Origin of the sequence: Streptococcus henryi DSM 19005 (assembly GCF_000376985.1) — a bacterium.
In the GTDB taxonomy this organism is placed as follows: Bacteria; Bacillota; Bacilli; order Lactobacillales; family Streptococcaceae; genus Streptococcus; species Streptococcus henryi.
In genome coordinates this window covers 1-230,686 of record NZ_AQYA01000037.1, presented here as the reverse complement: position 1 = coordinate 230,686, position 230,686 = coordinate 1, and the positions used below count along the sequence as shown (strand labels likewise).

Annotated in this window: 246 protein-coding genes, 1 tRNA gene, 5 pseudogenes and 1 riboswitch; of the genes and pseudogenes, 34 read left to right on the top strand and 218 right to left on the bottom strand. The window is 38.7% G+C overall.

Annotated elements, in window-relative coordinates:
• Positions 1-247 precede the first annotated feature (247 nt).
• The 16 genes and pseudogenes from F601_RS0111155 to F601_RS13180 all read right to left on the bottom strand — a co-directional run bounded on the left by F601_RS0111155 (position 248) and on the right by F601_RS13180 (position 18,076).
• Positions 248-1,357, bottom strand: a complete 1,110-nt coding sequence (locus F601_RS0111155; RefSeq protein ID WP_018165763.1) for a serine hydrolase domain-containing protein — start codon at positions 1,355-1,357, stop codon at positions 248-250.
• Between the two features lie 261 nt (positions 1,358-1,618).
• A pseudogene (locus tag F601_RS12585) lies at positions 1,619-1,948 on the bottom strand (NUDIX domain-containing protein); the annotation flags it as partial.
• A 102-nt stretch (positions 1,949-2,050) separates the two neighbouring features.
• Positions 2,051-3,490: a recombinase family protein gene (locus F601_RS0111145; protein ID WP_018165761.1), complete on the bottom strand. Its 1,440-nt coding sequence runs from the start codon at positions 3,488-3,490 to the stop codon at positions 2,051-2,053.
• Positions 3,483-5,099 (bottom strand): recombinase family protein, encoded by a 1,617-nt coding sequence (locus tag F601_RS0111140; protein WP_018165760.1) that lies wholly within the window; start codon positions 5,097-5,099, stop codon positions 3,483-3,485. Before F601_RS0111140 ends, F601_RS0111145 begins: the two co-directional genes overlap by 8 nt.
• A complete protein-coding gene (locus tag F601_RS0111135) occupies positions 5,099-6,670 on the bottom strand; it encodes a recombinase family protein (RefSeq protein WP_018165759.1) in 1,572 nt (523 codons plus the stop codon). The genes F601_RS0111140 and F601_RS0111135 overlap by 1 nt, the downstream gene beginning before the upstream one ends.
• A gap of 98 nt (positions 6,671-6,768) precedes the next feature.
• Positions 6,769-6,909 (bottom strand): hypothetical protein, encoded by a 141-nt coding sequence (locus tag F601_RS13340; protein WP_012775552.1) that lies wholly within the window; start codon positions 6,907-6,909, stop codon positions 6,769-6,771.
• A 13-nt stretch (positions 6,910-6,922) separates the two neighbouring features.
• Positions 6,923-7,045 (bottom strand): hypothetical protein, encoded by a 123-nt coding sequence (locus F601_RS13640; RefSeq protein ID WP_269473543.1) that lies wholly within the window; start codon positions 7,043-7,045, stop codon positions 6,923-6,925.
• 179 nt (positions 7,046-7,224) lie between these two features.
• Positions 7,225-7,629, bottom strand: a complete 405-nt coding sequence (locus F601_RS0111125) for a sigma-70 RNA polymerase sigma factor region 4 domain-containing protein (RefSeq protein WP_018165758.1) — start codon at positions 7,627-7,629, stop codon at positions 7,225-7,227.
• A 219-nt stretch (positions 7,630-7,848) separates the two neighbouring features.
• Positions 7,849-8,577 (bottom strand): membrane protein, encoded by a 729-nt coding sequence (locus F601_RS0111120; RefSeq protein WP_018165757.1) that lies wholly within the window; start codon positions 8,575-8,577, stop codon positions 7,849-7,851.
• 16 nt (positions 8,578-8,593) lie between these two features.
• Positions 8,594-9,439 (bottom strand): ABC transporter ATP-binding protein, encoded by an 846-nt coding sequence (locus F601_RS0111115; protein ID WP_018165756.1) that lies wholly within the window; start codon positions 9,437-9,439, stop codon positions 8,594-8,596.
• A complete protein-coding gene (gene lanM / locus F601_RS0111110) occupies positions 9,436-12,204 on the bottom strand; it encodes a type 2 lanthipeptide synthetase LanM (RefSeq protein ID WP_018165755.1) in 2,769 nt (922 codons plus the stop codon). Before lanM (F601_RS0111110) ends, F601_RS0111115 begins: the two co-directional genes overlap by 4 nt.
• A 135-nt stretch (positions 12,205-12,339) precedes the next feature.
• A complete protein-coding gene (locus F601_RS0111105; protein WP_018165754.1) occupies positions 12,340-14,484 on the bottom strand; it encodes a peptidase domain-containing ABC transporter in 2,145 nt (714 codons plus the stop codon).
• A 5-nt stretch (positions 14,485-14,489) separates the two neighbouring features.
• Entirely contained in the window at positions 14,490-17,390 is a 2,901-nt protein-coding gene (lanM, locus tag F601_RS0111100; RefSeq protein WP_018165753.1) for a type 2 lanthipeptide synthetase LanM, read from the bottom strand.
• Positions 17,391-17,416: 26 nt separating this feature from the next.
• Positions 17,417-17,551 carry a class II lanthipeptide, LchA2/BrtA2 family gene (locus tag F601_RS13720; protein ID WP_428835783.1) on the bottom strand — a complete coding sequence of 45 codons (135 nt, stop codon included), beginning with the start codon at positions 17,549-17,551 and terminating at the stop codon, positions 17,417-17,419.
• Positions 17,552-17,613: 62 nt separating this feature from the next.
• Positions 17,614-17,793 (bottom strand): plantaricin C family lantibiotic, encoded by a 180-nt coding sequence (locus F601_RS0111095; RefSeq protein WP_018165752.1) that lies wholly within the window; start codon positions 17,791-17,793, stop codon positions 17,614-17,616.
• 109 nt (positions 17,794-17,902) lie between these two features.
• Positions 17,903-18,076, bottom strand: coding sequence for a PhrA family quorum-sensing system peptide (locus tag F601_RS13180; RefSeq protein ID WP_018165751.1), 174 nt, complete (start codon positions 18,074-18,076; stop codon positions 17,903-17,905).
• Positions 18,077-18,266: 190 nt separating this feature from the next.
• On the opposite strand from F601_RS13180, the gene F601_RS0111085 reads away from it, so the two are divergent.
• Positions 18,267-19,136: a helix-turn-helix domain-containing protein gene (locus F601_RS0111085; protein ID WP_018165750.1), complete on the top strand. Its 870-nt coding sequence runs from the start codon at positions 18,267-18,269 to the stop codon at positions 19,134-19,136.
• Between the two features lie 19 nt (positions 19,137-19,155).
• Here F601_RS0111085 and F601_RS0111080 read toward each other — a convergent pair whose 3' ends face one another.
• From F601_RS0111080 to F601_RS0111065, 4 genes are all read right to left on the bottom strand, one after another.
• Positions 19,156-21,021, bottom strand: coding sequence for an SAG1250 family conjugative relaxase (locus F601_RS0111080; RefSeq protein ID WP_018165749.1), 1,866 nt, complete (start codon positions 21,019-21,021; stop codon positions 19,156-19,158).
• Positions 21,008-21,373, bottom strand: coding sequence for a plasmid mobilization relaxosome protein MobC (mobC, locus tag F601_RS0111075; RefSeq protein WP_018165748.1), 366 nt, complete (start codon positions 21,371-21,373; stop codon positions 21,008-21,010). The genes F601_RS0111080 and mobC overlap by 14 nt, the downstream gene beginning before the upstream one ends.
• Before the next feature lie 9 nt (positions 21,374-21,382).
• Complete coding sequence (locus tag F601_RS0111070) at positions 21,383-21,742, bottom strand: SAG1252 family conjugative relaxosome accessory protein (RefSeq protein WP_000529539.1); 360 nt, start codon at positions 21,740-21,742, stop codon at positions 21,383-21,385.
• Between the two features lie 335 nt (positions 21,743-22,077).
• The gene (locus tag F601_RS0111065; RefSeq protein ID WP_026183203.1) at positions 22,078-24,594 is read right to left on the bottom strand and encodes a Spaf_1101 family AAA-like ATPase; all 2,517 of its coding nucleotides are present in this window, start codon (positions 24,592-24,594) and stop codon (positions 22,078-22,080) included.
• 226 nt (positions 24,595-24,820) lie between these two features.
• Here F601_RS0111065 and F601_RS0111060 point away from each other — a divergent pair, with 226 nt between their 5' ends.
• The 5 genes from F601_RS0111060 to F601_RS0111040 are packed head-to-tail and all read left to right on the top strand — an operon-like array spanning position 24,821 to position 27,709.
• Positions 24,821-25,513, top strand: coding sequence for a helix-turn-helix domain-containing protein (locus tag F601_RS0111060; protein ID WP_018165746.1), 693 nt, complete (start codon positions 24,821-24,823; stop codon positions 25,511-25,513).
• Between the two features lie 2 nt (positions 25,514-25,515).
• The gene (locus tag F601_RS13635) at positions 25,516-25,650 is read left to right on the top strand and encodes a hypothetical protein (RefSeq protein ID WP_018165745.1); all 135 of its coding nucleotides are present in this window, start codon (positions 25,516-25,518) and stop codon (positions 25,648-25,650) included.
• Positions 25,651-25,654: 4 nt separating this feature from the next.
• Entirely contained in the window at positions 25,655-27,070 is a 1,416-nt protein-coding gene (locus tag F601_RS0111050; protein WP_018165744.1) for a Y-family DNA polymerase, read from the top strand.
• Positions 27,067-27,435 (top strand): hypothetical protein, encoded by a 369-nt coding sequence (locus F601_RS0111045; protein ID WP_018165743.1) that lies wholly within the window; start codon positions 27,067-27,069, stop codon positions 27,433-27,435. Before F601_RS0111050 ends, F601_RS0111045 begins: the two co-directional genes overlap by 4 nt.
• Entirely contained in the window at positions 27,422-27,709 is a 288-nt protein-coding gene (locus F601_RS0111040) for a DUF5960 family protein (protein WP_014294860.1), read from the top strand. The genes F601_RS0111045 and F601_RS0111040 overlap by 14 nt, the downstream gene beginning before the upstream one ends.
• 55 nt (positions 27,710-27,764) lie before the next feature.
• Here the strand turns inward: F601_RS0111040 and F601_RS0111035 are convergent, their stop codons facing one another.
• The 53 genes and pseudogenes from F601_RS0111035 to F601_RS0110770 form a co-directional block, all read right to left on the bottom strand.
• Complete coding sequence (locus F601_RS0111035) at positions 27,765-28,115, bottom strand: recombinase family protein (RefSeq protein ID WP_018165742.1); 351 nt, start codon at positions 28,113-28,115, stop codon at positions 27,765-27,767.
• Between the two features lie 93 nt (positions 28,116-28,208).
• Positions 28,209-28,490, bottom strand: a complete 282-nt coding sequence (locus F601_RS0111030) for a hypothetical protein (protein WP_010730309.1) — start codon at positions 28,488-28,490, stop codon at positions 28,209-28,211.
• 44 nt (positions 28,491-28,534) lie between these two features.
• Positions 28,535-28,930: a DUF5945 family protein gene (locus F601_RS0111025; RefSeq protein WP_018165741.1), complete on the bottom strand. Its 396-nt coding sequence runs from the start codon at positions 28,928-28,930 to the stop codon at positions 28,535-28,537.
• A 3-nt stretch (positions 28,931-28,933) separates the two neighbouring features.
• Positions 28,934-29,161, bottom strand: a complete 228-nt coding sequence (locus tag F601_RS0111020; RefSeq protein WP_000110926.1) for a DUF5965 family protein — start codon at positions 29,159-29,161, stop codon at positions 28,934-28,936.
• Positions 29,162-29,214: 53 nt separating this feature from the next.
• On the bottom strand, positions 29,215-30,303 hold the full coding sequence (locus F601_RS0111015; protein ID WP_018165740.1) for a toprim domain-containing protein: 1,089 nt from the start codon (positions 30,301-30,303) through the stop codon (positions 29,215-29,217).
• Between the two features lie 39 nt (positions 30,304-30,342).
• Positions 30,343-30,981 carry a hypothetical protein gene (locus F601_RS0111010; protein WP_018165739.1) on the bottom strand — a complete coding sequence of 213 codons (639 nt, stop codon included), beginning with the start codon at positions 30,979-30,981 and terminating at the stop codon, positions 30,343-30,345.
• A gap of 110 nt (positions 30,982-31,091) precedes the next feature.
• Complete coding sequence (locus tag F601_RS0111005; protein WP_018165738.1) at positions 31,092-31,382, bottom strand: DUF5966 family protein; 291 nt, start codon at positions 31,380-31,382, stop codon at positions 31,092-31,094.
• 14 nt (positions 31,383-31,396) lie between these two features.
• The gene (locus F601_RS0111000; protein WP_018165737.1) at positions 31,397-31,696 is read right to left on the bottom strand and encodes a DUF5962 family protein; all 300 of its coding nucleotides are present in this window, start codon (positions 31,694-31,696) and stop codon (positions 31,397-31,399) included.
• Between the two features lie 69 nt (positions 31,697-31,765).
• Positions 31,766-38,587, bottom strand: coding sequence for a DEAD/DEAH box helicase family protein (locus F601_RS0110995; protein WP_018165736.1), 6,822 nt, complete (start codon positions 38,585-38,587; stop codon positions 31,766-31,768).
• A gap of 51 nt (positions 38,588-38,638) precedes the next feature.
• Positions 38,639-39,190: a hypothetical protein gene (locus tag F601_RS0110990; RefSeq protein ID WP_018165735.1), complete on the bottom strand. Its 552-nt coding sequence runs from the start codon at positions 39,188-39,190 to the stop codon at positions 38,639-38,641.
• A complete protein-coding gene (locus F601_RS0110985) occupies positions 39,174-39,365 on the bottom strand; it encodes a thrombospondin type 3 repeat-containing protein (RefSeq protein WP_018165734.1) in 192 nt (63 codons plus the stop codon). Before F601_RS0110985 ends, F601_RS0110990 begins: the two co-directional genes overlap by 17 nt.
• Positions 39,366-44,270, bottom strand: a complete 4,905-nt coding sequence (locus F601_RS0110980; protein ID WP_026183202.1) for an SspB-related isopeptide-forming adhesin — start codon at positions 44,268-44,270, stop codon at positions 39,366-39,368.
• Between the two features lie 192 nt (positions 44,271-44,462).
• Positions 44,463-45,854: pseudogene (locus F601_RS12580) on the bottom strand (hypothetical protein).
• A complete protein-coding gene (locus F601_RS0110970) occupies positions 45,848-46,702 on the bottom strand; it encodes a nucleotidyl transferase AbiEii/AbiGii toxin family protein (protein WP_018165731.1) in 855 nt (284 codons plus the stop codon). Before F601_RS0110970 ends, F601_RS12580 begins: the two are co-directional and overlap by 7 nt.
• Complete coding sequence (locus tag F601_RS0110965) at positions 46,699-47,292, bottom strand: type IV toxin-antitoxin system AbiEi family antitoxin domain-containing protein (protein ID WP_010730322.1); 594 nt, start codon at positions 47,290-47,292, stop codon at positions 46,699-46,701. The genes F601_RS0110970 and F601_RS0110965 overlap by 4 nt, the downstream gene beginning before the upstream one ends.
• Positions 47,293-47,413: 121 nt before the next feature.
• A complete protein-coding gene (locus F601_RS0110960; RefSeq protein WP_018165730.1) occupies positions 47,414-50,218 on the bottom strand; it encodes a phage tail tip lysozyme in 2,805 nt (934 codons plus the stop codon).
• On the bottom strand, positions 50,215-52,566 hold the full coding sequence (locus tag F601_RS0110955; protein ID WP_018165729.1) for a VirB4-like conjugal transfer ATPase, CD1110 family: 2,352 nt from the start codon (positions 52,564-52,566) through the stop codon (positions 50,215-50,217). Before F601_RS0110955 ends, F601_RS0110960 begins: the two co-directional genes overlap by 4 nt.
• Positions 52,523-52,876: a PrgI family protein gene (locus F601_RS0110950; protein ID WP_001097594.1), complete on the bottom strand. Its 354-nt coding sequence runs from the start codon at positions 52,874-52,876 to the stop codon at positions 52,523-52,525. The genes F601_RS0110955 and F601_RS0110950 overlap by 44 nt, the downstream gene beginning before the upstream one ends.
• 61 nt (positions 52,877-52,937) lie before the next feature.
• Complete coding sequence (locus F601_RS0110945; protein WP_018165728.1) at positions 52,938-53,792, bottom strand: VirB6/TrbL-like conjugal transfer protein, CD1112 family; 855 nt, start codon at positions 53,790-53,792, stop codon at positions 52,938-52,940.
• A gap of 16 nt (positions 53,793-53,808) precedes the next feature.
• Positions 53,809-54,051, bottom strand: coding sequence for a hypothetical protein (locus tag F601_RS0110940; protein ID WP_001072180.1), 243 nt, complete (start codon positions 54,049-54,051; stop codon positions 53,809-53,811).
• A gap of 17 nt (positions 54,052-54,068) precedes the next feature.
• Positions 54,069-55,889, bottom strand: coding sequence for a VirD4-like conjugal transfer protein, CD1115 family (locus tag F601_RS0110935; protein ID WP_018165727.1), 1,821 nt, complete (start codon positions 55,887-55,889; stop codon positions 54,069-54,071).
• The gene (locus F601_RS0110930; RefSeq protein ID WP_018165726.1) at positions 55,889-56,377 is read right to left on the bottom strand and encodes a hypothetical protein; all 489 of its coding nucleotides are present in this window, start codon (positions 56,375-56,377) and stop codon (positions 55,889-55,891) included. The genes F601_RS0110935 and F601_RS0110930 overlap by 1 nt, the downstream gene beginning before the upstream one ends.
• 76 nt (positions 56,378-56,453) lie before the next feature.
• Positions 56,454-57,035 (bottom strand): CPBP family intramembrane glutamic endopeptidase, encoded by a 582-nt coding sequence (locus F601_RS0110925; protein WP_018165725.1) that lies wholly within the window; start codon positions 57,033-57,035, stop codon positions 56,454-56,456.
• A gap of 2 nt (positions 57,036-57,037) precedes the next feature.
• Positions 57,038-57,271 carry a hypothetical protein gene (locus tag F601_RS0110920; RefSeq protein WP_000999831.1) on the bottom strand — a complete coding sequence of 78 codons (234 nt, stop codon included), beginning with the start codon at positions 57,269-57,271 and terminating at the stop codon, positions 57,038-57,040.
• Positions 57,272-57,280: 9 nt separating this feature from the next.
• Positions 57,281-57,664 (bottom strand): thioredoxin domain-containing protein, encoded by a 384-nt coding sequence (locus F601_RS0110915; RefSeq protein WP_018165724.1) that lies wholly within the window; start codon positions 57,662-57,664, stop codon positions 57,281-57,283.
• A gap of 9 nt (positions 57,665-57,673) precedes the next feature.
• Positions 57,674-58,102 (bottom strand): hypothetical protein, encoded by a 429-nt coding sequence (locus F601_RS0110910; RefSeq protein WP_010730330.1) that lies wholly within the window; start codon positions 58,100-58,102, stop codon positions 57,674-57,676.
• Positions 58,086-59,441 (bottom strand): DNA (cytosine-5-)-methyltransferase, encoded by a 1,356-nt coding sequence (gene dcm, locus F601_RS0110905; RefSeq protein ID WP_018165723.1) that lies wholly within the window; start codon positions 59,439-59,441, stop codon positions 58,086-58,088. Before dcm ends, F601_RS0110910 begins: the two co-directional genes overlap by 17 nt.
• A 157-nt stretch (positions 59,442-59,598) precedes the next feature.
• Positions 59,599-60,423, bottom strand: a complete 825-nt coding sequence (locus F601_RS0110895) for a replication initiator protein A (protein WP_018165722.1) — start codon at positions 60,421-60,423, stop codon at positions 59,599-59,601.
• Positions 60,420-60,593: a hypothetical protein gene (locus F601_RS13335; protein ID WP_018165721.1), complete on the bottom strand. Its 174-nt coding sequence runs from the start codon at positions 60,591-60,593 to the stop codon at positions 60,420-60,422. The genes F601_RS0110895 and F601_RS13335 overlap by 4 nt, the downstream gene beginning before the upstream one ends.
• A gap of 166 nt (positions 60,594-60,759) precedes the next feature.
• Positions 60,760-60,909 (bottom strand): annotated as a pseudogene (locus tag F601_RS0110885) (DNA mismatch repair protein MutT); the annotation flags it as partial.
• Between the two features lie 35 nt (positions 60,910-60,944).
• Positions 60,945-61,418 carry an 8-oxo-dGTP diphosphatase gene (locus tag F601_RS0110880; protein WP_018165719.1) on the bottom strand — a complete coding sequence of 158 codons (474 nt, stop codon included), beginning with the start codon at positions 61,416-61,418 and terminating at the stop codon, positions 60,945-60,947.
• A gap of 160 nt (positions 61,419-61,578) precedes the next feature.
• Positions 61,579-62,478, bottom strand: coding sequence for a GTPase Era (gene era / locus F601_RS0110875; protein ID WP_018165718.1), 900 nt, complete (start codon positions 62,476-62,478; stop codon positions 61,579-61,581).
• 56 nt (positions 62,479-62,534) lie between these two features.
• The gene (locus F601_RS0110870) at positions 62,535-62,942 is read right to left on the bottom strand and encodes a diacylglycerol kinase family protein (RefSeq protein ID WP_018165717.1); all 408 of its coding nucleotides are present in this window, start codon (positions 62,940-62,942) and stop codon (positions 62,535-62,537) included.
• Complete coding sequence (gene ybeY / locus F601_RS0110865) at positions 62,923-63,420, bottom strand: rRNA maturation RNase YbeY (RefSeq protein WP_018165716.1); 498 nt, start codon at positions 63,418-63,420, stop codon at positions 62,923-62,925. Before ybeY ends, F601_RS0110870 begins: the two co-directional genes overlap by 20 nt.
• A gap of 252 nt (positions 63,421-63,672) precedes the next feature.
• A complete protein-coding gene (gene rfbD, locus F601_RS0110860) occupies positions 63,673-64,524 on the bottom strand; it encodes a dTDP-4-dehydrorhamnose reductase (RefSeq protein ID WP_018165715.1) in 852 nt (283 codons plus the stop codon).
• Between the two features lie 156 nt (positions 64,525-64,680).
• Entirely contained in the window at positions 64,681-65,403 is a 723-nt protein-coding gene (locus tag F601_RS13570) for a hypothetical protein (protein ID WP_018165714.1), read from the bottom strand.
• A 375-nt stretch (positions 65,404-65,778) separates the two neighbouring features.
• Positions 65,779-66,114: a metal-sulfur cluster assembly factor gene (locus tag F601_RS0110850; RefSeq protein WP_018165713.1), complete on the bottom strand. Its 336-nt coding sequence runs from the start codon at positions 66,112-66,114 to the stop codon at positions 65,779-65,781.
• Between the two features lie 14 nt (positions 66,115-66,128).
• On the bottom strand, positions 66,129-67,238 hold the full coding sequence (rpoD, locus tag F601_RS0110845; protein WP_018165712.1) for an RNA polymerase sigma factor RpoD: 1,110 nt from the start codon (positions 67,236-67,238) through the stop codon (positions 66,129-66,131).
• Between the two features lie 8 nt (positions 67,239-67,246).
• On the bottom strand, positions 67,247-69,034 hold the full coding sequence (gene dnaG / locus F601_RS0110840) for a DNA primase (RefSeq protein WP_018165711.1): 1,788 nt from the start codon (positions 69,032-69,034) through the stop codon (positions 67,247-67,249).
• Positions 69,035-69,198: 164 nt separating this feature from the next.
• A complete protein-coding gene (locus F601_RS0110835) occupies positions 69,199-69,630 on the bottom strand; it encodes a GNAT family N-acetyltransferase (RefSeq protein ID WP_018165710.1) in 432 nt (143 codons plus the stop codon).
• A gap of 29 nt (positions 69,631-69,659) precedes the next feature.
• The gene (hisE, locus tag F601_RS0110830; protein WP_018165709.1) at positions 69,660-69,974 is read right to left on the bottom strand and encodes a phosphoribosyl-ATP diphosphatase; all 315 of its coding nucleotides are present in this window, start codon (positions 69,972-69,974) and stop codon (positions 69,660-69,662) included.
• Between the two features lie 152 nt (positions 69,975-70,126).
• Positions 70,127-70,450, bottom strand: coding sequence for a phosphoribosyl-AMP cyclohydrolase (gene hisI, locus F601_RS0110825; RefSeq protein ID WP_018165708.1), 324 nt, complete (start codon positions 70,448-70,450; stop codon positions 70,127-70,129).
• The gene (hisF, locus tag F601_RS0110820; RefSeq protein WP_018165707.1) at positions 70,447-71,205 is read right to left on the bottom strand and encodes an imidazole glycerol phosphate synthase subunit HisF; all 759 of its coding nucleotides are present in this window, start codon (positions 71,203-71,205) and stop codon (positions 70,447-70,449) included. Before hisF ends, hisI begins: the two co-directional genes overlap by 4 nt.
• A 1-nt stretch (position 71,206) precedes the next feature.
• Entirely contained in the window at positions 71,207-71,926 is a 720-nt protein-coding gene (gene hisA / locus F601_RS0110815; protein WP_018165706.1) for a 1-(5-phosphoribosyl)-5-[(5-phosphoribosylamino)methylideneamino]imidazole-4-carboxamide isomerase, read from the bottom strand.
• Between the two features lie 190 nt (positions 71,927-72,116).
• The gene (gene hisH / locus F601_RS0110810; protein ID WP_018165705.1) at positions 72,117-72,722 is read right to left on the bottom strand and encodes an imidazole glycerol phosphate synthase subunit HisH; all 606 of its coding nucleotides are present in this window, start codon (positions 72,720-72,722) and stop codon (positions 72,117-72,119) included.
• A 1-nt stretch (position 72,723) separates the two neighbouring features.
• Positions 72,724-73,308 (bottom strand): imidazoleglycerol-phosphate dehydratase HisB, encoded by a 585-nt coding sequence (gene hisB / locus F601_RS0110805; protein WP_018165704.1) that lies wholly within the window; start codon positions 73,306-73,308, stop codon positions 72,724-72,726.
• 191 nt (positions 73,309-73,499) lie between these two features.
• Entirely contained in the window at positions 73,500-74,135 is a 636-nt protein-coding gene (locus F601_RS0110800) for a GyrI-like domain-containing protein (protein WP_026183201.1), read from the bottom strand.
• A gap of 31 nt (positions 74,136-74,166) precedes the next feature.
• On the bottom strand, positions 74,167-74,814 hold the full coding sequence (serB, locus tag F601_RS0110795; RefSeq protein WP_018165702.1) for a phosphoserine phosphatase SerB: 648 nt from the start codon (positions 74,812-74,814) through the stop codon (positions 74,167-74,169).
• Positions 74,801-76,084 carry a histidinol dehydrogenase gene (gene hisD / locus F601_RS0110790; RefSeq protein ID WP_018165701.1) on the bottom strand — a complete coding sequence of 428 codons (1,284 nt, stop codon included), beginning with the start codon at positions 76,082-76,084 and terminating at the stop codon, positions 74,801-74,803. Before hisD ends, serB begins: the two co-directional genes overlap by 14 nt.
• The gene (hisG, locus tag F601_RS0110785; RefSeq protein WP_018165700.1) at positions 76,081-76,728 is read right to left on the bottom strand and encodes an ATP phosphoribosyltransferase; all 648 of its coding nucleotides are present in this window, start codon (positions 76,726-76,728) and stop codon (positions 76,081-76,083) included. The genes hisD and hisG overlap by 4 nt, the downstream gene beginning before the upstream one ends.
• Positions 76,728-77,702, bottom strand: a complete 975-nt coding sequence (locus tag F601_RS0110780; RefSeq protein ID WP_018165699.1) for an ATP phosphoribosyltransferase regulatory subunit — start codon at positions 77,700-77,702, stop codon at positions 76,728-76,730. Before F601_RS0110780 ends, hisG begins: the two co-directional genes overlap by 1 nt.
• A gap of 26 nt (positions 77,703-77,728) precedes the next feature.
• Positions 77,729-78,781, bottom strand: a complete 1,053-nt coding sequence (gene hisC, locus F601_RS0110775; protein WP_018165698.1) for a histidinol-phosphate transaminase — start codon at positions 78,779-78,781, stop codon at positions 77,729-77,731.
• Between the two features lie 359 nt (positions 78,782-79,140).
• Positions 79,141-79,686: a tRNA (cytidine(34)-2'-O)-methyltransferase gene (locus F601_RS0110770; protein ID WP_018165697.1), complete on the bottom strand. Its 546-nt coding sequence runs from the start codon at positions 79,684-79,686 to the stop codon at positions 79,141-79,143.
• Positions 79,687-80,222: 536 nt separating this feature from the next.
• On the opposite strand from F601_RS0110770, the gene trkA reads away from it, so the two are divergent.
• Both trkA and F601_RS0110760 read left to right on the top strand, forming a co-directional pair.
• On the top strand, positions 80,223-81,572 hold the full coding sequence (gene trkA / locus F601_RS0110765) for a Trk system potassium transporter TrkA (RefSeq protein WP_018165696.1): 1,350 nt from the start codon (positions 80,223-80,225) through the stop codon (positions 81,570-81,572).
• Positions 81,573-81,575: 3 nt separating this feature from the next.
• Entirely contained in the window at positions 81,576-83,015 is a 1,440-nt protein-coding gene (locus F601_RS0110760) for a TrkH family potassium uptake protein (protein ID WP_018165695.1), read from the top strand.
• Between the two features lie 65 nt (positions 83,016-83,080).
• Here the strand turns inward: F601_RS0110760 and yidD are convergent, their stop codons facing one another.
• The 14 genes from yidD to F601_RS0110690 all read right to left on the bottom strand — a co-directional run bounded on the left by yidD (position 83,081) and on the right by F601_RS0110690 (position 93,365).
• Complete coding sequence (yidD, locus tag F601_RS0110755; protein WP_018165694.1) at positions 83,081-83,323, bottom strand: membrane protein insertion efficiency factor YidD; 243 nt, start codon at positions 83,321-83,323, stop codon at positions 83,081-83,083.
• Positions 83,320-84,045, bottom strand: a complete 726-nt coding sequence (locus tag F601_RS0110750) for a pseudouridine synthase (RefSeq protein ID WP_018165693.1) — start codon at positions 84,043-84,045, stop codon at positions 83,320-83,322. Before F601_RS0110750 ends, yidD begins: the two co-directional genes overlap by 4 nt.
• A 96-nt stretch (positions 84,046-84,141) precedes the next feature.
• Entirely contained in the window at positions 84,142-84,714 is a 573-nt protein-coding gene (gene scpB / locus F601_RS0110745; RefSeq protein ID WP_018165692.1) for an SMC-Scp complex subunit ScpB, read from the bottom strand.
• Between the two features lie 457 nt (positions 84,715-85,171).
• On the bottom strand, positions 85,172-85,879 hold the full coding sequence (locus F601_RS0110740) for a segregation/condensation protein A (RefSeq protein ID WP_018165691.1): 708 nt from the start codon (positions 85,877-85,879) through the stop codon (positions 85,172-85,174).
• Positions 85,869-86,618 carry a site-specific tyrosine recombinase XerD gene (xerD, locus tag F601_RS0110735; RefSeq protein ID WP_018165690.1) on the bottom strand — a complete coding sequence of 250 codons (750 nt, stop codon included), beginning with the start codon at positions 86,616-86,618 and terminating at the stop codon, positions 85,869-85,871. Before xerD ends, F601_RS0110740 begins: the two co-directional genes overlap by 11 nt.
• Positions 86,611-87,078: a cyclic-di-AMP-binding protein CbpB gene (gene cbpB, locus F601_RS0110730; protein WP_018165689.1), complete on the bottom strand. Its 468-nt coding sequence runs from the start codon at positions 87,076-87,078 to the stop codon at positions 86,611-86,613. Before cbpB ends, xerD begins: the two co-directional genes overlap by 8 nt.
• Complete coding sequence (locus F601_RS0110725; protein WP_040833577.1) at positions 87,075-87,596, bottom strand: metallophosphoesterase; 522 nt, start codon at positions 87,594-87,596, stop codon at positions 87,075-87,077. Before F601_RS0110725 ends, cbpB begins: the two co-directional genes overlap by 4 nt.
• Positions 87,572-88,549 (bottom strand): nucleoside-triphosphate diphosphatase, encoded by a 978-nt coding sequence (locus F601_RS0110720; RefSeq protein ID WP_026183200.1) that lies wholly within the window; start codon positions 88,547-88,549, stop codon positions 87,572-87,574. Before F601_RS0110720 ends, F601_RS0110725 begins: the two co-directional genes overlap by 25 nt.
• Before the next feature lie 7 nt (positions 88,550-88,556).
• Positions 88,557-89,381, bottom strand: coding sequence for a glutamate racemase (gene racE, locus F601_RS0110715; RefSeq protein WP_018165686.1), 825 nt, complete (start codon positions 89,379-89,381; stop codon positions 88,557-88,559).
• Positions 89,382-89,532: 151 nt separating this feature from the next.
• Positions 89,533-89,775 carry a YneF family protein gene (locus F601_RS0110710; RefSeq protein ID WP_018165685.1) on the bottom strand — a complete coding sequence of 81 codons (243 nt, stop codon included), beginning with the start codon at positions 89,773-89,775 and terminating at the stop codon, positions 89,533-89,535.
• 171 nt (positions 89,776-89,946) lie between these two features.
• Positions 89,947-91,191 (bottom strand): diaminopimelate decarboxylase, encoded by a 1,245-nt coding sequence (locus F601_RS0110705; protein ID WP_018165684.1) that lies wholly within the window; start codon positions 91,189-91,191, stop codon positions 89,947-89,949.
• 107 nt (positions 91,192-91,298) lie between these two features.
• Positions 91,299-91,988 (bottom strand): Bax inhibitor-1/YccA family protein, encoded by a 690-nt coding sequence (locus F601_RS0110700; protein WP_018165683.1) that lies wholly within the window; start codon positions 91,986-91,988, stop codon positions 91,299-91,301.
• An 85-nt stretch (positions 91,989-92,073) separates the two neighbouring features.
• The gene (locus tag F601_RS0110695) at positions 92,074-92,586 is read right to left on the bottom strand and encodes an HD domain-containing protein (RefSeq protein ID WP_018165682.1); all 513 of its coding nucleotides are present in this window, start codon (positions 92,584-92,586) and stop codon (positions 92,074-92,076) included.
• Positions 92,587-92,624: 38 nt separating this feature from the next.
• Positions 92,625-93,365, bottom strand: coding sequence for a TrmH family RNA methyltransferase (locus F601_RS0110690; protein ID WP_018165681.1), 741 nt, complete (start codon positions 93,363-93,365; stop codon positions 92,625-92,627).
• 31 nt (positions 93,366-93,396) lie between these two features.
• Between F601_RS0110690 and F601_RS0110685 the strand changes: the two genes are divergently transcribed.
• Positions 93,397-93,675 carry an acylphosphatase gene (locus tag F601_RS0110685; RefSeq protein ID WP_018165680.1) on the top strand — a complete coding sequence of 93 codons (279 nt, stop codon included), beginning with the start codon at positions 93,397-93,399 and terminating at the stop codon, positions 93,673-93,675.
• An 83-nt stretch (positions 93,676-93,758) separates the two neighbouring features.
• The gene (gene yidC / locus F601_RS0110680) at positions 93,759-94,700 is read left to right on the top strand and encodes a membrane protein insertase YidC (RefSeq protein WP_018165679.1); all 942 of its coding nucleotides are present in this window, start codon (positions 93,759-93,761) and stop codon (positions 94,698-94,700) included.
• A 477-nt stretch (positions 94,701-95,177) separates the two neighbouring features.
• Here yidC and greA read toward each other — a convergent pair whose 3' ends face one another.
• The 10 genes from greA to F601_RS0110630 form a co-directional block, all read right to left on the bottom strand.
• On the bottom strand, positions 95,178-95,660 hold the full coding sequence (gene greA / locus F601_RS0110675) for a transcription elongation factor GreA (RefSeq protein WP_018165678.1): 483 nt from the start codon (positions 95,658-95,660) through the stop codon (positions 95,178-95,180).
• A 95-nt stretch (positions 95,661-95,755) separates the two neighbouring features.
• Positions 95,756-97,492, bottom strand: coding sequence for an endolytic transglycosylase MltG (gene mltG / locus F601_RS0110670; protein WP_018165677.1), 1,737 nt, complete (start codon positions 97,490-97,492; stop codon positions 95,756-95,758).
• Positions 97,493-97,597: 105 nt separating this feature from the next.
• The gene (locus tag F601_RS0110665) at positions 97,598-98,095 is read right to left on the bottom strand and encodes a GNAT family N-acetyltransferase (protein WP_018165676.1); all 498 of its coding nucleotides are present in this window, start codon (positions 98,093-98,095) and stop codon (positions 97,598-97,600) included.
• Between the two features lie 49 nt (positions 98,096-98,144).
• Positions 98,145-99,476: a UDP-N-acetylmuramate--L-alanine ligase gene (gene murC / locus F601_RS0110660; RefSeq protein WP_018165675.1), complete on the bottom strand. Its 1,332-nt coding sequence runs from the start codon at positions 99,474-99,476 to the stop codon at positions 98,145-98,147.
• Between the two features lie 50 nt (positions 99,477-99,526).
• Positions 99,527-100,120 (bottom strand): divisome accessory protein ZapJ, encoded by a 594-nt coding sequence (gene zapJ / locus F601_RS0110655; RefSeq protein WP_018165674.1) that lies wholly within the window; start codon positions 100,118-100,120, stop codon positions 99,527-99,529.
• A gap of 186 nt (positions 100,121-100,306) precedes the next feature.
• Entirely contained in the window at positions 100,307-100,855 is a 549-nt protein-coding gene (locus F601_RS0110650) for a hypothetical protein (protein WP_018165673.1), read from the bottom strand.
• Positions 100,856-100,942: 87 nt separating this feature from the next.
• The gene (locus F601_RS0110645) at positions 100,943-101,464 is read right to left on the bottom strand and encodes a transcription repressor NadR (protein WP_018165672.1); all 522 of its coding nucleotides are present in this window, start codon (positions 101,462-101,464) and stop codon (positions 100,943-100,945) included.
• 183 nt (positions 101,465-101,647) lie between these two features.
• Complete coding sequence (locus F601_RS0110640) at positions 101,648-102,343, bottom strand: phosphoglycerate mutase (RefSeq protein WP_018165671.1); 696 nt, start codon at positions 102,341-102,343, stop codon at positions 101,648-101,650.
• Positions 102,344-102,479: 136 nt separating this feature from the next.
• Positions 102,480-104,360: a heavy metal translocating P-type ATPase gene (locus F601_RS0110635; RefSeq protein ID WP_018165670.1), complete on the bottom strand. Its 1,881-nt coding sequence runs from the start codon at positions 104,358-104,360 to the stop codon at positions 102,480-102,482.
• Positions 104,361-104,362: 2 nt separating this feature from the next.
• The gene (locus F601_RS0110630; RefSeq protein WP_018165669.1) at positions 104,363-104,680 is read right to left on the bottom strand and encodes an ArsR/SmtB family transcription factor; all 318 of its coding nucleotides are present in this window, start codon (positions 104,678-104,680) and stop codon (positions 104,363-104,365) included.
• 196 nt (positions 104,681-104,876) lie between these two features.
• On the opposite strand from F601_RS0110630, the gene F601_RS0110625 reads away from it, so the two are divergent.
• Positions 104,877-105,812 (top strand): dihydroorotate oxidase, encoded by a 936-nt coding sequence (locus F601_RS0110625; RefSeq protein WP_018165668.1) that lies wholly within the window; start codon positions 104,877-104,879, stop codon positions 105,810-105,812.
• 983 nt (positions 105,813-106,795) lie between these two features.
• Here the strand turns inward: F601_RS0110625 and F601_RS13565 are convergent.
• The 52 genes and pseudogenes from F601_RS13565 to F601_RS0110350 all read right to left on the bottom strand — a co-directional run bounded on the left by F601_RS13565 (position 106,796) and on the right by F601_RS0110350 (position 141,407).
• Positions 106,796-107,695: a lytic exoenzyme target recognition domain-containing protein gene (locus F601_RS13565; protein ID WP_018165665.1), complete on the bottom strand. Its 900-nt coding sequence runs from the start codon at positions 107,693-107,695 to the stop codon at positions 106,796-106,798.
• A gap of 1 nt (position 107,696) precedes the next feature.
• Positions 107,697-107,879 carry a holin gene (locus tag F601_RS0110600; RefSeq protein ID WP_018165664.1) on the bottom strand — a complete coding sequence of 61 codons (183 nt, stop codon included), beginning with the start codon at positions 107,877-107,879 and terminating at the stop codon, positions 107,697-107,699.
• Positions 107,880-107,891: 12 nt separating this feature from the next.
• Positions 107,892-108,227, bottom strand: a complete 336-nt coding sequence (locus F601_RS0110595) for a hypothetical protein (protein WP_018165663.1) — start codon at positions 108,225-108,227, stop codon at positions 107,892-107,894.
• Positions 108,228-108,241: 14 nt separating this feature from the next.
• Positions 108,242-108,496, bottom strand: coding sequence for a hypothetical protein (locus F601_RS0110590; protein WP_018165662.1), 255 nt, complete (start codon positions 108,494-108,496; stop codon positions 108,242-108,244).
• A 2-nt stretch (positions 108,497-108,498) separates the two neighbouring features.
• Positions 108,499-108,927, bottom strand: coding sequence for a DUF1617 family protein (locus F601_RS0110585; protein WP_018165661.1), 429 nt, complete (start codon positions 108,925-108,927; stop codon positions 108,499-108,501).
• A 13-nt stretch (positions 108,928-108,940) separates the two neighbouring features.
• Entirely contained in the window at positions 108,941-113,332 is a 4,392-nt protein-coding gene (locus F601_RS13390; RefSeq protein ID WP_018165660.1) for a cell envelope integrity TolA family protein, read from the bottom strand.
• 6 nt (positions 113,333-113,338) lie between these two features.
• Positions 113,339-113,689, bottom strand: coding sequence for a DUF6711 family protein (locus tag F601_RS0110575; RefSeq protein WP_018165659.1), 351 nt, complete (start codon positions 113,687-113,689; stop codon positions 113,339-113,341).
• 14 nt (positions 113,690-113,703) lie between these two features.
• Positions 113,704-116,955, bottom strand: coding sequence for a hypothetical protein (locus F601_RS0110570; protein ID WP_018165658.1), 3,252 nt, complete (start codon positions 116,953-116,955; stop codon positions 113,704-113,706).
• 42 nt (positions 116,956-116,997) lie between these two features.
• The gene (locus tag F601_RS0110565) at positions 116,998-117,369 is read right to left on the bottom strand and encodes a hypothetical protein (RefSeq protein WP_018165657.1); all 372 of its coding nucleotides are present in this window, start codon (positions 117,367-117,369) and stop codon (positions 116,998-117,000) included.
• Between the two features lie 20 nt (positions 117,370-117,389).
• On the bottom strand, positions 117,390-117,770 hold the full coding sequence (locus tag F601_RS0110560) for a DUF6096 family protein (protein ID WP_018165656.1): 381 nt from the start codon (positions 117,768-117,770) through the stop codon (positions 117,390-117,392).
• Between the two features lie 21 nt (positions 117,771-117,791).
• Positions 117,792-118,205, bottom strand: coding sequence for a phage tail tube protein (locus tag F601_RS0110555; protein WP_018165655.1), 414 nt, complete (start codon positions 118,203-118,205; stop codon positions 117,792-117,794).
• A 7-nt stretch (positions 118,206-118,212) separates the two neighbouring features.
• Positions 118,213-118,578, bottom strand: coding sequence for a hypothetical protein (locus F601_RS0110550; protein WP_018165654.1), 366 nt, complete (start codon positions 118,576-118,578; stop codon positions 118,213-118,215).
• On the bottom strand, positions 118,575-119,087 hold the full coding sequence (locus F601_RS0110545) for an HK97-gp10 family putative phage morphogenesis protein (RefSeq protein WP_018165653.1): 513 nt from the start codon (positions 119,085-119,087) through the stop codon (positions 118,575-118,577). Before F601_RS0110545 ends, F601_RS0110550 begins: the two co-directional genes overlap by 4 nt.
• A complete protein-coding gene (locus tag F601_RS0110540) occupies positions 119,075-119,347 on the bottom strand; it encodes a hypothetical protein (protein WP_018165652.1) in 273 nt (90 codons plus the stop codon). The genes F601_RS0110545 and F601_RS0110540 overlap by 13 nt, the downstream gene beginning before the upstream one ends.
• Positions 119,348-119,354: 7 nt before the next feature.
• Positions 119,355-119,693: a phage head-tail connector protein gene (locus F601_RS0110535; RefSeq protein WP_018165651.1), complete on the bottom strand. Its 339-nt coding sequence runs from the start codon at positions 119,691-119,693 to the stop codon at positions 119,355-119,357.
• Between the two features lie 9 nt (positions 119,694-119,702).
• The gene (locus F601_RS0110530) at positions 119,703-119,903 is read right to left on the bottom strand and encodes a hypothetical protein (protein WP_018165650.1); all 201 of its coding nucleotides are present in this window, start codon (positions 119,901-119,903) and stop codon (positions 119,703-119,705) included.
• A gap of 3 nt (positions 119,904-119,906) precedes the next feature.
• Positions 119,907-120,923: a sugar-binding protein gene (locus F601_RS0110525; RefSeq protein ID WP_018165649.1), complete on the bottom strand. Its 1,017-nt coding sequence runs from the start codon at positions 120,921-120,923 to the stop codon at positions 119,907-119,909.
• A gap of 15 nt (positions 120,924-120,938) precedes the next feature.
• The gene (locus F601_RS0110520; RefSeq protein WP_018165648.1) at positions 120,939-121,484 is read right to left on the bottom strand and encodes a DUF4355 domain-containing protein; all 546 of its coding nucleotides are present in this window, start codon (positions 121,482-121,484) and stop codon (positions 120,939-120,941) included.
• A 110-nt stretch (positions 121,485-121,594) separates the two neighbouring features.
• Positions 121,595-121,807: a crAss001_48 related protein gene (locus F601_RS0110515; protein ID WP_018165647.1), complete on the bottom strand. Its 213-nt coding sequence runs from the start codon at positions 121,805-121,807 to the stop codon at positions 121,595-121,597.
• A 107-nt stretch (positions 121,808-121,914) separates the two neighbouring features.
• The gene (locus F601_RS0110510) at positions 121,915-122,199 is read right to left on the bottom strand and encodes a hypothetical protein (protein WP_018165646.1); all 285 of its coding nucleotides are present in this window, start codon (positions 122,197-122,199) and stop codon (positions 121,915-121,917) included.
• A 10-nt stretch (positions 122,200-122,209) separates the two neighbouring features.
• Complete coding sequence (locus tag F601_RS12725; RefSeq protein WP_018165645.1) at positions 122,210-122,455, bottom strand: hypothetical protein; 246 nt, start codon at positions 122,453-122,455, stop codon at positions 122,210-122,212.
• Entirely contained in the window at positions 122,452-122,589 is a 138-nt protein-coding gene (locus tag F601_RS13170; protein ID WP_018165644.1) for a hypothetical protein, read from the bottom strand. The genes F601_RS12725 and F601_RS13170 overlap by 4 nt, the downstream gene beginning before the upstream one ends.
• A 52-nt stretch (positions 122,590-122,641) precedes the next feature.
• On the bottom strand, positions 122,642-122,980 hold the full coding sequence (locus tag F601_RS0110495; RefSeq protein ID WP_018165643.1) for a YjcQ family protein: 339 nt from the start codon (positions 122,978-122,980) through the stop codon (positions 122,642-122,644).
• Entirely contained in the window at positions 122,980-123,168 is a 189-nt protein-coding gene (locus tag F601_RS0110490; protein WP_018165642.1) for a hypothetical protein, read from the bottom strand. Before F601_RS0110490 ends, F601_RS0110495 begins: the two co-directional genes overlap by 1 nt.
• Before the next feature lie 2 nt (positions 123,169-123,170).
• Positions 123,171-124,691: a minor capsid protein gene (locus F601_RS12565; protein WP_018165641.1), complete on the bottom strand. Its 1,521-nt coding sequence runs from the start codon at positions 124,689-124,691 to the stop codon at positions 123,171-123,173.
• Entirely contained in the window at positions 124,660-126,045 is a 1,386-nt protein-coding gene (locus F601_RS0110480) for a phage portal protein (protein ID WP_018165640.1), read from the bottom strand. Before F601_RS0110480 ends, F601_RS12565 begins: the two co-directional genes overlap by 32 nt.
• 11 nt (positions 126,046-126,056) lie before the next feature.
• On the bottom strand, positions 126,057-127,280 hold the full coding sequence (locus F601_RS0110475; protein WP_018165639.1) for a PBSX family phage terminase large subunit: 1,224 nt from the start codon (positions 127,278-127,280) through the stop codon (positions 126,057-126,059).
• Positions 127,267-127,827, bottom strand: a complete 561-nt coding sequence (locus F601_RS0110470) for a terminase small subunit (protein WP_040833589.1) — start codon at positions 127,825-127,827, stop codon at positions 127,267-127,269. The genes F601_RS0110475 and F601_RS0110470 overlap by 14 nt, the downstream gene beginning before the upstream one ends.
• A gap of 93 nt (positions 127,828-127,920) precedes the next feature.
• Positions 127,921-128,006 (bottom strand) — tRNA-OTHER (locus tag F601_RS13165).
• Positions 128,007-128,008: 2 nt separating this feature from the next.
• Positions 128,009-128,088 (bottom strand): annotated as a pseudogene (locus F601_RS13160).
• A 66-nt stretch (positions 128,089-128,154) separates the two neighbouring features.
• Positions 128,155-128,490, bottom strand: a complete 336-nt coding sequence (locus tag F601_RS0110465; protein ID WP_162138191.1) for a DUF1492 domain-containing protein — start codon at positions 128,488-128,490, stop codon at positions 128,155-128,157.
• A 312-nt stretch (positions 128,491-128,802) separates the two neighbouring features.
• Entirely contained in the window at positions 128,803-128,973 is a 171-nt protein-coding gene (locus tag F601_RS13155) for a hypothetical protein (protein ID WP_018165635.1), read from the bottom strand.
• The gene (locus F601_RS0110450; protein WP_018165634.1) at positions 128,966-129,403 is read right to left on the bottom strand and encodes a hypothetical protein; all 438 of its coding nucleotides are present in this window, start codon (positions 129,401-129,403) and stop codon (positions 128,966-128,968) included. Before F601_RS0110450 ends, F601_RS13155 begins: the two co-directional genes overlap by 8 nt.
• Positions 129,400-129,966, bottom strand: a complete 567-nt coding sequence (locus tag F601_RS0110445; protein WP_018165633.1) for a DUF1642 domain-containing protein — start codon at positions 129,964-129,966, stop codon at positions 129,400-129,402. Before F601_RS0110445 ends, F601_RS0110450 begins: the two co-directional genes overlap by 4 nt.
• The gene (locus tag F601_RS0110440; protein ID WP_018165632.1) at positions 129,959-130,162 is read right to left on the bottom strand and encodes a hypothetical protein; all 204 of its coding nucleotides are present in this window, start codon (positions 130,160-130,162) and stop codon (positions 129,959-129,961) included. Before F601_RS0110440 ends, F601_RS0110445 begins: the two co-directional genes overlap by 8 nt.
• 10 nt (positions 130,163-130,172) lie before the next feature.
• Positions 130,173-130,811, bottom strand: a complete 639-nt coding sequence (locus tag F601_RS0110435) for a DNA methyltransferase (protein ID WP_051070632.1) — start codon at positions 130,809-130,811, stop codon at positions 130,173-130,175.
• Positions 130,812-130,856: 45 nt separating this feature from the next.
• Positions 130,857-131,027 carry a hypothetical protein gene (locus F601_RS0110430; RefSeq protein ID WP_162138190.1) on the bottom strand — a complete coding sequence of 57 codons (171 nt, stop codon included), beginning with the start codon at positions 131,025-131,027 and terminating at the stop codon, positions 130,857-130,859.
• Positions 131,028-131,076: 49 nt separating this feature from the next.
• On the bottom strand, positions 131,077-131,259 hold the full coding sequence (locus F601_RS0110425) for a hypothetical protein (protein WP_018165629.1): 183 nt from the start codon (positions 131,257-131,259) through the stop codon (positions 131,077-131,079).
• Positions 131,256-131,417, bottom strand: a complete 162-nt coding sequence (locus tag F601_RS13330; protein ID WP_018165628.1) for a DUF7204 family protein — start codon at positions 131,415-131,417, stop codon at positions 131,256-131,258. Before F601_RS13330 ends, F601_RS0110425 begins: the two co-directional genes overlap by 4 nt.
• Position 131,418: 1 nt before the next feature.
• A complete protein-coding gene (locus F601_RS0110415; RefSeq protein ID WP_018165627.1) occupies positions 131,419-131,640 on the bottom strand; it encodes a hypothetical protein in 222 nt (73 codons plus the stop codon).
• A gap of 235 nt (positions 131,641-131,875) precedes the next feature.
• On the bottom strand, positions 131,876-132,271 hold the full coding sequence (locus F601_RS0110405) for a RusA family crossover junction endodeoxyribonuclease (RefSeq protein ID WP_018165625.1): 396 nt from the start codon (positions 132,269-132,271) through the stop codon (positions 131,876-131,878).
• Complete coding sequence (locus tag F601_RS0110400; protein WP_018165624.1) at positions 132,264-132,815, bottom strand: hypothetical protein; 552 nt, start codon at positions 132,813-132,815, stop codon at positions 132,264-132,266. The genes F601_RS0110405 and F601_RS0110400 overlap by 8 nt, the downstream gene beginning before the upstream one ends.
• Positions 132,816-133,087: 272 nt before the next feature.
• Positions 133,088-135,367, bottom strand: coding sequence for an AAA family ATPase (locus F601_RS0110395; RefSeq protein ID WP_018165623.1), 2,280 nt, complete (start codon positions 135,365-135,367; stop codon positions 133,088-133,090).
• A gap of 12 nt (positions 135,368-135,379) precedes the next feature.
• Positions 135,380-136,963, bottom strand: a complete 1,584-nt coding sequence (locus tag F601_RS0110390; protein WP_018165622.1) for a DEAD/DEAH box helicase — start codon at positions 136,961-136,963, stop codon at positions 135,380-135,382.
• Positions 136,964-136,974: 11 nt separating this feature from the next.
• Positions 136,975-137,610, bottom strand: coding sequence for a hypothetical protein (locus F601_RS0110385; protein ID WP_018165621.1), 636 nt, complete (start codon positions 137,608-137,610; stop codon positions 136,975-136,977).
• A gap of 87 nt (positions 137,611-137,697) precedes the next feature.
• The gene (locus F601_RS0110380; RefSeq protein WP_018165620.1) at positions 137,698-138,807 is read right to left on the bottom strand and encodes an ATP-binding protein; all 1,110 of its coding nucleotides are present in this window, start codon (positions 138,805-138,807) and stop codon (positions 137,698-137,700) included.
• 12 nt (positions 138,808-138,819) lie between these two features.
• Positions 138,820-140,109 (bottom strand): AAA family ATPase, encoded by a 1,290-nt coding sequence (locus F601_RS0110375; RefSeq protein ID WP_018165619.1) that lies wholly within the window; start codon positions 140,107-140,109, stop codon positions 138,820-138,822.
• The gene (locus F601_RS13325; RefSeq protein ID WP_018165618.1) at positions 140,096-140,269 is read right to left on the bottom strand and encodes a hypothetical protein; all 174 of its coding nucleotides are present in this window, start codon (positions 140,267-140,269) and stop codon (positions 140,096-140,098) included. Before F601_RS13325 ends, F601_RS0110375 begins: the two co-directional genes overlap by 14 nt.
• Complete coding sequence (locus F601_RS13150; protein ID WP_018165617.1) at positions 140,266-140,406, bottom strand: hypothetical protein; 141 nt, start codon at positions 140,404-140,406, stop codon at positions 140,266-140,268. Before F601_RS13150 ends, F601_RS13325 begins: the two co-directional genes overlap by 4 nt.
• Positions 140,406-140,546: a hypothetical protein gene (locus F601_RS13320; RefSeq protein ID WP_018165616.1), complete on the bottom strand. Its 141-nt coding sequence runs from the start codon at positions 140,544-140,546 to the stop codon at positions 140,406-140,408. Before F601_RS13320 ends, F601_RS13150 begins: the two co-directional genes overlap by 1 nt.
• Before the next feature lie 2 nt (positions 140,547-140,548).
• Positions 140,549-140,881 carry an excisionase gene (locus tag F601_RS13715; protein WP_428835784.1) on the bottom strand — a complete coding sequence of 111 codons (333 nt, stop codon included), beginning with the start codon at positions 140,879-140,881 and terminating at the stop codon, positions 140,549-140,551.
• A 331-nt stretch (positions 140,882-141,212) separates the two neighbouring features.
• Entirely contained in the window at positions 141,213-141,407 is a 195-nt protein-coding gene (locus tag F601_RS0110350) for a helix-turn-helix domain-containing protein (RefSeq protein WP_018165614.1), read from the bottom strand.
• A 221-nt stretch (positions 141,408-141,628) separates the two neighbouring features.
• On the opposite strand from F601_RS0110350, the gene F601_RS0110345 reads away from it, so the two are divergent.
• The 3 genes from F601_RS0110345 (at position 141,629) to F601_RS0110335 (ending at position 143,177) form a co-directional block, all read left to right on the top strand.
• A complete protein-coding gene (locus tag F601_RS0110345) occupies positions 141,629-141,811 on the top strand; it encodes a YegP family protein (protein ID WP_018165613.1) in 183 nt (60 codons plus the stop codon).
• A 157-nt stretch (positions 141,812-141,968) separates the two neighbouring features.
• Positions 141,969-142,658 (top strand): DUF4145 domain-containing protein, encoded by a 690-nt coding sequence (locus tag F601_RS0110340; protein ID WP_018165612.1) that lies wholly within the window; start codon positions 141,969-141,971, stop codon positions 142,656-142,658.
• Between the two features lie 138 nt (positions 142,659-142,796).
• On the top strand, positions 142,797-143,177 hold the full coding sequence (locus F601_RS0110335) for a hypothetical protein (protein ID WP_018165611.1): 381 nt from the start codon (positions 142,797-142,799) through the stop codon (positions 143,175-143,177).
• Between the two features lies 1 nt (position 143,178).
• Here F601_RS0110335 and F601_RS13255 read toward each other — a convergent pair whose 3' ends face one another.
• Genes F601_RS13255 through F601_RS0110320 form a run of 3 tightly spaced genes read right to left on the bottom strand, consistent with a single transcriptional unit; the run spans position 143,179 to position 143,775 of the window.
• Entirely contained in the window at positions 143,179-143,337 is a 159-nt protein-coding gene (locus F601_RS13255; protein ID WP_018165610.1) for a hypothetical protein, read from the bottom strand.
• Between the two features lie 26 nt (positions 143,338-143,363).
• Positions 143,364-143,612, bottom strand: a complete 249-nt coding sequence (locus F601_RS0110325) for a helix-turn-helix domain-containing protein (RefSeq protein WP_018165609.1) — start codon at positions 143,610-143,612, stop codon at positions 143,364-143,366.
• Positions 143,599-143,775, bottom strand: coding sequence for a helix-turn-helix domain-containing protein (locus tag F601_RS0110320; RefSeq protein WP_026183191.1), 177 nt, complete (start codon positions 143,773-143,775; stop codon positions 143,599-143,601). The genes F601_RS0110325 and F601_RS0110320 overlap by 14 nt, the downstream gene beginning before the upstream one ends.
• Positions 143,776-143,942: 167 nt before the next feature.
• Here F601_RS0110320 and F601_RS0110315 point away from each other — a divergent pair, with 167 nt between their 5' ends.
• On the top strand, positions 143,943-144,155 hold the full coding sequence (locus F601_RS0110315) for a hypothetical protein (protein WP_018165607.1): 213 nt from the start codon (positions 143,943-143,945) through the stop codon (positions 144,153-144,155).
• Here the strand turns inward: F601_RS0110315 and F601_RS0110310 are convergent.
• Positions 144,148-144,348, bottom strand: a complete 201-nt coding sequence (locus F601_RS0110310; protein ID WP_018165606.1) for a hypothetical protein — start codon at positions 144,346-144,348, stop codon at positions 144,148-144,150. The two genes, F601_RS0110315 and F601_RS0110310, sit on opposite strands and share 8 nt — an antisense overlap.
• A gap of 161 nt (positions 144,349-144,509) precedes the next feature.
• Complete coding sequence (locus F601_RS13140; RefSeq protein ID WP_018165605.1) at positions 144,510-144,656, bottom strand: hypothetical protein; 147 nt, start codon at positions 144,654-144,656, stop codon at positions 144,510-144,512.
• A 153-nt stretch (positions 144,657-144,809) separates the two neighbouring features.
• Between F601_RS13140 and F601_RS0110300 the strand changes: the two genes are divergently transcribed.
• From F601_RS0110300 to F601_RS0110290, 3 genes are all read left to right on the top strand, one after another.
• Positions 144,810-145,574, top strand: coding sequence for an XRE family transcriptional regulator (locus F601_RS0110300; protein ID WP_018165604.1), 765 nt, complete (start codon positions 144,810-144,812; stop codon positions 145,572-145,574).
• A 48-nt stretch (positions 145,575-145,622) separates the two neighbouring features.
• Positions 145,623-146,222 (top strand): CD20-like domain-containing protein, encoded by a 600-nt coding sequence (locus F601_RS0110295; RefSeq protein WP_018165603.1) that lies wholly within the window; start codon positions 145,623-145,625, stop codon positions 146,220-146,222.
• A 126-nt stretch (positions 146,223-146,348) separates the two neighbouring features.
• The gene (locus F601_RS0110290) at positions 146,349-147,491 is read left to right on the top strand and encodes a tyrosine-type recombinase/integrase (protein WP_018165602.1); all 1,143 of its coding nucleotides are present in this window, start codon (positions 146,349-146,351) and stop codon (positions 147,489-147,491) included.
• Positions 147,492-147,579: 88 nt separating this feature from the next.
• On the opposite strand, the gene F601_RS0110285 is transcribed toward F601_RS0110290, so the two are convergent.
• The 17 genes from F601_RS0110285 to F601_RS0110205 all read right to left on the bottom strand — a co-directional run bounded on the left by F601_RS0110285 (position 147,580) and on the right by F601_RS0110205 (position 165,640).
• On the bottom strand, positions 147,580-147,855 hold the full coding sequence (locus tag F601_RS0110285) for an HU family DNA-binding protein (protein WP_018165601.1): 276 nt from the start codon (positions 147,853-147,855) through the stop codon (positions 147,580-147,582).
• An 89-nt stretch (positions 147,856-147,944) separates the two neighbouring features.
• Complete coding sequence (locus F601_RS0110280; protein WP_018165600.1) at positions 147,945-148,550, bottom strand: YpmS family protein; 606 nt, start codon at positions 148,548-148,550, stop codon at positions 147,945-147,947.
• Positions 148,519-149,364, bottom strand: coding sequence for an SGNH/GDSL hydrolase family protein (locus F601_RS0110275; RefSeq protein ID WP_018165599.1), 846 nt, complete (start codon positions 149,362-149,364; stop codon positions 148,519-148,521). The genes F601_RS0110280 and F601_RS0110275 overlap by 32 nt, the downstream gene beginning before the upstream one ends.
• Entirely contained in the window at positions 149,357-150,193 is an 837-nt protein-coding gene (locus F601_RS0110270) for a DegV family protein (RefSeq protein ID WP_018165598.1), read from the bottom strand. The genes F601_RS0110275 and F601_RS0110270 overlap by 8 nt, the downstream gene beginning before the upstream one ends.
• A gap of 479 nt (positions 150,194-150,672) precedes the next feature.
• Positions 150,673-152,016, bottom strand: a complete 1,344-nt coding sequence (gene glnA / locus F601_RS0110265) for a type I glutamate--ammonia ligase (RefSeq protein ID WP_018165597.1) — start codon at positions 152,014-152,016, stop codon at positions 150,673-150,675.
• An 86-nt stretch (positions 152,017-152,102) separates the two neighbouring features.
• Entirely contained in the window at positions 152,103-152,471 is a 369-nt protein-coding gene (locus F601_RS0110260) for a MerR family transcriptional regulator (protein ID WP_018165596.1), read from the bottom strand.
• 89 nt (positions 152,472-152,560) lie between these two features.
• The gene (locus tag F601_RS0110255) at positions 152,561-153,106 is read right to left on the bottom strand and encodes an FUSC family protein (protein WP_155979167.1); all 546 of its coding nucleotides are present in this window, start codon (positions 153,104-153,106) and stop codon (positions 152,561-152,563) included.
• A 331-nt stretch (positions 153,107-153,437) separates the two neighbouring features.
• Positions 153,438-155,108, bottom strand: coding sequence for a DNA repair protein RecN (gene recN / locus F601_RS0110250; protein WP_018165594.1), 1,671 nt, complete (start codon positions 155,106-155,108; stop codon positions 153,438-153,440).
• 12 nt (positions 155,109-155,120) lie between these two features.
• On the bottom strand, positions 155,121-155,588 hold the full coding sequence (locus F601_RS0110245; protein ID WP_018165593.1) for an arginine repressor: 468 nt from the start codon (positions 155,586-155,588) through the stop codon (positions 155,121-155,123).
• Entirely contained in the window at positions 155,575-156,402 is an 828-nt protein-coding gene (locus tag F601_RS0110240; protein WP_018165592.1) for a TlyA family RNA methyltransferase, read from the bottom strand. The genes F601_RS0110245 and F601_RS0110240 overlap by 14 nt, the downstream gene beginning before the upstream one ends.
• Complete coding sequence (locus tag F601_RS0110235; RefSeq protein WP_018165591.1) at positions 156,395-157,261, bottom strand: polyprenyl synthetase family protein; 867 nt, start codon at positions 157,259-157,261, stop codon at positions 156,395-156,397. Before F601_RS0110235 ends, F601_RS0110240 begins: the two co-directional genes overlap by 8 nt.
• The gene (locus F601_RS0110230; protein ID WP_018165590.1) at positions 157,261-157,476 is read right to left on the bottom strand and encodes an exodeoxyribonuclease VII small subunit; all 216 of its coding nucleotides are present in this window, start codon (positions 157,474-157,476) and stop codon (positions 157,261-157,263) included. Before F601_RS0110230 ends, F601_RS0110235 begins: the two co-directional genes overlap by 1 nt.
• Positions 157,454-158,794: an exodeoxyribonuclease VII large subunit gene (xseA, locus tag F601_RS0110225; RefSeq protein WP_018165589.1), complete on the bottom strand. Its 1,341-nt coding sequence runs from the start codon at positions 158,792-158,794 to the stop codon at positions 157,454-157,456. Before xseA ends, F601_RS0110230 begins: the two co-directional genes overlap by 23 nt.
• A 194-nt stretch (positions 158,795-158,988) precedes the next feature.
• A complete protein-coding gene (locus tag F601_RS0110220) occupies positions 158,989-160,296 on the bottom strand; it encodes a hypothetical protein (protein WP_018165588.1) in 1,308 nt (435 codons plus the stop codon).
• Between the two features lie 14 nt (positions 160,297-160,310).
• Complete coding sequence (locus F601_RS0110215) at positions 160,311-161,144, bottom strand: GIY-YIG nuclease family protein (RefSeq protein WP_018165587.1); 834 nt, start codon at positions 161,142-161,144, stop codon at positions 160,311-160,313.
• Positions 161,145-161,443: 299 nt separating this feature from the next.
• Positions 161,444-164,929 carry an FtsX-like permease family protein gene (locus tag F601_RS0110210; RefSeq protein WP_018165586.1) on the bottom strand — a complete coding sequence of 1,162 codons (3,486 nt, stop codon included), beginning with the start codon at positions 164,927-164,929 and terminating at the stop codon, positions 161,444-161,446.
• Between the two features lie 9 nt (positions 164,930-164,938).
• Positions 164,939-165,640 carry an ABC transporter ATP-binding protein gene (locus F601_RS0110205; protein WP_018165585.1) on the bottom strand — a complete coding sequence of 234 codons (702 nt, stop codon included), beginning with the start codon at positions 165,638-165,640 and terminating at the stop codon, positions 164,939-164,941.
• A 200-nt stretch (positions 165,641-165,840) separates the two neighbouring features.
• Between F601_RS0110205 and F601_RS0110200 the strand changes: the two genes are divergently transcribed.
• Together F601_RS0110200 and F601_RS0110195 are read left to right on the top strand one after the other, a co-directional pair.
• Positions 165,841-166,407: a TetR/AcrR family transcriptional regulator gene (locus F601_RS0110200; protein ID WP_018165584.1), complete on the top strand. Its 567-nt coding sequence runs from the start codon at positions 165,841-165,843 to the stop codon at positions 166,405-166,407.
• Positions 166,408-166,640: 233 nt separating this feature from the next.
• A complete protein-coding gene (locus tag F601_RS0110195) occupies positions 166,641-167,201 on the top strand; it encodes a TetR/AcrR family transcriptional regulator (protein WP_018165583.1) in 561 nt (186 codons plus the stop codon).
• 179 nt (positions 167,202-167,380) lie between these two features.
• Here the strand turns inward: F601_RS0110195 and F601_RS0110190 are convergent, their stop codons facing one another.
• The 5 genes from F601_RS0110190 to F601_RS0110170 form a co-directional block, all read right to left on the bottom strand.
• A complete protein-coding gene (locus tag F601_RS0110190) occupies positions 167,381-168,232 on the bottom strand; it encodes an NAD(P)H-hydrate dehydratase (protein WP_018165582.1) in 852 nt (283 codons plus the stop codon).
• On the bottom strand, positions 168,229-169,083 hold the full coding sequence (locus F601_RS0110185) for a bifunctional methylenetetrahydrofolate dehydrogenase/methenyltetrahydrofolate cyclohydrolase (RefSeq protein ID WP_018165581.1): 855 nt from the start codon (positions 169,081-169,083) through the stop codon (positions 168,229-168,231). Before F601_RS0110185 ends, F601_RS0110190 begins: the two co-directional genes overlap by 4 nt.
• Positions 169,084-169,171: 88 nt before the next feature.
• The gene (locus F601_RS0110180; RefSeq protein WP_018165580.1) at positions 169,172-169,909 is read right to left on the bottom strand and encodes an ABC transporter permease; all 738 of its coding nucleotides are present in this window, start codon (positions 169,907-169,909) and stop codon (positions 169,172-169,174) included.
• A gap of 1 nt (position 169,910) precedes the next feature.
• Positions 169,911-170,663, bottom strand: a complete 753-nt coding sequence (locus F601_RS0110175; RefSeq protein WP_018165579.1) for an ABC transporter permease — start codon at positions 170,661-170,663, stop codon at positions 169,911-169,913.
• Between the two features lie 9 nt (positions 170,664-170,672).
• Complete coding sequence (locus tag F601_RS0110170) at positions 170,673-171,584, bottom strand: ABC transporter ATP-binding protein (protein ID WP_018165578.1); 912 nt, start codon at positions 171,582-171,584, stop codon at positions 170,673-170,675.
• Positions 171,585-171,727: 143 nt separating this feature from the next.
• Here F601_RS0110170 and F601_RS0110165 point away from each other — a divergent pair, with 143 nt between their 5' ends.
• Both F601_RS0110165 and F601_RS0110160 read left to right on the top strand, forming a co-directional pair.
• The gene (locus F601_RS0110165; protein WP_018165577.1) at positions 171,728-172,417 is read left to right on the top strand and encodes a response regulator transcription factor; all 690 of its coding nucleotides are present in this window, start codon (positions 171,728-171,730) and stop codon (positions 172,415-172,417) included.
• Positions 172,418-173,719, top strand: a complete 1,302-nt coding sequence (locus tag F601_RS0110160) for a sensor histidine kinase (protein ID WP_018165576.1) — start codon at positions 172,418-172,420, stop codon at positions 173,717-173,719. It begins immediately after the preceding gene.
• A gap of 59 nt (positions 173,720-173,778) precedes the next feature.
• On the opposite strand, the gene F601_RS12950 is transcribed toward F601_RS0110160, so the two are convergent.
• From F601_RS12950 to argF, 7 genes are all read right to left on the bottom strand, one after another.
• Complete coding sequence (locus tag F601_RS12950) at positions 173,779-173,925, bottom strand: FeoB-associated Cys-rich membrane protein (RefSeq protein WP_018165575.1); 147 nt, start codon at positions 173,923-173,925, stop codon at positions 173,779-173,781.
• A gap of 9 nt (positions 173,926-173,934) precedes the next feature.
• Positions 173,935-176,070: a ferrous iron transport protein B gene (gene feoB, locus F601_RS0110150; protein WP_018165574.1), complete on the bottom strand. Its 2,136-nt coding sequence runs from the start codon at positions 176,068-176,070 to the stop codon at positions 173,935-173,937.
• Entirely contained in the window at positions 176,063-176,536 is a 474-nt protein-coding gene (locus F601_RS0110145) for a ferrous iron transport protein A (RefSeq protein WP_018165573.1), read from the bottom strand. Before F601_RS0110145 ends, feoB begins: the two co-directional genes overlap by 8 nt.
• A 232-nt stretch (positions 176,537-176,768) precedes the next feature.
• Positions 176,769-177,503 (bottom strand): amino acid ABC transporter ATP-binding protein, encoded by a 735-nt coding sequence (locus F601_RS0110140; protein ID WP_018165572.1) that lies wholly within the window; start codon positions 177,501-177,503, stop codon positions 176,769-176,771.
• Positions 177,503-178,189: an amino acid ABC transporter permease gene (locus tag F601_RS0110135; RefSeq protein WP_018165571.1), complete on the bottom strand. Its 687-nt coding sequence runs from the start codon at positions 178,187-178,189 to the stop codon at positions 177,503-177,505. The genes F601_RS0110140 and F601_RS0110135 overlap by 1 nt, the downstream gene beginning before the upstream one ends.
• A 99-nt stretch (positions 178,190-178,288) precedes the next feature.
• Positions 178,289-178,519 (bottom strand): DUF1797 family protein, encoded by a 231-nt coding sequence (locus F601_RS0110130; RefSeq protein ID WP_004230761.1) that lies wholly within the window; start codon positions 178,517-178,519, stop codon positions 178,289-178,291.
• A gap of 64 nt (positions 178,520-178,583) precedes the next feature.
• The gene (gene argF / locus F601_RS0110125) at positions 178,584-179,564 is read right to left on the bottom strand and encodes an ornithine carbamoyltransferase (protein WP_018165570.1); all 981 of its coding nucleotides are present in this window, start codon (positions 179,562-179,564) and stop codon (positions 178,584-178,586) included.
• Between the two features lie 333 nt (positions 179,565-179,897).
• Between argF and F601_RS0110120 the strand changes: the two genes are divergently transcribed.
• The 3 genes from F601_RS0110120 (at position 179,898) to F601_RS0110110 (ending at position 183,153) form a co-directional block, all read left to right on the top strand.
• Positions 179,898-182,189: an ATP-dependent Clp protease ATP-binding subunit gene (locus tag F601_RS0110120; protein ID WP_018165569.1), complete on the top strand. Its 2,292-nt coding sequence runs from the start codon at positions 179,898-179,900 to the stop codon at positions 182,187-182,189.
• Between the two features lie 155 nt (positions 182,190-182,344).
• Complete coding sequence (locus tag F601_RS0110115; RefSeq protein ID WP_018165568.1) at positions 182,345-182,794, top strand: NUDIX hydrolase; 450 nt, start codon at positions 182,345-182,347, stop codon at positions 182,792-182,794.
• A 56-nt stretch (positions 182,795-182,850) separates the two neighbouring features.
• A complete protein-coding gene (locus tag F601_RS0110110; RefSeq protein ID WP_018165567.1) occupies positions 182,851-183,153 on the top strand; it encodes a DUF1827 family protein in 303 nt (100 codons plus the stop codon).
• A gap of 361 nt (positions 183,154-183,514) precedes the next feature.
• Here the strand turns inward: F601_RS0110110 and ileS are convergent, their stop codons facing one another.
• The 20 genes from ileS to F601_RS0110005 all read right to left on the bottom strand — a co-directional run bounded on the left by ileS (position 183,515) and on the right by F601_RS0110005 (position 205,866).
• Positions 183,515-186,307 (bottom strand): isoleucine--tRNA ligase, encoded by a 2,793-nt coding sequence (gene ileS, locus F601_RS0110105; protein ID WP_018165566.1) that lies wholly within the window; start codon positions 186,305-186,307, stop codon positions 183,515-183,517.
• 295 nt (positions 186,308-186,602) lie between these two features.
• Positions 186,603-187,361, bottom strand: coding sequence for a DivIVA domain-containing protein (locus F601_RS0110095; protein WP_018165564.1), 759 nt, complete (start codon positions 187,359-187,361; stop codon positions 186,603-186,605).
• Between the two features lie 11 nt (positions 187,362-187,372).
• Positions 187,373-188,164: a YlmH family RNA-binding protein gene (locus F601_RS0110090; RefSeq protein WP_026183188.1), complete on the bottom strand. Its 792-nt coding sequence runs from the start codon at positions 188,162-188,164 to the stop codon at positions 187,373-187,375.
• Positions 188,164-188,421: a YggT family protein gene (locus tag F601_RS0110085; RefSeq protein WP_018165562.1), complete on the bottom strand. Its 258-nt coding sequence runs from the start codon at positions 188,419-188,421 to the stop codon at positions 188,164-188,166. The genes F601_RS0110090 and F601_RS0110085 overlap by 1 nt, the downstream gene beginning before the upstream one ends.
• A 3-nt stretch (positions 188,422-188,424) precedes the next feature.
• Positions 188,425-189,027 (bottom strand): cell division protein SepF, encoded by a 603-nt coding sequence (locus F601_RS0110080; protein WP_018165561.1) that lies wholly within the window; start codon positions 189,025-189,027, stop codon positions 188,425-188,427.
• Between the two features lie 9 nt (positions 189,028-189,036).
• Positions 189,037-189,711 (bottom strand): YggS family pyridoxal phosphate-dependent enzyme, encoded by a 675-nt coding sequence (locus F601_RS0110075; RefSeq protein ID WP_018165560.1) that lies wholly within the window; start codon positions 189,709-189,711, stop codon positions 189,037-189,039.
• Positions 189,712-189,719: 8 nt separating this feature from the next.
• Positions 189,720-191,033 carry a cell division protein FtsZ gene (ftsZ, locus tag F601_RS0110070; RefSeq protein WP_018165559.1) on the bottom strand — a complete coding sequence of 438 codons (1,314 nt, stop codon included), beginning with the start codon at positions 191,031-191,033 and terminating at the stop codon, positions 189,720-189,722.
• Positions 191,034-191,052: 19 nt separating this feature from the next.
• Positions 191,053-192,420 (bottom strand): cell division protein FtsA, encoded by a 1,368-nt coding sequence (gene ftsA / locus F601_RS0110065; RefSeq protein ID WP_018165558.1) that lies wholly within the window; start codon positions 192,418-192,420, stop codon positions 191,053-191,055.
• Between the two features lie 171 nt (positions 192,421-192,591).
• Positions 192,592-193,803 (bottom strand): cell division protein FtsQ/DivIB, encoded by a 1,212-nt coding sequence (locus tag F601_RS0110060; protein WP_018165557.1) that lies wholly within the window; start codon positions 193,801-193,803, stop codon positions 192,592-192,594.
• On the bottom strand, positions 193,804-194,889 hold the full coding sequence (locus F601_RS0110055; RefSeq protein WP_018165556.1) for a UDP-N-acetylglucosamine--N-acetylmuramyl-(pentapeptide) pyrophosphoryl-undecaprenol N-acetylglucosamine transferase: 1,086 nt from the start codon (positions 194,887-194,889) through the stop codon (positions 193,804-193,806). It lies immediately after the preceding gene.
• Positions 194,890-194,891: 2 nt separating this feature from the next.
• Positions 194,892-196,244 (bottom strand): UDP-N-acetylmuramoyl-L-alanine--D-glutamate ligase, encoded by a 1,353-nt coding sequence (murD, locus tag F601_RS0110050; protein ID WP_018165555.1) that lies wholly within the window; start codon positions 196,242-196,244, stop codon positions 194,892-194,894.
• 289 nt (positions 196,245-196,533) lie between these two features.
• Complete coding sequence (locus F601_RS0110045) at positions 196,534-196,785, bottom strand: DUF3165 family protein (protein WP_018165554.1); 252 nt, start codon at positions 196,783-196,785, stop codon at positions 196,534-196,536.
• Between the two features lie 72 nt (positions 196,786-196,857).
• On the bottom strand, positions 196,858-198,702 hold the full coding sequence (gene typA / locus F601_RS0110040) for a translational GTPase TypA (protein ID WP_018165553.1): 1,845 nt from the start codon (positions 198,700-198,702) through the stop codon (positions 196,858-196,860).
• Positions 198,703-199,054: 352 nt separating this feature from the next.
• Positions 199,055-199,561: a QueT transporter family protein gene (locus F601_RS0110035; RefSeq protein WP_018165552.1), complete on the bottom strand. Its 507-nt coding sequence runs from the start codon at positions 199,559-199,561 to the stop codon at positions 199,055-199,057.
• Positions 199,559-199,695: riboswitch (PreQ1 riboswitch) on the bottom strand. Its footprint overlaps the gene before it by 3 nt.
• A 154-nt stretch (positions 199,696-199,849) precedes the next feature.
• Complete coding sequence (locus F601_RS0110030; protein WP_018165551.1) at positions 199,850-200,794, bottom strand: YihY/virulence factor BrkB family protein; 945 nt, start codon at positions 200,792-200,794, stop codon at positions 199,850-199,852.
• 1 nt (position 200,795) lies between these two features.
• Entirely contained in the window at positions 200,796-201,656 is an 861-nt protein-coding gene (locus F601_RS0110025) for a methionyl aminopeptidase (RefSeq protein ID WP_018165550.1), read from the bottom strand.
• A gap of 35 nt (positions 201,657-201,691) precedes the next feature.
• Positions 201,692-202,975 (bottom strand): CBS-HotDog domain-containing transcription factor SpxR, encoded by a 1,284-nt coding sequence (gene spxR, locus F601_RS0110020; protein ID WP_018165549.1) that lies wholly within the window; start codon positions 202,973-202,975, stop codon positions 201,692-201,694.
• Positions 202,968-203,522 carry a GNAT family N-acetyltransferase gene (locus tag F601_RS0110015; RefSeq protein ID WP_018165548.1) on the bottom strand — a complete coding sequence of 185 codons (555 nt, stop codon included), beginning with the start codon at positions 203,520-203,522 and terminating at the stop codon, positions 202,968-202,970. The genes spxR and F601_RS0110015 overlap by 8 nt, the downstream gene beginning before the upstream one ends.
• Positions 203,523-203,684: 162 nt before the next feature.
• Positions 203,685-204,437 (bottom strand): esterase family protein, encoded by a 753-nt coding sequence (locus tag F601_RS0110010; RefSeq protein ID WP_018165547.1) that lies wholly within the window; start codon positions 204,435-204,437, stop codon positions 203,685-203,687.
• A gap of 250 nt (positions 204,438-204,687) precedes the next feature.
• Positions 204,688-205,866 (bottom strand): ATP-grasp domain-containing protein, encoded by a 1,179-nt coding sequence (locus tag F601_RS0110005; protein ID WP_018165546.1) that lies wholly within the window; start codon positions 205,864-205,866, stop codon positions 204,688-204,690.
• Between the two features lie 181 nt (positions 205,867-206,047).
• Here F601_RS0110005 and F601_RS0110000 point away from each other — a divergent pair, with 181 nt between their 5' ends.
• Complete coding sequence (locus tag F601_RS0110000) at positions 206,048-206,683, top strand: MBL fold metallo-hydrolase (RefSeq protein ID WP_026183187.1); 636 nt, start codon at positions 206,048-206,050, stop codon at positions 206,681-206,683.
• A gap of 1 nt (position 206,684) precedes the next feature.
• On the top strand, positions 206,685-207,407 hold the full coding sequence (locus tag F601_RS0109995) for an alpha/beta hydrolase (RefSeq protein ID WP_018165544.1): 723 nt from the start codon (positions 206,685-206,687) through the stop codon (positions 207,405-207,407).
• 119 nt (positions 207,408-207,526) lie between these two features.
• On the opposite strand, the gene ftsX is transcribed toward F601_RS0109995, so the two are convergent.
• From ftsX to F601_RS0109970, 5 genes are all read right to left on the bottom strand, one after another.
• Positions 207,527-208,456: a permease-like cell division protein FtsX gene (gene ftsX, locus F601_RS0109990; RefSeq protein WP_018165543.1), complete on the bottom strand. Its 930-nt coding sequence runs from the start codon at positions 208,454-208,456 to the stop codon at positions 207,527-207,529.
• Positions 208,449-209,141 carry a cell division ATP-binding protein FtsE gene (ftsE, locus tag F601_RS0109985; protein WP_026183186.1) on the bottom strand — a complete coding sequence of 231 codons (693 nt, stop codon included), beginning with the start codon at positions 209,139-209,141 and terminating at the stop codon, positions 208,449-208,451. Before ftsE ends, ftsX begins: the two co-directional genes overlap by 8 nt.
• 318 nt (positions 209,142-209,459) lie before the next feature.
• Positions 209,460-210,555 (bottom strand): peptide chain release factor 2 gene (prfB, locus tag F601_RS0109980; RefSeq protein WP_141768111.1). Its coding sequence is split into 2 segments (ribosomal slippage): positions 209,460-210,482 and positions 210,484-210,555, totalling 1,095 coding nucleotides; the frame shifts between segments, so codons are not numbered across the junction.
• Between the two features lie 52 nt (positions 210,556-210,607).
• Positions 210,608-211,726, bottom strand: a complete 1,119-nt coding sequence (queG, locus tag F601_RS0109975; RefSeq protein ID WP_018165540.1) for a tRNA epoxyqueuosine(34) reductase QueG — start codon at positions 211,724-211,726, stop codon at positions 210,608-210,610.
• Positions 211,727-211,840: 114 nt separating this feature from the next.
• Positions 211,841-212,482 carry an HAD family hydrolase gene (locus F601_RS0109970; RefSeq protein ID WP_018165539.1) on the bottom strand — a complete coding sequence of 214 codons (642 nt, stop codon included), beginning with the start codon at positions 212,480-212,482 and terminating at the stop codon, positions 211,841-211,843.
• Between the two features lie 150 nt (positions 212,483-212,632).
• On the opposite strand from F601_RS0109970, the gene F601_RS0109965 reads away from it, so the two are divergent.
• Both F601_RS0109965 and F601_RS0109960 read left to right on the top strand, forming a co-directional pair.
• Complete coding sequence (locus F601_RS0109965) at positions 212,633-213,490, top strand: metallophosphoesterase (protein ID WP_018165538.1); 858 nt, start codon at positions 212,633-212,635, stop codon at positions 213,488-213,490.
• A gap of 82 nt (positions 213,491-213,572) precedes the next feature.
• Entirely contained in the window at positions 213,573-213,965 is a 393-nt protein-coding gene (locus F601_RS0109960; protein ID WP_018165537.1) for a hypothetical protein, read from the top strand.
• A gap of 81 nt (positions 213,966-214,046) precedes the next feature.
• Here F601_RS0109960 and F601_RS12550 read toward each other — a convergent pair.
• The 4 genes and pseudogenes from F601_RS12550 to F601_RS0109940 all read right to left on the bottom strand — a co-directional run bounded on the left by F601_RS12550 (position 214,047) and on the right by F601_RS0109940 (position 219,052).
• Positions 214,047-214,711, bottom strand: a pseudogene (locus F601_RS12550) (MIP/aquaporin family protein).
• Positions 214,712-214,839: 128 nt separating this feature from the next.
• Positions 214,840-217,524, bottom strand: a complete 2,685-nt coding sequence (locus F601_RS0109950; protein ID WP_018165536.1) for a calcium-translocating P-type ATPase, PMCA-type — start codon at positions 217,522-217,524, stop codon at positions 214,840-214,842.
• Positions 217,525-217,759: 235 nt separating this feature from the next.
• Positions 217,760-218,143, bottom strand: a complete 384-nt coding sequence (locus F601_RS0109945; RefSeq protein WP_018165535.1) for a YwiB family protein — start codon at positions 218,141-218,143, stop codon at positions 217,760-217,762.
• A 30-nt stretch (positions 218,144-218,173) separates the two neighbouring features.
• The gene (locus tag F601_RS0109940; protein ID WP_018165534.1) at positions 218,174-219,052 is read right to left on the bottom strand and encodes a sulfite exporter TauE/SafE family protein; all 879 of its coding nucleotides are present in this window, start codon (positions 219,050-219,052) and stop codon (positions 218,174-218,176) included.
• Positions 219,053-219,150: 98 nt separating this feature from the next.
• Between F601_RS0109940 and F601_RS0109935 the strand changes: the two genes are divergently transcribed.
• Positions 219,151-220,446, top strand: coding sequence for an HD domain-containing protein (locus F601_RS0109935; protein ID WP_018165533.1), 1,296 nt, complete (start codon positions 219,151-219,153; stop codon positions 220,444-220,446).
• 111 nt (positions 220,447-220,557) lie between these two features.
• Here the strand turns inward: F601_RS0109935 and F601_RS0109930 are convergent, their stop codons facing one another.
• Positions 220,558-221,109: a GNAT family N-acetyltransferase gene (locus tag F601_RS0109930; RefSeq protein ID WP_018165532.1), complete on the bottom strand. Its 552-nt coding sequence runs from the start codon at positions 221,107-221,109 to the stop codon at positions 220,558-220,560.
• A gap of 139 nt (positions 221,110-221,248) precedes the next feature.
• On the opposite strand from F601_RS0109930, the gene yidA reads away from it, so the two are divergent.
• The 3 genes from yidA to F601_RS0109915 are packed head-to-tail and all read left to right on the top strand — an operon-like array spanning position 221,249 to position 224,519.
• A complete protein-coding gene (yidA, locus tag F601_RS0109925; RefSeq protein WP_018165531.1) occupies positions 221,249-222,058 on the top strand; it encodes a sugar-phosphatase in 810 nt (269 codons plus the stop codon).
• Positions 222,058-223,284, top strand: coding sequence for an aminoacyltransferase (locus F601_RS0109920; protein WP_018165530.1), 1,227 nt, complete (start codon positions 222,058-222,060; stop codon positions 223,282-223,284). The genes yidA and F601_RS0109920 overlap by 1 nt, the downstream gene beginning before the upstream one ends.
• Complete coding sequence (locus tag F601_RS0109915) at positions 223,284-224,519, top strand: aminoacyltransferase (protein ID WP_018165529.1); 1,236 nt, start codon at positions 223,284-223,286, stop codon at positions 224,517-224,519. The genes F601_RS0109920 and F601_RS0109915 overlap by 1 nt, the downstream gene beginning before the upstream one ends.
• A gap of 208 nt (positions 224,520-224,727) precedes the next feature.
• On the opposite strand, the gene tpiA is transcribed toward F601_RS0109915, so the two are convergent.
• From tpiA to ftsW, 5 genes are all read right to left on the bottom strand, one after another.
• A complete protein-coding gene (gene tpiA / locus F601_RS0109910) occupies positions 224,728-225,486 on the bottom strand; it encodes a triose-phosphate isomerase (protein ID WP_018165528.1) in 759 nt (252 codons plus the stop codon).
• A 533-nt stretch (positions 225,487-226,019) separates the two neighbouring features.
• A complete protein-coding gene (gene tuf, locus F601_RS0109900; RefSeq protein WP_018165526.1) occupies positions 226,020-227,216 on the bottom strand; it encodes an elongation factor Tu in 1,197 nt (398 codons plus the stop codon).
• Between the two features lie 127 nt (positions 227,217-227,343).
• Positions 227,344-228,447, bottom strand: coding sequence for an anti sigma factor C-terminal domain-containing protein (locus tag F601_RS0109895; protein WP_018165525.1), 1,104 nt, complete (start codon positions 228,445-228,447; stop codon positions 227,344-227,346).
• Positions 228,431-228,937: an RNA polymerase sigma factor gene (locus F601_RS0109890; protein ID WP_018165524.1), complete on the bottom strand. Its 507-nt coding sequence runs from the start codon at positions 228,935-228,937 to the stop codon at positions 228,431-228,433. Before F601_RS0109890 ends, F601_RS0109895 begins: the two co-directional genes overlap by 17 nt.
• An 89-nt stretch (positions 228,938-229,026) precedes the next feature.
• The gene (gene ftsW / locus F601_RS0109885; RefSeq protein WP_026183185.1) at positions 229,027-230,301 is read right to left on the bottom strand and encodes a cell division peptidoglycan polymerase FtsW; all 1,275 of its coding nucleotides are present in this window, start codon (positions 230,299-230,301) and stop codon (positions 229,027-229,029) included.
• 176 nt (positions 230,302-230,477) lie between these two features.
• Here ftsW and F601_RS0109880 point away from each other — a divergent pair.
• On the top strand, positions 230,478-230,686 hold a 209-nt coding region (locus tag F601_RS0109880), incomplete at its 3' end, for a helix-turn-helix domain-containing protein (protein WP_018163694.1).

The window sequence follows — 230,686 nt, the reverse complement described above, 5'->3', positions numbered from 1 at the left end:
CTTTATTAATTTCTTTTTTAGCAGGCCGCCTTATTTGGTAGATACGCAAGCAACCTCTTTCGGAGTTTCATTGTTAAGCTGAAAACCTAGAGTTTTTTCTCTTACCATAGCAGTGACTGTTGATGTCGTCCGCTTCGCTCACGAATCTTCTATTCTCATTATACAAAAAAAGCTGAACCAAGCCCAGCTTTAAAATCACATTGTTAATAAATAGCATCACCTGACTAAGAGACAGCCATAACGATAATCACTCATTGAGTTCATTCATTTTTTTAATGCCCAATATAGTTGCCGATATGCGACTTTCAGGTGCAAGGTTTGATAAAACGACTACAGCTGTTTTAGTCTCTGGATTAAAACCCAGGTAAGCATTATAATTCCCTGTTCCACCATTATGCCAGATGGTATTCTTTTCCTTATCAATGGCCCAAGCCATACCGATTTCATCTAACCGAATGCCCATTTTTTGATACTGCTCAGAAGTTGCATTGTTTTCTTTTAGACTTTGATGACTGTCCGAAATATAGCCTTGCTCATCCAGCTGCATTTGAGCATAAGTTAGCATATCTACAATATCAGAGGTAATTGCACCTGCTGATAAATAGGCATCCTGAGCTTTCCAGTCCCAATAGTTACCTAAATCACCATCTTGCTTGGAAATCTTGGTGTGAGACAAACCCAAATCATTTTGAATAAAGTCATTGAGCAGACTTTGATAGTCCTGACCATATACTTCTTCTAAAACCAGACCCAAGACAGCAAAGCCAAAGTTAGAATAAGAAAAGTTATAATCATTAGATTTCAATGATATGCGAGCAACTTTCTTTTGTAGCATCTCATCGCTAATGCCATAAAAAGGATTACGACCCGTCAGTGTATTGACTACCATTGGACTTTCAATATAGTGTGACTTATAGCCTGATGTATGGGTTAATAGCTCTTCTATGCTAGGATAGGTCTTACCTTCTGGTAAGTCGAGGTAGTCAGCAATACTAGCATGGAGTTCAATTTTATGCTCCCTGATGGCCTTAGCTATCAGAATGGCTGTAAATGTCTTAGTAATCGAACCAATCTCATAGATATGAGCCTCTTTAGGCAATACTTTTCCATCTTTGCCATAGACAGTGTAATCTAGCTTACCATCTTCAATAATCCCCACAGTAATGACCGCTTCCTCATTGCCCTTGGTTGTATAATCAAGAGCCTCCTCAAAAGACATGGCAGGTACTTTAGAAAGTTGATAATTACCGTAAAGCCTGAATCCAAGCATAGCAAGTAAAGATACATGAAGTCCGATAAGAAATACTTTTAGTATTCTTTTTTTATTAAGTTTTGACTTTTTAAACCCTTTGTTCATCCTTTACCTCCTACAACAAAACTGAGATACTGCACAGTCTTCTGAACAGATAACCTTCTAAGCTGATGTTACTTTAGGAAATCTTGTTTTTTGAATAATCTTTTCGTCAGGTAATGGTATAATCACTAAATCCAAGGAAACTATTATGTCCCCAGTTAATAACTTAATCAGAAAATTTTATCAATGTGAACAATAACATATCGTTTTATTTTTAATGTGGCATAAGATAGATGCGGAAACATTATTCCACAAAAAATCCTATCAATGTCCCATGGCAAAGCTGTTATTAAAATACTCAGCTAACATCAGGCGATGTTTGTCACTGACTGAATCCAGCTCTGCTATTTCCTCCTTAGAAAAGAAAGCAACTTTCAGAGTCTCTTCATTGTGGAAATTGCTGATGTCGAAGTCCTCTACAGCTCTGAATTCATATATCATAACAATGGTTTGGACTTTGTCTCCATTGGGATAGACTTCTTCGAAATTACTATAGACGTTTAGGAAGCGATTTACCTCTACTTTGATGCCAGTTTCTTCGAAAAATTCACGCTTGGCTGCATCGAGAGTCGATTCGCCTAATTCTACTGCACCCTCTTATGTCAAGAAAATGACGCACTTTTCTTTCATTTATTAGCCAGATTATATCATATTTCTTAACCACAAGAAAGAGACTTGTCAGACAAGCCTCCTCTTTCACGATTTATAGATTACCTTAAAGAAACCTAGACAATCTATCACTATCTTTTCAACGTGAGCTTCCACAATCTCTTTCGTCAATCCCTTAGTCGATAATTGAGGTTTCTGCTCTACTAATAGTTCTTTCTCTAAGCTTTTGACCTGCTCATCTATAGCTACTTTTTTATCGAGATAAACGTCTCTGCTTATCTGACAATCCTTATACTCTTGAAACAGTTCTAATTTTTGAGCTTTTAACCGCTCTATTTCACGTGGAATCTCAGTAATTGCTTTCAATTGAGCAGAAGATTCCAAATAACCTGACAAAGCTTCCAAAATAGATGCTTCAATTTTATCCGCACGACAAGAACTTATAGAATGTCCTTGCCCCTTGCAGTAGCCACAATAAAAATATCCAATTTGTCCTTTTTTACGTCGTAAAGACAGTCGATGTCCACAGTGTTCACAAAAAACGAAACTGGTAAAAATAGACTCTTCTGTCTTTTGTGACAAACTGCTAGACTGACTTCCCTGTCGAACTTTTCTTGCTTGTTGCGCTTGCTCAAAGACTTCTGCACTTACGATAGCTTCATGATTATTCTCAAGTCTCTCCCACTCCGATTCAGGTCGTCTGACGTGCTTTCCCCTAATATAGGTTCTGATATTAAAGAGATAAGTTCCCTTATAGGCTTCGTTTTTAAGAATCTGTCGAACGCTTCCCTTAGTCCAGACATTTCTGGTTTGTTCATCTGTCAGAATCATTGTCTTTCGATACCTAGCCTGACTGACCTGCATCTTGCGTTCAGCTGGAGTTATGGTCTGTTCTTGATTCAGAATCTGTGCGATTTTTTGATCTCCCATCCCCTCAATACTGAGACGAAATATCCGTCGTACAATTGGTGCAACCTCTTCATCAATGATAATCTTAAAGCGGTCTTCTGGATTTTTGAGATAACCAAAAGGTGGTAACCAACTCATATTTTTGCCTGAACGTTTCATAGTGTTCATAGCACTTTTGACCTTTTCTGAAACATCCTTAGCATAAAAATCATTCAATAAATTCCTAAAAGGAACATCTATCTCTAAACCATTCATTTCAGATGTCTTGCTATCATATTGATCATTTAAAGCAATAAAGCGTACTCCCAGAAAAGGAAAGATGTTCTCTAGGTAGTTGCCCAATTCCAGATAGTCTCGCATAAAGCGTGATAAATCTTTAACAATAATATGGCGAATAGTTCCTGACTTAACATCAGCCATCAACCGTTGGAAGGCAGGCCGATTAGTACTGGTCCCTGAAAAGCCATCATCCACAAATTCCTCCCGTTGAAAAGTTTGGAACTCTGGACTCTGATCCAGATAACGACTTAACAAGAGACGTTGATTGATAATGGAATTACTTTCGTCAGTATTTGCTTCGTCCACAGACAAACGGAGGTACAAAGCAATTTTAGGCATCCCAATCACCTCCCATCTGACAGGTAAAGGTTACCGTGACTTCTTTATCTCCACTGACTTCAATGCGTTCAATCACCGCTCTTAATAAGTCGGCCGTGATAACATCTACCTGTTGACAACTCACTAATGCTTTTAACCAAACAACCTGATGGTGATAGTCTTCCTCAACGTTACCAATAGCGTGTTCACAGTTAATCACTTCCAGAGAGAGCGTTTCAATCTTGGCTTGCTTATCTAATTTTTGAGCTAGATACCTTTCTTTGTCCAGTCCTGATAAGCGGTAAGAATCATACAAATCACTCAGGTCACTCTGTAACGAAGAAATGGCTTGACGATGTTGTTTGATTCGCCGTTGATAATCATTCTGTCGCTCCTCTTTGGTCGCTTGTAACCTCGGTAAAAGCTCTTCTAGCGTCCCCAAGCGTGTCATCTCAGCTTGAAGTAGCTTAGCAATAATCTTATCCAAAGCCACCTCACTGATGTAAACTGTTTGTTTTTCGGACTTATGACCGTCATTGACAGTATCCATAAAGTAATAATAATCGTAATCAGATTTCTGATTTGAAAAATGACGGCAATAGCGATACATCTGTTTGGAGTTACCTGTAGCGTAAATCAGTCCTTTGTAGCGATTCGATGTTTTTAGCTCTGTCCTCTTTTTTACACTATGTCTACTCTGAAGTGCTGAGAGGATTTTCTTAAATTCTGTCTGACTAATATAGGCTTCATGTGCCTGTTCTACTCGAATAAAATCAGCCTCTGTTAAGTGCTTATTCGTCCGACGTTGCATAAGACGACCTTGATAAACAGGATTTTTAATCAGTCGTAAAAGCGTTGAAGCTCTCCACTGTGGCGCATCAGTATCACTTTGATAGACCTGACCTGTGTAACGATAGGTCGTTGGGATGGAGACCTTCGATTGATTGAGGTAGCTCGTAACTTGTGCTACCGACTTACCTTCTAACAATTGATCAAAGACAGAATGAAGAATGGGGTTAACTACAGGATCTATGATGAGTTTTTTACCACCTTCTTGCTTCTCTAATTGGTAACCATAAGGCGCAAATCTTCCGATGAAATACCCTTGACTAGCTTGATGAATCACGTAGGAAGTGACCTTCTTTGAGATGTCCTTAGAGTATAAGTCGTTGACCAGATTTTTGATTTCAACTTCAAAAGATTTCTTCTCTTCCAAACCATGCAAGGTGTCTAGGTGGTCATTGATAGAGATGAAGCGAACACCTAAAAAGGGAAGGACCTTATCAATCAATCGTCCCATCTCGATGTAATCTCGTCCTAATCGTGATAAATCACGAATCAAGATACAATTGATGGTCCCTTTTTTAATATCCTCCATCATCTCTTGAAAAGCTGGGCGGTCAAACTGAGTCCCTGAATACTCATAGTCGATATAGGTTTTCACAACGGATAAACCATTTTCTTTGGCAAATGTCTTGGCTAATCTTTCTTGTGTACCAATGGATTGCGACTTGTTTCGCCAGCTTTCTGTTCGTTCCTTCGAGAGACGGACATAGATACCTGTTTGATAAGTTGATGATGTCCTTTTTTCGTCTGCTTCTAAACGATAGCGTTTTTTAGTACGAGCCATTAGAACACCTCCGTTTCAATGGTTGAAAACTGCTGGAGGATATTCATTTCTTCTAAATCATAAAAGACTGTGGTTAACTCTTGTCCCTCACCAATTTCAATACGATCCAATAGAGTGACTAAGGTCATTCGATTGAAAAATCCTTCTTTGGAGTCACTCAACTGCTTTAACCAGACATCACGTTTTTGTAATTTAAGATACAATTCCTGAGCCACCTGTTTTTTGTGATGAATCGTTTCTTCAACCTGTTTCAATTGTTGACGGTAATGGCTCTGAAACTCCTGATACTCTGACTCATTGATCAAACCATCATCCAGGTCTATAAAGAGAGTCTGAAGGAGATGTTCGTACTGCTTACGCTTAGCCACTAGTGAAGTAATGTCAATCTCCAAAAAGTGTTCTTTTTCAAATAATTTTGGAAGCTGTTCTATCAAAGCTGATTTCTTCACAAGATGTTGGTTAATCAGTTTTGATACCACCTGGTACAAGGTGTCTTGCTTGATGGTGTGCCGACTACAACCTTGTCCTTTATTATAAGTCCCACAAATATAACTAAAGCTGTCTTTATTTTGATAACGAACTTTTCGTTGAACCATCTGTGACTGACAATCTTGACAAAAGAGCAAGCCTGCAAATAAAGAGGGCTCCTTCTTGCCATGCTTCACATCACGCAGCAACAAGTTATTGGCAATGGTAAAGGTACTCTCTGAGATGATGCCCTCATGCGTGTTATCAACCCTAATCCAATCCTCTGGACAAACTTTGAGAGAGCGTTGCGATTTATAATTCAACTTGGTTTGTTTGCCTTGTTCCAAGGTTCCTGTATAAACTCTATTAGTAATAATACGATTGATCAGTTTAGCTTGCCATTGGTTACTTCCCCCAGAAAATCCTCGCAATTTTTCATGACAAGTTTTCTTATGTTGAAGAGGGGTCTCAATACCAACTTGATTGAGGTATCCCGCAATACGATTGGACGAGTAGCCCTCTAACTTGAGTGCAAAAATTTTCTCAATAGCCGGTCGGACGGCCTCATCAACCACTAAGTGATTGCGCTGGTGCTCATCTTTACGATAACCATAGGGCGCAAAAGCACCAATAAATTCTCCCTTTTGTCGTTTCGCCTTTTGCGTACTTCTAACTTTCGTGGAAATATCTCTACAATAGCTATCATTGATAAGACTCTTAATGGGCATTACTAAATGGGTTTCATTAGCATCTGCAGTCAAACTATCATAGTGATCATTGACAGAGATAAACCGGACACCCATAGCTGGAAATATCCTTTGGATATATTTTCCCGTTTCAATATAGTCTCTTCCAAATCGAGATAAGTCTTTAACAATGATGGTATCAATCGTTTTATTATTAATATTCTCCATCATACGATTGAAATCAGGGCGATTAAAGGTTAAGCCACTGATACCATCGTCCACAAATTCTTCTAAAATAGTAATGTCATGATTTCTAGCATAGTCACGTAACAGAGAGCGCTGATTGATAATTGAGTTACTTTCAACATTATCCCCATCATCACGTGATAACCGTAAATAAATACATGCATGTGCCATAATCTTCTCCTTAATCAGTTTTTAGGTGCTTACCGATTAAGGATTGAGGTTCTACACTTTTATTTTACATAATTTATGTGAACTTGTCCGCTAAAATCTTAAATTTTTTCTAGTTGTCGTCCCAATAAATCATCTAGTATATCTGTAAGACTTAATGGTTTATCTGTAACCTTCACAATAACTTTATAACCTTCAATCATAATCTGTGGTGACTCAGCACCTGTACTTGTTTTTTCCATATTTTAATTCCTTTTATTTCAAAATTGTACTTCGGTGGGTATGATTGGTTAAATCATTCATGGGCATTTCACCCGCTGTCCTTTTACGATGGCAGCCTGAACGTTCAGAAGTATCATTGTCCTTATTTGTGGTCATGGCAGATAGAGAACCACTCTATTTTATAGCTAATAATTTTCGCTCCTATCACGGCGTATCTCACTAAATTGCTCGACAAATAAGAAAGTCCCACCTCGGTTTATTCAGTTGTCAAAGAGCAAAAAGAGACTAAAATTATCTCTCACTTCTAAGAGTGAAAATTTCAGTCTCCTGTTCCGCTAATTTTCGAAAAATTTCCGTAATTTATTCAAGATAGTATTTCTTATTCGAAAGAGGCTAGTCGCAGACATACCTTGTTCAATCGCAACTTCCCTAATTGTTTTGTCTCTAAAATATAGAGCATTGATTATCTCAAATTCCTTGTCAGATAAACTTAATAGAGCATCGTTTAATTGTTCAATAAGGATGTTGGCTTCTATTAAACGTTCAATATCAATAGAAGTATCTATTAGGATATTATCTAAAGGTAATCCATCTACTTCAAAAGAAGAGAATGGTAACAAACCAAATTTTCTATCCTTTCTACTCAGATATTTTTCGTGATTGACCAATTGCCAATAGCTTTTATAAACTATTTCAGTTACAGGGATTTTTTCACCTCTAACATGAATATAATATTTCATTTAATCCTCCTTTTATGAATTCTATTAATCATGAAAGGAGGACTCCTTATCTCAACCATTAATACTTCTCTCTTTTTCAGATCGAGGAGTTCTCGTCACTATAAGAGTGAAAATATGGTGCTCTTGTTCCAAAAAAAATAGTTGTAACAAAAAAAACAGCAAGCTCTTAAAAAAACTTGCTGCTATAAATTTTTAATGAATACCGCATCACTAGACCAACTAGAATGAATACCCCATACTTTTTTTTAGAGTCAATCCATACAGTAAAGTGGTTGTTATTATTACCACAACGTACTGGCTTACAGACATTGTATTTGACGCTACAAAAACTGGCAACGAATAAAAAGGTAAAATTTCTATGATTTTAATAAGAAAATCATAGCTTGTATTGTTCAGAATTGTATTCAAAATATTCGGCACAAAGAGCAATAAACCTGCTAAAATCCCAAAAACGAATCCACTTCTGAATTTATACAAATAGAAAATATTAGATAAGAGAAAATAAAACAGAACCAATAAAACCGTGTTGCCTATAAATGCTGCCAAAAAATGAATTTCTAGTTCACCTGGAACCCCTAGCTTACTTACTATAAGCAGCAACAGGAGACCATTAAATGCATAAATTAAAGCAACTGCAATAGCATATAGAACATTTGAAGCCACATAATTAATGCGATTTTGTTGTCGGTTAAAAAACAGACTAATTGTATTATGAGAAAAATCCCTGTTAATAATTCGATTGGCATGGATGACTGCCATTAGCATCCCCATCATAGCATAAAAATTTGATACATGCTTTATACTAAAAGAGGTTCCTGGGTTATTTAGAATAAATAGGGTGACCAGTATTGGTGGTAGAAATGAGATTAATTCTCCAAGATATATTGATCCTGATGAATATAATTCTCTTATACTTTCTTTTAGAAAGTTTAATTTATTTAATGTCATAACATTCAACCTTTCTTTATTTTGAGCGCTTCAAATAGATATCTTTAAGTGTTTCTTTTTTTGTTTCAAAGTCTACTACTTTAATAGAATGCTCATTGAAAAATTGGAATAATTCACTGCTTTGAATCACTCCTGATAAGGTAATTTTTAAACCATCTTGTTGGACGATTTCTCCAAGTGCTTGCATAGTAGTAAAAATTTCTAAATCAATATTTGACTGAAAAACGATATCAATCAATGAAGTATGACTATTTTTTCCAAGTATTTGCGATGTTAATAAGCTATTTTCCAAAAAAAGAACTCTATTACAAATTTCTCCAATGTCTTCTAACTGATGACTTGATATTAAAATTCCTACATTTTCGCATGATGCTAAATGCTGTAATAATTCAAAAACCTTCTGAGAAGTTTCAACATCCAATCCATTTGTCGGTTCATCTAAAATTAAAAAATCGGGTTCTGTAACAAGTGTTAAAAGTAGAGCTAACTTTTGTTTAGTACCTAATGAATATGTTTTTACCTTCTTATTAATTGATTGCGTTAAATCTAAGATTTGGATAAAGTGTCCAAATTTTTCTTGGTTAAAATCTATTCCGTATAATGTTGACAGATACTTTAAATTTTCTAAACCAGTTTTAGATAAAAACAATTTCGGTTCTTCAATCAAATACCCAACATTGTCAGTTCTCGTTACTTCTCCCAAATCAGGTCTATTATTTTGTACAAGAATTTTCATCAAGGTACTTTTACCGACACCATTTCTACCTACTAAACCAACAATTTCACCTTTCTTAAGTTCAAAATTTATATCCCTCAGAATAGCTAAGTTCCCATAATTTTTACTTATATTATTAATCTTCATGCTGTACTTCCCCCATAAGAATTCATGTTGCTGTTAAATAATTCTTTCTGATAATCTTTTGAGCTTAGATTTAAAGGTATATAAGACTTCTCGTCTTTGTTATAATTTCTTAATAAAATAGCAGTATCAATAATACCTGACCAACCTAAAAAGTATCCTAACAAATAATCTCTAGATTCTTCCCCAGTATAATACCCATTTTTTTTAGCAATTTTAAAGGACTTTTCCCAGAAGTTATTGGCTAATTCTAAAAAACGTCTATCGTCAGTGGTTGCATATACAAATAGTAATGATTGGACTATGCCAGCTGCACCATGACATACAGATAAATCAATTTCTAAGCAATCATCATATTCGTTAACTTCAATAAAATATTTTGCAAGCTCAAACAAGTCTATCTTCTTGTTCAATTTTCTCGCCATTTCAGCCAATACCATAAGTAAACCTACACTGCCATTACACCACCCATTTTCATCCATTTTGACGTGATTTATCATTTCAAGGACACTTTGGAAGTTCTGTTCACTTTTCTTAGAATTTCCTAATTTTTGATTTAATCTAAACTCTGCCCATTTTATTCCAAGTTCACCATGAGCTATTCCAAATTTATTGAATTTACTTTTCACATAATCTATAGAATTTAATTGACATTGCATCAACTCTTGATTAATGTTAGAAAATGTTGATAGAACATGACTAGCACCTATTGAATCTGCAAATAGATCATTTGCAGATAAATTGAATTTATTTAAAACTAAACATTCCTCTATTTCTGGAATTTGTTTTTTCTTATAGTATTTCAAAAAACAAAGAGAATTTTTTCCTGAAATAATTGAATCACTGTTATTTGACTTATTTCGACTTAAAATATTCTCAAATTCTAAAAATCCAGCAATTATTTTTTTAGAGTACTCTTCATTTCTTATATGTTCAAAAACAAAAAGTATTCCTGCAGAGTCAAAGAATGATACACACATTATAGAATTGTAAGATATCGAAGTATTTCCATAAATACCTGTTATCCAACCCATTTTTTCCTCACTTTTACTTTCAATTGCATTTCCTAACAAAAAACCAATCATATAGTTAATATCAAGTGACGCCAATGAATCTAATAATTTGTTAAATAGAATGGAGTTTTTCTCATTATTTCCAAAATCCTTTCTAAATCTAGATTCAGCAATTCTTATATATGAAAAACCTTCAGCTATAAATCTTTTATCTATAGTTAGTTGCTTTTCTGATGATTTATCCAATCTATTAAGTAAGTTTTCCTTTGGTGATACTTCGAAACATCTTGACTTAAATCCTGCGTAAGATTCAAGATGTTTCGAATCATATTTAATGTAGAAATAAGGAATATCACCAGAGACTAACATACTTTTTTCTTCTGAAATAATATTTTTAGTATCTAGAACAGTCGTGGAGATTCTTGAAGGTTTAATATAGTTCAAGACATTATTATTAACACTTTCAATACTAGTTAAATTTTCTGGGTATAGACATGCATCAAGCAGCAGGTAATACTGTGTTGTAGGTCTAAGTACCACTCTCAGTGTACAATCTCCTTTTAATACTACTTTCTTAATTTTTTTCTTAGATTGAAGAACTTTACGATAGCCCATCTCGTATCCAGTAAGAAATTCCGTTTGATATTCTAAAGGTCTGAAATCTCTTTCAGTATCAAATAAAAATGAGGTCGACTGCTTTGTAGACTTAATAGTCTCTTTTACAATATCCATTCCATCAGTTCCAAAATCTTTAAGTCTAAAAATCATCTCAGTTGTTTCTTGAGGATGTATCGTATTAATACCACCAATTAAAATATCATGAGGAAATACATTTAATTTTGACGGTATTATTGACGTCGTAACTATAGAATTTGATAGCATCTCATTTTCTGTATCTATTAGATTTTTTTCCACTTTCGTATTTGCAGGCTGGAATACTGTTTCCAAATCTATAAAATAAGGCATATTTTTATTAAATATAATATTTTCATCATGTAAATCTACTGCTCCTAAACAACTAAAAACAGCTGAACAGTAACCCAAATTATAATAACTTTTATCTAAATCACAATGATTAACATAACTTTTATCTATATATTCCTGCCAACCATAACCTTCACAATCTAGACTGCGTGGAACAGGAACGAATCCTAAAATGTTTTCTAAATTCAAAGCTTCTTGAAAAATTTCTCTTACAAGTTTGTCAGCAGTAAGAGGCCTCGGTTTATAAATTATCTTATGTGAATTTTCATCAACAAAACATAGGACTACTCTTCCACCATTGTGGGGGTCTGAATCCATAGGGTATATTTGATCTATTCTAGTATTTTTACTAAGAAAAACATGCTCTAATGACTTATAATCATTATAATAATTATTAATTACTTCCGTCATATATTCTAATAAATTTTCAACGGAATTCTTTATCAATTTATGATAAACAGGATATTTCTCAAACCAATCTGAAATAGTTGTTTCGTTAAATTGAGAAATATAACAATTATAAGCGACAGAGGATTCATTATTTATAGGAAAATTATTATCTTCTCTAAACTTATGAAATTCGTAAACAAACACTTTGTAACTTAATTGCCATAAATTTTTTTCTAGTATTTGATAGCAACATCTCTTCAGTTGAATTTCAATCGAAGGGATATCAATGTTTTTTCTAGAAACTTCCTTTATATTAATTTCAAAATGCTCAATATCATCTTTGAAAATTTTTTTAAACGATTCAGTCAAACATACTTCCATATTGCTCCTCCCAACATAGTTCTTATGATACCTATAATGTTAATAAAATATATTAATACTATTGGTACTATTTATTTCCATACAATTGCTTATATGAATATTTTCAATTCTCTCTATCCAATAATGCTTTCTATTCTATAAGTTTGACAAATTTGAGGTAAATAAATGACTATAAATCCCATTTTTTTCTTGAATCATCTCATGATGCTCTCCTACTTGCATTATTCGCCCCTTATCAAGTACTACAATTTTATCTGCGTTTAGCACTGTCTCCAATCTGTGAGCAATAACAATTTTTGTACATTTTAATTGTGACAATAAATCATAAACTTTTGCCTGAGTTATATTATCTAATGATGAAGTTGCCTCATCCATAACTAAAATTTTTGGGGCTGATAGTAGGGCTCTTGCAATATGTATACGCTGCCTCTGACCACCTGATAGGTTTCCACCCATTTCAGATACAACCGTATCGTAACCCATAGGCATAGCATCTATAAAATCTAAAAACCCCAATTCTCTACATTTTTCTATTAATTTATCTTTATCACTTAATTGTCCATAGTCAATATTTTCTATTATTTTTCTATTATGTAGATGTGCCTCTTGTGGAATATAACTAATGGACTCTCTTAGGGTGGTTAAATTATAATTATCATAGTTTTGTCCCCCAAAAACAATTTGGCCACTTGTCGGCTCAAAAAGTGTGCAAATTATTTTAGCTAATGTGCTTTTTCCAGACCCTGATTTTCCAACAAGTGCGATTGTTTCTCCATCTTTTATCTCTAAATTGATATTTTCTAAAGCCCAAGAACTATCCTTTGTATATTTAAAATTTATATCATTTAATACTATAGCCCCATCTTTTACCTTTAAAGAGCTTTCAAAATTTTTTTCAATAGGATACTCAAATATATCCTCAGATAGCTCGATATATTTCGAACTAACAAGAAAATTTGAAAAGATATTAAACAATGAAGATGTAAAATAAAATAACGATGAGACTACTGTTTGTAATGCAATAGCCTGACCTAAACTTAGATATCCTATTGAAACTAACATTAGACTTACTAGTAGTACTAAAAAAGGAATCGACGTTTGTAAACTAGAAATAGTAGCTCCTACTACTCCTTGTTGAAAAACTATTCTTTTTTTTACTATGCTAAGATACTCAGAGAAATTATTCTTCCAGTCATCAAAATACTTCTCTGCATATCCGCCCAACTTAATACTATTAATCGAAACTATTGCGTCTAATTGAATAGACTGGTATTTACTTCCTGAGTGAATTTCTTGGTCAGAAAGATTTAATATTTTAAACTGTGTCTTATACAAAAAATATAATACCATTGAAATAATTAATGTTATTGTAATTCCAAGATAAATAGAACAATAATATATATATATCAGTAGCGCTAAACTGCTAAGGAACTCTATAAAAAATTGAACAAAAGATGTCCCTAGTATATCTTGTATTCTCAATAAAGAATTAAATCTATAGGAAATCTCCCCTGGTGTTCTTACAGAAAAATATTTTGCTGGAATAGAAAGTATTCTTTTAAATCCTTCCGTCATTAAGTGTAAACTGAATTTATACATCAATTGTGAAGCAAAATAGGTCTTAAAATAGTTAGTGAAAAAACTCAAAAATAGAATAACAAAAGGAATTATGAGTATAGGTCTATCATTTTTAAAACTCAAATTATCAATCAAAGCTTGTGTCACTAGAGGAACTGATAGGTTAATTAACATTATCGACAGCAATACTAAAAAAATTTTGAAATAAATATGAACAATTCCTTTCGGCCACAGATATTCCCTCTTCAGTAATCGAAATTTTTCTTTTGATTTGCTTTCAAATCGTTCTGATTTTTGAGGAAACAAAATGTAATTAGAAAAATTATTCTTAAAATCTTCTATGGAAATAGCTAATCTACCAATTGAAGGGTCCATAATTACGACTTTATTTGATTTTAAACTAAATGATTCTAGACAAATAAAATGTGAATCTTTCCAAAAAGCAATTAGAGGATAATTCAAATTCTCGAATGCTATGATATCATGGATTTTATATATTTTAGAATCTATTCCAAAATTGGATAAAATACTACCAAGCTGTTTTATACTTAATCCATCTCTCCCAGGTTCATTTATTTGCCTCAGTTCAATCAACGAGGTATTATAGCCAAATGCTTCTAGAATTGTCCTGACACAACATAACCCACACTCTGTATTTGAGATTTGCATGGTTGGGCGTAATTTAATAATCTTATACTTCATAATAATTACCTCAAAATAAGTGGATTGAACTTGATTGCTTTGTCTTTTTGCTTAAGTAAATATAATAAAGCACCAGTATTTCCTGTTAACAGTCCTTGACCTAATGCGTATCTGGAGTTTGAATTTTTTAGATACTCAAAAACTTGAGCAGGGCAAAAGAGCGTAGTATATAGATGATTTAATATCGGTTCTACTTCATTATAAAATTCATCATGAACGTATTCAAGAATTTCTATAACCCCAAGTCCACCATGACATAAGGTAGGAATTATAGGAATCTTATTCCTCTTTAGTTGCTTAATTATTTTAATTACAAAATCCTTATCAATAATGTTTGATTTATAAGCTTCATAATAAGCTAATAGAAGACCTGATAATCCATTACACCATGAGTTACTAATATTTGATTCGTTCTGAGAGTTATATACTAATATCTCATTTTTATGGTTCATGAAATTATTTATAATAACTTCATGTGCTTTTTGAATTAAAATTTCTATCCTCTCATCATTATGTCTTCGATTTATAATTGAAAAAAACCAAATTAAATTTCCTATTCCATGAGCAAGTCCTGAAGTAACTTGCTCATCAACATTTAATATTTGTTCATACCCTATGTCTATAATGTCAGAGAGCAAGTTATTTGGTAACTTATAATCAGAAAGCATATTATAACGTAGTATTACAGTTCCAGAACCTCCAGAAATAATATCAAAGAAATTTTTATCAATTGTCACTTCCTCTGTGATAAACTTCCAAGAGGATTTTGCAACTCTCATCCACTCTTCATTCTGTGAAATTTCACCTGCTTTATAAAGTGTCCAAAGTATTCCTGATATACCGGAATAAGCTCCATTGCCAACTTTTAAGAGGTTTCTCTTATCAAAACTCTCTGATTTTAAAATATTAGAAATTTTTTCAAATATTTCTTTTGATAAATTATATGATTTTGGATTTTTAAAATATTTTCCATATAATAGTAAAACTATTGCTATACCAACTCTCCCACTATAAAGATCATATCCTAAAACTCCTGGAAGCCATCCACTTCCTCTGCGAGAAACTGGTCCAATCCAAGTTTCAGGTAAGTGAGCAAATCTATCGACCAAAGTATTATCTACTATATTTTCAATTATGTGATATAAATCATCTTTAATTTGTCCACAAGTTCCAATACTAGTATTTACGATATATTCACCATCTAATGTCTTTCCATCATGAGAATCAGCTATTCTAGATAAAAATGATAATTTTATTAGTCTTACTTGATTAGCAAGATCCTGATTTGTTAAATTTTGTACCTTACAACAAAATTCATTTACAGGTGAAGTAGAGAGAATTGCTACTTGTCCATTTAAATCCTCAATAATATTACTATCAAATCGAACACATAGATACGGAATATCACCATTCCAAATCTGATTACTTTCTGACAAGGGCAATGACATATCACTCGTTGAACTTAGAAGTGCCAAACGACTCACTAGCATATGAGCTAAATCTATATCTTGAGAAGGCCCTGTTGCTGTTAGTACACGTAAAATCTGTTCATATCTGTAGGTCATATTATGCAAATATCGAATTTTCATATCGTCAAAACTATCCAGAACAATCTCCTTAAAGATTTCCCTGTTTTCACTAATTTTATGATATAACTCTGTAAATCCATCAGTAATCTTTTTGCAACGTTCTACAATAAACATTTCAAATTTAGTATCATCTATTAACGAATCTCTTGTTTCATCGAACTCCTCTGAATTCCATCTAATGTTTATATTAGAGCTAAACCCATTTCGAACATATAAAGTTTTTACTGGGCTTCTAGTATTCTCGTCTCTAAAACCAGTAAAGCCTACATCTGAATTTCCATGGTTATCTAATGAGTAAGGAAGAATGCCTGTTCCACAAACTGACCTTGCTAATTTACTATATGCACTTCGTTCATCCTCAATTTTACCCTTTTGCTTCTGTCTTAACGGCTGAAAAAGCGTTTCTAAATCTATCGGAACTGGTCCCTTTGAAGTCCAGAAGACATTTTCAAAATGCATATCAGATGCATTTAACATATACATTATGCACAACAACTTTCCAGCCTCAGTCATATCGCAATTTTTTTCATTAAAAACTCTTTCAATAAATTCAGTAAATCCGAATGTATCAAAATCTAGAGCTCTTATACTCAATAGATTTGTTTTAAATAATTCATTAAATGCTACAATAAATTTTCTATAACATACTTCTCCAGACACAGTTCTTGGTTTATAGATGATTTTTTTACCTGCATTGAACTCTATAATATTAACGGTTTGACCATTGTTGTGAAAATCACCGCCCGATTGAATATTAAAAATTTGCTCACTGGTAGATATACCAAATTCCCTAAAGATATCTTCTCTATGCTTCCTTAAACGTTTTAGCATTACGCCCAATGATATTACTCTATTTTCTAACATAATATGGCATCTAGCCCAAACGACTGGATATTGTTCTCTAAATATTTCTAAATTACTCTCTACCAATTCAGAATTATATAATGCATATAATTCCTGTTTATTCAGTTGATCATTTTCATATTCATGAATTTGTTCAGCAAAACACCTTATAAAATTTGAAAAAACCATCTGTGAAAGCTGTCCACAAATGGTCATCCTAAACGCATTATAGTCTACAAAATCTGAATTAAATTCACTTAACCAATGTGCATTCCAGATTCTATCAACAACTGCATTACATATTTTTTGGTAAGGATAATTTTCTGAAATATTTGAGACAAGCAGATGATTATTATGGAAATCATATTTTTTTAGTTTTAAATTTTTCCTGTTATATTCTAACAAAGGCTTAACAGAATTTTTGTAGTCTATTTCATCTACCTCTGGAAAAACTTGTTCTCGCGAATATTTCATACTTCTTTTTTATCCAATTTAGTTCATTAACAACGACTTGTACAAGAAGTTGTTGGTAGTACGACTATTGTAACTGCAGTAATGTCAGCTATTTGTGGGGTATACGGTGTCATTGCAGTAATCGCTGCTCCGTTTACATCTTCTTCTGTCAATTCAAGCATATCTGCTTTTGTATATTATCCTAATTGCAATGTATTATCCATTATTATAATCTCCTCCGATATTAAATGCACCAAGCCATACATTCTACACTGATTGTGCACCAACCACCGTTATTACCAAGATAATCACTTAAAGTAAAAGTATTAGTAGAACATGCACCAAATACATCATCGTTAAAATTTTGGTCTTGGATTTCTTCAATCCAACTCACATTATTATAAGAGTTATTTTTTTTGACCATAACAATACTCCATTTCTCTATTTTTTCTCTCAAAAATTTAGTTATGCTACAATGAATCTAAAAACATTTCAACCACCCCTTTCTAAATAAAATGTTAGATATGGTTAGACTAATCAGCTTTACCTACATCAAGATTATCTGATTCATTTAGCCCCTTTACTTCATATGAGTAACTCGAACGCTCCCTTGGAATCGTCTGTTTGTACAAGGTGATATTACCAAATACAATAGAACCTAATAACATGAGTGCCATTAGTTTATTAATTCCGTGATTTTTCTTCATATAACAACCCCCCTTTCCTATTTTTCGAAGTTATTTTAGCACTTTTATGACTATCAGTCAATTCATTTTATGCTTTTTAAACCTTTTTTTTTTAATTATTACCCAAAAGAATTAAAAAACCGTATACTTGCTAATTTGAATTAAAAACTCTATAATAAATCTAAGTGATTAGAAAGGATTATTATTTTTTATGAATATGCTTGCTGAAAAATTCAGAACTAAAAGAAAAGAACTAGGGCTCTCCCAACAAACCCTTGCGGAAGGAATTTGCGAACAAAGTCAGATTAGTAAGATTGAGAGAGGACATTTTATTCCCTCTGCCGACATTTTATTTAAGCTCTCTCAACGACTTGAAGTAACATTAGATTACTTTTTCAATGAACAAATTGAAGTTAATTCTAACCTCTCTAATTTTAAACATTTATCTTCTCGTCTATTAGACGATAGAAATTATGATGATCTAGAATACCTTTATAAAATTGAGGCAGATCGAAGTACCTTTCTAACACTGGAAGACAGGATGTACCTTGATTGGATTAAATCTATTATTGACTTCTATCAATATCATCTTCAGAACGAGGCCATCTCTTATTTGGAAAATATGGTGTCAAAAATGTCTTCAAATACTCTAATCTATTTAAATGTATTAAATACTTTATCCAACTTCTATTCCCTAGTTGGTCGTGAAAAAGATTATGAAATGAACTACTCTCTTCTAATGAGTTTATATAAGTCAAAAAATCTGAATCAACAAGAGTTTTTATTTGGATATATCAGAGTTCGCTACAACTACGCTCACTATTTAGTATCAAAAGAAAAATATAACGAAGCCATACAAGAAGCTATTGAGACTATTGAACTTTGTAAAGAGAAACAAACCAGTTACCAATTAGCTCCCTTACTCATCATTGTTGGAAACTCTGGAAAAGAATTCTTAGACAAAAATCAAGTCAAAGATTACTATATAGAAGCAAGAGAGTTATGTAAGATTTATAACAATCCTTTAATGCTTATGAAAATAGAGAGTTACTTAAATGAGTTGGAGAATAATAACTCATGATTTTTTCAGTCTTGAAACTTTAATCAGTCGTTATACTATTTTTTAATTCTCGATTAATACTTTTCTTACTACTCAGAACTCCTATAAAAGTCTCCAGCTTTCTTACCAATTCTTCATAATCATCTAAAGTTTCACTAAGTTCAATTTTCTTTATGATAACCCCTTCTTGTACATACTCTAAAGATGCTGATTCTGTCATGTTCATTTTAGTAAAATCATACTTAGCTAAGTTTATACTTTTATGATCGTCACTCTTCAGATTGATAAGTACTTCCGCCATCTTATTCAAGGTGGCGATTTTTTCTTGGGTTTCTTCCAGTTTCATATCAAGTTTCGCAATTTCTAATACAAACTCATCTTTGATTTCTTGGTAATGTTTGCTCGTGTTAGACATTTCAATCATAAGATTAATTTCAGAAATCTTCTCTTGAAGACTTTTTAAAGTTGGTCGTCTGTATGGTATTGCTCGACTATCGTTGGTTAGCTGTCTAATCAAGGTTCGCCCTTTGATGTACTGATTCTTATCCGAATGTTCTTTGTTATAGACAAAATATGAGGTTGTCTCACGGATATAGACTTTATATTTTGTCTGATTGTCTTCTTCAATAATATCTAATAGATAGTTGGGAATGAAAATAAGACCGCTCTGTTTGACACCGAAAGACACCTTGATATAGACGCCCTTATCAACTAGCTTCTCAATTTGATGCTCTGCAAGTTCCACTTCAAATTCGTGAACGGCATCTCGTTTTTCCTTAAATGTTTCAAAGGCTTCCTCAATCTCTTCAGTGGACACCTTATCCTTATCTCGTTCTTCTTGAAAAGCATGGTACTGTTCCTTTAAATTCTCTAAGCCTTCTGAATCACCGGCTTCCTTATTTTTAAAGTAATCTTGAAAAAAATTGACATCATATAATTTCTTATCACTTATTTTTTTATGACTCAGACTGAATTGATTTCCTTTGTCTTCAAGTATAAAAATTACATTTTTTTGTTTTAAGTCAATGGTTAGATTCAATTCTTTTGCTTTTGTTAGTAACTCTTCTAAAGAATTGACACGGTTCAACAAAAATTCTAAACGACTTTCAATCTCTTGCTTGGCAAAATGTGTACGAAAAAATGCTTCATCATATAAATCTCGTTTGCTGAGTTGACGGCCACGAATTGGTTTGATCATTCCTCTATCCGTCATCATAAAGCGACTATGCTTCTGGCTAAAATCGATGTGAACATGCAACTGAACCGCTTTTTCCAAAAAATCATCAAAGGACTTTGACTGCCACATCAAAAAATAAAGACGTTGCTTTAATTCAAATTTATGACTAGACTGCCTATATTTTTGATAGTCACGGTAAGAGAAACGCTTTTCAATAATTTTTGCCCCCGCCATTTTAGAAATACGGTCTGAAATCATACGTAAATTTCGTTCTAAGGCATAATTCCATATCAATTTTTTATCTGAATTACTGTCTATGGCATTGATTAGAATGTGATTATGAACATGATTTTTGTCTGTATGAGTAGCTACGATGAAACGAAAACGGCCCCCTGTTAATTCCATTATGGTCTCATAACCAATGCGGTTAATTTCTTCAGGTGTCAGATTATCTTCAGGAGAAAATGATTGGATGAGGTGATGGGCATGAATATTTTGTTGGTGTTTTTCTTGTCGCTCATTTCTAGATTCGTACAACTTGTCGTTATTGGTAAAGTTGACATTGTACATTTCTACCATTTCTTCATAGCTAGGGAAGTCTAAATAATTGCTCATGCCAAAATCAGATACCAATTTCAAATTGTCCGTTTTATCAGGATTGAGAATATACTTAACTAAACGTCTACGGTATTTTTTTCCGTGCGTTGCAAAGTGTTTAGTGACTACCATGAAACTCCTTTAGTCTTTTCACTTCCACTTGAAATTCTCTATCCACTTCCTTAATTAACTCTCCGACTCCTTTACTCAATTCTTGTAACTGGTCCTGAGAAATCAGATGACTTTGATTAATGGCACGCGCAATTTGATTAATGTTATTTCCAATCCGTCTCAATTCAAATACTAACTGGTCATAGGTATCCGTGTTAATGGTGACAAATGACATATTGGGATTCAGCAACACTTTTCTGGCATAGACTGAAAAATTTTGACAGTGACTCTTGTCGATTCGCTCATTCAATTGATGTAACTCTGAATCTGTTAGAAATACTTTTTTGAGATTGGTACGATAACGATAAACCATAGTAGCCTCCTATCTCATGTATTTTTCACGAAACCCACGACTGAGCGGCTGTACTTGATTGACTTCCGCAATCAATTCTTGAACGCAGGTCAATAAGATTGAAACGTGTTCTTGAGTCACTTGGTGATTTTCTCTTGCGACAACTAGAACTTCATGCACATCTCGACTAATTTGTTCAAACTTTTGAGATTGCCAAAGGGAAAACCAACTTTCAAAAATTCTATCCTGATAATTCTTTTTCAACAAATTTTGACGAAGAAATTCTGAGAAACTATCCAGTTTTTGTTCCCTCATCATTTCTTTTATCTGTTTTTCTTCTTGTCTTGTGATCCTAAATTGCTTACGGATTAACTTAATTTCTTGTCCCATCCTACTATCCTTTCAACATTATACTTGTCTGACAGTGTCAGGCTGCCTCACATTGTCAGTACGCTTCCTAAAGACCTCACTCTCTTCTTGTTCGGTCTTTGCGAGCTCAGGCATTGTGGTCACAATACCTAAAAAATCATATCGCCAGCCGACCAAAACCTTTCAGTTTTGACAGCCAACGATAAGATGACTTGGTGGCTTCGCCCCCAAACCCCCAGTAGAAAATCAAGACTTGATTTTCTTAGGAATGATATTAGGATAACAAGGATGATTTGGAAAAGTTATCACAAAAAAGTAGGTTCGATATTTAAATCAAACCTACATAACAGATTTTATTAAACAAGGGCTGTTTCATATATAGACATTTTATGTCTAAATGAATCTTTACCTCCTTCTAGTTGATTGATAATATGGTTTTTAATAAACTTTTCGCTTACATACCCTCTGGCGTCTATCCAACCAGTATAACCATCCGACTCCATAATGATAACTTGGTCTGTCATAGAATTTGTCACAATTGTAGCATTATGTGTCGCTAGAATAATTTGTCTCTGATTTTTTATACCTCTGAATTGATTAACTAAATGACTGTAAATATACCTATTATCTAAATTATCTTCTGGCTGATCAATGATTAGCGGCCTAAAGTCCTTTGAATATTCACTATAAGCCAAAATAAAATCAAGCATAGCAACAACTTTTTGCCCCAAACTCAGTACACTTACTTCTTTGTACACTTCATCAAGATGTCTAGATGTCTCTTTTGAGTTAATATTAAACTCTAAGTATAGTCTCTCATTAGCAATATAATCCTGTAGAATACGTTTTAATTCAGTCAGCAACTGTTTCTTGTCTACCAGTGAATAAATAGCAGTTTTCAAAGAAAAAATAGTAGACTCATTGATTTCTTGATACTCACTCCAAAAATTTTGTTGGTTAGAAAAATTATCCTCTGAAATATTTCTAAGAAGTATAAAATATTTATCAGGAATATCTTGTTTTACAAGACATTCCACAAATTTTTCCATACCCAAGTCACTGTATACACGATATAAGATATCTACAACATCTTGCTCGCTTATCCTAAAATTTTTAAATGGAATACTAAGTTTACTACTCTTTTGAAACAGAGTTTCTTCAAGTTTAGGCTCTCCCCAAACGTCACCTTGTTCATAACAAATTCTAAGTTTCCCTATCTGAGTATCATTAAAATCATTAATAATAGTCAAAATAGTTTCTTTCCTTTGGAGCCTATAATTATTAAGTTCCTGTATCTTATTAGCAAAAGATTTTATACTTTGAGTTTTCAAGCCATAATCAGGTTGTGGCAAATGTTTATTTCTCAACATCAATTCAGATATAAACTCTGTAATCTTTTCACCATCTGCGGTCCTAACAAGTTCATTAACCGAATAACGTCTATCAAACATTCTATTAAGTATGCGATCTTTATTATTCACAGGTTGAAAATCATCACCTACTACTTTATATACTTTAGTATATAATGATCTTGTTAAATTCTTAATAGTCAGCGAGTCAAAACGGTAGGTATATGGATACTTGTTCTCTAAGTTTTGTCCATAATACTGAAGAATATTATCCTTATCTCCTTGCTTCACATTAGGTAAACTCACTTCGATAACATACTCTTCATTCTCTAAAACGTATAAAACAAATAGATTGGCATGTTCACATAAAAATTCTAGTTTTTTTAGGTTATTACAATCTTGAGAAAGCACATATTGAAGCATATCAATTACAGTACTCTTACCAGTACCACGCCCCCCAATTAAACAATTTAATGACGGTGAAAATGTTAGATAGAAATCTTCAGATTTATTATCTTTATCTCCAATTAGAAAACTCCTATCTCCACCTCTATTTTGAACATAAATCCCTTTTATATAAGATATCTGTTTATTGTTTGGCTCTGTTAAACTAACAGATACTTCATAATCCAACAATGCTTCCTCAAACATTTGAAAAGATAATTTTCCACCTTTAAACCACATAATATTTTTATCTAATCCGTCAATATCATGTGAATCATTATCTAATATAAAATTTGGTCTACAAGAAAAGTCTCGTATTAGTTTATTAAATAAGCCAGGAATTACTTCAGCTTTATTTACACCCATGAATTTAATTTGTGTTGGAGAAAATAAAGACTTTTTATAGGCACCTGATAATTGAGCTTTTTTAGTAAAAATATTAGAAGTATTAAAGTGAGCTATGTAATTTAGGATTTTATTTTCATTAAAAAAATTCATTATAGTCAAAGAATGTTGATAGCTTCCTTCCTCTGTACTGAGTAAGTTTTCATCCAACCATTTATTAACTACCTCTTTTTTATTATCATCAAATATTCCAACTATATGGAGCTTATCAGCTGCACTAATCTCAACGCCATACAAAATATGGGGGTGATATTTATAATTTCTATTATTTTCCTTAAGTATTGATACTGCTTTCTGAAGTTTTTCTACGCCCTTAGTAGTATTATGATCTGTCACAACTACTATTTCTAGTTCATTCTGTAAAATTCTTTCAGCTAAAAATAAATAGCTTATATACTCTTTAAAATTTGAAAAGAAATCATCATCTACAGAATTAGCCAATCTATCCATCGGAAATCGTTTTTTTAATTCACTCTTGTTATTAAAAAATAATTCATATAACTCTTCATCAGTTGCAGCCCGATATTCATCTTCCGTCCAATTAGAAAACAGTTTATAGTCATGTGAAGCTGGAGTATGTAAGTGAATTAATGTTTTGTGAAACACTCCAAAAGGGGGTTTTTCTTCCGACAATATCTTATATACAGTTTCATTTTTTTTATTAAATTTCTTCATCATTATTTGATAACCTGCACCTCTCACTATATTTTTCATTATACCATAATCATACTATTGTTTTAGTTATCGTTTTAGAACAGTTCTGAACAAATTTACTAATAACTTCTACAGAAAGTCACAACAGCTTTTATACAAATAACTTTAATTATTTTCTCTTGCAACTTTAAATTTTTTTGATATAATTTTGTTAGTTTATAAAACAACAAGTGGATTAGGAGGTTGTATGTTTTCAGGAAATCGTTTAAAAGAAAGGCGAATAGTTTTAGGTTATTCACAATCTGCTATGGCAGATAAACTTCATATCAATCGTTCCTCCTACTTCAACTGGGAGAATGGAAAAACGAAGCCAAATCAAAATAATCTCAGACAGCTAGCGACTATCTTGGATGTTCCAACAACCTATTTTGAATCAGAATACAAGATTGTGAACACCTATCTCCAACTCTCTTCAGAAAATCAAGGAAAGGTTGATGAGTATGCTGAGGAGTTACTTCAGGCACAACAATCACAAGAGAAAGTAATTCCTCTTTTTGCAGTTGAAGTCTTATCGGATGTTTCACTTTCTGCTGGTCTTGGAGAAGCACTCTTTGAGGAATACGAGACAGAGACCGTCTATTCTGAGGAAGAACAGTATGGTTATGATATTGCTGCTTGGATCAAAGGAGACTCTATGGAACCCATCTATCTTGATGGTGAAGTAGCCCTTATTCGTGCTAGCGGTTTTGATTACGATGGTGCCGTCTACGCCCTATCGTGGAATGATTCTGTCTATATTAAAAAACTTTATCGAGAAGAAAATGGCTTTAGAATGGTGTCACTCAACGATAACTACCCTGATAAATGGATTCCTTATGAAGACAATCCTCGTATCGTGGGGCTTGTTGTGAGTCACTTTATGCCAGTTATAGGAGCCTAAGCATGACAGTTAATGTTAAAGAAATGATTTATCTCAGGGACAATCGTATCTATTTTACACCCTATCTCAAAGAGTATGATATTACTGATCATATTCAAGAACTCATGGAACAATTAGAAGCACTAAAAAGAGGTTAAGATTATGGGCTATATCGATTATTCAAAAGAACCTCAGTCTGATATAGCTTTCGTTGATATGAAATCATTCTATGCTTCAGTTGAATGTGTGGATAGGGGACTAAATCCACTCCATACTTCTCTCTGTGTCATGAGTCGAGCAGATAACGCTGGGGGGTTAATTTTAGCCTCTTCTCCTATGTTCAAAAAAGTTTTTGGAAAAAATAATGTTGGACGTGCCTACGATTTGCCTTTTGACATCAGCACAAGAAAATTTGACTACTATAATGCCAAACGTCAAGGCTTAGATACATCACCACGCTATGTCTCCTTTATTGAACATTGGGCTAAGCGAACGCTTATTGTTCCACCACGTATGGATCGCTATATCGAAAAGAATATTGATATTCAGCACATTTTCCAAGATTATGCTGCCCCTGAAGATATTCTCCCCTACTCCATTGATGAAGGGTTTATTGATTTAACCTCCTCGCTCAATTACTTTGTAAATGATAAACAGATGGATAGAAAGGCAAAATTAGACGTGGTCTCTGCCAAACTACAACATGATATCTGGAAAAAGACTGGTATCTATTCTACCATTGGTATGAGTAACGCTAACCCATTATTGGCCAAACTCGCTCTAGACAATGAAGCCAAGCGTACACCTACCATGCGTGCCAATTGGTCCTACGAAGATGTAGAAACAAAAGTCTGGTCAATCCCTAAACTTACTGATTTTTGGGGAATTGGTTCTAGAACCGAGAAACGCCTTCACAAACTAGGGATTACCTCTATCAAGGAACTAGCCAATAGCAATCCAGACCTATTGAAAAAAGAATTTGGGAAGGTTGGGGTACAGTTGTGGTTTCATGCTAACGGTGTTGACGAGAGTAATGTTCATCAACCCTATAAACCAAAATCACACGGGCTTGGAAACTCTCAGGTGCTACCTCGTGACTATGTCAAACAGCGTGATATTGAGATTGTTCTTAGTGAAATGGCTGAACAAGTTGCCATCCGAATGAGGCGAGAACATCAGAAAGCTACTATTGTTTCCATCTTTGTGACCTACTCTAAAACAGAAATGAAACAGCCAATCAACGCTCAAATGAAGATAGAACCCACTAATCATACACGACTGCTTACCGATACCGTATTAACGCTTTTTCGTAAAAAATACACGTCAGGAGCCGTTCGGGGTATTGCAGTCAATTACTCAGGATTTGTCGATGAAAGCTATGCCTTAATCTCATTATTTGATGATATCGAAGCAACCGAAAAAGAAGAAAAGTTACAACAAACTATTGACCATATTAGAGACCAATTCGGTTTTTTAGCGGTTCAAAAAGGAACTGCCCTCTTAGACAGTTCCAGGAATATTGCAAGAAGTAAACTAATAGGAGGCCACTCAGCAGGTGGCTTGGAGGGATTACAATGATTGACCGATCATACTTACCATTTCAATCCGCAAGAGACTATCAAGACGTTAACATGCAAAAATGGATGGGGTTCTTTTTATCTGAACACACCTCTGCCTTATCAGATGATGATAAACAAATTAGTTACCTTTCTGACCTATCATTGAATCAAAAATTAATGTTACTCAGTCAGAGTTACGCTAATCAATTGACCATACAGGTGACTAGAAAACAAAAAAACGACTATCAAAATATTATCGGAACCATTCCGACCCTTTCAACAAATGAGGTCATTCTAAAAACCAATGACGGACATATCGCTATCGCTTTAGAAGATATTATGGCTATCACATTAGTTGAGGAGGTCTACCATGAATCAGCTTGACTTTTATAAGAACGAATTACAGATGGACTACTTCAGTGAAAATTACCGTAAATTTGAAAGTGACTTCTATCGCTACTCAGCACTTGATACCCCATTGACTTTTCTAACAGATGATATCATGTTGGCAATGGCAAAATCAGCCAAAAACTATTTCAAACTCAATAAAGAAAACGCTAAAGACAATCGCGATCATTATTTCATCTTTGACATAGAAAACCTAAATGATAGTAAATTGACAAAAAAATATGTGTATCAAAAATCCATTTCGAAGTAACAGCATAAAAGGAGCAAGTCAAATAAACTGACTGCTCCTTTTTATTTTAAGACACCTATTTAATAGTCCTATCTATGATGACATTTGCTTCATTGCAGACAAATAACTTTGCACCAAGTGGTTTTAAAATAGTCTCTTCAAAAATAACTACACCCAAGTCAGATCTAGTCACTCTATTAGCATTTGTCACTAAAAGATAATCGGCATTAGCTTTCTCAATGTCTTTGATTACTTTAGTCATTTCTGGCCTATCTTGTATAGGCTGAGTATCGCCAATCACTTCACAGTAAATAGCTAACAGTTCTAACTGAAGCTGAGAAGCCCGCTCCACTAATATCTCTTTTTGTTTCTCAATCATATGAGGAACATCAACTGAATATCTAACATAGCCTACACACGTTTTCATCCCCACACCTCCTATACTTTGAAACTATTATAACATGTACTGACCATTTTAACAGCTCAATTACACAAAATGATTGATTAAACAGTTGAAAATTTATTTCGGTTTCTTCGCCTGCCTAAACTGCTCTATCCGCTTTTCAAGTTGCTCAGTCTTCAGTGTATTCTTAGCTTCAGTAATGGTCTCATCTAATATAGGCTCCTTTGGTATAGTTTTAGGAGACATTTTTTCATCTCGGTTAGTTTGACTTGTAGCGTCAAAAACGACATCCAATAATTGGTTGACCTTATGTAAGTCGGCTTCAGACATTCCTGATAAGCGATGGATGAGTCGTTTAAAACTATCTTGGTTATGCGTTTGCTTTTTGAATAACTTCATCTTCTTTCCCCATAAAAAGCAGCCCTTGTGAGGACTGCTTATACTTACAAGTCATCAATTGCTACTGAAATGGCTTGTAATTTCTTATTCTGCTTATTTTTGTCATCAATCAACTGGTGTAGCTCTTCTATTTTCTTCTGACTTTGACGAATGTCTTCATTATTCTGAGCCATCACATCAGCTAGATGTTGCTTATAGTCACTGGTAATGGTTGGAGAGGGCTTCACTTCTGGTATAGATTGCTCTTGAGGTTTTTGCTGTGGAGCCATCTGATTTTTAGACTTTTGTTGTTCCATTTCAAAGGCTGCCACATAATCAACGTCTTCAGCGCCCTCTTGGTTTTCTTTATGAAATAGTGCCGCAATCTTCGCACGTTCTTCTGTGGAAGATGTCGGTGTGTTATCATCTAAGGGTTGGTCAAAGGTCCAATCTTTTGTCATGTGTTATTCCTCATTTCTAGTGTCTGATGGTTTTAGTTCTTGTTCATCTTGGCCAAAGGCTTGCGTCAATGCTTCATCAAACGTCCAGGGACTATTTTGTTGGCGTTTGATAAAGGCTTGATACATCGCTGTTTGTAATTGACTGCGATAGGTTTCTAATTTTTCCGTTTCTTTCGCAACTTTTTCCTCTTGCCTAGCTACTCTTTCGGCTAGGCGTTCAATCACACTCATAGGGTGTCCTCCTTATCATTTTCTAGATTAAGCTAAGAAACTTGATTTTGTTATCACAATTCTAAAGCGGTATTTTTTCTAGGCGGAGAATTGCTTCGGATAACTTGTAACTTGGCAGATTGTATCATGTCCTTTAAAGAATGATTACTATGACCTTTCACAATATCGTTCCAATCTGCTTTAGTTTCCAGTTCCTGTAATGGTGGTAAGTCTGTTTCAATGGGAAGTCCTTTCTCAGATAATTTCTGACAAAAGACTCGCCCTGCTTCATCATTATCAACAGCTAAGGTTAATAATCCTGGGTGCGTCTGAAAGAAAGTAGTCGTCTCTTGTATGGCATGAAGGTAATGCGTTAATCGACTTGGTTTGACCGTATCTAAAAACTCAAGTTTGCCTTGTTCCTCAGCGGCTAATCGTAGAGTCTGATAAGCAATTACAGAGAGTTTTAGACCTTCCATAGAAACTAAACGCACATCTGATAACTGCTTCTGATGGAGTTGATAATAACTCATCATATCAATCACCGATTCACAAAAGATAAGGCGTTTCGGTTTTCCAATATCAAAGCTCATTCCCACATATCCATGAGAGCCTTTCATGATTTTTTTGAGGTAACCTCGATCATGTCTCTGAGCATTTTTGACAAGCCCTTGAAGACTTGCCCCCTCTAGTTGGCCATAATGATTGTAACTCTTAAAGACAAGGACTGATTCCTGAAAGAGCTTTGTCTGGTAATGAGCCTGTGCTAATAGACCTTGTCTGCCAAAAGCATTGATAGTGTCATCACTTAGACCACGAATGTCATTCAGGTATATCCGTGCTTGGTCAAATGGTTCTTCACTTAAATAATAACGAAAGGGTTGATAAGTCTCTTCGACGATCTTAGTTTGTTCAAAGTCTCCAGTTTCAAGGTAAGACAGAGCTTTTTTAAAAGACACTCCTGTCATTAACTGAACGAAATCAATCACATCTCCCTGTACGTCACGTGAAAACCATTTAAAGGTATTGGTGTCCGCAAAAATCCGAAAGGAATCGTGTTCTGGATGTTCATAGACTTGCCCTGATAGGTGTTTAAACGAATAACCTAGACTTTCTGCTACGTCTAAAATCGCCTTTTGTTTCATTCTTACAATTCTTGTCATCTCATCTCCTTATCAAAAAAAGCAGAAGAGTAACTCCTGCTAGTTAGTCTCACTTGTAGTAGTGCCTTGAATCTTTGGAATGCTTGAATTTACTTCATCAGAAGACTCTTTCAAGTCCCCTAGCTTCCCATTCCAAATGGTTACCTGATTGACAAGGAGTTTATCTGACAATTTGGCATAAGATAGTTTAAGAGAGGTCGTTTCTGTCTGTGTACTTTTCTGAGCCTTGTCACTGACATCAGACACATAGATTACTTGATAAGACACTTCCGCAAGAGCTTCATTTGCTTCTGTATTGACATAGATTTGAGCAGACTCAAAGCGATAATCCAACATATAGTCTTTATAGACTTGGTTAATGGAATCTTCTTGACGAGCTACCTCTTCCTTAAAGGCAGAATCTGTCATATAGGGCTTGATACGGTTGTTGTTCTCGCCCAGCTTTTCCTTAGTATAGTATTGCGTGAGAAATTCCTTGACTAACTCATCAGAGAGGTCATTTGCCTTCTCTTTTTCTTTCTCTTTGGTCAGCAGTTTTTGAGCCTCAGACTGGATTTGTTTCTGCGTGTGATTGGTGACAGACTGAGAACCAATGGTGTAGCCCATCATCACGATAAAGCTAGTCACAGCTAAACCACCAAGACCAATGAGTAACCGAGCCTTCATTTTATTTAACATCACTAGTGCCATCTCCTTTTTCCATAAGATAGCACCATCATAACAAGATGGACTTGAAAAAGTTATCACAATAAAGAAAAGGACTACCTAACTTAGGTAATCCCATTTCTCTATGCCATCCGACTTCTAATCACTTTGACTACAAGTCCAAATATAAGTAGCACATTGAAACCAATATAGAAAGTGGTAAAACTCAAAATACCATTGGTGGCTAAATCTTCCACATAGAGGTATCGTTCTGTAAAAAAGAGGTAAAGCCCATAGACTTCTGTGAAAGCTAAAAATCCGATTAATCCAATGACAAATAAGCTTCCAAGCATCTTCGCAATCTGGTAAAGGACAAGCAAAATCAGCCCTGTTGCTGCGATAATGAAAAGACTTTGAATAATTTGTTCAATCATATCTGTCCCTCTTTCTACGCTAATTGCTTACGATAATAATCTGCCTGTCCCTTATCTAGATTATCAAGTTGTTCAACCAGGTCAAGATACTCTTCTTTGGTGACCTCATCTAAGTCTGGAAAATCATTCTCACGAGTCGTGATAATAACTTCTAATTGACCAATAATTTCTCGCTTTGAAAAGCTGTAATCAAGGGTTTCATCCTCATACTGTTCCTTTAAGGCTTGATAGTTAGCTCTATCTTCAGGGCTTGTAAAACCTTGTGCTAGCCATTCTTCTAGTTGGTATCTTAATTCTTCTACTGTCTGGGTCATAATCAATTCTCCTTTGATGATTTCTTGACTTCATTTTACCGCGTTCATTATTTTTTGTCAGCCTTTTTCTTAAAAATCAAGCGAAAATTGTTGGTCGTGTTGCGGATGGATCGTTTCATTGAATTTAGCTAGGGCTGCATCAATTTCCTCAACCTCTGCTTCTTGTTCAACCAATGGGGCAAGAAGGTCATACTTAGCTTTAACCAGCTGATAATCCTCTTCTTTAGGAAAGACCTTTTCTACTTCAACCCTTGCGACTGATAGCTTATCTTTCAAATTGTTAGCCATTTCTTCTGTTTTTTCTTGGTCCTCTAGGATATGGTCAATGGCATTGGTAATGCGTTTAATCGTGCCCACGTCTGATTTCAAGTCTAAAGAGACAGAATACTGGTTGCTTCCTGAAATGGTTAAAGACACCATATCTGGCAAGGGCTCACTAGGACTTCTGGTTGCCATTTTAAGCTCAAACCCTCTAAAGGTCGCAAGTGTTCTTACTTCTTTGGTTTCAGAACGGTTATAGGCAATGAGTTTACGTAGATAGTCTCCAGCTTCTGCACGGTTATCCATTGTCTGATTGTCAAACCGCATGATAAAATCTTGTGACTTAGTTGCCAAAGATTGGGCAATATCACGGTCATATCGGCTAAGGCGTTTCTCTAATACAGGGAGGTTCTGCTCACAGTAAGAAATGGTATGGCGATACTCATCTTTGGAGCGATTAAAGGCACGCTTTTGATTGTCCAATACCGTCAACTCATTCTCTAGTTCCATTTTTAGTTTGAGATAAGGATTACCTGTCGCTAAAGCCTTAAAGTCTGAAGCAGTCATGGTTTGTTCATCAATGTCTTCTGCCGACCGTACTGGGTCTTTAGAGGTCATGATTTGCGTGATGTATTTGAGTTTATTCTCCTGTGTTTGCCAGAGGTAGTTATCGAAGCTCCCTTTCGTAATGTAATGGTAAATATCTACCTCTTGGTGCATATTGCCTTGACGAATTAACCTACCATTGCGTTGGACAATATCAGAGGGACGCCAGGGAACGTCCAAATGGTGGACTGCTTTCATACGTGACTGGACGTTTAGACCTGTTCCACCTTTTTCCGTAGAAGCCATGAGAATCCTGACTTCTCCACTATTGACCTTGCGTGACAGAGAGTTTTTCTTGTCATCCGTATTAGCGTCATGGACAAAGGCAATTGCTTCTTTGGGAATCCCTCTATCCACTAAGAGGTCTTTCAATTCATTATAAACGTCAAAGCCCTCTTCCTTATTCTTAGACGTTCCAATATCTGAGAAAATCATCTGGGTAGCTTTCTCGAGATTACCCTCACGGTAAATCCGTTCCACGTTATCCACCACTTGCAGAATCTTCTGATTGTCAGATAAGGTATAGGCTGGATCAATAAGACGCATGTCAATGGCTAGTTTTCTGGCTTCTCCTGTAATCTTTAACATGTTATCAACACTAGGGTCAACGCTACCTGACTTAATGGCGTCTGAACGGTCAACCAACTCTTCAAGGTAGTATTTCTGAGCTTCTGTGAGTTCACTCTCCACCGCAATAACTTTAGCTTCAGGTACAGGTAAATCAAGCATATCTGAGGTCTGAATATCAGCTGTTTCCTTATAAATCTGCATGAGTTCAGGCAGGTTCACAAACTTCTTAAAGCGTTTCTTAGGTTGGTATTTATCCCCTGTCGGTGCTAGTTCCATAGAATTTTCGATATTCCCAAAAGCCCCTACCCATGAATCAAAATTAGAGACCTGGTATCGTTCTAGGACATCGGATTGGATATAGCTCATCATGGTATAGAGTTCACTAATAGAGTTAGAGACTGGAGTTCCTGTCGCAAAAACCACGTTACGATAATCATGTTCTCCTTGAACCTGTCTGACCTTCATTTCCATATCCACATTCTTTTTAGAAGTCGTGTTGGTAATCCCTGCGACATTCCCAAGGCCTGTAATGGGTCTGATATTCTTAAAATGGTGAGCTTCGTCCACAAAGAGGAAGTCAATCCCAAGGTTTTCAAATTCAATAAAGGTATCTCGCTCCAGTTTTTGGAGTTCTTCTAGTTGATGCTCCAATCCCTTAATAGAACGCTCTGCTTCTTTAACGGTATAGTCACTATCACTGCCTTGCTTGATGTCACGGAGTTGTTGTAACTTATCTTGGATATAAGTCACCTGCTTTTCATGGCTCATAGGGATTTTTTCAAACTGGGAATCCCCAATGACAATGGCATCGTAGTCCCCTGTGATAATCCGTGACACAAATTGCTTGCGTTTGGCTTTCGCAAAATCTTTCTTGGTCGTCACATAGACATTCTTTGTTGGGAAGAACTTCATGATTTCTTGACCAAACTGAGCGGTCAGACTTGATGGCACCACATAAAGAGGTTTATGAACCATTCCCAGTTCTTTCAGTTTGAAGCCTGCTCCAAGCATGGTTAAGGTCTTACCTGAACCCACTTCATGAGCTAGAAGCGCCCTTTTTTCTTCCACAATCCGTTGAATAGCATTCTTTTGGTGAGGGCGTAAGGAAATATTCTGGGCAAGCCCATCAATGGTTAAATGGCTGCCATCATAGACTTTTGAAACTGTACGATTATAAAGGCTATTATAGGTTTCTTCAATCATCTGTTGCACCTCTGGGTAACTGGCCACAAAGTCTTGGAAGAGTTCTTGAAGTTGCGTTTCCTTAGCACGAAGAACCGTTGTCTTCTCGACATCCGTCACATGCTTTTTCTTATCCCCATCTTCCACTTGTTTGGTAATGGTTGGTTGATTGGAATTAAGTAGGTTTTCGAAGATTTTACGACCACTATCATAGCGTGACCCAGGCACACCTAGACTTCTATCCGTTGCGGTAGAATACCTAAAGGCGAACTTGGATTGGTAGGAAAGAGTGCCATCAATTGGACTGACTTCAAGAACAGTTGATACTTCTTGATCAGTCAAGTCAAAGGTTTGTCCCATAAAGGTTTCTTGGGCAAATTTCCCATAAACGGATAGAGGAATCCAACGTGAGCCAATCCGATAATCAATATCAGCTAAGGTCACACGTGGTGGTTTCACGTCTTCTAAGAGACCTTGATAATAGGCCCAAGGAAAATCAGAGTTGTCTGCTTTAATGAGTAAGTCCACAACCTCTAACTTAGTCACCACATCCCCTGATAAGAAATCCTGCCGAGACACATAGACCACTTCCCTATCGTTTAGATAGCGTTCTGGGTCTGGAATAATAGCGTCTCCTAATTCTTCAATCAAAGACGCTTTAGAATCCGTCTGATAAATAGACATCATGTAATCCAAATCAACCCCACGACCATCTGCTAGACTAGAATTGAGAGCGTCAAGGGCAGAAGAAACTGCCGTCACTTCCATTTCAGGACGAACTAGGGCTTTCTCAAAAGCCAGAGATTTGGTATAGATAACTGTCTTCCCACTCGGGTCAAGACTTTCATCTTCTAAACTCGCAAGGAGCGAATACTTATCATCACTATCAAAAAGGTTACGGTTTACAGCACTATTCAAGTACCCAAAGCGTTTCACAAAAGTATCATAGGTGCGATTGAGATGTCCTAACAAGTGGTTAAACTCATCACTGTCGTAATCATAGTAGCGCTGAATGGCAATCACCTCTTGGTAGGCGTTCCGAATATCAACCATCCCTTTAATCCGTGCCACTTCTTTCTCTGACAAGGGAGCTTCATAGAAAACCGTCTTTTTGAAATAGCCCTTAAACTGCCCACGTTTGGTGGCTTCTTCGGTCATATACACATCAAGAGCGGTGCTATCGGTGACTTCGAGGTCATTAAAGCGGTCAATCTGTTTTTGCGAATGCTTGGTATCCCAACTCTTAAAGGTCCCCTCCTCGTCCACATAGTAGCTAATCTCCTCAGTCTTAGTCCCAACACGAATGCCCTTATGATCACGGTAGTAAACCTTAGAATCTTTATAGCCAAAGCTATACTGGTCTAAGGTTTCTCTGATTTCAGGCGGAACAGAGGTATCAATGACTTGTCTTCTCATCACATCAGGAGTGATAAGGATATCAGAAGGGTCAACACTTCTAGGGGCTTTAACTTGTTTAAGAGCCGTCTGAACAGCTTCTATTAGGTTATCAGAAGTGCCTTTTACAGAAAGTGTCCCTCCGTTAAAGTTTCTAACCTCATAGGTCCCAAGAACCTGACTGTTGTAGTCTCCGTCAAAATATGGATTCAGCCAAATACGGTCATCCTTGTCATAGCGAATAGAACCTGAAAAAGCTAAATCATCTGCCACATATCCCTTATCCATATGTTTCTGGAAGAACAACATATCCGTTGTGACGTTGGTGCCTGCAATGGCCTTAAAGGCGCTATCTGGTAAACGCACACCACCGAGAAAATCAGTCGTCTCACGAATATCTTGGAGAATGTTTTCTGTCCGTTTGTCCATGGTTCCTGTGGAGGAAATGATAGCGACTTGCCCACCATCATGCACCAAATCTAATGATTTTTTGACAAAGTAATCATGAATCATATAGGGTTTGTCATAGCGACTATCCGCAATCCTGATATTGGCAAAAGGCACATTTGAGAGAACCAAATCAAAGCTATTGTCATTAAAGGCAACAGTCTCAAAGCCCTTTACTTCAATGTGGCTATTCGGATGAAGGTGTTTGGCAATAACCCCTGTAATCGTGTCTAGCTCTACACCATACAACTCACTATTTTCTCTCAGGTGTTTAGGCATTGCCGCAAAGAAATTTCCCGTTCCCATAGACGGGTCTAGGATTTTACCACCTGTAAAGCCATCTCGTTCTAGTTTATTCCACATCTCACGAATCAAGAGAGGGTCTGTGTAATAAGCTGTCAAAGAAGATTGTTTCATATCTGAATACTCTTTATCGGTGACTAGTGTTTTTAATGCCTCACGTTCCTTAGAAAACTTAGGATTATACTCATCAAAGACCTCGTTAGCTAAGCCTCCCCAGCCCACGTATTTGGCAAGCAGTTCTTGTTCACTTGGTGTGGCTTGACGGTGTTCAGATTCAAGACTTTTCACCAAACGAATAGCAGCAACATTCATTTCAACCTTATCTCTTGTTGTCTTAGGGTAAAAGTCTGTTAGATCTTCTGGGAAGTGAAAATCAGTGGCCAGGGGCGTCTCAGTGACTTCTGGTTCCAACTCATCTTCTGACAATGCTTCTTCTTGTTTAGCCTCTCTCTTATTTGATGATAGAGATGTTATCACTTGAGAAACCGGCTCATTTTGTTCTTCCATATCCATGAAGGAAAAGAGGTCTAATTCCTGCTGAGTTTCTTCCACTTCCTCTTTTTCTTCGACAGAAGGAACATGAAGAGCCTGAGTGATGTCCTCTAATGTCCGTAAGAAAAGAACTGGATTTTGCTCAATCACATCTGTGAAGTCATTTTGTAATTCAATCCGAATCAGGTTATTAACGCCTGACTCCTCAATGGCCATTACCTGAAACTCTTGCCCCTTATAAGTCACAATCGAAGCAATCGGATAGTGTTTAAGGGCTTCCTCTACGATAGGATTTTGAGGGAGTGATTGAGTCACAATGATTTCAGGTTTTGTTTGTGAGATGTGTTCTCGCCATTCCCTAAAGGATAGGTCAGGTTGGGACTGTTTGTCCCTTTCAAAGGTTCTTGCTTCTTCAAGAGTGAGGTTTTCATGTAAGAAGGCGTAGGCAATGGGTCTTAACTCTTCTAAGTCTAGCTGACTGGTCAAGAAAAATTCTGTCTTGTCATGCGTTAATCCCATCTGAAGTAATTCTGTCGCAAGGGCTAATTGAGTGACGGTTGCTTTAGGATAGCCCCCTAATAAGGCTAGGTCCGCATTCTTCAAATGAAAACGCCCCGACGCATCTATCAGTATCCTACGTTGTTGCTCATCAATGTCAGCTAAATCTATCCCTAAACTGGTTAATTTTTCAGTATTTTCAGCCAAAATGGTTTGACCCATTTCAGCTAAGATTACTTCTTCTTGAGGTGTTAGAGGACGTTGTAAGTCATAGGCTGTCCCATCTGCTTCTAAATAGGTTAATAGCTCATTGTCCTCATAGATTGGCGTCATTTCCATTTCATGGTCAAACTCCCCACGTCTCAAGTTTGGTAGTTTTGGACGGCTATTTCGCACTTGGTCAAAGTGACTTAATATCTCAAATTTTTGGGACAAGTTTAGATGTTCATAGGCTGGTAAATGTTCTGTTTGCCCTGTTCGTAAATCGAGTTGTGATAAATCTTCCTCAAGACTTGCAATGACGATACCCCCTTCTTCACGAAAGGTGATGTCTTGAGGAGGTTCTGGAACTACTTTTTCTTCAGCTGCACCCTCTCTTTCCTCTACCGTTTCCTGGGTGCTTATTAGTTCAGGTTCATAAGTGAGAAGAAACTGTTCAATATCACGGCTAATACGGTCAGACAAATTATTGGCCACTCGGTAGACATTAACCAAATTAGCAGCTTTGCTTTTATCCAAAAGAGAAACTACCGAAATGGACTGATAGGCGCCTTCTTGGTCTAAGAGCTGAAAGCGAGTGGCTAGGTTAAAGAGAGCTACTTCAATCACCAAGGCTTTCTCATCACTGTTTAACTGAGGTAACTTCTTTAAGCCGGCCTGACCAAAGGTCTGTGTGTAGCTGCTTAGGTCTGTCGCTTCGTTAAAGGGGCTTGCCTTGACAAAAGCAGAAACTTCTGTTTCAAAGCGAACCACTTGAACAGGTGAGGTGACTACTCCTCTTTGGGTTGTAAAATTTTGGATAAGGCTATCCCAATCCTCATCAAAATGGACTGCTTGATAGCGTAAAAAGGATTCCAAAAGAATCTGGTCACGTGGCAATCTCGCCCGCAACATCTCAAGTAATTGTTCTTGAGTCATACGTTCCTCCAATTAAAAAAAGGAGCTGAGAGGTATTCTCAGCCCACTGCTTCACTCTAGGACCAAGGCGTTATGGTCTTTTTCTTGTGGCAACTTATCCATCAAAGTTGTCACATACTGTTGTAAGAAATGGCTTTTCTGGTCTAACAAATCCTTCTGCAAGGCGAGATAGGTCACATCTCCAAAATAATCTTGACTCGTTAAAGACAACTCCTTTTGGATAATGTCCTGCAAGGTCTCTAAGGTGAGAGACGAGTAATCCTCCTCATTCAAAACCTCATACTGAGCAAGGGACTCAGAAATATTGTTGGACACAATCACTTCCATAATGAAACTAGCTCCCTCACCTGTTCGATAGAGTTTATCCAAGAGGTCCGTCACTTCTTCTTGAAGCTGTTCCTGATAACCGTCTGCTCTTAGGCGCAGGTCATCACTAACTAAAGACAAGTCATCAATGCCCATAAAGTCTTGATAGAGCGTATCAAGAAGTGACTTGTTTTTGATACTCAACTCCATGGCTAAAAAGGCTTTAACCATGTCTTCATAGTTTTCTCGTGCCATCTCAGAAAGGGTTCTAGAAATTGTGTCATAATTCCAAGCCATAGCTTCTCTCCTTACGCTGTTGAATTGGATTCAAGCCTTGTTGGACTTCTTCAAGGTCTGACAGTCCGTCACTATCCGTATCACTGCTAAAAGGATTGGTCCCTAAAGCTAACTCTTGAGCATCCGTTAGACCATCTTGGTCTGAATCTCTTGTGTAAATGTTTTTAGGTTCCATTTAGTTGTCCTCCATTTTGCGTTTAGAAAGTCCGTAAGCTAGGCCTAAAAGAAGGCCTCCACCAACGAGCGCCAAAAGAGATTGACTCTCCCCTGTATTTGGTAAGATACTTGCTGGAATTGGTGGTTCTTGTGTTGGGATAGGTGGTTGTGGTGGGGTTGGTTGAGTCGGAGTTGGTGGCTCTGGTTCAGGTGTAGTTGTTTTTACTGTGTTTGAACTGATGGTGTAGCCATTCACGGTATGTAGTACCGTATTTTCTACTTCACCTGAAGCGATTCGTTTCATTTGCAAGTAAACATCTGCTTGAAACTCGGATTCTTCTGCTAGTTTTTCAAGGAATTCCTGATCAAAACTGATGGTAACCGTTCCGTTTGACGTGTCTACGTGTTGTAGCGTGTACTTAGTCACTTCTGTCCCTTTTGGTAAAACCGTTCCATCTTTTAGAGTCACATCTACTAAGGTATAAGCCTTGTAAGCACCATTATAGTCGTCATGGCTTTCATCGTAATCATCGTCAAAGCGGTATTCGATGAGTGGTGTTGCACGATTACCTGGAATGAGTGCTCCCACCAAACGGTAGTTAAAGACCTGATTCAAGGCAACTTCTTTTCCATCAAGGCTTTTCTCCTTTTGTGATAAATCAATCACCACATCTTTTTGTGGGTCTAGTTTTGGCACATTATTGACCACTGTCTCTGTCACATAAGCCAAACCAAAGTCAATCTGATAAGCGGTGTTTTCATACTTCCCACCAGTTTTTGTCAGCTCATTCTTAATAGTCATTGGAAGGGTCACCACTAAGGTTTGACCAGTTTTAACATAAGCCTCGTAGAACGCTTTTGGATCTTCAGCACTTAAAACTTGAATGGTTCCCTTGGGTGTGAACTGGCGTTTGACCATAGCGTCTTGAACCACTTTAGGCGCTTCTGACAATGAGGCATAGGCTTTCACCGAAATCCCTTTGACAAGATTTCCTGCCTTATCCATCACTTGGACACCATCTGCATTGACGCTAAGCGCTTCTTCAGGGTAATCATCCACCATGTAAAAACCTTTGGCAAGGACATCATCTGTCACCACCAAATCCTTGTACTGACTGTAATCCAGAATAATTTTGTAGTAATTAACGGTATTTGGAAGAACGGTCTTGCCATCAATAGACACGCCCTCTTTATTGGTATTGGACTTATGTGGTGTTACTTTTGGCACGTGATTCGTTACCGTATTGGTTTCGTAGGCTTGTCCAAACTCTACCTGATAAGCCACATTGTCATAAGACTTTCCTGAATTAAGCATAGACTCACGGACAGTCATAGGAGTGACGATGGTGATGTTTTGACCTTTCGTTACATAAGAATCATAGAAGGCTTGTGGATTTTCTGCCATAAAGACTTGGAAGGCTCCTTTAGGCACAATCTTGCGTTTCGAAAAGGCTGCTTTTAAGGTTTCAGGAACTTCTGATAGGCTCGAATAAGTTTTTACTGTAACTCCTGTGACAGCTTTACCATCAGATGTCACAAGTTGAATCGCTGTTTCATCTGGTAATAGAGCTTCTTCGGGATAGTCATCCACAAAGTAAAACCCTTGTGCAATCTGAGACTTATCGGCCTTAATGCCTCGGTATTGGTCTAAGTCCCATGACAAGGTATAGTGGTTCTGTGAACCGACTACCATCGGTTTTCCATTGATGTCCACCTTATCCTTATTAAGGTTTTGTTTTTTAGGTGTTGGGCTAACAAGGGTATTCGTCACCTCATCGGTTTCATAGCCATTCCCAAAATCTACTTGGTAGGCTTTGTTTCGATAAGTCTTCGTCTGACCATAAAGGCTGTCTTTGACGGTCATTTTGGTGAGAAGGTTCAAAGAGGTGCCTGTTTTGACATACTGGTCATAAAAGGTTTGATTGTCATTCGGCATAAAGACTTGGAAAGCCCCTTTAGGAGAAATCTTGGCATGAGCGAGTTTATCTTGAAGGTCTTTAGGCGCTTCTGACAGCGACTCATAAGCCTTGACAGTAATCCCTGATACGGCTTTGCCATCAGGAGTGGTGATACTTGTTCCCTTGTCTACCAAGTCAAGAACTTCTTCTGGGTAGTCATCTACAAAGAAGAAACCACGAGCAATTGTCTCTTTAGAAGACCTATCGACTTTATATTGATCTAAATCCCAGGTCAAACGGTAATGATTAGTTGTTCCTAAAGCCGCTACCGTATCGTTAATAACCACACCGTCTTCATTTTCATTGCGTTTTTGAGGGTCAATACGGCTAGTGGTTGTCCCATCACCAGGCGTACGCACTGTCACAACATTAGAAGTCACTGTATAGGCATTTGGGGTCCCCTTATTGATGAGGAGCTGATAACTGTTGGAATAGGTTGCTCCATCATTTTGAAGGCTACCGTAAAGTTTCGGAGCCATCAGTTGGTAAGACTTGGTGAGGTCTTCGTTGACCTCTTGAAGCAAGGCTTCCTTGGCGGTCAAGGTCACAAAGTTCTTAGCAGCATCAAAGCTAAGGGTATAATTTCCATTTTCTGCCTGCGTTTTTTCCTTGTCAAAAGCATAGCCTGCTGGAAGGTAATCTTCAAAGGTGAGGCTTGTGGTTTTGGCTCGATTTGGAGAAAAAGCGTCTACGGTTAAAGGGTAAATGACCGTTGAATCTTTTGCGACCGTTTTGTCATGAAGGTTCACTTGGTCGGTATTGATAACTTCCTTAACAATTTCAGGAGTCGTTGTCAGACGATAGTCGTGATAATGAACCGTTGGCACTTGTGGTGCTTTTGGTAATGGCTCTGGCGTAGGGTCTTTAGGCAAGGTAACCTTGGTAAGTGTTAGGCTAGGCTGAGTGACTTTCTCTAATGGTTTTTCCTTAAAGCTCACAGGTGGCTCTGGCGTAAAAGTCTTTGGGGTATAGTTTTTTGGCACAACCTTAATCGGTTCTGGAATTGGCTCTAACTTTGGTGTCACATGAGGTTTTGGACTATAAGGTTTGACCGTCCGTGCAACTGGTAGGGTATTTAAGGCAAACCAATAAGAGAGACCAACATTTTGAGGCATATCCCCTTGACCAAAGGTCACTGTATAGGTGTTGCCTGATGTAACCGTTGAGACAATTGCTCCTTTATAAGCATACTTGCTGTATGACGTATCCCATTCTTCAGGAAGATTTAAATCACTGGCACGATTTGACCCAAGTGAACGAGCCAGACCTTCGTTAGTCACTTGAATGGTTGAGCCATTGATAGGGACAAACTTACCTGATGAGTCTTTCACATACTCTAAACCGATGTCATTGTGGTTGAGTGAGGAATGAGTAAAGACACCTGGTTTTTCCTTGGTGAAGCTGACTTGAGAGCCATCTTCTAAGAAATACTTGGCTTTGACACGAAACTCCATTTTATCGGTTCGCCAATTGCCTGTCCCATCATTACGGTAGGCGACAAAGCCTTCTGTTGGGTCATTTGGCACGACTAACTGAACGGCATGAGTTCCAGCTGGAGAAACAAGGTTAGTAATGTCATAGGCTACTTTTGTGATTTTCTTACCATCAAAGCGAGCATTTTGAAGATTTTGATAGGTAAAGGAAAGGGTTTCTCCCGTTTTAAAGGTGTCATAGACGAAAAAACCAGTAGAATCTAGGATTTTAGAATAACCACCAAGCATGGCGTCACCCTTGGCAATGATGCGATTTGGGTTTCTTGTATCCGCGGAATGACGTGCTTGCGGTTCCCCATTATTCAAGTTGAGTGCCTGAGCAAGAGCTTGAGAGATATAGCCTTCCTCACCTTTTGAAATCTCAGCTAAATCACGTTTATAGCGCTCCATTTCTTTGGCATTGTAGGTATCAATCGCTTCATTTTCTTTCTTGGCGGCTTCTTCTTTTTCCTTATTGCGTTTCGTGATAGCAGCAATCTCAGTTTCACGGTCTGTGACTAATTTCTGTTGGTCTTTATTATAGGTTTCAACAGCAGCTTGACCTGCCTTGTTTTCATCATCCACTGCTTTTTGTCCGGCTTGATTGCGTTTATCAATTGCTTCATTATCAGCCTTTGCCTTGGCAAGACCCGCTTCATTTTCCTTTTGAATCTGAAGGTTTTTTCCGACAATGGCGTCTGCCACTTTCTTCTTTGATTCGTATTCAGCTAGATTGTCCTTATTTTGCTTATCAATAGCAGTTACCGCAGAGGTATAATCCTGATAGCCTGAAACAGTTGAGCCATCTCCTGCCGGAACGGTTTGAGTGGTAATAGTCACGTTCGCAGACTTGTCCTGAGTCTTCACTTCTGAAACCATAGTATCTACTGAACTATTCAAGGCGTTTCCTGCTTGAGTGGCGTCTTTATGACTAGCAGCCAACGCAGTATTCCCTTGTTCAACACGTGTTTTATCTTGTTCATAGGCGGCTTTATCTGCTTTATAGGTATTGGTCACCTGAGTGATGGCTTCAGCCTGCTTAGCAGCATCCGCTTCCGCTTTATCTAATTGCTTACTGGTATCTCTCGCAGAGGTTGTGTTCCCTAAATCCATAGGTTTATCCTGAATGGTAGTAACCCCTTCAGCAGTTGCTTGATTGACTGCCTTTGTCACAACATCATGAGGAACTGTAACCGTGATAGCCCCATCTGATTGACCAGTTGAGGCAAGACTATTCGTTTGTTCAACAACTGGTGTAGGTTGCGCTTCTGGTAAGTTGGTCGCAGGATTTTCTGTCAACTGAACGGTTTTATCTAGCGAAGGTGTTACCACTTCGTCAGCTTGTGCTACTTGGCCACCCCAAGCGACAACAGCCGTCACCATAGTTCCAAGTGCTACCGAACAAAGCGTACGATACTTCTTACTTTTACGGAAGACGTGTTTTTCTGCTTTTTCCTGATTGACTAAAAAGTGATGATGACATTGTTTGGTCATAAAAAGTCCTTCTTTTCTTTTGATAAGTAGTAACATTCCGTCACTCTCTCCCCATCATAAAAAAGACGCCTTGATTTTGGTATCACATCAAAAATGGATAAAGAAAAAAGCTATCGGTAGCACTACCGATAGCTTCTGAAAATCCCTATAAAAAAGGGGAGGACTGACGCATCAGACCCTCCCAGAACCACTCTATATTGCCAAATTATGGTGAAATACTTCATTTATAATTTTTGGGGTTTCTATCTCATCTATTCCAAAATATTGTAGTTGCATAGCTAGGACAATTTGTTCAAGGAACACTACATCTAGCAAAGACTCATTTATAAATTCTTTATCTAAATTTCCGTGGGCAAAATTATTTCATTGCTTGCCAATCCTCTCTCCGATTTTAGAATGATCAAAAGAGATATTGTTTATTTTATACATATAACAACCAAATATATCTAGTATTCTCTCCCCGTATTCTTCAAATATTTGATGAATCTTTTGAGAAAGAGATAGATAAGAAATAACTGATTTTTTCAGATCTTTGTAAATTTTTTTCTTTTTACCTGTTGAGGTTTCAATTAAACACTCCAATTCTTTGCTGACTTCCTCTTCCAGTCTTTTTCTTTGATCACTTTTCCATTTATCTTCTGAAAATAGTTTGCTAAACTCCCATTCAAAGGCAGCAGTTCTTAGCACAAAACTGGCAGCATCAATTATCCGACTATCACTAAAACTCTTACCTAGATGTCTGAGATATAGATTATTTTCAGCTATGTCATTTAATATCTTCCCCTCATAACCAGCAATATATTTTTGTTGAATATATCTTCCATCTTTCAATGGCTTCATTTCAATCTCAATATCTTCTCCAATTTCAACGTATTGTCTAACATTACTTTCCCTACTTGACAATTGAATCTTAGTAAAACTAATATTTCTACGATTACAAAGAAATTGGATAAACTCTTTTGCAATACGATTTAATTCTAGTATAAAAGAATAATCTTGAGTTTCTTCAAAATAAAAAACCATTGACGATGATAGGGTTAGAGGTGGTTTTTCAATAGATAGACTCGTTGTCCTTGTAATTCCGAAATAAACTTGAACTTCTTTTCCAAAAACGGTAAACTTCTGTTCTTTTGTCGTTGTGGAGTCAAAATCATAGGTACTAATTTTTATTTTTCCATCATGTTCTTCAGGCTTATACGAAATTTCAAAAGCATGATTGATTGGATGAATATAGTTTAGTTCTAACCCGCTGAAAGATATCCGACTAATCATCGGTCTTTCAGAGTCACTAAAAAAATAGGCCAAAAACGGTACAGTAATAACACCATTGTTTTCATGAAGTTGAATGTGTTTATTTGTTAGAAATGTAATAACTTGATTTGTTTCATTTGTACGTCCATAAAGAAAGTCTTCTTCTACAAATTTAGGATCTCCAGGCCAAGCATATCCCCCAGTTTCCAATTTTTTATGAAACCAAGAATACTTAATCGAATCTTTCTCTTCTTTAGGAATCAAGGATAACTTTTCTTTATCAAATGTAAAGAAAAATTCATAACCCATCATCTTCAAAGTTCCTGTCAGCATACACTACTAACTCCTAATTGATTTAAAATAATTGCCACCACTTCTATCGACTCCTCAAAACTAATTTCACTGGCATACCTAAATGATTTTTGATAGCGAGACCAAAGCTGTTTCTGGTAATCAGAGCTGCGGATTTCCTCTAGTTGACTTTCCCAATTTGTCAAAACATCTAAGCTTTCTCTTTTCTTAGCAGTATTGTTTAGAGCAGTTTTCAATATTGGGATATCAATCTCATCTTTTCGAAGGTGATATAATGTGAAGAGGTCATAGCGATCACGAGGTCTAGTTGAAACAGCTCCTCGACGAATAATCGTTTCTAATTTTTCAGCAAGAACAGTTTCTAAATTATAAGTCCAAACTTCTAGTTTATTCTCTGAAAAAACAGACTGCAATTGATAAGTAATTTCTCGTGGTGTTATCCGATCACCTGTTGTTATATCAATAAAGACAACTTCACGTAGGGTATCGAATGTCGCCTTGAGTTTGAGGGTAAAGCCCCCATATTCATCATCTTGTCGAATTGGCTCTAACATATCAACTTCAAATTGAAAACCTTCGGAAGGTTGACTTACAATTTCTTTGAAGATTGTTTGAATATTTTCCTCGCTAAGAGGTTGGCCTTTCAAAGTAACATCTAAATCCATAGTTGTTCGTTTATCTAAGCCAATCATCTGTCCGATAAGGAATCCACCTTTCACAATGAAAGAATCTTTATACCGACTTTCAGAGATGAGTTTTAAGATTTTCTCAATCAAATAGTTCTGCTGAACTTGTTGAGCAGGTATCCCTTTTTCTCTTGCGATATTCTTAATTTTCGCTTTGAAACTATTAGCATTTGAAAATTTCACGACAAAACCTCCACATAAGATTGTAGCTTTTCAGTGACATTAAATAGTTTTGCATAGTGATACATCTTGGCATAATTCACAGTTCCTTTTTTGAAATAAGCTTGAAACGCTGGAGCAATGACTTGAACATCAACATGATAGGCTGTTCTCAAACACTCTACCAAAGTTCGTTCCATATCATATACTGAGATAAACTGTCCAGCCTGTCGCTCTAGTTTTATAATACCGATTTCATGATGATTTCTAGCAACAATCGGCTTAACACCAGCTTCTTTCATTAGCCTCGTGTTCGTCCCAAAAGGAAAAGTCATCACAGGTTCAAATGGAACAGTGAGGGAAAGGCCATGTAACCATAGTGCTGTTTCTAAGGAATAAATTCCTTTTGGAAAACGATACTGTAAACTAAAGAAATCATCAATATAGGTATCAGGCAGATGATAAATCCCTCTTTCAATTGATTCCACTTTACCTTTTGAGACCAATTGATTCAGTTGTTGGTAAGAAAAGTTAAGCTCTTCTATATCACGAAAAGTTATAACTCCATGATTTTTTTTTATGTAATTATAGACAGGTTTCTCTAACAAATCCACATTACCACCTCCTAAATAATATGCTAACATTTCACTACAATGTTAGCATATTATTTATAAAAAATCAATCACAAACAAAACAATATGCTAACAAATTGTTAAATCGTTAGCATATTGTTTTCTATTTCGTCGTATAGGCAAAGCTAATTGTACTATCGACTCCTGATAATTTACGGAATGTATAGTTAGGATTACCATTAACATTGGTCTCTGAGATGAGGAAAGAACCATCAGGATAAACTTTCTCGACAAAGGCGACATGACCGTATTCTGTTGGCGATCCATGACCTCCTCCCGCAAAGGAAATAATCGCTCCTGCTTTTGGTTGCTTGCCTGTATCTCCACCAAGACGTGCTGCTGTTGCCACCCAATCTTGACCATTACCCATGGTACTGATGATTGGGATTTTCTCACCGTTTCGGCCTTTGAGTTTCAATCCCAATTGGTTGATACGAGCAGCTACTCCCCACGTACATTGCCCATAGGCATAGCCCATACCGTCACCTCCACCTGGAACGGAATTGTCATAAAGGTCTCCTCGAACTGCTTCCAGCGCTTTTGGATCACTTTGAGCAGTTCCACCATTTGGTTGGCTAAAGCCTTTCTCAATTTGGTAATACCACTCTGTAGCTCTCGTTTGACGTTCTAGGAGTTTATCACCACTATTTCCCTCCCAATAAATGAGAAAGACTTGGGCAAGACTGGCTGGGCTACCTGAATTTTTGAAAAAGTCTTTTAACCAGTTGGTATAGTAAGGATTGTCCCCATGGAGCATAAAATCCAGTTGTAAGCCTAAGTCATACCACTTCTGATTTTTCCCTTTGGCATACTCTAATAATAAAGTATGTCTGCGTGACCCATCTGCAGTATCTGTCCATTGCCCCAAGCCTAAGCCACGTCTTAAAATATTCGGGTACCTGCCATTATAGATAGCTGGACCATTAAGGGACAACCAGCCCTCATCATCCCAAGAACTGGCACTTGCCCCAACAGGAGGCGATAAATAGTCACCTTCAGCTCGTTTAGGATTGATAGAAGATTCTACTGACCAGTTTCCTAAAATAGCCGCAATGGCTTGATTGGTCGCTCCTTGACTCTTCAAATACTCATAGATAGCTTTGGCTCTCGCAAACTCATCGCCTCCAAATTGACCAATGGTAGGGAGAATCGTCGTTTGGAGTTGAATGACTTTAGAAAAGTAAAAGGCTGGATTGGCGTAAACCAGTTTCTCTGAATCATCGTCAACCTTTTGATAGGTCACTTTTAGACCAGATCCATCCTTGGTTTGACCAATCACTTCCCCTGCTTGGACTTTTTGGCCATCGCTCACTCGACCAGTATGGATATTAAACAAGGTCAATTGAGACTTGTTTAGTCCCTTACCTGACGTGATGATAATGTTCTCGCCATCTAGGGAAACCTTACCATCCATGGGAGCCACAATCACTTGATTTTCTTTAGCTTCTAAAATGATATTATGATGAAGCGTTGGCTTGTCATCAATCACCTCATAGCCATAGCGGACTGTCATGGTAAGCGCATCGTCTTCAGTCTGTCCCTGAAATGGATTATCCAATTCTTGGAGGGCAAGGTAGGTGCCTTCCTCACTTAATTCCTTTAAGTCTTCTCTATCGTCATCAGAGAGCTTATAGGCAGGCTCCTTACTTAACTCAAGCATGGATTTTAAAGAATCCCCACCGTTTAAGTCCTGCCAAAGTTGACTCAAATAGGCTTGATAGGTTTTATCCCCTTCTTCCATGATTTCTTCTAAAGCATAATCTTGATACTTGAGATTCATAAAGCCCATGACGTCATCAATCTTGGTGTAGTAGGTAATGCCAGTGGGGTTGGTCCGGGTGTTTTCCGCATCTTCCCACGTCATGTGCGTATAGGCTTTTGTCAGTTCACTCTCATCCTGTTGAATGAGAGTGGTTCCTGAAATTCCTATAACAAAACTCATCATCAAAAGCAAGAAAAACAAGAGGCCTGACACGACCCAAGTCATAGGATTAAGGGCAATCGATGAAAATAAGGTCAGGCTATTCTTAATCGCTTGAATAACCCCTGTTATTCCTGACACACTGTGCCTTCTAGCTTGCTTGAGAAAGGTGTGGTATCGCCTTTTGGGCTTTAAGGGCTTCTGTCGGGTGAACCCTTTTCCCTTTTTAAAGTTCTGATACCGCTCCTTACTATGAGCGGCTTTCGTCTTAGTAAACCGAAGACCTGTCTGCCCACTTTTGACAAGGAGTTTTCCTGACTGATAAGTAAATCTCCCATAGCGTCTGCTTTTTATACTCAGATCCTTGACGGTTCGGATACCTTCTAAGTCATCATCTTGAGCGACTACATCCAGTGATTCTGAGGCGACATAGCGTAATCCTCGTTTGACCTTAGTCGAGGGGTTCTTAAACTGATGTGCTTTTTTCAGTTGTTTCACGTCACGCTTAGCTGATTTGACCTCTTTTTCTGCCTGAAGGCGTTCAAGAGGTTTTTCTTTTTGAAACTGAAACCGTGACGTTTTTGATTCTGTTGGCTTTTTCTGATCGGTAAACTTAGAAGTGGCTTTCTCCTCTTTTTCGGCCATCTTGACCTCTGCCAAGTGTTTTCTTGCTACTGCTAGGCGCTGTCTGGCTTGAGGAAGCCGATACTTCTTAATTTCCCTAGCCTTTAGCCATCTGGGAGACACATAGGCGATCGCTTCCTTAAAGGTATCTGTCGCTAGATCTTTTTCCTCCTGATAGGTTTGTTTTAAGGTCTGTCGTTGTTCCCTTGTTTCAGCTTTCTCAGCTCGGCGCATGATAAAGCGTCGTTTAGGAAGTGAGCGTTTTAACCCCTTCTTCTCCCTGCGGTAATGGATACGGCTAGCCTTTAAACTACTCTGAAAGGTTTTACGGGCAACCTTGACCTTCTGTTGCTCTCTTGTCATGATTCACCCCTCATCTTTTCTGGATCGGTACTCATGATGTCAAAGAGTTGGGTTTGAAGTGGGATTTTATTTCTAAAGGGAACAACCGTTGAGCCTGCCTTAATCAATCCCGCTCCCTTTTCTGGATTAACCAAGTATTTCTCAAGTTCTTTAGATAAACCCAAAAGATGAACCAACTCTTCTCTGTCACTTTTAGCTTGTTTTAGAAGTATCATAAACTCGCTATTAGCGATAATACGTCTCCCGTTGGCATCAAGAAGTAAGGTTTCTACGTTTTGAGTAATGCCTGTTGGAATGGCTCCATACTTACGAACACGGCTCCATAATTTGAAGAAGAAATCAGAAGCGTACTTATCCAACAACAGAAGCTGCATTTCATCAAAGTAAATCCAGGTCTTCTTGCCAAGTTTTTGGTTTTTAACCACACGATTCCAAATCTGGTCAAAAATCACCATGAGGGCAATCTGCTTCAATTCATCCCCTAACTTTTTAACATTGTAAATGAGGAAATGGCTATCCGTTTTGATGTTGGTTCGGTGTGAGAAAATATCGAGTGAGCCTTCCACATAAAGCTCCATATCAAGGGCTAAGTCCTTAGCTTCTTGTTCAGGTTGTTTAGAGAGAACAAAGACCCATTCCACGAGAGATGGTATCTCAAAATGCTTGTAGGTCAACCGTGTCACACGGTCAATTAAGGACTTTTCTCGACCATCCATTTTTCGGTCTAAGAGTTTCCCAATCCAAGACAATAGAAATTCTGATTTGACCTTAATAGGGTCTTCATCCATATTGTCATCGGATAAGTCTAAAACATTTAAGAAAGTGGTAGAGTCAGGCGCAATATCAATACTTTCCCCACCAAAGGCTTGACCAATGATACTGTACTCATTTTCGGGATCAACGATGATGATTTCGGTATCACTCTCTGCTTCTTTTAACTTGGTTGAGATGATTTCATGCTTGGTCGCCATCCCCTTACCAGCACCCGATGTCCCTAGAATCAAGCCTGATGGGGTATTGAGTTTCCCACGGTCAATGGTGATGATATTACTTGAAATCTGGTTTATCCCATAAAATTTCCCTCCCTTATCTTGTAGGTCAACAGAGGTCCAAGGGGAGTTCACGGCAATGTTTGAGGTCAAAAGAGACCGTGACACACCCTCAAGGTAGTTCTTGCCAAATGGCAATAAGCTATTAAAGGCAGCTTCCTGCATATAGGTCAGATTATCAATCACAAGGTCATTAGAACCTGCCACTTGTTTGATAATATCAAGGGAGTGTTTCAATTGGTCTTCGTTATCCGCAAAGACCCCAATCACAAAGAGGGTGTCAAAGAGCTTGTCGCCTGTTTGCGTCATGGTTTTAATCAGCTCATCGGCTTCATCGATGTTACTTTCTAGGACCTGACTAACCTTTTCAAGATAAACGCCAGATCGTGCCATCTTTTGTTGTTCCCCAATTTTTTGCGATTCCATCAAAGTCTTCTTGGTACGGAGCTTGGTCATGGCTTCTGACTTGGCTGACCCTTTAGCATGGAGACTAATCATCACTTCCAAATCCGACTGCATGAGTTCTCGTAAGAACTTATCCCCCAACTCCATCCCATAGTCACGAACATAGACAATCTGAAGCAGTCTATCATCCATTTCAATATGATTTTTGTGCTTAAAGGACAGACTGGTTGGGGCAATAAAGTGCTTAGTTGTTTGTCCTGAACGTACCAGGTCTTGATAGGTAAAGGGCAAATGATTTTCCCCACGCAACATATCAGCTAAGTGATTCACACGGCTTTCTCCACTGAGGAGAGTAAAGTTCGCATCTATTTCAGAAAAACCACTCTTAAAGTATTCCCCAATCTGAGACAGAGAGCGATAAGCGAGTTTCGGATTTTGGTCTGACTTCCCAAAAGAAATGAGCTTAACCGCTGAAAAGTTATTTTCTCCAGCTTCTAAGTTATTCTCCATGATACGATTGAGTTCTTCACGATAGGTATCATACCCATCCTCATGAAAAGGATACAAGACACCCTTTCTAAACTTATCCAAGTTGACCCTTTGGTTAAAAATAGTAAGTTGGAAATTGGTCTTGTCATCCAAACTGTTAATCAAATCGGAATAGGTTTCCATAATCGCTCCCTTATCTTCAAGTCCCACCGTCTGGTAATTGACATCCCCTAAAAGATAGGACTGGGAAAAATAATCTGGGGTGACTTGCATGAGACCATTAGGAAAAAGGCCTTGGTAAAGAAGCGTATTAACAGTTGTTGGTAGCACTTCTTCTTTTGGTTTACGTGTCTTCTTGTGCTTAGAAGAGGTCTTTGGTTTCATTGAGTGGTTTGTTTTTTTCATTGCGTATTCCTTTCTGTCCAGTTAGTGTACGGTCTGGTATGGTCATTTCATAATGCCATCTATAATTAAGATACGTTTCAAAAGGTAAGTCATTAGGGCGATAGACCCCAAATAACATGAGGGGAATGGTAAAGGTAAAGATAAGTCCGTAGACAAACCAATCCCCAAATTGCCAATAAAAGAGGTTTAACCCTAAAATCAGGATGGTAATGGCAATGGCTGGCAAGACAAAGATGACTTGTCGTGTGGTAAAGCCTAGCCAAGCCCTATGTTGGACTTTTGTGATGTCCTTAAAAACACGTGTATTCATAAGACTCCAATCTAAGATGAATATGAAAAAAGATTGGGAGGAACGTCCTTCCCAATCCTCCTTACATGCCTAGGATACTTCTGGCAGTCCGTTGACTGCCCACCAAGGCAATGATCAATAAAATAGCCTGGACTAAACCACCAAATGCAGTCGCTAGCGTATCCATCACTCCCGCACCATTTGAGAGAGCCAATTTCCCAGCTGATTCAAAGAGGGGAACAAGGGAGATGATTAAGAAAATCAAGACCCCTTGGAGGGCATAGACCATGATGTTTTTCAGGTAGCCAATCCCAACACTTCGCCAGTCATCACTAAGGAAAGTCGGAATCGTTAGAGGCGCAAATGGAATCATGAGATAAAGTTGGATAAAGCGAATAGTAATAAGGAGATTCACCACCATCACGCTAACCAATCGCACTAACCATATCAGAATGGCAAAAAAGCCAACAATGAGTTTTCCAATAATTCCTGACCCTTTAAGTCCTGAAATAGTCTCATAAGTCGTTCCCCCATGAGAAACGACACCAGCTACGCCTTCAATGATGTGAGAAGCAACAGCTAAGATAGCTTCTACAATAACAGTGGTGTTTGTAATGACCACTGCCACCATGATATAAGAGACAATCATAGGAGCAATGGCTTCAAAGGTCATGGCACCACCTGAGTTGGCGATTTTCTTAGCCATCTTAGAAAACTCAAGGACTAACACAACGGCTAAAATAGCCACTCCCAAGGGCTGCATGATTCCTTTTGTGATCGCTGACATATAAGACCAAACGGTTGGGTTATAATCTGCAAGGGATTTAACCAAGTTGGCCGTCGATTCTAAGTCCACGTTAAAGCCTTCAAAAAGGCTATCGCTCGAAATTTTCTCTGACGCTAGAAAGACAAAAGCTGAAGGTAATGTGTTGTTCATGTCATACTTAGCCCTCCTAAATGGTAATTTGGGTGATGAAGGCACCGGCGGCACCTACCATAACACCACCCACAATTTCTAAGATGGCATTGCGGACACCAGGTCCACCATCTTTGATATTGGTTGACAGGTTTATGATACCCATGACGACAAGAAAGGCGCCTGTCGCAACCATTCCTTTTTGTAAGAGCGCCATGGCTTGGGCAAACATGGAACTAGCGTCCACGCCATAAACAAAGCCTGTTAATTTTTGGTTCATACGATTCCTCTTTTCTATTAGTGTAGTGTGGTTTCTTTGCTTAAATCCCTAACCTTGTGGGCTGAGGGTTCAAACGGAACGTCCTCTGTTTTGAGGGGGTCAATGTGGTAATGCCACCAACGTTCATCTGACTCCTTATCCGCCAGGTATTGCCAGTTTTTGTGTTTCAAGGGGAAATACTTTTTTTCCTTAAAGACAGGAACCCCTGCAATTCTCACCAAGCATTCATCACGTTTCATGTTTCCGACTTCATCAGGGGTCATGAGATCCCTTGCGATTTTCTGATGAGACGTTGACCCAGACCCTGTTTGGCCATACGACCGACTGGTACTTCTCACATCAATGGTTTGTTTGCCTAAGAGACCACTCATAAACTTGAAGGTCTCTTCATCATTGCCTCCAAGATAAAGCAAGCTATCACAGTTTCCTAGAATGGTTTTCCAAGCCTCCTTCTCCTTATAGAGCCCTTGAAGTTGGGCAATGTTTTGAAGAATGGGTACGAGACTCATGTTCCGTGAGCGAACTGTTGAGGTTTGTTCCGCAAAGTCTGGAATTTCACCGACATTCGCAAACTCATCTAAGTAACTTCTAACATGAATAGGCAATTGTCCCTTGAAGTCCACATCAGCTTGTCTCGTTAAGGTTGAAAAGACGGTGGAGAAAAAAAGGGCTGAGAGAAAGCGAAAGGTAGTGTCATTATCTGGAATAACGAGATAGACCATGGTTTTCTGCGTTCCCCATGTTTTTAAGTCCAAGGTGTCACGTTTGGTTAAATCAATGACAGATTGGATATTAAAGAGGGCAAACTTAGCTGTTGTGACGGCAATTACTGAATCCAAGGTCTTATCCTTGTAGTTTTGGAAGTCTGCCCAGTTACGCATGGTGAAGTTTTCTGTCCCATATGTCTTGGCATAGGTCTCAAACATCACTTCTAAGACACTCTTATCTTGATTTTCTCCTTTGGATAAGAGCTTGATGAGTTTTCCAATTTCAGAAAAAGAGGGGTAACGCCCTCGCTTACGACGACTGTCTGCTTCTTCCTTGGTGCTACCTGGAGGATTGTAAAAATCCACCAAGTAAGAGGAAATCGCACGGACTAAGGTCATGGAAGCTTCATCCCAAAAGGGATCACTGCGACTACCATTGCCCTTAGTGTTATTGAAATAGACCGTAAGCATACGGTTCAAATCATTCTCCGTTTCCACATAACGAAAAGGATTAAAACCATCTGAGTTGGTCATGTTTACGAGGTCTAAGACCTTGACCTGATAGCCATGCTCTAAAAAGAGCTTCCCTGTCTTTTCAGCTAAGTGATCCTTAGGGTCAACGACAATATTGGAACAGTTGAGCTGAATCAGATTAGGTTTGACAAACCGAAAAGTCTTCCCGCTACCAGACCCACCAATGACCACAAGGTTCTTGTTTCGGTCAAACTGTGGGGCTTTCTTTTCTAACAGGGTTAGCCTAACATTACGTGACAAAATAGTGTCATTAAAGGGATTTTTACTGAGAAAGGCTTTACGCTCACGATTGTTTCCAAAGCGAGCAGAGCCATATTCAGCCCCCTCTCGGTAAACCTTTTGACCAGTTGAGACATAAAGATACACTAGGCCCATCGTCACAAGACCAAAGCAAAAGCCTAAAACCGATCTACCAGTAAAATGACCATTCCACAAGGGATTTAAGACCTGATTCTGTCCTTCGCCTAAGAGATAGGCAAGGCGTTCCAAGGGCGGTTGATTAGGTAGGCTATCGTAAAGCAAGACTAGCCGATGGCAGAAATAGCCAAGAGCAAGTCCTAATATGCCAAAAATAAAGGCTTTTTTCCCTGAGACCATTAGAGAATGACCTCCTTTGTTTTCACAGCAGAGGGTTCTGACATCACAATCTGTTCCTTGGCTTGTGCGATTTCCTCATCAAGGGTTTTATCCATAGTTAACCCTTTCAGTTTTTCTGGATTGGAAATCAACTTCTGAAGCAACTCATCTAAGTGCTTGTCTAAGAGCGACTTATCCTTAGCATAGAAATGCAGGTAGTCTCCTAGCCAACTAATGGCAATAGGAAGGTTTTCTGATTCCACCAATTCCTTGAATTTCTCGACATCAACGGGTTTATCCAAGATGTCTTTTGAGATATTAAGCGACTCAATGGCATAAGGACTTTGAAGGAGTTCTTCTAACTTTTGAACCCCAATTTTATAAGCCGATTCTTGTGCTAGGGCGTGTCTGGCTGACCACTCTAAGAGTTTGAGAAGGACCTTCACCGTAAACATAGCACTCCGTTCCGCATATTGAATCGCTTGGCGTTCCTGTTGTTCGGATGGCATCATTTCCTCCTTTATATGATTCCCCATCAAAACAATAGGGTGCTTTCATGATACGAAAGCACCCTTGATTTTGGTATCACAATAAAGATAGGAAAAAGACGATTCCATTCCAAGACAGGTGAACGAGAGTTGAGCTCAAGCAGTCTGTTTGTCCTCTAACCACACCAAGTGTGAGACCTAAACTCCCATATAGCACCCAAGTGAATAAACTAGAGGGGTGGTGGGCTAAAGCAAAAAGGGAACTCGTTAACAACACTTGAACCACTGGTTGAGACAAGACTCCCCACAACACCTCTCTATAAAAGACTTCTTCCACAACACTGGCATTAAGGAGAAAAAGAATAAAGGACAGAACAGGAATCTGATTTTGAACAGTCACTAACGTTTCTTGATTTGCCTCACTGCTTGAAAACATGGCACTCATAATAAGAGCAATACTTACCATGACACCAAGACTACCAAGTAACCAAATTCCTCTCTCCTTCAAGGATAGGTTTCTTTTAGGTATCTGGTACCTTTTCCAGCTCCACAATAGCAGGGCTAGAAACGTCACTTGTAAAACAGGTAACCATGCCCCATTTAGCCAACCAACCAGGTACAAACTCACTAGGAGGACATTGACATGAATGGCTCCGTACATCACTAATAGTCGTTTCATCACTATCTCCTAAACAAGTCTTCATAGTCAATCTCTAAGACAGTCACTATTTTCTCCACCCATTTGCCTTGTGGCATGAGACGATGAGATTTGTAGTGACGAAAGGTTTGGTAGAGACGGTTAAACTCACTAGGGTAGACGTATTGGCCCTTAAACATCTGTCGAGCAAGGTCAGCCCATGACAGTCCTTTTTCCATAACGATAATTTCCAAATTTTCCCAAAAACGATCGTTCATAACTCCTCCTTATGTCACCAGGTCTTTAAAAAGATGTTCACGAAAGGAAACCACTTTTTGACTTCTCGGAAGAAAGGTCCTTGCTTCTTCTAAACTCATATCGGGATACACTTTGTCCTCACAAACCACAAGTGGGAGACGAAGATTCTGGTCAGGTTTCCGTAGTACCAACGTCACTAACTCACTCAATTTCATCTCTCTATGACCTTTAAATCGTTGTAGCGAGGGGGATAAGAGCGTAAAACAATCACTGCTTTTGGTAAACAACCTCAGTAATTCCTCACGTGATATATGACTCACTTCTTTACAGGAGTAGGAAATACCATGCGAGTCACAAAAAGATAGGAGTTTCTGATTCCGACTGTTATTTCGACTTAAATAGATTTCTAACATCGCTTCCTCCTACACAGATAGCTCCTTCTCTAATGCTTGAGTTGGTGGGGTAAACACCTTACTCATATCAATAGGTGACATGCCTTCACCGTAGCATTTAATTGTTATAAGACATTGGACCATTTCATATTGACCTTTGTATTTGTACAACTGACCATAAGTTCTGAATGCTAAATGATTTTCATCTGTTAAAAAGGCATCCCCACCATTTTTAAGATCCTCATTCTGAATAAATTCTTGATAATTCTTAAGATTTGATTCAAACAGCTTTGGTGGAATTTTCTCTTTGTGGTAACTATCCTCGTAGACGACCATGACATCACAATCATAGTCTGGTAGACTAGCAATTAGGCTATCCTGTCGTTCTGTTTCAGCATAATGTATTTCTAACTCAAGATCTGAGCAGTCCAATATACTTTTACTATGTAATAATTTCATGTTCTTCTTCCTCTTCAATCTTTCTAAATTCTCTAGCAATGGCTTCAATAACGGTGACGGTCACGCTATTGCCTGCTTGTTTATACAACTGACTTTTACTGGATACGTTCTCAGCTCTGTCATAAGCCCAATCAGGAAACCCCTGAAGTCTAAAACACTCTCTAGGGGTTAGGCGTCTGATTCTCAAACGATACAGTTTTCCATCTAGGATTATTCCAGTCACTTCATACCACTTGTCCTTACGGTATTCCAAAGCAGCAACTACCACTCCCATATTGTCAGAAGTGGTCAAAGTATTTGAAATCCCCTTTCCCACTCGTCCTCTGCGTTTGGTAGACTCTGGGTAAGCAAGGTTGACAGAATCTCCCACTATTGCCTTGGCATAGCCTAGTTTGGTCGCTTCCCTAATTTTCAAATGTGGCGCTTCTTCACGACAAAGAATCTTAGGAACTTTATCCCCTCCTTGCATCGTGGTCAACGTTGGAGAAAGCCCTGAAAGGTCATAAACTCGTCCAGTCTGCACAAACGTTGTTGGTAAGGTTCCTGCGACAACTACACCATGCCGATCTTGGCTAGTTAAAGTAAACATCGGATCATCGTTCCCTTTAAAGCGTCTCCCATGTTGGCGTTTTTCTAGCCTATCAGGGGTTAAAACTGGAATGGCAATTTTAGTTCCTTCTCCTTTTCCTCTTGTTAAGGTTGGTGCTATCCCACGTGATAAATAGACTTCTCCATTCATCCCTTTGCCTGACGGATTAACATTGCCTAATCGTTCAAGACCAGCTGAGCTGTTTTCTCCTCTGAGAGGAAATAGGAATCGGGGACGGTATCTTCTAGAATGTCCGATAATAAAAATTCTTTCACGGTTTTGCGGCACTTGGAAATCTTTACTGTTAAGCACCTGCCATTCGACATCATACCCCAACTCATCCAATGTGGTGAGGATTGTTCGAAATGTCTCTCCCTTGTCGTGACTGAGTAAGCCCTTGACATTTTCGAGGAATAAAAAACGTGGTTGGATCTGTTTGGCCGCTCGAGCAATCTCGAAGAACAAAGTTCCCCTAGTATCCTCAAATCCCAATCGTCTGCCTGCGAGTGAAAATGCCTGGCAAGGGAATCCCCCACAGATGATGTCCACTTGCCCTCTAAGTTGTCTAAAGTCCTGATCTGTGACTTGTCTAATATCATGAAATTCTATTTCTCCTTTGGTCTCATAGATGGCCTTGTAAGATTTCCTCGCAAACTTGTCAATCTCACAAAAGCCAATACACTCATGGCCCTGACGAGTTAACCCCAGTCGAAAGCCTCCAATTCCTGCAAACAAATCTAAAAACTTCATGTCTCTCATTCCTTTCTGACAAAATTAAAAAGGACCTTACTTCTTGCGTAACGTCCTTTCTTAACAATGATCTTCCATTTCTGGGGCAGTGATAAGTTCAAAAATGAACCAAATCATTCCTAATCCCCAAATACCTAATAATATCCACCAAAACATCTTACTCACCCCCTTTTAGTTCTTTTAAGCGTTGGACCTTGGTCCATTCGGATAAGACGCCATTAAAGACGTATTCCGCTATCGTTTCTGTTCTGTCCGCAAACCTCATATTCTCTAAAGCGTACTGATACCGATGATCAAAATAAATCATGGCATAATCACTAGCAGCCTGTGATAGACCAACTTGTCTCAACTGATCATGTACCAAGCCCCAAATGTAATCTCTGTCGTATCTTGTGACTCGGTCTACTTTACGTTGAAAATTGTCATTGTCACATTTCTTACTTGTTAGACTTTCTTTCTCCTCCTCGTCCTCAATGACTGACTCACTCTCTTTAGTTTCACTCATATCAGTCTCACTAACTTCAGTCTCACTAGTGGCTGATTTTAAGACTGGCCCCGGCTGATTTTGACACCCCCCTAGTGTTTTTTGAACACTACCCCCGTCTGAATTTGAGACTGGGGTAGGTTCATGTTCTAACTCCCCCAAATAAATCTTGTTGGCCAAGCGTCCTTTTTCACTGGAAGACTGTTGGACTTCATCTATCAAACCATACTCTCGTAAGGTTTTCTTGATAGCAAGTAACTTAGATTTGGAACAGCCAAGTAGTGCCATGAGTTTGGAGTTGGAATAGACCAAATAAATAGCCCCATCCTCATCTATCCACCCTCTACTTAATGACAATTCCAAACGGTCTTTTAGAACAGCATAAGCAACCTTCACCTCGAGTTTCATGCCCTTATAGTGATCACTCTCATACAAGAGTTTTGGGAGCTTATAGTAACGCTCTGACGTTTGATAGTGATTTGCGGTGATACGTTTCATGATTGTCCCTCCAACACTAATAAACCGATATTTCCTAACTCATCAAATTGAATGAGTCCGTTCTCCTCCATTTCAGCAACTATCCGCTTCGCTTTATTGATATCGATTCTCATGATAGCCATGAGATGACACATCACAATTTGTCGTGATGACTGTTCATTCTTTTGCATGATTTTCCTCCTGAAACTAAAAAAGCGAGAACACTTATTAAAAAGTTCTCGCTAAAGCGATATTATTTATAAAATCTAAAAAATTCCTCCTTAATGACAGATTGTAGAACGCTCAAATCCTTGATTTAACAGCGTTTTAAGCACCTGTCATTATTATGACACAATCCCCGCCTGGAATTGCCCATGTTTTCTTATCGCCACGCAGTTGCAAAAGAATTTCCCCTTCTTCATTAGCAAGGATTCCACCTGCGAAATTGAGTATTATCTTGTCATGTCCAACCTTGGAGCGAATATATGAAATGTAATCTTGTGTCATTTGTTCTCCATTATTCTATAGTGATTGTCTAAAATTCAAAAATAATATTGCTGCAAATCATCTGACTCATCTCGTTCGTAAAACAACTCTGAAATATCTTTGCTCTCAAAGACTTGCAAGGTTTCAGTCATTGATTCCGCGAGTTCAATACGCCCTTTTTCCAAGTCTTTGCGACTGATCCAAACAACTTTCCCTTCCTCAGAGTCTCTCAGCTTCCCCTGATATTCCGTTACTTTGTAGAGAAAAACTAAATAGCGTTGACCTGTCTTTCGAAGATGAAAATGTTTCATGCCAACTAGTCTTGGATGAAAAATTGTCAAACCAGTCTCTTCATAAACCTCACGAACCACTGAAGCATACAAGGACTCAAAATTTTCTATGTGCCCTCCAGTCAGAACTGCTCCAGACCAATCGTATCTATCAGAATCCCTGATTTGCATAACGATATTACCCTGACCATCCTCAATCAGGCACATATTGGTTAAAATAACATTTTCAGAACGGGACATATGAACTCCTTAATATTTTTATTTATATCTAATACACCATTTACTTATATTATAACATGATTTTTCTCAACGTTACTTGAACAAAATCCCTTCATCATTTATTCAATTGATATATAAAAAACGAGAACACATTAATATGTTCTCGCCCTCATTTATAGTCTTAATATTCTTTTTCGTTGTATCCAAAGTCTGCCAAGTCAAGCTTCTTATCGCGCCAATTTTTCTTAACTTTGACCCAAGTTTCAAGGTAAACTTTGTCACCAAGCATGATTTCGATATCACGGCGGGCCATTTTACCGATTGTCTTGAGCATAGCTCCCTGTTTTCCGATGATAATACCTTTTTGGCTATCACGTTCTACCATGATGGTTGCACGAATATGAACTTTATCCGTTTCTTCATCACGCTTCATTGATTCGACAATAACAGCAACTGAGTGAGGCACTTCTTGCTCAGTTAATTTAAGGATTTTTTCACGAATCATCTCTGATACTAAGAAACGTTCTGGGTGGTCAGTGATTTGCTCTTCAGGGAAATATTGGAAACCTTCTTCAAGATTGTCCTTGAGGATTGTCATGAGAGTTTCAACATTGTTACCTTGTAGAGCAGAAATTGGAACAATTTCTTTGAAATCCATTTGTGATCGGAAATCGTCAATTTGTTCTAAAAGTTGGTCTGGATGAACTTTATCAATTTTATTGATGACTAGGATTACCGGAATTTTAGCAGCTTTAAGGCGTTCCATAATCATGTCATCACCTTTACCACGTTTTTCATCAGCTGGAACCATGAAAAGCACTGTCTCAACTTCACGAAGAGTTGAGTAAGCTGATTCTACCATGAAATCACCAAGCGCTGTTTTAGGTTTGTGAATCCCTGGTGTGTCAATAAAGACAATTTGCTCGTTTTCTGTGGTATAGATTCCCATGATTTTGTTACGAGTTGTCTGGGCCTTATCAGACATGATGGCAATTTTTTGCCCCATGACATGATTCAAAAAGGTTGATTTCCCAACATTTGGACGACCCAAGATGGCTACAAAGCCTGATTTAAAAGTCATAAATTCTCTTTTCTATTTTTATAATTTAATATTTTTTGATAAATGGCTGCGCTCTGCTATTTTCCTAAAATCAAGTGCCAAATTTTTGGCACAAAGATAATGAGTCCTGTCACGACAGCATAGCCTGAGATGACGAGAACTGCTCCTGCTGCCATATCTTTAGCGTTCTTTGCCAGCATTGAGAAATGGTAATTGCTGGCTAAGTCTACAACATTCTCAATAGCTGAGTTGATAATTTCAAATGAAATAACCAGAAAAATGGCCAGCATCAAAAAGAGCCATTCCATCGCCGAAATTTGGAAAACGAGTCCGGCAAGTGTCGCTAGAATAGCTGATACGAGATGCTTACGCATATTGCGTTCTTCTTTAAAAGCCGTAATGACACCAGTTATGGCAAATTCCATACTGGCCACCAAATCCATGTTTTTCCACTTTTTTTGTGGATTATTGTCGCGTAAGTCCATAGGCTGTCAAAATCTCTTCCTGTAGGGTGAACATTTCTTTTTCTTCTTCAGGTGTGTAGTGATCGTAGCCGTTAATATGCAAAAAGCCGTGTACTGCTAAAAATCCCATTTCACGTTCAAAAGAATGTCCATATTCTTGAGCTTGCTCATGAGCTTTATCAATTGAGATAAATAGCTCACCAATATAGCTATCAAATTCATCTAACATCTCTGCCAATTCAGGATTTTCTGCCAAATCTTCTTCATCAAAGGCAAAAGGTACCTCTGGCTTATATTCCAGACTGATAACATCCGTTGGACGATCAGTGTCACGGTATTCTAAATTCAACTCATGGCTGCGCTCATTGGTTACAAAAGTCACTGCCATTTCCTTATTCTCTTTGCCAAGCTTTTCAGCTGTAAAATCAAGCAACTCTATGGTTTGCTTCATCATCGCCTCAGAGACCTGACCAGTCTCATCAACCATCTCTACGTACATAATATAAGATACTAAGGGCGGACAGAAAACGACCGAATTTTAGGAAACTGACAGGAAATCCTGATTTCCTAGACAGTTTATCTAAATTCCGAGTTTTCCGCCCGAGTTCAATTTGGCTTTCAAAGCAAACACAAACTGCCCTTTTTCCTTTCAAATACTTTATTCTCAATAGTTTTAGTTAAACTATTATATCATAAGAACAAAGAAAAAGCAGGTTTTCCCTGCTTCTAAAATTATTTGATTTTTGTGAGATTATTTTTCACCTTGACGGTAAAATTCTTTTAATGCTTCTTGCCAAGTTGGAATGACAAAGCCTGTTGCTTTTGCTTTGTCCAAATTCATTGTTGAATTAAGTGGACGTTTTGCCTTAGCTGGAAAGGCTGATGAATCAACTGGTGCTACTTCAACATCAGTATCTTTTAGAATTTCAACAGCGAAGTCATACCATGTTGTGTCTTCTGTTGCATCATTTGACAAGTGGTAGTAACCAAACTCTTTTTGATTTTCAGCCAAATGGCACATAAACTCAGCAAGCGTACGTGTCCATGTTGGACGACCGTGCTGATCGTTAACGACAGTCAAACGTGGGTGGTTCTTTGCAAGATTTTGCATGGTGAAGACAAAGTTCTTACCGTAATTACCAAAAACCCAAGCGGTACGGATAATGTAGAACTTATCCGCATATTTTTCAACAGCTTCTTCACCAAGACGTTTTGTACGGCCGTACTCAGTCTTAGGATCTGGTGTGTCAGTTTCCAACCATTCTTGTCCTACTGGTTTTTCGCCATCAAAGACATAGTCTGTTGAGATGTAAACTAAAGTAGCACCATATTTAGCTGCAGCTTTAGCCACATTTTCAGTCCCTGTCACGTTAATAGCGTAGTTAAGTTCCTTACCTTCCTCTTCTGCTGCATCAACCGCTGTATAGGCTGCACAGTGATATACCAAAGATGGTTGCACTTGGGCAAAGACCTCGTCAACTTTTTCAGCATTTGTGATGTCCATTTCGGCAACATCAACCGCCACATATTCTTCATTTCTTTCATCAAGTAAATAGCGGAGCTCTGTACCGAGCTGACCATTACTTCCAGTAACTAAAATCATATTCTGACTCCTTCAGTTTATATTCTTATTCATTATACCGAAAAAAGGATGAAAATTCATCTTTTATTCTCAAAAGAGAGGACATTATTGCCCTCTCTTAATTTTATGAAATTATTATTTTCAATTAATGCTTTTTGTCATTTCTTTTATTCCAGATTATTCTGTTTTTGAATGATGTTTGCCACTAGCTAGTGCATCTGCCTCACTCATCTTAATCACTCTATTAAAATTTGTATTATAAGGCATATTTTCAATACGATACCAATAGGCGTCTGCTTCACCATTTCTAGCTACAAAAACCATTCCATCTGGATTTACACCAACAGTTGAACCTCCGCTGGAATTTGAACCACTATTACTATTTTTCACTGGTGAGTAACTGTTAGCATCTGCATATTCTGCACCGTTTCCTATCGCATACCATGAAATTCCCTCATAGCGCCAGCCAATTTTTACTAAAGAATCTCTTTCACCCGCTGATAGGGTGTAGTGGTGAGTACCTGTTCTTGCATTTGGGTTGTAAAGTCGATAAACTGGCACTGTTCCGCCAGACTGCCATGCGATACCCTCGTAACGCCACCCTAATTTAACCAAATGGTTCTTTTCACCACCTGAAAGGGTGTAATGGTGGTCTCCACTATTTGGATTATAGAGTCGGTGAACTGCTTGTCCACTAGAAGGTGCGAGCCAACCAACTCCTTCTTTATGCCAGCCTATTCTTCCTAAGGAATCGCGCTCATAAGTTGATGCTGTATAAAAATGTTCCCCTGAATTTGGATTGTAAACCCTGTACATGGGGGTGTCAGCTAGCACTGATTGACCAACAAACAAAGTCACAAAGACTGTTAAACCAATAAACCATCTTGCAAATCTTTTCATTTTTTCCTCTTTCAATAATCCCAAAACATGAGGCACTCTATGACAAGTGACCTCCCAACCCAACAAGTACTTTATTCCCCCAATGCACCTCCTTTTATAAATTAGATGCTGACACAATAATCTCCCTTTAAATTTAGAATAATTTAAAGTCTGGTATTAGAAGTCATTTACTTAAATGAAATCACACCGTCAGTCAAATGTTATCAATAATACTTAAACAGAGAATTTGTCAGCTTACAAGTGAATTATATCACAGAAAAACAGCGTTTACAATCACTATTTCAAGCCATTTTCAAGCAATTATCACTTAGTATTTCAGAAAAATTTTGAGAATAAAAAAAACCAGCTTTTTCACTGAAAAGCTGGCATTTTATTTCATCGAATACCTAGGGCGATACGAGCGTAGCGGCTCATTTTATCAACAGACCAAGCTGGGTACCAAACTAACTTAACTTCAACATTTGTTACTTCTGGTACTTCTTTCATAACATCGTGAATTTGGTCAGTCAAGAGGTCTGCCAAAGGGCATCCCATCGTTGTCAATGTCATATCAATTTCTGTACGACCATCTTGTTCAAAGCGAATCTCGTAAACCAATCCAAGATTAACAATATCAATTCCTAATTCTGGATCAATAACCATTTCTAGTGTTTCGAGGATACGATCCTTGATTTTAGCTACTTCTTCTTCAGTATATTTAAGTTCTGACATAGTCACCTCACTAATTAATCTTCAATAAAATCGCGGAGCTGTTTGCTGCGACTTGGGTGGCGAAGTTTACGCAGGGCTTTTGCTTCAATCTGACGAATACGCTCACGAGTTACGTTGAATACCTTACCAACATCTTCAAGTGTACGCATTTTACCATCATCAAGTCCAAAACGAAGACGGAGAACATTTTCCTCACGGTCTGTAAGAGTGTCAAGCACCTCATCCAATTGTTCACGGAGAACAACACGAGTTGTGTAATCAACTGGATTTTCAATGACTTCATCTTCAATGAAATCACCAAGATGGCTATCATCTTCTTCACCGATTGGCGTCTCAAGAGAAACTGGCTCTTGAGCAATTTTAAGGATTTCACGAACCTTATCTGGCGTCATGTCCATACGCTCTGCAATTTGTTCAGGAGTAGGATCTTGTCCCAACTCTTGAAGCAAGTTACGTTGTTCACGGACCAACTTGTTGATCGTCTCAACCATGTGAACAGGGATACGAATAGTGCGGGCTTGGTCAGCGATAGCACGTGTGATGGCTTGACGAATCCACCATGTCGCATAAGTTGAGAATTTGAAACCTTTTGAGTAGTCAAATTTATCAACGGCCTTCATGAGACCCATATTTCCTTCTTGAATCAAGTCAAGAAATTGCATACCACGACCAACATAGCGTTTAGCGATAGAAACAACCAAACGAAGGTTAGCTTCTGCCAATCGTTGTTTAGCCTGAAGGTCTCCAGCAGCAACAGCGACAGCTAACTCTTTTTCCTCTTCATTGGTCAAGAGAGGAACAACCCCAATTTCTTTTAGGTACATACGAACTGGGTCATTGACTTTAGCTGAATTTGAACCTAACAATTCCTCATCAGTCAATTCTTCGGGTTGTGGTTCTTCCACAACATATTTTGTAGACGGATTACCTTCTTTATCCGTGATAGAAATTCCGCCATCTGTCAAACGTTCCAAAAGATCATCAATTTTATCAGCGTCTAAACCAAAAGGAATGACTAATTTTTCAGTAACTTCATCGTCAATAGCTGTACCAGCTTGTTTATGACCGCGGATAAATTCTGCAACTTGGACGTTAAATGTAGTAATTTCTTTTTCGTTTGCCATAAGATCCTCTATTCCATATTTCTTTTTTGTGCAATAAGTTGTTCTAATGCCAACAAGGCTTGATCTGTATCACCGTGATTACTTGATTCCCGAATTTGTTTACTTTGCTTTCGCAGTTCTCGTTCTTGAATCAATTGATTACGACGACTTTCAATTGCCTCAACTTCATTATTCGCAATTTCTTCTGGTAAATTCTCCTCCAAAACACGATAATACATCTGACGCACATTTTCTTCCATTTGATTTAGATCAACTGTGGTAATTTCTCCTTGCTTTTTCAACAGTTCAAACAATATTTGTAATTCAGCTGTATCAAAAATAAAATCCTGTCGATGTCTAAATTCATTCAAAAGATAAGCATGATGTAATAAGCGATGCATCAACTGACTTTCTGCTCTTACAAGTGCAGTCATTGCCTTAGAGACAGGTAACTCCACAACCCTCATGCTTTGAAGTCTTGCTTCTTGGGAAATAGCAGAGCGGTTAGAAAGCCTCTCATTGTTAACTGCTTGCTCAACCTGAAAATAATCATAGTCAGGTAAAAGTTCAGCTACCATATTAATATAAGCATTTTGAGCTGTAATTGAAGGAGAGGCAGCAATAATTTTTGCGATTCGCTCAACAAATGCAATTTCAGCTTGAAGATTATCAATATTTTCAGGTTTTAAATAGTGTATCAGAAATTCAATACTTGATACACGAGACTGTTGCAAGAGTTGTCCCAGAGCTTCTGGAGAATTTTTTTGTAAAAACTCATCAGGGTCCATCTGATTTGGGATTCTAACAATCTCAACTTGCATATCAGACAAAATTTCTAATGATTTAGCAATCGCATTTTGTCCTGCAGTATCACCATCGTAAGTCAGTACGACTTTCTTAGTGAATTTTTTGAGGTGCTGAACATGCTCAGGCGTTAAAGCTGTTCCCATAGAAGCAACAGCATTTTCAACACCAGCTTTATAGGCTGCTATGACATCCATAAAACCTTCCATAAGGTAGACTTCATGTTGCTTACTTGCTACCGCCTTAGCCTTATCGAGATGGTACATCTCGTAAGATTTGTTAAAAATGGGGGTTGAACGAGAGTTCTTATATTTAGCCTGCTTCCGTTCCACATCAGACTCTGTCCAAATTCGTCCCGAAAATGCAATCACTTGCCCCGAATCATTTGTTAAAGGAAACATAATTCGATTACGAAAGGCATCATAAAAACGATTGTTTTCTTCAGAAAAGTTAAATAAGCCAGAATTAGCTAAAGTATTTTCATCATACTTATCCTTCGCGCTGATTTGGCGATAGAAAAAATCAGCCTCATCTGGAGCCAGACCAATGTTAAAAACTTCAAGCAAGTCATCAGTTAAACCACGTTCAGCTAAATAAGCACGCGCTTGTTGACCAATTGTAGTTGTCATCAAAACAGCATGATAAAACTTTGCAGCGTCTTGATGGATGTCCAAAAGAGCTTGATTAGGATGCAGACGTCTGTTTGGTTGAGGTGTTGTTTCAACCTGAACCGCAATACCAGCTCGCTCTGCTATTATTTTAACACTTTCTAAAAAGTTAACTTGACGATACTCTTCAATAAATTTGAAAACATCACCTGATTTACCACAACCAAAACAGTGAAAAAATTGACGATCCTCAATGACGTTGAAAGACGGTGTTTTTTCTTTGTGGAAAGGGCACAGACCTAGGTAATTTCGTCCAGCTTTTGTAAGGCTGACCACTTCACCAATAACATCAACAATATTCACACTGTTTTTTATCTCAGCGATCATCTCTTTATCGATTGCCATGGCACCACCTCCCCATTTTAGCGTTACATTACATTATAACATTTTCAATAGAGATTTGTAAAATGAAAGGTAGTGTGTTTTTTATCAAAACAAGTTGAAAATTTCATAATATTTTCTTGATGTCACATGATTGCAAAAAAGTAGAAACTAGTGTTCTAAAAACACTAGTTTCCATTTACTTTATAAGATAAATAGTAGGTGTCAACACCTTCAAATGGAACATTTTCTAATGTCCCATAAAGGACAAATCCATGGCGCAAATAAAAGTCTTTAGCCTGATAAGACCTGGTTGTAAGAATGATGGTCTTAATCTCGTTTTGTAGGGAAAAACTTTTGATGCCGTTTAATAATTGACTCCCCAATCCCCGTTTTTGTTGACTAGAAATAACTGCCAAATCATTAATCTTTAAAGTCTCATAGATTCTCTCACAAGAAGCTGCAGCAATAATATTATCAGCATCTTCAAGCACAAAGTTAATTCTCTCATGAGCATCGTTAGGCCGCTTCTTCTGAAAAGTTAGCTCAAACTGCTCATCAAAAACAGATTGGAAGAAGTCCGATAATTCCTTACTACCTTGATGAACTCGAAAAATCATCCTCATCACCTACTTCCCAACACCTACTATTAATAATCAGTCACTTCCTTGCGGTCATGAACATTACTTTTCTTCCCTTGACGTCCTTCTAGTACAGCATTAACATCATCAAGAGAGACTCCAGTCTCTACTAGCATGACTGCCAAGTGGTAAAGAACATCGGCGGTTTCATTAGCAATTTCTTCCTTGTCGGCATTTTTGGCTCCGATAACAACCTCAGTCGCTTCCTCACCGACTTTTTTCAAAATCTTATCCAAGCCCTTATCAAAAAGGTAGTTGGTATAAGAACCTTCTTTGGGATTATTTTTGCGATCTAGCGCTTCTTTGTATAAAGTTTCTAACATTTTCTCTCCTTTCTTTTGGAAAATAGCAGAGCTTACTTATTGTTCATTCATTAACTGTCATATTTTGAGGTGAAATCTGTTTGAATCTAGGCACCCAAGCTGCGGATAATACTAAAGTATATCAAGACGAGCTAAGGCAGAAGAAGCCAAAATCATTTCAAAATATCGTTGAAGAAACAAGAATAAGCCCCCGTATGACAGGCTGCCCCTTCTTGTTCAACTGCGATAAGCAAAGTGTCGCGATCGCAGTCTGTTTTAATGGATTTGACATGCTGATAGTGACCTGATGTCGCTCCCTTGTGCCAAAGTTCATTGCGCGAGCGACTCCAATAGTGCATCTGCTTGGTTTTCAGCGTCAGTTCATAGCTTTCTTCATTCATGTAGGCCAGCATAAGGACCTGTCCTGTTTCATGGTCAGTCACGATGACAGGCACAAGGCCATCTTGCTTGTCAAAATCAAGTTTGATAGCTGTCATAGGCGCACCTCGACTCCCGCGTCAGCCATGGCTTTCTTAGTGTCAGCGATAGCCACTTCTCCAAAGTGGAAAATAGAAGCCGCCAAAGCACCTGTGGCAGGGGTTTTCTGGAAGACTTCAACCATGTGTTCGATATTGCCAGCACCACCCGAAGCAATGATAGGTACATCGACCACTGCTGCTACTGCATTGAGCATATCGAGGTCAAAGCCAGACTTAGTGCCGTCCTTGTCCATGGAAGTCAAAAGGATTTCCCCAGCTCCAAGACTGACCACTTCTTTTGCCCATTCAATTAGATCCTTACCCGTATCTTTGCGGCCACCAGCCACATAGACATGCCAGCTGCCGTCTTCTTCCTTGCGGGCATCGATAGCGGCTACCACACACTGGTTGCCAAATTTCTCTGAGCATTCCTTAATCAGTTGTGGGTTAGCAACTGCTGAAGAATTGACAGCCACCTTATCTGCCCCAGCCTTGAGCATCTTGTTCATGTCTTCGACCGAGCGAATGCCACCGCCGACTGTAAAGGGAATGAAGACCTGATCCGCCACGTGACGGACCATCTCGACAGTTGTGTCACGTTCCTCGTGGGTGGCAGTAATATCTAGAAAGACCAACTCATCGCAGCCTGCTTCATAATAGGCGCGGGCAGAATCAACAGGGTCACCTACATCGGTCAAATTGACAAAATTAACTCCCTTGACAACCCGCCCATCCTTAACATCCAGACAGGGAATAATACGCTTTTTTAACATATCAGCCTCCGAATTCCTTGAGCTCGTCTAGGGAAATGTTGCCATTGTAGTAGGCTTTCCCAACAATTGTTCCCGCTACGCCAATTTCTTGGAGTTTTGTCAAATCGCTGAGCTCTGCAATGCCACCTGAAGCGATGACTTTGGCAGTAGTTAATTCAGCCACCAAGCGTTGATAGTGGTCAAAGTTTGGTCCAGTCAAGGTGCCATCACGGTCTACATCGGTGTAGACAAAGAGCGCCACACCCATTTTTTCCATCTCTTTAGCTAAGCTGATGTAGTCAACAGTACTGGTTTCAAGCCAGCCTTCTGTAGCAACAAAACCGTCTTTGGCATCAATCCCAACCACAATCTTATCGCTGCCAAATTTATCCAAGGCAGCCTTAACAAAATCAGGATTTTTCACAGCCATGGAACCGATAATGACACGATCAATCCCAACATTGAGATAGTCCTCAATTTGTTCCAAAGTTCTGATGCCGCCACCGACCTCAACACCCAAACCTGTCGCCACCTTGAGGGCCGCAATCAAGTCACGGTTGGTCGCTTTGCCATCAAGTGCACCATCTAGGTCAACCACATGAATAAATTCAATACCAGCGTCCGCAAAAATGCGAGCTTGCCCCAATACATCGGGATTAACAACCGTTTCCTGGCTGAAGTCACCTTTGAAGAGACGGACAGCTCGGCCGTTTTTAATATCAATTGCAGGAAGAATTTGCATTGTTTAACTCCTTTTTCAAAGTCTTTTTTTGATACTCACCTTATGTGGTGGCGCCGTCGGAGCTTGCCCTCGGCAATCTCCCCGACTAACTTTTGAGCCTAAAGTCTCAAAAGCTTGCGCAAAGGCACCACGGCGGTGAGTATCGGGTATGGGTGAAGCTCCGCTTCACTTCCTAATCTCATGATCCCCACTATTTACAGAGTTGGACAAATTTTTTGATAATTCCTAAGCCGATGTCACCTGATTTTTCGGGGTGGAATTGGGCACCGTAGACATTATCTTTGTGAATCATGGCTGGTACTTCAATTGAGTAATCAGCTGTGACGTCGATATAATCAGCAGGAACATCTGTATAATAAGAATGAACAAAGTAAACAGCTTGACCTTCAAGTCCCTCTGTTAGAGCCGTTTCTTGTTTAACCTTCAAGTCGTTCCAACCCATGTGGGGAACTGGTTTGTCCTTACTTGCTGGGATCCTACGACAGACTCCTGGAATGAAACCTAGTCCCTTGGTTTCTTGGTGCTCCAATCCACTTTCAGTTAGAACTTGCATCCCTAAGCAGATTCCCAGAAGGGGAATACCACTTGCAACTGCTTCTTTGATGACAGTGACAAGACCCCGTTTTTCCAGCTCTGTCATTGCCGCAGGGTAAGCCCCTACACCAGGCAAAATCAAGCCAGAGGCTGATAGAATTTTTTGAGGATCAGCTGACAACTGAGCCTCAACTCCGATTTTATCCAAAGCTCTCAGAACATTGGCTGTGTTGCCAGCATCATAATCAATTACAATTAGCATATTAGAGCATTCCTTTTGTTGAATTGACACCCTTAATTTCTGGGTTTAGGGTAATGGCTTCGCGCAGAGCACGTCCAGTCGCTTTGAAGAGACTTTCTGACTTGTGGTGATTATTCTTACCGTGCAAGATTTTCAAGTGTAGGTTCATTTGGACGTTGAAGGCAAGTGCTTGGAAGAATTCTTCTACCAATTCTGTATCAAAGTTACCCAGTTTTGGATTGTCAAATTGACAATCGAAGACCAAGTAGCTGCGCCCTGAGAGGTCAAGACTAGCCATACCTAACGTTTCGTCCATAGGAACAAAAGACGTTCCATAGCGGTTAATGCCAGCCTTGTCGCCCAAGGCTTCTTTGATGGCCTGACCGAGCACGATGCCCACATCTTCTACCGTGTGGTGGCTGTCAACATGAAGATCACCATCTGCCTTAACCACCAGTGAAATACGGCTGTGGCGAGCAAAGAGGGTCAGCATGTGGTCAAAAAAACCAACACCAGTGTCGATATCAACTGGCTCTTGGGCATCTAAATCGATGGCTAGCTTGATTTTGGTTTCAAAAGTATTGCGTTCAACTTCTGCTTGTCTCATATTTTTTCCTTCTTTTTGATATTTTTCTTAGGTGGTGGCGCCGTCGGAGCTTGTCTTCTATAATCTCCTTGACTAACTTTTGAGTCTAAAGTCTCAAAAGCTTCGCAAAGACACCACGCGGAAAGTATCGTCTATGCCCCTAAGCTAGCGCTTAGGAGATATTGGGCAAGCTAACGCTTGCTTTTTTGATGTCAATCTGATTTTTTAATGGGGTGGCGGATGACTGTTCTTAGTTTTTCTGGTGCGACTCTTCTGGCGTCTGACAAATAGATTTCATGGTGGTATCTCTTTTCAGAGATATCCAATTGATACCCTTTTTCTGCCATAAAGTCGTGCCTGAGGGCAACGGTTTCTGGTTCGTTGTCATAAAGTCCGACATGGAGGCATTGGACACAAAGACCTTCTTCATAAGATAAAAATTCTACCTTGGAAAAATCCGTCTTCTTTTTCTCAGTCGCTTCTGCTATAGCCCAGTCAAAAGCTTCTTTTGTGACAAAGTCTGGTAAGCGTATCAGAGAAATAAAGTGAAAGTCCTCTTTTCTAGTATAATCTACTCCCTCTACACCCTCTTGCCAACAAAAACCTTCGAGAGGCGGAACAACATAGTCAAAATAGCCTTCCAGCTGATGCTGTCCCTTCTCGCTCATTTTGATGGTATAGGCAATAGCATAAAGTAAAGTAATAGATTGCTTATATTCTCCATCTTCAGCATTGGGGTCTCCCTGACCTCGGACTGCTAGATAGTTGATTTTAGGCAGTTCTACAATACTAGGTTTCTTTTTTGGTAGGTAAAATTCCTTGTATTCTTTCTTGTAGTCAAAAGCCATCAGTTCCCCTTTCAAACTAGAAAAAACAATCTTATTCCTCAACCCCATCTATAATCTCAATCACCTTATACAAGTCTGACTCTGTGATTTGGTAGGGAGCTTGTTCTCTGACGATTGGTTTGGCGCAGAAGGCTATGCCGATGCCTGCAGTTTGAATCATTGGCAAATCGTTTGCGCCATCTCCCATGGCAATGGTTTGATCCATAGTGAGGCCATTTTCAGCCGCCCAATGGCGGAGCTTCTCTACTTTAACGTCTTTAGTAACAATATCACCGTAGGTGCGACCTGTTAGGACACCGTCCTTGATTTCTAGATGGTTAGCCTGAACATAGTCAATGCCAATTTCTGCAGCCAAGCGGTCAACGGTTTCATGGAAGCCTCCTGATACCAGACCAACCTTGTAACCACGCGCATGCAATTCATCCACCAATTCCTTGGCACCTTTATTGAAATGAATGCGGGCATAAACCTTGTCAAGAATGGATTCTGGAAGGCCTTTGAGAGTCGCTACGCGCTCTTCAAGAGCTTGTTTAAAGTCCAACTCACCGCGCATGGCACGTTCAGTGATGTCAGCAACTTGCTGCCCCACGCCAGCCTCTTCTCCCAATAAATCAATTACTTCTTCTTGGACTAGGGTTGAATCTGCGTCCATGACTAAGAGTCCTTTAGTTGTTGTCATTTCTCACCTCGATTGCTTTGGCATGGGCCTGTAAGCCTTCGGCATAAGCCAAAGTTGTTATATCTTTTTCAGCCTGATTGACTGCTGCTTTTGAATACTGTGTGTACTGGATGCGTTTGATGAAGTCATGAACACCCAGAGCTGATGAAAAGCGGCTAGTTGCTGTTGTTGGCAAGACATGGTTGGCACCTGCATAATAATCGCCGATAGGTTCACTGGTGAAGTGACCAAGGAAGATAGATCCAGCATTTTCAATGCGATCAAGGTAGTCATAGGCATTGTCCATGGCGATTTCCAAGTGCTCAGGAGCTACCAAATTCATGAGGTCAAACATGCTGTCAGCATCTTTTGCGATGATGATTCGTCCATTATTTTCAACCGAAGGTCTTGCGATGGCTTCGCGTGGTAACTCTCTCAATTGTTTTTCAATTTCCACTTCAACAGCGTCAGCCAATTCTTCCGAATCAGTCACCAAGATGGCACGGGCAAGAACATCGTGCTCAGCTTGGGACAAGAGGTCAGCTGCTACATATTTGGCATTGGCAGATTTGTCAGCAATAACTCCGATTTCTGAAGGTCCAGCAATCATGTCGATCCCAACAATACCGAAGACTTGCTTCTTAGCAGTGGCAACGAAGATATTACCAGGACCGGTGATTTTATCCACTTTAGGAAGGGTTTCAGTCCCGTAAGCCAGTGCAGCAATCCCTTGGGCACCACCGACTTGATAAATCTTATCAACACCAGCCAATTTGGCAGCCACTAAAATAGCAGGAACAAAGTGCTCTTGAGGCGGTGTAATCATGATGATTTCCTTGACCCCAGCAATTTTAGCTGGGATGACATTCATGAGGACTGATGACGGATAGGCGGCTGTCCCCCCCGGAACATAGACCCCAACGCGTTCGATTGGACGAATGAGTTGACCGCGGATGACCCCTTCAGACGGCTGGTCTTCAAAGCCAGTCTCCAATTGCTGTTTGTGGTAAGATTCGATATTAGCTATAGCATTTTCCAGTGCAGCTAGGACATCTTTATCAACCTCATCAAATGCTCTGTCAATCAAGTCTTGTCCAACTTCTAAACTGTCCAATTCCACTTTATCAAACTTAGCTGAATAGTCACGAAGGGCTTGGTCTCCACGATTTTTAACGTCTTCAACAATAGCACGGACTGTTTCTTCAACATCTAGATTTTGTTTTGACAGTTCCAACTGCTCTTGATAGAGAAGCTCAGCGATTTCTTCATTTGTTCCAGTCAATCTTTTCATTGGAAGGGTACCTCCTCATTTCCTACAATACTTTCAATCTTACGGATAAAAGGCAAAAGCTCAGGATTATTTTTCAGCGCTGCCTTATTGACAATCATACGTGCTGAAATGCGACAAATGTCTTCATAAACCTTAAGGCCGTTGGCCACCAAGGTATTACCAGTCTCAACGATATCAACAATAGCATCCGCTAAGCCGATAACAGGGGCAATTTCAACCGATCCTTGAATAGAGATGATTTCAACATCTTCTCCTTTTTTATTGAAGAAATTAGTTGCCACTGTCGGGTATTTGGTAGCAATGAGCTTGCGCTTATGATCATTAGGGTCATAACTGTCGGTTGAGGCCACAGAGAATTTACAAAGACCAAAATTGAGATCCAACATTTCAAGGTAGCCCGTCGGATGCTCCATGAGAACATCCTTACCAACTACACCGATATCAGCTACCCCATGACGAACATAGGTGGTAACATCCGGTGCCTTAACCAGAAGAAAACGGAATTTTTTATCAGGACTTTCAAAGATAAGATTGCGTCCCTTATCCGCCATGAAGGACATGTCAAAACCAGCTTTTTCTAGCAATTTTACAGCATCTTTTTCAATGCGCCCTTTGGTCAGGGCAATGGTAATTTGCTCAGTCATTAGGCACCTCCTTCAAAAACAATATCATCGTGAATAGCACGGTAAATGGAATCGATATCAATAGCCCAGCCAACAGCAGTCAACTGGTCAGCACCAAATCGTTCAAAGAGTTTATCATAGCGTCCACCTGATACAAAGGCATCCGGCACCTTGTCCCCAAAGACCTTGAACATAATCCCTGTGTAGTATGGCATGCTTGATAGCTGTGCTAAATCGATGGTAATGTGGCTAAGGACATTTTCCAAAGATTTGGTTAAATTTTCCAAACTAGCTAGAGCTGTCAAAACATCCTCGTTATCAGTCAAGGAGCGAGCTTTTTCAAGTACCAGACTAGCCTGACCAAAGAGGAAAGGCAAGTTCTTGATCAATTCATCAAACTCACTGCTATGGACTTTGGTAAATTCATTGAGTCCTGTGATGGACTTGTCACGAATGAGGACTGCCAAATCTTGGGCATCTTTTTCAGACAAGTTTAGCTCTTCAAAAATAATTTTCAAAATGCTGGCGTGTGAAAACTCAAATTGATAATTCTTAACACCTGATACATCAAGGGCTGCTTTGGCAGTTTCAATGGCTTCTTGAAGAGCATCCTGAACTGGAAAACCAATAATCTCAATTCCTGCCTGAGTGTGTTCGTTACTGAGACCACGCATTTCTTCATTGTAGTTGAAGACTTTTCCAGAATAAGAGAATTTAATGGGTGTCTGTACTTGGGTAGATGCGATGACACGTCCGATTTGACTGGTGATATCAGGACGCAAGCTCAGCAATTCCCCCTTCTTATCAAAAAGATTATAGTTATTGGCGCTGACCTCATCACCGAAGACTTGGAAATGTTCCAAGGTTGGTGTTTCGATGCGGTTGAACCCATTGTTCATCAAAAGGTCTGAAATATCACGCTCAATGGTATACATGGCACGCGCTCGTTTAAAGAGCTTGTCGTGCATGCCTATTGGTAGGGTTGTTTTCTTCATAGAGAGTAACTCCAAAATTTCTATACTTATAATATTTCTTTTATGGCTGATAAGACGCGCTCCATCTCCTCTTGGGTTCCGATGGAAATGCGAAGCTTATTCTTGATACGGTCAACTTTTGGGAAATAGCGCACATAGATTTTTTGTGCTTGCAGATGATTGAAAAGCTCCTCTGCTGACACACCATTAGGTTCTACTAGGATAAAGTTTGTTGCACTTGGTAGGACAGAAAAATCTAACTCTTGCAATGCTGAACTAAACCAATCTCTGGTTGTCATGATTTTCTGACAAGTTTCCTCATAATAAGCCCAATCTTCTACTGCTGCAGTCGCTAGACACTCAGCTATGCTATTGACATTGTAGGGATTGATGGAGTTCTTAACAGCATTGATAACAGCCATCAACTTGGGACTGCCGATACCGTAACCCACTCGCAAACCAGCAAGGGCTGCGTCCTTGGAGAAGGTACGTGTGATAAAAATATTGTCATATTTTTGGAGCAATGGCAGAGCTGTCTGACCACCAAAGTTGATATAGGCTTCATCGATAATGACAACCACATCTTGATTGGCCTTAACGATGGCCTCAATCTCATCCAGAGGCTTGTAAATCCCAGTCGGTGCATTGGGGTTGGTCAGGACAATCCCACCGTTATCAGCAAAGTAATCAGCTGTCTCAATCTCAAAGTTTTCATTGAGCGGAATTTCATGATAATTAATGCGATACAAATCTGCCCAAACCTTATAAAAACCGTAGGTCAAATCTGGGAAAAGAACTGGCTCCTCAGAGTTGAAAAAAGCAAGAAAGGCCATGGACAGGATATCATCTGAGCCATTTCCAACGATAATTTGGTCAGCTGACACTTGTAAGTTTTCTGACAAAGCATGTCTGAGCGCAGCCTGGTCCAAAGTCGAATATTTGCGCAAGCTATGGGCATCGAAAGTCTCTAAAGCTTGGCTAACCTTTGGGCTTGGCCCATAGGCATTTTCATTGGTGTTGAGTTTAATAATATTGTCTTCTTTGGGTTGACTACCAGCCACGTAAGGCTCTATCTTTCTTAACCCTCTAATTTCTGTCATGGTAACTCCTTTCATGCTTTGGATAATAAAAAAAGTCCTCGCAAATGATCTTTGCAAGGACGCTTGATGCGTGGTTCCACCTTTGGTTCAGCAATCCGTCGCCAGACTGCCCTCATGAAGTACGGGACTTCGACTTCGTAACGTGAAGTTAACCGTCGTACACTACTCTCACTTGATTTCGCACACGCACTCAAGAATGTGTCGTCTAAGGATTGCATGCCTTCTCACCCATGGGCACTCTCTGTCTGTTGTCTTAGACTTTTTCTATCATCGCTTTTATATTACAAATATTCTACAAGAAAATTCTGAATAATGCAAGTATAAAAATAAGGATTTCTTATAAAAAATAATAGAAAGGTCTATTTGAGCTTATCTTGTTCGTATGTATGACTTAATTCTAAATTGGGGAAGGATTGCTGACGCAGTGCTTCATAAACAATCATACAAGCCACATTTGAAACGTTTAGACTTCTGACATGTTCGTCATTCATGGGAATACGCAGTGCTTTTTCTGGGTGATTGCGCATAAATTCCTCAGGCAGCCCTTTATCTTCACGGCCAAACATGAAATAATGCGACAGCCCATCATTGTAGTTTTCTTCTGAGTAAACTTTGTCAGCAAATTTACTGATGAGATGTACCTGGCCACTGCATTTTTCCATAAAATCATCTAAGCTATCATAAAATGTTACATCTAACTTGTCCCAGTAATCCAATCCGGCGCGTTTCATCTTACGGTCGTCAATGGGAAAGCCCATAGGTTTAATAATGTGAAGCGGGCTGTTTGTGGCCGCACAAGTTCTAGCAATATTGCCAGTGTTTTGTGGAATCTGTGGTTGGAAAAGGACAATGTGATTTTTGATGCTTTCACCTTTTTCCTGATAGTCCAATTCTTCAATGTTCATCTTTATTTCTCCATTTTGGCAAAAAAATAAACCACACTGCCCGGAGTCAAGCTCAGCAGACAATGTGGTTGATGGCGACTCATTACCTTAAATCATAACAGGTTTGATTTAAACTAACGAATTCATGTAGTTAATTATAACACTTTGATATCCAAAGTCAACATTTTTGTCGCGATTTTGTTACTTTTTCTAAAATAGACTCATTTTATCCTCATCCTTTTTTAAAAATTGGATTACCAGATATTATTAATTAAAATTTCTATCATGCCTGTAACATTTTTGCAATGCTGAAAAGCTAGTATTTTTGACAAAAAAGGAGTATGATAGAAGGTATTATAATGGCTTAGTTTGACTAAAAAATATTGCCATACTCTTTTAAAATCAAAATGATACATTATAGGTTTCGACTTGTCGTACCCTGGTACTGCCTTCGTCTCACTTACTCGTTTGATTTTATTTGAGTATTAGTTCAGTTTAGCGGTCAATAAAGGTTCTAAATCAATCATAGGACATTGCTATTGTATTTGGAGGTAGAAATGAAAATAATTGTGGTAGGTGGAGGAAAAGTTGGTACTGCTCTCTGCCGCTCACTCGTATACGAAAATCATGATGTTATTCTAATTGAAGAAAATGAGTCAGTTCTTAAACGTGTTACTAGACACCATGATATCATGGGAATTGTCGGTAATGGTGCCAACTTCAAAATTTTAGAGCAGGCTGATGTAAATAACTGTGATATTTTTATAGCTATTACTGATAAAGACGAAGTAAACATGATTTCAGCTGTCCTTGCTAAACGCATGGGAGCTAAAGAAACTATCGTGCGTGTCCGCAATCCAGAGTATTCAAATGCTTACTTTAAAGATAAAAATTTCCTCGGCTTTTCTTTAGTGGTTAATCCAGAACTTCTTGCAGCTAGATATATTGCTAATACTGTTGATTTTCCAAACGCCCTCTCTGTTGAGCACTTTGTCAACGGACGTGTTATGCTTATGGAATTTAAAATTTTTGATGGTAGCAAACTATGTAAGATGAGCTTGACACAATTCCGTAAAAAGTTTGGAAATCTAGTCATCTGTGCGATTGAACGTGATGGTGAAATTCTTATTCCAGACGGAGATGCAACTCTTGAAACTGGTGATAAAATTTTCGTCACTGGTACACGTGTCGAGATGATTCTATTCCACAATTTTGTCAAATCAAAAATTGTCAAAAATATGATGGTTATTGGTGCAGGGAAGACAGCCTATTACTTGCTAAATATTCTTAAAAACACCAATATCAATGTTAAAGTCATCGAATCAAAAAAAGAACGTGCTGAAATTTTTAGTCAAGAATTTCCAAATGTTCATGTTGTTCATGGTGACGGTACTGCTAAGTCTGTACTACTCGAAGAGAGTGTTGATAGTTTCGATGCCGTTGCAACCCTGACTGGTGTAGACGAGGAAAATATTATCACCTCTATGTTTATTGAAACATTAGGGGTTGCCAAAAACATCACTAAAGTCAACCGAACTAGTCTTCTAGAAATTATTGACACTAAGCAATTTTCAACAATTATTACTCCTAAAAGCATTGCAGTCGACAGTATGATGCATTTCATACGTGGTCGGAAAAATGCCCAAGACTCTCACCTCGAAGCAATGCACCATGTAGCAAATGGTCGAATTGAAACCCTTCAATTTGAAATCCGTGAGGGTAATAAAATGGTTGGAAAATCTCTATCTGAACTTAAATTTAAAAATAATCTCTTGATTGCTGCCATTATTCGTAAGAGTCGTACTATCTTCCCAACAGGTAATGATGTGTTACAAGTTGGAGATAAAATTGTCGTTGTTACACTTCTTAAGAATATTACAAATATCAATGATTTGTTAGCGAGGTAAGCCATGAATAAAAGTATGGTAAGATTCCTCCTATCAAAATTATTAATCATTGAAGCTGGTTTGATGTTAGTTCCTCTAATAGTAGCCTTTCTTTATAAAGAGCCAACATCTGTAATCTTTAGTATTCTTGGAACCATTGCTATTTTATTGGGATTAGGCGGGATTGGTAGTTTCTTTAAACCTAAAAATTATCATATCTATACCAAAGAGGGTCTTTTGATTGTAGCTTTATGTTGGATTTTATGGGCTTTCTTTGGAGCCTTACCTTTTGTCTTTACCAGTCAAATCCCGAGCTTAATTGATGCTTTCTTTGAAATGAGCTCTGGCTTCACTACTACAGGGGCAACAATATTATCAGATACAGCTGTTCTCTCTCCTTCCTTAATGTTTTGGCGAAGTTTTGCCCATTTAATCGGAGGGATGGGGGTATTGGTTTTTGCTCTTGCAATTATGGAAAACAGCAACAATAGTCATTTGGAAGTTATGAGGGCTGAAGTACCTGGTCCAGTTTTTGGTAAAGTCGTCTCTAAATTAAAAGACACTGCTCAAATTCTTTATATCATCTATCTGGCAATGTTTGCTTTATTCACCCTAGTTCTATGGCTTGCTGGAATGCCCCTATATGATAGTTTTATTATCGGTATGGGCGGGGCAGGTACTGGTGGCTTTGGAGTTTATAATGATAGTATTGCTCACTACAATAGCTCACTTATTACCAATATTGTTTCTATTGGAACACTCTTATTTGGAGTCAACTTTAATCTCTACTACTTCCTTCTTCTTAGAAAATTCAAAGCATTCTTTGGAGATGAAGAATTGAGAGCATATATTGGTATTATCGTCGTATCTGTAGCATTAATTTGGCTGAATATTAGTGGGCTTTATCATTCCGAATACAAGGCCTTTGAACACTCCCTCTTTCAGGTTGCTAATGTGATTACGACTACAGGATATGGAATTACTGACCTCACAGTTTGGCCTCTCTTCTCTCAGGTTATCCTGCTCATTCTCATGTTTATTGGTGGATCAGCTGGTTCTACTGCAGGTGGTATGAAAGTTATGCGTGCCTTGATTTTAACTAAGATTTCAAAGAATCAGGTCCTCTCATCACTTTATCCTAATCGTGTGACAACTTTGCACATTAATAACCAACCATTAAATAAAGAAATTCAGCATGGAGTACTAAAATACTTCGGAATCTACGTCATGATTATCTTTGGTATTGTTCTGGTTTTATCCTTAGATAACGATAACTTTATGGTTGTTTTTTCTGCAGCAGCATCTGCGTTCAACAATATTGGTCCTATGCTTGGAACAGGGGAATGCTTTGATATCTTTAGCCCATTTTCAAAAATCGTCCTCTCTTTTGCTATGATTGCAGGCCGTCTGGAAATCTATCCAGTACTACTAATGTTTATTCCTAGAACTTGGTCTAAGTACTAATATCTGAATCAATATAAAATTCCCACTGAATCTATGAATCTAGTGGGAATTTTTGCATATTAAACTTATTTTGATACTTTATTTCTTCTTAATGAAAAATGGTCTGGAACTGGATCTTCTCCTCCTTCAACCAAGGGATGGCAGCGGAGAATTCTAGCTATCCCCATCAAAACTCCCTTGACGCCATGTTTTTCAATGGCCTCAATCATATAGGCAGAACAGGATGGACGATAGCGGCAGGAAGGCGGAAAGGCTGGTGAGATGTATTTTTGATAAAATCTTACCAGTCCAATTAAGATTTTTTTCATTTGACCTTATTAACAGCCATGTTGTGAAGCTGGCTGATTTCTTTTTTATTGAGTCTGCGGGCTTCTCCTGGACGAAGTCCTGTCAAATCAAGGTTACCGAAGCGGGTACGAGACAATTTGTCCACCAAAAGTCCGACGCTTTCAAACATTTTCTTGACTTGGTGGTTGCGACCTTCGTGGATAGTCAATTCAACTACTGAGCGGTTTTTATCTGCTTCAACCTTGATAATGTTATAACGAGCTGGCTTGGTTTTCTTGCCATCAATGACCACACCTCTTGTTAGCGGACGAAGATTCTCCTTAGTCGCTATGCCTTTGACACGAGCCAAATAAACTTTATCAATTTCATTACGTGGGTGAATCATAAGGTCTGTGAAGTCACCGTCATTAGTCAGAAGAAGGAGCCCCGAAGTATCCCAGTCCAGACGGCCAACAGGATAGATGCGCTCCTTAACCTGAGGCAAGAGGTCAACAACTGTCTTACGGCCCTTTTCATCAGAGACAGATGAAATCACGCCACGTGGCTTGTTCAAAAGATAATAAACCTTTTCTTCATTATAAATTGGTGTTCCTTCAACTTCAACTACATCTCCAGACTTAACCATTGTAGCCAATTCTCGGACAACCTGACCATTGATTGTGACCAAACCTTGTTTAATCAATTCCTCAGCCTTTCGACGGCTGGCAACACCTGCATGGGCAATATACTTATTAATTCTCATTTTTTTCTCCTCGCGGACTCACGTCCGTGTATATTTCAGTGACATCTGCCACTACTTCAGTTTTTTTGTTTTTAGGGATAATAGCAGAGCTAATCTCTAGTTTTCCTCATCCTCTGGTAAATCCATAGTGTTAAAAAGAGTCATTTCTTCATTTTCAACTTCGATACCTGACACATCTACTAATTCAGACAAGTCATTGATACCCATGAAATCAAGAAAAAAATCAGTCGTAGCATACAAATTTGGACGACCCAATACTTCTTTTTTTCCAGCTTCAGTTACCAAGCCAAGAGCCATCAATTTACCAATAGCAGAACTCGAATTAACTCCTCGAATATCATCTACTTCAATCCTTGTTATAGGTTGCTTGTAGGCAATAATCGAAAGCACTTCAAGACTGGCCCGTGATAGAGACTGGTTAACTGGAGCCTTAGCAAATTCGCGCAACAAGTCTGCAAAAGACTCCTTGGTTACTAACTTATAGGTATTTGAGGTCTCAAGTAATAAAAGACTTGAATCTTGGTCTTCTTGATATTTCTGAGCCAATTTCTCTAACTGCTGCTGGAGAGCCGTTGGAGTCAATTGAATCATAGAAGCCAATTGACGTAAACTCAAACCATCCTCACCTGCAACAAAAAGCAAAGCCTCAATCTGGGCTAAATAATTCATTATTTCCCTTTCACTAAGATACAAAGGCCGTTAAACGAGCAAAGCAAAAATAAGCGGTAAGTCCAAAATTGGTATTTCGTTAGAAATCAATTTTGCAGACGCACCCTCGTCAAGACGACTAGGACTTTCATAGCTATCGGCGTAGAAAGTTCAGACGTCTACGACGTTTAAGACGAAGTGTGCTGGCACACAAGAAAATCTATCTTTTTTGCACCGCTCGTAGGCCGTGTTCATTTCACTAAGATACAAAGGCGTTTTACTTGATGATTAGTGACGGTCGCCTGCTCCTCGTCACTAAACGCAACTGCCTATGAGCAGTTGCTACATCCTGCATTAGCTCGTTTTTCAAACCACTAGAATGACCAACAAAACAGGCATAGACAACTGCTTTTGAGCGAACTATCTATAGGTCTGATTGAGTCAAAACATAAATGTAACTTGACGAGCCTTTCTAGTTTCAGGATGAAATTTTTGATAAAACAATCTCACCGAAATTTTCTGACTGTTGGACTGAAACAGTATGGACCTTTATTAACTCCAGTGTTGCTAAAAAAAGAGTCAACATCTCTTGAAGAGACTGGCATTCTTTAAAAACAGAAGTTAAGGTTAGGACCGGTGACTTTGTCAATCGCTCTTCTAAAACAGTCATCATATCCTCAATCCGATAATCATCTCGTTCGATAACAGTATGACTCTTTCTAAAAGCCTCTTGTTTGTCTGACATGATTTTAGAAAAAGCTAGGAAAAGGTCCATAACTGATTTATCGTGGGTAAGGACTGCATCCTCAAAGATGAGTTCCTGCTTTGGCTTAGAATAAAACTTAGCCCTTTCCTCATGCTGAGCAGCTAATTCCTCACTAATAGCTTTAAATCTTCGGTATTCTTCAATTTGACCTAGGAGCAGGGTTTCTGGATCGTCCTCTTCAGGTTCCGCTTCAACAATCTTAGGAAGAAGCTTTCGACTCTTTATCAGCATGAGCTGACTAGCCATAACCATATATTCACCCGCAACTTCCAATTTCATGGCCTGAAGGGTTGAAATATAGGCCAAATATTGCTCAATGACATCTACAATAGGGACATCGTAAATGTCCATCTGATATTTAGAGACCAAGTGGAGCAAGAAATCCAAAGGGCCTTCAAAATCTTTTAATTTAATATCCATTCTTATAATACTTCTCCAGCGTTATTGGACTTTTAAGACCTAGAAGACGTCCTAGTTCTGATATTGACTTTCCTTCTTCTTTTTTCTTTAGGATAAATTGCTGACGCAAATCCTGAGCACTCAAGTCTGACATACCTAATTCAGTCAGGTAAAGTTTCAATTGTTTGAAAAACCACTGTCTAGAATAAATTTTTCCCGACTTGTCAAAAAGAAATCTTTGATTATTAGAAACCTGTTTCTGCAAGTAGGAAATCAATAGCTTAGGAATTTCTAAAACCCGAATCAAACCTGACTTATTTAAGGACAATATGGCAAAATCCAAATCCAAGTCTGCCTGTTCTATCGTTTGAATCTCTTGGGGACTTAAGCCTAATTCCAAAATCAAGAGTGAGATCAGCTGACCTTGCGGAAACTCAGTTTTCTCATAAAAAAGTTGAAAATCTAGGAGCTGATGCGGAGCAGACTTATCTTGAATTTTTTCCTTATTAGTCAGCTTGTAAAAATGATTAACTTTCCTAGTTTCATACAGATAAAAGAGAAATTGATTTACTGCCGAAATTTTTCGTTTTTTGACTGAAACCTTAAAATCACTCAAAGATTGCTCATAAAGCGCTAGTTTTTCCTGACTTATCTTATCATCAATAGACATCACGAACTGCTGTAAATCATAGAAATAAGCTGCTCTGCTATTTTCCGACAAATCCTTACTATCAATAAATTCTTGAATCCAATCAATCATCTTTAGGTACAATATTGTAGTTTTCAGTAAAGTCATGGAGAAGGCTGTTGAGGGCCTTCAATATAGATTTACGGGTTATGATACCAACAAAGGTATTAGTCTTATCAACTACTGGTAAAAATGGGTAATCAACTAGCTTATGCATGGTATCTGTTAAGCTAGCTGTATCAGGAATGGTCTCAATCTTATCATTAACCATAAGTCCAATATCCATCTGGGTTAATTCCCACTCGGCCAAGTGATGTTTAGTCTGGTAAGACATAATGTCAGAAATACTGATTGTCCCAACGTACTTCTTGTCCTTTGTTATTACAGGTACTCGAGAGTAACCGTTATTAGCCAACAAGAGCATGACATGGTCTGCATTGTGGGTATCAATAAAAACAGCCAATTCTTCTGCAGGAATCAGATAGTGGTCTAAGTGACTGAGTATAAATTCTTCAAATTCTTTTGCAATCATCTTTTAAATTCCTTTGAAATTTGGGGATAAAGTTTGTGGTCACGTGTATAGTAATCAACCTTAATACTTGTATCAGTCACTTCAACCTTGGCATAGAGCTTTTCTCTAATCTCGCCGCGTGGCTGCAAAACACTGCCAGGATTGATGAAGACGATATTGCCTTCTTGCCAAGCTGATGCTCTGTGAAGGTGGCCATAAAGACAAATATCTGCTTGAGCTTCCTGTGCAAAGAGGTCTAATCTATCCCACATGAAATTGATGTGGTAAAGATGACCATGTGTCTGAGCAACTCTAACATTGGCTAATTGGGTGACTAGATTGTTAGGATAACCTGAATCATAATCACAGTTACCAGCTACCACATAGATACCATCCCACACTGGATCAGAAGAGGGTAATTCTGAATCACCATTATGGAAGATAGCATCAACTTTTCCTTGATAGCGTTCTTTTATCTCCTTGACAATTTCACGATCACCGTGAGAATCACTCATTACGATAAATGTTGTGCTTGCCATTGGGGAAATACCTCCATCAATTTCTTAACAGCCAATCCACGATGGGAAATGTCATTCTTTTCTTCTGCTGATAATTCTGCCGCATGTCGTCCAGTTTCACCGACTAAGAAGAGAGGATCGTATCCAAATCCATTGTCTCCCTTAAGTTCTGTCGCAATATAACCGGGCCAATCTGCCTCAACTACCAAAGACTCTCTATCTGGAGCAGCTACTACCAAGGTTGTATGGAATTGGGCAGAGCGATCTTCTTTGTTAAAGACCATAGCCAATTCATGCAGTAACTTAGCATTATTGCTTTCATCAGTAGCATCTGGACCAGAAAAACGAGCTGACCAAACACCTGGTAAACCACCAAGCACATCAACCTTGAGACCTGAATCATCTGATAGAACCATCTTTCCAGTCAATTGAGAAATGGTTTCTGCTTTTAATCTGGCATTTTCTTCAAAGGTCATCCCTGTTTCTTCAACTTCTGGTAAATCAGGATAGTCATTAAGATTTTCAACCTTAAGTCCTAACTTTTCAAACATTTTACGGAACTCTTTTGTCTTTCCTTCATTACGAGTTGCAATAAGAATTGAATCTCCAAAAGAAGCTCCGCCATTACCAAAGAAAGCAGATTTTGATACACCACCTTGAGGGAGATGTACAGCCAGTAATTGCTCTCCTTCTGTTACTAAAATAGCACCTTGATGTTGAGCTACTTCCAATTGACGATTAAATTCTTGGTTAACCATATCTGCAACAAAAGCAATCAAGCGAAAATCCGAATGGTGTTTAACGACATGAACTTGCAACCATTGCTCTTGGTCACTCAATCCAAGGCTAGAGAGCAACTTGTAAATGTATTCAAAATTTCCTTCCTCAGAAAATGCTGTAATATATTGATAGTCACCCCATGTTCCTACAAACCAGTCCTTATTATCTTTGTACTCATAAATTTTCTCTGACATCATTCACCTATTCCATCTCTATTTGATTATCTAACTGACTTAAGTCAACGTGCTCTACTTCAATTTTCTGATCAAACCATTGGTCAGCAATGGCCTTAAAAGAACCCGGATTAGCCGTAGTATAAAAGCGGTGCTTCACAGTCGATACTTCGCGACTGCGATTGAGTTGAAAATAATTTAACAGAACTGACACATCACGTATACACTCCGCTCCGCTATCAATCAATTTGACTTGCGGTCCCATCACATTTTGAATAATAGGACGTAAAAGTGGGTAGTGGGTACAGCCTAAAACAAGCGTGTCAACTTTTCCAACCAGTGGAGCCAGACTTTCATAAACAACTTTTTTTGCCACACTTGAATTCATTTCATTTGACTCTACAAGTGGTGCAAATTTAGGACAAGATAAACTTAGAACCTCCATTTGCGGAGCTAAAGCTTTAATCTTTTGCTCGTAAATATTTGAAGCAATAGTCATTGGCGTTCCTATAATTCCAATATGCCCTTTTGTCGTTGATTTAATAGCTGCGCTAGAACCAGGCAAAATAACCCCCAAAACAGGAATTGACAAACTGTCCTTGATTTCCTCCCAGGCCACTGCAGTCGCAGTATTACAAGCAACAACAATCATCTTGACATCTTTAGTCAAAAGAAAGTTCACAAGCTCCCAAGTATACTCTCTAATTTGTTCTGCTGGTCTTGGTCCATAAGGAGCACGCGCCGAATCTCCGATATAAATAATTTCTTCATGAGGCAACTGGCGCATTAGTTCACGAGCAACTGTCAACCCACCAACACCAGAATCCAAAAAACCGATTGGTCTATTATCCATAAGTCTTCTTTCTAAGGAATGTCACAAAAAACTCAGTTGGAAGCGCCAACTGAGTTTGTCTTGTGAAACTGCCACCTGGCATATTTCAAGTACCGCTGGCTACTGTCACACACCTTTTCAATTGTTATTCGTGACAAACCTTTTCCAAAAATTATTTTTTAGATTTAGTCATTGCAGCTTTAGATTGTTTAACAATATTACGGTAAGTTTGCTGAATTTTTGCTTCACTTGGTTTTTGACCCATTTGATTCATCATTTCACGAAGAGCATCTGGAGTCAAACGTGGGTGTTCACCTAATTCTTTTTCAATTTGTTTACGAGCAACAAAAGCTCCACCAATAAGACCAGCACCGAGGGCAACAATAATCAACAAAATCCATGCAAAAGTTGGCATAAGTATTCTTTTCTCCTAAGTTTTATTTCCTTTCATATTATAGCAAAAAAGCGAGCGCTTTACAAATTTCATTATTTTTTGTTTCTGGACTTATCATCTCTGATACTACTATACTTTAAAAACTAGTAATCTGTATAAAAAAGTCTGGAACTTAGCTCCAGACCTATCATTCTATTTCTCAAAATCAAATCCGTACAAGGTTGCAAAGTAATCTTCAGGTGTTTCAGCACGGCGAATGAGGCGCGCTGTACCATCTTCTTGATAGAGGACTTCTGCGGAACGCAAACGAGCATTGTATTGGTAACCCATTGAGAAACCGTGGGCTCCAGTATCATGAATAACAAGAGTATCACCAACTCGTGCCTGAGGTAATTCACGTTCTTTTGCGAATTTGTCGTTGTTTTCACAGAGAGAACCAACCACGTCTACCACTTCTATCTGACCATTTGGATTTGTCATGTTAGTGATGTGATGGTAAGACCCGTACATGGCAGGGCGCAGCAAGTTGACGGCTGATGCGTCAACACCGACATAGTCACGGTAAGTTTCTTTGCGGTGTAGAACCTTTGTCACCAAAAGACCGTGAGGAGCCAGCATAAAGCGACCTAGTTCAGTGAAAATCTTGATATCACCAAGCCCAGCAGGAACAAGGACTTCATCAAAGACTTTATGAACTCCCTCACCAATGATGGCAATATCATTAGCAGTTTCTTCTGGACGATAGTTAACCCCAATGCCACCTGATAAATTGATAAAGCTGAGCTCAACTCCTGTTTCTTCCTTAATTTCAACAGCTAAATTAAAAAGCTGACGGGCCAATTCTGGATAGTAATCGTTGGTAACAGTATTAGAAGCTAGAAATGAGTGAATTCCGAATTCTTTAACACCAGCTGCTTTCAAGTCTTTAAAACCTTGAATTAATTGATCATGAGTCATACCAAATTTAGACTCTTCTGGGTTATCCATAATATCAGTTCCAAGGGCAAAGACACCGCCTGGATTGTAACGAAGTGAAATAGTCTCAGGAAGACCTGCAGTTTCTTTCAAAAAGTCAATCATTTCATAAGCATCAAGGTTGATAGTCGCTCCGATTTCACGGGCATAGACATATTCCCTAACAGGTGTATTGTTTGAAGAAAACATGATGTCCGTGAAGCCAAGTTTGTGACTCATAAGAAGTTCCACTTCTGTCGCACAGTCAACACCACAGTTTTCTTCTTGTAAGATTTTCAAGATAGCTGGATTTGGCGTTGCTTTAACAGCAAAGTACTCTTTAAATCCTTTATTCCAAGCAAAAGCCTTGTTTAAAGCACGCGCTTTTTCACGAATCCCTTTTTCATCGTATAAATGAAATGGTGTTGGAAATTGATCTGTAATTTTATCTAGCTCAGCTGATGAGATAAAAGGTGTTTTCATAATTTATCCTCGAATTTTCAAAATATTAGAACTATTATAACATAATGCTTTGCAATTGCCAAAAAGACAAATCAAAAAAGTTGGCAAAGCCAACTTCTGATGAGATATTAATCGTTTCTTGCAAATAAACGAAGAAGATTTAAGAAGAGGTTGATAAAGTCTAGATATAGACTAAGTGCCATTGAGACTGCCCAGCCATCTCCAGCATTTCCACCTGTATTTTCGTAGACTCTCTTAATCATCTGATTATCATAGGCAATCAATCCAGAAAAAATCAGAACTGAAACGATGCTAATAAGATAGCTCATTGCACCAGAACCAATAAAGATATTGATGACACTTGCGATAATAATTCCGATGAGTGCCGCAAAGAATGCCTTAGCTAAACCGGATAAGTCCTTCTTAATAACGACACCCAGCACTGCCATTGTCAAAAAGACCAAAGCAGACGTTACAAAAGCCTGAAAGACGGTTGTTCTGGCATAGGATGCAATGACAAAACTCAAAGTAAAGCCATTCAAAGCCGAATAAGATAAAAATAATGGCAAAGCTGCTGGTGAATTTTTACGAGCAGAACTAGAGGCGAAAAAAACTAAGGCTAATTCTGCAAAAATAGCGATATAATAAATAAAAGGTGCATTATACATGATATTAATCATGTTATCTGTAAAAACATAAAGCATGAGGAAAGAAATAAAGGCTGACAAGCCAATCCCCATACCTACCAGACTGTAAATTTTAGCAAAAAAGCGATTAAGACCGCTGTCTGTTTCTGTATAAATTAAATTTTCGTTCATATTAACTCCTCATTAATTGAAATTATAAAAGTAAGAACTCGAAAACGACCTATTCTCGAGTTCACTGTTTTAACTCTTTACATCGTTAATGGTTACTGTACAAAATCTTTCTGCTGTAGCGAATTGATTTTATATATGCCTTGCGCAGTGGACGACGTAGAGGTCGTGCTGCCTCTCTGACTGCCCAATATTTATCAACCATTGTGACAATATAACTTTCTTTATAACGCGGCGGTGCTATTGTCGCTCCCCACATGTGCTTGAGAATAATATCTTCTTCTCGCTTATTTAGGTCGACCAGTTTACGCGCATTCCTCACAGCAATGCGGGGATGCACCCAAGCGTGCCCCTTATTAAACTTGGTCACACGCCAATCATAATAGAAGAAATCGTGAAGGAGACCGCCTCGGGCTGTTGATTTCGAATCCCAACCTAGTTTCCTAGCAATACGAAAACTAGTATAAGCCACGTTAATCGAATGCTCCATTCTCGTCGAATGTTGGTGCTGTACGATGCCATCCAAGCGCTGAAAGCGTGGATGATCAATCAAATGCCCCACATGCTCCATAAATTCCTTGTCTCGCTCATATCTTTTCATACAAGTCACCTCTTTCACCTACATTATAGCACAATGCCTTAAATTAAGCTGAAAAGAACAATACCAGTTGCCACTGCCACATTTAAACTTTCTGCCTGACCAGGCATTGTAATATGAACCAAGACATCTGCCAGATTTCCCATTTCCTCGGTAATCCCCTGCCCTTCATTTCCCATGACAAGAGCAAAGCTAGAAGGCTTTTCTATTTCTCTATAATCAACAGAGGTTTTAGATAAAGTTGTCGCCATGACAGGCACACCCACCGTTTGAAGTTTTTGACAAGCAGAGATGACATCCGTCCGCCAAATAGGCAAGTGAAAATGCGATCCCTGCATAGAACGCAAAGTCTTTTGATTATAAATATCGGCAGATTTATTAGAAATAATAACACCATCTAATCCAGCAGCATCTGCTGTACGTATCATAGTCCCAACATTCCCAGGATCTTGGACATCTTCAAGGATTAGGTAACGCCCCTCTGACACATTTTCAAATTCTTGATTGGACATGCTCACTTCAGCTACAATTCCTTGTGGTGTTGGTGATTCTGTCAACTCTTTAAGAACTTCAGGACTAACAAGTGTCACACCAGACACTCCTGATACGCGCTCTGCCATTGTTTCCAAAACAAAAACATTAAGAAATCTAGCACCTGCTTTTTGAGCCTCTTCAAATAGATGCCAGCCTTCAATAAGATAAGAGCTCTTTCTATGTTTTTTTTGTAGAAGTTTCTTCGTTTTTTTAATGAGATTATTTGATTTTGAGGTTATAATAGTCATAAGAATATTATATCATACGGGAGGGTGTTTCATGAAAAAAGTACATTTAATTGTGTCTGGACGTGTTCAAGGAGTTGGTTTTCGCTACTCAACCTATGCCCTTGCACTAGAAATAGGAGATATTTATGGACGAGTCTGGAATAACGACGATGGTACAGTAGAAATCCTAGCCCAATCCAATGATGCTGCTAAGATGGCCAAATTTATCCAAGAAGTGCGTAAAGGGCCATCAAAATGGGCGAAAGTAACTTATGTTGATGTTAAAATGGGACAATTTGAAGATTATACCGATTTTCGGATGGCCAATTAAAATCAGTCTCAAGAACTATTGTATATTTTGCTAAAAAACAGTAAAATAGTAAGGTAAAATTAAATTTAAAGGAATAGTTATCATTGAAAAAGAAACTAAATCGTATCTTTCTTTCAGGACTAGGGCTGTCAATGCTTTTACTTCTGTCTGGATGTGTTCAAACTACTAAGGAAAATGGACAAATTGTTCCGACCGGAGAAGGTTGGGTATACAATCTCTTAGTAAGACCTATGGGATCTGTCATCCAATTTTTCGCTACTGACATGGGATTAGGATTCGGTGTTGCCGTTATCCTCGTAACCATTATTGTGCGATTCCTCATTCTTCCACTTGGACTCTATCAATCTTGGAAAGCCAGCTATCAATCTGAAAAGATGGCTTATCTAAAACCTATTTTTGAGCCAATTAATGAACGCATGAGAACTGCAACATCTCAAGAAGAGAAACTTGCAGCTCAATCAGAGCTTATGGCTGCTCAAAAAGAAAATGGAGTAAATCCTCTAGGTGGTATGGGATGCTTGCCACTATTGATTCAAATGCCATTCTTTACAGCTATGTATTACGCAGCTCGATTTACTGACGGTGTTGCTGAAAGTAGCTTCCTTGGTATGGATCTTGGCCAACGCAGCTTGATTTTAACAGGTGTTATTGCTGTTCTTTACTTCGGACAATCTTGGTTATCAGTACAAGGTGTCGCTGAAGAACAAAAAGCACAAATGAAATCTATGATGTTCATGATGCCTCTAATGATGATTTTCATGTCTATCAATCTTCCAGCTGGTGTTGGACTCTACTGGTTAGTCGGTGGTTTCTTCTCTATCTTCCAACAATTGATTACAATGTATATCATCAAACCACGCCTACGCAAAAAGATTGCAGATGAATTTGAAAAAAATCCGCCAAAGGCTTACAAAACAACTAAAGCCCGTAAAGATGTAACACAAGCAAGTGATACTACTGTTCAATCAGCTATCACCACAAATAACAAACGTCGCAATGCTGGTAAACAGCGTAAACGTAAATAAGATAAAAAGACTTGGAAAAATGATTCCAAGTCTTTTTATCTTGTGTAATCTTGGACAAAAACATTTCATCCTCATTAATATAGTCAAATGAATTAGATTTCAGACAAGGAACACTCCAAGAGTCTATCCCCAGGCTCTTGGAGATTGGTCTTGAAGAAACTATGCTTCTCTCAACTGGAATACAGCAAGTCGAAACTGACATCTATCATTTTGAGTTTATGATAGCATAAGAATACTAAGCAAACAATCTAGATCCAACAGTCTAGTGGACATCCCTTCACTTTTTCAAAGCACCAACAGCCCACTTAGCATTGCGGTATTGGAAATGAAGATCCCGAGGGTAGCTAATTGTTAGCAGAAACCATGTGCATCTGAATTGATGTTAAACCAAGAGATACTTCCACATTCTCCTCGCCATTAAATCATTGAATATAAAAAATCTGGAACTCATTTTAGGTTCCAGACTTTCTTTAATAGTTATGCTGTTTTTTCAACGCTCAAAATTTTAACGTCATAACTTCCTGCAGGTGAAGTGATTGTGGCAACATCACCAGTTTTCTTACCAATAAGTGCTTGAGCAATTGGGCTTTCGTTAGAAATTTTTCCTGAGAAAATATCAGCACCAGCTGCACCAACGATGTGGTAAGTATCTTTATCAGCTGTGCCAACTTCTTGGACAAGAACTGTTTTACCAATAGCTACTTCGTCTTTTGCAACTGCATCACTATCAATGATTTCAGCATAACGAATTTTTGTTTCAAGGATTTGAATTTGTCCTTCAACAAATGCTTGTTCATCTTTTGCTGCTTCGTACTCAGAGTTTTCTGAAAGGTCCCCGTATGAACGAGCGATTTTAATGCGTTCTACGACTTCTGGACGACGGACGAGTTTGTACTCTTCTAGTTCCTTCTCAAGTTGCTCTTTTTCAGCAAGTGTCATTACATAAGTTTTTTCTGCCATTTTGAATTCTCTTTCCTAAATAGTGTTTTCTGAAGTCTTTCGCTTCATCATAAATGTAAGCATGGTGCAATTTATGACACCATGCTTATTTGTTTTTACTGACTTAACTGACTGTTAATATATTTCTCAACATTTGCTTCATGTTCTTCATATGTTTCAGAATAATAAACTGCTCCAGTTTTTACATCTGCTACGAAGTAATAGTAATCAGTTGACGATGGATTAACAGTGGCCTCAATAGCTGATAGACTTGGGCTATCAACCGGCCCAGGAGTCAAACCAGTATTGGTATAAATATTATACGGTGAATCAATTGCTGTGTCAATAGCTGCATCCTCTGCAAGTGTTGTTTTTTCTCCAAGTTTCCCCATTGCATATAAGATTGCAATATTACTTTGCAAAGGCATAGCGATGTTAAGGCGGTTATAAAAGACACTAGCTATGTTACGGCGATCTTCATCAGTTGACCCTTCTTTTTCAACTAGTGAAGCCAATGAGAGAACCTCATTAACCGTTAACCCTTTAGCAGCAATTGTATCATAATAGTTAGCAAGGTAGGCATCAGTCGTTGCCAACATATGCTCAACTAGTCCTTCAAGAGTTGTATCCTCATAGTAATCATAAGTAGCTGGAAAAAGGTAGCCTTCCAACTGGTAAGTTACTTGGTCTGCACTTGGTAGACTGGCGAAAAGTTTAGGATATTTTTCTGCCATTTCAGAAATAAAATCTTTATTCTGAATTAAGGTCATAAACTCTTCTGAATCAAAAGGTGTTTTCTTACTTTCACCTTTGGTCGCCTGTGCATTTGTAGCAACTGCAGTGGCTATCTGTTTAAGGGTATAGCCTTCGGTTACAAGAATCTTACCTAGTGCTGGTCTTTCAGGCTCTGCAGTTCCACCTTCTTGAAGTAGCTTACTGATCTCATCTAAATCCATGCTGGCTTTAAAGTTGTAATAGCCACTACCAAAATTAGTATAGTTTTTAAATTTAGTGTAGAAATTAAAGATAGTCGCATCTTTAATAATCCCAGATTCTTCAAGAATTTGACCAATATATTTATTACCAGAACCAGCAGGAATTTCGACAGATACGTATTCTGATGATTCACTGTCTAGCGGTCCTATAGCTTTAGTAACATAGCGGTAACCAAAGAATGAAGTTACTAGTAAAATGATTACAATTGCAGAAATTAAAACAGATGCAATTCTTTTAGCTAGACTATCTGTTTTTTGTCGCTTGCGACGCCCCCTTGAAGTTGGCATTTCATTAGCCTCAAAATCATCTCTTTCAGTTGAATCATCTTGAGATTCAGTCAGTGATACTTCAGTTTTATTTTCTAAAGTCATGCTAGATGAGCTCTCATCAATAACAAGTTTTTCCTCAACCTGCTCAACATCTGGTTCATCAACTAGATTTTCATCACTTTCCTCTTCTTGAACTTCAGGTTTCGGTTCAACATTCCGAATATCAACTTTAGTCTGATTGGGTAAATCAAATGCCTGTTCAAGATTCTCAAGAACTTTATCCACCTCTTGGCGACTTGAATCAATATCAAGTTTGTTTTCTTCAAGTGCTTTTTGAGCTTCAGATGCAATCCTTATTTTTTCTGCTATTAACTCGGCGTCTTTAGACTGTCTAAGACGTTGAGCTTTTTGCTCAGCTTCCAACAAAGATGCCTGTCTGGCTGCCTCTTTTTTTTCCTGTTCTTCCCGTAAGATTTCCTCATCTCTCAGTTTTCTCAAACGGGTAGCCTCTTCAATTTCTGCAAGTATCTGTTCTTTAAAACTTTTACCTTCTAAATTGTTTGGCTTCTCATTATTAAAATCGGTCAAAGCTAGTCCTCCTAGATTTAATCAAACGCCATTATAACCTAAAAACATGATAAAATCAATCAAATAACCCTTTTTGTCACTGATTCGTAACAAATAGAAAGCGTTTTATTGTTTTATATAAGGATTTTCCCAAACCATGTTATACCAGTGACTTCCTCCATGTGTTGAATTGGACTCACCTTCATCAACAAAGCCATTCATCTCATAATATGAGATCAAATAATCATGACAAGTAAGGTTGATTCCCTCTCTTTTTTGAGCTACAGCCAAATCTTTCATAGCAGCTAAAAGAGCTGTTCCAATTCCCTGTCCTTTGAAGGGTTGATCAATAGATAAACTGGTAATAGCGATGTATCCACCTTCTTTTTCATTAGCTATAACATGATGGAATAGGTCATCTGTCAAATAACGTTTAGATACGACCGGACCTTCGATGTAGCCTGCAACCTTGCCATCGATTTCAGCAATTAGAAAGGTATCTGAAATAGTTGATAACCGCTCTTTCATAGCTTGAGGACTTGCCGCTTCTGCTGAGGAGAAATTAGCCTGCTCGATTCTAACAACCTCAGACCAATCTTCCATTCTAGCATGTCTAATACGCATATATCTCCTTTCAAACCTATGAAATAAGGAGCCAAGAAGCTCCTTTTTCTTATTGTTTATTCTTTGTTAAGTTTGATAAAAGTTCTTCAAATGAGTGCTCATAGAGTTGGATATCACCAGCTCCCATGAAGACATAAACTGCATTGTCATGGTCAAGAAGCGGAGAAACATTTTCAACAGTAACAATCTTAGCAGGTTTAACAATTTTCTCTGCAAGATTTTCAACTTTAACATCACCGTAGTCAACTTCACGCGCTGAACCATAAATTTGTGCAAGATAAACTGCGTCTGCTTCGTTAAGTGCACTTGCAAAGTCATCTAACAATGCAATGGTACGGGTAAATGTATGCGGTTGGAAAATAGCAACAATTTCTTTTGATGGGAATTTTTGACGAGCCGCATCAATTGTAGCAATAATTTCAGTTGGATGGTGAGCGAAGTCGTCAATAATAACTGTCCCATTAATAACTTTTTCAGTAAAGCGACGTTTAACACCTGAGAAAGTCTTCAGATGTTCAGCTACTAATGCCATGTCCATACCAGCAATGTATAGATTTGCAATAACTGCTGTAGCATTTAGAACATTATGACGACCAAATGTTGGTACATGGAAATTTCCGAGCTCAACTTCGCCATGTTTAACTTTAAAATCTGAACCATTTGTTGTACGAGTTATATCGTAGGCAACAAAGTCATTATTCTCCTTGAAACCATAGTAATAAATTGGTGCTTCTGCTGTGATTTTTCTCAGATAGTCATCTTCACCATAGATAAACAAACCTTTTTTAACTTGTTTAGCATAATCGTTAAAAGCATCAAAAACATCATCTACGCTTGTGAAATAATCTGGGTGATCAAAGTCAATATTTGTGATAATTGAATATTCTGGGTGATATGGCATGAAATGACGCTCATATTCATCAGATTCAAAGACAAAATATTTACTATTTGCTAAACCACGTCCTGTACCATCACCAATCAGATATGAAGTTTCTGTGATGTTTTTCAAGACATGTGATAAAAGTCCGGTTGTAGAAGTCTTACCATGTGCTCCTGCAACTCCCAAACTTGTAAATTGTGTCATGAATTCCCCAAGAAATTCATGGTAACGTTTGAATTGGAAGCCATTTTTAATAGCGTAAGCCACTTCAATATTATTATCTTCTCGGAATGCATTTCCTGCAATTAGTTCAACAACTTCAGTAATATTATCTTCTGAGAACGGAAGAATTGGAATACCTGCTTGTTCTAGTCCGCGTTGTGTAAAATAATATTTTTCGACATCAGAACCTTGCACTTTGTGTCCCATTTGATGAAGCATGAGTGCTAAGGCACTCATACCTGATCCTTTGATTCCAATAAAATGATATGTTTTTGACATGATTACTCCTTAATGTGAGCACAAAAAATCAAGCTAAGCTCTAGCAAATCTCAATTGACGTCTTCAAATCGCGTCAAGTTGAGTTCTTGTGCAATACGATGCTCTTTTTGAGCTGTATTTTCTTTTTTATTATATATTTGACTACGCTTTAGGAAGTCATAGTTATTCTTTTGATTTGTTTTTGGTTCTGGATTTACCTTTTGATATATGGTTGGTAATTCTGCAAGAATATACTGTTCTTGTTTAAGTTTTTCACCATAACGACTAAAGTCATTGTCAGATTTAGATGCTTTTTTAACTGCAGTAGCTTGTAGATCTTTTTGGAAGGTTGCTTTAGAAGGTTTTTTAACTTCATTGAGTAAGTAGTTCTGACGTTTTTCTTTAACATCACGTCTGGCCTTCTCTCGCGCTAACTCTGCATATGATTTTCCCTCGTTTATCGTTTTTTCACGATCAACCGCCAATCTTTGATTAGGTAATGAATCTACCTGTCCAATCGAATGAGAGGGATTGCTATAATCTTTATCTTGGTAAAGGCCATTGATATTTGTAATCAAGTCCTCATTTTCATATAAATTCATGATGACTGGTGTACCAACGATTGGTTCATTATCATCCACTGAAGGAAATTGATATGTTGACATCTCTAAGACCTCACATCCTTTCTAGTACTATAGCATTACTATTATAAACTAAATGACGTAATTTTTCAAAATTTTCCTTTTGTACATCTTTCAACTAAAAATAATAATTCGTTAAAATCTTCTGTACCCTTTGCTTTTATTATTTTAACCAACAAAAAAGCTTGGAACTGATGTCCCAAACTCCAATTAATGTGATGATACTGAAAAATCAATTCCAACTTTTTCTGAAAGGATTTTCCAAAGGTAATATGCTATATAAAAATCAATACAACCATGAAGGAGCGAACCAAAGCCAATTAAACCGATCAAAGTTCCTACAAAGGCAGTGCTACTTTGAGTTCCCTGCGTTAGAACGAAAACTACAAAAAATTCCGCAAGCCCATGAATGAAATTAATTATCAATGCAAATAAGAAAACACGAAGCGGTTTTTTAAAATCATTTGGATGCTTTTTAATCCACAATGAACCTAGTAGAGCAAATATAAAGTGAGACACAGCTCTCATAACAATGACAATTGGAAAACCTGCCATCAAAAAACCAAAACTCGTTCCTAAAGCCACTAGAATAGCAACAAGTGGAGAAATGAACATAGCCAGAAATACCGGAACATGACTAGCCAGTGTAAAAGATGCCGGCCCAATAATAACTTTAATTGGCATCACCATTGGAATCAAAATCCCAAATGCGACTAAAATTGCAGTGAAAACTAATGCTTTTGTCTCTTTATTTCTCATTTTCAAACCTCTTATAAATTACTGGATTTTTTCCAGAAGTTTGAAAACTATTATACACTCCATATATTCACCTGTCAAGACACCTATTTAGTTTTCTCCTAATATAAAAGATGCTTGAGTTAAGTCTGCCTTTATTTTGTCAAATTCATCTTTACTCTGACAAGAAATAGTGTGGACATGTATCCCTTGCGTTAGCGTCGAAAGAAGAGTAGCCTGTGACGTCTCAATTTTTGACATGAAGTTATTAATATCATCATTCGACTTGATATTCAAGGGAGCTGTTAGCATGCCATAAACTGGATGCTCCACCTCGACATCAACAACAATTCCCCCATTTTCCACAATCAACTCAAGTTCTTCTCTAGTACTAGATATATCATGACGACAGGCAATTTTCCCAATGAATTGACTAGAATAAAGAGATTGGGTTAACACATAGCCTCTTGGTGTTGAAATGATATCATTACCATTAGCTCGTAGAAGGGCAACATCTCCAACAATAATCTGACGGCTAACCCCTAATGTCTTTGCTAGATGACTAGCAGAAATAGGATCTGTAACCTGACTAAGACTTTCAATAATTTTTTGTCGGCGTTCTGCTGCTTTCATTTTCCATCCTCCTCAATTCTGATAATGCTATATTACCACAAATCTATTTATCTGATAAGCAAGTAAAATGATTTCTAGTTATTTTTACTTTGATTTCAAATAGGCTACTTTTAGCTGAAAATGTCACGATAGATGATTTTTCCAAAAAAAGAACCAAGCCAAAAGACTTGATTCTAATACTTATTATTCACCACCAAGGTAGTATTCGCCAGTAACGTTCAATTTTTCGTCAAATTCGAACACCAATGGTGGGAAGTTAGGGATTTCAACATCCATGATTTCGTCATCTGACAATTGTTTGATGTGTTTTACAAGGGCACGGATTGAGTTACCATGTGCACCAACGAAAACATTTTTACCTGATTTAAGCGCTGGAGCGATTTTATCTTCCCAGAAAGGAAGTGCACGTTCCAAAGTAACTTTCAAGTTTTCTGCATCTGGAATAACAGAATCATCAAGCAAAGCGTAACGACGGTCTGTGTGAGCTGAGTGCTCATCATCTTTTGCCATATCTGGAGGCAATACGTCATATGAACGACGCCAGATGTGAACTTGTTCATCACCAAATTGCTCAGCTGCTTCAGCTTTGTTTTTACCTGTCAAACCACCGTAGTGACGTTCGTTCAAGCGCCATGATTTTTCAACTGGTACCCAAAGTTGATCAGATGCTTCAAGAGCAAGGTTAGTTGTTTTGATAGCACGTTTAAGAACTGAAGTGAAAGCAAGGTCAAACTCGATTCCTGCTTCTTTAATCAATTTACCAGCGTCAATAGCTTGTTGAGTTCCTTTTTCTGAAAGGTCAACGTCTGCCCAACCAGTAAAGAGGTTAGCTTTGTTCCATTCTGACTCACCGTGGCGAGCGAAAACCAATTTTACCATTAGTTGTTCTCCTTTTAATGATACAATAGCCTTACGGCTGTGTGCAATAATATTTACGACTATGTCAGTCGCATACGTTACCATTTTACAAAAAAATACCAAAAAAAGCTACTAAAATAACGTTTTCATTAAAAATTTAAGTTTTTAGTGTTCGCATGGCATTTAGAACTGCAAGTACCGTCACACCAACATCTGCAAAAATAGCTAACCACATATTGGCAATTCCTAAACTTGCTAAAAGTAGGACTAAAACTTTGACAGAAATTGAAAAAATAGCATTTTCATGAGCTATTCTTATAGTCTTACGGGCAATTGTAATAGCTTGGGCAATTTTACCAATCTCATCATTCATAACGACGACATCAGCTGCTTCAATAGCAGCATCGCTCCCTAAGCCACCCATGGCGATACCGATATCAGCACGCGCCAATACTGGTGCATCATTAATCCCGTCACCAACAAATCCAATGGTCTTCTTATGAGATTTTGATTCCATTAGCTTTTCTAATCGCTTAACTTTATCTGCTGGCAATAGCTCAGCTTCAAAGCTAGTTAGATTAAGCTCCTCAGCAACTGATTGAGCAACTTTTTCATGATCACCTGTCAGCATGATACAGTTTTTTACACCACGTTTACGAATTTCTTGAAGACCGGATTTAGTATCTGATTTAATACGATCGGAAATCACGATATGACCAGCATAGACACTGTCAAGCGCGACATGTACAATAGTTCCCACATAATGACAGTTCCTCCAATCGACACCCAACTCATCCATATATTTACCATTTCCCACAGCAACATTTTGTCCATTAACATTGGCGCTGATGCCATATCCTGATAATTCCTTTACATCGGAAACCAAACAATCATCCGCTTCTTTTTTGTAAGCTGCTCGAAGTGATTGAGCAATTGGATGACTGGAAAATCTCTCAACATGACTAGCCAAATGGAGCAGACGTTCCTCTTCAATTCCATTTGTATGTAGCGCAGTTACTTGGAATACGCCTTCTGTCAAAGTACCTGTTTTATCAAATACCAGTGTTTCAAGATGAGCTAAATTCTCCAAATGATTAGAGCCCTTAACTAAAACTCCAATTTTTGAACTTGCTCCTAAGCCTCCAAAAAAACTCAGTGGAATTGAAATAACCAAAGCACAGGGACAAGAAATGACCAAAAAGGTTAATGCTCTGCTAAGCCACTCAGGAAAGTTTGCGCCAAAATTGCCAGACAAAAGTGGAGGGAGGAAAGCAAGAACAAGTGCCAAAATGACAACCGTAGGTGTGTATATGGCAGCAAAACGTGTCATAAAAGTTTCATTTTTAGACTTAAAATCAGCTGTATGCTCCATCAATTCTAAAATCTTAGTTAAGGTGGAATCTTCCAAGACCCGGAGAACTTTTACGTGAATAATACCTGACATATTGACTGTTCCAGAAAGAATTTCATCCCCAACTTCGATTGTCCTTGGTAAACTTTCTCCAGTTAAAGCCGACGTATCAACTTGGGTCTTACCTTCAATGACAACACCATCGATTGCAATCTTTTCACCAGGTTTAATAAGAATAATATCACCGAGTGCCAGTGAGCCTGGTTCAACATCTATTAATTGACTGTCTCTTTCTAGGTGAACAATAGTTGGTCTTAAATCTAACAAGTCAGAAATTGATTTTTCACTACTTCCTTCTGCAATATTCTCAAAAAGCTCCCCAACTTGATAAAAAATCATGACAAAGACAGCTTCAAGGAATTCTGCTTGGCCAGTCATAAAACTCAGTCCAAACGCCCCTAGAGTTGCCAATGACATAAGGAAATGCTCACTAAAAAGATTACCTTTCCATAATTTTAACAAAGCTTTTTTCAGGACATCATATCCCGCCAATAAATAAGGAATGCTGTAAAGTAAAGCTTGTCCCCAAAGGGGCAACTGACTCTTTTTAACAAATAGGAAAACAGTCACCATTAAAAGAGTCGCACCTAAAATTCGTCTTAATTTCAGTTTAGCTTTTGATGACATTTTCAATCCTCCTGATAATGCTCAACAACAGATGTGAGAATTCGATCAATATGCTCATCTGATAATGAGTAGATTTGATTTTTACCATCACGACGTGATGTTACAATTTTTAAGTGCTTCAACAATGTAAGCTGATGCGATATTGCTGAGGGGGACATCTTCAGACTTTCTGCAAGCTCACTAGATTTTTTACTAGATTCTCGAAGCGACCAGATAATTTGAGTACGTGTTTCATTGCCCAGCGCTTTAAAAAAGTGAGCAACATCTTCTAGTAATTGTCCTTCTAATTTATCTGTCACTTTAAATTGATTCATAGTCATAATATTTCCTTGATAACATTTTTATATTTGAACATTTGTTCAAATGTTATTATATCACTCTCTCAACTTTAAGACAAACCAAAACATGATTATTAAAATATTTTATTCAAGGGCTCTGCTATTGTTCGGAAATGACTTGATTTCATCTCCTTTAAATAGTAAAATAGAGTAAAATATCATACAATAGGAGAACATTATGGTTTCAACCGCTACTAAAATCGGTAGTTTCACTTTTGATAATTGCCTAATGAATGCTGCAGGGGTTTACTGCATGACCCGAGAGGAATTACTAGAAATTGAAGCTTCTGCTGCAGGTTCATTTGTTACAAAAACCGGAACTCTAAACGCGCGACCTGGAAATCCCGAACCTCGTTATGCTGACACTTTACTTGGTTCTATCAATTCTATGGGATTGCCTAATCATGGTTATCAGTATTACCTAGATTTTGTGACTGAGCTCCAAAACAATCCAGATAGCAAACCTCATTTCTTATCATTAGTTGGTTTATCACAAGATGAGACGCACACTATTTTAAAAGCGGTTGAAGCATCTGATTACAAAGGGCTTATCGAGTTAAATCTCTCTTGTCCAAATGTCCCTGGAAAACCTCAAATCGCTTACGACTTTGAAACAACTGAAGCTATTCTAACTGAAGTTTTCACGTATTTTACTAAGCCACTGGGGGTTAAGTTACCACCATATTTTGATATTGTGCATTTTGACCAAGCAGCGGCTGTATTTAATAAATTTCCTCTTACATTTGTCAACTGTATCAATTCAATTGGAAATGGGCTTGTTATAGAAGACGAGACTGTCTTAATTAAACCCAAAAATGGATTTGGTGGAATCGGTGGAGACTATGTCAAACCAACTGCTCTTGCAAATGTCCACGCTTTCTATCAACGACTAAACCCTAGCATCCAAATTATTGGTACTGGTGGCGTTAAAACAGGGCGTGATGCTTTTGAACATATCTTATGCGGTGCTAGCATGGTTCAAATCGGAACTGCTCTCCATCAAGAAGGGCCAGCTATATTCGAACGCATCACTAGTGAACTTAAAGCTATTATGCAAGAAAAAGGATACGAAACACTGGAAGATTTCAGAGGAAAGTTAAACTATCTAGCATAAAAAAAACGTTTGGACTTTTCCAAACGTTTTTCTAGTCTTCAAAGAATCTATCATTCTCTTCCTTATCGAACACAATTTTTTCTTCTTCAGTCATAGGTCTTACTTTCATAAAACGTATTGTTAAGACCATGAGGATGATTTTGATGATTGAAAAAATAAATAATATTATAACTACTCTCTTTAACAAATCAAGCCACTCCTCCTCTATTTATTAATTACATTATAAACTTTTGATCCCATTCAGGCAAGTTATGAAAAATAATCAACCATCTTGAGATATTTTTTGAGTAGTTTTATGAGTCAATAATCTAGAAATTATTTCATATATAGTAATCTCTCAACTATTCAAGTTTATTATTTTGCCCCTTAAACACAAAAAAGCCTATTGCACAACGTAGAAACGTTGAGACAATAGGCTTTTTAGAGCTGAATTATTTTACAGCGTCTTTTCAATAGAACGCATTTTCAATGATATTCAATAGTAGAAACTTCAATAAAATAAGTCTTTATAAGTTGTAAACTTGATTATTTTTGTCAGGTAAGTCTGGGTAAGTTTTGAACTTATGCCCCAATTTTGCCCCAACGGACCTTTATAGAGCTTTTGGGGCATGAAAATTATTAGCAGAACCTGTTGACCTAAATTATACCACTTTCAGACTATGAATCAAGCCCTCTGGAGGATTTCCAAAGGGCTTGATTCTTTTTTAGACTGGTTTCTTTTCCAGCTTGTAAGTTACACCATTGATTAGGATCTCAACCCCTTCAATGTTGACCTCAATTTTGTCAGACCGACCGACATTAATGTCGGGACCAAACAAAAAAACCGCCCTCAAATTGAGAGCGGTTAGGTAGATTTAAAAATAGAAAAATAGATTATAAAATCAGATTAAATACTTGCAGACTTGCACAGTTTGCCGCCAGTGCCATCGCGGTGAAGGAGTCTCATTTCTTTTTTTATTTTTGGTCGCCTGCAAGATTAAGTGTTATTTATTAACTAAATGGTTTTTATTCCAAGCAGATAGCCATACCGTGCCGTACTGACCAAACGTAAACTTACGCCAGTAATAGCCGTAATTGTAGCCGCCTTGCCCAGTGTCAGTAATATAGGCTTCATCACCTTCAAAGCTAAAGTACATACCTGCCTTAAAGTCTTTGTCAGCCTCATCAGCGATGTTAGATCCGTCAGCATTGACCCAGTTAACCAAGGCTACTGGAATGCCGTTATCTGTCCAGTCGAAATGCGTTGGAGCTAAGTCATTACAGCGGATTTGGTAAATGCCGTTAACAAATTTAACTTCATCAGCGCGATATGCTTGTTTTACAGTCCTTTTGACTGCAGCAGTCGCTACTTTAGCTGTAGCTACTACCTTACCAGTAGCGATCTCTTTTGCCATACGGACAAGTTTATCAACATCAATACCGCCTGGGCATGCTGTCGCTGATGCTTCCTTGTGTCCCTTGATATGGGCTCTGTCAATGGGAATTCCACGACGCACACAGATTTCAGCGATAAGTTTAGCAGAGTTTTTATAGGTTTCTTCTGCAATAGTCCAATTTGGAGCTCCTGCATTATTCAAGTGTTCGATGCCGATAGAACGTTGATTTTCAACGTAATTGCCAGCATGATAAGCGGTATAAGTTTCGCTGACACAGCCCCAGATCTTGGTTGGTGTCACTTGATAGTGGGCTGATGTGCCTTTTTGGCTAGCTGTGTACCATGTACGGCGTGCCCCTTCGTCTGACGTCCCAGCGTTGTGATGAATATAGATTCGGTCAATCGTTCGACGGCTTGAATCACAATTCATTTGATTGGCATCGTAATCTGTGATGAGATATGAAAAAATATCACCATTACGGCTAACTGTTCCTGTTTTAATTGCCATGTCATTCCTCCTTAAGATCTGCTAAATTCATCAGTACACAGGTCAAGCCTGATAGTGCTGTGGCAGATGCAACTACTGCCCAATTAACCTCTGTAATCAAAGCAGTCGAGCCGATAGCACCGATGGCTGTTTGAGCCATAGTTTTAACTACTTTAATTCCTAGAGTCTTAGCATATTTACTCATGTCATTCTCCTTCTAAGGCATCATTTGCCTGTCGCGAATGGTATCTTCTAAACCATCCACTTTTTCTTTCAGTACAGTGATATCTGTACGTGTTTCAAGCGTTAACTTATTGACTGCCATTGTTAATTTTGCCATTTGTTTTTGGTTTTCCTTTGCAATCTCTTTGTTAGATGATAATAGCTCTTTGTTAGTCTCGTGGAAGCTATTAACTAGCTTTTTATTCGTCCACGCTTGAACGCTGATTAGTAAGATAATCACGATGATAATAGCAACAGCCAGCACACCACCAATTTTTTCAATGGTCCATGATGCTTTAATTGCCTCGTGGATAACTTCTTGACCTGGCATAGTTACTCACCACCTTATTGCTCAGCGGTTTCAGGTACTTCCAATTCCGCTAGGATAGCATCCTCGAGCTCATAACGTTTGTCACTGAATTCTTTCTCCTGCTTGCGCATTTCTGTGCGGTTTTTAGCGTATAACTCGGAGTTATACATAGATTCGTAAATTGTTGAGACACCTTCTTCGTTGACGTCGACAGTGTACTGTTTGACTGTTTCATCACCGATTTTTAAATTTCCAACAAGACGAGTTGTTTTAATTGTTTCTAAAGCCATAGTTATTCTCCTTTTTGTGCTTCAAATTGTTCTAAAAGATTATCAATTAAGATAACCTCAGCTGTCGTAAATTCTTCCTCACAGTCAGAAAGCCAGTCAAAGAAATCTGTAAAGCGGTTCGTATAATCACCGCTAGAAATTGTGATGGCTTCCTCTTGCAATTCTGATAACTGTTGATTGATCTCAGTAATCGTTACATTTTCTTTCAAGATAAAATCGCCGTTTTCTTCTTTCATTAACTGTCCATATTCATTTGTAACGATGTTTTTTTCTAAGATTTCTCCCTCATCGCGACCGTACTCCTCTAGTTTGTCGCTAATGGCACTGTAGACTTTCGCTTTGCCTCGATTAACACGCATAGACGAAACGGTTAATTTATCGATAGTTTGCAAAAAACTGTTTAAATCTTTATTTTTAAGTTCAAATTTCATTTTATTTCCTTTACTAAACCCATATAATATTGGCTTTGTTGCATAGTTCTTCCACGACATTTAACAGTGATTTCATATGACCGCCGATTCCGATATCCTTAACGATTAATCCACCGTATACCTGAGCGACAGGAATATCTCCCCAATTTTGAAGATTAAAAGTACCCAAATAAGTATTTTTACCGTGCAACGAAAATAGCCTTGTACTTTCAGAGTCATTTATCAATAACGAGTCAGCGTTTATTTTAGCTTCGGCTGTAGGTTTGTTGTTTATCGTAGTATAAAGAGTGAACCTTACACCAGACTGTCTGCTGTTATCACTTTTTCTAATGTTAAAAGTGGAAGTCAAATATTCTTCGGAATAGCTACTTTTCGGATACAGCGCAGTTGAAATTTCAAAGATTTTGTCATTCGCAACACGTTGTATATATCCGTAATTATTATTAAAAGTTAGCTTCCCTCCGTTCAAGTCGAATACAGTCGCTCCGTTTGTACTCTTTAGATTACCCCCAGTGATCATATCAGCTGTAATCGAACCGGTTTTAATTTTATCGGCTGTGATAGTATTAGCAGCAATATTATTAGCCGTAATGGTATTAGCAGCGATATTAGAGCCTAAAATAGTTGACGCTTTAATCTGCGTGCTTGTAATCGTACCGCTTGCGATTTGACTAGATGTGATGGAGCCAGCTTTAATCTTGCCAGCGTCCAGCGTACCTGCAGTAATACGGTCGCCGTTGATGCTATTAGCTGCCATCTTAGCTGTGGTAATTGCTTCGGCTTTGATAGCATCTGACGTGATAGCATTTGACGCTATGACATCAGCGGTAATTATCTTACCGTAAAGATGGCTAGTCGTAATCGCTTTGCTTGCAATCTTGTCGGCAGTAATTGCACCGTTAACAATCATGGAACCTTTAACGCTAATCTTATCTGAAAACAGATTGATAGCTGACTGATTGACACTAAAATAAGACCCCATAGCATTTGCGAGGTCTGTCGTTGATTTGCCTGATTTGACAACGAATCCGTCAGAGCGGATGGATAATTCTGTCGCATCTAACTTACTTGCCAGTGTCCGCTTATGCTCATCGACTGTGTCCTTGATCTTGTTAAAAGCGGTGACTGTGGTTAGGTCTTCAAAGGCCGGTGCCCAGTCAGACCTTAATATCCCTCTCTCAATCTTTACTATATATTCTCCAGATTTTACCTTGTCAAAGATGGCTTGATTGCGAAACACAATATAGACGTTATTGTTTAATTCGTTGGTTGATAATGTCCGATGTGTTGTATTGTCTATCCCGTTAGCGGATGTACTGACAGTTTGACCATCAATTATTGCAAACGCATTTGCGTAACCATCAGCCCCAACCGGTATGTTTGTTGAAACGGTGTAAGTCGTGCTGTAGTCTAACTTATTGACAACCGAGTATCTACCACTCTCAAAGATTGTTAGACGACTACTTATTCCGTCAATCACAAATCTATTGACCCCGCCGGCAGAAGTCGGTATCAGCGCTTTAGTCTCGCTAATCGTCCGGCTGAAACTATCAGCCGTCTCCTGGACAAGATTTTGCACAGTCATAGACAACGCATAAGGTTGCAGAGCACTATTCGTGATATACCCACGACCAGCTATATTGCTATCAACCTGTGCTTTAGTCTGGTAACCTTTTTCAGTAATTGCTGACTCAATCTGTGTACTAGTCAATCGTTGCTCAATTTGTCCAGCCTGAGTTTTGATTGTCGTCTCAGCGGTGGATAAGCGTTGATTTACAGCGTTAAAATCAGTTTGAGAAACCTTTGTATTGACAGCATCAGAAGTGATTTTTAGATCAGCCTTAGTTTGATTGACTGTTTGACTTAATGTGTCAGTTACGGTTTTATCAGCTTTCAAGTTAATAGCGTTCTGATTTTGAGTAATCGCTGTGCTATTACTTTGAACCGTCTTTTTAACATTATCAAAATCAGTCTGTGAAACTTTTGAACTAACATCGTTAACCAACTGCCTGATATTGGTTTCAGCAGCTGTCACTTTTCCTTGCGTTTCGGTAAGTTTAGTTGATAGCTGTTCTTGACCTTCGGCAGTTTGTGTGATGATTGTTTTAACAGATGTAATTTCTGTCATCAACTCAGCAGCTGATTTCTCATATTTTCTAGGAGTGCTCCCCTCAACAAGCATTACTTCAGCAATGTACATATTTGCAATGTAGTTATCTTTCGAACCGTTGTTATCAAACCTTATGAATCCTGTGTCACTTTCTCCAGAATTGAAAGTATAGCTAATGTATTCAAGTCGTGAACCATTATTAGGTTTATCTCGTTGTAACGGTACTATTTGAGTGAAATTATCTATTTCTCCATTTTTTCGTCCCAAAAAGAAAAAGTCTACGCTTGAAACATTTCCGCCTATCAGGGTATAGAACGAAATCGTATATGATGTATTTCGTCTGACGTTAAAGCGATTTGTAGATACTCTGACTTCGTCCCCTTTGGATTTCACAAGAAACATTGACTGTGTCCCAGAGTAATAAGTAGAATGTTTACCTACTTCTATTGGCCCAGACCAATAACTAGTATCGTTCGGAAATCCTCCATTTAAAATTAGATTCCCTCCTGAAAACTCGGTTGGAATCAAAGCTTTTGTCTCACTGATTTCCGTAGTAATCCTGTTCCCTAACTGAGTAATTGAACTCTCAGCCGTTGAAATTCGTTGCTTAGCTTGGTCAAAATCACTTGTTTTGACACGGCTTGCGATTTCCACAGCCTGGACTTGCAAGGTGGATTCAGCGGATGAGATACGGCCTATCAGAGCGTCAACGGTTGCTCTTGTGGCAAGTAGCTTGATGGACTCTTTTGTCTTTGTAAGGTCTGTTGAGACACCCTCGATTTGACCTGCTAAGAGGCTTTTAGCTGTCTCAATCAGCTTGTTAGCCTCAGCGATAGCTTGACTCTTTGCTGTGGCTAGTTTCGTCTCGGTAGCTTGTCGCTCGGCTACGTCTAGTCGTGTAGCCTCAGATATTGCGTCGGCTTTAGCTTGCAAAGCTTGAGCAATACTGTTAGCAGCATCAGCTTTGGCTTGATCAGCAATTATAGACACTTCGGCTAAGTTTCTATTAAACGATTCTGCAGCGTTTTGAGCTAATCTGGCAACTTCAGCTGTGGCTTGATTGATTTCATCGGCATAAGCCTTTGCGTTGATTTCCGCTTGATTCTTAGCATCGCTGATCTGTGACTCAATTTCAGTTTTTGAGTTCGCAATCTGCTGATTAATAGTTTCTTGATAAACCTGCGCTTCTGCTTGAGCTTCAGCTTGCTTTCTGTCGAACTCACTGTTAGCGTACTGCAATTGTTGCTGTACTTCTGCTTGGATTTGAGTTGATTGCTGATTAATTCTTTTGGTTAAGAAACTACCGTAAGTGTACTGGGCATCATTTCCAGCCACACTGTCAGCGCTGATAGTGCTGGTTAGACCACCGCTAAAGCTAAATGACTGGTAAAGTACAGGGACTTTAAAGACTTCGTTCTTGTTAGTCTTAATAGTCACCCACTGACCAACGTCTAACTTTAAATGACCTTGGTAACTCAAATCAAAAGGATAGTATTTAAGAGTCTTTAAATCATAGTACAGGGCATCTAGTAGCTCCTGCGTAGCTAACGGATTTTCAAGCTCCAAAGACCGTCCTGTTTGCAAACCTACTGTTAGTTTCTTATCATTTGTTGTCCGGCAAGTAATTCCTGCGATTTGATACTCAACTTCACTACGTTCTAAGCCGTGCATAAAATAGTTATCAGCTGTAATTGTGATGCCTGATTCCGTCAGACCGCGAACTTCCAAGTTCCCAACTCGGTTAAAGAAACAAGAAAAGCCAAGCAATTGACTTACTTGACTTAATACGTCTCTAAATGTGAGCTTGTCTCCTGTTGGCTTATCGACGTGCTGTTGAATGGCTACCATACCAAAATTATCACTAGCAAGCGTTATTCCGGTTTTTGTAGCAATTTCTTTAATAACATCACGTAACTGTGCTGGATACTTCAGGTCTGTTTTAAACGGTTCATTCAGCTTAAACATGCCATCCATAAGTTCAAGCTGTGTAGTATTTGAGTTTCTATCAATTTTGATATCATCGATGTAATACTTGCCCATTTTGACCCATTCAAAAGCATCATCAACTAGCAGACCGATTTCAGGCGCGATAACGTCTAATTTCTTAAAGGTTTCGATAATGCTAGTAAACGTGATCGTTGCGCTGCTTGAATATGTTCCGCCGGGCGTAAAATCTTCGCCGCTGATATAGCCATACTTAAAATTAGCATCCTTGATGTTTTCGGACGTGTAGTCGCCAACTCTGATAGCTAATGTCCGATCTGTCGAAAGCATTGCTTCGTTAAACGTCACCATATACCATTACCTTTCTACTAGATTGAATTTTAAGCCACTCCAGGGCTTTAATTTATTGCTAAACGAATAAGCCGGGGATGTTCTATCCCCAACGTAAAACGTCTTCGTTGTCTGGCCTAAATCTGGATCAGGATACGAGACTTGGAAAAATACAGGCTTGACAGCTTTCAGAATTGTTGAAATTTCTGCTTGTGTTAAGGTTCCCCATTCACACTCTAGCTTTCGTTTAGTTGTGATGCGATCCCGTACCATGTCCCCGTTGGCGTTACGTCCGGTTTCACCATCGACATCATTGATCCCGACCTGAAATGATTTAGGAGGCACAACTGTGACTCCGTTGATGATCAATTGACTCATGTTTACCTCCTAAATTAAATGTTGAGCAGGATTTGACCTGCTCGAGCTTGTTCCTTGTTGATTTCTTTGATGGCAATACGACCAAATTCGCTACCACCAATGTTAATGATGATGTCGCCATCACCAAACCCTTGAGATTGGTAATTACCGCCACCAAGGGCAGTAACGACTGCGCTACTTACGACACGTCCCATAGTTTGCAAGAATCCGGTATTTTCAAGCGGAACGACCGCTTCTTTACCAGCTTCCCCAATCATGGCAAGTGTTGGATTGTCCACGATACCACCTCTGGCAAGTTTTGGAATATAGACACGTCCGATATGACCAAGACTGACACCAGGCAACTTATTGATGACTCCAATAACGCCATTGATCATGCCAATAAAAGTATTGACTGCATTTTCGACCGTATAAAAGGCTGCGTTCATAGCAGAGCGGAAAGCTCCGGACACTGCCGAACCAATAGCCACACCGATATTAGAAAATGAATTCTTGATAGTGTTGTAGATCCCCTTGAAGAAGTTAGCCACACCACTGAATGCATTAGTCACGTTTGACCAAGCGCCACGGAAGGTACTGCCAAACCATGACCCAACATTTGAAAATGCGTTAGTCGTATCGTTGTAACGCGATTTAAACCAACCTCCGATGCCTGAGAATGCGTTTTGGACATTCTTATAGGATTCATCAAATTTCTGTTTAAACCATTGGCCTGCATCTTTAAAGGCTTTAACAATGTCATTCCAACGATCGCTAAACCATTGGCCTATAGGGCTGAAAATCCTAACGATTCCGTCCCAACCAGCCTTAATTATAGCGATAATGGTATCCCATGCCCACTCAAATACGGCAACTCCCATATTCCAGAGATATTCGACTAGCGCAAGTATGGAATCTGTGAAGCCACTAAAGATTTCTTTAATACCTGTCCATGCTAACTCCCAATCACCAGTAAAGACCCCAACAATGAAATCGGCTATCCCTTTGATAATTTCAAGCAAGCCACTGATGTAGTCAGCTAGCATGTTGATGGATTCAACAACAAAATCAATTAAAAGCTTGATGGTTGGCATCAATACGGGTAAGATATTGGCCATAAACCATTCTACGAACGGTTGAATGACATTTTCCCAAGCAAGTTTAATGACGTCTATGACTGACCCCATCGCCTCAAGGAACATGTCTATCATCGGCTGAATATGGTTATCAAACATATCTGCTACAGCCTTGCCAATGTCATCTAAAACAGGTTTGATATTGGTATTCCAACTATCGAGAAAGGCCCCGACAATGTCGGATATTCCTTTGCCAAACGAATCCATAAAAGGTTTAATGTGTTCATCATAAACCTTATTAAACGTTTCAAACGTATTTTTGATTAGGTCTTTTATCGACCTAAAAATAGGTTCAGCTGCTGAAAGAATACCAGTTAAAGCTTCAGTGATTTTTTCTTGATTTTCAGACAAAATAGTATCTAAACTTCCAAACGCATCACGTATGTATTTAGAGCCTACTTCCGCTATCCCCATTCCGACATAGGTAAAGGCCGAAATAATATGCGATCCGATATCCGTCGCAGGCGTGCTTGTGATAGTGTCGTAAAAGATTTGACCAACTGTTTGCGCGATATTTCCGATATGAGAAATAACATCTCCAGCTATATCAAATTGCCTAATCAGCCAACCCTTGATGTCAAGTTTCGTTTCATTAAGCGACTTATTGAGACTTTCTGCGATAAATACCGCGATTCCCATAACAACGTTAGCAATTGCTCCGGCCGTTTGACCCAGTGCATAAGCTAAGCGTTCGCCGAATCTAGCAGCAGCTTGCAAAACTGTGCCGTCTTCAAAGATATCTTTGAGAGACTTCCAGATGCCATCTAAAGCTTTCTTAAAGCGGTCTAAGCTATCAGTTCTAAACGATGCATTAAACCCGTCTTTAAAGAGGTCTTTTAGTTTTGAGAGGTAATCAAGTAAAGGCTTGAGTTTCTTGTCCCAGCCGTCAAAAATTGACTTAAATTGGTTATCCATGTCAGTCAATTCGATTTCTGGCAAGATATCAGCTCCACTTCCAGAGCCACCACCTTTACCACCCTTACCGCCTTTACCTCCAGACCCTCCGCTACCAGAGCCATCGTCCTTATTAAGGCTTAGTGTGGTAATTTCGTCAAATCCTGCAAGGCCTAAGAGCTCCTTAGCGGCTTTCTTAGCAGATTTGGCAGTATCGTCCAAGTTGTCAGCCGTACCGCCTGACGCGTCATCTACGCCGTCCATAGCATCGCCTAAGTCGCCTACTGCATCATTAGCAGTGCCTGCACCACTTGCTAGCTGACCCATAGCACCGTCTTTTACGCTAGCTTTCTTGTTAAACATCAGCCCAACAAATTCAGCGAGTTTAGCAGTAACGTTTTTAAGAGCCATAGCCAACGAGTTTAGCACTGGCATGACTGCGTTAAGGATTGGCAAGAATGCGTTACCGATGTTTAAAGCAGCGTCGCTTAAGAGTGATTTAAACAAGCTAATCCGGCCATTTACAGACGATTGCAAAGTATCACCATATTTAGCGCTTGCTTGCTCCAAAATCGCCATCAGACGAATCTGCTGTTGTGTGTTGTAGTCAAGTTGTTGCCAAGACGAATCTCCAGCGTATTTTCTGAACGCTTCAGTAGATTCAATCATAGCCACATTGACGTTGATTCCTAAATCTTCAATTGCTTCGGTATTACCAAGCAGACCAGAGCGGATACGTTCCATAACGTCCGTCATCGTTCTACCAGTCCCCTGCGCGATAACTGCAGAGGTCTGCAACATCTTACCAGTGTAGGCACTTAGTTTTTCACTGTCTTTGATGAAGTTTGAGAATAAGTTGGAATAGACTGAACCGTATTTAGTAGCATCGGCTATGCTCATGTTCATGGCATTTGCGTTCTTGTCTATCCATTTAAGAAATGACTGCGTTGACTCACCCATTTGCCTGTTGAGCTGATTCATAGCAGCAGTAACTTCAAGAGCCATTTGAGTGCTATACATGCCCAAATCAAGCATTTTCTTGCCAATATAAGCAAAACTCAAAATCTTGGCTAGTCTACCAAAAGCCTGACCTATACCATTAGTTGACTGCTTGATAGTATTTGACACGTTGTCAGTAGATTGCTTAATCTTGCTTTGAGACTGCTTAACTGTATCCGATGCTTCTTTCATCTTCTTCTTAAACGGCGCGATTTCGCCATCGATGATAACTCTAAGCTGTTCTAAGGTTGTCGCCATAGTTCCTCCTTTCTATTCCTTTTTATTCAAAAAAATAGGCACCTAATCAGTGCCTTTAAATCTTCCTTTGTTCCTTTCGGCGAATAGTCGCATACGTTCCTTATGTAGAGCTAACTGGCTAGCTATTGTAGCTTGCTCGATTTGCTGTCGTTCGTCTTCGAAAAGTTCTGGGTAAAAATCCCATAATTCGGGTGTCTTATCGCTTTCTCCGGAAAACATTAACGAAACGTAACTAGCAACCATTTGAGCTAACTTGTACTGATGAAAAGCCTGCTCTTTTCGCTTAAAAATAAAGGTTCGATTGTAACTTTCGATCAAGTCCGCGATTTCCAACACAGTATAATCCCAAAAATCAAGCGGACTTATCCCAGCATCTAAAGCCGTTGGATAAAATCCGCTGATGTATTCCGACATTGTAACAGGAGATTCAACAACTACTCCACTACTGACAGAGTAGGTGCTTTCTCCTCTGTCTTGTCCTTTGGGATGAAACCAGAGACTTCAAAGAGCGGCATGATAACATCCATCATTAATTCTGTCTGACCAAAACCATCAGAAACGTAGTCATCAAAGAGATCATAGACATCGTCCAATTTCAAACCATGATGATATTTCTGCAAAGCTCCGTGGACGATAATCAACATGACTTTAAGCGCTGGCAAGTTAAAATCTTCTCCTGGTCGAGGCATAAAGATTTTAAGCAAATTAACACCCAATTTTTCTTCAATGTCGCAAACTTGGCGAGTTGTCAGACGAAGTTTGTAGTCTTCACCGTTGACTGTCCAAGTTGTGTAAGGTTTACGTGTCGTAGTCATTGTATTCTCCTGTTCCTAATTTTAAAGTCCTACTGGATCCACAAATTCTAAGTCAGATTGCAATCCAATTTTAAGAGTAAATTCGATAACGCCATTGACGCCACCGCCACCTAATTTAACAGACACTTGACCGCTAAAGTGTACTTTAGTGCCATCTGGGTAAGTTTGCTCAAAATGACGTACTGCTTTAGAGTCAGCCAATTTGCGCAAAACGCGGTAAGAGTCTGTAGATTTGCTGTTTTCGTACTTAAATTTATATTCAAGTTCCCCAGCATCCCCAATACCGAATTCATACTGTTTGACAGTATCGGCAAGGGTTGTGTTTTCAACTTTTTCAGGCTCAATACCTAGTTCAGGGACTTCTTTCAGCCCTGCTAAGATTTCATAAGAGCTTTTTTCAGCACCCATTCCAAGGGTGATTCCGTTTGCTAACATAGATTAGTTATCCTTCCATTCTTGATTGATAAACAATTCTTGATTTTAGGTCCAAGACACCTTCAAACCGCATGACTTTATGACGAAGATACGAGTCTGCTAGGTCAATGCTTGATGTTCGTCTTAATCCGACTGAGTCAAAGACATCGTTAACCTTGATAGCTAATTCCGACGTTGAATCTTTGTCGAAAATATCGACTTTATAACGCAGGAATGACTTCTGTTCCGTATCGTCAGTGTATTCATAGGGTTTATTTTCTTCTTCCAGGTAAATCACAACTGGGAAATCTTCCCAGTCTTGTGGGTAAACGTCTGAAACGTTATCTGTGACTTCCTTTAATTTGCTGTAAATTGTGGGTTTAATATTAATCATTTTCCAACCTCTTCAATGAGTTTTCGCTTAACGTAACGTTGAATGTTTGCAGTCACTCTATCTGTATTATCAGCGAGTGCGGGGTAGAGATAAGGTTGTGCTGCTTGACCGTACATCTTGTAAAATTCGCCACGTTTAGGAAAGTTGTAAGGTCCTACGTCGATTTGTGACTCATGGACATACCAGGGCGAATTACGGTAGCTGACGCTAACGTTTGGCGAGATACCATCATGACTTTCAGACCCTTTTGGACCTGCACCAAATTCAACGAATCCACCGTGGTCAGACGTACTAACCACTTCTGCAGATATTTTCTTTGGCTGTCCTTTTCGGGCTTTAATACCTCGTCTAAGGTCTCCTTTATTGGCCGGTGCCCTTAGCTTGGCATCTGCTTGTACAACATTCTTTGCAGCGTTGTGAGTTGCGGTGCCGATTATCTCATCCTGTCGCTGACTAGATAACTTATTAAATTTGGCGATCAGTCGGTCAGATCCGATTATTTTCGGCATAATTCCAACTCTAAAAATTGATGGTCGCTGTAACGCTTGATAGATTCCACTGTGTGAGTGACTTCATCTTTGCCGATACAGAAACCATCTTTTTCTTTGATCTCGCTATCTAGGTTCATAAGACAGTTAAAGATATAAGGCAGGCGTTGACCATAGATTTCAGCTTGTAGTTTCCCGCCTGCTGGCCACACCTCTGCCTTAATCTCTCTTGCCTGTTCACTGTAGACAGTGCGTTTACCACCCTCATCGTTACTTTTCACTTCAGCTTTACGGTGCTTGCACAGTTTCAGTCTGTTTCTTTTCAAACGCATGTCCTGCCACCCGTGCGAGTCTGTGCCGTCTCAAACCGTTTAAAGTGGTTTTAGATAGGCTGTCATAATAGACAACTGACACGCCCCCTTCGCTTCGTGATTTTTCCGCTTCACTGCCTTGCCGATTGTAGAGTTCCAAAGCTACTTCTAGCCATATCCCCTCCAAAGACTTTGGTAGTTCAGTTCGGTTAGTTTCGGTTAAAATGATGTTTTTTGCCCGCAATAAAAGAGCCGAGATTAGATTGTCTTCAGTCTCGGCTGTAAGTGATTTAAATGTCTCTGAAATATCTTTCATGGGGACCTCCTATTTCGCAGGAGTGTCTCCTGCAGCTTTAGACTTTGGTTCTTTGATGACTTCAACGTAATCAGACAAATCAAGGCCTTGCGCCTTTGCACGTTTAGTCATCTTGTCATAGCGTTCTTGTTCGACTTCGACAACGTCCCCAGCCTCGTAGCGGTAACCAGTGTCATCGTTGTTAAAATCTTGTTTAACTTTAAGTTTCATAGGTTACTCCTTTTCAGACCAGTTAGACGAATCGTCAGATGGTGCAAGAGCTGATTCAGTCACTTTCTTAGTCGCTACATACAATTTGCCACCATGCTGAACAAGTGCACCTGCTTCATAAGTTGTACCAGTTGCCCAGTGATCTGCACGGAGATTGATTGTGCCTTGAGCTTCTTTCTTAGCTGCTGGTTTTTCATCTGCAATACTGATAATGTATTTTTGGTCAAATTCAAAGACGAATGCACCAGTGTAGAGCAATTGCTCAACCAATTCACCAAAACGTCCAGGAATATTGTTGTTGTATTTCGTTTCGTCAACTTGCAATGGTGATACGACAACTTCTGGAGCTGTTACAAGAGCTTGTACGCCTGGCAAGAATTTAGATGGTACTTTGTATACTGTGAAATCGTCCAATTGACCAACATAGCCGCGGTAAAGCACTGTTTGGTTAGTGTCACCTTGCGGCAATGCAACAATTTCAGATTTGATTTGTTTGTAAAACGCTGGATTAACAAAGAGCAAACGTTCTTTAGTAACGCCAAGTTCATCCAATTTCTCAGATGCGTCCAAAATTGCGTTATAAGCGTTGTTAGCACCTTTGGTTTTACCTGGTACAATATTGTCGCTGACATTTCCGATTGCAGCCTCAAAGCGCAAAATATCGAGATATGGCGCTACAACTTCTGCAGCTTGACGTGCAACTACGTAATCGACATTAACTTGACCATTAGAGTCACGTTCATCGAGTTTATCAACGAAACGACCCCAATATTTTTCTTCTTCAAGCGTGTAAGTCATTTCTTCTGTTTGAGAGTGGTCAAACTCGTTAGCTTCATTACGTTTGTAATCTTTCAACGCTGCTGTGTTTGTTTTCGTCGCAGTGAATGAACGTCCATTCATTTCAATTGAATCGTTGTTTAGCAGCAATGGTGCAGAATAAGTTTTCTTTTCGATAACTTTCTCGATAATTCCTAAGAATTTTTCACGAGAGGTTGCTGTGTTAATATCTTCAAATGGCATAATTTAGTTTCCTTTCTATTTCAAGAAATCACGTTCCCATTTTGATACGGTTTCTTGTTCCTGTGGTGCTTTCTTCATCGGTGCTCCGCCTTTAGTCTTGTCAGCAATGCCTTTCTGTACAGCTTCTTCCCAAGACTTCTGCAGGGCATCGATTGAATCACGCACGCTTTCAGCATCTGTGAGATCGACCACGCTTACCATTTCGATCGGCAAGCCACGTTCACTTAAAATCGTTTTAGCTTCAGCAGTCAATTCACGCTTGTTAATTTCAGCTTCACGTTCAGCCAATTCTTGCTCACGTTTTTTTAGTTGATAAGCTTGTTTGTCGTCAGCGTTCATTTTGGCCAATTTCTTCGCTTCAGACTCTTTGGCTTCTTGTTCAGCTTTCCACTTGGCAAACTTCTTGTCGATAATTTTATTGACATCTGCGTCAGTGTACTTCTTTTCATCTTGCGGTTGCGTTTCAGGTTGTTGTTGACCCTCAAGTTTTGGTTCTGCAGGTACCTGTACTTGTCCGTCATTTCCTTCAACTGATGCAACTGTTTGTGTTCCTTCGTTCATTGCGAACCTCCTATATTTAAAGTCATCCCTGACTGTCATTTCCATAGCTTTTTATGTCATCAATGCTTGGACAAAATAAAAACCGCATCGATTCGACACGGTTAGAATTATTAAAGTGTTACATTTTCAATCAATGCTCGCGCTTCTAAAACAGTCAAGTATTGATTCATGACTGATTCTTGTTTCTGCAAAATCTCAAGTGGACAGTCAGGTTTAAAATCCAGCTTACCTGCTTCATACTTCACGTTCATAGCATGTAATTTGTCACGTTTTTCTTTTAATTCGCGGTACTCGTTTACGAATCGTTCTTGATGTGGCTTCATTTTTATCCCTCCTGAAAAAAAGAAAACTGGTCAGTTTCAACCAGTTTAGAGTAATTTAAAGCAATTTATAGCAGTCTTTCCTGCTGTCAAGATGAATGATCACCTCCTCAGATAGAATCCAAAACATTGAGGTACTTAACCTCTTCATAAGTATCTTCAAAAATATCAGGCTTGCAAGGGTAAAACTCACCTTTAACCCCTTTGATGATGTAGTCACCTACATTTGCTGTCATCACACCTTCTAAAGTTTGGATTTTGAGAATAGGCTTATGTTGCACAGAATAATCAACATTTACCGGGTCTAATCCCAATTTTGATAGTTCCACCAACGTTTCGGGGGCGTCAAAAAATTGAACGGCTTTGATTGTTACTGGTCTTTTTCGATAGTGCATAATATCCTCCTTACCGTTTCCAGAACGGTTTATTGTTCCGTTTAATATCAAGTCTGATATTAACCATATCGTCCATTAACACATTTTGAGTTGTTTCGATTTCATCAAACTTAACAGCTGTAGCCGATACTTTGGATTGCAAGTCAGCAATAGCTACTGCTTGTTGTCCAACAACATCTCTAAGTAATGCATTTTCTGCTGCTAACTCAGCTACTTTGGTTTCAAGGTTACGTTTCTTTTTCAGTCGTTTCTTCATTTTTTAAGCTCCTTCATAACTCCAGTAATCGAGTTATAGATGGCTACTCCTACGAATAAGAGCAGCAAGGCAACGACAAGTAAGCTAAATAACACGATAGCGAACTGCCAAATCAACCAAGCAAATTTTAACATTGTTCTCCTCCTGTTTTTGGGTACAAAAAAGCACTTAGATTTCTCTAGGTGCTTAAATAAATGGTGTTACTTCTTTAACATCTTTTAAAAATCTCTTAGCCTTATTCAAAAATGCGTTATCCATCAAATACTCGATCCCTTTAACAGTAATCTGAGTATACTCTAACCCATCAACGAATTTACCAGCCATCGTTTCATCAACCACGGGACCGGTTATCAAACCCTCTAACAAAAGAGACTCGATGATAAAAATGTAATAGCTTTCGTTTATTTGAAATAACTTTCCGTCCGCCAGCAGCATTCGGGTATCAATTGTTTTCCCTCTCTTCAATTGCTGATAAAGGTAGGCTAAAATTTGGTAAATAATAACATGATAATCATCTTTTGCCATTAGAGTACCTCAATTGATTTGATGTCAGATTCAAGTATTTCTGTATATCCTGTTTTTGTTTTCACAATCAATACATCTTCATCTGTTTCATTTGAATCCGCATCACTATAATAAGCCATTCCCAGCCAAATCTTTTCATCTGTATCAATAAGTTTGACTCTTTTATTATTATACTTTAAAAGTTCCATTATTATTCCTCCTCATAATATGTCGGAATGATATGTGACCCGGTTTTTCCATAATGAATAGTCAAACCGTTAGCAACTTTACCCGAATATACGTCAATCCCAATCTGTAAACTACTTGGTAAATCGACAATTTCTTTATGAGTGCGACCCTTTTTATTTTTCAACATTCGCCCTGTCATCTTATATTTTTCGTACAAAGCATTCACATCAACATCATCAAAGAAATAACTTTTGCCAACTCCAGCAGTTGCCTTAATATGACGCCCTTGTTTTTCTGGATTAATTTTATCCGACCAAGTCCCATTGTTGAAATGTTTTTGAATATACGCTTTATCTTTAAAACGTTCATATTCTACAGGTTTATTATACTTTAAATCAACAAAATCTGCTAATGTTTTAGGCATTTTTTCAGCTTCTAAAACAGCTTTAAACTCGTCGTACTGCTGGCTAGCTCTGTAGATATCAGACTGTTTCAGGCCGTCAACTTTATATAACGGCTTAACATGCTTATCATACCAATCATCGTAAGTCATGTCTGCAGGCACTTGTATAGTTTTGCCTGTCTTGGGATCTCTAGCACTACGTTTTAGCGTTTTGAGCCAATCTTCATCCTCGACTGCAATAGTATCAGACCGACACCAGGGATGCAGTGGCGGATAATTAACGCCTGTTCTACGCTCTTTAACGCTGTATATACTGCCATCGTGTTCTCGGCAGATACTTGATGTCCGCATGTCCAACGTAGCTAAGAATTGATAACGTTCAACCTCGGCCTCTTCGTAAGCCTTGCCTTCCATTTCAGCGTGGAAATGGTTAGCTTCGGTTCTGACTAACCTACGTGCGTTACTTTTGCCCCTGTTAAACTTAGCGTTGATAAAATCAGCCGTTTCATCAGCAGATCGTCCAGTTAGCAAACTGACAGCTAACTCTCTTTGCAACTCGTTAGCAAGCTGCTGTGTATTGCCCCAAATGCGTTGCGAATAGTTAGCCCCTAGCCACGGTTTAGTCATAACTTCCTTGATTTCTTTTGCATCTATCGGATTAAAGCTAAAACCTATACCAGACTGTTGCTGCAAATCAAAAATGGAATGATAATAGGCATCTGAAATCAAATCGCTGTAAAAGCCCCTAGAAGCCCTCTGTTCGTCTTTGAAAAGCTGGGATGGTAAATCATCCACTTGCTTTCTTAAACTCTCGTAGCGCTCAATTCTGGAGACGTATGGCGCAGAATCAAGTAAAGTTAATATCTGTTGAACTTCTTCGCTGTCAGTTGTGTTTTGAAGAGCTCGTTTTAAGTCTTGAATATTTAAACTGTCAGCTTGTGAGAGAATCTGTTTTGCTTCAGTTTCTGTCAAGCCGTGACTACGACGGTAAGATTCAAAGATTTGGTCGATCTTGGATGTTATTTGACGACTGGCCAAGTTATAGATTTCATCGAATTGCTTGGAAACCTGCTCCGCTTGATCCATCTCATCGACCATACGCTGGGCCTTACGTTTCGTCCAATAGTCCTTCTTCTTCATCTACTGGCTCCTTGTATGCCGTATTTTGGGAGAACATCGGTTCTTGTTCCCTCCGTTCTTCTTCCAAAGCTTCAATTTCTGCGTCAGGATCTTCAACAAACGGCAAAAGTGAAATCAATTGACGCAAGCTGACCTTGTCTTTCAAGTTGGCAATGATTTGAGACAACTCTAACAAGTTCTTAGGCAATCCACGACTAAACTGTGGCACAATTGACTTGGCGTTATCGTAAATCTGTGTCAGATTGTAGTAATAAGCGAAAATTTTGATGCGTTGGCGTAGTGCTTTAACGTAATGCTTTTCTTTCGTCTTGGTAATCATTTCAAGGCCTAATAGCTTGAATTCCATAGCCACCCCTGAAGTGTTACCTGCGAACTCTTTGTCAGTCAGGTTTGGAACGTGACTAAACGTGTAGATATCCTCTTTCAAGGCTTTACGCAAGACTTCCACCGATGCCTCTTCTAACATATTCTTGAGAAATTCAGCTTTGGCGTCCGCTGGCAATTCGAGCAAGCCTTCTTCACATAAGATTTGCATAGCTTCTTTTGCCTCTTCCGGCGTGTCTGCAAGCGATGCCCCGTAGATAGTCAAGATAGATTCAATAGCCTGTTCTTTGTCGTTCACGCGGTTCCCCATAAGCGAATTATAGGCATCGATTAAATTGATTTGCTGTTCAAAGTCACCGATTGAGAAGATGTTATTACGATACTCAATAATTGGAATTGCTCCTAAGTTGTGCTCTTCCGGATCAGGCATAATCTTGTCAGCGTTGTCACCTTTGAAAATTACGCTGTAGTGCAAGTTCTCTGTCAGGATTTCAGCGCGGTAAGTAACCTGGTCGTTTTCGGCGTTCTTGATTTGGTAGTAATAAACTGCGAAGAGTGGATTCTTTTCGATTGAGTCATCAAGTACGATGAAAGTATGCTCAGGTTCAAGCGTACGAACACCCAATTCATTCTCGCCTTCTTTGACATAGATGTATTCATAGCTGCGTCCATAGACAGCCATATTAATGGCGTTCTCGCTGTCAGCTTCATCAACGTCAGCATTATCGAAAGCCATCAACAAGCTGTCAATGTCGCCTTTTACCGTGTTGTTGTACTTAATAGTATTGCCCATGAAATAGCCTGTGGACGTGTCTGCGATGTCTTTAGCGTGGTTACAGACTGTTTTGAAGTTTGGCTTTCCACTTCTGCGCTGATGCTTTAAAATGTCGTGTTTTCCAAGATAATATTCTTTTAACTTTTTAAGTTCTCGCGCATGCTTTTGGTGCTTCGTGATCAATTTATAAATCAACTCTTTTTTTAAACTGCTCTCATCGAACAACTCTCTTGGATAGTTTAGTTCAATTTGCATGTTGCTCCTTCCTATAGCCCATAAGTCGACTTGCGTTTGACTTTGGCTTTTGGCTCTGATAGTTGGCTGTAGATGGCATATCTAAGCGCATCTAACACATCGTCATTAGTTTTGACTGGTTCGCCTGTCTTTTCGTTCCAGACGTACTGATAAACTTCATCTTTAAATTTCTTAACCTTAGATTCGACCACAAAAAAGCGACCATTCTTCATAAGCTTGGCCACTTCTTCTATTCCGGATAAAACAGACTTGTTAGCGTTAAAGCATTTGATATTCTCGCGTACAAATCTAGCAACGTGTTCCGGTCGTGCGCTATCAGCATAGAACTTGATATTGCCGTACCTTGATTTGATGTCTTTCGCAACATCTACCCAGTAATCAATTTCCTTGTATTGCTCTGCGTGTTCCTCTAAGAGATAAGTCGTACCGTCTGCACTCTGGCCACATACGACAATAGAGCCATAGTGTTCATATCCCCAGTCGACCCCGGCGAAAACTTTGGTTATTTGATCCGGTGGATGGTCGATAAACATATCCTCTTTAAAATCACGATACACAGCGCCCTCACCGCTTACCCAACGGCCATAGATACCGCGCTCGGTAAACATACCGCTTGGTGTCGTTGCGATCAGATTATCGATGTAACGTTGATTAAGAAACGTGTTATCAAATACTGTAAAGTGATTGACAATGATTGATTTCCCATCAGCTTTATCGATGTAGTCGACCTTCAACCAATGGTTTGGATGGTCTGGGTTAGTATCGCAAATGATACGTGCACCTCGACCTGAACAACGCTTACGGATTTCGTCAAATACCTCTTTGTTGGCCAATGTCGCCTCGTTGATATAAGCGCCGTAAGCAGTCATACCACGAATGGACCGAAGCCCTGCGATCGATCCTGTGAATGTCGTAACGACATAAACGCCAAAAAGCGTGAAGTTCCCGTGCTTGTCAAATTTGAAATCAAAGCCATACTTATCCGTTAGCTCTTTCAAGATGTTAGTTTGAAGCGTTCCTGCACTAGTCGCCCCGAGAATATACATTGGATTCTTTACGCCGTCCAGCGCAGCGTTCTTCTTAGCCCTGCGAAGCTCCATCAGAAACAAGTCATTATCTAGTTGGGTCTTACCGGCACGAACTGCCCCCGTATTAATCATCATGTACCAGTCGTTACGTAGGGCACGTTTTAGGATGCTGATTTGCTTATCATGATACAGTCTATTCAAGCCCATCTATTGTATCCTCCAACTTGTTTAAATAATCCTCAACAACTGATTCAGTCGTGTCATTGCCTGCATTCTTAGCTTTCAAGTTCTCGACTTCTGCTAGAGCGCGTTCATTTGCGACTGGGTCAACCATTCGAGCAAGACTATCTGCTGACTTCTGACGCTCTCTAAGACTGGCTGGGACTTCTTTAACGACCTGTTCGCCCATACCAATACCGACAAGCTGATAGTCCTTCTCTTCGCCTCTCAACACCCTTGTGTGGAATTGCTTGATTTCCAGCAGACTAGCCACGGACATCTCAGTAGACCGCTCGTCAAATACCTGCTTGAGCTTTGAGATGACTTCTTGAACGTGGAAAAAGTCAATTTTTGTCAAGAGTTGATTAGCGATGCTATTGCACGTTTTTATAGAATATCCAGCTTGTCTAGCCGCTTCTGTAGCATTCTTGAATCCGCTAGCCATGTAAGCTAAAACGAACTGTCTCTGCTTTTCTCGCGATGATGGCCAGTCAGACATCATTTCAATAGCTTGTTCTGTCAATTCTTTAATCATTTCTGCTTGTCTATCAATGACCACCACCTCCAATCAAAATAAAAAGCCACACGATTGTGTGACTCTGAGTAGTTTCCCCCTTATGAAAACCAACGGAAACAGCAGGAATCGAACCTGCGACTAAACTATCTCAGACCTAGGACTTTCAACGAAATAGAGGAGTCTATCCTTATGTTTCCAAAAGAGAGGGGAGGACTCGAACCTCCAAGGCTTTACGCCCCCTGTTTTCAGGTAACCATCTACCGATTCTGAGACCTCTCTCTTTATTTCTTGATGATACTATAATACCACTTCAACCAGTATATTTGAGTATAAGTTTGTATGTATTTAGTATAAATCAGTATGTTTTAGTATGTTTTCCAAGCTTTGAACTGCTTTGCGCTTAATAGTATAGTATTTGTTTCGGTTTCCGGTTAGCTGGAGAACGTCCATGGCTTCGTCGAATGACTCGCAGCGTGCATAAGTCGTAATTAAAATATGTCTCTGTGCCATGTCTGGAATCTGCATGATCAGTTCAATAATGTATTTCTTGCGTTCAATCAGCTTTTCGATTTCTGCAACATTATAATCCGAAACGTCGATAATAGCTATATTCTTGTCTTCTTGCGATTTCTTGAGACCACCTTGCACACGCATGTCAGACCATTGCGGAGATGTAAGCATAGAACTTCTGGTAGCCTCTATATCAAGTTTTAACTGTTCAATAAACTTTGGTATCACGCGCAATTCTTCGAGCAATTCTTCGGCGGAATTCTTTTCTTTACTCACTCTTTTAGTCTCCTTTATGGTAAAATAAAACTATCGAAACTTTATGGAGACCTGCGAGCGAGCGGGTCTTTTTATTACTCAAAAAAATCTTCCACGTTTAGTTCGTGTTCGTACGTATAGCCACATCTTACACACTCAAGAGTTGTAGTAAGGCCTTTGGCTTTTTTAAATCTGTACATGTGTCCACACAACCCGCATACTAGCGCTTTAATCATCAGTCACCTCTTTGTGCTTTAGCAATTCACTTTTGATTTTCTCCATCATTTCATTGTCTGCCATTAGAAAAATATCAAAATCAGAAAGTTTTTCATCTGCTGCAATCATTCTGTTGTTTAACTCAATCTTTTCGTCAAGCCAGCCAATCATCATTTCAATCATCAGCAACCCCCTTCGCCCACTCAAAATTAACGACAATCTCAATGATTTTAAGAATAACTTTATGAATGTTATCATTACGACTACTAGACCACTTATCCCATGAGTCTCTAAACGGCATAAACCCTTTATCAAAACAATGTTCCATAAATTCAGTAGATAAAACTTCCTCTTTTTCCAAAGTGGTGCCATATTCATCCAGCTGATAACGGTAGTTTTCGCCTAACAATTTTGTAATCTCAAAATTCGTATCAGTATGACCTCGAAGATAATATTTTCGCATGTTGTCCAAGTACAACAGCTTGTCCTCGAAGGTATAATCTTTATTGGTCCCTTCAGTAAATTTAGTGAAACTTATTTTCACTAATTCTTCAAAGTTATTAGGTAGTTGTTCTGTTTCAATTGATTCAATATAAGGTAATCTAATTCTCATAACATCGCCTCCACAGGCTTAGCCCACTGCCACGCCCACTCAAAATCCTGTTTGATTTCGGCTTCGGTGAGTTGGTTCATCATGTATCCTTTCCAGTCTTCGCCAGTGTACTCTTTCAGATGTAACGCATTCTCTCTAAGTCTTTGTAAAACTATTCTTGAATATTTTGCATTCGGATTCGGTATCTCAACTGTGTACAGCTTCTCTTTCTCGACCTCGTAGCCAGCCAGCCAAGCTCTGGCAAATAGTTCGCTGTTATAGTAAAACCAATTCAAGATCTGACTTTCATCATCCATATCATCTATTGCTTCTGAAAGTGTGGAACACGAATATAGTTCGCTTTCTATATACTCAGCTACAAACTTTGGAATGACTGGTTTCTTCGGTTCGTCCAGCTGTTCAACCAATTCAAGGACTTCTGATTTTCGCAAGTAATTAATCGGCCTAAGGTTCATTCTACTAGATGCCACACCATTTAAGCTGGTTAATTCACTTTTGGTTGGAATGTGAACCGTGATTTCATCCAAATCACTGATTTTCTTAAATAGTTCTCGATTATTCATCTTCAATCCCTTGTTTAAATTCTTCAAATCCTGTAATCACGCTTCTCGCTCCTGCGATAAAGCTTTCTGAGTCTCTTTTTATTTCTTCTGGCATTCCACTTGACATGATTTCCATTACATCAATCGTGTTATTAGTGATTTTCAGCATTTCGTCAACTGTCTCCAGCTTGATTTTTTTGATTTCTTCTATATTCATTTTCTGCCTCCTAAAATAATTTCACTTGCATTTCATAGGTTTCAAGACGTTGTTTAGCCTTATTAAAAATTTCCGTATCTAATTCACAGCCAGTGTACTCAAACCCAAGTTCTTTACAAGCAATAAGGCTACTTGCTGAACCAACGTGAGTATCTAGGATTTTATCTCCCTCTTTAGCATATGTTTGGAGTAACCATAGATAGAGATTGACTGGTTTCTGTGTCGGGTGTATCCTTACTTCGTTAAGAGTTTTGTTTCCTTGCTGGATATGCCCCTCAGATATTGATTTTCCTTGCATCATACCATTCCACATATAGCGGAACATCCTCACGCTATCGTGCAAACTGCAGTAAGCTAGTTCGCAATCAGAAAAGCTAGACTGTCCATTGACTTTATCCCAAACGATGCGACCAGCACCAAATGAATAATCAAAGTAGTTAACGCCCCAAATGATTTGATTTTTTGAAACTCTAAACAATTCATCGAAATAATCTTTATCAGGCACTTTCCACTCAGATGTTTTACCGTATAATCTTCGAACACCAATTGGACTGATTTTTCGACCATAGTATTTTCTTTTTTCAGGCCCCGAAAAATACGGTGGATCTACAATTGCAAGGTCAAAATAATCATCTGGATATTGGCGCATCACTTCAAGACAATCTGCGTTGATAAATTTACTTGTTAATGTCACCTATCCCCCTGCACCTCCTTTCTGCTCCTGCACATGCTTCTTCAGGTCGGAAAGTTCAATCTGCAAAGCCTTATCACGACTAATGAGAGCTTGCTGACGTTCTTCGTACTGTTGTACCGCCTTTTCAAGCTCTGCTATTCGTTGACCTTGTACATTCATTCCAAAAGCCAAAGCAATTATAGCTATCGAGAGAAAGATAAAATTCAATACAATTAACTTATCATTCTTCAATTTTAATCAACCTCAATCCTTTCTTTTCGCTTGTTCGTCTTGCATAGCAAGGACTTGCGTAAAATTGTACTGTCGATGGCTTAACACCTATTGCTTGCGCAATTTCCTTAACGGTACCGTCAGCGATAAAATTATCGCCTTTGTAAAGCGCATATATCTTTTCTTTTGTCATGAATCTTCCTCCACGTGCTCCATTTTCACACGATACAGACGCTGACCACTGTACTTACGTTTCAGCTGATTGTTCATCTTAGCAGCGTCGCCCTCTTTCTCAAAGTAGTGGGTTTCGTCAACCATGTTGTCAAAATAGACTGTTACTGTATAAGCCATCTTACTTTCCTTTCGCTTGTTTCTCTAGCCATTCCCATATGAGATGGAATTGCCCATTCACTAGACTGTCATTTCCATATTTCTCACAGATTGCCACAATGGATTGATTAGCCCAGGTCCAGTATGCTTCGGTGTTAAAACCAACCTCTTGCGCTTTCTGATTACTGGCCATCATCCAGTTCGGGACTTCTGTTTGAAAGAATTCGATATAGTTAATCTTCATGTCATTAGCTCTCTCATGCGTTTTAATATTTTGTCATCAGGCAAAATCGAGCGACACAACAGCCGATTTGCTTTGTTTGGCGTAATGCCTAGCAGCTCACCAATTACGATGTAACTTTTCAAGTTCTGCTCATGTGTCCATGCAATGAACCTGTCTAGTTCATCTAGCGGTTGCGTTGTTTCTCTGGGTACAAAAGTAACTGCGTACTTACTTCTTAGCTTATTACTACCTCTACTCATAACTCCTCCAGTTTCACATAGATCCCGACAGTATCAGCCCAAAACTTTTCGGCAATCTCGCTGGCCACCCTGCTATCATTGACATAGAATCCTGTTCTTTCCATGCAGTCTTTTAGCAGCTTAACTAAGTTATCGGTATCGGGTTTAGTATGCTTGTACTGCCCGTCCACTGTTCCTTTGATTTTTGGAAACAGCCATTTAGTCGTTAGTCGCAACGGTCCATCTAGTGGTTCTTGTGGTTTATGTGGCAATAGCAGAGCCATAAACAGTTCACGCGCTTCTTTCAAGTTTTCAGGCTCGTATGATTGTGGCTTTCCGTTTCTGGCTGTCCACTTCTTCTGCTGATGGGTGGTCGTTGGGATTTTTTTCATTGGGATAAAAAATTCAATCATCTTTAACCTTCCAATCAACTAATAGCATTGCATCACGTTTCAATTCAACATCTGGATATTTAGCCAACAATTCTCTGGTATCAAACCCATGATGCACAACCAAGGCAAAACCATTTAAAGTTTCTTTTATAACGAAATTACCTTCTGGAAGATATTTTCTAATGATCTCCAACTTAAAACGGTCCATTTTTAGCATGTCATTGAAATCACAGTCAAACAGCCATTTATGTTCTAAGGCGTTCTCTGGCTTAGCAGCAATACTAGCAACTTTTGAATCAAGTTTGGACATATCAACGTTATTATCCAAAAGATAATGCTGTAAGCTTTGTTGGATTTTTTCGTTATCTCTACTGTTGACAGACATATAAAATCTGCTAACTTCGCCAATCAACCCATCATCAACAAATGCATTAAATTCTTTTTGCAATTCTTCAGGTTCTTTAGTTGTCAAAAAATTCTTTTTACGTTCTTTAAATCCAACTAATATTTTGTTGTCTTTGTTCCGCGAAACGAATAAAACAACCTTTAAATTTTTATCAGCCATTTTTTAAAACCTTTCATTTTTCTTTTCCATGTGCGCCTTTGTCAAAGATGAGACAAAGGATAAAGGGGCAGAGCTTACAGCCCCTTTTCCTTTTCTCTTTGACTTTTGACGAAGGAAAAACACTTTAATAACTCTGGTAAGAGTTATAGGGTAATTTTTTCGGAAAATTTCTTGTATTTTTCTAGTTTTTCTAAAATATTCAAGAAAAGAAAATTTCTTGTATTTTTCTAGTTTGAGAAAAGAAAATAACGTGATTTTTCTTTAGAATTCTTCTAGTTATTTTCTTTCTTTTCCGTTTCTTGATTTGCAGAAATTTGGAATACAATTCCTTTTTTAACATCAAAACCATCATGCTCTTTGATGTAATTTTCTACGCTTTTGTTTGACTTTAAATCTAAGTACTCGCGAATTTCTTGGACTGTAACCGGTGCCGAACCATCAAATAAAGCACTGTATGCCGTCTCTAATTTTTGGTTTCGTTCTTTTAAGTTTTGTTCTTTGCTTTTTCGTGACTCTTTTGCTTTTTGCCAAAGAGGTTTATTGTCTTCCAACTGTATATCAGCCAGCACCCCTGTATCATCAACACTATGCACTGGATAGCTGAACCACATATTGACTGGATTAAATTTAGCGAACTCACGCAGCGTTCCTTCCACTCGCCAACCTGTAGCAATCTTAACTTTTTCGACTTCTGTTGCGATCTCGTCAAGGTATGGCTTTCGTGTTAGTATATCCGGCAATGCTGTATCAAAATGCTTACTCATTTGACTAGCGCTTTCCAAGTCATCAAGTGTTATTTCGTGTTGATAGTAATCAAGGTTACGCTCCTGGATAGCACATTTGAAGATTTGACAGCGCACCTTATTAGTACGTTGTTTGATTAAGTCATCGTTAAGCTCAAGCTCTACTAAATCAATGAGTGCATCAGGGTCGCGAGCAAATACTCCAGATCCACTTGCGCGGTCCATGGATTTCTTCCCGCCTTGGCTACCTTTAGAGTGGTGATGGCAGTAAATCACGCTGCAGCCTAGTTCAGTTGCCACCTTATCAAATTGATTGGTAAAGTGTGCCATTTGATCCGCTGAGTTTTCGTCACCAGTCAAAACTTTATAAATCGGGTCGATGATAACCGCTGTGTAGTTCTTCTTGATAGACCTGCGAATGAGCTTAGGCGCTAGCTTATCCATCGGCACAGTCTTACCACGCAAATTCCAGATGTCAATATTAGAAATATTGTTAGCAGCTAACCCCATCGCTTGGTAAACGTCTTTGAAACGATGTAAGGCAGACGGCCGGTCAAGTTCCAGATTGACGTATAGGACACGTCCTTTCTCACACTGCCAACCTAACCACTTGCTACCTTCAGCGATGGCTATTGACATCTCAATGAGCGCGAACGACTTACCAGCTTTTGACGGTCCTGCAATCAGCATCTTATGTCCTTGACGTAACACGCCATGAATCAATTCAGGCGCTAAGTCAGGCATATCGTCCCAACTGTCCGCAAGACCTTCAGGGTCAGGCAAATCATCGTTAAGGTCTTCAATCCACTGGTACCACTCTTCCCAGTTAGCTTTACCGATATTGGTATCTACTAGAAATTGCTTTTGACCGTTTCGGATAAACCCAGGGAAACGACTGAGACGGCTAGGATTACGGTTTTGGGTATCTACAATAATGCCGTTCTTCTGACAGACCTTATAAAGATAATCCACGCGTTTACGATATTCTTCATAACTGCCTGCGTCGACTTTAACAATGGCATGTAATGATTTATTTCCAGAATAAACAAGAGCTGCTATTGGCAAGTCCAGTTCTTTATAGATAGCGTACTGCTTATCTACTGGCATGCTATCAGACTCAACGAGTGAGTATCGGAAATCCGTCACGTTCTCATTCTTGGCACCTTTACCATCAAGGGGATTGAAACGAATCCAGGCACCAGCTTCTTCGTGATAATCACCGAGCACTGACCCAATGTCACCGTTACACTTGCTGAGTTCTTCAATCAACTTGCCAGCTGTACGGTCGTAAGCTCCTTTGGTTGGCAGCCACTTTTCAATCTCTCCTGTTTCATCGTTAGTCTTTGGCCAACTTTCAGTTACATAACCCACATTTTCCGACGCTTCAAAAAGCGTTTCAATGTACTTGATGATCTCATGTGTAGGGTTCCAATTGATTGGCTCATGGATTTCTTGGCCTTCAATCCAATCTTTATCAACAACTTTATAATCACGGTCGATTTCATCGTCCCAGCTTAATTCATGACTATCACGCCCACTAGAAGCGGGTTGCCAGCCGTTTTCTTTAGCCAGCTGTGTGATAGTCGCTCCAGTCACTGTACCAAGTCCGTTGCCTTGGAAGGTGTCCCATTTAGCGAAACACTCACCTTTTTTGTATCTTGTGTCAGACTGAGACCAGTTATCCCAATCCATCGCAGTATAGCCTTCTTGTTTAAGGGCCATCCCCACATTTATCCAAGTTTGATAATCTACCATGGCAGGATTGATATAATCCAGCAACGGTAGCAAATCAAAATCATTCTCTGCCATTCATTATCCTTTCTATCCTGGTTGGTATTCTTTAGGAGAAATTCCTCTAGGGACTCTCCAACCGTTAGCAGAAATACGGTTAATCATTGAACTTGCTTCATCAAATTTCCACATACCGACGCTGTGGAAGCCATAACGTTCAAGTAGTCGAATCTGTTTTGGTGTAGTTAGTCCTTCGATTTGACGTTTCTGCAATCTATCAAGCAACTTGCCAGCTTTTCCAGCATTGCCAATATCATCAGTAAAGATACCGAATTTCTCTAATGCCTTTAGTTGTTTATCACTAGCTGGGCTCATTTCCCAACCGAAGCTCGGTACATAGTCAGCAAGATCTTCAGCGTTGATAGACATTTCAAACTGCAAGGGATCAACTAAGGCACGTTTACGCTTACGCATTTCAGCTAATTGCTTAGCCAAAGCTTCTTCGCGTTCAGCTACGACATCTTTAGCAGCTACTTCTTCGGCTTCTAAGAGCTCAAATTGTTGGTCTGCATCATCTGCCATATTCTCAATCATCTTCTTGGCTATCTCTGGGCTGTCTGTGATTAGGTGCGCTGGTCTACAGAGCTCATGACGTTCTGTGTGCCAAAGGAAATCTAAAAGAAGAACATCTTCTTTATCTGGTGCGAGACGTGTCCCGCGCCCCACCATTTGGCTATAGAGAGCTCTAACCTTAGTCGGTCTAAGCACTACCACACAATCAACTGTCGGACAGTCCCAGCCTTCAGTCAGTAGCATTGAGTTACATAATACGTTGTACTTGCCTTTGTCAAAATCATCTAAAATTTCTGCACGGTCTTCACTGGTCCCGTTGACTTCGGCTGCTTTAAAACCTTTAGCGTTTAGAATCTCGCAAAATTTCTGTGAGGTCTTTACCAGTGGCAAGAAAACAACAGTCTTACGGTCTGAGCACTGCTTAACCATCTCGTCAGCAATTTGGTCAAGATATGGATCTAATGCCGACCCGACTTCACTAGCTTTAAAATCCCCTGCTTGTTGGCTAACGGACGATAGGTCCAACGTGAGCGGAATTGTGATAGCGCTGATTTTGGACAAGTAACCAGACTTAATTGCATCAATGAGTGAATACTCATAAGCTAGGCTGTCAAAGACCTTACCAAGATTTTGTTTATCACCGCGATCTGGCGTTGCTGTAACTCCCAAAACTTGTGCTTGGTCGAAATAATCCAGTACATTCTGATAGCCAGTCGATAGCGCATGATGGGCTTCATCGATGATAATCGTGTCAAAGTAATCTTTGGGAAATCGGTTCAATCGTTTCTCACGCTGCAAGGTCTGGACTGACCCAACAACAACACGATACCAGGAACCAATAGATGTATTTTCTGCTTTCTCTAGCGCTGTCCCTAAGCCTGTAGCAGTCTTTAACTTATCACTAGCTTGTTCTAAGAGTTCCGACCTGTGCGCTAGGACGAGCACACGCTCGCCCATTTTCACACGGTCTTCAATAATCTTAGAAAATACGATAGTCTTACCACAGCCAGTTGGGAGAACAAGCAAGGTCTTGCGTCGGCCGTTAGCCCATTCTTCTTGGACAGCTACACGCGCTTCTTCTTGATATTTTCTAAGCTCCATCTAATCACCTCTTAAAACATACCTGCTTGATAGCCTGTCGGTTGTTGCGGTGTTTGAGGTTGTGTTGGATATTGTTTTGGATATTGTTGTGGCTGTTGTGTAGGCTGTTGGTAGTTAGTCTGTGCAGGTTGCTGGTATTGAGCTGCTTGATAGCCTGTCGGTTGTTGGCTGATACCATGATTCAAGACTTTAGTCCAGTCGACTTCGTCCGCGTAAATCATAGCCTTAATATTGTCATACTCGTTATCAGCATATTGTCCAGAGCCTTTACGTTTATTAATTCGTGCCACACCTTTAGCACCGATAATGTTCCAATTCATGCGTAGTGGCTCGCCGTGTTTCTTCTGACCGATTGACCCAAAGAATGCTGAGAGCATACCTTCTGTAGTCGTGTGTAGGAAAAGGTTGTGCTTAAGAGTAGTTGAGCCTTCTGCTGTTTCAATTTCAATTGTTACGGTTGCTTTTGGGCAAGCTGGTAATTTTCCTGGATTGTTTGGGTTTGGCGTGTGTCTGCCACGTTCAAGGTTGGTAACTGTAAATTCATAGTCACCGGGTACGAGTGTGACGAAACCACCGCCATCATTTGTAATTTCGTCTTCCCATCCAAGTTCTCGGTCAAAGTTTTGGTTATATTGTTGTTGTGTCATCTTGTTTCTCCTCTTAAGCTAAAATTGTGATATTGTCTTGTTCTTTAAGTTGTGCTTTTAAATAGTCAGCAATGTTATTAATCGCTTCTAAAATGGCAAAATACGATTTTCTTTAATCAGTTCAAAGACTTGTGCCCATGCAGATACTAAGACACCGTTAATAAATTCAGGGTCGTACATGATAACTGGAGTATCTACTGGATAGTAACCTTTCTGAGCCACTGCCTTTTGAATTTCCAATTCTGTGACTTGGTTCTGAATCATTAAATCACGTAGGGCAGTTGGTAGGGCTAAATGTGGTTCTTGGTATGGTTGACGTTCAGGTGCAGGACTTGTTAGAGCATCTGGAGCTTTCCCAAGTTCTTCCTGTGGTTGTGTCTGTGGTTGTGGTTCTGGTTTTGGTACCGGCATTTCTGTCGGTTGCTGTGGTGCTTGTGTAGGTTGTTCTGGTAAGCGGTCAGGTTGCGATACTTGAGGTTGTGCAAAGATATGTGCGATAGATCCAAAATCCAAAGGTAATTCTGGTGGTAAGCCGTGACGGTTCTTAGCGTCCCAAGCTGGGTGATGCTCCGTATAGAGGACACGCGCTCCGCCTGTCGCTTTCTTCTTGCCGTTGTCAGCCGTCATCACTGTCGTCTTGTAATTGGCAAAGAGAACCATGTCCGCCCATTCTTTGACCAGTGGTGCTGTCTGTGAGCTTGTTTTCTTGCCTAGCTTAAGCTCCCAACGGTCATAAGCTCCCATCTCGTCAGGCTGCTCAAATTTGCGCATTTGAGCGTGTGCAGTCAGCACCACATTGATACCAAGGTCTACTAATTCACCAAGCAGGTTCAGGAAACGCCCCATCTCTTCTTTGGTGTAGGTATAGCCATTGCCCCAGCCAAAATCTTCAATACCTTTCTTGCCGTGTTGAGCACAGACATCATCAATAATCAGTGCTTCCGCCCAGTCGATGGTGTCAACGACTAGTGTTCTGCAAACGGTTGGATTTGCTTTGATAAAAGCGATTTGATTTTTAAGCATGGTATAGCTTGATGGTTTATCCATGCGTGCCACGTCCATGTTGTCCGTTGAGCCTTCTGTGTCGATGAAGAGCGGTTCGGGAAATTGTGCTGCAAAGCTTGACTTCCCGATGCCTTCAGGTCCATAGATAACTACTTTTTGAGCTCGTGCTCGTTTTCCTCTTGTAATTTGCATGAGTATTCCTTTCTAAAATGTGCCAGCTTGGAATGATGGTTTTTGAGTTGCCTGATGTGCTTCATTAATGATTGAGTAGCCGTCTTCAATCAAGATAGAACATTCGTCGCCAGTTGACACTCGGGTAGCGATAGCTTGTAAGCCTTCTTGCTCAAGCCATTTCCCAAACTGTTCAAGCGTGATAGTATCCATCTGCTCTAGCTTATCAATCAAAACAAAGCCACAGTCAGGTTTTAGTTTTCGGACAATCGCGGTCGCTACCATGAGTTGTTGAGAGCCTGACATGTTATCCCATTCTTGCCCTTGGTATAACAAGTTACCATCTGAGACCGTCAATCCCTCTAGTGGTAAGTCTGCATTAGCTAACAAGTCACGTTGAGCCTGACGCATTTCTTCTACTTTGGCAGATAGTGCATTGTATTGCTCGCGCTGTTGCTTAGCGTCCTCTTCAGCTTTATCTTTGTCCAGATTGGTTCTGACTTTGAGGTTGATTTGTTCAATGTTGGCAATATTTTCTTCAATCTCTGCAGTCGATTGGTCATGCAGATCCACAGCGTCCATATTAGCCACTTTCAAGTCTTCGCTAAGCTGATTAGTCTTAGCTTCGGCTTCAGCTAGTAATTTGCGTAAGCGGTCAACTTCCAAGATGGATTGGTCGTACTCCTGACGGATTCTGTCCACGTTTTGACGTTTACGAGCATTCTCTCCGTTAATCGCAAAGATTTCTTGTTGTTGTTGGATAAGTTCCGAAATGCTGACCATTTCTTTTGGAGCATCAGGGTAGTAAGGGATTTCTTTTGCGAACTTTTCTTTTTGGTCAGCGATGACGCCAATCGCGTGACGTTGGCTGTAATACTCTTGCTCCTGTCGTTCTAGTTCCGCTAGTTTGTCACCGACACCAATAATTTTTAAAAGCGTCTGAGATTTTTCTTTTGGCGTGCTTTCCATAAATTTAGGTAGATTGATGGCGAGCTCTTCCACAAAGCTGTCAAGCAATTGCTGACCTGCTTTATTTCCTGCTGGGTCAATGACTTTCAGAGCGCTATTTTTGCCCTTGCGTTCCACAATGAGCCCGTTCGACATAGTCACTCTTAACGTTGGGGGTACCATAGAGCCTTCACGCGCTGCTTGACTAGGCTTGTACTTGTTACCGCCAAGAGCCCAAGCAATACTATCAAGGACGCTTGTTTTACCTTGGTTATTGTTACCACCAATCACCGTTAAACCTGCTGGTGACGGTTCAATTTTAACGGCTTTGATACGTTTGACGTTTTCAATTTCTAACTTATTAATCGTTACCATTCTTGTATGCCTTTCTAATTTCCATCTGATCAATATCATCTAATTCTGCGATACACTTTTCCAGCGTTGCAGGTAAGATAAAGCCTTTTTCGATAACCACATCCAGTAAGTTCGCTTTAGCAACGATACTAAAGTAATGCTCCTGCATTTCTTTACTCATTTGACACCTCCGTTTTGCAATGCCAAATTAATGGAATCTACAATAGTTTGTAGTCTATGAATTTCACTTTGCAGCTTATTAACTTTATTTCTGAGTAAGACATACTCTTCCATCGAGATTTCAACTGTTTCTTTCATCAGGCCACCCCAGTTCTAATTTTGACATTGAGCAATAATCCTTTGAGGTTTCGCTTTTCTTGGTCAGACAATGTCAGACCATCAATGTGCTTGTTGATCGTTTTAAACGACTCTTGTACTTTTTTCTTTTTGTTAAACATTATTATGCTCCTATTTGATTTTCAAATTTGATATTTTCCAGCATTTCTGCCAGCGTTTCTTTTTTAGGCTTGTATCGATTGCGAGATTTCCAAATCATAAAATAACGTAAACCTAGCAAATTAAAAAATGCTGTTTTATACGTAGGATTTAAGATATACTGTGAAAAATCACGATTTTCTCGCATTTCTGTAGCAATTTGTTTGGCAAAGCCTTTCTTAAAATCAACCCAATATTTCTCGATTGACTTATAACTACAATATTCTGCATCTAATGGCACTTCAATTGGCCAAAAAGTTTTCCATTCTTGTATTTTGATTTTTGACAAACCCTTCATAAGGTTTTTGTCTTCTGGATTGCTTTTCCATTTCATAAAAATTTCAAAAGCTTCAAAATGTACAAATCTCATATTCGAGTATGGATTATCAACAAAACGTGCAAAATCAGTAGTTTGTGCCATTTCATCGATAAGTTTATTTGCCATATGCTTAGTCATACCAGCATATTTATCTGAAATTTGTTCAGCTAATCCCCACTCTGCCTTTTCATGACTCTTAACAGGCATAAAGTTTATTTCCGCTTTTGGCATAACAATTCATCCCTTTCTGTGATATAATTTTCTTAGTTAATTTTATTGTGCCCCTGACCTCGTCATGGGGCTATTTTTATTAGCTTTTTGCTAATTCGTCCAGGCTCACATCAAGAGCCTTGGCGATTTTTTTTACTGTTTCAAAGTGCAAATCTTTGACCCTGCCGTCACGAAGATTGTAAATCTGAGCTGTGCCGACCCCAGCAAGCATACAAAGTTTATAGACTGTTAAATTTTTTCCAGCTAAAATTCGTTCGATATTTTTCCACAACATATTGTTTTACTCCTTACCAATATTTATAAAATTAGTTTTAACGCTTATACAGACTTATACACTACATATAGTGTATATTTTGTTTTCGTACACTATATATTGACAATAATGTATTTTTGATATATAATTTGCCCATGACAACCAGGAAAATAAATCCAACTTTAACTACCAAATCTAGTGATTTCCTCCTGTGCGTCAAATTCCAAAGAAAGGAGAACGATATGTATTTCGTTATATATAAATCAAAAAACGATCAATACTATTTTGTGATAAAAGGTGCTAATCGAGAAGTTGTTGCCACAAGTGAAACATATTACTATAAATCAACAGCCGAACGCACAATTGATTCAATCAAAAACAGTATTTCTCCAAATTCAAATGTCATTGACATGACTGATGATTAAATAACGAGATAAGTTCTGCCGAACTCTCTAATAAAATATCTTTATTTTTCTCCAAATTTTCAATAGTTTGGAGTTTTTTTATTATCGAATCCAAGTTATCCATACTCTCACCCCTTTCTAAAATGGTATAATTAAATAAAACGATTGGAGAAATATTATGATATTTCAAGCAAAAATAACTTCTTCTGTTTCTAGACCTGTAACTATCGATGATAGCTGTCCAAATTGTAAAAAACCAACAAATCCAGATCTTGTGAACTCTTCTTATTTTTCTCTCGGTGAAGAAAAAACAAGCTTGGTTTTAACATTTCGATGTTTAGGTTGTAAGCACTTCTGGACAGAGGAATTTATAGCAACAAGGTATCAAATTAATCCCTACACCGATAAATACGAAATCGAACATCTTAAAGTCACTCCTAATCTCCCTAGCGATATACCTATATCTGATGATGTAGAGATAGTTTCTCCAATTGGAAAACAAATTTATGTTCAAGCCCTAAAAGCAGAACATGAACAACTCGACCACATCGCAGGAATCGGCTATCGAAAGGCACTTGAGTTTTTTGTTAAAGATTTCTCTATTGTCACAAATCCTGATGATGAAGATAAAATCATTAAAATGCCATTAAAACAGGTTATTGAAAAATATATCAAGGATGATGATCTTAAAACATTTGCACTAGCATCTGCTTATATTGGCAATGATGAAGGTCATTACTATAGAAATAATCCTGATAAAGATTTTTCTCATCTTAAAAATTACCTTCACGGAGTTATTCACTACATGGAAATGAAACTCAATTTTCTTGATGCTCAAGAACTTGTAAACCGTTCGAAGAAATCTTAGAATCAATTTCATCGACTTTTTTAGCTATATAAGTTACAGTTCTCAGTATTTCATTGAGGGCTGTTCTTTCTAATTCGTTCATAAAATTCCTTTCTAATTTGATATAATAGTCTTAAAAACGATTGGAGAATAAATCTCATGGAAGATTTTCAATTTTGGCTCACTTTAGGAACTGCAACAATTCCAGCTGCAATAACGGGTTCACTAAGTTTCTTCGCATCATGGATGAAGAATCGCTCTGAAATAAAACAGATAGAGAAAAAACACCAGAATGACCTAGAAAAACTTGAGAAGCAATATAAGCATGATTTCGATGCTATTGAAAAAAATCATTTACAAGAAATTGAAAAAATGAAGGAAGCTCACAAACTAGAACTAGAAAACATTCAAAAACATTCAGAGGCTGAGCTAACAAATACGGTCACAAAAGAATTCATGTCTATTTTAGGAACTGCTATGGCTCCTGCTTTATCTAAACATCTTGAAAATACTGATATATTCAACCAACCACAGAAGTAGGCTATTTGCCACTTCTTTTTTTATAATCTTCCATGACTCGCTTATACATTGCGTCGCGGTCTTTTTTTGAAAGATAGCTCGATAACAAGTATGCAAACAATGAAAATAATACGGATGCTATTGTAGATATAAGCAACACTAATAAAGTCTGTTCGTTCATCCTCTCCTCCTTTCATTTCTTCTTATCTAGCACCTTACGTATTTCACGTTTCGTGAAGTTGAATCTGTAAAAATATCGCCTATATCTTTATTGAAAAGATTGGCGATTCTATACATCTCTGTCAATTTAAAATCTGTACGTCCCAGCTCTTTCATACGATAGCTGTTTTCAGAGATATCCAGCTTTTTTGCCATCTGAGCTTGTGTCAGTCCTGCTTTTTTTCGTAATTCATACAGTTTGATTTGCATTCTATCACCCCTTTCATCTAAATTCATCTAGGCTGACATCTAATGCGTCAGCGATTTTAACCATCTTATTAAAAGAAATATCTTTCTTCCCGATGTTCATGATTGTGTTGTAGCTAATTCCTGTTTTTTTAGCTAGTTCTGTTTTACTCATTCCTCTATCAATGAGAAGTTTACTTAATGTTTTTTTCATATTATGTTGAAAAATCAACATCTTGCGGTTTACTTTCTATTATGACACAAGATATTGTGTTTCTATCTCCTTTCTGTTATAATTGTGTGTATGACAATTCGATTGAATAAGACCTCTTAACTCCTTATGAAAATCGCTAGTCAAATATTATAGAAAGGAGAATCATTATGGCTACATATTGTTACAATGACAATTCGGATTTTTATGGAAATCATGAAGTTCACAAATATTCTTGCAATCATCTTCCTGACCCACATAATCGTACTTATCTAGGTGAATATGATTATGACTTTCAAGCTATGGAAGCTGCTCGCCGAGAACGCCCTCTTTGGTCGTTTGATGGTTGCGCCTACTGCATGCCTATCTATCATACTAGTTAATATCCTGAGTTGCTCTATGCAACTCTTTTACGTGTTCACGATTTATGTGAACCATTTTTCTATACTCCTCAACGGAACCGTACTTCAGTGCTTCCAAGAAAAACTTACGCTCATCAGTAAGCATTTTTCTCAAGAACTTACACTCGTTTCTAAGTTCTTTGTTCTCAAATTTTAATCGCTCAATTTTATTCATTACATCTTCCTTTTTACTCTTATTTCTTCTTATCCCCTGCATAAATGGCAACCAAGACAGCGACAGCTGCTACAACAAGAATACAAAACATTGCTTTTTCCTCCTTTTTTATTTATAATAATAGCCAAGAGGAGTTGCCCCTCCTCTCAACTATCTAGCGTTTACCTTTTCCACTTGCGGGGTTTCGGTTGACGCTTTTTTTGTTGCTCTTTAATACTAACGTACCAAGAGCGAGCTTCCTTTGAGATTGCTACTGCAATCCCGACACCAGTTACAACTCTTGCGAGCCAAGTATCTAAGTCGTTCATTGGACTTGCCTCCTTTCTCGGTCATTTCCTTGACCTTGATTATATTATACTTCACTTTACGTGAAGTGTCAACAGTTTTTTTAAGAAAAATACAAAAAACTTTTCAATCCGTGAATTTTTGTGGTATACTCTTATGTAAAAGGAGGTAAGCTTATGACTGATGAAGAACTAGCTCTCTATATTGGTTCCAAAATTAAAGAATTCAGGAAACTAAAAGGGTTAACACAAAAAGAATTAGCCCAAAAGATTGATATGGGAGATACAACTATTGCTAACTACGAAAAAGGATTTCGAACACCTAAAAAGAATACTTTATTTAAATTAGCGAATGCATTTGATATTTCAATAGACGACCTGTTTCCGCCTATTGATAAAACTACTGTCCCCGCAGAAGCCCCTAAGATCGTCTCTGACGAAGTTTTAAGATTAGATATGGATTTGAATCAGAATAATCACAAAAACTGGATACGGTATGGAAATAAGCTCTTGGATGGACAAAATACAGTAGAAGATAGTAAGAATACAGTAAACGAACCTCTATCCATATACTATACATACAACTACTACGATCAACCAGCTTCAGCAGGCACAGGTCAGTATCTAAACGATGTTCAAGTCGAACAGATCGAATTACCAGTCAAAGTAGATGCTGATTTTGTCGTTCCAATCTACGGAGACTCCATGGAACCAGACTATCATTCTGGTGATTATATCTTTGTGAAGTTATCTGTTAACTTATCTGACGGTGATATAGGAGTGTTTGAGTATTATGGCGATGCATATATCAAACAACTTCACATTAATCAAGATGGAGCATTCCTACACAGTCTAAACTCAGAATACAAAGATATAAAAATCGACAGAGATAGCGACTTCCGAATCATTGGAGAAGTTGTAGACGTTTATAGAGAAAAATAAAAATATGTGCAAAAACTGAACCACATTAAAAGCTGAAGGAGAAAATATATGAAAAATGACGAAAAGAAAGTCCTTGGGATTTTAGCCATTGTTTTCGGCGCTATCGCCCTTCTTGGGTCGTGGATACCAATTTTAAACAATGTATCTTTCGTTATTGCAATTCCTGCGGTAATCTTGGGTATTATTGGTTTGGTAGTCAATCGAAAAAATAAGAAAACTCTAGCTATCATCGGAACTGTTCTTTCTGTAGTTGCGATGGTTGTAGTTTTGATGACGCAGTCAATGTATGGGAAAGCTCTCGACGAAGCTAGTAAAGCTGTTGATGAGTCTGTATCGAAAGTAGAAAAAGAAATTGAATCATCACAACAAGAAGTAGATGATAATTTCACATGGACAAAAGCTGATTTCGACGCTTTAGTTGTTGGGGATTCTTTGGAAGGAACTGGTGGAGCTAACTATAACGATGTTATTGCGAAATACGGAGAGCCCCAAAGCGAGACAGAGTCAACATCTGGCGACTATACTTCGAAGTACGTCGATTATGATACGTTCGGCGGTTCAGAATATAAAAGTGTTTCGCTTGAGTTTGTTAAACAAGCAGATGAAAGCTGGCTATTGTCTTACAAATATTCAAGTGGTTTGAAATAACACAAAAAAGCCCTACGCTCAAATTTTGGTCGAGGAGAGCGTAAGGCTAGCAGATATAGTAATTATCCAGAGTAAAAATCTGGCCTTTTACTGTACCCATTTTATCAAGAAATGAGGTAAAAATCAATGTGGACAGAACAACATAAAAGCGGAAAAGTAAATTTTATTGAAAGATATAAAGATCCATACACAGACAAGTGGAAAAGAACATCCGTACTCATGGAAAAAGACACACCACGAATTAGAAAAGAAGCTCAAAAGATACTTGATGAAAAAATTGCTAAAATCTTAAGTACTCTCAGAAGCTCTGAAATGCTCTTTACAGATCTTCTTGACCAATGGTGGGGATTTTACCAGCAAGAGATAAAACGCTCCTCTATAGCCTCTCTGAGAGGCAATATAAGGGATATTAGAGAAAGCTTTGGAATTGATATTAAGGTTGTCAATATCAACCCTAAATATGTCCAAACCTACTTGGATAACTTAGATTGTTCCAGGAACAAAAAAGAGCGTAACAAATCCATGTTGAACCTTGCCTTTGATTATGCAGTCGACCTGGACATCATCAAAGACAATCCATCAAGAAAGGCTAAACTTCCAAGGATCAAGAAGACTTTGGAAGATTGGAAAAAAGTTGAGGAAAAATATCTTGAGGAAGATGAAATCAAGCCTCTACTAAAAGAATTTGCCCGACGACCTAGCACCTACCGTTCAGCTTTACTTGCAGAATTTATGAGCCTAAACGGATGTCGTATTGGTGAAGCGGTTTGCATTGAACCCCATAACTATGATTTTGAAACCAAGGTGCTACAACTCCATGGGACATTTGACCACACTGAGGGCTATCGTAATGGTGAGAAGACAGACCCCAAAACACTAGCCTCTTATCGTGAAACCATCATGACAACTAGGGAAATGGAAATCATTCAAGAGCTTGAGTTCATGAATGAGCTAGAAAAGAATACCAACCCACGGTATAGGGATATGGGATACATATTTACAACAAAGAACGGTGTCCCAATCCAGACCAATGCCTTCAACCTGGCACTCAAGAAAGCAAATGAAAGGTTAGATAAACCGATTCAGAAAAATCTGACCAGTCACATCTTCCGACATACTCTAGTAAGTCGCCTTGCAGAAAATAGGGTTCCCCTAAAAGCAATCATGGACCGTGTAGGCCATGCAGATGCAAAGACAACTACCCAAATTTATACCCACATAACTAAAAAACTTAAGGCAAATGTAGCCGAAATCATGGAAAATTACTGATTTTATGCCCCAAAAATGCCCCAAAACATAGCAAAAAGCCTATTGCACAACGTAGAAACGTTGATACAATAGGCTTTTTAGAGCTGAATTATTTTACAGCGTCTTTAAGAGCTTTACCAGCTTTGAATGCTGGAACTTTTGAAGCTGCAATTTCAATTTCTTCACCAGTTTGTGGGTTGCGACCTTTACGAGCTGCACGTTCACGAACTTCAAAGTTACCAAAACCGATCAATTGTACTTTATCTCCTTCAGCAAGGAAGCCTTCGATAGCTGCAAATACAGCATCAACAGCAGCTGCTGAGTCTTTCTTAGTCAATTCAGTTGCTTCAGCAACTTTTGCAATCAAATCTTGTTTGTTAGCCATTTAACAAATCCTCCAATATTTTTTAAGCGATAACGCTTTAACATGTATTATCATATCGAAAAAAGGGCATTAGGTCAAGTATTTAACGCCTATTTATTGGTTTTCTTATAAATATCAAAGCTGATATTATCATTAACAAGATTGAGCGAAGTAGCCTCTAAGTATACGCCCTCACTATTATCCAATTCTTGTACATTGATGGTAATTGCAGACTCTTTTGGCTCAACTTGAATAATCTCAGGCAAATTGTAACTTGATTTAATGTATTTCAGGACCTGCTCCTCAGGAAGAGGTAAGGTCCCAACTGAAAAGGAAGTGACTTCTAATTGCACAGCACCATTTTCTAAACGATTTGGCTGGAAATACACATATAACGGAATTTCATATCCCAATAAAGTATAGGTTCCCTCAAATAGAATTTGTGTTGAAGCTGCATAAAGTTTGTAGGTCATACCTTTTTTTTGATATGGTTTCAGGTATGTAACAACAGTATCATTCAACTGCTCTTTAGTAGTTGTAAAGGTCCCAATTTTGACACTCTTTTTTGTTGTTTCAACAATTTTTTTCGTCTCAGGTTCCCTTACTTGAACCAATCTACTAGTAATCACACCTACAAAGGCGATATTTAAGGCAATAATCAGCAGACAAAGCCACTTCCAGCCATTAATCTTTTTTCCACTTGTCTTTTGTTTCACTGATTTCCTCCATTACAGCATTTGCCATGATTTGATAACCTACATTATTTGGATGAAAGTGGTCACCTGTAAATAAGGCGTCATTAATAACCGTAGTTTGACTACTTGATGCCTGCTCCTCAGATTCCTCTCCTTCAATTCCTTTGTAAATTAAATCATTGATCGGTACAAAATAAACGTTGTCATACTCTTTAACAATAGCTTCAGTCGCTTTATTCCAATTATCAATAATTCCCTGCATTTCAGTCATTTCGGGAAAATTTAGATAAAAAGGATTATAGATTCCCAAAACATAAATAGGAAGATTAGCATTTTCTTTTCGTGCTAAATTAATGATTTGTCTTAATCGACTTTGATATTCACTGGCAGGTTTTACAAAACTTGAAACCTCAAGCTTGGTCAAATTTTTTCTAATGACAGCCATTACATCATTACCACCAACAGTTAAAGTCATTAAATCAGCCTTCTTTAAATCCTGCTCAATCTCCGACTCTGTTTTCATGCGCTTCAAAATTTGTTTGCTCGTATTACCCGAAACGCCATAATTACTATATTCAACCTTATATTGATATGTACTTGTCAGTTCTTGAGATAAAAGTGGAATAAATCCTCCCTGATCAGTGGTATCTCCCACTCCTTCAGTTAAAGAATCACCAATTGCAATATAGGAAAACTTAACTTGTTTTTGCGATAAAAAATCTTGTTTTGTCAACTCTGTATTTGACTTTGGGATAACAGCATTCAAAATTGATACAAACAGCAAAAGGCTTACTAGAAAGAAAGTAAGCCCAGCTAAAAATCCTTTTTTATTCATAGCGTACCATCACAGCAAAGGCATCTTCTCCTGTGTGGGTTTGAATGATTGAACCAGTTTCAAGAACAGCAATCGGTGCGCCGAGCACTTCTAATTTTTCTTTAAAACCATTGGCCATATCAATACTACCGCAATAAGAAATACCAATTTCTGCTACTTTTCTTTCTTTAGCGTGCTCAATAAAGCTATCAAGCCATTTATTAAATGTCTTTGCTCCACGACCTTTAATAACAGGATTTAAGATATGATCTTTCAGTTCCATCACAACACGAATATTAAGTAGGGAACTGAGTAATCCAGTCACACGACCAATACGGCCACCTTTTACCAGATTTTCAAGTGTTGATACCCCGATAAACAATTCTGATTTTTGACGAACTTCCTCAACACGAGCCAGAACTGCTTCTAAATCTCCACCTTCTTGTGCTAATTTAGCAGCTTGAACGACTTGAAACTTCTGACATTGGTCCGTAAAGGTTGAATCAATAATAGTAACAGGTGCATTAGCAATATTGGCACCTTGACGCGCAGCTTCCACAGTTCCTGACAAGGTATGAGTAATATGGATTGATACGATGTGTTCTGCACCCTCTTTAACTAGGTTCTCATACACTTCAGCAAATACACCAACAGGTGGCTGACTTGTTTTAGGTAATTCCTTACTATTACGCATCATATTCAGGAATTTGCCCTCTTCTTTTAAATCATTATCAGAGTAAAGTTCTCCATCAACCATAACAGTCAATGGCACGACTGTAATATCATATTTTTCAACTAGTTCAGGCTCGATTGTTAATGAAGAGTCTGTTACAATTTTAATTTTACTCATTTTCTTTCCTATTCTTGATAATATCTAGTATCTAAAAAAATCGCTATTATTCAACAAAATCAATTATTATATAAAAAGCATTAAACTCAGCGACATATCATTTTCATGGGTCACTTAACATAAATGCACTAAGACCTCACAAAAATAACTACTTTTTCAAATAGTTTACTTGACAGATAGCCTGCCTACTCCCAGATGTTTTACTACCTATAATATACAGATAATAAACACATCCACAAGGGCTAAGGTCTGCTGATATGATTTTGAAGAATTATCATAAGATAGATAGCTTCATTTTTATTCTAACTGTTATTATACCAAAAATTTAAAAATGAGGCTTACTTCTTTGAAAAAATTGTTTAATAGCCTCAAATTGTCCAAAAAGTCCAAACAAAAAGGAGCCAAATAGCTCCTTAATTTTTAATTTATCAGCAATAATAATCTTTAAAAGAACAATATTTTACCTTAAATACCTATTTTTAGTAAAGATGGAGGTAGCTATCTACTTCCCATTGTGAGACGAATGTGGCATAAGACGCCCATTCAATACGTTTAGCTTCAAGGAAGTTTGTTGTGATATGTTCACCAAGTGCAGCTTTAACCACATCGTCTTCTTCTAGTGCTTTAAGAGCATTGTGAAGTGTCGATGGAAGGTCAATAATACCAGCCTCTTTACGCTCAGCAGCAGTCATAACATAGATGTTAGATTCAACTGGTGCTGGTGCTTCGATTTTATTCTCAATACCATCAAGTCCAGATTCGAGAAGAACAGTGAGGGCAAGGTAGGGATTTGCAGTTGGATCGACTGAACGGAGTTCCAAACGAGTCCCCATACCACGTGAAGCTGGAACGCGAATCAATGGCGAACGGTTGCTACCAGCCCAAGCGATATAAACTGGTGCTTCAAAACCAGGAACCAAACGTTTATAAGAGTTAACAGTTGGATTCATGATAGCAGTGTAGCTATACGCATGTTTCATCAAACCACCTAAGAAATAGTAAGCAATCTCTGACAATTGCATACCTCTTGGATCATTAGGATCAAAGAAAGCATTACCATTTTCATCAAATAGAGACATATTACAGTGCATACCTGAACCGGCGATGCCGTACTTAGGTTTTGCCATGAAAGTTGCATAAAGTCCATGCTTACGTGCAATTGTCTTAACAACAAGTTTGAAGATTTGGATATTATCACAAGCTTTCAAAACATCCGCATACTTAAAGTCAATTTCATGCTGACCAACCGCTACTTCATGGTGACTGGCTTCAACTTCAAATCCCATTTGAGTCAAAACATTCACAATTTCACGACGTGTATTATCTGCTAAGTCTGTTGGTGCAAGGTCGAAATAACCACCGTGGTCATTTACTTCAAGAGTTGGATTTCCAAGCTCATCCATTTTCAACAAGAAGAATTCTGGTTCTGGTCCTAAGTTGAAAGATTTAAAACCAGCTTTCTCCATATGGCGAAGTGCTTTTTTCAAATTACCTCGAGGATCACCTGCAAAAGGTTCACCAGCTGAAGTATAAATATCACAAATCAAACCGGCGACCGCACCGTTTTCATCACCCCAAGGGAATACTGTCCAAGTGTCTAAGTCTGGATAGAGATACATATCAGATTCGTTGATACGAACGAAACCTTCAATTGAAGAGCCATCAAACATAGCTTTGTTTGATAAAACTTTTTCAACCTGTTCATCTGTTGCAGGAATTTCAACGTTTTTCATAACACCAAGAATATCAGTGAACATCAAACGTAGGAATGTGACATTTTTTTCTTTAACTTCGCGACGAATGTCAGCTGCTGTGATTGCCATATGGTTAGGTCTCCTTCTTACCTAAAAGAATATGATATTTTCGTCTCTATTTGGAGATTTCCAAATAGAGAGGTGTCAATAGTGTATTAAACACGCCAATTACTAAATGGGGTAGGACTTGCAAAACGTCCTTGATTACGGAGTTCATCTTGTAAGATTCGACGAACATCAGCATCAGTCAAAGCCTTTTGTTTCTGAACAGCTTTTTCTTGTCTATCCGCATATTCACGTTTTATAGCTGCAATGTTTAGACCTTCATTGAGAAAATCCTTGATTTCCAATAATCTATCCATGTCATTTAGTGAATACATACGGCGATTGCCTTCCGTCCTTTCTGGTTGGATTAATCCCTGATCTTCGTAGTAGCGAATCTGACGAGCGGTTAAATCCGTCAACTTCATTACTGTACCAATCGGAAATACAGCCATTGAACGTCTGAGTTCTTTTTCTTTCATGACTCCCTCCTTTCACTTTCATATTATAGTCTGAAAAAATAACCTTGTCAATAGATAATGTTAGATTTTCTGACATCATTTTAAATTTTTTACAATCGACTGTGTATTTTCTTCCTTATCTTATCAACATCAGTATTTATTAAGGTAGCAATAAAGACACCGCAAAACGTTTCAAAGATTCTTGCAAAGACATAAACAATTGTTTCATGAGACGGAATGGACAGCGTGATGATTAGCAGAGCTGATGTCCCTCCAATAATTCCAGCCTTATTATCAATAGCTACATTAATCATAATACCCAACATGGTAAAAATTGGGACAAAAATGAGAGTTACCCAAAATTCATATCCAAAAAATTGATTGAGCAAGAAAAAAACAAGCGATAAAAAGCCACCAACACTGTTACCAATTACACGAGAAATACCAAAATGAACTGTTTTATCAAAGTCTTCTCGTAGACTGAAAACTGCTGTCAATGTACCAATTTGAGTTCCTTGCCAACCAAAAAAGTGAAAGAGTAACAGGACAGTAAATACAGCTAAACCAGTTTTTAGCGTTCGAAAACCCAGTTTAAATTTTTTTGGATCAAAGCGATAACGTGACAAGTAATTATTAAGTCTTTTTATATAAATCATAAGCATCGTCTTTTTAGTTCTACAAGTTCTCCTTTATATTTTTTATTTATTTGGCTTCAGCGGTTGATTCACAAAAAATACCCTGCCAAGATTTTTATTCAGAAATATGGATTTTCTTTAGTAACTATTCTATCATATTTTAAAGGTGACACGATAAAATAATTGACTTTTTTACGACAAATTGACTTTTTGTTCATAAAAATATATAAAATTGGGTAATGAATTGAATTTCAGCAAGTAGAACACGAACTTTTTCTTACAAAAAAAGATTGGAGTAAATCTAATTTTTAAAACTTAGATTTTATTCCAATCCATATAAGAAAAGTATGTCTTAAGATTTCAAACCAGATAATAGTTCTTTTGCTTGTTGCCTTGCAGTATTAGTCACATCTGAACCCGCCAACATCTTGGCAATTTCTTCAATTCTCTCTTCATCAGTAAGCAATCGAACTGTCGAAACTGTTGAAGTTTCACTGCTTCTCTTTTCAATAAAAAATTGATAATCAGCAATTGCAATAACTTGAGGCAAATGGGAGATTGCCAATACTTGACCATGGCTTCCGATTTTATAAATTTTTTGGGCAATTGCTTGCGCGACTCTACCCGAAACTCCGGTATCCACTTCGTCAAAAACAATACTAGTCTTATCTTCTCTGCGTGAAAAAGCTGATTTTATTGCTAGCATTAGACGTGACAACTCTCCGCCAGATGCAACTTTGACCAATGGTTTAAATCCTTCTCCAGGGTTAGTTGAGATATTAAAGGTAACAGCCTCATTTCCTTCACGATTGAATTTGCTCTTTTCAAAGTGAACTTGGAAGTCTGCTTTTTCCATATAGAGGTCTGACAACTCTTGCTTGATATCAGTTTCTAAAATCTTTGCCAATTCATGACGACCCTGACTGAGATTAGTTGCCGCTAGAACCAGCTCTTTTTCTAAGAGTTTTAACTCTTTTTCCATATCATCAGTTGATTCTTCATTTCCAGTCAAAAGACCGTATTCTTTACTGATATTATCAAAGTAATCTAGGACATCATCAACACTGCCTCCATATTTACGAGTGATACTGTTTATGACATCCAATCTAGCTTCAATTTGCTGCAATAAAGCTCCATCAAAATCTAAATCATCAATCACATCACCTAAACGTTTCGTGACTTCTTCCAGAACATAATATGACTCTGATAGGCTTGTGGACATTTCCTTGTATTCTGGATCAAAATCCTCAAGCGTTAGCAGGTCATTCATTGCCGAACGAATATTTGATAAACTAGAAAAATCATCATTATCCAACATGACATAGGCATTCGTTAAGGTATCAGCAATCTGTTTATGATTGAGCAATTTTTCACGTTGTAGCTGAAGTTCCTTGTCCTCACCTGATTTCAAAGCAACAGATTCAATTTCTGCTATTTGAAATTCCAACATCTCGATACGTGACTTATGTTCAAGCTCATTTTTCTGCTTATCTAGAACACGTTTTCTTAAACTGCGATACTGGTCAAAGCAATCTTGGTACTGCTTTTTAACTTCCCAGAAAGTTTCGTTGCCAAAAGCATCCAACATATTGATATGTCTATTGGGTTTCATTAGCTCTTCCTGATCATGTTGCCCATGAATATCAACAAGAAATTGCCCTACTGACCGTAATGTCGCTAGATTTACCATATGACCATTGATACGACTGACACTTCTTCCATTTTGAAGAATTTCTCTGCGAATAATCAACTCATCTGAAGCAAGAATACCATTGTCTTCTAAAATCGCTTTAAGCGCAGCATTATCCTTTTCAATCGAGAAAAAGCCTTCAATCTCAGCTTTCTGAGCACCATGTCGTATAACTTCGACACTAGATCGAGCTCCTAACATGAGATTCATGGCATCAATAATAATCGATTTCCCTGCACCAGTCTCACCGGTTAAAACAGTCATACCATTGTCAAATGTGAGGGAAATTTCCTCAATAATGGCAAAGTTTTTTATGGAAATTTCTAATAGCATAGCTACCTCTTCTTAATTTTTGATAGTCATCCACTTTTCAACTTCATTTCGAACAGCCTCGGCTCCCTCAGCTGTCTTAGTTACTACCAAGAGACTGTCATCATCTGAGATGACACTAAAAATATCATCTTTAAAATCTTCAATAATGAATTTTTTAATGAGACGCGTATTCCCAGGAATGACATCCAAGTGGAGCATATTTTCCAAACCAACAACTGGTTCAGAAATAGCCAAAACAGTACTTTTAATCGGTCTAGGCTGAGTTGAAACTTTCTTTGTTTCTTTTTTGATGCCATAAACATAACGTCCTGAAGGAGATGGTACTTTGACAATACCGATTTCGTTCATGTCTCTAGAAATAGTAGCCTGAGTAAGGGTTAAACCTTCTGCTTCCAACATTTTCAACAAGTCATGCTGTGTTGATATTTCATTTTCCAAGACTAGCATTTTGATAAGTGCTAAACGTTCATTCTTCTTCATTCTTCTTAAATTCCTTATGTGCTTTTTCTGTAATCTCTTCAATTTGTGACTCTACTTGATTTTCTGGAAAATCAGATTTCTCTAATAACATCAAAAACTCAATATTTCCATGTCCCCCTTGAATAGGTGAAAAATCAAGTCCCTTAACTGTAAATCCGAAATCCACTGCGAAATCTGTCACTTTTTCTAAAACTTTTTCATGTACGGCTTTATCACGAACAATACCATTCTTGCCAATTTGCTCACGCCCTGCTTCAAATTGAGGTTTAACAAGAGCCACAACCTGACCACCATCCAGCAAAATATCAGCTAGCGCGGGCAAAATCAGGTTTAGGGAAATAAAGCTAACATCAATGCTAGCAAATGCAGGCAGACCTTCCGTAAAATCCTCGGCTTGAGCATAACGAAAATTATACTGTTCCATAGAACGCACGCGCTCATCCTGACGAAGCTTCCAAACCAGCTGATTGGTACCAACATCAACGGCATAAACCAGTTTAGCACCGTTTTGCAGCATAACGTCTGTAAAACCACCTGTTGAAGCACCAATGTCAATGGTAGTCAGACCGTCTACTGAAAGCTCGAAGACTTTCAAGGCTTTTTCAAGTTTCAATCCGCCTCGGCTGACATACTTGAGCTTTTCACCCTTTAGTTTGAGCTCGGTATCATCAGCAATTTTCTCGCCTGGCTTATCATAACGTTGACCATTGATAACATTGACCACCAGCCCCGCCATAACACCACGTTTAGCCTGCTCACGCGTTTCAAACAGACCTTGCTTATATGCTAAAACATCCACACGTTCCTTAGCCATTGAGTCGTAACCTTTCTATGACTTGATTAATTCTTTGAGGATCAAATCCTTGATTTTCTTGAAGTTTTTGGAAAATGGCCTGCGCTTGATTAAGAGAATCCTCTAAGATTTCATAAGATTTTTCTAAACCTAGAAGACTTGGATAAGTTGACTTCTCAGCTAACAAATCCTTCTGTGGCGTCTTGCCAATTTCCTCAAAGGTCGCAGTCACATCTAGAATGTCATCTCGCACTTGGAAAGCTAAACCAACTAATTGACCTGCCTTACCTAAGGCAGCAATCTGGTCTACTTCCAGCTCTGCTATGATTCCAGCCGCTACAAAAGGAAAAGCCAAAAGCTTACCTGTTTTGTTAGCATGAATGAGCTCAAGTTCAGCTAGGGTCAGCTGATGCTCTTCACCTTCCATATCCAAAAGCTGTCCGCCAACCATGCCAAAAGTACCAGAAGCATAAGAAAGCTCACGTACCAAATCCAGCTTAATAGTTGCCGACAAGTCTGCTTCGGCAATAAGTCCATAAGGATCCAAAAAAAGGGAATCCCCAGCTAAAATAGCTGTTGCCTCATTGAATTTTTTATGATTGGTCAAACGCCCACGGCGATAATCATCATTATCCATAGCCGGTAAATCATCGTGAATAAGGCTACCTGTGTGAATCATCTCCAAGGCCGCAGCTACGTCGAAATGGGCATCTGTCAATTGGAGTCCAAATCCCTCTAGAATTTCGAGTAAGATAAGGGGACGAATCCTCTTACCGCCTGCATCTACAGAATACAAGATAGCTTGAATTAAATTCTCTGAAACAGCCTTCTGACTATAATAACGACGGATGGCCTCATCAATTCCTACTAGTTTATCCATTAGGCATCCATCTCTTTTTCACTGCCATCGGCCTGCATCACCTTAACCAAGGTCTGTTCAGCTTCTTGAAGGGTCTTTTGCAAATCTTTAGATAGCAACATGCCTTTTTGGAATTCAGCAATGGCATCTTCCAAAGCCACATCGCCATTTTCCAATTTAGCTACAATAGCCTCCAAATCCTGGAGATTTTCCTCAAATGTTTTCTTGTCTGACATCATTTACCTCAACTTCTAGGCGACCATCGCGCATAAACACACTGATTTTATCGCCTTTTTCTATATCCTTAGTGCTGGCCACCACTTTGTCATTTTTTTGGACCATAGCATAGCCCCGTTTGATAATACGACTGGTATCAAGAGACAAAAGCGCATCTTGAGCCTTTTCAAATCTGGACACCTTACTGTCGTATTGACTGGTCATATTGGACTTGAGCAGGCGTTCCTGCACTGCCAAGCGCTCTTGATAATGACCAATCTTAGCTTTTAAATCCACCGCCCATAAGCGCTGATTTAGGAGAGCTTGAGCTTGTTTGGCTCCTGATAATTGGCTCTCCAATCTCGTCACCATACTTGTGGTCAAGCGGTCTAATTTCTGAACATAGCCGTCATAAAGTCTTTCAGGTTGTCTGAAGATGACAGATGAGCGGAGCTTGTCCAGCCTTTCCTGTCTATAGCTGATAGTGCGTTGCAAAGCTTGGTAGGCACGACTTTGTCGCTCTGCAATCCAGGCAACAATGTCCACCTTGGTTACAGGGGTTGCTAATTCAGCTGCTGCTGTTGGCGTTGCTGCTCTGCGATCGGCCACAAAATCAGCCAAGGTCGTATCCGTTTCATGTCCAACGCTGGAAATGACTGGGAGACGGCTCTCGAAAATAGCCTGAACCACAATTTCTTCATTAAAGGCCCAGAGGTCCTCGATGGAACCTCCACCACGCCCAACAATGAGCAAGTCTAGGTCTCCGCGCTGGTTGGCAGCTGCTATGTTAGCAGCGACTTCCTGAGCACTGCCTTCCCCCTGCACCTTAGTCGGAAAGAGGAGAATTTCTATCCCAGGAAACCGGCGACTGACAGTTGTGATAATATCACGAATAACCGCCCCGCTGGGACTGGTGATAACCCCGATTTTTTTAGCAAATTGGGGCAGGGGCTGCTTATGACGGTCATCAAAATAGCCAGCTTCTGCTAACTTTTTCTTGAGTTGCTCAAACTGGAGGGCAAGAGCACCAATACCGTCCGGCTCTGCTTTTTCAATGACAATCGAATAAGATCCGCTTGGTTCATAGAGCTGAACACGGCCAATGACATTAATTTTCATGCCTTCTTCTAGCTCAAAACCTAACTTTTTGTAAACACCAGCCCACATGGTAGCCTGAATAACGGCTTTTTCGTCCTTGAGTGAGAAATACTGGTGGCTAGGACGCTTCCTAAAATTGGAGACCTGACCAGTCAAATAGACCCGCTCCAAATAAGGATCACGGTCAAATTTCAATTTAAGATACTTGGTCAAAGAAGTGACCGATAAATAATCTGGCACCAAGTACTCCTTTCCATAAGAGACTATGGGCTAAAGGGTCAATGCAAAAAGTCTTCTCTTTGCATGGACCCGAGCCCAAGTTCATTTCTGTATAGTAATACAATTATACCAAAAATCACTAAGTTTTTCAGAAAAATGGACAGAAAAAAGTGCCAAGTAGATTCTTATTTGGCACTTTTTGTAAAACAGTTATCTTACTCACCAACCTGGAAGAATACCTGTGGTGTAGCTGATGAATTTCCATCAGTTAAAATATGTTGACCGAGATAACTATAATAACCATAATAGATTAAATTATGTTCCTCTGAAACTGATTCTCCAGCTTTTTGGAGTTCTTCAGCGGAGACATAAATTCGAATAATAACATTAGGTAATATCTTCTTCGTATTTGGGATATCCCCATTAACTATTGTTCTTTGTGTAATTTCAAAGGAAGTGACTTGTTCAGTTGAGTTATAAGATTCGATTGTATATCTTCCTTCAACTGGATTTCCAGAGTTTGCCAACAGTATCTCTGCACCAGACCTGTATAGTGTTACTTTTCCATTAGACTCCAATTTAAATCCAGCCATCATCAATGTGGAAGATGACGAAGCTACGTAATAATTGTGATAAGGTCTCTCCCATTCAGCACTTGTATCGCTACCTTCCGTTATAGATTCACTATTCATTTTTTCTGTGCTATCCAAGGCTATCCACCCTTTCCCTGATTTCAGTCTTCCCCATGTATAGCCATCACCAGATGTCGTTTCAACAATAGTATAAACTCCTTTTGGACAAACTCCTACAACTTTTGCACTTAAACTTGCGGATTCTCTTATACTTATATCATCAGCAGTTACATCAACTTGTAACCTCTCGCTTACCAAACTGCTGGATTTTTCATTTTCCTGTTTAATTGAATGACGAACTTCCTTGTTTGTCTTGCTACTAACCGAAGTACTTAGATTGCTATCTTCATCTATATCTTTTTTAACTGTACCAGACATAGCTAATTTAGTTCCAAATGACTCTCTAGCAGAATCATTGTTACTTGAAGATAAATAGACAGTTAAAATGGCGAATAAAATTGTCAGGCCAAGCACTGTGAAAATAATATTTTTTATAAGAGAAATAGTTTTATAGCGTCGAACTTGTCTTCTTTTTTCGAGTTGATGTGCTTCTCTCTCTTGATAGTATTTATTGCGTTTTTGGATTTCTTCATCTAAAATCCCTTGTAATGCATATCTTATCGTTTCATCTTTCGTTTTAGCAATATCTAACTTAAGTTTGTAGATACGGTCATCCATGTCTTTTTCAAAACGCTCGATACGTTTTATATCTTCTATTTCTCTTTGCTCACGGCGATACTGTTCTTCTCTCCACTTAGCATCAAGGTTTGATTGTCTCAACGCTTCATTTTGTTCCTTTGCTAAGCGATTCTTTTCCTCTAATAAGTCATTCTGACGACTAATTTCTTGATTCTGTCTATCTAAAAAATTCCGTTTTTCCCAATCTTCCATTCCCTCTCCTTGTTTTAATTATCATTATAACCAAACTTTCTAGTTTGTAACGCTTCCTTCCACCATGATTCTCGTGACAAAACAAAGTGATCATCAACTTTTGCATTATAGTTTTCTAGTACAGCGTATTGAAAATTTTCCTTGACATAATCAAAACTATTTTCTTTTATCAAAGCACGGAGTTCTTTATTTCCGCCATGGCCATTTTTTGTATAATCAGCCCAACGAGATAGTAACATACCGTTGTTACTAGTAGCTGAACCTACATAGAGTTTACCAGTTTTTGTGTCAGTAATTAGGTAAACTGCTTTTTGATTACTGAGGGCTGTTAACCAATCTCGTTTTTCTAATCTAAAAATACTTTCAAGTTGAAGATAGGATAATCGAATATTATCATATCCAGGAAAGGCATCATCTGTAAAAGGTTCAGCAAGTAACTCTGTTACTTCTATTTTATCAGCCGAGCGTTCAAAGTATCGAACTGTGCTTATTCCTGGTTTAAATTTGATAATTAGTCTATCAAAATAAGGAGAAAACTCTCTTAGCTCAGTACCCTCATAACTTTTTCCTGAATTAACATCTAATTTTTTGGTTACTTCTTTTACTGTAGTCAATAACCATTTATCATAACCAATCTTGATAAAATTAACAACTATTTCTCCTACACGAAAATAATTTTTTCCTTCAGGATTATAAAAAATATTCCAGTTATTAACTTGTTCCTTATCCGATAGATAGTAAGACTTGGTATAATCAATACTATTTTCCCATACATGAAATCTAATTTTGACTTTTGGCAAAATAGTCTCATCAAATTTTAGAACTTGGCTTAAAAATAATTCTGTCATGGTAATCCCTCCGCATTTCTACCACAATTATACCCCCCCCCCGAAATCCCTTTGTCAAGGGATTTGCAGCGTTTTCTTAGTCAAAAATATTATTCTCTGAATCCATCTAATCCTGAATAAATATTATAGTTAGATTGGGACAATTCCTTTTTTTAAAATAGAAGCTGAGATTTCCTTAAACTGAAATTAATGTACGAAGCATGTTACCCGTGGCGCCATATTATTTTGATTTTCGAAAAGTATTAAGCAGGCCCAAAAATACACTAAAAAACTCGCCTTTGGACGAGTTTAATCTATTCCTATTCAACACTTTTAAGGGCTTCAAGCATATCAACATGACGAAGTCTGTGATTGACAAAGAAACCAAGGACTGTCAGGATACCAGTGATGGCAAGAATTGGTGCGATATAAACATAGGCTTCAACACTTGGGTTGAACATGATATTGTCAGAACCAATCATGTTAAGCAGAAGCTGATGAAGTCCATAGCCACCAAGAAGACCAACTATCATACCAATAAGTGATAAGGCAATGGTTTCACGGTAGATATAGAGCGTTACTTCCTTGTTATGGAAGCCTAGAACTTTAATAGTTGACAATTCACGAATCCGCTCAGCAACATTGATATTAGTCAAATTATAAAGAATGACAATACCCAACATGACTGATAAAACAATAAGGATAATCATAATGGATTGCAGAGAATTGGCAACTGTACGAATAAGCTTAACCAAGGAAGTATTTTGGACAACCGCAGCTACTGCTTTTAGACTCATGAAATCAGCAGCCAAAGCCTGAATCTTCTTAGTCGACTTATCTTTCATGCTAACCAAATAGGCATTTGACTCGTACTTGTCACTGGTAACTTTTTCAAAGTAGGCTGAAGTCATATAGACGAAGTGTCCAGCATACATTTCTGCGATTCCATCAACCTTAACAGTCACCTTTCTATCATTGATAGTCAGCTTGATACTGTCTCCTGCCTTGACCTTATAGAGTTTGGCTAATTTTTCAGTGATAATGGCTCCGCTGTCCGTCAGATTAAGAGCTTCCTTACTTGTGCGCTGGCGCAATTGAATAAAGTCTGATAGGTCAGAGCTGTCGCTAACAATGAGAGAGATTGTTTGTTCTTGGCTTACTTTTGGAATATCCTCTGTCAGATTAAGATAAGAAACAGGAAGGCTACTTGCAACCTGCTTAGAAGCTAGCAAGTCTGTCAATTCTTCTTTTTCCTCTTCAGTAGCTTTGCTATTTTCCGCAACAATCATATCGTATTTAAGGATGTCACCAAATTGACTATCGGCCACTCCTGAAATGGATGATTGGATTCCCAACCCTGCAAAAAGGAGGGCCGCTGAGCCTGCTACACCAAAGATAGTCATAAGCATGCGCTGTTTGTAACGGAAAATGTTACGGGCTGTTACCTTATGGGTAAAGGATAGGCGTTTCCAAATAAAGGTAAGACGCTCCAACATAATTTTTGAACCTGAAACAGGTGGTTTAGCTTGTAGGAGCTGGGCAGGTTTCTCAATTAATTCACGTCTAGCCACCAAATAAGCAGGCAGGACAGCAGATATAAGTCCTAAAGCAAGGGCAAGTAGTGTCCATGATGGATAGAAATAGGTTTTGGCTGAACCAATGACCATTCCATCTGTGATAATACTGCCAATCATTGGTGAGATAATCAGATTTCCAGCAATAATTCCTGTCAACGTTCCTAGCATACTGGCTACAAAGCCGTAAATGACAAACTTGGCGATAATCTGACCATTAGTGTAGCCAAGGGCTTTAAAAATACCGGCGTTGCTACGTTCCTCATCGACAAAGCGTGTCATTGTTGTAAAAGTTACCATAGCTGCAACAAGGTAAAGGACAACGGGGAAAATGTTCCCTACTGCGGAGATACTGCTTGTCGCATTCTCATAAGTGGTGTAACCATCACCACCTGGAAAACTTGAACGGTTATAGCTAGTATAGATCGGCTCTTCCAAATCATCTATTTCTTTTTGGGCCTTGTCAAGGTCTGCCTTGGCTTGGGCAATTTTTGTCTCTGCTTCAGCTTTTTGACTAGCATAGTCAGCTTTTGAGCTATCTAACTGTTCTAGAGCCTGATTAATGTCAGCTTGATTACTAGAAATACTTGACTTAGCACTTGCAATTTTTGCTAAACCATCTCTAAATCGCGTTTTTGAAGCTTCTAATCTAGCTAGACCTGCTTGGTATTGAGCCATTCCAGACTCATAGGCCGCTAAACCTGACTGATATTCAGCTAAACCTGCTTCATATTGAGCCTGTCCCGCGTCAAGAGCCGCTTTATTTGAATTATAAGTAGCAAGTCCTTCCTGATATTGAGAATTGATAGCCTCATAGGCTGCAGAATTAGTTTGATAAGCTGAAAAATCATCATTATACTGATTAAAATCAGTATTGTATTCACTTCTCAAAGCAGCTAATTCAAATTCTTTCTGAGCTAACTGGGTTTCCAGATCTTGTATTGTACTATCTGAAGGTACCTCTTGTTCTTCTTCTGTTGCTAAAGCGTCTTTCTTCTCTTGGAGAGTGGCTTGCAACTGAGCATATTCTGCATCACCAGACATGATTTTCGCTGCTAAGGCATCTAAATCAGCTTTACTTGTGTCCAATGCAGCCTTTGAAAGTTCAAGTTCCGCATTTTTACTTTCCAGTTGAAGACGAGAATTTTCTAGGTTAGCCCAGAGAGTGTTAAGTTCTTCTTGTGAGGCATCCATTTGAGCCTTGTTAGCATCTAGTTCTGCCTTTGCTGCATCCAGTTGAGACTTACTTGCTGCCAAACTTGCTTGGGTTGCTGCTAATTCATTTTCACCCTGAGCTAGTTGACTAGATGACTGATTTAAGTTCGCCTCATTACTTGCTATTTCCCTTTGTGCAGAATCTAGTTCAGCTTGACCACTGTTAGTTTGATTTTCAGCGTCCTTAATTTGTGCCGCGCCATCCGTCAATTTCTTTTCTGACTCAGCAATTTCAGCCCGACCTTTATCAATTTCTTTCTGGTTGTCAGCTTTCAGAGACTCTAATCGTTGATTTCCATTATCAGCCAAAAGGGCGTCAAGATTTTTTTGATGCTCTGCTATTTTTTCCTTATAAACCTTATCGTAATAATTCAAATTTTTAAGGTCATCATAGCGCAATCGGGCAATCATGTAAACATCTGAGTCAAAGGCATCTTTGCTGACGACCCCGTACCCAGTTACTTCTCCATAACCAACCGTAGCATTACCCATTGTGCTCATGTCCCAAATTTCTGAGGAATTGACAAAACCAGTAATTTTGAATTCAGTTTTCTTGAGAGCACCGCCTTCTGCCTGGGTGAAAGAAATCTTATCTCCAATCTTGTAGTTAGATGACATTTCACTTGATAGGGCGATTTGATCAGCCTGACTAGGGAGTTTTCCAGACACGACTTGATACTGAGAAATTTTATCACTTTCTGAGAAAAGACGGACAGCCTTGTCTGTCTTCTTGATTGTGACGTCTGAAAGATAACCAAACTCAACCTGAGCATCCTTGATACCTTTGAGTTCAGTGCCATCCTCTTTACTCAAACCGTAGTCTGCCATAACAGCCAAATCCATGGTCTGATAGCGATCAATATAAGTTTGAGCTGTCCTTTCCATGTTAGGCGATGTTACTTTAAGTCCAACCAAAGCAAGAGCTCCAATAGCCATGAGACTAAAAATGGACAAAAAACGGCCCTTTGAAGAACTGACTGCCTGTCGGACATCTTTCCAATAAACTTTCTTTGCCATAACTCCCTCCTAGTATTCTAAGGTCGCAATATCTTGCGGATTAGGATTGAGTTTGACAGATTTAACTGTAGCATCACGCATATGAATAACCCGATCAGCTATTGGTGCAAGCGCCGAATTATGTGTTACGATGATAACCGTAGCCCCCTGATTACGAGACATGTCCTGCAAGATTTGCAACACTTGTTTACCAGTATTATAGTCTAGGGCTCCTGTTGGCTCATCGCAGAGCAGGATTTTAGGATTTTTTGCCACCGCACGCGCTATTGACACACGTTGTTGTTCACCACCCGAAAGCTGAGCTGGAAAATTATTGATACGCTGTGCCAAACCAACCTCAGTCAAAATTTCAACCGGATCCATGGCGTCTTTAACAATCTCTGAGGCCAGTTCAACATTTTCCTTGGCTGTCAAATTAGCAACAAGATTATAAAACTGGAAAACAAAGCCCACATCATCTCGGCGATAGTTGGTTCGTTGATGAGAACTGAACTGGGCAATGTCTACCCCGTCAATGATAACTTGACCTTCATCGTTAGTATCCATTCCTCCTAAAATATTAAGGAGAGTAGATTTGCCAGCACCTGAAGAACCTAGAATAATGACCAGCTCTCCTTTTTCAATTTCAAAATTAACATCTTCGTTTGCAGAAATTACAGTGTCACCCATCTGATAACGCTTAGAAGAATGTTTAACTTCTATATATGCCATAATATATCTCCATCTAAAACACAATTTAGACATCAACAGAGACAGTATTCATGAAAATAGTTTTCTTTGTCTCTATTATAAAATTGTGTTGCAAATTTTCAGAGCCTATTATATAATCATCGTGTTGATTTAACAAGTACAAAAATGAACATTATGTTGATTTAATTTGTAATATGAGGATCCATAGCAATCGAGGGATTATGGCAAAAAAACGTAACACTGAAACAAAAGCTTATATCAAAACAGCACTGACTAAACTCTTAACTCAAAAGAAATTTGAAGATATTACCATCTCAGATTTGACCAAGACAGCTGGAATCAATCGCGGGACATTCTATCTTCATTACAAAGATAAGTATGACATGATGGATCAATTTAAAAATGAAACTTTAGATAATCTGTCGTGTATTTTAAATGATACTGCTATTAACACCAACACTGAAAAAGTTCTTATAGAGACCTTAACCTATCTCAAAAATGACTTTGATTTTATCTTTGCAATTTCTCAATCAAGTTATGTCAATCTCCCTCAGACAATCAAAGATTTTACCTATCGCATTCTTCTTAATATCCCCGACTCCAAAAATACGATTTCAAATCACTATGGGGTCCCTTATAGGTACGCTATTGAGGTCTATCTAGCAAGTATTGAAAGCCTCATTTCTTTTTGGGTAATGAATGGTGCCCAGGAAAGCCCTGAAGAAATGACTTCAATCATCCTCAAGATGCTCTACATTGACAAATATTTCAACAAAACTTCTCTTTAAAAATCGAGAAAAACAGATAATAATCTTACTTTGGAAGTAAGTATGAACCTGTAAATATCAACATATTATGTTTCTAAAACGAGCAATATTTTCTCAAGCAAAAAATGTTCATTTTCTCACAAAACATGTTATAATAGAAAAATATTTTTCTCAACAGATAATTCTGAAGTAAAAATAGAAACTGCTGAGTCTTAACTAATATCAAAAAATTAATAAGGTATATAGGAGGTTTCATGCCTAGGAAAGAGAGACATATTCGACAAACTAAGGACCGAGTGATTGCTGCAATGTTTAAGTTGCTGACTCAAAAAAACTTTGATGCTATCACTGTTGGTGATCTTCTTGAAGAAGCTGAACTTTCACGACGCACTTTTTATCGCTATTTTGACAATAAAGATGCTATTTTAAAAGATTACTTTGATTACTTTATTGCTAGATATGTTGCTTTGAAGAAGGAAACTCCAACAAACGAAACTTTGGAAGATAGAATTGTCACTAGTCTAGACTTTTTTCTAAAACACAGAGAAGACTTACGTTTGCTTATTTTTAATCAAAAATTTCATCTTCTTCTCTTAAGTTTTAATAAATCTACTGATCAAATCTATAACACGTTACATATCACTTCTCGTGAAAACAAAAATGAACTTCAGAGAGATATTGGTCAATTGATTATCGGTGGTTACTTCAATATTGTTTGTAATTGGCTGATGGAAGAAAATCCCCGCCCTTCAAGGGCAGTTGCTAGTAATTTGATGTCATTCTTTAGCCAACTAAATGAAGTTGAAAAATTCTAAGTTTACAGATTAGATATAAAAAACAGACCGCATATAAAAACGGCTGCTAGTTGTCCTGTGTTATCAGGCTTCTAGCAGTCGTTTTTATATTATTCATCTTATAGTCAAATAAAATCAAAATCAGACGAGAATGTGAGACGAAGGCAGAGCAGGGTAGGGCAAGTCGAAACCGACGTCCATCATTTTAATTTTAAAAGAGTATTACTTAGCTTGGCCATTACCTTAGGTAGCTCAGCACTAATCTTAGTGGGTAATACCACATAGGCTTCCTTGGAAAGTTCATCAGCAATTGCCGAATGAAGATAGGTTGCTGCAGCTACCGTTTCAAAATTTCCAGACTGAAACTGGGCCAAAAAACCTGCAATTATGCCGGCCAAGGTATCTCCCATACCCCCAGTGGCTTGATAAGGTCCACCCACTCGCAATTCTCCAAGCAAATCTCCCTGCAGGACCTTAGTCTGGTGAGATTTAGCTACTAGCACAGTTCCTTTTGGAAAATGGCGGAGCGCAGCTTGGTTATTGGCATCAGTCTGCTCAGAAATGGCTAGGCCCGATAGTCTCTCCCACTCTTTCTGATGAGGTGTCAGAACTAATTGATTGGTCAGAAAGTTGACTTGTTCTTTTTTAGCCAAGAGGTTTAGAGCAGAGCCATCGATAATTAGCTTCTGGTGGGCTGAAATCTGTTCCAAGATCAAATCAAAAGCCTTCTGCGCCAGCTGGTCTTCTCCCAGGCCAGGGCCGATGAGGATGAGGTCAGCCGATTTCATCTGCTCACGCAATCTGTCTTCTTCTGCTAGATCAAAGGTCATGGCCTCAGGCAGATGGGCATGGAGAGCTGGGATGTTTTCTTTGTCTGTGGCTACTGTCACCAAGCCAGCTCCGCTATTGACACAAGCAAGGGCCGCCATGATGATGGCACCTCCGTATGGGTAGAGTCCACCGATTAGGAGGACACGGCCATAGGATCCCTTGTGGCTCTGACTTTGACGAGGTTGAACAACTTGGCGAGCAAGGTTTTCATCAATAATCATTTGGTCACACTTCTGAGGGCAGCTTGGTAGGTTTGTTCCATAAGCATGGTGATGGTCATTGGGCCAACGCCACCTGGAACCGGTGTAATCATGCTGGCAAGCGGTGCGACTTCATCGTACTTAACATCACCGATGAGTTTGCCATTATCGTCGCGGTTCATGCCAACATCGATGACAACAGCGCCTTCTTTGACAAAGTCTTTAGTAACAAAGTGGCCTTGACCAATAGCAACGATGAGGACATCAGCACGGCGACAAACTTCAGCTAAGTGACGTGTACGAGAATGCGTTAGAGTTACTGTGGCATTCTTATCAAGTAAAAGCTGAGCCATAGGCTTTCCAACAATGTTAGAACGACCGATAATAACAGCATTTTTCCCTTCCAATTCAACATCATATTCGCGCAGCATTTCCATGATACCAGCTGGTGTACAGGGAACCATTTGAGGACGGCCATTCCAAAGATGTCCCGTATTCATAGGGTGGAAGCCATCCACATCTTTTTTAGGATCGATAGCCAAGAGAATACGTTTATCATTGATATGAGCAGGAAGCGGTAACTGAACCAGAATCCCATGGAAGCTGTCGTCCGCATTATATTTAGCAATCAGGTCAAGCAGTTCTTCCTCGCTTGTGCTGTCTGAAAGGCGTACTGTTTCACTCTTAAAGCCTGCGGCAATGGCAGAGCGCTCCTTATTACGCACATAGACCTGGCTTGCTGGGTTATCTCCCACCAAAATCACGACAAGACCAGGGACAATTCCCTTTTCTGCTTTCATCTTTGCAACTTTTTTAGCCAGGGCAGCCTGCATCTTCTGCGCCAACGCTTTACCATCAATAATCGTCGTCATCGTTACATCTCCTCAAAATCAATACTATGACCCTATTATAACCAAAAAAGGAAGTCATGTCACTTCCTTTTCTGAAGATTCTAAAGCCTTATTTCATCAAGTCTTTCAAATGTTTCTTTTGAAGGAAGAGAGAAATGGTAACTATTGCAGTGGTATAAATAATAAAGCGAATCCACATACTCAGTGGTAGGGCAAGGTGAGTCGTATTAGTCTGGTTCATCAAACTGGATAATTTTGATGAAGCTAGAACATAGCTGAGCTCAGGGATGATATTTTGCACAGAAAGGAGGAAGCCTAGAATACCTACTAACATTGATAGGGCAATTGGCGGTGCAAAGCTTTTAACTACCAAGGAAAGGTAAGACTGGATAGCAACCAATCCTATAGAAAAACAACTAGCTACAAGCGCCAAGAAAATCAATTCTAACGGAAAAGCCATCTTAAAATGGAAGAATAGGCCACTCAATGAATAGAGCCCTAAAAAATAAACTTGCGATAGCATAACCAAAACAAAGGCAACCAGCATTTTAGCCCAAATAATCTTTCTTAAAGAATAGGCTGAGGTCAGCAATAGTTTGACATTATGATGCTTGTGTTCACCATACCAAATATAGGCACAGACAATTCCCACTATACATGGAAAGAAAAATAGACCATAAAAGAGATAGACTTGAGTCCACAGGCTCAACCATTCTTTCTGTAAAATTCCTTGGTTGCCAGCATAGTTTAGGCTTCCGTATAGAATGGATAAGAGAGGCATGATTAAAAGTGGTAGCCACAATCTTGCCCGACGTAATTTTAACACTTCAACTTTAAATAAGGTCATCTTAATCTCCAATCTTTACATGTTTACCAGCTTGGTAAAGGACCAAAGCAAGGACTAGTGAAGCAATCAAAGGATAATAGTCAAAATCTAGGATATGATAAACAAAGCCATCCCCTTTCGACTGTGGCTGACTTGCCATGAGAAAACTATACCAAGTATAAGGAATAACATACATAACAGTCTTTGAAATAAAAATCATGATAATGCTGACCAAGGATGCTAAGACTGCAAGAGACAAGCTAATCAACTGATTGGACCATTTGAGAGACAGGATATAATGAATAAGCATAATGACTCCTGAAATGGCTAGGATGGACAAGCAATACAAAACTACTCTTCCTATCGGGATACTGGCAGTGTAGCCACGCATCTTGATTAGACCAGTTATGGCTAGGATTTCTAAAATCTGCATCACTGAATAAACCCCAAAGATGTAACAGAACTTGACAGTGTAGATGGACTTATAATCTACCCCACTACTGGTCAAAACCTTCCACATCTTGTGACGATTTTCCAACTGCACCGCAAGACTAACCAGACTAGCTAGGATAACAGGCTGAATGATAATTTTGACAAGAGCAACTGCATCCCAGACTTGATAGAGTTTTACCTGATTAGCCAAATCTGCTACAGTTTTTGGGTCAAAAATCTGCATACTAGCAAACAAAAGTGATATAACCATAGAAGCCACTAACAGTCTCAGCACTGGTAGGCCACGGTATTTTCTCACTTCAATCTTAAACAATTTCAACATGGCATCCTCCTACAAGATATCGCTGGCTGTAAAATCAATAAAGAGTTCTTCCAAGGACTTAGTCATTTCAACAATCCTATAGACAGCTATATCTGCTTCAACTATTGTCCTAACCATTTGAGCAACCTGATTATCTGAAACATGTGGCATAATAAGACCTTGCTCAGTCAACTGAACTCGACGATCATCAAGTTCCAAAAGCGTCAAAACGCTATCATCAGCTGATGTTTTAAGACAGATATGACCGCTGTGTTGACTCTTAAAATGTTCAACAGTTCCTTGATAAAGAAGTTTTCCTTTGCCAATAATACCAATCTGGGTCACCATTTTTTCAATTTCATCTAGGGCATGGGAAGAAATCATGACCGTTGTGTGAAATTTTTCAGGTAAGCTACGAATGAGCCTACGAATCTCTTCACGCGCCTGTGGGTCAAGTCCATTTGTCGGCTCATCCAAAACAATCAACTTTGGGCGCCCCATGATAGCCATGGCAATACCGAGCCTTTGCTTCATGCCCAGCGAATAGTGTTTGACACGTTTGTCTTTATGGTCAGTCAAGCGAACAATAGCTAAGGCTTCAGCCACATCATGATTCGTCAAACCTTTGAGCTCCTTTAAAATTTGCATATTTTCAAAACCAGTCAGATTATCGTAATAGGCTGGCTCTTCAATAAGGGAACCAATTTGCTTTAATATGCCAATCCTATTAGCCTCTGACATGGCAGCACCCGCCACACTAACCTGACCAGAGCTGGGTTCTAAGAGACCACAAATCATTTTCATAATGGTTGACTTTCCTGCACCATTTGGACCAATCAGCCCGTAAATTTCTCCCTGCTCAATATGCAAATCGCTCAAATCAACTGCTACTTGCTTACCAAACACACGCTTAACATTTTTAAGTTCAATCATTGTTGTCATTTGATGTCCTCCTTCTTGACACCTCTAGTATAGCGCCCCCACCTTACCTCTCCATCTTCCCTTCCTTAATTCTTCCTTAATTTTTGGGAAATAGCAGAGCTGACGGGACTGATTATGCTATACTAGTTTTTGAGGTAAGACCTATGAAGATAAAAAACAGAAAACTTTTCATCTTAGATGATAATCCTGATATTTTACAGGTAATCACAGAAAGCTTGGCTATTGCTGGCTTCACTAATTTGACAACTGCAAACTGTCAAACTCAAGCCCTAGACCTGCTTAATAGAGAATCCTTTGATCTAGCAATCTTAGATATCATGTTGCCAGATGGCTCAGGCTTTGAAGTGCTCAGACATATCCGAAAAAAATCAACCATGCCTGTACTTTTCCTGTCAGCGGTGTCTGATATTGAAAAACAATACCAGGGATTTGAACTGGGTGCGGATGATTACATCGTCAAGCCTTTTCGGCCCAAGGAGCTTGAATTAAGGCTCTTATCAATTCTCAAGCGCAGCTATCCCCAGCAAGATGAGCTGGTCCAGCTGACTGGCTGTCTCATTAACTTTGAGCGCGCAGCCATTATCAAAGAAAATCAAGAAATCCCCTTGACTGCCAAGGAGTTTAGTCTGCTTCGGGTCCTGTATGACCATAAAAATAAGATTGTCACTTTTGACAATCTACTGGCTAGTGTTTGGGGTGAGCAGTATCAGGGCTATGAAAATACGCTCATGGCTCATATCAGAAAGATTCGTCAGAAGATTGAGGTTAATCCGTCCAAGCCCGTTCATCTCATTACCATTAAGGGGCTGGGTTACCAGTTACGGGTGGACTAGATGACAACGTTTAAGTATTTTTCTAAGACACTGTTACGCTATTTTTTGACCCTTCTTTTTGTCTTTGTGGTCGCTCTGGCTCTCTTTATCTTTGGTGCTTTTTCCATGACCAAGGGGACTCTCTTTAATGAGACTAGCCCTTCAGATATTGCTAATAGCTTAATTTCAAATGACCAAGTCCTTGTCTCAAAGAAAAATCAGGAATTCCTTGAAAAAGAGGATGTTTGGCTTATGGTTTTAGAAGCTGATGGACAAATCTCACAGTCCTATCAGCTGCCTGATGAATTGAATCATCACTATTCACTTGTTGATATCGCGCGTGCCTCTCGTTGGTATTTAGATGATTATCCTGTCTTCAATTTTGTTGTGGGCGAGAAACTTCTCATCTTAGGTTATCCCAAAGATACTTATGCTAAGATGCCCGGAAACTATTATCGCATCAGCGACCTCTACAGTTTTATCAAACTATCCTTGATGATTGGACTTGTTTTGTTAGTCTTACTGTTCTTGATTTACTACCGTTCGCAGGTGAAACTTCGCAAGGAATTTAAGCCTATTACTCAAGCATTGGCAGACTTATCAGACAACCAGCCTGTTGCTTTAGATGAGAAGGGTAACCTGTCAGAAATCAAGTCTGCTCTCAACCAGACTTCCCAGCTCCTCATTGAAAACAAGGACCTGCGCAGCCATTGGATACGTGGCATCAGCCATGACCTCAGAAATCCTTTGACTCTCATTCTGGGCTACATCAATCAGCTGGAATCAGCCCAGGGCAGTAATAAACAAACCCAGCAAATTGAGGCTAATATCCACAAGATGGAAGGCATCATTTCCAACCTCAACATGAGCTATCTCCTTGAGAACCATGACATTGATCAGGAAATGACTGAGTTTGATTTCAACAGCTTACTCAGACAAATCATTGCTGATTTCTACAATAATTATGAGGATTTAGATTTAAGCTTTGACCTGCCTCATGATGCCACAGTCCTATCTGGAAATAAAACCTTGCTGACGCGAGCCATCAACAACCTCTTGCTCAATAGCCTGACTCACAATCAGGACAGCAAAATTCAGTTGTCACTTGTCCAAGAGGGAGAGTGGGCTATCCTTAAGATTGCTGATAATGGGATAATCTCTCCTGACAAAATTTTGGAACTCAACCAGAAATCTCGCAACTATGATACCCATGGCATGGGAACCGTCATTACCAAGCAAATCATCTCTCTTCACAAGGGAGGCATAACATTCGAGGACAACAAACCAGGCTTGTTGGTGACTATCCAACTACCACTGAAGTAAATATGAGATGAATTTTCAACACTTAAAAGGACTTGCCCAATCGGACAAGCCTCTTTTCTTTATTTCATCTTTCCTGTCTTTTGCATTTCTGCTTTAACAGGACAGCCACAGTTGCAGTCACCGCAGGAGCCCTTGCCCTTGATAAAAGAGCGAAAGCCCCAAATAACAGCAATACCAATCAATCCAGTAATAATAACTGTTGCCATATTTTCCTCCTATTCCTGCACCATGCCAAGTGTTTCCAAGCTAATGACTTCTTCTACTTGCCTTGGTTTTCTCAAAATAAAGTATCCTAGGGTAAATAGCAGAGCTAGAGCCACAAATGTCCAAAGGGACACTTTTTGTCCGTATAGCAAAACTAGTCCAAACTGATAAATCATAAGACTGACCACATAAGCAAGCCCCGTTTGAAAAACAATAGCAGCAAGGGTCCATTTGAGGTCATTCATCTCACGCTTGATAGCTCCGATAGCCGCAAAACAAGGGGCACAAAGCAAATTGAAGACCAAGAATGAATAAGCTGCTAAGGCTGAGTAATCACCTAAGAGCGCTTGAGCTAAACCTGTTTGAGAACTATCATGATAGAGAATACCAAAGGTTGCAACCACAGTCTCCTTGGCAGCCAGACCTGTAAAGGCAGCCACAGCAGCCTTCCAGTTGCCAAAACCAAGCGGTTGGAAAATCCAAGCGACTGACTGACCAAGACTGGCTAAAATGGACTGGTCTGTCTCTACCGCTTCAAAGGACATATTATAAGATGAGAGGAACCAAATCATGACCGTCAAACTGAAAATAATGGTTCCGGCTCTCTTCATAAAACTCAAGGCCTTGGTAAAACCATAGCGAAGCACCGTCATTATCTTTGGCAAATGATAACTAGGCAATTCCATGATAAAGGGACTAGCATAGCCACCCAAGACACGGGTCTTCTTAAGCGCAATTCCTGACAGGACAATGGCTAAAAGGCCAAGGAAATAAGTCGACGGTGCAACGAAAGGATTGTCAGGGAAAAAGGCCCCAGCAATAAGGGCAATAATTTCCAACTTAGCCGAACAAGGCATGAAGGTTGACGTCATAATGGTAATACGACGGTCACGTTCATTCTCAATGGTCCGACTGGCCATGATAGCCGGAACACCACAACCTGTGGCAATCAACATCGGAATGAACGATTTACCAGACAAGCCAAAGCGTCTGAAAATCCTATCCATGACAAAGGCAATCCGACTCATATACCCTATGTCTTCCAAAATCCCCAGACAGACAAAGAGAACAAAAATCTGAGGCAGGAAACCAAGGACTGCTCCGACACCAGCCACAATACCATCAATAATGAGGGATTCCAGCCAGTCTGCTACTTGAAGATAGTCCAGACCAGCCTGAACCCAGCCTGGAACCAATTCACCAAAGAGGACTTCATTAACCCAATCAGTCCACATGGTCCCAACCGTCTGAATCGATAGAAAATAAACCAAGAACATAACCAAGGCAAAGATTGGCATGGCCAAAATGCGATTAGTCACAAGCCTGTCAATCTTATCTGAAAGGGTCAATTTAAAATCACTATCCTGACTCTGAGCCATCTTAGCCACGCGCTCAATAAAATCATAACGCTGATTGATGACAATAGATTCGGCATCTTCCGTGAAAATTTCCTCAGTAATGGTGATGATATCTTTGATTTCTGCTTTTTGAAAATCTGATAAGTTCAAATCTTCTTCAACCAAGGCATCGCCTTCAAAAAGCTTGATAGCATAAAAACGTGCTGACCGCTCAGGAACAGAATTACCAAGGATGTCAATAATTTCGGCCAACGCTGCTTCAAACTTGTCATCATATAGAGGATATTGAATCTGACTGACACTTTCTTTAGTAGTCTGCGCAGCTATTTTGACAGCCTTATCAACCCCAAAGCCTTTAACCGCACTAGTAGCAACGACAGGAATTCCAAGCTGATAAGATAGCTTTGAAGTGCTGATGGATTTTCCAGCTTGTTTAAGGACATCACTCATATTAAGGGCCAATGTTACTGGAATCCCAGTTTCGATGAGCTGAGTTGTCAGATAGAGATTACGTTCCAGATTTGTAGCATCCACAACATTGAGAATTGAGTCAGCATGATTGCTAAGAAGGTAATCACGGGCCACCTTCTCCTCTGGCGTGTAAGGAGACATGGAGTAGATTCCGGGAAGATCCTGAACCTGGATAGTTTTATCTTTCTTGACCGTCCCACTTTTACGTTCAACCGTCACCCCCGGCCAGTTTCCAACTCGCTGATTGGTGCCGGTTAATAAGTTAAAGAGACTAGTCTTACCACTATTGGGGTTTCCGATTAAAGCAATTTCAGTCATGTCCTTCCTCCTCACTCACTTTTACCACACTGATCATCTGGGCCTCTGACTTACGTAGGGTCAATTCATAACCGCGCAGGCTAATCTCAATGGGATCCCCTAGAGGAGCAACTTTCCGCAGATAAATTTTGGTATGACGCGTCAGCCCCATGTCCATGAGGCGGCGTTTAGTCTCAGCAAGGGCAAAAATCCCATCAACATAAGCAAACTCCCCAACCTTTAGCTCTGACAATGGCAGAGCTTGTCTATCTACTGTCTCCTCAACCACATCAATTTTTTCCAAGATGGATTTGTCAAAAGCCAAGCGACTAGATTTAAGCATCAAAATCGCACTTGAAGTGGTCTTAGAAACTAATTTGAAAGACGTACCCACCTTGACACCAAGATTGGAAAGATGACGCTGACTTTCTGCTGGTAAATGAATACTGACAATTTTATAAGACACTCCTATCTTAGCTTGTAACATATGCAAGAGACTGACCTCCTTAATTAAAATATTCAATTGATTTGTTTGAGTAGCTCAAAGCATTTGAATCATTATAACATAAAAAAGACTCATTTTTAAGCAAAAATGAATATTTTTCTGTATTTTATACACTATTTAGAGCTATTCTAAATAAAACAGAGCACTATTTAGAATAATTATAAATAATAAACAAAATGAAAAAGCCGAGCATAAGCTCAGCCTCTTAAAAGAATTATAAAACTTTACTCAAGAAATCTTTGGTACGTTCTTCTTGGGTATTTTCAAAGACTTGTTGTGGTGTTCCTTCTTCTACGATGACTCCGCCATCCATGAAAATAACACGATCTGCAACTTCACGAGCAAAGCCCATTTCATGGGTTACAATGGCCATGGTCATTCCTGATTTTGCCAAGTCCTGCATAACACTCAGTACCTCACCAACCATTTCTGGGTCGAGGGCTGATGTCGGTTCATCAAAGAGCAATACATCTGGATCCATGGCCAAACCACGCGCGATGGCGATACGTTGTTGCTGACCACCTGAAAGACTTGGTGGATAGGCATTTGCTTTATCTTTAAGACCAACTTTTTCAAGTAAATCATAAGCTTTTGCTTCAGCTTCAGCCTTAGCAATCCCTTTTGTCTTAATTGGTGAAAGTGTAATGTTTTCCAAAACAGTCATATTTGGGAAAAGGTTAAACTGTTGGAAAACCATGCCCATTTTTTCACGCATTTTGAAGATATCATTTTTCTTATCAGTGATATCAACACCTTCAAACTCGATAAGACCCTTAGTCGGAACTTCAAGAAGATTCATGGTACGAAGAAAGGTTGATTTCCCTGAACCTGATGGTCCAATGATAACCACAACTTCTCCTTTTTTGATATCAAGATCAATACCCTTTAGAACTTCATTCTTACCAAAGTATTTATGAAGGTCTTTGATGGAGATAAGTGACTCAGCCATTAGTGGTTCCCTCCTTGAGCCATACGTTTTTCAACAACTTTAAGTCCAGCAGACAAAATTGTTGTTACCATTAAATAGTAAAATGCCGCAAACAAGAGCGGAGCTACAGTTGAATAAGTTGCTGTCGCAACTGACTGTGCACCATTCCAGAGTTCCATAACACCAATTGTTTGCAAGAGTGAAGAGTCCTTGATAATAGTAATAAACTCATTACCAAGCGCGGGTAAGATATTTTTAAATGCCTGTGGCAAGATAACATAACGCATTGCATTAACTGGACGAATACCTAGTGAGTATGCTGCTTCAAGTTGTCCTTTTGGAACTGCCTCGATACCTGCTCTGACAATTTCAGAAATATAAGCTCCGCTATTTAAAGAAAGAATAATAATACCAGGCAAGAGTCGAGAGAAGTCAAGGTCAAGAACACCAAATCCAACAATAGGAGCATTGTTAAAGTGCATCCAAGCGAAGGCAATCATGATTTGTACCACCATAGGTGTACCACGGAAAACCCAAACGTAAAAACTTACCAACCAGTCCAACACTTTTATATTAGTGCGCTTCATTAGGGCAACAAAAATCCCTAGAATTGTCCCAAAGAATACGACACAGGCTGATATCATGATGGTTACAAGAACCCCATAGTTAAAGTAGCCCCAATAAGTGGGCAGGAATGAAAAATTCATAGTAAATACCTCAAACTAGTAATCAGCTAATTATAACACAAATTGCATAAAAATACCAATCTCCCAAAGAAAAAAACCCGCTCAGCGAGTTTTAACTTCTTAATAAAGCAAATCATAGATTTCCATTGCAATAAGGTCAATGCTATCAAATGAGTAAGACTCACGTGCTTCAACATCACGCAATGTGAAAACTGGACCATTTTCAGGGTCGTTGCTGAAAGAAACTTCTGCTACAACAACACCATCACGTTCAAAATTACGTTTGAGATTGCTACCATCAGTAGTCATCAACTCGAGACGGTTGATGATTCTCACCAAATGTGATTCCATGTTATTCTCCTATTCGTTTTTTGTCTTCTCTATTTTAACACAAATAGGTCTATTCGTCACCACTTTAGAGCGATTTTAGCGATTGATACATAATCGCTTTGATTGAGTGCATGCGATTTTCAGCCTCTTGGAAAATAGTAGAACTGTGCTCTTGAAAGACTTCATCTGTGATTTCAAGTTCAGCAAGTCCGTAAGTCTCATAGATTTCCTTACCAATCTCTGTGTTGAGATCATGGAAAGCAGGCAGACAATGCATAACAACAAGATTTGGATTTTCAGCTTTAGCAAGCAAGTCTGCATTAATTTGGTATGGCAAGAGCAAATCAATCCTTTCTTTAAAATCAACTTCCTCACCCATTGAAACCCAAACATCAGTGTAGAGCATATCAACACCTTTGACTGCAGCAACATCATCTGTGATAGTCAATTCAGCTCCATTGTTATACTGCTCTGCTATTGCCACAATTTCAGCCTCAGGTTGCAAATCAGCTGGAGCAATAATCTTAACGTTAACTCCCAAGATAGCTGATGTTACCAAAAGTGAATTCGCCATGTTATTACGGCCATCACCGATATAGGCAATAGTCAGACCTTCCAATTTCCCAAAATGCTCTTTAAGGGTCATAAAGTCAGCAATCATCTGAGTTGGATGCCAAGTATCTGTTAAGCCATTCCAGACAGGCACACCAGAATATTCAGCCAAAGCTTCAACATCTTCTTGTTTAAAGCCACGGTATTCAATCCCATCAAACATAGAACCTAAAACCTTGGCTGTATCAATAACAGACTCCTTCTTACCAAGCTGGATTTCACCTGAACCAAGGTAAGTAACATTCATCCCCAAATCTTGACCAGCTACTGTAAAGGCTGATCGAGTCCTCGTACTGGCTTTCTCAAAAATCAAGGCAATATTAAGACCTTCTAAATATTTATGCGGAATTCTAGCCTTCTTGAGTTCTTTAAATTTAAGACCCAAATCAATCAAATCATTAAGTTCTTCCTTAGTAAAATCAATCTCTTTTAAAAATGAATTATTCCTAACCATAGTCTTATCCAATTCTTTCTACATAATATACTTTATTTTAGCATAATTATTCATTCTGTCAAGAAAAAGTCATAAGTATTCAAAGGTTAACAGGAAAATAGTAGGGATCAGTACTTTATATCTTCCTGTCAAAAATAATCGTCCCAGTAGCTTATCTTCAAAATCAGGTCTGTAGAGATCCAAATAGGTTGTTAGCACTCTATATAAGAAAGTGCTAATTTTTGAAACTTTTTACTTGCTTTCTATCTTGCTAGTGCTATAATAGAAGCATAAAGTTTGACCATCTTTGACTAAAGATCAAAGAGGCAACAAATCACGAAAGGGGGCACGTTTATGCTCTGTCAAAACTGTAAATTAAACGAATCAACTATACATCTCTACACAAACGTAAACGGTCAACAACGCCAAGTTGACCTTTGCCAAAATTGTTATCAAATTATGAAAACAGATCCTAATAATTCAATTTTAGGTGGTCTAGGTAACACACCTAAAAGTTCTAATCAAGGACAGTCAAGTTCCCTTAATCCATTCTTTGAGGATTTCTTTGGTGACCTCAATAACTTCCGCGCTTTCAGCGATAACCTCCCAAATACCCCTCCTACTCAAGCTGGCGGTAATGGGGGCAATGGCGGAGCAGGCAACAACCGTCGTCCAAGTGGACCAGGTCAACAACAAGCTAACCAAAAACCAAATGGCTTGCTTGAAGAATTTGGTATCAACGTAACTGACATTGCCCGACGTGGGGACATCGATCCAGTTATTGGACGTGACGCTGAAATCATTCGTGTTATTGAAATCCTAAACCGCCGTACTAAAAATAACCCAGTATTAATTGGGGAACCTGGTGTTGGTAAAACAGCTGTTGTTGAAGGACTTGCTCAGAAAATTGTTGACGGCAATGTCCCACAAAAACTTCAGGGCAAACAAGTTATCCGATTAGATGTGGTTAGCCTTGTTCAAGGAACTGGCATACGTGGCCAATTTGAAGAGCGTATGCAAAAACTCATGGAAGAGATTCGCAACCGTAATGATGTTATCCTCTTCATCGATGAAATCCATGAAATTGTTGGTGCTGGTTCAGCAGGCGATGGTAACATGGATGCTGGAAACATCCTCAAACCAGCCCTTGCACGTGGAGAGCTCCAATTAGTCGGTGCAACTACTCTTAACGAATACCGCATTATTGAAAAGGATGCAGCTCTTGAACGACGTATGCAACCAGTAAAAGTTGATGAACCTTCAGTTGAAGAAACCATCACTATTCTTAAAGGTATTCAAAAGAAATACGAAGACTACCACCACGTTAAATACAGTGAAGATGCTATCGAATCGGCTGCCATTCTCTCTAATCGCTACATACAAGACCGCTTCTTACCTGACAAGGCCATTGACCTTTTAGATGAAGCAGGTTCTAAGATGAATCTAACCCTCAACTTCGTCGATCCTAAGGAAATTGATCAACGTTTGATTGAAGCTGAAAACATGAAAGCGCAAGCTACACGCGATGAAGACTATGAACGCGCAGCCTATTACCGCGACCAAATCGCCAAATTCAAGGAAATGCAGCAGCAGACTGTCACAGACCAGGATATTCCTCTTATTACTGAAAAAACAATCGAAGCTATCATTGAAGAGAAAACTAACATTCCAGTTGGTGATTTGAAAGAAAAAGAACAATCTCAGCTCATTCACTTAGCCGAAGATTTGAAATCTCACGTTATTGGTCAAGATGATGCCGTAGATAAAATTGCTAAAGCTATCCGACGCAATCGTGTTGGACTAGGTACTCCAAACCGTCCAATCGGATCCTTCCTCTTTGTTGGTCCAACTGGTGTTGGTAAGACTGAATTATCTAAGCAATTAGCTATTGAACTCTTTGGTTCTGCTGACAGTATGATCCGCTTCGACATGTCAGAATACATGGAAAAACACAGTGTGGCTAAACTTGTCGGTGCCCCTCCAGGCTATGTTGGCTATGAAGAAGCTGGCCAATTGACAGAAAAAGTTCGCCGTAACCCCTACTCTCTTATCCTCTTGGATGAGGTCGAAAAAGCTCACCCAGATGTGATGCATATGTTCCTTCAAGTATTAGATGATGGTCGATTGACTGACGGACAAGGTCGTACAGTCAGCTTTAAGGACACTATCATTATCATGACATCAAATGCTGGGACAGGAAAAGTTGAAGCTTCAGTTGGCTTTGGAGCTGCACGCGAAGGACGTACAAACTCTGTTCTTGGTGAACTCAGCAACTACTTCAGCCCAGAATTCATGAACCGCTTTGATGGTATCATTGAGTTCCAAGCCCTCAGCAAGGATAATCTCCTCCACATCGTTGATCTTATGCTTAATGATGTCAATGAGCGCCTATCTAATAATGGTATCCATCTTGAAGTAACTGCTAAGGTTAAGGAAAAATTGGTAGAACTGGGTTACGATCCAAAAATGGGTGCCCGCCCACTCCGTCGTACCATCCAAGACTACATCGAAGATGCCATTACCGACTTCTACCTTGAAAATCCAACTGAAAAAGACCTTAAAGCTATTATGACAAGTAATGGAAAAATAGTCATTAAGTCAGCTCAAAAAGTTAAAAAAGCAGAAGAAACAATTGTAGCCGAATAAGTAGTTAAAGATGCTCATTAAAATGAGGTATTCATAATAACTTACCCCTTATCCTAAATCCTAGAATAAGGGGTAAAATTTTCTCTAAATCACGGAACACTTTCGATGGGCAAGTGTAATGATTTTTAGTATAATAATCACAAAGGAGAAATATTATGACCAATCCAACTTTCGGTAAAAAAATTGATGGTGTTGACTACAAAGCACGTTACGGAGTCTACGCTGTTATTCCCAATCTTGACAAAACACAAATTATTCTAGTTCAAGCTCCAAACGGTGCATGGTTTCTGCCAGGAGGGGAAATTGAAGCTGGAGAAAATCATATGACAGCTCTTGAACGCGAATTAATTGAAGAACTTGGATTTACGGCTGAAATCGGAAAATATTTCGGACAAGCTGATGAGTACTTTTATTCAAGTCATCGCGATACTCACTACTACAATCCAGCATATATTTATGAAGTGACTGGATTCAAGCAAGTTGACAAACCACTGGAAGATTTTAATAACCTTGCATGGTTTGATATAAGCGAAGCTATTGAAAAACTAAAACGTGGAAGCCATAAGTGGGGCATCACAGAATGGCAAAAACTTTATAAAAATTAAGCCCAATCATTCAAATCGTGCTATAATAAAACTATGAGAATCAAAGGAGGAAAATAATGAGACTTATCAACACGACAGACAGCCATGCAGATTTAGTTAGAAATCAGCTCCGGAATACAGATGCAAAATTAGTTGAAATCTATTCAGCTGGCAATACTGATGTCATTTTTACCCAAGCACCTAAACATTATGAGTTGTTGATTACAAATAAGCACCGTGCTATCAAAGATAATGAACTAGAGGCTATCCGTGATTTCTTCCTCAAGCGTAAAATCGACAGTAAAATTGTCAAAATGGATCAATTACAAACTATTCACACACCAAAATTAATTGAAATTTCATTTCCAATTAGTAATTAAGACAAGTCATCCCTGACTTGCTTTTTTTATTACCAAAATAAAGAAATTTACTATACCTTAATTGACTCAATTTGCCTTACCCTAGTACTGATTTCATCTCATTTCCTCATATAATCTTATTTTTTGAATATTATTCTACTCATACTCACTGAAAATCAAAGTCAGACGAGGCGACAAGACGTAGGCAGTACTAAAGTACGGCAAGGTGAAGTAAACAAAGTATCATTTTAATTTTCGAAGAGTATTGACCATAGACAATTTTCGAAAATCCCTAAAACCCCAAAAAACCTACAAGAAAAATATTGATTCCTGCAGGTTTTTATTATATGTCAAGATTCTATGTACTAATCAGGTCTGAATCTTATTTTGTTTCAAATCCTTGCGCTACTGCATCAGTGAAGTTTTCTTCAATGATTTGAGCACAGTGATCACAAACAAGTGCATTATAGCTGCGTTCTTTTACAGTTTCATCCACGCGGCGGCAACGGTCACAAACCTCACCATGTGCATGTTCAACTGTGAAGGCAACATCATCAAAGGTAACTGCTGATTCTGGAGCTGCGTCTTCAGTTACAGTCAATTGTGAAACAATGAGCAATTGAGCAATGTCACTGTCAAGTGCTGTGAGCAGAGTTTTCACTTCTTGGCTTGCGTAAACTGTCAAATGAGCTTCCAATGATTTACCGATAACTTTTTCATTACGAGCTTCTTCAAGTGCTTTTTGGGCTTGTGTACGGAAAGTCATGAAGGCATCCCATTCTTCCAAGATAGCTTCTTGGTTAGAGAAGTTTACAACTTCTGGCATTTCAGCCAGTTGAACAAATTCTTCTGCTTCATGCTCAAGGTAAGACCAGATTTCTTCTGCTGTGTGTGGCAAGATTGGTGTCAATAGTTTAGTGATTTTGACCAAAATGTCATAGAAGACTGTTTGCATTTGACGACGTGCTTGAGATTCAGCAGCCTCAATGTAGACAACATCTTTGGCAAAATCAAGATAGAAGGCAGACAAATCAACTGTGATGAAGTTTACAACAGACTTGTAAATTGCCAAAAAATCATAGTTTTCGTAAGCATCACGGATAGTCTTAACAAGACCATTGAACTTGATTGTCATATATTTATCAACTGCACGTAAGTCTTCAAAAGCAACTTTATCGCTTGCTGGATTGAAATCTGCAGTGTTAGCAATCAAGAAACGAAGGGTATTACGGATTTTACGATAGGTTTCAGAAACTTGTCCAAGAATTTCCATAGATACACGAACGTCATTGTCAGTATCAACAGAAGCCACCCAGAGACGAAGGATTTCAGCACCGTATTGTTTTGCTACATCGTTAGGTGAGATGATATTGCCTTTAGATTTAGACATTTTTTCACCTTTACCATCCAAAACAAAACCTTGTGACAAGACTGATTTATATGGTGCATGGCCATTAACTGCAACAGATGTAATCAATGAAGAGTTAAACCAACCACGGTATTGGTCAGATCCTTCAAGATAAAGGTCAGCAGGGTAAGCAAGTTCTTCACGGGCATTCATAACACCGTTCCATGATGAACCTGAGTCAAACCAAACGTCCATGATATCCGTTTCTTTTTCAAAGATACCGTTTGGTGAGCCTGGGTGAGTGAAACCTTCTGGAAGCAAGTCTTTAGCATCACGTTCCCACCAGATGATTGATCCTTCGTTTTCAAAGAGATTAGCAATATGGTCAGTTACTTCTTTTATCATGATAGCTGTGCCATCTTCAGCATAGAAGATTGGAAGCGGAACGCCCCAGGCACGTTGACGTGAGATAACCCAGTCGCCACGGTCACGAATCATGTTAAAGAGACGAGTGTGACCCCATGATGGGTAGAACTTAGTATTATCAATTTCATCAAGAATATCTTGACGGAATTTAGAAACTGAGGCAAACCATTGTGGTACAGCACGCCAGATGATTGGCTTCTTAGTACGCCAGTCGAATGGGTATGAGTGGTTGATGACTTCTTTGGCAAGTAGCAAATCACCTAATTTTTCAAGAACAGTAGGAACAACTTTGTCATAGAATTGTCCTTCAAAATCAGGACCAGCTAATTCATTCATGAGACCGCGTTCGTTAACTGTCACATAAACTTCCAAACCGTATTTCATACCAACATTGTAGTCGTCTTCACCAAATGATGGTGCAGTATGGACGATACCTGTACCTGAATCTGTTGTAACATGGTCCCCAAGGATTACGAGTTCTTCAACTTCAGCATCCCAAGGGTGTTCAGTAACAATGTACTCAAGTTCAGCACCTTTATGCTTAGAAACAAGCTCAAAAGATTCCCAGCCAAACTTTTCAGCCAAAGTGTCAACCAAGACTTCAGCTACAAGAAATTGACGGCTATCTCCGGCAGGTTGAACAAGAACATAGTCCATATCAGGTCCAACTGTCAAACCACGTGAAGCTGTGATTGTAAATGGCGTTGTTGTCCAAACAACGATATATGTACCATTTTCAAGGACACCTTTACCATCCTTAACTTTATTGGCATAGTAAAGTGATGTTGAATCAATATCGTGGTATTCAATTTCTGCTTCAGCAAGTGCAGATTCAGATGACCATGACCAGTAAACTGGTTTAGCACCACGATAGATGTAACCTTTATCTGCCATAGCTCCAAAGACACGAATTTGTGCTGCTTCATATTCAGGGAAAAGTGTTACATATGGATTTTCCCAATCTGCTGAAACACCCAAACGTTTAAAATCATCGCGTTGTTTATCAACTTGTGAAAGAGCATAGTCACGACACATCTTGAGGTATGTTGCTCGATTTAATTCTTTACGTTTAACCCCTTGCTTAGCCAATACTTGCTCAATTGGAAGCCCGTGAGTATCCCAACCAGGTACGTAAGGTGCACGGAAACCTGACATTGATTTTGAACGAACAATGATATCTTTAGAAATCTTATTAAGAGCATGTCCAACGTGGATGTTACCGTTGGCATATGGAGGTCCATCATGAAGGTGGAAGGCAGGTTTACCAGCGTTTAACTGTTGACGCTTGTCATAAATATTTGCCTCTTCCCATTCTTTCTGCCATTGTGGTTCCTTATTTGGAAGACCAGCACGCATTGGAAAAGCAGTTTTTCCCAAATTAAGGGTTTCTTTTAATTTCATTACATCTCCTCTAACATTTTATAAATTATTATCATTAATTGCAGGGTACAAAAAAACTTCCGCCTGTAAAGGACGAAAGTTCGTGGTACCACCTTTTTTCAGAATAGATGCTCTGCTATGTTCAAAAACAAGCAAAATCAATCTACTCCCTCTTTCATTCGTAAGGTGAATGAGACCTTCTGTCTTAATCTTATTCAGACAGAAAGAAAGAAAAGGATGATTATAAATCTAAGGGATTGTAAGTCTCGCACCATCACTTACTCGCTGGTAATATTAGATTTAAATACTGTTTTTCTTATTCTTCAATATTTAATTTAAAGGTTTGTGTTTCACTGAGGTTAAGCTCTGGATTTTCTTGGAAAACCTCAAATTGCTGAGTTTCTTCCAATTGCTTATTGCCAGCATCTACTCGACGTTGCAATTCTTCCATTTCTTCTGCTGAAAATTGACGTGTTGCATCAATTGAAGCTTCATCAGTTGTTTCAGGAAGTTTTTCATCCAAGACTTTTTCAACAACTTCTCTAAAAGCTGAATCAGAACCTTGAAGGTAAGTAGCCGTTGGTTGTAATAATTCATCCCACTCAGGAGATTGTACCAAACCAAGCTGTGCTTCGATTGAAGCAACTAGACGTTGGTGGAAAACACGAGTTTGACGTTTTAAGTCTTCAGTTTCCACTGCTACACGTTTAGCTTCATCAGCTGCACCACGTAAAATTTCATTTGCTTTTGATTTTGCTTCATCTAACAAATGTTGTGCATCGTAATTAGCTTTACTTACAAGATTAGAAGCTTCAGTGTTAGCTGATGCTTTAACTTTTTCTGCAGTTTCTTGTGCCAAAATAACTGACTGACTCAATGATTCTTTCATATCATTAAAATAAGCCAATTTTTCTTCCAAGTCTTTAATCTTATTTTCTTGATCATGGTTACGACGAACCAAGTCTTCGTAATCATCTACAACAATATCAAGAAATTCATTAACTTCTTCTTCACTGTATCCGCGAAATTTTGTTGAAAATGTTTTATCTTTAATTTCAAGTGCTGTAAGTGCCATTCAACTTCTCCTTATTTGTGTATCATTTTATCTATTGTTAACTTGTACTTTCCGTTTTTAGATAATCCATTATCTGAAACAATAGAAAATCGACCAAAACCTCGAATACTGAGTTTATCTCCAATTTGGAGCATTTCTGAAATCTTATTCGATTGTCGATAGTTTACTTTTACCTTATCTGCCTCAATTAGCTTTGTCGACTGACTTCTTGAGATTTTTAAAACAGCCGCTAGAACCTTGTCTAATCTCATGCTGGAAACAAGAATTTCAATAGATTGAGATTGACTTTCTGGAACCAAGAGCTTTGAAAAATCAATTTCTTTTAGTGTCACACTTGCTCTTCCTATTTTAGCAATATGAGATGTAAAATAGGATAATATAGATCTATCGACAAGCAGCTGAGCACGATCTGATTGAACAAGAATATCTCCAAAAACAGTTCGTTTAATACCCAGTTGATTAATTAAGGTACCCATAATCTGACTATGAGTAAGCTGATTGAACTTAGCATTATAAGAAATTTCGACTAAAGCTATATTAAAATCTAAAAAATCAAAGACATAGTATTCAGGTGCAATAATAACTTTAGCATATTCCATGTCATAGTAATCGCTAGATGCAAAGACTTGTACACCGTAATAATGGCAGAGACTTTTTACAATTTCAACCTGCCTAGGATTGAAAAATTCAGTCACATCCATCGTGTAAGTTGACTCTACTTTGTTAATAAGGTCTCTCACTTTATCAACAAAGTCATATTCTTCTTTCCTATAGTGTTGATATAGGCTATTTTGAACCATAATCAAATCAATAGGTACACGAGGAAACGTGCTAAAATATTGAAAGCAATCATGACAATCCAGATAGTGAAATCTAATCCAAAGAATTGTAATTTCAATTTTCGAAATGGAGCAATAACAGGTTCAACAACGCCAATAATGAAACGACCAATTGTAGTGTCATAAGCCCCTGGAAACCATGATAGCAAGGCATAAGCAATCAGTAGATAAGTGTAAACATCTATCACTTTTAGTAAGATGCTTAGAATTAAATAATTCATGATTTAACGTCTCTTCATATCAAAATCAAAACCAAGGTCTTGTCTTGAATGCTGATGATTTAATTCCTCAATATCAACAGTCACATTAGATGGTGTCAAAAGGAACATAGAGGTACCAACTTTTTGTAATTTTCCATACAAAACTTTACTTGCACCATCAATGAAATCCAGACAACGTCTTGCTTGTGCGTCTAACATATATTGAAAATCAATCAAAACACATTCATTGACAATGAGCAGGTCAACAATTTCTTGAGCATCTTCATATTTACGAGGATATTTCAAGGCAATGGTTGTTTGCTCTGTACGTGCAGCAGGTTGATAATTATCTCTACGTAGATTTGCCTGATTTGTAGGTCGTACAGGTGCAGGTTCATCAGTCGGTTTTACTGCATGTATCGGAGCTTGTTGTCTTTGAGCTGGTTGTTGACTTGGTCTTACTGGTTGTGAAACCGGATTGTTAGGGCGTTTTGGCTGCAAAGGAGCTTGCTGAGAAGCAGGTTGTGGTTTCACAGGTGATTGGTCTAACTCAGTTTCTTCAACATCGCTAACTTCATCTGTATCAAAATATGAAACCAATTTTTCAAATTTATCTTTAAAGGCCATTTGTTCCTCCTAATCTATGAAGAATGATGAGCCAATTCTGACGAAAGTGGCACCTTCATTGATAGCGATTTTAAAATCACCACTCATTCCCATGCTTAATTCTGTCATCGGCATATTGGGATATTCTTTTGCTTGCAACTGATGTCTTAGTTCGTTTGTCTTTCTGAAAACAGTAGTCAACTCTTCATCATCAGCGTGAAGCGGAGCCATTGTCATCAAACCAACAAGTTCAATCTTATCAAATTCGCGTATCTGCTCAATCGCTTCAAAAGCTTCTTCGGCTGTAAAGCCATGCTTACTTTCTTCACCCGAAATGTTAACTTGAAGGAAACATTTAATCGGATGTTCAGCGCGTTTTTGAATTTCTGAAGCTAACTTGACTGAGTCTAATGCATGGAAATAATCAACAAAGTTAATAACATCCTTGACTTTGCGTCGCTGCAAGCTTCCAATTAAGTGCCAGGTTAAATTCCTATCTTTTAATCTTTGATATTTATCAAGAAACTTATCCACTCTATTTTCAGCAATGTGCTTAATACCGGTTTCAACTAGTTTTCCAGCAATATCTGCATCAGCATATTTTGTTACCGCTAAAATAGTAACACTTTCTTGTGGTCGACCAGCTAGGGAAGTTGCTTTTTCAACTTCCGCAAAAACCTGATCTTTATTTTTTTGTAAATCCATTTTAAATTTTAACGATTTTTAAAGAATGGTGGTGTTTCTAATTCATCATCAACTTCATCTGTTCCAGAGAATGTTGACATTGTCAATTTGCTATCCAACTCACCTTCTGCTGGTCGAGCAATATTGTCACGACGCAAGTCCCAGTTGCCAAATGCATTACCTTGTTGACCACGTTGTGGTTGTGTTGGTTGAGTTGTTGGCATTTCATGGTTTTCTGCCATATCAAAGTTTTGGCGACGATCAAAGCCAGCTTGAGCAGGCTGTTGAGAAGCAAACTGTGCATACTGTGCACCTGCAGCTTGTTGTGCATTTGATTGTGTATATGTACGTTGGCTTGATGTAAATCCTGCAACTTGATCAGAACGGTCTTGACGAACACCTGTAGCAACAACTGTTACACGAATTTCATCCTTCATGTCCATATCAATAGATGTACCAAGCCAGATGTTTACACCTTGACCTGCAGCTTGTGCAACGATAGATGATGCTTCTTCTGCCTCTGTCAAAGTCATATCCATACCACCAGTTACGTTGACGATAACATCTTCTGCACCATCAATTGTAGTTTCAAGAAGTGGAGAGTAAATTGCTTTACGAGCTGCTTCAACAATACGCTCTTCACCAGATCCAATACCAATTCCCATAAGAGCATTACCCTTATTGGCCATAACTGTTTTCACATCAGCAAAGTCAAGGTTGATAAGTCCTGGGCTAGTGATAAGATCTGTAATCCCTTGAACACCTTGGCGAAGTACATTATCTGCTTCACTAAGTGCTTCAAGAAGCGGAGTCTTTTTATCAACAATTTCAAGAAGATTATTATTTGAAATAATCAACAAGGTATCAACTTGTTCACGAAGTTCTTGGATACCTTCTGCGGCAAAGTTGCCACGTTTGTTACCTTCAAAACCAAATGGGCGAGTAACTACTGCAACTGTTAAAGCACCTAGGCTTTTAGCAATTCGAGCAATAACTGGAGCAGCACCAGTACCTGATCCTCCTCCCATACCGGCAGTAATGAAGACCATATCTGCACCTTCAAGAGCTTCTGTAAGGACTTCTTCACTCTCTTCAGCAGCCTTACGACCAACCTCAGGCTGACCTCCGGCACCAAGTCCACGAGTCAATTTTGGACCAAGTTGAATAACAGTTTCTGCTTTTGAAGAGCTTAAAGCCTGAATATCTGTGTTTGCAGCAATAAATTCAACGCCTGAAACACCTTCATCAATCATACGATTGATGGCATTACCGCCGCCTCCACCGACACCGATAACTTTAATCACTGCACCTGAAACTGATGCTGCATCAAATGAAAATACCATTTTAATTCCTCACTTATTTTTAGTCAAACATACTTCCTAAAATACCACGAACACGTTCACCTAATTTTGGCTTTTGTTCTTTTGGTTCTGGATTGTAAACTGGTTGATTTTGCTCTTGGAAGTTTTGTGCTGGTACCACAGGCTGTTCAACTTTTTCGTTAAACATTGGCACTACACGTTCCTTAACCATACCAAATTCAACTGGTTTGCGTCTTAGCAATTCCTCACCAGAAACTGCACGTTGTGAAATCACATCTACTTCAGACATCATTCCTACGTATTCAACAATACTGATAACATTAGCAAACATTGGATTGCGGATACCGACCTGATTTGGAACGTAAAGTTTAACTTTAGTGCCAAAGATTTCTTGTGCAAGTTCTACCACACCTGGCATGATTGCACCACCACCAATTAGAATGATACCACCAGGTAAATCAAGCAAGCGGCCACGTTCTAAATCTTGTTTCACACGTTCTAAAATGTGTTTAATACGAGCTGAAATAATTTCAGCTAAATAATATTCTGAAACATCAATTGGCTGATCGCTGCCGACTACATCAACTTTAACAGTTTCAGAACGGCTTGCTTCTTCCAAATCAGCACGTCCGAAGTTAAACTTCAAAGCCTCTGCAATTTGCATTGACGTTTTCAATACTTTTGAAATATCCTTAGTGATGTATTCTCCACCTTCTGGATAAATATTAGTGTACTGTAACTCCTGTGCTCGCATTGAAGCAACGGTAGTTTGACCGCCACCCATATCAATGACAGTAGCACCAAATTCACGTTCACCTTCATTAAGAACTGATTTTGTCATTGCCAATGGTGAGATTACGATGTTTTCAACGACGATACCTGCACGTTCAACTGTTTTACGTAGGTTGTGGAGGATTGTGCTTGGGCCTGTGTAAATCAAGCCACGCATTTCCAAACGAATCCCCATCATTCCGCGAGGATCGCGAATACCTTGAAAACCATCTACGATGAATTCTTCTGGTACCAATGAAATAACTTCACGTTCAGGTGTGATACTCTTTGTCAAAGCAGACTTGACAACACTATCAACATCCTCATCCTTAATTTCTTTTGATTCACTTGGAACTGGTATCATTCCTTGTGTTGGTTCAATTTGAAGTAGGTTAGCTGGTAATCCTACATTTACTTTATCAATCGTAATTCCGGCTTTTTCTTCAGCCTGCTTTACTGCTGATTTAATCGCTTCTGCAGCAGCTTCGATATCAACAATAATCCCGTCTTTCACTCCTGTACTTGGGACATTACTGACACCAATAACGTTCATCTCACCTGAAACAAACTCTGCAACTAGAACCTTAATCGAGCTAGTTCCTATATCTAATCCTGTAAAAAAGCCATTTCTAGCCATTCACTCGACCTCACTATCTTTCCAATCATTTACTATACTAACATCTGCCTCAAGACAGAATTATTCAGAAAATATTATATCATAAAAAAACGTAAAATGTTATCATTTTACGTTTTTTGTTATAGAAACTTAATCTTAATTTCTCTCATTTCCGAACACTAATTAAGTCTGTTATTGGTCTGTTGTTGTCACTTCAGAAGAGACCTCTTCCGTTCCTTCCTCAGCCGGGGCTATGTCAGCATTTTCAGAGACAGTTTGGTTATTTTCAGCCTCAGTCTGGTCTTCGGTTGAATCGACATCTGTATCATCTTCCTCAGCATTCTTTTTGTTGGCTTCTTCTGCTTTTTTAGCTTCTGACTTTTCCTCTTGGATCTCTGCTTCAATAGTTGGTGTAGTTGTATATATACCCACCTCCATGTCAACAATACTATCCTCTGCTAAATTATCTTTAATTTTCATATAATAAGGTAATTTTTTCTCAATCTCTGACAAAGGAACTCGCACCGTATGTCCATTAATCATTGACAAAAGTAAGAGATCTGCCGTTGTTGAAGAGTCGGCCAAACTGACAGTTTGAATTTGTGCAACCAAATCTTTATCCAATTTAGAAAGACTGTCTATAAAGGTTTTTTGCATCTTTTCATCAGATAAATTAACAGAAATGAAATGTTCTGGTAACTCAGAAGCGTTGACTGTTTCAACTCGCTGACCATTAGCAAGAATTGGTTGGTAACCATTAGCAGATTGTGCATAAGCAACAATGTCATATTCCGTGACTTTCAAAGTAAAATGATTCGGAAATTCATACAAGAGCCTTGCATTTTTCACCCAAACATTGGCATCTGTAACAGCTTTTTCATAATCGCCATGATTGAAAATTAAACTAAATATATAGTCTGAATCTTTTATTTCTGATTGTGTTAGAAGGTCATATTCCAAAGCATTTTTATAACCTGTAACAGTCACCTGTTTCCTTTTGCTGAGAGGGGATACAACAAACAATGACACTAAAAGAACAAGGCTAGAAATAACCAAAATAGGGGTTGCACGTCTAATAACTTTCTGATGAGGGCTGAGTTTCTTCGACTTTTCTTTTTTAAGCAACTTTTTATCTGGCTTATCTTCTTTCAAGTCCTCATTCTTTAGTGAGCTTTCTGTAACCACTTCTGCAACTTCTTCAGAACTTTCGGCTTCAGCAGTATCTTCATTATCTTTTTCTGGCTGGGCTTTCATTTGTTCCTTGCGCTCTGCCTTTAGCTTTGCTTGTTGTCGTTGCTTCTCCGCTTCTTCCTCTTTTTTCTTTTTCAGAAATTCAATATTTCGCTTCTGCCATTCTGTCAGTTCAGCAGTTTCATGTTTTTCTTTATCTTTTTGTTTTGCCATCTACTTTCCTTTTACCACTCTGGCAATTTCTGCAGTCAACAAGTCATAGAATTCGTCTTGCGACTTGATTTCAGTTGAATTTGCCATAGCCCCTTCATATTGTTCTTTTTGGGACAATAGCAGAGCGACTTCTCTAGTTAAGTTTTCAAAAGTTAAATCAGGTTCCTGTAACTGTCGAGCATAGCCCTTCTTCTCAAAGTAATCCGCATTTTCCAACTGATCTCCACGACTTGCTTCTTTGCCAAGTGGAACAATCAAGTGCAATTTGTGCATGGCTAACAACTCAAAAATCGTATTTGATCCACCACGCGTGATGACAACATCTGTCATATCCAAAAGAGGCTGATAAAGGTCTGTCACATAGTCAACGCGGTACAAATTTTTAGAAAGCGTATTAAGTGACTTATCACCAGAGATATTAATAACGTTGAAATGTTGGACTAATTCAGAAGAATTGCTAATAAAATCATTGAAAACACGCGCGCCTGCTGATCCACCAATAAAAAGGAGAGTTTTTAATTCAGGGTCAAACGCTTCTTTTATCTTATCAATTTGATTTTGATCAAAATCCGATGGACTACCAACTTTAGTAATGGCCCCGATATGTTTCGCTTTTACAAGACCGTGAGCTTGCTCAAAAGTCGTGTACATGGTAGTTGCAAACTTATAGGCAATTTTATTGGCTAATCCCATTGATAAATCTGACTCATGAACAAAAACAGGAACGCCAAGTGTTTTTGCAGCAATAACTGGCGGTACCGACACAAAACCTCCTTTGGAAAAGAGGGCTTGAGGACGGATTTTTGCTATGATTACCATAGATTGGAGGATACCAAAACCAACTTTAAAAACATCCAGCATGTTCTGCCATGAGAAATATCGACGTAGCTTACCTGTTGCAATTGAATGGAAAGAAACGTCTAGTCCTAACTTTTCAATTTGTTCATGCTCAATACCGTGTTTATCACCAATATAGTGAACTTCCCAGCCATCTTTGATAAAACGTGGAATCAAAATGAGATTAAGTGTCACATGTCCTACTGTACCGCCACCTGTAAAGACAATTCTTTTCTTTTTAGTAGCCATAGTTACCCTCTCAATGCTTCAAATGTAGCAATAAATTCATCGCCACGCACTTCAAAGTTCTTATACATGTCCCAGCTAGCATTGGCTGGGCTGAGAAGAACAACATCTCCTGCTGTGCTATTCTCAAAAGCCAAACGGGTTGCATCCGCAACGTCTTCAGCTTCTATGTAAGGTACTCCAGCTTTCTCTGCTGCACGAATAACACGCGGAGCTGATTCTCCAAGAATAACCATAGCTTTTAGACCTTGAATATCCGGTACAAGTTCATCAAACTCATTTCCTCGGTCAAGACCGCCGGCAATTAGGGTCACTTTGCTATTGTCAAAACCTGATAATGCTTTTTGAGTAGCCAAGATATTGGTTGATTTTGAGTCGTTGTAAAACTTAACACCATTAACTTCACCAAGAGATTGCAGGCGGTACTTTACTCCTCCAAAGTGAGAAAGGGTTTCTTTGATTACAGTATTTGAAATTCCTGATAACTTAGCAACAGCAATAGTTGCCAGAGCATTCTCAACATTATGTGTCCCAGGAACACCAATTTCATCAGCAGCCATGATAGCTTCTTCTTTAAAGTAGAGAACATTATTATCAAGATAAGCGCCATCTACTTTTTCACTTGTCGAAAATGGAACAACCGTCGCATTAGTTTTTTCTGAGAGTTCTTTTGAGATGTCTTGATTGTAGTTAAGAACAACAAAGTCTTCTGCAGTCATTTTGTTTTGGATATTCCATTTCGCTGCAACATATTCTTCAAATGAACCATGATAATCAATGTGAGTTGGCATGAGGTTAGTTATAACTGCAATGCGAGGGCAGAATTGATCAACTCCCATCAATTGAAATGAGGATAATTCCATGACTAGAACATCTTTGTCAGTTGCAGTTTGAACGACTTCTGAAGCTGGAAAACCAATATTACCAGATAAGAGACCCGATTTACCGCTATTATTAAAGACATCCGCAATCATTGTTGTAGTTGTTGTTTTACCATTTGATCCTGTGATACCAATAATTGGAGCATCAGAAACTAGATAAGCTAATTCAACTTCTGTTAAGACTGGAATCCCTTTTTCAAGTGCTTTGGCTACCATTGGGTTATCATAACGAATCCCTGGATTTTTTACCATTAATTCAAAATTTTCATCTAAAAGTTCAATTGGGTGACTGCCGCAAACAACTTTCACGCCCTCTTCAAGTAGAGCTTGTGCAGCTGGATTCTCATCAAAAGGTTTACCATCATTTACAGTTACAATGGCACCTAATTTCACCAACAGACGGGCTGCTGCCTCGCCTGAACGAGCTAAACCAAGTACCAAAACTTTTTTATTTTCAAATTGTTTTATTGATTTCATAACAAGTCCATTTTCTAATTTTCTAGCTTGCTTCTATTGTACATTTATTCACCCCCTTTTTCAAGGTTGGAGCCATTTTGCTGCACTTTCACTTTTTGTAGAGCTTATAATCTTTCTATTTTTGAATGATAGGACAATGCGGTAAGATAATGACTCATATTATGATACATTGTTAAGCCTCCTTGCCAACCTCCAGTTATGCTTTTTTAGCTTACCTTGTCTGATTTTAATTTTTTGAGTACAATAAGAAATTTAAAAACCAGACTATAATCTAGTCTGGCTTCACTACTTATTTTTTTGAGGGTCTATCAGGCATATTGAGAATGTCCCGTATAGCAAAGTAAGCCAAAATAATCATTCCTATCACCACAAAAATTTCAGGTGGAGATTGCATGATTTTTATAAAGCTCATTGCTGCTAAAACCAAGAGAACTGCTACTACTCCTACTAAAACAATAGCATTTAGAGTATTTCTAACCGTTTTAGGTGCCATAAAGAAATAATACAAGGCTAATAAGATGGCTATGATTAAATAAAACATGGCACTCCTTTCTCTTGAATTTAATTAGATACTCTCTGCATGGCCTGATTGCACCACTTTTAAGTATGCTGTTTAAGCATCACCAAGTTTTTTCTTCTTAGCTGCTTTAGCACGTTGATTCTTATCAAGAATTTGTTTACGCAAGCGAATTGATTCTGGTGTTACTTCCATGTACTCATCATCATTAAGGAATTCAAGTGATTCTTCAAGTGTCAAAATACGCGGTGTTTTGATAACTGCAGTTTGGTCTTTAGTAGCTGAACGAACGTTTGTCATTTGTTTAGCTTTAGTGATGTTAACTGTCAAGTCATTTTCACGTGAGTTTTCACCGATAATCATTCCTTCATAAACTTCAGTACCTGGGTTAACGAAGATTGTACCACGTTCTTCAATTGACATGATTGAATAAGTTGTTGCCTTACCAGTATCGATTGATACAAGGGCACCACGGTGACGTCCGCCGATTTCAGCATTGATAACTGGAAGGTATTGGTCGAAGGTATGGTTCATGATACCGTAACCACGTGTCATTGAAAGGAACTCAGTTGGGTATCCGATAAGACCACGGGCTGGAGCCAAGAAGATAAGACGTGTTTGTCCGTTACCAGTTGCTTGCATATCAAGTATTTCACCTTTACGTTCTGAAAGGGATTGGATAACAGCACCTTGGTATTCTTCTGGTGTATCGATTTGAACACGTTCGAATGGTTCCATTTTCACGCCATCAATTTCTTTGATGATAACTTCTGGACGAGATACTTGGAGCTCATATCCTTCACGACGCATTGTTTCGATAAGGATTGACAAGTGAAGTTCACCACGACCTGAAACAGTCCATTTATCTGGTGAATCAGTTGCTTCAACACGAAGAGATACGTCAGTTTGAAGTTCAGTAAGCAAACGCTCTTCAACTTTACGTGATGTTACGTGTTTCCCTTCACGACCTGCAAATGGTGAATTGTTAGCCAAGAAAGTCATTTGAAGTGTAGGCTCATCAATACGAAGAATTGGTAATGGTTCGATACAATCAGTTGGTGTGATTGTTTCACCAACGAAGATATCTTCCATACCTGAAACAGCGATCAAGTCACCAGCTTTAGCTTCTTGGATTTCTTTACGTTCAAGACCAAAGAAACCGAAAAGTTTTGTAACACGGAAGTTTTTAGTTGTGCCATCAAGTTTTGAAAGTGTAACTTGGTCACCAACTTTAACCGTTCCGCGGAAGACACGCCCGATACCAATACGTCCAACGAAATCATTGTAGTCAAGAAGTGACACTTGGAATTGAAGAGGCTCATCTGAATTATCAACTGGTGCTGGAATATGCTCGATGATTGTATCGAAGATTGGGGCCATTGTGTGTTCTTGATCAGCTGGATCATCTGAAAGTGAAGATGTTCCGTTGATAGCTGATGCATAAACTACTGGGAATTCCAATTGATCATCGTCAGCACCAAGTTCGATGAAAAGTTCAAGAACTTCATCCACAACTTCTTCTGGACGCGCTGAAGGTTTGTCAATTTTATTAACAACTACGATTGGAACTAAGTTTTGTTCCAAAGCTTTTTTCAATACGAAACGTGTTTGTGGCATTGTTCCTTCGTAAGCATCTACGACAAGGACAACCCCATCAACCATTTTCATGATACGTTCTACTTCTCCACCGAAGTCCGCGTGACCTGGTGTGTCCATGATATTGATACGAGTACCATTGTAGGCAACCGCAGTATTTTTAGCAAGGATAGTAATCCCACGCTCTTTTTCAATATCGTTCGAGTCCATAGCGCGCTCTTGAAGCTCTTTACGTTCATCAAGTGTATGAGATTGTTTCAAGAGTTCGTCAACAAGGGTTGTTTTACCGTGGTCAACGTGGGCGATGATGGCTACGTTGCGGATATCATTTCTTAAATTTGTCATTGTTTCCTCGTTTATATAAAAATTTGTTTCTAACTTTTGAATTATACCACATTTTTTTGAAAAAGGCAGAGCTGAAACTAGTGTAAATGTTTTCAATGACGAGAAGTTTAAAAAATGGTACAAGACTAGCAACTTGACTGATGCAAATACTTTAATTAAACCCTCTCTTACTAAGAGTTTAATTATTTAAATTGTAAATAACTTCCATTTAAATAGAAAAATTTGCAGAGTATGATTCTCTCTAGAAGATTAATCACCTTTCGTCAACAAGTACACAAAAACTCCTAGCCTTTGCATCAATGATGCTTTCAGGGTTAGGAGTTTTTATCTATTGAACTCAACTTTTGTTTTTTTATTTGGTCAAATCAATACGCTTGCCCAACTTATCCATAATAAGGGCACCGATTAAAAGTGAAGCTAATTCGCCAACTGCTGTTGTGAACCATGTGAGCCAGAATGGTGAACCAAAGAAATACAATTCGATAGCAACGGTTACCATTGATGCTGCAAAGAAGAAAGAGAAATAAAAGAATGCTTTGTTAAACAAACCATTAAACAAATAATCTTTCTTGAAACAGTCAAACAGGATAACACCTAGCGTTACGAAGACCAAGGTTGATCCGCCACCAACGATAACATCCACCAAACCAAAACTGTAGAAATTAGAAATCATACAGCCCAGTGTTAAACCAATGATATACTTACGGTTGTAGAAGGCGGTGAAGTTAAGCATTTCAGACACTCGAAATTGATAAGCACCATAACTTATTGCATTAAGTGGTGGTGTAATTGTCAAAACAATGTAGAGTGCTGCAACTAGTGCAACTTGAACAAAGTCGCGTACAGTAAAATTTTTCATTTAGACTCCTCTTTAGTGATTGTTATCACCTATAATATGCTTGGTCAAAGGGGAATTTATCCTTAAAAGTTTTTCATCCTCTCAAGAATACAAGTACCAAGGGTTGCTCGAAACAACTTTCCTATTATAGCAAAAATATCAACACTTTCCAAGTCAAACTCAAATAAAATCAAAGTCAGATGAGGAAGCGAGACCAAGGCAGTACTAGGGTAGGGCAAGTCGAAACTGACGTCTATCATTTTGATTTTAAAAGAGTATCACAAAAAATGAACGCTTAGAAAATAACGCTCATTTTTTTGTTTTATGATGTGTATGACTGTGTTGTTTACGATTTTGAATAATCGAAAGGACATCTCCTCGTCGACTTTCTAATTTTCCAAGTTTTAATTCTTGATATGTTGCATTGAAAACAGCACCGAAAATCAAAATGTGTGCAAGGAAAATAAACCAAACCATCAGTACAAAGATGACCACCGAACCAAAGGTTTTCAAGTCAACCATGCGTTCAAAATTTCGCATAATGTAATTGCTAAACATGCTATTTAAAAAGACGATGACTACTGCAGTAAAGATAGTACCTGGCAAAATATAGCGCAGCCTTTTTATACGAACATTTGGCAGAATAAAGTAAAGTACCATCAAACCGCCAACAATGGTAAGTATCGTTACTGGTTGAGCGAGATTCAGGACAATATCTGAAATGGTATCACTCAAATCATAACGAGCATTGAGAACTTGTAGCGCAGCTTTTGAAAAAGTCGAAAAGAGCAAAACAAAGGTCAAAAGGAAGAGGATTAGGAGGCTAGCCAGAACTCCAACCAAGCGACCAATCACAAAATCCCTATGTTGTGAAACACCATATGCTTTATTAATAGCTTTTTGAAGGGAGGTCAATGATTTAGTCATTGTCCACAGCCCTGTCAATGTAGCCACTCCCAATATCGAACTTGAGGGTTTGGAGAAAATATTTATTGTGATTGCGGATACCGATTTATAGATATTCGAAGGCAGATTTTGCTTCATTAATGCTAGTAAATCTGTAATGTTGATATTAAAGTAGGGAAAGATATTTGCCGCGATAACAATTAAAGGAAAGGCGGTCAATAAGAGGTAATAGGCGACCGCTATGGCAGATAAATCCACCTCCGCACTGCGATAATGTTTGAGGTAGACCTGCAATGGCGGCCATTCTAATTTTTCCCAGAGCTTATCTAGCAGTCGCTTACGATTCATCTTAATATGTTCTTTCTTCTCCTTGGCTGGTCAAGATAACTGGACCATCTTTGGTGATGACAAATTGATGTTCATATTGACAAGAAAGTCCACCGTCAAGGGTTTTATGTGCCCAGCCAGTTTTCATGTCTGTATCAATTTCCCATGTTCCTGTATTAATCATTGGTTCAATAGTAAGAACCATTCCTTCACGAAGACGCAAACCACGTCCTGCTGTACCATAGTTAGGAACCATTGGTTCTTCATGCATTGTTGGACCAACGCCGTGTCCTACTAAATCACGAACGACACCATATCCGCGACTTTCAGCATATTCTTGAATTGCTGCACCAATGTCACCAATACGGTTACCAATGACAGCTTTCTCAATACCAATATACATAGCTTCTTTTGTGACGTCCATAAGGTTTTTAACTTCTTCTGAAACTTCACCAACTGCATAAGCCCAACATGAATCAGCAAGGCCACCTTGGTAAGGTTCTGTATATTTTTTCATCAAAGCAACATTGTTAAAGTCTAATTTTGATACATCAACCACTGATTTATCAAGTGGCTCAGACAAAACCATATCAACTTTTAGCAAATCGCCTTCTTTTAAAATATAATGACGCGGAAAAGCATGCGCTACTTCATCATTCAAACCACAACAAGTTGCATAGGGATAGTCCATAATATGCCCATCCACACCAATTTGCAAAGGGAGAACGTTTGCTTCTTTACAACGACGGCGAACGTATTCTTCAACCTCCCACATGTCAACACCTGGTTTAATAAGGTCACGTAAACCAATATGAATGCTTGCAAGGAAATCTCCTGCACGATCCATAGCTTCAATTTCACGCGCTGATTTTAAAGTAATCATGTATCTAAATTTCTCCTTCGATGGGCAATGCCCCATTAATTAATTTTTGTTGTCACAATTGCTTTTGCAACAATTTGATTTTCTAAATAGACTTCAAAGTCTAATGTTGAGCTCTTTCGGCTCTCTGTGATGATTTTAGGTTTAATTGTCAGGCAATCATCAATTTGGACAGCCTGCAAAAAGTATATCATCATCTGTTCTATTATGATATTCTTTTGGTTCTTTTTCGTCAAGACACGTAGACAGATTTCCTTAAGAAACTCAGTTAGTACACCCTGTGCAAGACTCCCTGCCTGATCAATCATAGCTGGTTCCACGATGAATTGAAACTGACCATCTTCTACCCTCAAATTCGACAGCATTTGGTCACTATAAGTATAAAGATTATTGTGCTGGAAGTTTGGCATATTTTCCATAGCTTGTCGACGGGTGATGACACCCACCACTGTCAGATCGTCATTAACAACAGGTAGCATGTTTAAGTCTTCAAAAATCATTTTTTGACTGATATTAGCAAGACTCATATTAGGTTTGGCAATGATGGGATTTACCGTCATGACATCTTTGAGTACAGTGTGTGCTTCGTGTCCGACGACATCACGCATACTGACCAACCCGACCAACTTGTTTTCCCCATCAATGACTGGGAAACGAACATTTTTACTTTGCTTAATCAGATTATGAAAATCTTTTACCGTAGCCACATCTCGTAAAAAACCATAATCAAACAGATTTTGGTAAACTTGATCAACAGTCTTCAAATCTGTTTTAATGCGGACATTTGAGAGGGCATGGTTAATCATAGTCGCAACTGTAAAGGTATCATAATGAGTAACCATAACCGGTATTCCTTGACTATCAGCCATTCTAATCACCCGGTTTGACACAGGAAAACCACCTGTCACCAAGATAGCATTATGATTTTCCAAAGCCAATAACTGAATATTTTCACGGTCACCGACAATCAGCAAGCCACCTTTAACCAGATAACGGCTGATATTCTGACGCGTCATGGCTCCGATAGAAAATTTACTGAATTCATGTCCCAAACCAGCTTGACCAGCTAACACCTCAGAATCACTGATACGTGCAATTTCAGCATAAGTAAGCTTATCAATACGCACCTTAGCTTTTTGCTCTACGCGAACAGTACCGCTACGAGGTCGAGTCTCAACAATCCCACGATTCTCAGCTTCCTTAATGGCACGATAGGCCGTCCCATCGCTGACTTTTAAATGATTAGAAATACTGCGAACACTGACGCGTTTTCCAACCGCTAAATTTTCCAAATAATTTAAAATTTCCTGATGCTTACTCATAACGATACTCCATGACTGTCATCTGATAGGCCACATATTCTCTCATTTTTCGGGTATAACGGTCGCTCCCTTTAAATCGGCGCTTCAAGCTATAACCAGACTTCATAGCTACTTTCTGACTTGCCACATTTTCCTTATGAGCAATAATGCTGAGCTGTTTGAAACCAAAAACTTGAAATGCCATAAAAGTGATTGTTTTTAGACATTCTGTCATCAAGCCCTGCTGCCAAAATGAACGATGTAAAAAATATCCAATTTCAGCCGTTTTAGCAGATAAGTCAATATTCTCAAAGCGAATTGAACCAATCATCTTTCCGCTATTCTTATCTTCAATAGCCCAAACACCTAGTGGTTCCTTTAAAAAATAATGCACTAAAAGAAAATCACTTTCCTCCTGACTAGCCTGACTTGGAAAAATATAAGTCAAGTTATCAGGATTAGAAGTTATCTCATAAAAATCATCGCTATCATCAAATGAAAAAGGGCGCAATAACATACATTCTGTTTCAACTTTAGCATAGCGACCAAAGGCTACCCAAATATCCATAACACTATTATATCACAGAAAAGAGAATTTTATGAAACAGAATTTCAATTCGCCACAACTGTACTACTTTTATATACCTACCATTTACTACTGAATACTTTGAAATAGGGCTCACAGAAAAAAGAGTCAAGTATAATACCTGACTCCTTAAATATGACAGTCTTAGATACGACCTTCTTCTTCCAGTTTACCGAGGAAGAATGGCATTTGGACACGCCACCAATCCCAATCATGTGCAACATCATCACCCCAGAAATCAAACCATCCTGGGATTGATTTCGCTTCAAAAGCTTCTTTCAAGCGAATAGTATCCGCAATGTGGGGACCTTCCCAGGCACCTTGACCAACAGCCACGATAAAGCGGTTTTGACGATAGCGATCCAAGAACCATGAATCCCCTTGGTTCCAAAGAAAATCAATTGGAGAATTGTAGTAAACAACGGGATCACCATAATAATCACCAGTAAAGAAACGAGCATCATAAACACCTGAAAGTGCGACTGATACATCAAATAAATCTGGATGGCGAAGAGCAAAATTAACCGTGTGGAAAGCTCCCATTGAACATCCTGTAGCCATCATGCCACCTTGCCAGTTTGATTCATAACGAATAAGAGGTACGAGCTCGTTAACAATGTAGCGATCATATGCCTCGTGAGCAAGCGCCATATCATGACCACTCTTCCACTCGCTCAACCAAGACTCTTTATCATAAGAATCTGGTGTATAAAATTTTACCATACCACGGTCGATAAAGTCTTTACAGGCCTCAATCATACCAAAATCACCATATTCATTTTGGCTACCACCTGAAGATGGAAAAACAATTACTGGCTTACCAGCATGACCGTAAACATTAAAATACATTTCCTGACCAAGCTCGCCTGACCAGTGACTTCTTCTTTCAAATTTCATATCTTATTTTTTTCAAGTTTATCAAGAGACTTCAATCTGCGATAGTAAGAACGAAGTTCCTATCTCTCTTTAAACCTTCCTAACCTTTCTCTAAAATCTTCCTAAATCTGTGACTAGTATCAATGAAAACAAGGCTACTTTAGTCATTTGAATTAGCTTTGATATATCGTCACTATCGGCTTGCCGTACTCCAGTACTGTCTTCGCCTCTGTTCCTTGTCTCAAAGCTAATTCATTGACTATAACACTCTTTAGTTCTTTGCCTGAGCAAATTTAACTAGCTCACGCATTTCTTCCATTGTCTGTGTACGTGCGAGGATACCATTTTCACCCATGATTTTAGCAAATACACCAGGTACAGATTGGATAGAAATAATTTTATCTCCAAAATGTTCCCAAACTGCATCAAGGCTATTAACATAATTTTGGTTAGCTTTACGTGAAATATAGACAACATTGTAGGGGCGCAAAATTTCTGCTTCAAAAAGGTTATCTCTAACGATGTTTGCATACTCACGGAAGACATCAAAGTCGTTTGAATAATTCCACATATCAATTGTCAAACCACCTGGCGGACGGCAGTTAACTTCAAGGGCCATGAGTTCTTTAGTCTTTTTAACACGGAAGAATTCAAAGTGGAAGAAACGTTCTTTAACATTGAAGGCCTCAACACAGACTTTACCAAGTTTAACCAATTCATCTGAAATTTCACGAGGAACATAGTAGAACATATCCCCGTCTTTTTCAACAGTATCAAGGACAGCTTCTGAGTATTCAAGACTTGAGTAGAAGACGATGTTTCCTTCATGGTCAGTTAAACCGTCAAAAGTGACAATATCGCCATCAATAAACTCTTCCATGATGTACTCAACACCTTCAGTTTTATATCCAAAGAAGTCTTCGAGCTCTTCTTTAGACTTGATTTTATAAGTATCAGAAGCACCAACACCTGAGTTTGGTTTAATGATTACTGGGAATTTAAGTTTTTTAGCTAATTTACGAGCTTCATCGTCAGAATGGAAAACATCCCCCGCTGCTACTTTCAAGCCATGGTCACGGAAGATTTCCTTCATTTGACGTTTTGTCTTGATAGAGAGCATGTCTTCATTTTTATAACCAAAGACATTAAAGTCCGTACGTAATTTAGCATCCAACTCCAACCAGTATTCATTGTGTGACTCGATGCGGTCGATACGACCATACTTGTGGGCAAAGTAAGCTACCGCACGATAGACTTGATCGTAATCTTCCATATCATCTACTTTATAGTATTCTGTTAAATTGTTGCGCAAGCCTTCAGATAGTTCATGATATGGTGTATCTGCAATTCCCAATGTGTTAAAACCTGCTTCATGTAAACGAACAGCAAATGTTTCAAAGTTGGCTGGGAAATGCGGTGAAATCATTACAAAATTCATTTTTCTAGACATAATTGTCTCCTCATTCCTTCTATTTCTTACAGTTTAGCATAAAAAACTTCTAATTTCTAGCATAATATTCTGAAAATAATGATTAATTCTGAAAATTTCTTTCTTATTCATGTTTTCTTTATATTTTAAAAGCAGATAGTTTATGATTACCATTATCCTAAAAATTTGATAAACTAGTTCTATGGAAATATTACGTTTATTAAATCACGTTGCACGTGAAAACACATACTTGTTAATCAAGGATAATGGCATTATTGTCGTGGACCCTGGAAGTGAGGGAGATGCAATTGTAGCTAAAATAAAGGAATTGAATAAACCTGTTGTGGCTATCCTTTTGACACATACACACTACGATCACATCATGAGTTTGGATTTGGTTCGAGCTCGTTTTAACAACCCTCCTGTCTATGTATCAGATAAAGAAGCATCTTGGTTATATACACCTGAGATGAATCTATCTGGTCTATCTCGTCATGATGACATGGATGATGTCATTATGAAACCCGCCGAAGAAGTTTTTCAATATGATGAAGCCTATGATTTAGACGGTTTTCAGTTTAAAGTAGTTAAAACTCCCGGTCATTCTTGGGGTGGAGTTTCATTCATCTTTCCGTCAGAAGAGTTAGTTATCACAGGAGATGCTCTCTTTAGAGAAAGCGTTGGGCGCACAGACCTGCCAACAAGCAATTTTGATGATTTGATTTCTGGCATTCGCGAGAATCTCTTTACTCTGCCAAATCACTATACAGTCTATCCAGGCCATGGTTGGTCAACAACTATTGGTCATGAGAAAAATTTCAATCCATTCTTCCATTAATATGACAAATAAAATTAAAAAAATAGGTCGCTATTTTCTAACGCTCTGCCTTGCACTGATTCTGATAATTGGAACAGTTCTTCACACCAAGACATACCAAGCTAGCGAACAAGCGCAAGCTATTTCCCAAACAGCAAATCAAACAAAAGATTACCTCTATTTCAAAGCCTATGGAGAAAGGAAAGGTAACATCCTCTTTTATCAAGGGGCTCTAGTTGAGGAAAGTAGCTATGCTTCCATAGCTTCCAACCTTTCTCAAGATGGCTACGATGTGTATATCCTTAAAGCTCCATTGAATTTGCCAATCTTGGCTCAACAAAAAGCTCTTAATATCATTGAGAAAGAGAATCTTGACAATGTTTATCTTGCTGGTCATTCTCTTGGTGGGGTGGTTGCCAGTCTAAATGCTGAAAAATCTTCAAAAATCCAAGGACTTATCCTTTTGGCAAGCTATCCTTCTGAAAAGACAGACTTATCCTCAGACAAACTGAGAGTACTTTCTATTACTGCTACCAATGACAAAGTATTAAAGTGGCGAAATTATGAGAATGCCAAAAAAAGATTACCTGAATCAACGCAATACCGTTCGATTGAAGGTGGAAATCATGGTGGCTTCGGTGATTATGGACAACAATCACACGACGGCAAAGCTAGTCTAACAAGTCATGAACAAAATCAGGAAATTAGCCAGATAGTGCTCAATTTTCTAAATGGTCAAGCATAAGAATAAAAGAAATCCTAAGTGTTTTGCATCTACTGCAATAACTTAGGATTTTTTTCAACAAAAAAAAGACCAAAATTTCTATTAACCACAGAAATTTTAGCCTTAAGTTAGTTTAGTATTTAAAATTTCAAATAACGTCTCATTGACAGTACTGATCCAATTGAACCAATAACGACACCAATGACGAGCAGTCCACCAATCATAGCTGGTACAAATACTTTATCTGGATATAATGATAAGCCTTGTACCTCAAGCTGCATGTTAAATTCTGAATATACATAGGTATAGATAATATAAACAAGAGCTGCTGGAACAAGCGAACCTAACAATCCAACCCAAGATCCTTCATAGAAAAATGGTCCGCGGATATAGGAATTTTTCGCTCCAACCAAACGCATGATTTCAATGTCACGTCGACGAGAAATGATGGTGATACGAATAGTATTTGAAATCAAGAAAATCGCCACAAAAATCAACATTGCAGTCCCGATAAGACCCCAAGTTCGAATAATTTTTGCCATTTTGAATAAGTTATCTGAGTCAGAACCACCATAATTGACAGATTCTACACCATCCAATTTTTCAATAGCTTTAGCAGCTTTCTTAACATCACTTGGTGTGTCAGCTTCTACAACGTAAACATCTTGCAAGGGATTTGAATCGCCATCAAATAGCTTCCATTCATCACCCGCAGTTTCTTGCAATTTCGTTAACTGCTCATCTTTGCTTGAAAAGGTAACTGATGAAACACCTTTTAACTCTTCAATAGATTTCTTAACTAGCTGATACTTTTCATTTGGAATCTCTTTACCAGATTCGTCTTTAACAGTTTCCTGATTATCAGTAGAATCGACATCAAGATAAACATTAATACGAATGTTATTTTCAATACCAGCTGCAAGGCGTTCTGTATTTAAAAGAACTGCAGCAAAGATTCCTAGTAGTGTTAAGGTCAATGTCACCGTACTGATTGAAGCAAATGTCATCCAAAAATTACGTTTCAGACTTTTCATTGCTTCCCATTGATGACGGAAAAAATATCTAATCATCGTATCCGTATTCTCCTTTCTCTTCATCTCGGACAATACGCCCATCTTCAATGGCAATAACGCGATGGCGCAAGACATTAACGATTTGACTGTTATGTGTCGCCATTAGGACAGTTGTCCCTTGAAGGTTAATACGTTCCAATAAATGCATGATTTCCCAAGAGTTTTCTGGGTCAAGGTTTCCTGTCGGTTCATCCGCAATAAGTAATTTCGGACTATTGACAATAGCACGCGCAATTGCAACACGTTGCTGTTCACCACCAGATAGTTGATCTGGGAATGAACGCATTTTATGTTTAAGACCAACAAGATCTAGCACTTCTGGTACACGTTTTTTAATATTACGACGTTTTTCACCAATAACTTCCATGGCATAGGCTACATTTTCAAAAACAGTTTTGCGAGGAAGCAATTTATAGTCTTGGAAAACAACACCTACTGAACGGCGTAAAAGCGGAACTTCACGCTTCTTTAGTTTATTCAAATCATACTCACCAACACGCAAGCTACCACTTGAGAGTTTTTCTTCACGATAGAGTAATTTGATAAAAGTAGACTTACCAGCCCCAGAAGGACCAACAAGATAAACAAACTCACCTTGATTAACAGAAACTGTCATATCCCTCAAGGCAGTCGTAGATCGACGATACTTCTTCGTACCATCCTTCATTTCAATTAAAGCCATAATTTATGATGCAAAGGGCGTTTAAATGCGACTGAATTTTAGGAGGACACTCGAAATCTTGATTTCGACAGTGTCCTATCTAAATTCCAAGCATTTAGCCCGTGCTCTAATCCTCTCTTTAGTTTGAAAGAAACACAATAATTCTAACCATGTTTCTTGAGCACAAAAGTTTAAAGCAGCCTTTAGCTCGAGTTCTATTCCTATTCGAACTCTCTGCTCTAATCCTCTCTTTAGTTTGAAAGAAGACCCCAGTCTATGTACTTGAGTTCTTCTTGATGTTTTTTACTAGGTGTGACTTTTGGTCACAATACTAGAATTTTAGTCAATACGCCATTTGAGATAAGCATCGATGAAGCCATCAATATCCCCATCCATGACCTTATCAACTTGGGCTACTTCATAGCTAGTGCGATGATCTTTTACCATTGTATAAGGTGTGAAGACGTAAGAACGAATTTGACTTCCCCAAGTGATTTCTTTCTTATCACCTTTGAGAGCATTAACTTCTTCTGCTTTTTTCTCTTGTTCCATTTGGTAGAGCTTAGCCTGCAACATCTTCATAGCGCGGTCACGGTTACCATACTGTGTACGGTCAACAGTGGACGCAACAACAATTCCTGTTGGAATGTGGGTCAAACGCACACCGGTTGACACCTTGTTGACGTTCTGTCCACCGGCACCACCTGAACGGAAGGTGTCCATTTTAATATCATCATCACGGATATCTACTTCAATGGTATCATCCAATTCTGGCATGACCTCAACTGATGTGAATGAGGTATGACGACGTTTAGCTGAGTCAAACGGCGAGATACGCACCAAGCGGTGAACACCCATTTCTGATTTGAGAAGACCGTATGCATTTGGTCCTTCAAAAGAAAGGGTAACAGATTTTATACCTGCTTCATCACCTGCTTGATAATCAAGGGTTTCAACTTTGAAACCTTTGGCATTTCCGTAACGTGTATACATACGGAAAAGCATATCTGCCCAGTCTTGAGCTTCAGTACCACCCGATCCTGGGTGAATTTCCAAAATCGCATTGTTGTGGTCATAAGGTTCTGACAAGAGCAGAGTCATTTCATAACTTGTCATGATCTTATCAAGTTTTTCAAGACTCTCAACCAAGTCATCGTGAACCGATTCATCTTCCTCTAACATTTCCAAATAAAGCTCCGTCTCTTCAGACAGCTCCTGCATGTTATGGAAGGTTTCAAATTTTTGTTTAAGTTCGTTCAATTCTTGCGACGTTTTCTGGGCCGCAATGTTATCATTCCAGAAATCTGGCTCAGTCATTCGGTTTTCGAGAAGAGCAATCTCCTCCTCCAAACGATCTAAGTCAAAGAGACCTCCTGAAGCTAGTCAACTTCTCTTGATTTTCTACTATTTTTTGGCGGATTTCAGCCACTTCCATGAGATTACTCCAATCTTAAAATCTAGTTTCGTCTTATTCTACCACAAAGCCCTTAAATTTGCCATTTTGCGCGTACTAGAGCAAGTTCTTTTTGACTTTCTTCCTCTTTTGGATTAAGGCTGCGCATAAAGTCTAGCATCGTTTCTTCAGGCTTTTTGACAATCTCACCCAGCGCCCAGATAGCTGTCGCTGTATGAATGGGATTGTTATTCTTATCAATGATTTCCATGAGTTTTACCACTGCACTTCTATCATGACTGTTTGCTAGTGCGATAATGGCATTGCGCTGTAAGATATTTTTTCCGCGCCAAGATCCTGCAATCATACCAAACTGTTCCTTGAAGGATTTGTTAGATAATTCAAGAAAAGGAATCAGTTCTGGCTCAGCCAATTCTGGGTCAATGTCTGTAGCCAAAGGATTGTTTATTCCCTTATTGTAAGGACAAGAAATCTGGCAGATATCACAGCCATAGATGACGGTCTTGATTTTCTTGCGGAACTCCATGTCCATCATGCCCTTGTCTTGGGTTTGGAAGGACAGGCAACGTCTTGCATTCATGGTACCATCACCAATCAAACATGAGGTTGGGCAAGCATCTAAACACCTGCGACAGTCCCCGCAATCATAATCAACCGGCTGATCAGGTTCAATGTCTAAATTAGTAATCAACTCACCCAAGAACATGTAAGAACCAAATTCCTTAGAAATGACCAAGCCATTCTTGCCGATAAAGCCGATACCTGCTCGTCTAGCAACTGCTGTGTCAACAAGAGCACCTGTATCAACCATGCCCTTATACTCAAAGTTCTCAGTTAATTTTTCAATGCCTTGGGCTAGGCGATTTAGCTTATCTTGCAAGACATGGTGGTAATCAAGTCCCCAAGAATTGGGAGTGATTTTCCCTCTTTTATAATTTGTTTTGGGTGCTTTGACGGGTAATTTATGCGGATAGGCTACAGCGATAGAAATGATGGTTTTAGCGGATTCCAAGGATAATTTTGGATGGATTCTTTCCTCAATAACCTTGTGTTCAAAACCTGTTGTTCTGCCTTCTTCAACACCTAAGCGAAGCGATTTTTCCAAATAAGAAAAGTCGTCGGCTGTGGTAAAACCAATTTTTGAAATGCCAATTTCTTTGGCAAGTTGCTGAATTTCTGCCTTAATATCCATATTGCTATTTTACGGAAATTTTGTAAAAGCCGCAAGTCATTGCTGTTACAGACTATGACATTTGGTATCAAACATGACAAAAGACTGTGAGAAAATCTCCAGTCCTGTCATTGATTATTCTTTAATTAAGTCAACTACATCTCTCAAGTCATCAACAATCTTATCAGCCTGGGACTGATCAATGCCAAAGATATTATCTTTAATAGCGATTACTTGCATTCCTGATGCTTTACCGGCAGCAATCCCTTTTTCACTGTCTTCAACAATGAGAATTTCAGATTTATCGAATCCTAGTTTCTCATAGGCAGTATTGTAGATAGCAGGGTCTGGTTTAGCCTTAACAAAATCACCGCCAGACAAGACCACTGAAAAATAAGAATCTATTCCTGAACTTTCCAGAGCGAGTTCAATATCAGATAATTCTGAATTGGAAGCCAGCCCCATGACAATGCCCATATCAGCAAGTTGAGCTAGAACTTTTTTGACTTCTGGAAAAATTAAGTCAGCATAAGGTGCCTTGTGTTGGCGTTTGTAATCAGAGTACTCTGCTCTTAATTCCTTAACATCAAAATCTAGGTGATAACGCTTTAAAAACTTTTTCCAAACTTCTTCTAAGCGTCCACCGATAAACTCCTTAGCATCAATATGTGAGATTGAAATTCCTTTTGTTCCTAAGAAAATCTCGCGGCGTTTCAAATAGAAATTTTCAGTATCAAACAAGACGCCATCCATATCAAAAATAATTGCTTTAACCATTGCTACCTCATTTCTGTTATCAATTGTACCATAAAGCTATGAATGAGTCATTAAGTCCTGATTGCTTACTACTCTGATTTATCAACCTCTTACAGTAATTTATAAAACATTTTCTCATACTTTTCCTCATCTTTTTGCTAAAATGATGCTATGACTAAACTAACAGTTATGAGTGACTTGCACATTGATCTCAATGGTTTTGGAGATTTTGAAACGGAGACACTCATCCAGACACTTAAAAGCCAAGATACTGCTCACTTGCATTTAGCTGGTGATATATCCAATCATCATCAGGAAATTTCTCTCCCTTTTCTTGAAAAAATGGCTGAGCATTTTAAGGTGACTTATAATTTTGGAAATCATGATATGTTGGATTTAAAAGAATCCGAGATAAAAGCTCAGGATTTTCAAATCATTCCTTTCGAAAACAAGACACTTCTAGCCTTCCACGGTTGGTATGACTACTCCTTTTATCCAGAAAAATCTGATTTAGACAATCTTAATTTTAAAAATAGATTTTGGTTTGACAGGAGACTTAATCGCGGTTTATCTGATAAGGAGTTGACCCTTCAAACCGCCCAGCAACTGGACAAGACCTTAGCCAGAATTGATAATGATGTCATCGTCAGCATGCATTTTGTTCCCCACAGCCATTTCACCATGACTCATGAGACTTTTAGACCCTTCAATGCTTTTCTAGGGAGCCAAATTTTTCATGATATTTTTCAAAAGCATGGTGTCAATGATGTTGTCTTTGGTCATGCCCATCGTTCATTTGGACAAGTTGATTTTAATGGCATCCGCTATCATTCACGTCCGCTTGGTTATGTACGAGAATGGGATTTGACCATTGATTATGTTCAGAAACATCCTGAGCTCAATCCAACTGGCACTTGGAATTTATCAAAACGCTACAATTTGGTTAAGAAGCTCAGCCATTTTCAAAACTATAAAAAGGAAAATCTAGAAAGAGAATTTCTCAACTCCATGTCTATATTTGACCTTTAGGGCGCTTCGCTAGCGCTTTTTCTTGATTATTTTTTTGTAAGCGTTATACTAAAACTATAGATGATAGAAAGAAGGTGTGTGTATGGCGATTACAGTTACTCGAAAAACAAGCTGGTTTACAGGTTATCTAGCAATTCCGCTAAGATTGAATAAGAAATATGTAAGAGATATTGACAATAAGGAAACTGTCATTCTTGACTTACCTACAGAGAGTTCTTCACTTAGCATCAATTGGATACATCTTCCAAGAATGATGGTTCAAGATGGCGATCAAATTATGATAAGAAACAGCCGTCTTTGGATTTCTCTCGATATATTCCTTATCATAACAATATTCCCAGTCTTTTTTTGGTCATTGGACAACTTCTCTTCAAGAAATGATCAAATGTTACGCATTGCTTGGTCGCTTCTTCTCCTGATATCAACTTTGGTACCCCGCGTCAATCTTGTTAAGACAAATGCTAAAAACTCTTAATTTCAAATAACTAAAAAAATCAGATTCAAACTTGAACCTGATTTTTTTTAATGTATTCGTCAATTTTTAAATGACTACAATTTAATCTTCTGTACCAATAAGATTCTTACCAACAAGAGCTGCAAGAACTCCTCCTACGATTGGCGCAAGAATAAATACCCAAACTTGGTGAGGGCTTGACCACCAACGAAGATTGCTGGAGCAAGACTACGTGCTGGGTTAACTGAAAGACCAGTTACATTAAGACCAACGAGAATCATAAGAGTCAAAGTCAAACCGATAACAAGACCAGCAATTTTACCGTTACCTTTAGTTGCTGATGTAACAGTTACAATAACTAAGATAAAAATAAATGAAGCGATTGTTTCAAAGATAAAAGCGCCAGCTGCATTTACAGTTGAGAAGCCATTCTCACCAAGACTAGAAGTATCAAGACCAGCATTTGAAGCCAAGAACAAAACTGTCGCAGAAGCTAGGATGGCACCCACAACTTGAGCTACAATGTAAGTCCCAAGATCTTTAGCATCCAAACGTTTGTTAACAAACATAGCAATTGAAACAGCTGGGTTCAAGTGAGCTCCTGATACTGCACCGATTGAATAAGCTGCCGCTACGATTGACAAACCAAAGGCAAGTGCGATTCCAAGATGTCCAACACCTTCTACACCATTACCAAAAACAACAGTCCCTGTACCTGCAAAGACAAGAATAAACGTGCCGATTAATTCAGCAAAGAATTTTTTCATGATATTACCACCTTTCTATTATATTCTAGACTCCTTTAAGAGCGATTGCAAAGATTTTGACTAATATTTTCATCTTTCTCTTATTTATAAAAAAGTCACCAGACATAAGGTCCAATGACTTAGTAAATTTAAATAGCTTTTTGATCTTGTCCCATGGCACGTTGCACAGCTTTGACAATCTCAACAAGAACTAACATTAGGAAACTACCAATAACAACAACTGCCCACTGGCTGACGCTCAAATGAGAAACGTGGAAGAATTGGTTAAATCCTGGAATAACAATGGTTGCCATCAAGATAAGAAAGGCAAGCGGGATTGACCAGTTAAAGAGTTTATTTTTGAAGAGTCCAACTGTAAAGACAGACTGGTAAACTGATTTAACATTGTAGGCATGTACCAATTGGATAAGACCAAGAGTGGCAAAGGCCATTGTAAGGGCATCCGCATGAATTTCAGCATTTGTCGCATGTTCTGGGTTAAAGATAGCCCAGCCGTAAACACCAAGTACAAGAAGAGTTTGGAAAATACCTTGATAGATAATTGCTCCCATAACACCGCCTGAGAAGAAACTTGATTTACGTCCGCGAGGTTTGTGAGTCATAACGCCAGGTTCTGCAGGTTCAACACCAAGAGCGATAGCTGGAAGTGTATCTGTTACCAGGTTAATCCAAAGAAGGTGAACTGGTTCCAACACATCCCAACCAAAGAGGGTTGCAAAAAAGATAGTGAATACCTCAGCCATGTTAGCTGAAAGAAGGTATTGAATTGATTTTTGGATGTTTGAGAAGACCTTACGCCCTTCTTCAACCGCCACAATAATAGTAGCGAAATTATCATCAGCAAGGACCATATCAGAAGCACCTTTAGAAACTTCTGTACCAGTGATACCCATACCAATACCGATATCGGCAGTCTTAAGCGATGGGGCATCATTAACACCATCACCTGTCATGGCAACGACTTTACCTTCATTTTGCCAAGCTTTAACGATACGAACCTTGTGTTCAGGAGAAACACGAGCATAAACTGAATATTGTTTGAAGACTTTTTGGAATTCTTCATCTGACAATTCATTGAGTTCAGCACCAGTAAAGACGTGATCTTCTGTATCACCCTCATCGATAATTCCTAGACGTTTGGCAATAGCTTCCGCAGTGTCCTGATGGTCACCCGTAATCATGATTGGACGGATACCAGCTTCTTTAGCCACTCGAACAGCTTCTGCTGCTTCTGGACGTTCAGGGTCAATCATACCGACAAGACCTGCGAAGATAAGTCCATTTTCAACCACTTCAGATTCCAATTCAGGTACAGTATCTTCATACTTGTAAGCCATCATCAGAATACGAAGAGCTTGTTTAGCCATGGCCTTATTAGTCGCTAGAATAGTTTCTTTATCAGTATCAGTAATTTCACGGACACCATCAGCATCTTCAATGTGAGTGACACGTTTAAGCAGTTGATCTGGCGCACCTTTAACCGCAACCAAGAATTTACCATCTGCTAATTTATGGATAGTAGACATGAGCTTACGATCTGAGTCAAATGGTAGCTCACCAACACGTGGCTCTGATTTAAGTACTTCAGTAACATCAAAATTATGATCTAGACCATATTGTACAAGAGCTGTTTCTGTTGGATCCCCGATAAGTTTTCCTTTGCGGTCAACTTTTGTATCATTAGCAAAGTTCATGACACGAAGGGCCATATTATCCAAAGCTAAATCATCGTTAGCATCAAGCAGTTGACCTTTGTAGTAGAGTTTCTCAACAGTCATCTGGTTCATTGTCAGAGTACCAGTTTTATCTGAAGCGATGATTTCTGTTGAACCAAGCGTTTCAACCGCTGGCAACTTACGGACAATAGAGTTACGTTTAGCAAGGGTTTGAGTACCTAGGGAAAGCACAACGGTAACAATGGCTGGCAAACCTTCTGGAATAGCCGCAACTGCAAGAGCAACCGCAGTCATGAGACCGTTCAAGGGAGCTTGTCCACGTACAAATACACCCACAGCAAATGTTACTGCAGCGATGATAAGCACTAGGTAAGTCAAGACCTTAGACAATTGGTTAAGATTTTGTTTAAGTGGTGTATCCGTTTCATCAGCGTTAGCCAACATACCAGCAATGTGACCAACCTCAGTATACATACCCGTATTAGTAATAACACCCATACCACGTCCGTATGTGACGTTTGAGTTTTGGTAGGCCATATTTACACGGTCCCCGATACCAGCATCTTCAGCTACAACTGCACTGAGGTCTTTTTCAACTGGAACTGACTCACCTGTAAGGGCTGCCTCTTCAATTTTAAGCGAAGCTGCTTCAATTAGTCGCATGTCTGCTGGAACCACGTCACCAGCTTCTAGCATAACTACATCACCTGGAACCAATTCTTTCGAATCAACTTCCTTAACGTGACCATCACGACGCACGCGCGCCAGTGGACTTGACATCGATTTAAGGGCTTCAATAGCTGCTTCTGCTTGTCCTTCTTGATAAACACCAAAAGCTGCATTAAGGACAACTACAACCAAGATGATAATGGCATCAGTTAGACCTTCCATACCTTCAGTGATAACAGACAGAGCTGCCGCTACCAAGAGAATGATAATCATCAAATCCTTGAATTGATCCAAGAATTTTTGGAACATGGTACGTTTTTCACCTTCATCCAATTCATTTGGACCGTAGGTCTCTAAACGTTGCTTAGCTTGATCTGACGACAAGCCTTTTTTAGTGGATTCTAAACTAGCAAAAACAGTTTCCGTGTCTTGCGTGTAGAATGCTTCTTTCTTTTGTTCTTTAGACAAAATGCTTCCTCCTTCTAAAAATGGGGCACAAGTCTCTTTAAAATAGAAAAAGAGACTTGTTTGCTAAAAACAAGTCTCGCTGTTTAAGACAATGCCGGAAATCAATGATTTCGTAATGACGACATTATCACGGAATAATCCGTCTGCTACTCCCTTGGTGTACTGGATAATTATATCAAAATCTCATGATTTTGCAAGAATTATCAATCTTTTTGACCAAGTTTATTTCAAGGAATCACCACTGAATTTCCAGTTGATAGTCAGCAAATACAGCTTCTGTTTCAATCTGTTTCAATTGGTAATTTATACGAACGCGGTTATTTTCAATGTCAAAATGATAAAGGTCTGTTTCAGTCATTAAATGTTGCGTACCAATTGGTGTTGGTATTGCAACCAATGCAGGGTTGTCTTTGTGAAAACGCATGATGGATTTTGGAGTTGAATAGCGGGTCATTACTAACTCTTCTATGCCACACTTAATAATGACTTTTTCATTTTCTTCATTCTGATAAACAAGATAAATTTGATCGTTTTTTTCAGTCACTTGAACAGGGTACACTTGCTTGATTAGCTCAGTCTCTCCATCCAGTTGAATCTGATTTTTGATAGTAATATTCATGATTTCTCCTTCAGTAGTCTAGCTCTGCTATTATCGCCTAATAATGGAAGATCGTAGGAGGGTTGCTCCTGTGTAGATGGCAATGAAGACCACTAAAATTTTAAGGTTATTAATGTCTAAACTACTTAGGAAAAAGGCAGCAGTTAAAACACCAAAGACGCCTCCAACTATTATCCCAAAAACACCTGGCCAATTAACACGGTCTGATTTGATAAACTCATTAGATCCCGCTACCATAATCATAGCAGCATCAAGCATCATTACTGGGAGAGCTACCGCTGGATTAATCCCCATAAGTGAGAAGAAAATCAATTCTGGAGCATAATTGCCAAGCCCCATTGTCATAAGCAGCCCAACGATAAAGTCAAAGACCATACCAACCAATAACCAGATACCATAAAGTCCCTTGACATCATCTGAAATGCCTGCGCCTGGATTGGTTATCATCCGATAAACCATGACAAAGGCAGCGATAATCAGAAGGATTCCCAAGATGCGCTGAACTTGACGTGTATTCCAATTCTTAGTGATACGGGCTCCTACAAAAGCTCCTGAGAATGATGATAGGGCCATACAAACCAATGTTCCAATATCAACCTGCACAATAGTAATAAAGCAGAGTGCCTCTACCATTACTGGAATCACATGAGCCGTTGTTAAAGTCGCGGGAATCTTACGGTCATCGTCGACCAGTTTAGTCACCTTAAAAAGACTGGTCGTAGTCGCAAAAGTTCCAATCCCTAATGTGTCTAATAAATCAGTAACGTAGCCTATCCAGAGACCAGTGAAAAATTTTTCAGTCAGTTTAATCTTATTTTTCTTAGCATGACTTAAAATAGTTGCTAAAATCCAAATTATCAGGCCAACTAAAAGTAGTTGTATCGCGTGTAAAATAAAGTTACTAGTCATTGTTTCATTGTAATGTAAAAATGAAACTTTGTAAAGATTTTTAGTCCAGTATTCATCACTATTAAGGCATTTTCAAGTCTTTTTGCTATAATGATAATATGAATGAAAAAGTATTCCGTGACCCTGTTCACAATTATATCAACGTAAATCACGAAGTCATCTATGACCTCATCAATAGTAAAGAATTCCAACGTCTGCGTCGTGTTAAACAAGTCCCAACTACGGCTATCACTTTCCATGGAGCTGAACATAGCCGCTTCACACATTGTTTAGGGGTTTATGAAATCGCTCGAAGAGTTACTGATATTTTCGACAACAAGTACGCAGATATCTGGAATCCCGATGAATCACTCTTAACCATGGCTGCCGCACTTCTTCACGATGTCGGACACGGCGCATATTCCCATACTTTTGAACGACTATTTGATACGGACCATGAGGCTTATACGCAAGAGATAATCACAAGTCCTGAGACTGAAATCAATGCTATTTTAAGACGAGTTTCACCTGATTTTCCTGATAAGGTGGCCAGTGTTATCAACCACACCTATCCTAATAAACAGGTTGTCCAACTCATTTCCAGTCAGATTGACTGTGACCGTATGGACTATTTATTGAGGGATTCTTATTACAGTGGGGTAAGCTATGGTCAATTTGACCTAACACGTATCTTACGCGTTATCCGTCCTGTTAAAGACGGGATTGTATTTAGCGCTAGCGGTATGCACGCAGTCGAGGACTATTTGGTCAGCCGCTATCAAATGTACATGCAGGTTTACTTCCACCCAGCTAGCCGCTCAATGGAGGTCCTTCTGCAAAATCTTCTCAAACGCGCAAAGGTTCTCTATCTAAGCGACAGTGATTACTTTAAACAAACTGCTCCAAACCTTTTACCATTTTTTGAAAATAAGGCAGAGCTTGCTGACTATTTAGCTCTTGATGATGGTGTCATGAATACCTATTTCCAAAGCTGGATGTCCTCTGAGGATGATATTTTATCTGACTTAGCTAGCAGATTTATCAACCGCAAAATGTTTAAATCTATCACATTTGACAGCCACTCAGAAAAAGAGCTAAATCGTTTGATCGAATTAATTCAATCTATTGGTTTTGATCCAGACTATTATACAGGAATCCATGTTAATTTTGATTTGCCATATGATATTTATCGTCCAGAAAAAACCAATCCACGTACCGAAATTAATATGATTCAAAAAGACGGCAGTATCATTGAGCTCTCCAATCTATCAGCCCTCGTTAAGACTCTTACTGGAACAATCTTTGGTGACAGACGTTTCTATTTCCCTAAAGAAATGCTCATCTCAGATGACCTCTTTTCTTCTGTAAAAGAGTCCTTTATGTCTCATATTTCCAACGAGCATTTTAAACATTAAAAACGATTTACTACTAATCACAAAAAAGCAGGAGCTTACATCTGAAAAGAAGAAGGCTCCTACTTTTGTTAATATCAACTTCTGTTCGACACCTATTGTATTGTCGAATGACTATATATGATTTGAGCGTCGTTCATAATCATAAGATACACAGCTCTCACCCCTACTATTTGCCGCCTTTAGATTTTCTGAAATTCTCTTAAAGTGACACTTTTCAAGTAAAGCAATGGAGGCTATGTTTTCTGATACAACCCTCGCCTGTACAGCCTGCGCAGCTATTTTTCCAAAAGCTAAATCACAGAGTGCATTGACAAGTTCAGTACCAAAACCTTGTCTCCAATAATCCTTGTTCAAAGTATAACCGATTACTACAATTTCAGCATCTTGCAAGGTTATACTAGCATTCCCAATGAGCTTTCCATTTTCTCTCAACTCAATACCAAATCGTCCTAGGGGGTGCGAAAGGTTCCACTTGACCAATGACAATTCACTTTCAGCAAGCGATTGGTGAGGATAATAATCATATTTAAGCACCTCTTGATCGGAAGTGTACTCATGATAATCAGATAAATCTTCTAAAGTCATCGGGCGTAGACGTAAACGTTTTGTGTCTAATATTGGGTGATGCGCTAAAGCTAATATAGCTGAATCTTTCCACTCCATAGGTAACCTCCATTTTTTTCTAGCTTAACATAAGATTATAGCGCTATCAAGCTTTTTGTTTTGACGTCAACAATGACAAAAATAGGGATTTTTAGTAAGATAGTAGTTAGAGAATTTATACATATAATTGGAGAAATAAATGTCTATCAAACTTGTTGCCGTTGATATCGACGGTACATTAATTACAAATGATCGTAAAATTACAACCGAAGTCTTTCATGCTGTCCAAGAAGCTAAGGCACAAGGTGTCAAAGTTGTTATCGCTACTGGTCGTCCCATTGCCGGAGTTCAAAATCTTCTTGAAGAACTCAACTTACGTGATGCAGGCGATTACGTTATCACATTCAATGGTGGATTAGTTCAAGATACTGCCACAGGACAAGAAATTGTTAAAGAAACAATGACTTATGATGATTATCGTGATATCGAATATCTCAGTCGTAAATTAAATGTCCACATGCATGCTATCACTAAAGAAGGTATTTTTACAGCTAACCGCAATATTGGAAAGTATACCGTTCATGAGTCAACGCTGGTTAATATGCCAATCTTCTACCGTACACCTGAAGAAATGACAGGTAAAGAAATAGTGAAAATGATGATGATTGATGAACCTGAAATTCTCGATGCTGCTATCGCTAAAATTCCGCAGGAATTTCATGACAAATATAACATCGTCAAATCAACACCCTTCTATCTTGAATTCATGAGCAAAGAAACAAGTAAAGGGAATGCCATCATCCACTTAGCTGAGAAAATGGGCTTAGACATGAGCCAAACAATGGCAATTGGCGATGCTGAAAATGACCGTCCAATGCTTGAAGTCGTTGGAAATCCTGTTGTAATGGAAAATGGTGTTCCTGAATTGAAAAAAATCGCCAAATACATTACAAAATCAAATGAAGAAAGCGGCGTCGCTCACGCCCTTAGAGAGTGGGTATTAAAATAATGTACACCTATCAAGTTGGAATTTCAGCCCAAGAACATGATGCCTTTGTCAAAGAAAGCAACCAAACTAACTTACTACAAAGCAGCAATTGGGCAAAAATCAAAGACAATTGGGGCAATGATCGACTAGGATTTTATAAAGATGGCAAACTCCTTGCCGTTGCAAGTGCCCTGGTACAACCGCTTCCTCTAGGATTCACCTTGATTTACATCCCAAGAGGGCCAATTATGGATTATAATGATAAAGATCTCGTTAACTTTGTTATTAAATCTCTAAAAAAATACGGTAAAACAAAACGTGCACTTTTTATAAAATTTGATCCATCACTCTTCCTAAAACAAACCAATCTTAGTGATAAGGAAGCAAAATCTGATGATAATTTTGAAACACTATCTATTATCGAGACACTTACTCAAGTAGGAGCTCAATGGGTGGGACGAACAACAGATATTGCTGAAAATATCCAACCGCGTTACCAAGCCAACATTTATTCAAAAGATTTTGATTTCGATCGCTTACCTAAAAAAACTAAGCAAAGCATTAAACAATCTCGCAATAGAGGGGTTGTGGTTGAATTTGGCGGAGCCGAATTTTTGCCAGACTTTGCTGAACTAATGAAAAAAACAGAATCTCGCAAAGGCATCCATTTACGAGGACTGGACTATTATCAAAAACTTTTGGCTACCTATCCCGATGACTCTTACGTGACAATGGCATTTTTAAATCTTTCAGAACGAATTGCCAAATTAGAAACTCAAAAGGATAAATGCTTAACTGAAAAGGCAAGTTTTACCGAAAAAACACGACAATCAAAAGTCGATAACAACGCTAAAGAGTTAGAACGCTTAGAAGAAGAAATTGCCTTTTTGACTAGCAAGCTGAGCCAAAAGGGTGACAAAGTTCCTCTAGCTGCTACAATTTCCCTTAATTTTGGTAATACCTCCGAAAATATCTATGCTGGTATGGATGATGACTTCAAGCGCTACCTTCCGGCAATTAACGTCTGGTATGAAACAGCAAACCATGCATTTGAAAAAGGAATTGAATGGCAAAATATGGGAGGAGTTGAAAACGACCTATCAGGTGGCCTCTACAACTTCAAATCTAAATTCAACCCAACAATAGAAGAGTTTATCGGAGAATTTAACATTCCTGTCAACCCGATTCTCTACCGATTATCAAATCTCGCCTACAGCATTCGTAAAAAATTAAGGAGCAAGCACTAATGGTTCTCGAAAAATTAACAGCTCAGACTTTTGCAGATTTTTACAGCCAAGCTAGCTCTAAATCTTTCATGCAAACCTTGGAAATGGCGGAGCTTTTAAGCAAGCGCGGTTGTCATGTTGAGTTCATTGGTCTTAAAGAAGACGAGCAATTACAAGTTGCTTCACTTCTTTATTCCATTCCAATGACTGGCGGACTTCATATGGAAATCAACTGCGGTCCAACTGCACTTGACTCTAAATATCTACCTGCTTTTTACGAAGCTGTAAAAATCTATGCTAAAGAAAACGGTGCCCTTGAACTCATTATTAAGCCCTATGACACTTATCAAATCTTTGAGAGTAATGGTCAGCCAACAAGCGATCCTAATAATGAGCTTATTAACACTTTTTTAGATTTAGGATTCACTCATGACGGTCTACAAACAGGTTACCCTGGAGGTGAACCAGATTGGCTTTATGTCAAAGATTTGGATGGCCTTGATGAGAATAATTTATTTAAGTCATTTAGCAAAAAAGGGAAACCCCTTGTTAAAAAATCTAAAACTTTTGGTATAAAACTAAAAAAATTAAGTCGAGATGAACTGCCTCTTTTCAAAGAAATTACATCTTCAACTTCTGACCGACGTGATTACGTTGATAAGTCATTGGACTACTATCAAGATTTCTATGACAGCTTTGGCGATTCCTGTGAATTCATGGTTGCAAGTTTGAATTTCAAAGATTACTTAGAAAATCTCCAAAAAGATCAGGATAAATTAGGACAACGAATTGATAAATTGAAGCTTGATTTAGAAAAAAATCCAAATTCTGAAAAAAAACAAAATCAAGTCAGAGAACTATCAAGCCAGTTCGATACCTTCACAGTTCGTATGGATGAAGCTAATGAATTTATTTCTAAATATGGTACAAAAGATGTCATTCTTGCTGGAAGCCTCTTTGTCTATACCCCTCAAGAAGCTGTTTATCTCTTCTCAGGTTCTTATCCTGAATTTAACAAGTTCTATGCTCCTGCCCTCTTACAAGAACATGTCATGCTAGAAGCAATCAAACGTGGGATTAATTTCTACAACTTCCTTGGAATCATGGGAGAATTCGATGGTTCCGATGGCGTACTTCGTTTCAAACAAAACTTCAATGGCTACATCGTTCGCAAAGCTGGAACCTTCCGCTATTATCCTAAACCATTAAAATATAAAGCAATCCAAGGAATCAAAAAGATTCTTGGACGTCAATAACCTTTAAACTCCTCACGTTTGAGGAGCTTTTATTTTGTATTATGCACCATTATACTCAAAACAAGAGGTACCAGTTTCAACTTATCCTCCCCTAGAATATTTACGCCATATATTCTCATCAACTTTTGATATCATTCGAGTATAATAAGTTCAACAAAAAAGCCCTAGCTAAAAGCTAGAGCCCTTTATTCTAAAGAATTAGTTGAACTTATTTCACGAAGTCCAAAAGTGCAAGGAAGCTATCTGGTTGCAATGAAGCACCACCAACAAGCGCACCGTCAACGTCTGGACAAGCCATGTATTCAGCAACGTTTGAAGGGTTTACAGAACCACCGTATTGAACGCGAACTTTGTCAGCAACTTCTTGACCGAAGTCAGCAGCAACAACGTCACGAACAGCTTTACACATGTTTTGTGCGTCTGCTGAAGTAGCTGATTTACCAGTACCGATAGCCCAGATTGGTTCATAAGCGATAACTGATGAAGCAACTTGCTCTGCAGTCAAACCTTTAAGAGCAGCTGATACTTGAGCACCAACGAATTCTACTGCTTTACCTGCTTCGTAAGTTTCAAGTGACTCACCACAACAGATGATTGGAGTCATGCCGTTAGCGAAGATTGCATGAGCTTTTTTGTTGATGTCTTCATCAGTTTCGTGGAAGTAATCACGACGTTCTGAGTGACCGATGATAACATATTCAACACCAAGGTCAGCGATTGTAGCTGGACTGTTTTCACCAGTGAAAGCACCTGCATTTTCAAAGTAGCAGTTTTGTGCTGCAACTTGCAATTCAGTACCTTTAACACCTTTTTTCATTCCTTCAAGGAAGATTGCAGGTGAACCGATGACAGTATCAACAAGTTCGTTTGATGGAATAGCATTTTTAACAGCATCAACAAATTCGCGTGCTTCTGACGCAGTTTTGTTCATTTTCCAGTTACCAGCAATAATTGGTTTACGTGACATTTCACATACCTCTTCTTTTTTTATTTACTGTACTATTTTACCACATTTTGACTTTCATTTAAAGGTAAAGAAGTCTATTTAGTCACTTTTCTAAATATTCTGTTTACAGTTTTCTAATCTTATACTTAATGAAGTTAATAATATACTTTTTATTGTCCTTAACTAGCTATTACTAGTCGCTGGAGTCGATCTAGTTAAATATATCAGATAATCTCATCCAATTCTTTCAGTATAGTTGAATGAATTAGCTTTCAGACAAGAAATGTAAGGCACAGGTAGCTCAAACAGTCAGGGAAGTGACTATTTAAGGTTGAAAATGATAACTGACCTAAGTCGGTTTACAAAAAAGTCTGGGGATAGACTCTTTGAGCTTGGTCTCGAAGAAACTTCTTTCTCTCGACCGAGAGTATGGCTAGCCGATAGTGACGATGTATCAAAGCAAATTCAAATGACTATAAAACCAAAAGAGCCTCCCGAAGGAGGCTCTACAAATAAAGTGTCTGGCTTTAATTGTCTATGGGAACTTAATTAGATTAAGCTTCGATTTCTGAAACGATACCTGAACCAACAGTACGTCCACCTTCACGGATAGAGAAAGTAGTACCTTGTTCAACGGCGATTGGGTGGATCAATTCAACGTCGATAGTAACGTTATCACCAGGCATTACCATTTCGATACCTGCTGGCAATTCGATTGAACCAGTTACGTCAGTTGTACGGAAGTAGAACTGTGGACGGTAGTTGTTGAAGAATGGAGTATGACGTCCACCTTCTTCTTTAGAAAGGATGTAAACTTCACCTTTAAATTTAGTGTGTGGGTTGATTGAACCTGGTTTAGCAATAACTTGACCACGTTCGATTTCGTCACGTTGTACACCACGAAGAAGCACACCAACGTTATCTCCAGCAAGACCTTCGTCAAGTTGTTTACGGAACATTTCAACACCAGTAACAACTGCTTTACGGATTTCTTCTTTGATACCAACGATTTCGATTTCGTCGTTGACACGAACTGTACCACGGTCGATACGACCTGATGCTACAGTACCACGACCAGTGATTGAGAATACGTCTTCGACTGGAAGCAACAATGGTTTGTCAGTGTCGCGTTCTGGTTCTGGAATGTACTCATCAACAGTGTTCATCAATTCCATAACGATATCTTCGTAGTGAGTGTCACCTTCAAGGGCTTTAAGAGCTGAACCTTGGATAACTGGAAGATCATCACCTGGGAAATCGTATTCTGAAAGAAGGTCACGGATTTCCATTTCAACCAATTCAAGCAATTCTTCATCGTCAACCAAGTCAACTTTGTTCATGAAGACGATAAGGTGTTTAACACCAACTTGGCGTGAAAGAAGGATGTGCTCACGAGTTTGTGGCATTGGTCCGTCAGTTGAAGCTACTACAAGGATAGCACCGTCCATTTGGGCAGCACCAGTGATCATGTTTTTAACGTAGTCCGCGTGTCCTGGAGCGTCGATGTGAGCATAGTGACGTTTTTCAGTTTCATACTCAACGTGTGCAGTATTGATTGTGATACCGCGTTCGCGTTCTTCAGGAGCAGCATCGATAGACGCATAATCTTTAGGTGTGTTTACTGATGAAGGCAAGCGACGTGCCAATACAGTAGTGATAGCTGCTGTCAAAGTAGTTTTACCATGGTCAACGTGTCCGATTGTACCAATGTTAACGTGTGGTTTACTACGATCGTATTTTTCTTTTGCCATTTTAGGAAAAGCCTCCAATAAAATATATTTTATAGATAGACAGTAGGCAATACGGTCTAACTTTACCTTACTATTTTAACAAATTATGACGGAAATGCAAGTATTTTATGCTTTTTTAGTCAATTCTTTATTTATCCAAGACGTGATATGGTTGAATCTGCACACTTTGTCCTATATTAGAGGCATAAATCCAGTCAGCTTTTTGCAATTGGGCAAAGTTTTCAGCACGGCCAGTTAGAATAACACCAGCGAATTTAGCAGTGGCCCCATCAGAGTTTGCTTTCAAATAATTTTCTACCTCTTTTTTTGTATTTAATTCTGTATCTTGTCCATTACTGTCAGTATAACTATAGCTACTACCGAGATAATCTTTTTCAATGGCCTCCTTCAAGTTTGCTTCAAAGAAAGTATAACTATTTAAAAGACTAGTCTGCTCGTCTACAGATTCTGGATAATCAGCCTCAATTTGTGACAAGTCGGCATTTCTATTTTTCTTTATCGCTTTTTCAGCTTTCTCTTCCCATTCTTTGGCCTTGCTATAACTATTAGTCTGGTCAGTACTATGTGCCATACCAAAAAGATCTCCTAGTTGAAGCCAAGAAGTGTCATAGTCACTCTTTGTTCCAATCCAATACCAATTTATGGCAATATCATCTGGTATCAGCTCTGCTATTTCCTCAAAAGTATAGGGTTTGTCAAAGGTCACAGCTACTTCTACTGCTTGTCCTGACATTTGACTGAGGAGAGAAATATCTTGGGTAACCTTAGCATGTGACTCCTCATTGTAGTCATAGTTTATATTATAGAACATAGGAACTTTGTAGCCATTTTGGCGAGTATAGAGAGATTTTCCATCATCTCCTCCTGTCAAACTATCTTGATTACTGCCTCCACCAATTCCAGGTCTGAGGGAATAATTAGCCTGATAAGATTCAAACGGAACCTTGATGCCATCAATGTCCTTAAATCTTTGGGAGCGAAATGTCCCTGTAAATTGTGAGGTGGAATCAAATCCCCAACTACTGTAATCAATATTGGGATAGGCAATTTCAGACAAGAGTAAGTATCTATCTTTAATTGCCTCTCCATGGCTAGAGGTCAATTTATCAAGTCCCATATAGCCTAAAACGATAGTCAAGATGGCTAAAACTGTGCTTAATAGCATAGTCTTTATTTGATGTTTTCTCTTGTTTTTCTTTGCGATTTTTTCAAAATCAGTTAAAGTCTTCATAAGTATAACCTTCTTTCTCTAATTGTTTTTTTAGTCTTTGTCGTCCACGCATCAGGTCGATTTTGACCTTGCTAATAGAAATATGTAAAAGCTCTGCTATTTCCTTGGCTGATAAGTCTTGAAAATAATGTAAATCAATGACCATACGGTATTTTCTTGGTAGCTTTTTGATGGCATGGTAAAGAGGTAAATAGTCAGGAGTTTCATATTTGTTTTGCTTATTCTTGAAAAATTCTTTCTGCAAAATATCCAAATACTTCTTATCTCTTCGATAATGGTCTATGTATAGTCTGATAGCAGAGCGATACATCCAAGCCCTCATTTTTTCAAAAGGAAGAATGATTTCAGATTCCAGCATTTTTACCAGAACATCTTGACTGATATCATTTGCCTCTTCGGGGCTAGCACCCGACTTTCGCAAATAATAGGCAATCTCCTTAGCAAATCCTATCAATTCCTTTTCAAAATCATCCAGTTTGATACTCCTCACCTCCTTCTTCACTTATATAACGATTAATATTGAAATTGGTTACAACTTTTCCTGTATTCTAACAAAAAAAATCCCCAAAATGGAGATTTTTACTGAAAATCATTAAATTTGATGATTTTATTATCATATGATTCTACTTTTGATTGTAACTCTGCTTCTGCCTCACGGAGAATATCATCTCGCTTCTCACTGGCATCGATATTGAGTACAAAACCTACAGCCGCTGAAAGGACTAGCAAACTATTTCCCCCTTGAGACAGGAATGGGAAAGTAACTCCTGTTGATGGAATTAAACCTGAAATACCACCAATATTTACAAAAACCTGCATTAGCATCATTCCGCCAACACCGAGAGCAATCATTGAGTTAAAAGGATCTTTTGATTTTAAACCGACATTCATTATACGAAGAATCAAGAAGAAAACTAAGGCTAGAATTAAACCAGCACCAATTAAACCAAGTTCTTCGATAACAATAGAAAAGACAAAGTCTGTTTGAGCTTCTGGTAGATAACCGCGTTTTTCAATTGAGTTTCCTAAGCCCATTCCAAACCAGCCACCATTACTCATAGCGTAGTAGGAATTGGACAACTGATGTCCTGATTCCTGGAGGTCATTAAATGGATTGAAAAAGGCACTGAAGCGTTTTGCAACATATCCAAAAATAGGGATTTTAGCCATCTTTTCAACACCAACAAGCGCAATTGTACCAAGAAGAGCAGTTGATAAGGCTGTAACAGTCGCAAGAATTGCCGAAAACCAACGATAGGCTACTCCACTCAGACTAAACATGATTAGCCCAGTTAAAACAATGATGGCCGCATTTCCCAAATCAGGTTGGATAGCAACAAGTCCCGTAAATACAAGGAAATACACGCGCCAATCACGCAAGTCACCCCAGTTGCGCGGCCACCAGCGTCTCCGAGTTAAAGCCTGATAGTCATAAGTAGCAATCATTTTTTGCTTTCTAGCAAAAGTAAAAGCAAGAAACCATACCATAATAATCTTTAAATACTCAGCTGGTTGGAAACTCAACTTCCAAATAACAATCCAACCATGTGCGCCATTGACAGATTCTGTAAAAAGTCTGGCATAGATTAGCATGAAAATCTCAACTAACATCACTAATGTTAAGACTTTTGAATTTTTCAAGAAATTGAGTTTTAGTTTATAAATAAAAAGAATTACAAGAAGACTGACGACCCAAAAAGCACCTTGGTTGATTACAGATAGAAAGGGGTTAGCTCCATATTGTATCAAAGTTGCACTGGTCGTTGAGTAGACCATAATCAATCCTAAAACCGATAAAATTAGGTAGGGCAATAATATTGAGTAATTTAATAAATGCCTCTTATCAATTTTCATTTAATCACCTATCGTTCATTTATAATATTATGTCATTATGAAATAATCAATTCATTATAACATCTTTCAGACTTTAAAAAAAGAAAAAGTCAAAGACCTTCTATCTGATATACTCCCCTTATAGTTTCCAGTGAAATAACAAAAACATTTCACTGGAAACTATGAGGGGTTTTCGTATGTCCAAAAGAAGTCCAAAAAGTGTAGAAGAAAAATTAGAGGTTGTCTTAAGATATCAAAGAGAAGGGAAATCTGCAGACCAGTTAGCCAGAGAATATGGTATCTCAAAATATTCTGTTAGAGATTGGATAAGGAAATACCAAACCAATGGCATTGAAGGTCTTAAGGGAAGTCATACTTGGAAGAAGTACTCATCAGAGTTAAAGAA

Excerpts from the sequence above, each read along its gene's own strand:
- F601_RS0111155 (WP_018165763.1), bottom strand. The coding sequence starts at position 1,357 with ATGAACAAAGGGTTTAAAAAGTCAAAACTTAATAAAAAAAGAATACTA.
- F601_RS0111145 (WP_018165761.1), bottom strand. The coding sequence starts at position 3,490 with ATGCCTAAAATTGCTTTGTACCTCCGTTTGTCTGTGGACGAAGCAAAT.
- F601_RS0111140 (WP_018165760.1), bottom strand. The coding sequence starts at position 5,099 with ATGGCTCGTACTAAAAAACGCTATCGTTTAGAAGCAGACGAAAAAAGG.
- F601_RS0111135 (WP_018165759.1), bottom strand. The coding sequence starts at position 6,670 with ATGGCACATGCATGTATTTATTTACGGTTATCACGTGATGATGGGGAT.
- F601_RS13340 (WP_012775552.1), bottom strand. The coding sequence starts at position 6,909 with ATGGAAAAAACAAGTACAGGTGCTGAGTCACCACAGATTATGATTGAA.
- F601_RS13640 (WP_269473543.1), bottom strand. The coding sequence starts at position 7,045 with ATGACCACAAATAAGGACAATGATACTTCTGAACGTTCAGGCTGCCAT.
- F601_RS0111125 (WP_018165758.1), bottom strand. The coding sequence starts at position 7,629 with ATGAAATATTATATTCATGTTAGAGGTGAAAAAATCCCTGTAACTGAA.
- F601_RS0111120 (WP_018165757.1), bottom strand. The coding sequence starts at position 8,577 with ATGACATTAAATAAATTAAACTTTCTAAAAGAAAGTATAAGAGAATTA.
- F601_RS0111115 (WP_018165756.1), bottom strand. The coding sequence starts at position 9,439 with ATGAAGATTAATAATATAAGTAAAAATTATGGGAACTTAGCTATTCTG.
- lanM (WP_018165755.1), bottom strand. The coding sequence starts at position 12,204 with ATGGAAGTATGTTTGACTGAATCGTTTAAAAAAATTTTCAAAGATGAT.
- F601_RS0111105 (WP_018165754.1), bottom strand. The coding sequence starts at position 14,484 with ATGAAGTATAAGATTATTAAATTACGCCCAACCATGCAAATCTCAAAT.
- lanM (WP_018165753.1), bottom strand. The coding sequence starts at position 17,390 with ATGAAATATTCGCGAGAACAAGTTTTTCCAGAGGTAGATGAAATAGAC.
- F601_RS13720 (WP_428835783.1), bottom strand. The coding sequence starts at position 17,551 with ATGCTTGAATTGACAGAAGAAGATGTAAACGGAGCAGCGATTACTGCA.
- F601_RS0111095 (WP_018165752.1), bottom strand. The coding sequence starts at position 17,793 with ATGGTCAAAAAAAATAACTCTTATAATAATGTGAGTTGGATTGAAGAA.
- F601_RS13180 (WP_018165751.1), bottom strand. The coding sequence starts at position 18,076 with ATGAAGAAAAATCACGGAATTAATAAACTAATGGCACTCATGTTATTA.
- F601_RS0111085 (WP_018165750.1), top strand. The coding sequence starts at position 18,267 with ATGAATATGCTTGCTGAAAAATTCAGAACTAAAAGAAAAGAACTAGGG.
- F601_RS0111080 (WP_018165749.1), bottom strand. The coding sequence starts at position 21,021 with ATGGTAGTCACTAAACACTTTGCAACGCACGGAAAAAAATACCGTAGA.
- mobC (WP_018165748.1), bottom strand. The coding sequence starts at position 21,373 with ATGGTTTATCGTTATCGTACCAATCTCAAAAAAGTATTTCTAACAGAT.
- F601_RS0111070 (WP_000529539.1), bottom strand. The coding sequence starts at position 21,742 with ATGGGACAAGAAATTAAGTTAATCCGTAAGCAATTTAGGATCACAAGA.
- F601_RS0111065 (WP_026183203.1), bottom strand. The coding sequence starts at position 24,594 with ATGAAGAAATTTAATAAAAAAAATGAAACTGTATATAAGATATTGTCG.
- F601_RS0111060 (WP_018165746.1), top strand. The coding sequence starts at position 24,821 with ATGTTTTCAGGAAATCGTTTAAAAGAAAGGCGAATAGTTTTAGGTTAT.
- F601_RS13635 (WP_018165745.1), top strand. The coding sequence starts at position 25,516 with ATGACAGTTAATGTTAAAGAAATGATTTATCTCAGGGACAATCGTATC.
- F601_RS0111050 (WP_018165744.1), top strand. The coding sequence starts at position 25,655 with ATGGGCTATATCGATTATTCAAAAGAACCTCAGTCTGATATAGCTTTC.
- F601_RS0111045 (WP_018165743.1), top strand. The coding sequence starts at position 27,067 with ATGATTGACCGATCATACTTACCATTTCAATCCGCAAGAGACTATCAA.
- F601_RS0111040 (WP_014294860.1), top strand. The coding sequence starts at position 27,422 with ATGAATCAGCTTGACTTTTATAAGAACGAATTACAGATGGACTACTTC.
- F601_RS0111035 (WP_018165742.1), bottom strand. The coding sequence starts at position 28,115 with ATGAAAACGTGTGTAGGCTATGTTAGATATTCAGTTGATGTTCCTCAT.
- F601_RS0111030 (WP_010730309.1), bottom strand. The coding sequence starts at position 28,490 with ATGAAGTTATTCAAAAAGCAAACGCATAACCAAGATAGTTTTAAACGA.
- F601_RS0111025 (WP_018165741.1), bottom strand. The coding sequence starts at position 28,930 with ATGACAAAAGATTGGACCTTTGACCAACCCTTAGATGATAACACACCG.
- F601_RS0111020 (WP_000110926.1), bottom strand. The coding sequence starts at position 29,161 with ATGAGTGTGATTGAACGCCTAGCCGAAAGAGTAGCTAGGCAAGAGGAA.
- F601_RS0111015 (WP_018165740.1), bottom strand. The coding sequence starts at position 30,303 with ATGACAAGAATTGTAAGAATGAAACAAAAGGCGATTTTAGACGTAGCA.
- F601_RS0111010 (WP_018165739.1), bottom strand. The coding sequence starts at position 30,981 with ATGTTAAATAAAATGAAGGCTCGGTTACTCATTGGTCTTGGTGGTTTA.
- F601_RS0111005 (WP_018165738.1), bottom strand. The coding sequence starts at position 31,382 with ATGATTGAACAAATTATTCAAAGTCTTTTCATTATCGCAGCAACAGGG.
- F601_RS0111000 (WP_018165737.1), bottom strand. The coding sequence starts at position 31,696 with ATGACCCAGACAGTAGAAGAATTAAGATACCAACTAGAAGAATGGCTA.
- F601_RS0110995 (WP_018165736.1), bottom strand. The coding sequence starts at position 38,587 with ATGACTCAAGAACAATTACTTGAGATGTTGCGGGCGAGATTGCCACGT.
- F601_RS0110990 (WP_018165735.1), bottom strand. The coding sequence starts at position 39,190 with ATGGCTTGGAATTATGACACAATTTCTAGAACCCTTTCTGAGATGGCA.
- F601_RS0110985 (WP_018165734.1), bottom strand. The coding sequence starts at position 39,365 with ATGGAACCTAAAAACATTTACACAAGAGATTCAGACCAAGATGGTCTA.
- F601_RS0110980 (WP_026183202.1), bottom strand. The coding sequence starts at position 44,270 with ATGACCAAACAATGTCATCATCACTTTTTAGTCAATCAGGAAAAAGCA.
- F601_RS0110960 (WP_018165730.1), bottom strand. The coding sequence starts at position 50,218 with ATGACAAGAGAGCAACAGAAGGTCAAGGTTGCCCGTAAAACCTTTCAG.
- F601_RS0110955 (WP_018165729.1), bottom strand. The coding sequence starts at position 52,566 with ATGAAAAAAACAAACCACTCAATGAAACCAAAGACCTCTTCTAAGCAC.
- F601_RS0110950 (WP_001097594.1), bottom strand. The coding sequence starts at position 52,876 with ATGAATACACGTGTTTTTAAGGACATCACAAAAGTCCAACATAGGGCT.
- F601_RS0110945 (WP_018165728.1), bottom strand. The coding sequence starts at position 53,792 with ATGAACAACACATTACCTTCAGCTTTTGTCTTTCTAGCGTCAGAGAAA.
- F601_RS0110940 (WP_001072180.1), bottom strand. The coding sequence starts at position 54,051 with ATGAACCAAAAATTAACAGGCTTTGTTTATGGCGTGGACGCTAGTTCC.
- F601_RS0110935 (WP_018165727.1), bottom strand. The coding sequence starts at position 55,889 with ATGGTCTCAGGGAAAAAAGCCTTTATTTTTGGCATATTAGGACTTGCT.
- F601_RS0110930 (WP_018165726.1), bottom strand. The coding sequence starts at position 56,377 with ATGCCATCCGAACAACAGGAACGCCAAGCGATTCAATATGCGGAACGG.
- F601_RS0110925 (WP_018165725.1), bottom strand. The coding sequence starts at position 57,035 with ATGAAACGACTATTAGTGATGTACGGAGCCATTCATGTCAATGTCCTC.
- F601_RS0110920 (WP_000999831.1), bottom strand. The coding sequence starts at position 57,271 with ATGAACGATCGTTTTTGGGAAAATTTGGAAATTATCGTTATGGAAAAA.
- F601_RS0110915 (WP_018165724.1), bottom strand. The coding sequence starts at position 57,664 with ATGTTAGAAATCTATTTAAGTCGAAATAACAGTCGGAATCAGAAACTC.
- F601_RS0110910 (WP_010730330.1), bottom strand. The coding sequence starts at position 58,102 with ATGAAATTATTACATAGTAAAAGTATATTGGACTGCTCAGATCTTGAG.
- dcm (WP_018165723.1), bottom strand. The coding sequence starts at position 59,441 with ATGAAGTTTTTAGATTTGTTTGCAGGAATTGGAGGCTTTCGACTGGGG.
- F601_RS0110895 (WP_018165722.1), bottom strand. The coding sequence starts at position 60,423 with ATGAAACGTATCACCGCAAATCACTATCAAACGTCAGAGCGTTACTAT.
- F601_RS13335 (WP_018165721.1), bottom strand. The coding sequence starts at position 60,593 with ATGCAAAAGAATGAACAGTCATCACGACAAATTGTGATGTGTCATCTC.
- F601_RS0110880 (WP_018165719.1), bottom strand. The coding sequence starts at position 61,418 with ATGTCCCGTTCTGAAAATGTTATTTTAACCAATATGTGCCTGATTGAG.
- era (WP_018165718.1), bottom strand. The coding sequence starts at position 62,478 with ATGACTTTTAAATCAGGCTTTGTAGCCATCTTGGGTCGTCCAAATGTT.
- F601_RS0110870 (WP_018165717.1), bottom strand. The coding sequence starts at position 62,942 with ATGGACTTACGCGACAATAATCCACAAAAAAAGTGGAAAAACATGGAT.
- ybeY (WP_018165716.1), bottom strand. The coding sequence starts at position 63,420 with ATGTACGTAGAGATGGTTGATGAGACTGGTCAGGTCTCTGAGGCGATG.
- rfbD (WP_018165715.1), bottom strand. The coding sequence starts at position 64,524 with ATGATTTTAGTTACTGGAAGTAATGGTCAGCTCGGTACAGAGCTCCGC.
- F601_RS13570 (WP_018165714.1), bottom strand. The coding sequence starts at position 65,403 with ATGAAAAGATTTGCAAGATGGTTTATTGGTTTAACAGTCTTTGTGACT.
- F601_RS0110850 (WP_018165713.1), bottom strand. The coding sequence starts at position 66,114 with ATGTCAGAACTTAAATATACTGAAGAAGAAGTAGCTAAAATCAAGGAT.
- rpoD (WP_018165712.1), bottom strand. The coding sequence starts at position 67,238 with ATGGCAAACGAAAAAGAAATTACTACATTTAACGTCCAAGTTGCAGAA.
- dnaG (WP_018165711.1), bottom strand. The coding sequence starts at position 69,034 with ATGGCAATCGATAAAGAGATGATCGCTGAGATAAAAAACAGTGTGAAT.
- F601_RS0110835 (WP_018165710.1), bottom strand. The coding sequence starts at position 69,630 with ATGATTTTTCGAGTTCATCAAGGTAGTAAGGAATTATCGGACTTCTTC.
- hisE (WP_018165709.1), bottom strand. The coding sequence starts at position 69,974 with ATGTTAGAAACTTTATACAAAGAAGCGCTAGATCGCAAAAATAATCCC.
- hisI (WP_018165708.1), bottom strand. The coding sequence starts at position 70,450 with ATGACAGCTATCAAACTTGATTTTGACAAGCAAGATGGCCTTGTGCCT.
- hisF (WP_018165707.1), bottom strand. The coding sequence starts at position 71,205 with ATGTTAAAAAAGCGTATTATTCCCTGTCTGGATGTTAAGGATGGGCGG.
- hisA (WP_018165706.1), bottom strand. The coding sequence starts at position 71,926 with ATGCAAATTCTTCCTGCAATTGATATTAAAAACGGCCGAGCTGTCCGT.
- hisH (WP_018165705.1), bottom strand. The coding sequence starts at position 72,722 with ATGCTAATTGTAATTGATTATGATGCTGGCAACACAGCCAATGTTCTG.
- hisB (WP_018165704.1), bottom strand. The coding sequence starts at position 73,308 with ATGAGACAAGCAGAAGTTGAACGCAATACTTTTGAAACCAAAATCAAG.
- F601_RS0110800 (WP_026183201.1), bottom strand. The coding sequence starts at position 74,135 with ATGGCTTTTGACTACAAGAAAGAATACAAGGAATTTTACCTACCAAAA.
- serB (WP_018165702.1), bottom strand. The coding sequence starts at position 74,814 with ATGACAACAACTAAAGGACTCTTAGTCATGGACGCAGATTCAACCCTA.
- hisD (WP_018165701.1), bottom strand. The coding sequence starts at position 76,084 with ATGAAAAGATTGACTGGAACAAATGAAGAAATCGCTGAGCTTCTCTAT.
- hisG (WP_018165700.1), bottom strand. The coding sequence starts at position 76,728 with ATGACTGAGCAAATTACCATTGCCCTGACCAAAGGGCGCATTGAAAAA.
- F601_RS0110780 (WP_018165699.1), bottom strand. The coding sequence starts at position 77,702 with ATGAAGAAAACAACCCTACCAATAGGCATGCACGACAAGCTCTTTAAA.
- hisC (WP_018165698.1), bottom strand. The coding sequence starts at position 78,781 with ATGACAGAAATTAGAGGGTTAAGAAAGATAGAGCCTTACGTGGCTGGT.
- F601_RS0110770 (WP_018165697.1), bottom strand. The coding sequence starts at position 79,686 with ATGAACATTGAAGAATTGGACTATCAGGAAAAAGGTGAAAGCATCAAA.
- trkA (WP_018165696.1), top strand. The coding sequence starts at position 80,223 with ATGAAAATAATTGTGGTAGGTGGAGGAAAAGTTGGTACTGCTCTCTGC.
- F601_RS0110760 (WP_018165695.1), top strand. The coding sequence starts at position 81,576 with ATGAATAAAAGTATGGTAAGATTCCTCCTATCAAAATTATTAATCATT.
- yidD (WP_018165694.1), bottom strand. The coding sequence starts at position 83,323 with ATGAAAAAAATCTTAATTGGACTGGTAAGATTTTATCAAAAATACATC.
- F601_RS0110750 (WP_018165693.1), bottom strand. The coding sequence starts at position 84,045 with ATGAGAATTAATAAGTATATTGCCCATGCAGGTGTTGCCAGCCGTCGA.
- scpB (WP_018165692.1), bottom strand. The coding sequence starts at position 84,714 with ATGAATTATTTAGCCCAGATTGAGGCTTTGCTTTTTGTTGCAGGTGAG.
- F601_RS0110740 (WP_018165691.1), bottom strand. The coding sequence starts at position 85,879 with ATGGATATTAAATTAAAAGATTTTGAAGGCCCTTTGGATTTCTTGCTC.
- xerD (WP_018165690.1), bottom strand. The coding sequence starts at position 86,618 with ATGATTGATTGGATTCAAGAATTTATTGATAGTAAGGATTTGTCGGAA.
- cbpB (WP_018165689.1), bottom strand. The coding sequence starts at position 87,078 with ATGATTGCAAAAGAATTTGAAGAATTTATACTCAGTCACTTAGACCAC.
- F601_RS0110725 (WP_040833577.1), bottom strand. The coding sequence starts at position 87,596 with ATGGCAAGCACAACATTTATCGTAATGAGTGATTCTCACGGTGATCGT.
- F601_RS0110720 (WP_026183200.1), bottom strand. The coding sequence starts at position 88,549 with ATGTCAGAGAAAATTTATGAGTACAAAGATAATAAGGACTGGTTTGTA.
- racE (WP_018165686.1), bottom strand. The coding sequence starts at position 89,381 with ATGGATAATAGACCAATCGGTTTTTTGGATTCTGGTGTTGGTGGGTTG.
- F601_RS0110710 (WP_018165685.1), bottom strand. The coding sequence starts at position 89,775 with ATGCCAACTTTTGCATGGATTTTGTTGATTATTGTTGCCCTCGGTGCT.
- F601_RS0110705 (WP_018165684.1), bottom strand. The coding sequence starts at position 91,191 with ATGAAAACACCTTTTATCTCATCAGCTGAGCTAGATAAAATTACAGAT.
- F601_RS0110700 (WP_018165683.1), bottom strand. The coding sequence starts at position 91,988 with ATGAACGAAAATTTAATTTATACAGAAACAGACAGCGGTCTTAATCGC.
- F601_RS0110695 (WP_018165682.1), bottom strand. The coding sequence starts at position 92,586 with ATGAAAAGATATGAGCGAGACAAGGAATTTATGGAGCATGTGGGGCAT.
- F601_RS0110690 (WP_018165681.1), bottom strand. The coding sequence starts at position 93,365 with ATGACTATTATAACCTCAAAATCAAATAATCTCATTAAAAAAACGAAG.
- F601_RS0110685 (WP_018165680.1), top strand. The coding sequence starts at position 93,397 with ATGAAAAAAGTACATTTAATTGTGTCTGGACGTGTTCAAGGAGTTGGT.
- greA (WP_018165678.1), bottom strand. The coding sequence starts at position 95,660 with ATGGCAGAAAAAACTTATGTAATGACACTTGCTGAAAAAGAGCAACTT.
- F601_RS0110665 (WP_018165676.1), bottom strand. The coding sequence starts at position 98,095 with ATGCGTATTAGACATGCTAGAATGGAAGATTGGTCTGAGGTTGTTAGA.
- murC (WP_018165675.1), bottom strand. The coding sequence starts at position 99,476 with ATGTCAAAAACATATCATTTTATTGGAATCAAAGGATCAGGTATGAGT.
- zapJ (WP_018165674.1), bottom strand. The coding sequence starts at position 100,120 with ATGTCAACATATCAATTTCCTTCAGTGGATGATAATGAACCAATCGTT.
- F601_RS0110650 (WP_018165673.1), bottom strand. The coding sequence starts at position 100,855 with ATGAGAAATAAAGAGACAAAAGCATTAGTTTTCACTGCAATTTTAGTC.
- F601_RS0110645 (WP_018165672.1), bottom strand. The coding sequence starts at position 101,464 with ATGAAAGCAGCAGAACGCCGACAAAAAATTATTGAAAGTCTTAGTCAG.
- F601_RS0110640 (WP_018165671.1), bottom strand. The coding sequence starts at position 102,343 with ATGGTAAAATTGGTTTTCGCTCGCCACGGTGAGTCAGAATGGAACAAA.
- F601_RS0110635 (WP_018165670.1), bottom strand. The coding sequence starts at position 104,360 with ATGTCATCAAAAGCTAAACTGAAATTAAGACGAATTTTAGGTGCGACT.
- F601_RS0110630 (WP_018165669.1), bottom strand. The coding sequence starts at position 104,680 with ATGACTATGAATCAATTTAAAGTGACAGATAAATTAGAAGGACAATTA.
- F601_RS0110625 (WP_018165668.1), top strand. The coding sequence starts at position 104,877 with ATGGTTTCAACCGCTACTAAAATCGGTAGTTTCACTTTTGATAATTGC.
- F601_RS13565 (WP_018165665.1), bottom strand. The coding sequence starts at position 107,695 with ATGGCAATTAAAACAGGAACAGTTAGCCGTAATGGTGATATTTTTTCA.
- F601_RS0110600 (WP_018165664.1), bottom strand. The coding sequence starts at position 107,879 with ATGAGTAAATATGCTAAGACTCTAGGAATTAAAGTAGTTAAAACTATG.
- F601_RS0110595 (WP_018165663.1), bottom strand. The coding sequence starts at position 108,227 with ATGCCAGGTCAAGAAGTTATCCACGAGGCAATTAAAGCATCATGGACC.
- F601_RS0110590 (WP_018165662.1), bottom strand. The coding sequence starts at position 108,496 with ATGGCTTTAGAAACAATTAAAACAACTCGTCTTGTTGGAAATTTAAAA.
- F601_RS0110585 (WP_018165661.1), bottom strand. The coding sequence starts at position 108,927 with ATGAAATTTGAACTTAAAAATAAAGATTTAAACAGTTTTTTGCAAACT.
- F601_RS13390 (WP_018165660.1), bottom strand. The coding sequence starts at position 113,332 with ATGGTGACGTTTAACGAAGCAATGCTTTCGACAGATCGGACATTAGCT.
- F601_RS0110575 (WP_018165659.1), bottom strand. The coding sequence starts at position 113,689 with ATGAGTCAATTGATCATCAACGGAGTCACAGTTGTGCCTCCTAAATCA.
- F601_RS0110570 (WP_018165658.1), bottom strand. The coding sequence starts at position 116,955 with ATGGCGACAACCTTAGAACAGCTTAGAGTTATCATCGATGGCGAAATC.
- F601_RS0110565 (WP_018165657.1), bottom strand. The coding sequence starts at position 117,369 with ATGTCGGAATACATCAGCGGATTTTATCCAACGGCTTTAGATGCTGGG.
- F601_RS0110560 (WP_018165656.1), bottom strand. The coding sequence starts at position 117,770 with ATGACTACGACACGTAAACCTTACACAACTTGGACAGTCAACGGTGAA.
- F601_RS0110555 (WP_018165655.1), bottom strand. The coding sequence starts at position 118,205 with ATGTTAGCAAACGGAATCACCCTTGGAATGGGTGCTGAAAAAAGCTCT.
- F601_RS0110550 (WP_018165654.1), bottom strand. The coding sequence starts at position 118,578 with ATGATTAATATTAAACCCACAATTTACAGCAAATTAAAGGAAGTCACA.
- F601_RS0110545 (WP_018165653.1), bottom strand. The coding sequence starts at position 119,087 with ATGCCGAAAATAATCGGATCTGACCGACTGATCGCCAAATTTAATAAG.
- F601_RS0110535 (WP_018165651.1), bottom strand. The coding sequence starts at position 119,693 with ATGAAAGATATTTCAGAGACATTTAAATCACTTACAGCCGAGACTGAA.
- F601_RS0110530 (WP_018165650.1), bottom strand. The coding sequence starts at position 119,903 with ATGAAACTTAAAGTTAAACAAGATTTTAACAACGATGACACTGGTTAC.
- F601_RS0110525 (WP_018165649.1), bottom strand. The coding sequence starts at position 120,923 with ATGCCATTTGAAGATATTAACACAGCAACCTCTCGTGAAAAATTCTTA.
- F601_RS0110520 (WP_018165648.1), bottom strand. The coding sequence starts at position 121,484 with ATGAACGAAGGAACACAAACAGTTGCATCAGTTGAAGGAAATGACGGA.
- F601_RS0110515 (WP_018165647.1), bottom strand. The coding sequence starts at position 121,807 with ATGAAGCCACATCAAGAACGATTCGTAAACGAGTACCGCGAATTAAAA.
- F601_RS0110510 (WP_018165646.1), bottom strand. The coding sequence starts at position 122,199 with ATGCACTATCGAAAAAGACCAGTAACAATCAAAGCCGTTCAATTTTTT.
- F601_RS12725 (WP_018165645.1), bottom strand. The coding sequence starts at position 122,455 with ATGAAGAAACGACTGAAAAAGAAACGTAACCTTGAAACCAAAGTAGCT.
- F601_RS13170 (WP_018165644.1), bottom strand. The coding sequence starts at position 122,589 with ATGTTAAAATTTGCTTGGTTGATTTGGCAGTTCGCTATCGTGTTATTT.
- F601_RS0110495 (WP_018165643.1), bottom strand. The coding sequence starts at position 122,980 with ATGGCAAAAGATGATTATCATGTTATTATTTACCAAATTTTAGCCTAC.
- F601_RS0110490 (WP_018165642.1), bottom strand. The coding sequence starts at position 123,168 with ATGGAACTTTTAAAGTATAATAATAAAAGAGTCAAACTTATTGATACA.
- F601_RS12565 (WP_018165641.1), bottom strand. The coding sequence starts at position 124,691 with ATGAAGAAGAAGGACTATTGGACGAAACGTAAGGCCCAGCGTATGGTC.
- F601_RS0110480 (WP_018165640.1), bottom strand. The coding sequence starts at position 126,045 with ATGCAAATTGAACTAAACTATCCAAGAGAGTTGTTCGATGAGAGCAGT.
- F601_RS0110475 (WP_018165639.1), bottom strand. The coding sequence starts at position 127,280 with ATGGGCTTGAATAGACTGTATCATGATAAGCAAATCAGCATCCTAAAA.
- F601_RS0110470 (WP_040833589.1), bottom strand. The coding sequence starts at position 127,827 with ATGATTAAAGAATTGACAGAACAAGCTATTGAAATGATGTCTGACTGG.
- F601_RS0110465 (WP_162138191.1), bottom strand. The coding sequence starts at position 128,490 with ATGCTTACATCTCCGCAATGGTCTGACATGCGTGTGCAAGGTGGTCTC.
- F601_RS13155 (WP_018165635.1), bottom strand. The coding sequence starts at position 128,973 with ATGATTGAAATGATGATTGGCTGGCTTGACGAAAAGATTGAGTTAAAC.
- F601_RS0110450 (WP_018165634.1), bottom strand. The coding sequence starts at position 129,403 with ATGAGAATTAGATTACCTTATATTGAATCAATTGAAACAGAACAACTA.
- F601_RS0110445 (WP_018165633.1), bottom strand. The coding sequence starts at position 129,966 with ATGAATAATCGAGAACTATTTAAGAAAATCAGTGATTTGGATGAAATC.
- F601_RS0110440 (WP_018165632.1), bottom strand. The coding sequence starts at position 130,162 with ATGAATATAGAAGAAATCAAAAAAATCAAGCTGGAGACAGTTGACGAA.
- F601_RS0110435 (WP_051070632.1), bottom strand. The coding sequence starts at position 130,811 with ATGCGCCAATATCCAGATGATTATTTTGACCTTGCAATTGTAGATCCA.
- F601_RS0110425 (WP_018165629.1), bottom strand. The coding sequence starts at position 131,259 with ATGACAAAAGAAAAGATATATGCGCTTTACAAAGGCGATAATTTTATC.
- F601_RS13330 (WP_018165628.1), bottom strand. The coding sequence starts at position 131,417 with ATGGCTTATACAGTAACAGTCTATTTTGACAACATGGTTGACGAAACC.
- F601_RS0110415 (WP_018165627.1), bottom strand. The coding sequence starts at position 131,640 with ATGAAGATTAACTATATCGAATTCTTTCAAACAGAAGTCCCGAACTGG.
- F601_RS0110405 (WP_018165625.1), bottom strand. The coding sequence starts at position 132,271 with ATGATTGAATTTTTTATCCCAATGAAAAAAATCCCAACGACCACCCAT.
- F601_RS0110400 (WP_018165624.1), bottom strand. The coding sequence starts at position 132,815 with ATGGCTGATAAAAATTTAAAGGTTGTTTTATTCGTTTCGCGGAACAAA.
- F601_RS0110395 (WP_018165623.1), bottom strand. The coding sequence starts at position 135,367 with ATGGCAGAGAATGATTTTGATTTGCTACCGTTGCTGGATTATATCAAT.
- F601_RS0110390 (WP_018165622.1), bottom strand. The coding sequence starts at position 136,963 with ATGGAGCTTAGAAAATATCAAGAAGAAGCGCGTGTAGCTGTCCAAGAA.
- F601_RS0110385 (WP_018165621.1), bottom strand. The coding sequence starts at position 137,610 with ATGACACAACAACAATATAACCAAAACTTTGACCGAGAACTTGGATGG.
- F601_RS0110380 (WP_018165620.1), bottom strand. The coding sequence starts at position 138,807 with ATGCAAATTACAAGAGGAAAACGAGCACGAGCTCAAAAAGTAGTTATC.
- F601_RS0110375 (WP_018165619.1), bottom strand. The coding sequence starts at position 140,109 with ATGGTAACGATTAATAAGTTAGAAATTGAAAACGTCAAACGTATCAAA.
- F601_RS13325 (WP_018165618.1), bottom strand. The coding sequence starts at position 140,269 with ATGAGTAAAGAAATGCAGGAGCATTACTTTAGTATCGTTGCTAAAGCG.
- F601_RS13150 (WP_018165617.1), bottom strand. The coding sequence starts at position 140,406 with ATGAAAGAAACAGTTGAAATCTCGATGGAAGAGTATGTCTTACTCAGA.
- F601_RS13320 (WP_018165616.1), bottom strand. The coding sequence starts at position 140,546 with ATGTTTAACAAAAAGAAAAAAGTACAAGAGTCGTTTAAAACGATCAAC.
- F601_RS13715 (WP_428835784.1), bottom strand. The coding sequence starts at position 140,881 with ATGAAGGGTTTGTCAAAAATCAAAATACAAGAATGGAAAACTTTTTGG.
- F601_RS0110350 (WP_018165614.1), bottom strand. The coding sequence starts at position 141,407 with ATGTTGTGGAAAAATATCGAACGAATTTTAGCTGGAAAAAATTTAACA.
- F601_RS0110345 (WP_018165613.1), top strand. The coding sequence starts at position 141,629 with ATGTATTTCGTTATATATAAATCAAAAAACGATCAATACTATTTTGTG.
- F601_RS0110340 (WP_018165612.1), top strand. The coding sequence starts at position 141,969 with ATGATATTTCAAGCAAAAATAACTTCTTCTGTTTCTAGACCTGTAACT.
- F601_RS0110335 (WP_018165611.1), top strand. The coding sequence starts at position 142,797 with ATGGAAGATTTTCAATTTTGGCTCACTTTAGGAACTGCAACAATTCCA.
- F601_RS13255 (WP_018165610.1), bottom strand. The coding sequence starts at position 143,337 with ATGAACGAACAGACTTTATTAGTGTTGCTTATATCTACAATAGCATCC.
- F601_RS0110325 (WP_018165609.1), bottom strand. The coding sequence starts at position 143,612 with ATGAATTTAGATGAAAGGGGTGATAGAATGCAAATCAAACTGTATGAA.
- F601_RS0110320 (WP_026183191.1), bottom strand. The coding sequence starts at position 143,775 with ATGAAAAAAACATTAAGTAAACTTCTCATTGATAGAGGAATGAGTAAA.
- F601_RS0110315 (WP_018165607.1), top strand. The coding sequence starts at position 143,943 with ATGGCTACATATTGTTACAATGACAATTCGGATTTTTATGGAAATCAT.
- F601_RS0110310 (WP_018165606.1), bottom strand. The coding sequence starts at position 144,348 with ATGAATAAAATTGAGCGATTAAAATTTGAGAACAAAGAACTTAGAAAC.
- F601_RS13140 (WP_018165605.1), bottom strand. The coding sequence starts at position 144,656 with ATGAACGACTTAGATACTTGGCTCGCAAGAGTTGTAACTGGTGTCGGG.
- F601_RS0110300 (WP_018165604.1), top strand. The coding sequence starts at position 144,810 with ATGACTGATGAAGAACTAGCTCTCTATATTGGTTCCAAAATTAAAGAA.
- F601_RS0110295 (WP_018165603.1), top strand. The coding sequence starts at position 145,623 with ATGAAAAATGACGAAAAGAAAGTCCTTGGGATTTTAGCCATTGTTTTC.
- F601_RS0110290 (WP_018165602.1), top strand. The coding sequence starts at position 146,349 with ATGTGGACAGAACAACATAAAAGCGGAAAAGTAAATTTTATTGAAAGA.
- F601_RS0110285 (WP_018165601.1), bottom strand. The coding sequence starts at position 147,855 with ATGGCTAACAAACAAGATTTGATTGCAAAAGTTGCTGAAGCAACTGAA.
- F601_RS0110275 (WP_018165599.1), bottom strand. The coding sequence starts at position 149,364 with ATGAATAAAAAAGGATTTTTAGCTGGGCTTACTTTCTTTCTAGTAAGC.
- F601_RS0110270 (WP_018165598.1), bottom strand. The coding sequence starts at position 150,193 with ATGAGTAAAATTAAAATTGTAACAGACTCTTCATTAACAATCGAGCCT.
- glnA (WP_018165597.1), bottom strand. The coding sequence starts at position 152,016 with ATGGCAATCACAGCAGCTGACATTCGTCGCGAAGTTAAAGAAAAAAAT.
- F601_RS0110260 (WP_018165596.1), bottom strand. The coding sequence starts at position 152,471 with ATGAAAGAAAAAGAACTCAGACGTTCAATGGCTGTATTTCCGATTGGT.
- F601_RS0110255 (WP_155979167.1), bottom strand. The coding sequence starts at position 153,106 with ATGATTTATATAAAAAGACTTAATAATTACTTGTCACGTTATCGCTTT.
- recN (WP_018165594.1), bottom strand. The coding sequence starts at position 155,108 with ATGCTATTAGAAATTTCCATAAAAAACTTTGCCATTATTGAGGAAATT.
- F601_RS0110245 (WP_018165593.1), bottom strand. The coding sequence starts at position 155,588 with ATGAAGAAGAATGAACGTTTAGCACTTATCAAAATGCTAGTCTTGGAA.
- F601_RS0110240 (WP_018165592.1), bottom strand. The coding sequence starts at position 156,402 with ATGGCTAAGGAACGTGTGGATGTTTTAGCATATAAGCAAGGTCTGTTT.
- F601_RS0110235 (WP_018165591.1), bottom strand. The coding sequence starts at position 157,261 with ATGGATAAACTAGTAGGAATTGATGAGGCCATCCGTCGTTATTATAGT.
- F601_RS0110230 (WP_018165590.1), bottom strand. The coding sequence starts at position 157,476 with ATGTCAGACAAGAAAACATTTGAGGAAAATCTCCAGGATTTGGAGGCT.
- F601_RS0110220 (WP_018165588.1), bottom strand. The coding sequence starts at position 160,296 with ATGGAAGATTGGGAAAAACGGAATTTTTTAGATAGACAGAATCAAGAA.
- F601_RS0110215 (WP_018165587.1), bottom strand. The coding sequence starts at position 161,144 with ATGACAGAATTATTTTTAAGCCAAGTTCTAAAATTTGATGAGACTATT.
- F601_RS0110210 (WP_018165586.1), bottom strand. The coding sequence starts at position 164,929 with ATGGCAAAGAAAGTTTATTGGAAAGATGTCCGACAGGCAGTCAGTTCT.
- F601_RS0110205 (WP_018165585.1), bottom strand. The coding sequence starts at position 165,640 with ATGGCATATATAGAAGTTAAACATTCTTCTAAGCGTTATCAGATGGGT.
- F601_RS0110200 (WP_018165584.1), top strand. The coding sequence starts at position 165,841 with ATGGCAAAAAAACGTAACACTGAAACAAAAGCTTATATCAAAACAGCA.
- F601_RS0110195 (WP_018165583.1), top strand. The coding sequence starts at position 166,641 with ATGCCTAGGAAAGAGAGACATATTCGACAAACTAAGGACCGAGTGATT.
- F601_RS0110190 (WP_018165582.1), bottom strand. The coding sequence starts at position 168,232 with ATGATTATTGATGAAAACCTTGCTCGCCAAGTTGTTCAACCTCGTCAA.
- F601_RS0110185 (WP_018165581.1), bottom strand. The coding sequence starts at position 169,083 with ATGACGACGATTATTGATGGTAAAGCGTTGGCGCAGAAGATGCAGGCT.
- F601_RS0110180 (WP_018165580.1), bottom strand. The coding sequence starts at position 169,909 with ATGACCTTATTTAAAGTTGAAGTGTTAAAATTACGTCGGGCAAGATTG.
- F601_RS0110175 (WP_018165579.1), bottom strand. The coding sequence starts at position 170,663 with ATGTTGAAATTGTTTAAGATTGAAGTGAGAAAATACCGTGGCCTACCA.
- F601_RS0110170 (WP_018165578.1), bottom strand. The coding sequence starts at position 171,584 with ATGACAACAATGATTGAACTTAAAAATGTTAAGCGTGTGTTTGGTAAG.
- F601_RS0110165 (WP_018165577.1), top strand. The coding sequence starts at position 171,728 with ATGAAGATAAAAAACAGAAAACTTTTCATCTTAGATGATAATCCTGAT.
- F601_RS0110160 (WP_018165576.1), top strand. The coding sequence starts at position 172,418 with ATGACAACGTTTAAGTATTTTTCTAAGACACTGTTACGCTATTTTTTG.
- F601_RS12950 (WP_018165575.1), bottom strand. The coding sequence starts at position 173,925 with ATGGCAACAGTTATTATTACTGGATTGATTGGTATTGCTGTTATTTGG.
- feoB (WP_018165574.1), bottom strand. The coding sequence starts at position 176,070 with ATGACTGAAATTGCTTTAATCGGAAACCCCAATAGTGGTAAGACTAGT.
- F601_RS0110145 (WP_018165573.1), bottom strand. The coding sequence starts at position 176,536 with ATGTTACAAGCTAAGATAGGAGTGTCTTATAAAATTGTCAGTATTCAT.
- F601_RS0110140 (WP_018165572.1), bottom strand. The coding sequence starts at position 177,503 with ATGGCTGAGTCACTTATCTCCATCAAAGACCTTCATAAATACTTTGGT.
- F601_RS0110135 (WP_018165571.1), bottom strand. The coding sequence starts at position 178,189 with ATGAATTTTTCATTCCTGCCCACTTATTGGGGCTACTTTAACTATGGG.
- F601_RS0110130 (WP_004230761.1), bottom strand. The coding sequence starts at position 178,519 with ATGGAATCACATTTGGTGAGAATCATCAACCGTCTCGAGTTGATGACT.
- argF (WP_018165570.1), bottom strand. The coding sequence starts at position 179,564 with ATGGTTAGGAATAATTCATTTTTAAAAGAGATTGATTTTACTAAGGAA.
- F601_RS0110120 (WP_018165569.1), top strand. The coding sequence starts at position 179,898 with ATGCTCTGTCAAAACTGTAAATTAAACGAATCAACTATACATCTCTAC.
- F601_RS0110115 (WP_018165568.1), top strand. The coding sequence starts at position 182,345 with ATGACCAATCCAACTTTCGGTAAAAAAATTGATGGTGTTGACTACAAA.
- F601_RS0110110 (WP_018165567.1), top strand. The coding sequence starts at position 182,851 with ATGAGACTTATCAACACGACAGACAGCCATGCAGATTTAGTTAGAAAT.
- ileS (WP_018165566.1), bottom strand. The coding sequence starts at position 186,307 with ATGAAATTAAAAGAAACCCTTAATTTGGGAAAAACTGCTTTTCCAATG.
- F601_RS0110095 (WP_018165564.1), bottom strand. The coding sequence starts at position 187,361 with ATGGCACTTACAGCACTTGAAATTAAAGATAAAACATTTTCAACAAAA.
- F601_RS0110085 (WP_018165562.1), bottom strand. The coding sequence starts at position 188,421 with ATGAATTATTTAATTCTAAGCATCTTACTAAAAGTGATAGATGTTTAC.
- F601_RS0110080 (WP_018165561.1), bottom strand. The coding sequence starts at position 189,027 with ATGGCCTTTAAAGATAAATTTGAAAAATTGGTTTCATATTTTGATACA.
- F601_RS0110075 (WP_018165560.1), bottom strand. The coding sequence starts at position 189,711 with ATGGATTTACAAAAAAATAAAGATCAGGTTTTTGCGGAAGTTGAAAAA.
- ftsZ (WP_018165559.1), bottom strand. The coding sequence starts at position 191,033 with ATGGTATTTTCATTTGATGCAGCATCAGTTTCAGGTGCAGTGATTAAA.
- ftsA (WP_018165558.1), bottom strand. The coding sequence starts at position 192,420 with ATGGCTAGAAATGGCTTTTTTACAGGATTAGATATAGGAACTAGCTCG.
- F601_RS0110060 (WP_018165557.1), bottom strand. The coding sequence starts at position 193,803 with ATGGCAAAACAAAAAGATAAAGAAAAACATGAAACTGCTGAACTGACA.
- F601_RS0110055 (WP_018165556.1), bottom strand. The coding sequence starts at position 194,889 with ATGGCTACTAAAAAGAAAAGAATTGTCTTTACAGGTGGCGGTACAGTA.
- murD (WP_018165555.1), bottom strand. The coding sequence starts at position 196,244 with ATGAAATCAATAAAACAATTTGAAAATAAAAAAGTTTTGGTACTTGGT.
- F601_RS0110045 (WP_018165554.1), bottom strand. The coding sequence starts at position 196,785 with ATGTTTTATTTAATCATAGCCATCTTATTAGCCTTGTATTATTTCTTT.
- typA (WP_018165553.1), bottom strand. The coding sequence starts at position 198,702 with ATGACAAATTTAAGAAATGATATCCGCAACGTAGCCATCATCGCCCAC.
- F601_RS0110035 (WP_018165552.1), bottom strand. The coding sequence starts at position 199,561 with ATGAAAAATTTTACTGTACGCGACTTTGTTCAAGTTGCACTAGTTGCA.
- F601_RS0110030 (WP_018165551.1), bottom strand. The coding sequence starts at position 200,794 with ATGAATCGTAAGCGACTGCTAGATAAGCTCTGGGAAAAATTAGAATGG.
- F601_RS0110025 (WP_018165550.1), bottom strand. The coding sequence starts at position 201,656 with ATGATTACTTTAAAATCAGCGCGTGAAATTGAAGCTATGGATCGTGCA.
- spxR (WP_018165549.1), bottom strand. The coding sequence starts at position 202,975 with ATGAGTAAGCATCAGGAAATTTTAAATTATTTGGAAAATTTAGCGGTT.
- F601_RS0110015 (WP_018165548.1), bottom strand. The coding sequence starts at position 203,522 with ATGGATATTTGGGTAGCCTTTGGTCGCTATGCTAAAGTTGAAACAGAA.
- F601_RS0110010 (WP_018165547.1), bottom strand. The coding sequence starts at position 204,437 with ATGAAATTTGAAAGAAGAAGTCACTGGTCAGGCGAGCTTGGTCAGGAA.
- F601_RS0110005 (WP_018165546.1), bottom strand. The coding sequence starts at position 205,866 with ATGTCTAGAAAAATGAATTTTGTAATGATTTCACCGCATTTCCCAGCC.
- F601_RS0110000 (WP_026183187.1), top strand. The coding sequence starts at position 206,048 with ATGGAAATATTACGTTTATTAAATCACGTTGCACGTGAAAACACATAC.
- F601_RS0109995 (WP_018165544.1), top strand. The coding sequence starts at position 206,685 with ATGACAAATAAAATTAAAAAAATAGGTCGCTATTTTCTAACGCTCTGC.
- ftsX (WP_018165543.1), bottom strand. The coding sequence starts at position 208,456 with ATGATTAGATATTTTTTCCGTCATCAATGGGAAGCAATGAAAAGTCTG.
- ftsE (WP_026183186.1), bottom strand. The coding sequence starts at position 209,141 with ATGGCTTTAATTGAAATGAAGGATGGTACGAAGAAGTATCGTCGATCT.
- queG (WP_018165540.1), bottom strand. The coding sequence starts at position 211,726 with ATGGATATTAAGGCAGAAATTCAGCAACTTGCCAAAGAAATTGGCATT.
- F601_RS0109970 (WP_018165539.1), bottom strand. The coding sequence starts at position 212,482 with ATGGTTAAAGCAATTATTTTTGATATGGATGGCGTCTTGTTTGATACT.
- F601_RS0109965 (WP_018165538.1), top strand. The coding sequence starts at position 212,633 with ATGACTAAACTAACAGTTATGAGTGACTTGCACATTGATCTCAATGGT.
- F601_RS0109960 (WP_018165537.1), top strand. The coding sequence starts at position 213,573 with ATGGCGATTACAGTTACTCGAAAAACAAGCTGGTTTACAGGTTATCTA.
- F601_RS0109945 (WP_018165535.1), bottom strand. The coding sequence starts at position 218,143 with ATGAATATTACTATCAAAAATCAGATTCAACTGGATGGAGAGACTGAG.
- F601_RS0109940 (WP_018165534.1), bottom strand. The coding sequence starts at position 219,052 with ATGACTAGTAACTTTATTTTACACGCGATACAACTACTTTTAGTTGGC.
- F601_RS0109935 (WP_018165533.1), top strand. The coding sequence starts at position 219,151 with ATGAATGAAAAAGTATTCCGTGACCCTGTTCACAATTATATCAACGTA.
- F601_RS0109930 (WP_018165532.1), bottom strand. The coding sequence starts at position 221,109 with ATGGAGTGGAAAGATTCAGCTATATTAGCTTTAGCGCATCACCCAATA.
- yidA (WP_018165531.1), top strand. The coding sequence starts at position 221,249 with ATGTCTATCAAACTTGTTGCCGTTGATATCGACGGTACATTAATTACA.
- F601_RS0109920 (WP_018165530.1), top strand. The coding sequence starts at position 222,058 with ATGTACACCTATCAAGTTGGAATTTCAGCCCAAGAACATGATGCCTTT.
- F601_RS0109915 (WP_018165529.1), top strand. The coding sequence starts at position 223,284 with ATGGTTCTCGAAAAATTAACAGCTCAGACTTTTGCAGATTTTTACAGC.
- tpiA (WP_018165528.1), bottom strand. The coding sequence starts at position 225,486 with ATGTCACGTAAACCAATTATTGCTGGTAACTGGAAAATGAACAAAACT.
- tuf (WP_018165526.1), bottom strand. The coding sequence starts at position 227,216 with ATGGCAAAAGAAAAATACGATCGTAGTAAACCACACGTTAACATTGGT.
- F601_RS0109895 (WP_018165525.1), bottom strand. The coding sequence starts at position 228,447 with ATGAAGACTTTAACTGATTTTGAAAAAATCGCAAAGAAAAACAAGAGA.
- ftsW (WP_026183185.1), bottom strand. The coding sequence starts at position 230,301 with ATGAAAATTGATAAGAGGCATTTATTAAATTACTCAATATTATTGCCC.